Origin of the sequence: Rhodanobacter aciditrophus (assembly GCF_042679525.1) — a bacterium.
Lineage (GTDB): Bacteria > Pseudomonadota > Gammaproteobacteria > Pseudomonadales > Marinomonadaceae > Marinomonas > Marinomonas aciditrophus.
Genome location: NZ_JBHTMN010000004.1, coordinates 56,625 through 287,310, shown reverse-complemented (window position 1 = coordinate 287,310; position 230,686 = coordinate 56,625). Strand labels below are relative to the sequence as shown.

The following is a 230,686-nucleotide window of genomic DNA, read 5'->3' as shown; positions in this document are numbered from 1 at the left end:
TACAGTTTTAATACCTCCTCGATGGGCAGCCAGAAGCTTTTCTTTCAGGCCACCAATGGGTAATACTTCCCCTCTTAGGGTAATTTCACCCGTCATGGCCACAGAAGCCTTCACAGGCACTTTCGCCAACACAGAGACAATGGCCGTACACATGGCGATACCCGCACTAGGGCCATCTTTAGGCGTCGCACCTTCAGGCACGTGAAGGTGCAAATCCACCTTCTCATGGAAGTCCTCATCAATACCCAAACCGGCAGCACGACTGCGTACAACCGTTAGTGCCGCTTGGATAGACTCCTGCATAACATCGCCCAAGGAGCCCGTTTTAACATGACGACCTTTACCCTGAACACCTGCCGCCTCAATGGTCAATAACTCACCACCGACAGACGTCCAAGCAAGACCTGTTACTTGCCCAATTTGGTTGTTGTCTTCTGCTTTGCCGTAGCTAAACTTACGCACACCACAGTAGTCTTCCAGATTTTCGGACGTTACTTTTACTGCTTCTTTACTCTTACTTAACGCCTGCTGCTTCACTACACGACGACAAACTTTGCTCAACTCGCGCTCAAGGCCTCGAACACCAGCCTCTTTGGTGTAATAACGCACCACATCCATTAAGGCTTCATCAGAAACATCGATTTCTTTGTCTTTCAAACCACTTTGTTTTACCTGTTTCGGCAACAAATAACGCTTAGCAATGTTCAATTTCTCGTCTTCCGTGTAACCCGGAATACGGATAATTTCCATACGATCCAACAGAGGCCCAGGGATATTCATACTGTTCGAAGTACAGATGAACATCACATCAGACAGATCGTAGTCCACCTCTAGGTAATGGTCGTTAAACGTATGATTTTGCTCAGGATCAAGCACCTCAAGCAGCGCTGATGCAGGATCGCCCCGTTGATCCATACCCATCTTGTCAATTTCGTCCAATAAGAAAAGAGGGTTTTTCACTTTTACTTTGGCTAATTTTTGGATCAATTTACCCGGCATAGAGCCAATGTAAGTACGACGGTGACCACGAATTTCCGCTTCGTCACGGACGCCACCCAAAGCCATACGAACGTATTTACGGTTCACAGCTCGCGCAATAGATTGCCCTAGAGATGTTTTACCGACCCCTGGCGGCCCAACCAAACACAACACAGGCCCTTTGACCTTTTTAACGCGCTGTTGCACGGCTAAGAATTCTAAGATTCGCTCTTTCACATCGTCTAAACCGAAGTGATCTTCGTTGAGCACTTTTTCTGCGTAAGCTAGGTCATTACGCACCTTTGAACGCTTAGACCAAGGCAAGGAAATCAACCAATCAATGTAGCCGCGCACCACAGTGGCTTCCGCAGACATAGGCGACATCATTTTAAGCTTCTTAAGCTCTGCTTCGGCTTTTTCAGTCGCCTCTTGAGTCATCTTGGCTTCGGTGATTTTTTCTTGCAGTACATCCAGTTCATTACTGCCTTCATCCATATCACCTAGCTCTTTCTGAATCGCTTTCATTTGCTCATTCAGATAGTACTCACGCTGACTCTTTTCCATCTGCTTCTTAACGCGACTACGGATGCTTTTCTCAAGATGAGCAATGTCTAGCTCGCCATCCATTAGTCCCATCAAATGCTCGCCACGCTCGATAAGGGAACCGATTTCAAGGGCACGCTGCTTATCCTCAAGCTTAAGGCTCATATGGCCAGCAATAGAATCAATCAGCTTTGACAAGTCATCGATGGATTTCAACGACGTAACCACTTCACTAGGGATACGCTTACTGCCAGCAACATACTCATCAAGTTGCTTAATTAGAGCGTTGCGGATCGCTGGGTATTCGGACTCGTCATCTTGGGTCTCTGGCAAGGCTTCAACCGTAGCGGAAACGAATTCATCCCCTTCACTCAACTGTTGAAGTTCAGCACGATACTGGCCTTCTACTAAGACTTTTACTGTGCCATCAGGAAGACGCAACAACTGAATAACCTTAGCCACTGTACCGATTGTGTACAGATCATCTTTCTTAGGATCATCTTTTGACGCATCTTGCTGGGCAACTAGAAATACTAGCTTGTCATCGTCCATTGCGGTTTCTAGGGCTGCAATCGATTTCTTACGACCGACAAACAAGGGCAACACCATATGGGGATAAACAACCACATCCCGCAACGGCAACATAGGTAAAAATACTGAATCAGACATAATATTTTCCAACTGAACATCATCGTTGGTCTGATGATGAGTGACTTTGCTTATTAATTTAGAGATAAGGTCAACGGCACCAAAATGCAAGCGTGTGCAGTCAGTTATTCGAAGAAAAGCAGGAGAAGTGAGAAAAATTTGCCCGCGCCAAGGGGACGCGGGCAAATTGTGTGCAGAAGTTAACCGTTTGAGCCGTCTTTTAGCTCTTTTTCTAACACCATGAGCGGTGCAGAGTCACCACGGATTGAAGGACCATCCATCACGACCTTAGCCACATCTGTACGATTAGGCAGCTCGAACATGCATTCTAATAGAGAGGATTCAAGAATACTTCTCAAGCCACGAGCCCCTGTCTTACGCTCTAGGGCAAGATGGGCTGCTTCACGTAGAGAGTCTTCAGTAAATTCTAGCTCTACCCCTTCTAACTCAAATAGATGCTGGTATTGCTTAGTCAAAGCATTCTTTGGCTGACTCAAGATCGTCATCAAAGCTTCTTCATCTAGTTCAGATAAAGTCGCCACAACAGGCAAACGACCCACAAACTCAGGAATCAGGCCAAATTTAACCAAATCTTCTGTCTCAACCTGGTGAATGGACTCAGAGAAGGAACGATTTTCTTCCTTGCTCTTAACCGTTGCTTTAAACCCGATACTGCTCTTCTCTGTTCGATCACTGATCACACGCTCTAAGCCTGCAAACGCACCGCCACAAATAAACAAGATGTTAGAGGTATCAACCTGAACAAACTCTTGCTGAGGATGCTTACGGCCACCTTGAGGCGGAACAGAAGCAACGGTACCTTCGATCAACTTAAGTAACGCCTGCTGAACACCTTCACCGGACACGTCACGGGTAATTGAAGGGTTATCAGACTTACGAGAAATCTTATCGATCTCATCAATGTATACGATGCCACGTTGCGCTTTATCTACGTCGTAGTCACAGTTTTGCAGTAACTTCTGGATGATGTTTTCAACGTCCTCACCAACGTAACCCGCTTCGGTCAAAGTCGTCGCATCAGCAATCGTAAATGGTACGTCCAAAACTCGCGCAAGCGTCTGTGCCAACAGTGTCTTACCACTACCCGTTGGACCAATAAGTAGAATGTTACTCTTACCCAGCTCCACTTCACGGTTCGCCGTACCTTGATGGCGCAAACGCTTGTAGTGGTTATACACCGCCACAGCGAGCACCTTCTTAGCGCGCTCTTGACCAATAACGTAATCATCCAAGGAGGTTGCTAATTTTGCTGGTGTTGGCAACTCATCGCTTGACTCAGTTTCCCCATCACCTTGGAGCAATTCCTGAGTAATAATGTTATTGCACAGGTCAACACACTCGTTACAGATGTAGACAGAAGGCCCAGCAATGAGCTTCTTGACCTCGTCTTGGCTCTTGCCACAGAAAGAGCAGTACAGCAACCGATCAGAGTGGTCACCTCGGCTGTATTTATCATCAGACATTCAAGTCCACCCTTTAATTTATACTTCGCGTTTTTCTAATATGTCGTCAATTAGACCATATTCTTTAGCCGATGTTGGGCTCATAAAGTTATCACGGTCCGTATCTTGAGCAACTTTCTCAATTGGCTGGCCTGAATGATGAGCAATAATCTCGTTCAATCGGTGCTTAATACCCAAGATTTCACGAGTGTGAATCTCAATATCAGAGGCCTGACCTTGGTAGCCCCCTAACGGTTGGTGAATCATCACACGAGAGTTAGGTAGGCAGTAGCGTTTACCTTCAGCACCGGCCGTTAACAGCAACGCGCCCATGCTAGCCGCTTGACCAATACACATAGTGCTCACATCTGGTTTGATAAACTGCATAGTGTCATAAATAGACATACCTGCCGTTACTGAACCACCTGGAGAGTTAATGTAAAGGTGAATATCTTTATCTGGGTTCTCAGACTCCAAAAACAAGAGCTGAGCAACAACAAGGTTCGCCATATGATCTTCCACTTGACCCACTAGGAAGATAACGCGCTCCTTTAAAAGACGAGAGTAAATATCAAACGAACGCTCACCGCGTGCCGTTTGTTCGATAACCATAGGGACTAGGCCATTACTGGTAATTGCAACGGGGCCAGTTGTAGGGGTCGTTAAATTCATATCCTATTCCTTAAAACAAAAAGGCCGGTATAACGTGCGCTATACCGGCCTGTGAGAATTATAAGCTGAGCTTACGCTTCTTCAGTCTCTTCTGCTTCTGCAGCGGGAGCTTCTGGCTTGATAGCATCTTCGTAACCTAGCGTTACTTCAGTGATTTTCGCGCTTTCTAGCAGTTTATCAACAACTTGCTCTTCAAGTACAGCGGATTGAACTTGAGCTAGCTGCTCTTTGTTGTTTAGGTAGAAATCAACAACCTGTTGTGGCTCTTGGTAAGCTTGCGCCATTTCTTCCAAGAAAGCACGTACACGATCATCTTCTACTTTCAATTCGTTCGTTTGGATCACTTCAGAGATCAAAAGACCTAGTTTAGCACGCTTAGTGGCTTCTTCAGTGAATAACTCAGCAGGCAATTGAGACGCATCAAAACCTTGAGCACCACCGAATTGCTGCGCTGCTTGCTTACGAAGACCATCAACTTCTTGATCAACCAAAGCAGAAGGCACTTCAACTGGGTTCAATGCAGCCAACTGATCGAACAAAGAGTTTTTCAACTTAGCTTTGATCGCTTGGTTCAGTTCGCGTTCCATGTTCTTTTGAACTTCTGCACGAAGACCCGCAACTGTCGCGTCTTCCATACCAAACTTGCCTGCGAACTCGTCGTTTAATTCAGGCAATACTTGCTCAGCCACTTCGTGTGCAGTGATTTTGAAAGTCGCTTCTTTACCCGCTAGATGCTCAGCTTGGTATTCTTCAGGGAAGGTAACAGAGATAGTACGCTCTTCACCTGCTTTGATACCCTCAACACCAGACTCAAAACCTGGAATCATAGTGTTAGAACCGATTACAAGCTTGTGACCTTGTGCTGCACCCCCATCAAACGCTTCATCACCTAGGAAGCCTTCGAAGTCGATAGTAACTTGATCGCCATCTTTCGCTTCACGATCAACAGCAGTCCACTCAGCATTTTGCTTACGCAAAGTTTCTAGCATAGTGTCTACGTCTGCTTCTGTTACTTCAGAAACAACACGCTGAACTTCAATTTTAGAAGCATCTGCAAGTTCGATTGTTGGGTAAACTTCTACCTTAGCAGTGAACTCTAGATCAGCGCCCTCAGCGATGTTTTTAGGTTCAATTGAAGGCATGCCCGCTGGCTGGATGGACTCAGCCTGGATCGCTTCTACGTAAGCGTCACGCATAATTTGCTCAACAGCTTCCAAACGGATGCTCTGACCAAAACGTTTTTTAACAACGCTTACAGGCACCTTGCCTTTACGGAAACCATCAATGCGAACTGTTTTCGCAGTTTTAGCTACTTCAGAGCTAACTTTTTCATCAATACGTGCAGCAGGAACGCTAATAGTAAGAACGCGTTCGATTGGAGACGTTGTCTCTACAGAAACTTGCATAAAACTTCCTCTTGGGAACGTGCTTTATTTGTTGACGCCGCCGCGAACATTCACGACTTACTTTAAAGCTCAGTCAACAAGACCAAAAAATTGTTTACTGTAATGTAATTGGCACGCCTGGAGGGATTCGAACCCCCGACCATCCCCTTAGAAGGGGGATGCTCTATCCAACTGAGCTACAGGCGCAATGACTACATCACAAATAGTGACGCGCTATTATAGGGAACGAATAACAATCGTCAACTGATAGGCATAAAAAAGCCCAGCAAAGCTGGGCTAAAAGATATTGTATGACTTATCGTCACCAAGGAACCGAGAATGGGTCTAAGCAATCACTTAGTCATTCACAGTACAAATATCACAAAAGGAACAAGACGAATAATAGCCCACCCCCCGAGCCTACGCAACCAAAATGGAACACTTTTTTTCAACTTGCACTATTTGTGTGCGTTCGCCTTTTTTCTTACACAATAGCCCCCTAGAGTCTTCTTATATAGAATAGAATTCCCCCCTCGATGGAGATGACAATGCAGGTCAAAAACGCCAAAAAAGCAACCTTACAGCTGTACCATCTCATTCGGATTGTTTGGTTAAGAGCACTGCGCCAATCTGTCAGCCTTCGGGCTGCCCATTTAACCCTTGCCTCATTACTGGCTGCCGTGCCCATTATTACTATTGTGTTTGGTATTTTGCGTTTAACCCCAGCCATGGGTGACATGCAAGATGCATTCGTTGGCTTTGTAGAACAGCACCTCGCCCCCGGAAGCAGCGATACCGTCATCCCCTATTTGGTTGAATTTTCTGAACAAGCCAAAAACCTTCCTGCAGCCGGCATAGTGACATTAATATTCACGGCGCTCTTATTACTTAATAGCTTCGAAGGGTCCGTTCAGGCCATCTGGCGCATTAAACGTAAGCGTAAAATTCGTGAGCGTCTTTTAACCTATTGGGCAATTTTAACTTTAGGTCCTATTTTACTGGCAGTTTCCATGAGCCTATACGGCACCATATTGTCCTATGAACTTAAGGGAATTGAGCTCCCAAATCTATTATCTAAAGCCTTCGATTTAGGTAGCTATGTTATTTACTTCTTACTGCTGTTTACCATCAACTTTCTAACCCCTAATGCAGAAGTACAGCTTAAACTAACCTGCGCATCAGCAGTCGTTGGCGCAATCGGCATCTCAATTTTGAATACCCTGTTTGGTAATTTCGCGCAATTCTTTGCCAATTACCAAGTTGTGTACGGTACTTTTGCTGCGTTGCCGATTTTCTTAATCTGGTTGCAGTTCAGTTGGCTGATCATATTATTGTCTGTGAGCCTGAACGCAACGCTCCACAAATTAAATCGCCAACCCAAGACGGATGAGTTAGAATGATCGGTCAAACTTTCCATAATAAATTCCTGAATAAATATGCATAATATCGACGAACTTAACGCCATACTGGAAGACGCAGACTGCTTAATTTCTGAAGCAGAGCTAAATGACGCCCTTGACAAGATGGCAGCACAAATAACCGAGGATCTTTCAGACAAGCTCCCTGTTGTTATTTGCGTTATGAACGGCGGCTTATTGCCAACCGCAGCCCTACTTCAGCGCCTTCAGTTCCCCCTTGAGCTGGACTATGTCCATGCCAGCCGCTATGGCATGGAAACGACTGGCAGCGCTTTAAAATGGACCAAGTTTCCCCAGTCCCAGTTTGAAGATCGTGAAGTTCTCATCGTTGATGACATCTTTGATCAGGGCCACACCCTAGAAGCCATTGTTAAATGGTTCGAAGAAAGTGGTGCCAAAAATGTCTATTCGGCTACCGTAGTCAATAAACTGCACGATAGAAAAGTAGAAATGCGTCCCGACTATAACGGCCTCGACGTTGAGGATCGCTTTATCTTTGGTTATGGCATGGACTACCAAGGTTATTTCAGAAACCTACAAGCCATATATGCAGTAAAAGGCAAATAGCAGTTAACTTCCTTACAGTTAACCAGCCACAAAAAAAGCGCCCTAGAGGCGCTTTTTTAGATCTAAAACCCATTAGAACACTCGGTTAAAACCGTTTAATGCGGCGACACGGTAGGCTTCTGCCATGGTTGGATAGTTGAATGTTGTATTCAAGAAATACTTCAATGTATTCAACTCACCTGGCTGCTTCATAATCGCTTGTCCGATGTGGACAATCTCTGATGCTTGGTCACCAAAACAATGGATCCCTAGAATCTCAAGGGTCTCACGATGGAACAAAATCTTAAGCATACCGACCGCTTCCCCAGTAATTTGGGCACGTGCCGTGTTTTTGAAGAAGGCACGACCTACTTCATAAGGCACTTTTTCAGAGGTCAACTCAGCCTCGGTTTTACCGACAGATGAGATTTCTGGAATGGTATAAATCCCCGTTGGTACTTCTGAAATAAAATGACCACCTTCCAAGCCCAACATATTAGCCGCCACAGAACGACCTTGGTCGTATGCAGCACTTGCCAAGCTTGGCCAACCAATCACATCACCTGCTGCGTAAACGTTTTCAACTGCAGTTTGGTAGGTGTCATTTACAGCCAACTGACCACGAGAGTTGGTTTCTAGCCCGATATTTTCCAGCCCCAACCCATCTGTGTTACCAGAGCGCCCATTACAGAACAACAACGCATCAGCACGAAGCTTTTTACCAGAAGTTGTGTGCATGACAACACCACGGTCATTGGTTTCTACTGAGTCAAAAGTCTCATTATGACGAATCAAGATACCGCCATCACGAAGGTGATAACTTAACGCATCAGTGATCTCATCATCCAGGAAGCTTAGCAATTTCTTACCAGGGTTGATCAATTCAACACGCACACCCAAGCCACAGAAGATAGACGCATACTCACAACCGATAACACCTGCACCATAAATGATCAAAGAGCGAGGCGTATGACTTAAGGATAGAATGCTGTCAGAACAGTAAATACGAGGATGGGTAAAATCAATGTTTGCAGGACGGTAAGGACGAGAGCCCGTTGCAATCACGACCTTATCAGCCACCAACTCTTCTGGACCTTTCTCGTAGGTATTTACCTCAATGGTATTCGCATCCTTAAACTTACCGAGACCAAAATACACATCAATACGGTTGCGAGCGTAATACTCCGTACGACCCAGAACTTGCTTATCGATGACTCGGTTTGCACGATCCAGAACTTTAGGAAAAGAAAACCAACGAGGCTCACCAATATCACGGAACATAGGATTGGTGTTAAAGGCGATGATTTCTTTAACCGCATGACGCAATGCTTTAGAAGGGATTGTCCCTAGGTGGGTACAACTCCCCCCCACTCTTGGACTTGCTTCGATTACCGCAACTTTTTTACCGGCTTTCGCTGCGTTCATCGCAGCACCTTCTCCTGCAGGGCCAGTACCTAGCACCACGACATCATAATGCCTAGTCGTCATATGATCATTAACCTCGTTTATTTAGTTGCGTCGTAAAATTGGTCATCCGTAGAGACCTGAGCTCGAACTTTTTTAGTTTCTTTTTCGCACTTCCCTTTGTCGCCACCACAGATATCACAGGCTACTTCCATGCCCAATGCACTCATGCCACCACATGAGCCAGAAATCGGCTTACGTCCCATTAGGACACCAACAGCCATGGCAGTCACCACGGCGACCATGCATGCAAATACAATTAATACTGTCGTCATAATTACCTCTCTTGCCGTCTATTCTTGGATATACGGCGCAAATGCAGCGGAATACTGCTCAGTAAAACCAAAATCTTCTTTCACCAACATATACGCGGCGATGTCATGCTGCTCGGCGAATTCCAGACCAGCCTCTGGCCCCAACACTGTGATGGCCGTTGCTAGGCCATCAGCCCTAGTAGTGTTCGCATCTACCACCGTGACAGAAACCAATCTGTGAGTAATAGGTTTACCCGTTGTTGGATCGATTGTGTGGGAATAGCGCACACCATTTTTTTCAAAATAGTTGCGGTAATCTCCAGATGTAGCAATAGCTACATTGTCCGCTTCTATTACTCGTTGTGCAATGTTGTGGCCTCCAGCAGGGCTCTCAACCCCAATCTGCCAAGGTTCATCGCCTAATTTTGTGCCGGAAGCACGAATTTCGCCACCCACTTCAACTAGGAAATTGTTCACACCATTTTCTTTCAGTATTCGAGCAACTTCATCGACACCAAAGCCTTTAGCGATAGACGAGAGGTCCACATACACTTCAGCGGATTTCGATAATTCTTGACCTTCCAAACGCAAGTGAGAATAGCCTACACGTGATTGTGCTTGAGCAATTTCCTCGTCGCTTGGCACAGTATCTCTGTGCTTACCTGGCCCAAAGCCCCATAGGTTAACTAGAGGACCGACGGTCACATCGTATTTACCATTCGTAATACGACTGATCTTCAAAGCTTCGTCTACTACATACGCCAAGTCCTTCGAGACTTCTTCTGTTGATTGCGCAGGCAGTTTATTAAAAAGGGAAAGCTCTGAATTTGGATCGTATGTGGACATTAGCTTGTTCACTCGAACTAAGATTTCATCCACATCTGATTTTAATTCTTCACGACTTGCTACATCAGCCGCTGTGACATATTTAACGGTATAGGTTGTCCCCATAGTAGGGCCAGAAAAGCTCGTAAGCTCAGGAGTGAAGGATACCGCTTTATAAAGAATAGTCGCTAGGACAACAGCCACTAGAACCAGTAAAAATTTGTTTCGCATAAATCAACAAACACTCAGAGGAAGAAAAAACAAAGACCCACCGAGGTGGGTCTTTACTTCAGTCAATGCTAACCACCAAAGTCATCAAGAAGAATATTCTCTTTCTCGACACCTAGGTCTTCCAGCATTTTAATTACTGAGGCATTCATCATTGGAGGTCCACACATGTAGAACTCACAATCTTCAGGTGCTGGGTGATCTTTCAAGTAGTTTTCATACAGCACATTATGAATAAAGCCAGTCTTACCTTCCCAGTTATCTTCTGGTTGCGGATCAGACAGAGCCAAATGCCAAACGAAGTTCTCGTTCTCTTCTTGAAGCATATCGTACTCTTCTGTGTAGAAGGCTTCGCGCAAACTACGAGCACCGTACCAGAACGAAATCTTACGCTTAGAATTCAAACGCTTAAGCTGGTCGAAGATATGAGAGCGCATTGGCGCCATACCGGCACCACCACCGATGAAGACCATTTCTGCATCTGTGTCTTTGGCAAAGAACTCACCGAATGGACCATATACTTTAATTGTGTCGCCTGGTTTAAGGCTAAACACATAAGAAGACATCTGACCTGGTGGCACATCATCCTTACCTGGTGGCGGTGAAGCGATACGGATGTTGAATTTAACAACGCCCTTCTCTTCTGGGTAGTTCGCCATTGAGTAGGCACGGATAATGGTTTCATCAACCTTAGAAACAAATTTCCAAAGGTTAAAGTGATCCCAGTCACCACGGTACTCTTCTTGGATATCAAAGTCTTTGTAGTTCACAGTATGTGCTGGCGCTTCAAGCTGAACATAACCACCAGCACGGAAATCAACGTTTTCACCTTCAGGCAGGCGAAGCGTTAACTCTTTGATGAAGGTAGCAACGTTAGGGTTGGACTCAACAGTACAATCCCAAGCTTTTACACCGAACACTTCTTCAGGAACTTCAACGTCCATATCCTGCTTAACAGAAACCTGACAGGATAGACGGTAACCTTCTTTCTCATCACGACGGGTGAAGTGTGATTGCTCAGTAGACAACATAGAGCCGCCACCGCTTAGCACCTTACACTTACACTGGGCACAGGTACCACCGCCACCACAAGCTGACGATAAGAAAATACCACTGTTAGCTAGGGTTTGAAGTAACTTACCACCTGCTGGTGCTGTCACTTCTTTTTCCCCATTAATACGTATTGTCACATCACCGCTGCTCACCAAGCGAGCGCGCGCGAACAAAATGATCGCAACTAGCGCCAGCACGATGGCGGTAAACATCACAACACCTAGAATGATTTCTAAGTTCATGTTAGTTAAACCTTCTTCTTGGTTGTCCCAACTGTGCAGCGATTAAAGCTGCACACCAGAAAATGACATAAAGCCCAAGCTCATCAGACCAACGGTGATGAACGTAATACCCAAACCACGCAGACCTGCTGGCACATCTGAGTATTTAAGCTTTTCACGGATACCAGCTAGCGCAGCGATTGCCAATGCCCAACCGACACCAGCGCCTACGCCGTAAACCACACTTTCACTGAAATTGTAGTCACGCTCTACCATGAACAAAGACGCACCCATGATGGCACAGTTTACTGTGATCAAAGGCAAGAACACACCTAATGCACTGTATAGCGCTGGCATGTATTTATCTAACGTCATTTCCAAAATCTGAACCAATGCAGCGATAACGCCGATGTAGCTCAATAGCCCCAAGAAACTCAGGTCAACATTTGGTAGACCAGCCCAATCCAATGCACCTTCTTTTAGAAGGTTTTGGTACAACAAGTTGTTCACTGGAACCGTTACGGCCAGTACGACAACTACGGCAATACCAAGGCCAATGGCTGTTTCTACTTTCTTAGACAAAGCCAAGAAAGTACACATACCTAGGAAGAAGGCAAGCGCCATGTTTTCAACGAAAACAGCCTTAATAAATAGACTAATAAAGTGTTCCATTTAGAGTGCCTCCTGAGAACGAGAGTTAGCAACGATTTTATACTCTGGCTCTTCAACCTGCTCTTTCTTGTAGGCGCGTAATGCCCAGATCACAAGACCGATTACGAAGAAAGCACTTGGTGGAAGCAACATCAAACCGTTTGGCTGGTACCAGCCACCGTTTTGAACCGTTTCGAAAATTGTGACGCCGAACAACTTACCGGCACCTAACAACTCACGGAAGAACGCCACCACAATCAGCATCGCACTGTAGCCAAGACCGTTACCAATACCGTCTAAGAACGACATTGCAGGACCGTTTTTCATTGCGAAGGCTTCCGCACGACCCATAACGATACAGTTAGTAATGATCAGACCTACGAATACAGAAAGCTGCTTACTGATTTCAAAAGCAAAGGCTTTCAAAATCTGGTCTACCACAATTACCAAGGAGGCAATAATGATCATCTGTACGATGATACGAATGCTGCTTGGGATGTAGTTACGAATAATCGCAATAAAGAAGTTGGAAAATGCGGTTACAGCGATTACCGCCATAGACATTACCAAACTTACTTGCAAACTACTGGTTACCGCTAGCGCAGAACAGATACCTAGGATCTGAAGTGCGATCGGGTTATTAGCTAAAATCGGTCCAAAGAGAACCTTTTTCACATCAGACATGATTACACTCCTTCGCTACGCAGTTCTGCAAGGAAAGGACCGAACCCTTCGCTGCCCAACCAGTATTGAACTAGGTTTGTCACACCACGGCTTGTTAAAGTCGCACCTGAAAGGCCATCAATTTGGTGTTCTGCTTGTGGGTTGTTCCCATCAACAGAGCCTTTTACAAGATGAATTACAGCATTACCGTCTTCATCGTAAACTTCTTTACCTTCCCAAATCGCTTTCCAGTTAGGGTTATCCACTTCACCACCTAGCCCAGGTGTTTCACCTTGCTGGTAGAAGCCAAAACCTACAACTGTCGAGTAGTCTTGCTCAAGTGCCATAAAGCCGTACATGGTCGACCAAAGTCCGTAACCATGAACTGGAACAATAATGCGTGCTTTTGCGTCAGCGTCTTTCACTAAATAAACCGTTGCGAACTTCGCACGGCGCTTGATACTGGCTGGATCTTCATCACCAGATAAAGACGAAGATAACGCCGGATCTTTCGCAGCAGACTGCTGGTCGTAAGACGCGACAGTAACACCTGCTTCAGCCAACTCTTCGTCAGTAGCGAAACGGCCAGCTTCGATGTTTACCAAACGCTTTTCAACCGTTGCGAATACTTCATCAACGTCATCACCAGGATTCAGCATCTGAGCAGCCGCTAGAATGTTACGCTTACGATCAAGGTCACTGTTTGCCTTTTGAATCGGCTTTAGACCCACCGCAGCGGACGCAACGAATACAGAACACACCAAACACAGCGCTAGGGCTACGATGATGGTTTTTTGGATGCTATCGTTATTACTAGACATTGCGAGCAATCCTCCGCTTAATGTTTGCTTGCACTACGAAGTGGTCGATGAACGGCGCAAACAAGTTAGCGAATAGAATTGCTAACATCATACCTTCAGGGTATGCAGGGTTAACCACACGAATCAAGACAACCATCACACCAATCAAAGCACCGTAGAACCACTTACCGCGGTTTGTCATAGAGGCAGACACTGGATCGGTAGCCATGTACATCATACCGAATGCAAAGCCACCCATAACTAGATGCCAGTACCAAGGTGTTGCAAACATAGGATTGGTATCAGAACCAATAGCATTAAACAGCAAAGACGTTGCAACCATACCCAGCATCACACCAGCAACGATGCGCCACGCAGCGATTTTCATCACCAACAAAGCACCACCACCAATCAGGATTGCTAGGGTTGAAGTCTCACCCATAGAACCTTGTACTAGACCAAAGAATGCATCTGACCACGAAGACGAAATCGCTTCAGTACCACCCGCAGCCACTTGGCTAAGCATGGTTGCACCAGAGAAACCGTCAACAGCAGTCCAAACCGCATCACCAGACATAGAAGCTGGGTAAGCAAAGAACAAGAATGCACGGCCAGCAAGGGCTGGGTTAAGGAAGTTTTTACCTGTACCACCAAATACTTCTTTACCCAGAACAACACCAAAGGTGACACCTAGGGCAACCTGCCAAAGAGGAATAGTAGCCGGCAAAGACAGAGCAAACAGAATAGAGGTTACAAAGAAACCTTCGTTCACTTCGTGCTTACGCACTGCGGCGAACAGCACTTCCCAGAAACCACCCACCACGAAAATGGTCAGGTAAACTGGTAAGAAGTACAGGGCACCATAAATCATGTTGTCCCAAATACTGGTGACATCATAACCGGTAAGCGCACCGATAACGCCTTGACGCCAAGTATCAGCCGGAGCGATACCCATTGCATCCATAGCTGTGTTTGCTTGGAAACCGATGTTGTACATACCGAAGAACATTGCCGGGAATGTACACATCCAAACAAGAATCATGACACGCTTCATATCTACCGCGTCACGAACGTGAGAACCGCCTTTCGTTACACTACTTGGACGGTAGAAGATAGTATCTACCGCTTCGTAAAGCGCGTACCACTTCTCATATTTGCCGCCTGAATGAAACTCAGGCTCCATTTTATCTAGAATATTTCTAAGACCCATGGATTAACCCTCTTTCTCAATCGTTGTGAGACAGTCGCGTAGAATCGGGCCGTACTCAAACTTACCTGAACAAGCGTAGGTCATTAACGCTAGATCTTCTTCATCAAGTTCCAAAGCACCCAATTTTTGCGCTTGCTCTGTGTCGCCTACTACTAATGCACGCAGTAATTGAGTCGGAAGAATATCCAACGGCATCAAACGCTCAAAATGACCAAGCGGAAGCATGGTACGATCACTACCGTTTGTCGTTGTCGTCATGTTGAACGAGGATTTGCCCGTCAACTTAGAGATGAACACGTTAAGCACAGAGTGTTTTTCAACACCAGCACGTAAGTAGTGCATCATTTGACGCTCGCGACCCTCAGCAAGCACAACTACTTGAGAATGGTAACGACCAAGGTAAGCGTATGGACCAGTCGCCTTACGACCTGAAAGCACAGAACCAGAGATTATACGGTTATCGCCTTCCGCCAGTTCACCAGCGACCAATTGAGTTAGGTCCGCACCGACAACAGTGCGCAACAAACGAGGCTTAGTCACCTGAGGACCCGCTAGAGAAATCACGCGAGTAACATCTAGGGTACCTTTTACAAACAGTTCGCCGATTGCTACCACATCTTGGTAGTTAATAGACCAAACCGCCTTTTTATCGCTAACAGGGTTTAAGAAATGGATGTGTGTACCAGCCAAACCCGCAGGGTGTTTACCTGCAAACTCTTCTACTGTCACATCAGAAGTTGTTGGGATCTTGCTGTCCGGCGCCTTACAAAGGAAAACTTTCCCTTCGGTCAATCGCGTCAGCACAGTTAAACCGTCTGTGAAGGCTTCCGCTTTATCAGCCAAAACCACAGCTGGATCAGCTGCTAGAGGGTTGGTATCGATAGCCGTCACGAAGATGGCACTCGGAACAGCTTCTAACTCAGGCACCTTAGAAAAAGGGCGTGTACGCAAAGCCGTCCAAAGACCGGACTCAACAAGGTTTTCTACAACCTTATCGCGCTCAAGTGATTTCAACTCAGAGCCAGCGTATTTTGCGAATTCTACTGCTTCGTCGCCTTCTACTTCGATGACGACTGATTGCAGCATACGACGCTCACCACGATTAATCGCAGAGATCGTACCTGAGGCTGGGGCGGTGTACTTTACTCCTTCCGTCTTTTTATCCGTAAAGATAACCTGCCCTTTTTTGACCTTATCACCTTCCACGACCATCATGGTAGGTTTCATACCATGGTAATCAGGGCCGATGACCGCTACCGACTTCGCGGCTGGAGCACTATCAATAACTTGATTAGGTGCACCGCTAATCGGTAGATCTAGGCCTTTCGTAATTTTATACATATGTTCTGCCCAACAATATAATTGAACACCAAAGCGTACTTACGCTTGAGTCAGATCCCCTCCGGGAAAGCACTCCAACTCAAAGTTGCCGTTATCAGGCAACTTTATAGCGCAATCTCACTTCACCAAAAAACCGGAGTATTATAGTGATCATTGGCAACGTTGACTACTAGCGGACGCTTCCTTTACTAGGGAAGAATGTACAAAAGTAACAAAATAACAAGTATAAACGGGGTTTATCGCCTAACCCTCCGCTAAAATACGCGTAATTTTTCTACATTATTTTTATCTCTTTCATCCGTTTCACGCATTTTTCCGTACTAATAGCGCTATAAGTTGCCTCAATCTTGGTTACACGACACAATAATGCTCACCTGAGCCTATCGAAATGATAAGGAATCTAGACATGCCTAATGACGTTGCTCAAATCCAAATCAAAGACCTTCGTCTTCGCACCTACATTGGCTTCAACGACGATGAAAAAGCCAACAAGCAAGATGTCGTTATTAATGCACTGATTGAGTACCCTGCTGAGCAAGCTTGCCTTACCGACGAAGTATTAGATGCCGTTAACTACAAAACCATCTGCAAAGATTTAATAAAGCACGTTGAAAGCAATCGTTTCTTACTTCTTGAACGACTAACATCTGAACTATTAGAGATTTGTTTGGCTCCTGGGCCTGTGACCTTCGCTCAAGTGGAAGTAGATAAACCTCACGCTCTACGCTTCGCCGATTCGGTTTCCTTTAGACTTGCTAAACACAAACACTGATTTAACCTCGACAATGACAACATCTACTGACCGACTTAACTTTTCTGCCGGATTTAAGAACCATCTAGAGAGCCTTAATCTTAGTCACAAGGCCAAGCTCATCATGGACATGGCAGGTCAACATCAGCGCCCTATGTTATACATGGCTGCTAGCGCCACTGAGCTAATCACTCTTGAAGAGAATCTGAGGTTTTTTAACCATCAAGACTTACCTGTTTTGCGTTTCTCAGATTGGGAAACTCTCCCTTATGACAGTTTTTCTCCTCATCAAGACATCATCTCGGACCGCCTCGATACCTTAGCGAAAATCCGTGATCTCAAGTCTGGCATCATTCTTACCACCACAGCTTCAGCCCTAACGCGCATCTGCCCTTTAGAGCACATCGATGCCCAACGTTTCGATTTGACCGTTGATCAAATCCTAGAACAAAAAACCTTAATAGACCGCCTTACGAATGGAGGCTATTTAAACGTCGAAACCGTCAACACACATGGTGAATTCGCCGTACGTGGCGCCATCATGGATATTTTCCCTATGGGTGTTGAGAACCCTATTCGGGTAGAGTGGTTTGATAATGAGGTGGAATCCATTCGTTGGTTTGATGTGGACAGCCAGCGCACCATAGAAAAGGTCAATCAGATCAAAATCCTCCCTGCACGGGAGATCTCAACCACTAAAAATGGCATCACTCATTTCCGTAAGCGATTTAGAGAGCGCTTTGATATTGATCCACTAAGCAGCCCTATCTACCAAGACGTCACAGAAGGCATTATTCCAGGGGGTATCGAGTATTACCTTCCGTTATTTTTTGAACACACCGCCACCCTGTTTGACTATCTAACGGATCAAACCCTGATTCTCCGCAACGAGCAAATTAATGCCTACGTGGGCGCCACGCTGCTTGATTATAAAACCCGTCATGAATCTCTGGCCTATGACATTCAAAAACCCATACTCAAGCCAGAGGAGCTTTGCCTAAGTGAAGACGAATTTTTCGGACATTTAAAACAACACCCAGGCATTCAGTTTAATGACATCCCAGGGGACGCAAGTCATCTAGCCTTACCACCACTGGCTGCGGAACAACAAGGATCAGCCGCTTTCGATAAGCTGAGTGACTTCTTAAATCAAGCCAACATACCCACCCTAATCGTGGCTGAGTCCGCAGGCCGCCGAGAGGCATTACTGGATCTCTTATCAAGCGCGAAGATCAAGCCCAAAGTATTAGAAAGCTGGTCTCAGTTTTTAACCGAACAACCCAGTCTCGCCATCACAGACGGCATGCTTTCCAATGGCTTTGTAGACGACAGTAATCTGGCCTTGATTGCCGAAAGTGATCTATTAGGTGAACGAGTCACCCAGAGCCGTCGCCGCAAGGCCTCCAGCATCGATGAAGACGCCATCATCCGCAACCTGACAGAGCTTAGAGTCGGCGCTCCAGTGGTACATATAGACCACGGGGTAGGACGCTATTTAGGATTGACCAATCTCTCTATCGATGGCCAAGAAACCGAGCTACTGACCTTAGGGTATGCCAACGACGCCAAGCTTTATGTGCCGGTCTCCTCACTACAGCTTATCTCACGCTACGCTGGGTCAGACGAGGAACACGCACCGCTACACAAACTTGGCACTGAAAAGTGGAGCGTTGCGAAACAACGGGCTGCCGAAAAGGCACGGGACACGGCGGCTGAGCTACTAGAGATCTACGCTAAGCGGGAATCCAAATCAGGCCACGCTTTCGACAAACCAGACGAAGCTTACCGACAGTTCTCCGCGGGCTTTCCATTTGAAGAAACACCAGATCAACAACTGGCCATTGATGCAGTTGTTCGTGATATGTCAGCGCCAAAGGCCATGGACAGATTGGTCTGTGGTGATGTGGGGTTTGGTAAAACTGAAGTGGCCATGCGCGCGGCCTTCTTAGCCGTACAAGGGGGAAAACAGGTGGCGGTACTTGTCCCAACTACCCTACTCGCCCAGCAGCATTATGATAACTTCTGTGATCGTTTTGCGGATTGGCCAGTTCAAGTGGAGTTACTTTCTCGCTTCCGCTCAGGAAAACAGACCACCGCTGCCGTACAACGCATCGAGGAAGGCAAAGCAGACATTGTCGTCGGCACCCACAAACTGATCCAAGGGGACATCAATTTCGCCAATCTTGGTTTGGTGATCATTGATGAAGAACACCGTTTTGGTGTGAAACAAAAAGATCAATTTAAAGCACTGCGTGCCGAGGTGGACATACTGACATTGACCGCAACGCCGATTCCACGGACATTAAATATGTCACTGAGCGGCATTCGAGATCTATCGATCATTGCCACACCTCCGGCAAAACGCCTGTCAGTTAAGACCTTTATTAAAAAACGTGACAGCCATCAGATTCGGGAAGCCATTTTGCGAGAGCTGTATCGTGGTGGCCAGGTATACTTTCTTCATAACGAAGTTCAGACCATCGACAAAACCGCTGAATCCCTTAAAGAATTGGTACCGGAAGCCCGCGTAATCGTTGGCCACGGGCAAATGCGTGAGCGCGAGCTAGAGCAAGTCATGTCAGACTTCTATCATAAACGCGCCAATGTCCTAGTGTGTTCAACCATTATAGAAACGGGGATAGACGTCCCTAACGCCAACACCATCATTATTGAACGGGCCGATAAGTTTGGCCTGGCGCAATTACACCAATTGCGGGGTCGTGTGGGACGTTCACACCATCAAGCTTACGCCTACTTGCTAACCCCAGATGATCGTAAGATTACCCCGGACGCAGAAAAACGACTGGATGCTATTTCCATGGCAGACACTCTTGGTGCAGGCTTCACCCTTGCCACCCACGACTTAGAAATTCGCGGTACGGGTGAGCTATTAGGAGAAGGCCAAAGTGGTCACATCGAGCACGTAGGCTTCTCTTTGTTTATGGATATGCTAGATCGGGCTGTTAAATCCCTTAAAAATGGGGAATCCCCTGATGTAGACATCTCCTCACCAGCTCAAACTGAGATCAACCTGCGAGTCCCGGCTTTAATACCTGAGGACTATTTGGGGGATGTTCACACACGTTTGATCCTCTATAAGCGCATAGCAAGTGCTGCCAATGATAGCGAATTAAAAGAACTTCAAGTGGAGATGATTGACCGCTTTGGCCTATTGCCTGACGCTACCAAAAACTTATTCCGTCAAACTGCTTTGAAATTTAAAGCGGAACAACTTGGTATCAATAAGATCGAAGCCAATCAGAATGAAGGCAAAATTTTCTTCAAGTCCAACACGCCAGTGGACCCTATGAAGCTGATCACACTCATTCAAACAAAACCTGATCGTTTTAAATTATCTGGCTCGGATACACTGCGTTTTATTGTTAACATGCCAAATGCAGATGAACGATTCACCCAAACACTCAAAACATTGGAACAATTACATTGAAAGCCTTTTCATATTTAGCAGCAGGACTGCTGCTAGGCAGCCTCTCTTTACCCGCTAATGCTGTCGATTTAGATTCCATCGATCCGGATAAAGCTCGTGCTTACGAAGCCTATGTCATGACATTTCTTTGGCCGGAGAACATGAGCTCTGAGCGCATCGATTACGAAAACGTGCTGAGCCTAGCAGGGATACCTGTATTCGAATCAGGGCAAGAAACCAACACAGCGAGCACAGAAACAAGTTTTGCCGCAGATATTGAGCCACTCAAGGCGCCATTCGATGAGTTTTTAAACACTTTCAAGCGTCGCACACAACTTCTAAGCAACGAGCGTTGGACCTTAATTTTCCCAGAAACAGGCGCTACATTATCAAGAGAGTTTCATAGTGAAACCGTGATTGATGGTTATGCCGAGTTCGTTGCTCATGTGGATTTCACGCTTAACCGCTACCTTGAAAGCGATTTATCCTATGAGCACTACTTGTTTGATACGTTCACCACTGTAAAAACAAAGGAAAATCAACCAGCAATCACCACAGACGGTCCACGGGTCACCCTAGAACAAACTCAAGCTCCAGAAACCATGGTTCAAAAACACATAGAACCTGCCATGGTATTGAAGCTCAACTTCTTAAACAAAACGCCTAGCAAAAAACTTAATTACATTGATCACCCAACCATTGGCACTCTGATTTACTTTGAGCCATTGGAGCTAGAAGACGCTATGGAGCGGGTTTCAATGGAGCAGTTCATGGACACACCAAATTAACCTTAGGTGGCAATAAAAAATCCCCGGCATGCCGGGGATTTTTTATGATTAGTCATCAAGCTTAGAGGCTTAATAACCTTTGGTATTGAGAATCTTCGTCAACCAGCCTATCGCCTTGGTTTCTACAGCAGACAATACACTCATCCCAAAACGTTCTGTTAAGGGCTTAGGCTCACGATAAGACACATGCAACACATCCGTGTCAGCATAGAATTGTTCAAGGTAAGCATCACTTGTCATCACCTCATCCGCAAGATGGTTTTCCAACGCTTCTGAGCCATACCAGGTTTCACCTGTTGCAATAGAATCCATTTCTAAGACCGGACGGTTACCCGATACAAAACGCTTAAACAACTCATGGGTATCTTCCAAATCCTGTTTAAACTTCTCACGACCTTCGTCGGTATTCTCACCTAACATGGTCAGAGTACGCTTGTACTTCCCTGCCGTATGCAGCTCTACGTCAATATTGCTTTTATCCAGCAAACGGTGGATGTTCGGCACCTGTGCCACCACACCAATGGAGCCCAAAATCGCAAACGGAGCCGCGACGATTTTATCCGCCACACAGGCCATCATGTATCCGCCACTGGCTGCGACTTTATCTACTGTAACGGTCAAAGGAATACCCTTATCTCGAATACGCTGCAACTGAGACGCTGCCAAACCATAGCCGTGAACGACACCACCAGGACTTTCAAGTCGCACAACCACTTCGTCTTGCTGGGTGGCAACACTCAAAATAGCACTCACCTCTTCACGCAAAGAACTCACAGCAGACGCTTTGATGTCTCCATCAAAATCCAATACATAAACTCGCTTTGCTGGTGCTTCAGACGTCTCCTTGCTTTTCTCTTTCGCTTTCGCTTTCTGCTCTTTTTTGAGAGCCTTCTGCTCTTTCTTTAGCGCCTTCTTGTCGTGAAGCTGCTTACGTAGCTCCTCTTTCATAGCCTTGTAGCCTTCGTTGAGTTTCACTACTGAAAGATTACCTTTGCGCTGCTTGCCTTTATTTCCTGCTACCACTGCAACGATCAATAACACAATCAGTGCGATACTCAGTAAGCGGATCAGAAAACCCGCATAATCTGCTAAAAATTCCAACATGTACTCCTAAGGTCACATTAAGCTCGAGATGTATTTTGAGGTTATTTATAAGGACATTGCTCGAAATCACAATGCTTTATCATTAATGCGCAAATTATCGGTAGAACAAAAACGACCATTTGCTTACTATTTGCGCATTCTAAAAATAGTCAGCAAAAGGAGCGACATAAATGAAGGCAACATTGTCCCAAGCCTTTGGGAACAATTTTCTCGGCGCATCTCCCCTTTGGTATAAACAAACCATCATTGCGTTTCTTATCCTAAACCCCATTATCCTGATGTCTTTAGGGCCTTTTGTCACTGGCTGGCTATTGATTGTTGAGTTTATTTTCACCTTGGCCATGGCACTTAAATGCTATCCGTTACAACCAGGCGGCCTATTGGCTATTGAAGCAGTACTCCTAGGCCTGACCACAAGCAATGGTGTGTATCACGAGGTGGAAGCTAATATAGAAGTCATACTGCTGCTAATGTTCATGGTAGCCGGCATCTACTTTATGAAAGACATGTTGCTGTTTATCTTCAACCGACTACTCATTCGCATCCGCTCCAAGACTCTGATTTCCTTGGTATTCAGCTTTGCGGCAGCTTTACTGTCAGCCTTTTTGGACGCATTAACCGTAACAGCCGTTCTAATCAGTGTCAGTGTGGGATTCTACTCTGTGTACCACAAGGTCGCTTCCGACCAATCAAACAGCAGCTCCCATGACCACAGCGGTGACGATTCCATTTTGCCCGTTAACCAAAAGGATTTGGCACAGTTTCGCGCATTTCTGCGTAGTTTACTCATGCATGGTGCCGTAGGTACGGCATTAGGTGGCGTATGTACCTTGGTAGGCGAACCTCAAAATCTATTAATCGCCCATGTAGCGGGGTGGGACTTCATTGAATTCTTCTTACGTATGGCGCCAGTTTCCATGCCAGTCTTTGCCATGGGATTGCTTACTGTCATAGTGCTAGAAAAATTCAAGCTGTTTGACTACGGTGAAAAACTGCCTGACAACGTTCGCAATATTCTTAAAAACTATGCAGACGAAGAATCCAAAAAGAGCACTAATAAACACAAGGCTCAATTAATTGTTCAAGGGCTGGTGGCTGTCATCCTAGTGCTATCACTGGCTTTCCACGTAGCCGAAGTCGGCTTAGTTGGATTGATGATTATCGTACTACTCACCTCCATGAATGGTATTACCGAAGAGCATCGTATTGGCCATGCCTTTGAAGAAGCCCTGCCCTTCACTGCCTTATTAGTAGTGTTTTTCAGTATCGTCTCTGTGATCCATGAGCAGCATTTATTTCAGCCATTTATTGATGCTGTGCTGCATTTGCCCACGAGCATTCAGCCCATCATGTTTTTCTTGGCCAATGGTGTATTGTCTGCCATCAGTGACAACGTATTTGTCGCCACCGTGTACATCTCTGAAATTAAAGCCGCTTTAGACAGTGGCGTGATTACGCGCGAACATTTTAATTTGCTTGCTATAGCCGTAAACACAGGGACGAACTTGCCGAGTGTTGCCACACCAAATGGACAGGCGGCATTCCTATTCTTACTCACTTCAGCCATAGCGCCACTACTGCGTTTGTCCTATGGCAAGATGGTTTGGATGGCGTTGCCTTACACTATTGTCTTAACAACCGTAGGGGGCATCGCAGTGGTATTCTTAACTTAATATCACTCAATTACGGCCACAAAAAAGCCTGCATTTGCAGGCTTTTTGACGTTTAAATGGTAGGTGATATTAATTTTCCGAAGCAGCTAGTTCCGGGTTTTCTAGCTTTCGCCACAGGGATAGACCAGACTTTTTATCAATAATATCTAACCGTGCTTCATGCTGTGATAGCTCATCCTCTGACGCCTTAATCACAGGCAGTCTTGGACGATCCGCTGACAAACGACGAATCGCTAAGGTTTCATCTTCCCCATCACCACTGCCATCGCTGCCTAAGCCTCCCATACTGATCTGTCCACCCGTCATCAGTAGGTAAACGTCTGCCAGGATCTCAGAGTCCAATAGGGCTCCGTGAAGCTCTCGGTGAGAGTTGTCTATGCCATATCGCTTACACAAGGCATCCAAGCTGTTCTTTTGCCCTGGGTGCTTTTTACGAGCATACACCAAGCTATCAAAGACCTTGCAAACATCTGCTACCTTAGGGAAGTTGCCTAACATAGAGAATTCGTGATCAATAAAGCCCACGTCAAATGGCGCGTTATGGATGATTAACTCAGCACCTTTAATGAATTCCAAAAACTCTTGTGCTACTTCTTCAAATTTTGGTTTGTCCGCCAAAAACTCATTACTGATACCGTGGACATTGAAAGCTTCTTCTTCCACTTCACGGTCAGGTTTGATGTAGACATGGAAGTGTCGATTAGTGAGCTTACGCCCTACCACCTCAACACACCCTATTTCGATGATGCGGTGACCTTGTCTGGGGTCGATACCTGTTGTTTCTGTATCCAGTACCACTTGTCTCACGAACGAGCCCTCAATTCTTCAATGCCTTGGTTTGCCAATTGATCCGCAATTTCATTACCTTCAATGCCCGCATGCCCCTTAACCCAGTGCCAACGAACATCGTGAAATTGACACATTTCGTCTAGGGCCTGCCATAGATCTTGGTTTTTTACAGGCTGTTTCGACGCGGTTTTCCAACCTTTACGCTTCCAACCCACCAACCACTCAGTGATGCCTTTTTGCACGTAGGATGAGTCCGTGTAGAGCTCTACAGTGCATTTTTCTTTCAGGGCTCTCAAGCCCTCTATAGCACCCAGTAATTCCATTCGATTATTTGTGGTGTCGTGCTCACCACCACACAGTCGCTTTTCATGTTGACCAAAGGTCAACCATGCGCCCCAACCGCCGATGCCGGGATTCCCCTTACAGGCACCATCGGTATAGAGTGTTACTTCTTTCATTTATTCATCTCTTTAATTGTTGGCTTCAAGGGCGGCACTCGAACCTTAGTGGCATTCCAGCGAGGCTTCAATGGTATGTAGCGACGAGTTTGTTTGGTGGCGGTCATCACATAGACGCAACCCACTGGCAATTTAGATGCCTTCAACAACTTGCTCACCCAAGCAAATCGATCACGCCACTTACCCACCTTCATAGGCATGTCATACCCCAACACTTCCGTATGCTCTAGAGTTAAACCAGCCACTTTTAACCAATCTTCTAAACGTCTTTGGGAAATAAACCTCCCAGACCACGGGGCTCGTAGTTTCTTTGAAAAGAATCGGCGTATTCCCCAGAAACTAACAGGGTTATATCCCACAATAATCAACTTACCGCTAGGCAATAACGTTCTAGCGACCTCATGAAGATCACGATGGGGATTCGCTGACAGATCTAGGGTATGGTGCAGAACAATTGCGTCAATGCCATCTGACTCCAATGGCAACTCGCTCATATTTGCGACAACCGTTGATTCAGAAGCGCCTAATTCCAGCACAGGAGACAGCACAAGCGTCTCTCGCATCCTGTGATTATGAAACGCCAATTGTTTTAACGGTGATTGCTGGACCAAGTAGTAACCAACCATGTTATCAAGCTCGCGCTCGATGAAGTCATGCTCTTCATTTAATAGGCGCTCACCTAACTCAGTTGCATACCAATCTTGGAATAATTGTCTTGATTGGTTATCCAACATACAATGCTCTCTTATTAACAGGGCGTCGTGAACTTTTTTGAAGGTTTAAATACTAACTCAACGCCGCCTCAATACATATTTAAACACAACGTTAGGCTTATGACATTTTTTCCATTACCCGCGTTCAATGACAACTACATTTGGGTTCACCACGACGCCACCAAAAAGCAACTTTGGGCGGTTGACCCTGGTGATGCTTCAGTCGTTTTAGATTATTGTCAAAGCAATGACTGCCGCCTAGTAGCAATACTCGTCACACACCACCATAAAGATCATATTGGTGGTGTGAAAGCCTTAGTGGAACAATTTCACTGCCCTGTTTACGGCCCCAAAACCCTCTCACCTGAAGTTGTTAGCCAGAGCGTTCAAGAAGGGGACCTTATCTCAATTCAAAACACTGAGCTATTGGTAATAGAGACGCCTGGACACACTTTAGACCATGTTTGTTACCTAGGTACGTCAGACGAAACGCCTTTCTTATTATGCGGTGACACGCTGTTTCGTGGTGGCTGTGGTCGCCTATTTGAAGGCTCTCCGGCACAAATGCTCAATGCAATGACACGTATCCGTGAGCTACCTGCCCATACCTTGGTGTACGGCACTCACGAATATACCCTAGCGAATTATCGCTTCGCCTTAGCGGTCGAACCTGACAATCAGGCGCTTATTGCTGCCAATAACAATGCAGCAGAACTACGCTCCAATGGACTCCCCACATTACCTTCCACCATTGAGCAAGAACGCCAGTCCAACCCATTTCTAAGATTTGATGTCGGCTCTGTCATACAGGGCGCTGCAACACTTCTAAAGGAAGCTCCCGCCACCGACTTAGTGGGAGCATTTGCCCAAATACGCCGAGCCAAAGATGGCTTTTAGTTGACCTATAGGCCAGCACCCTTAAAATGCTGGCAAAATTAATGAAATGTGAGCAGCATGACTAAACACCTACTCATCGCGTTTTTAGCGAGTAGTATCCTAGCCGGGTGCCAATCTTTTACGCAAAAACCTACAGATATCGCTGAAGTGGATGCCGAAAACGAAGACATTGGCGCCCCAGAAGCAGATACCGAACAACTTGGATTCATCGATACTGTTGACCCAGTTCTTCCAGCAGAAGATATTGAAAACGACACTGAAGAACCCACCGAACCTGTGGTAGCCATTCCACAACCACCAAAAGATCTATGGGATCGTATCCGCGATGGTTATCAACTGAACCTTGATATCGACAAGCCTCGCCTAAAATCTCAGATTCGTTGGTACAGCACCCACCCATCTTACTTGACCCGTGTTTCCAAACGCGGAGAGCGCTACCTTTACTACATTGTTGATGAGCTGGAAAAGGCAGGCATGCCTTTAGAGATTGCTCTATTACCGATAGTTGAAAGTGGTTTTGATCCATTTGGCTACAGCCATGGCCGTGCATCAGGTCCGTGGCAATTCATTCCTTCTACCGGACACATCTATGGTCTAGAGCAAACTTGGTGGCTAGATGGTCGTCGTGACATCAAGCTATCAACTCAAGCTGCCATCGCCTACTTGCAGCGCCTTCATAAGATGTTTGATGGGGATTGGCTACATGCCCTAGCCTCCTACAACTCCGGTGAAGGCACAGTGATGCGCGCCATCCGTCGCAATAAAAAAGCCGGTAAGCCCACAGACTTCTGGTCCCTTGATTTGCCAACAGAAACTCGGGCCTATGTACCCAAGTTACTGGCACTGGCTAAGATCATGAAAAACCCAGAAGCATACGATTACCAAACCCATTTCATCGCCAATCGACCATACTTCGAAGAAGTGAACATTGGCGGTCAGCTAGACCTTGCTCAAGCTGCGGAAATGGCTGAAATCAGTATTGACGAGATCTATCTGCTAAACCCGGCATTCAACCAATGGGCCACCTCACCAGATGGGCCACATAAGTTGCTGATCCCGGTAAACAAGTCAAAAACTTTCCGCACCAAACTGGCGTCTATCTCGGATAATGAACGAGTGACTTGGACTCGCTATACCGTTCGAGCTGGCGACAGCCTCCTGGTGATTGCCCGCGATCACAATACAACGGTAGAAGTTCTAAAGGACGTAAACAAGATCTCATCTTCCCTCATCCGTGTTGGGCAACAGCTGATGATCCCTATCGCAGGCAAGAGCTCTGAAAGCTACACCCTTAGCTCTCATCAGCGCCTACTAGCCAAGCAGTCCCGCGCACCAAGTAGAAACCTAATTAAGGTAAATTACGACGTCAAAAGCGGTGACAGCCTTTGGAGCATTGCTCAACAATATGACACAGACACCAAGACCTTAGCCCGTTGGAACAACATGGGGTTGGGCGATCCTCTCTTCCCAGGTAAAAAGCTGGTGGTTTGGCTCAAGCCAGACTCAGAGAGCAGTGCATCGACGAGCACTCGCTCCGTCGTCAAGCGCGTGGTTTACACCATCCGCTCAGGAGACTCCTTAGCCTTGGTGGCTAACAAGTTTAAAGTAAGCGTGAACGACATCCGTAAATGGAACCCGAAAGTGGGCAGCCAGAAATACGTTCAACCGGGTGATAAGGTAACCTTGCTAGTGAATGTAGTTGGCGGCTAGCCCCAACCACATCTTTACAGGCAATAAAAAAGGAGGCGATTAAGCCTCCTTTTTTTGTCTTAGCCTTCCCTTTACTCGTAACGACAAAGGTAAGCCGTAATTTCAGTAACCTTCACACCGAACTTTTGGTTCGCTTCTACAATGAAAGTTTCACCTTTAGCAAAGGTCTTCCACTCTGCTTCCCCAGGAAGAAGCACTGTCAAGCTACCAGACACAACGGTCATGTACTCTCGCTGAGAAGTACCAAACTCGTACTCGCCAATACTCATAACGCCTACCGTAGAAGTACCTTCGGCATTTTCCAAAGCAATGGATTTTACAGCATCATCAAAATAACTATTTACCGCTAAAGACATAAAAACATACTCACAGTCAAAATCGACCCAAGGGCCACTCTAAATAGACTGACTAGCGCAAAGCGCTAACCATCATTCATCTCTTCAATAATCCACTCTTTAAACGCAGTCATTGCAGGCGTTAATGCACGCTTTTTCTCGTATACCAGGTAGAAAGAACGATTGGTATCAAGCTGTTTATCAAACAACACTTTAAGCTGACCAGACTCCAGCTCAGGCGTAATCAAACTAATATCAGACAAGGCAATACCCAAGCCTTGTCCTGCTGCACCCGCGGTTAAAGAACCACTGGAAAACATTAAGCCACGGCGAAAAACCTTAGGATCCAAGCCATTTTGCACCAACCAGTCGGTCCATTCGTCACTACGCTTACTGACGTGCAATAAGGGGTAGAAACGCATGTCTTCTGGTTCATTAATAGGACGATCAGGCTTAATCATTTTAGGGGAGCAAACCGGTGCCAAGCGAATCGGACGCAGGTAATTCATCTCCACATGATCCCAATCACCCGCACCAAAATACACCGCCATATCAATATCGCCGATGGAAAAATCCACCAAGCCCATTGAGGAGGTAATTTCAATCTCAATCTCTGGGTAACGGGTTTGAAAGCGCTCCATACGAGGCATTAACCAACGCGTGAGGAAGGCTGGAGCCACCGCCAATCGCAAGGAGCCAGCATGTTGGGCCGACTGTAAATCGGCTGTAGCCTGCTCTAATTGCTGAAAGATCTGCTTAATGGGCTCAATGTATTTGGCCCCCGCTTCTGTTAACACAACCTTGCGTCGAGTACGACGAAACAGCTCCAAGCCCAAAAAGCTTTCCAGCCCTTTAATCTGATGACTGATCGCAGACGGGGTGACATTGAGCTCTTGGGCTGCCTTATTAAAACTTCCATGGCGAGCGGCAGACTCAAAGCATTTTAGCGAATTTAATGGCGGTAATCGGTTAATGGCAAACGCTCCAAGAGTTAAACAAGACTCTTACTGTATAACGGGTCAATGACAGACCTGCAAACTAAATACGAGTACAAGACAGATCAATCATCAGATTTACGCTTTGTTGGCAACTTGAAAGGTTCAAAACCTTGTTGCTCGTTGTCATGAAATACCACTTTTTTACGGGCGGATGGCTTTTTAGCCTTAGGTGCCGTTTTATGTTTCTTAACGGGTTTATTAGACTGTTTCTTTTGCGGGGCACGCTTTTGCGCAATCCCTTTAAACGTCGGCTCAAGCCCTGACACTTCTTCGAAACTAAAGCTACGATTCAGGTACTGCTCGATATCCTTAAAGTTGAACCAATCTTTCGGCCCAACAAGGGAGAAAGCCTCACCTTTAAACCCTGCACGCCCAGTACGACCTGTACGGTGAACGAATTCCTCAGCAGGCTTAGGCAAATCAAAATTAAACACATGGGAAACAGACGCCACATCCAAACCACGTGATGCCAAATCCGTACTTACGAGAACTTTAAATTTACCGCGGGAAAAAGACTCCATGACTTTGGAACGTGCAGACTGGCTCATATCGCCATTAAGGCTTTGTGCATCAATCCCCCAAGAAGAGACTAACTCAGCGATACGTACCGTATCTTGCTTAGTCGCGGTAAAGATGATTCCTTGTTTGATTTGAAATTGCTCTAAAAAATGCTGTAACAGAGCTTGCTTGTGATCCAAGTGATCACATAGATAAACATGCTGGGCAATGTCTTGATGTTCGTCAGTACCTTGACCTACCGCCACCCTAACTGGCTCACGTAGAATCTCTTTGGCAATGTCATTCACTTCTGTGTCATCTAAAGTCGCGGAGAAGAATAAGGTCTGACGACGGCGGTGGTTTGCAGCACTATTGATGGCTTTCAAGTCCTGAGCAAAGCCAAGATCCAACATACGATCGGCTTCGTCTAAGATCAACAGCTCAAGACCTTCTAAAAACACATGACGTTGCTTTAGGTGATCCGCCATACGCCCTGGGGTTGCCACCACAAAATGCGGGTCTTTTTGAAAATCTTTATGCTGATCGTTGAAGTTCTCTCCCCCAAGAATCAACACAGAGGAAAAACGACTCCCCGCGATTAAAGTACGCAAGGTAGCAAATACCTGCTTCGCCAGCTCTCGAGTGGGCACTAATATCAACACACGAGGATCACGCTTAGACAACGATTTCTGGGTATACAGACGGTGTATCGCTGGCAATAGGTAGGCCATGGTCTTTCCTGAACCTGTTTTGGAGGATGCCAACAAATCTTTACCTGCCATTGCCTCTGGAATCGCACGCGCCTGAATCTCAGTTGCCTGCTCAAAGCCAAAGTGGCCAAAAGACTTCATTAATCGGCTATCTAAATCAAACTCAGAAAATAACAATCGCTTCACCTTATAACACTTAATTTTTCGAGGGCGCATTATACCTAGCCACCCAGTGTAACAACACAAAAAATACACTAATCTTCGGCAAACACCCCTAGAATATGTGCTTTGCCGTTGCTTTCTATTTCTAACCGGCCAGCTTTTATATCTGCTTCGTTCACCAACTGGTAAAACACATTTCTATGGAAGCTTGCCCACATCCCATGACGTACGGACACATAGGGACGTAGCTCGCCTTCCACTTCAAATAATGCCACCTCGCAATCCTCACCCAACGCCAGAACGTCATTGGTTCGAGTAAACAAGGACAGTACAGGATCTCCTTGATCACTGACTTGCCATTCATAGCGAATGATCTGAAAGGGGGCATCCTCAACTTTGATGCGTACTTTCTCGGCGGGTGTCACCAAAAAATATTCATCCCCTTCACGCCATAAGATGCGACTAAACAGGGTGACCATCTTTTCACGCTTGATCACCCCTCCTTCATGAACCCAATCTCCATTTGCTTTGATGATTAAATCCATGTCGCCACAAAAAGGCGGCGTCCATTTTTCAACTGGAGGATACCCACCATCTAAGGCGATGGGGTCCAGATTTATACTCGGCATAACACTCCATCCGACCGTTCGAATTAACTCGGCTCACTTCTACTTCAAAATTATTCAAATCTAAATAGAAGATCTTGAATTCAGTTCACTGTTAAACTTAGCACAACAAATATGATTAATGATGAAGTGCGTCTTCATCACAATAAAACGAGTCCCCCAAACATGACAACCGAACTAGCAACTAAATTTAAAGACCCAAATCGTGGGGTTTACTTTATTGGCACAACACCGCCAAAAAGCAGTATTGGTGACGAGCAACTGAATGAAATCGGTCAAAAGCTACTGGACCGTCTTGGTCAAATCGAAGTAGACGGATTGATTGTTTATGACATTCAAGACGAGAGTAGCCGCATTTCGAAACCACGCCCATTCCCCTACATGGAAACCCACGACCCTCGCGCTTGGTCAAAGCGTCTTCAGTCATTGGCAATCAAGCCTGTGATTACCTACAAGAGCGTCTCTTCCCGTAGCGCAGAGGAATTCAATCAATGGCTAGACACGGCTTGGGAAGAATTCGGCATTCGCGACATTGTACTTGTGGGAGCGCCGTCCTCTGAAGGAGACATTGTATTACCGCTACCCAAGGCCTATGAAACACTCCAACACAACGCCCACCCGTTTAACTTGGGCGGCGTCACCATCGCTGAACGTCATGCCAAGAAAGGCGATGAACACCTTCGCCTGATTAATAAATCTATTGCTGGGTGTGAGTTCTTCGTTTCCCAAGCGGTGTACAACCCTCAAGCTACGGGCGACATGTTAAGCCAGTACGCCCGCGCTTGCCGTGAAAAAGGCGAAGAGCCAAAACGTGTGATTCTGACCTTTACCCCTTGTGGCAGCAAAAAGACCCTAGAGTTCATGGAATGGTTGGGGATTTCCGTACCCGATGCGACCAAACATCGCATTCTGGATGCCGAGTCGCCATTGGATGAATCCATCAAAATTTGTCGCTCCGCCCTAGAGCAAATTATTGAAGTTGCTCTGCCTTTAGGCATTCCACTTGGCCTAAACATTGAGAGCTTAACGAATCGTAAAGAAGAAATTGATGCTTCCATCAACCTTTACAAGCTGTTGAAAGCCACTCTTGATCTAAAACTGGCGGAGCAAAACCTTAAATAACCGCCTTCATCTGGGCGATCACTTGCTCCAAAGTGATCGCCTGCATAGCACTTGGATCATGGACTCGCGACGCCCAAGGTAACTCTTCTACAGGCTTACCATATTCCTTCTCTGCCAGCTCATCATAGACACTCACCACCTTATCAAGATCCTTATAAGGTCCGGTACGACGAGGGTTAGAATGAGCGTACAACCCCATTACTGGCGTACCCACCAAGGTCGCCATATGCGCAGGACCTGTATCAGGGCTGATCACCAGCTGGGCGCCCGCCAACACGCTAAACATCTCGGGCAGGCTTGTTTGCCCTACTAAACTGATCACACCGTCCTGCACCAAGCTCTGGGCCAAGGCCATCTCACTGGCGCTACCTCCACCGGTTAACACGACAGGCTTACCATTACTGACTAGGTATTCGATGACCCCTTGATAACCTTCAAGTGTCCAGTTTCGTTCAGCTTTGGAAGCGCTCGGATTCAGCACCACATAGGATTCAGGCAAAGTAGCCGGTGCGGCAGGCAAATTAAGAGGCAATGGTAACAAAGGTTCCGTGACACCCAGCTTTTCAGTAATGGACAAAAACGAATCCAGCACATGGGCGCCATTAGGTTTATTGCCATGCTCGTTAACAAACCAATGTTGTTTTTCCCGAGAAACACTAGGGTGGAAACCAATCCGACGTACCGCTTTGACCATGCGTGTCAGCAAACTTGCCCGCAAGGACCACTGCAAATGCAACAACACATCAAAACATTCCCCCGCCAGCTCGCGTCGCAGAGCCAGCATACCCTTAAATCCACTTTTCTTGTTGTAAACGCGCACGTCCACATTGGGTAGCAGTTTTACGATGTTGGCTTCTAGGGGACTGGTAATCCAAACAATGCGGGCATTGGGATACTGACGCTGCATTGCCCCCACCACCGCCATGGCATGACACACATCTCCGATGGCTGACAGGCGTACTACTGCAATACTTCTAATAGTCTGATCCATTTGCTTCTCTGGGGCTGATAAATAACGCTAACTATTATAAAATACCTACTCAGTAAAATGTCCCCCAAAAGTAGACATCTCATTCATTTTTTGTAAATAAGCCCCATGCCAAGCATTCACCCCACTGCGTCAAGTGATATTGTATTTATCAGCCCAAATTGTCAGGGCGTTTCAAGAGAGTGGTTTAACCCGGAACATTGGGAACAAGCAGATAAACTTTTACACACAGCAACAGGCCGTGGCACCGTTTGGTTTGTAGATACACCGATCGCGCAAGCAGTACTTCGTCAGTATCGACGGGGCGGCTTAATGGGAAAGATCAATCGTTTCAGGTTCTTCTCTCAACCCCTAAAGTCCACTCGAGCGTTTTTAGAGCTATCCTTACTGGAACACATGCAACACTTAGGGCTACCAGCACCGAAACCCATGGGCGGCATGGTGCGTCGTGAAGGCTTGTTTTACGAAGCTTGGTTGCTGACTCAAACCATTCCTGATGCATCTGATCTTTATGACATTTTACAGCACACCCAGTTGGATCAAGAACTTTGGCAACAAATCGGCAACACTATCAAACGGTTTCATAAACACGGTATTTACCATAGTGATCTAAATTGTCATAACATCATGGTGGACTTAGATAAGCAGGTTTGGCTAATCGATTTTGATAAATGCCAACAGCGTATTCCTGCGCCAGCATGGCAACAGAAAAACCTGGATCGTTTAAAACGCTCCTTTAACAAGGAAAAGGGTAAACACCCTAATTTCTCCTTTAATGAAGAAGCATGGAGCTGGTTATTAGACGGGTATCAGAATGGCTAAACAAAGCTCTCTAAACGCTTCCATAAAACCATTATTGCACCCAAAACACTGGCTTTCATGGGTTGGCCTCGGAGGCGCTGTGGCCATCAGCCACCTGCCCTGGGGTTGTCAGCGAGTGATCGGAAAATCCTTTGGCTCATTGATGTATAAGGCTGCAGGCAGACGCCGCCATATTGCGCAAGTGAATTTAGAGATCTGCTACCCTAGTTGGACCCAAGACCAACGGGACACACTTGTTAAACAACACTTCCAAAGCATGGGAATTGGCTTTTTTGAAACCCTATGCAGTTGGTTTCGCTCCCCAAAAATGTTTGCCAAGCAAACCACCTTTGTCGATCATGGGGTGGTAGAAAAGCTTTTGTCACAGAACAAAGGCTGCATCCTAATTGGCGGTCACTTTTCGTCACTGGATCTATGTGGCACCTTGCTAGCAGGCCACATTCCTGTTCATCCTGTTTACAAGCTGCAAAGCAACCCCGTCATCAACTGGGCCATGGAACACAAGCGCAATCGGGTGTACGAAAAAACCATAGAACGCACCAATATGCGCGAGGTGATCAAGTCCCTCAAAAACAATCGCATTGTTTGGTACGCAGTGGATCAAGATTACGGTCGCCGACACTCGGTATTTGCGCCATTTTTTAATCGTGAATGCGCCACCATCGCCCATGTTGGGCGCATTATTAAAATGACAGGCGCTCCAGTTATGGCCTTTAACTATGCTCGAACGGAAACGGGCTATTCCCTCACACTAGAAGAAGTCAAAGATTTCCCTGCGGATGATGAGGTGGCCGCAGCCACCTTAATGAACCAATTAATGGAAGGCTTTATCGCGTCGAAGAAGGAACAATATTTCTGGACTCATCGCCGCTTCAAAACTCAGCAAGATCCTAACGCTCCCTCCCCCTATCGTCCCAAGTAAACCAGACACGACTAAAAAAGGAGAGCTTAGCTCTCCTTTTTTACACGACCATTTGTGAGCTCAAGGCTCGATTAACGGTTCTCTAAGCGATTGTAATCTAAGATGCCACTCGCCAGTGGTGCCATTTGTTGATTCACTCGGGCAACCTCGTCGCTGACTTCCCAGAATTTAGAATCCGTACGGCGTACACCATAGGTAGCCAGCAACTCACCATAATCTGCTTCTGAGCTGATACTTGCCACCGCCGCCATAAACTCAGATACGTCCTCTTCGTCCACTTTTAGTAGAACGTTAGGGTAATCCCCCATGACACCATTGGTGATAACAAAAGTATCTTCATCTGGCAGAAGAGCCGAATCCTCATCCAGCAAACTGTTCATATTCGAGTGGGCTCGATTATGGACCATGCTGATTAGTGCCTGAGACTTACCATCTCGCTCAATCAACAACAATGCAATCTCAGGGAAGAAGGAAACCGCTTTCCCCTGAAGCAAGTGACCAGACGCCAGAGCTTCTTTTGCCTCATCACTGATGTTCGCTTGATCAATATCACTGTCATGAACCAGTACTGGCTCTAGGCGCTGAGTCAAAATATCGAATAACTCAGCCTGATAATCAGTACTTTCGTATTCAACGCTACTTTCTACATCTGCTTTAATGAGATCACTAAAGATGTAGTCCTTGATGGTATCATCAGCATCTCGATACCAGTATTGGCGTACCGCTAAGCGCTCTGACTTAGGCAAAAGCATCAAGAAGTTCATTTCCCCTTCCATGCGCAGGAAGTCCATATAGAGGCGGGTAATCAACTGGTGCCCCACATTGCCAAACACGTCAAAGCCTGCCACCAGCAAGTAATGAATTCGCTCAAGCAACGGATAGTCGATCACCCATGCGGTTTTAGGGGCAGGGCCGACCAATCCTTTTTGAACAGTCGCATTGTCAAAGTGGCGCATAACGGTCAAAGCTGCATTTGGGTTTTTGCCATCACCATCCCACACCAGCTTTTCGGAGATCCCTTTACCTTCAGAAACCATTTTTTCCATGAGCTGAGTTTTTGATGCCAAATAGCTTTTTTGCTTTTCAGAGTATTTTACCCAAGAGCTAATAGGTAGAGCATTACTACTTTGGGAGGCTGGTAGCGCTAATGCGGAGGAATTCTCCACTAAAAATTGGCTACCAATATTATGGAAGTCTAAATCAGGGTCTACAAAGTACACCCAAAACTGCTCATTAATCACATTCACTGCCACCTGACCACGACACACAGGCCCTTTAATAAAGGACATTATGGTGTTTTGAGCATGATCCAATAGGAAGCGGTAACGGCTGTTGGCAGGGATTTGCGCAAAGGTTTTAAATGGATTGCTTGCATCTCCCGGAGCATAGCTGGCCATTTGAGTTACCTTATAATCCGTTTCGTAGAACCAGTTATGCCAACGCTGGTAGCGTGCTTCATCCAAACGCAATGGAATAAAGGTCTTTTGCACTCGGCTTTCAGGGTCTAACCACAATCGATAGTAAACGCGATCCACCTGAGGATCACCATAGGGACGACGTGTGGCAATTCGCTCAATGGGCTCACCTGGGGGAGTCGTTGAACGGACTAATTTGAAGGTATAGCGAGCCTGTTCATCAAAGTACAAGCTGTATAAGTAGATGTGTTCATAGATGTAACGGTTCACCAGACGCTCTTTCATGGAATCGCCGTTAAATCTTGTTTCCCATTTATCAACTTGCGACAAGATCTCAGCCGGCACATCTTTGGGCGCCGTCATGACAGCTCCTTTCGCCAACCAAGTAGTGAGAATATTGTATTCTCGGTTGGTCAACTCAGGTAGGCCATAGGGCATCCCCCATGTGGGGTGAGAAGCTTCAAAATCGTTGTATTCTTCAATGGCAGGACACTGGCTATCACGACTTAGACTAAAATCGTACTGATCGGCTGGAAGCACATCTGTGTCAACATCTCCTTGGCTTTTGCGCAGGGCAATGGCGCGGTACATGACACTGCCTTGCAGATTGGCAGCGGGACTTTGTCCACGCTCATTTAAAATGGGATAAAACTCTTTGCCGCGCCATTCTTCCGTGGTTTGCGCGTCTTCAAACAAGCGAGTCGGAGATGCCGCTAAAAGACGAGAACCTTCGTACACTTTGAGCTTGCTTCCCCCCCTCTCAATCCCTTGAGGAGCGGTCAACTTGATCTGGCAAGGTGCGTCATAACAAGCATGACAGCTGATACAACGACTTTCTAAAATGGGTTTTACCTGATCCTGATAAAAATCAGCATTCGCAACCGTCACGGAAGCATCAGCTCGGTTCTCTACCGCCGCATCCCCGAAGGCTTGGTCCAAATCTCTCGTTGCGTACACAGCGCATCCTGACGCTATTACTAGTACAGCAACTAAAACCCATCTCATCATATTTTTGTCCTTTTTCGGGCCTTTAAGCTGTTATAGCTTAGTCAAGTAACCCAACAATATGTACTACTTAGAAGCAAAAAAGGGGAAAGTAAACTTTCCCCTTTTAACAATACGTGGTTAACGCTTAATTGGATGTGTCGTCTTCATCCCCATCATAATCCGCCAATTCATAGGCATCATCACCCATATCTTCATTGGCCAACAAAAGGGCATCTTCGTAAGACCCACCAAACTCGATGCGAGTGATGTCATACAAATCATATTCAAAGGTTTCATCAAACCATCGAGCATCAGAGCCGATTTCTTCTAATTCAAACGACGTGGCGTCAGCGCGAAGTACACGACCAATTTCACAACCATCAGGATCTACTTCCTCACGGTGCAAAGTTATCAGTCCGTATTCTTCACTGATGTCCATTAGCAGCACAGCCAGATCATCCAAATCCACTTCTGGGTCTTCGATCTCTTCATCACGAAGCTCTAGAACACGTTTTTGAAAATCATTAAACGGTGCTGGATGCATGAAGTCACTGATGTCTTCCAAAAATAATATTTGGTAGCCATTCAAATGAACGCCATCATCAATTAACTGCAACAGCACCATTTCTTCATTGGCTGCAATCACAAACCCATCTGTCCAATTATCTGGTCCATCAAGATCTTCGCGGAAGATACGAACAACATTCTTACGCGTGCGGGCTTTTTCCAATTCAATGAGCATAATGGCTCCTAAGGGACATCATTTAAAAATCAGAGGTTAGTTTAAACCTTGGTAACAAAGGGAACAACTTATTGCTGCACTTCATGCCAATTTTCAAGCAAATCAATGAGATCATCCAAGCCACACTCCGCTTGAATGCCGTCATTTGAAGCCTGAAAAAAACCATTTTGGGTATCAAACATGGCCTTAATTTCGTCTTCCACTTGGCTCATATCCACACGGCGACTGATAGCAATGCCATCAGGAGAAATCACCACGTCAAAAATGCCATGTTTAAACTGGGTCACCTCTTCTTCCGTTTCGGCTAACTTGGCAGCTTGCCAAACTCGCTGCAAGGTTTCTTTGTCGGCAAGGTACTCTGCCACCCATTCGGCGATCGCGGAGAAATCAACGTCCGTGTAAACACGGTATTTACCTTCTTCTTGATCAAATGCAATTTCATAGTCCATAGAGCAGAACCTCACTCTTCATCACGGGTCGTATCTGTCTCGTCACGCTTACTGCGATACTCGACGTTTTGCTGTTGCTGTCGCTGGGGAATAGCCGCCTGCAAACGTGCTTGACGGGCAGCTTCTTTGGCAGCTTTTACTTCTTCTACTTTCACCCACTCGCTGGCCACCATATCAGGTGTTTCCATAACGTATGGGCCAATAGCGCCACTGCGAACATCTGATAAAAAGACTTCCGCAGCTTTGTGCATATCTATCTTGCCTCCGGCACGGAGAGCTCCACGCTTAGAGCCGATAATCTCTAGGGTCTCAAAGGCATCAACTGGGGGCTTTTTCAATTTATAGCGGGTGATCAAAGCATCGCTGTACTGTTCAATAAAGAACTTCAGCCCTACCAAAGCCACATCTTCATAATCAATGGCGGTATCTCGCACCGCACCCGTCACTGCCAAACGATAGCTGGCGTCAGGGTTTTCAATCTTGGGCCAAAGAATTCCCGGTGTATCTAAAATTTGAAACCCATCATTGACTCGAAGTTTCTGCTGGGACTTAGTCACCGCTGGCTCATTACCCACTTTAGCGACACGCTTACCCAACAGGGCATTCATCAAAGAGGATTTGCCGACATTAGGAATGCCCGCAATCATGGCGCGAATCGGTTTTTCCGCAGAGCCCCGGTGTGGCACCAGCTTTTGCACCCAGCTGGATAACTTAGCAAGGTCCCCTTTGTCGTTGGTACTAAATGGGTAAGCTGTAATCTGATCCGCTTCACGCCAATGATCCAACCACAAACTGACTCGCTCATGTTCAGCCAAATCTTTTTTGTTTAACAGACGTAAAACGGGCACCTCGCCTCTAAGAGTCGTCAACATTGGATTTTGGCTGGAGTCTGGAATGCGCGCATCCAGTACCTCAATCACCAAATCCACTTGAGTCATGACTTTCTCAATTTCACGTCGAGCCTTGTTCATATGCCCTGGAAACCATTGAACGCTCACGATTCACCCCTTTTAAAGCTGTCAAAATTTGGCGCGCAGTCTACCACAAAGTTTAGATGACGATGGCGAAAACTCCTGACTCCCGTGCGTTTATTTCTTGGAATCCAGAAAATAGAACGAAAAACGACCACCTAGCCTGCAGAATTCAAAGGTCTGACCTAGGTCAAAGCGCTTTTAAGCCAGCCATCTATACTGAAATCATCCAGGCAAGCTTGAGGCGCCAACCTTAGTCGCCTCTCACTCTGGGTGTTCTCTCGATCGGGCTATATGCCCCTTAGGCCGCTGGGATTAACCTAGCGGCCTTTCTTTTGTCTTACATTTTTTGCTGCAACTGCTTGGCCGTAGCCTGCGCCATCTCTAATACGTCGGGATACAGGTCTAAAAAGGGTTGTTCCGCTTGCAAGATAATCTCATCCAGCTCTTGCACAAACGGCTCAAGATGATGGCCTAGTGTCCAGCGCCTTTGGATCGAACCAATTGCTCGTGCTATTCCGCTGGATTTCCCCAAATCCGGTAACCAATTGTGATTTTCCAATGAGCCAATCATTCCCTGTAACCGCTCAGGGCAATCGGGCTTAACTTGGCTCAACCCATTCACAGCACGCTGGGCGAACCGTTCAAAAGGCTCATCAGAGAAAGTTTGCCAGTGACGAATCAACCAATAATCCATCACCACATCTTGGATAATGCCTAGAAAACGCCTCCGCCCTAAACGGGGCAATTCCTTGAACCTTAAGGTGGCATCATGGGCATCGACAAACGTATCCACGGCCTGATGAAGCTGCCACCCCAAGTAAAATTCTGTGTTTCGTGGATCCGCCTGCCATTGGAAGTCTCCCAAAAGATTCCCCGCAAAAGACGTTTGCGTGACGCTGGCGATGTGTAAATGGGCTATATAATTCAAAACACCCTCAATTAATGATTCTTAAGTCCCTATCCTAACGCTTCTAGATAGAGAGAAAGGGGAAAGTTTGCTAGTATCCCTTCATATTTTTTTACGATTGGATTTCCCCTTGAACAACTCTATTCCAGCCTTTGATGGCATCGAACTGCCAGAAAAACTTTCAAGCCTGCTTGCCGATATGGGCATCAAGTCCTTTAGCCCAATCCAACAGCAAGCCCTGCCCGTTGCCTTGGCTGGTAAAGACGTCACCGCACAGGCTCAAACAGGTAGTGGTAAAACCCTTGCCTTTGCCATCAGCCTAGTGATGCAGCTCAATCCACGCTATTTTGGTTGCCAAAGTCTGGTGCTGTGCCCTACTCGAGAATTGGCCGACCAAGTGGCAAAAGAAATCCGTAAAGTGGCCCGTTACCTAGAAAACATCAAGGTGCTGACCCTATGTGGCGGCATGCCGTTTGGCCCACAAATCGCCTCGTTAGAGCATGGTGCGCACATAGTCGTGGGCACACCGGGACGTATCATGGAGCACCTGCGCAAGGGTAATCTTGATCTAAGCGGTTTGAACTCCTTGGTACTGGACGAAGCCGATCGCATGCTAGACATGGGCTTTATTGACGCTATCCGCGACATCGTGGCAACCACCCCAGCTCGTCGTCAAACCTTACTGTTCTCCGCAACCTACAGTGACAACATTGCGGAGATCAGCCAAGAATTCCAACGCTCGCCTACCTTTATCGAAATCGAGGTGGAGCCTGACTCCCGCCCAAACATTGATCAATATTTTGTTAACGCTAACAACGACGAAAAGCCACAAGCACTATTGGATACATTGGGGCATTTTGAACCACGTCAAGTGATCGTCTTCTGTAACACCAAGGTGGAATGTGACGAAGTTGCTCAATGGCTAGTAGATAACCGTGTCAGCGCCTTAGCCATTCACGGGGATTTCGAACAAAAGCAACGTGATCAAGTGTTGGTGCGATTTGCCAATAAGAGCTGTTGTGTTTTGGTGGCAACGGATGTAGCAGCACGGGGCATAGACGTAAAAGAAATCGACCTGGTGATTAACTATGACACCACCCGAGACATCGATGTGCACACCCATCGTATTGGCCGTACCGGTCGAGCTGGTGCTGCAGGTATCGCAGTGAGCTTTCTTACCAAGCGTGATGAATACAAGCTGACAGAGATCGTTAAACGTTTCGACATTACCCCAGAGTTCCCAGACATGAATCACTGCCCCGGTAGCTACGAGTTGCAACCGGATGTGGTCACGATTGCCTTTGATGCAGGCAAAAAGAACAAACTGCGAGCTGGCGACATCTTGGGAGCCCTCACTGCAGGTCTTGGCCTTGAGAAAAGTGATGTAGGCAAGATCGATATTTTCGATTTCCAAGCCTATGTGGCAATCAGCACGCGTCTTGCACGACAAGTGGTCAAACAGCTTTCTAGTAAGAAGATCAAAGGCCGCTCAATCAAAACACGTATCTTAAAATAGCCGATGAGAATCCCTAGTATGCTGACCCAGCCACGCACTCAGTGGTTGGGCTTCTTGCTCGGGTGGTTGGCCATTAGTCTTGCCACCCTAACACCTCTTGAGCAACTGCCCACCGTACCCGGCACGGATAAACTGCACCATATTATTGGCTTTGGAGGCTGGGCGGGCTTATGTCTGTTTGGGGCGACTCGACGCTTCGTGCTCATGTGTGTGGCCATTGTTATTTGGGGCGGTGTTATCGAGCTGATCCAGCCCCAAGTTAATCGCTACGGGGAATGGCTAGACTTTTACGCCAACAGCTTTGGGGTGTTATTAGCCTTTGTTACCCACTTTATTCTGAAACGCTCCCTTATTCGTGGTACAGATACTGCATAGTCCTTGGTATGACATGACGTCTGTAGCGCTCACTTGATAGGATCTTAACTTGGGCGCTCACCAATTTAATAAAAAGGGAGAGACACGATGACCAGCTCCATGACGGCCAATGCTCAACTACTCCATTCATTATTTGAAGCCGCATTAGATGTTGCACAACCCCAAAGGTGTGTGCCGAAATTTATGCCAGCCCCCACCTCAGGTAAGACCATAGTCATCGGAGCAGGCAAAGCGTCTGCCGCGATGGCTCAAGCCCTAGAACAAAATTTCAAAGGGGATCTCAGTGGTCTAGTGGTAACACGCTATGGTTATGCAGTGCCATGTGAGCGCATCAAAATCGTTGAAGCCGCACATCCCGTTCCTGATGAAAATGGTCTGCAGGCCGCAAAAGACACCTTGGCGCTCATTTCTAATCTTTCCGAAGATGACCAAGTTATTGTCTTGATTTCCGGTGGCGGATCCGCCCTGATGCCACTCCCCTTCGATGAAATTTCTTTAGCTGAAAAACAAGCCATTAATGGTGCATTGCTTCGAAGCGGTGCCAACATCATCGAAATGAACATCGTCCGAAGACACCTTTCACAAATAAAAGGTGGACGACTCGGAGCCGCTTGCTACCCAGCGAAAGTCACCTCTTTGATTATTTCTGATGTGCCGGGAGATGACTTACCCTCTATTGCCTCAGGCCCCACCGTAGGTGATCCAACCACTTGTGAAGATGCACTGAGAGTGATTGATAAATACCAAATCGAGATTTCCGATGCGGTACGCCAAAAGCTGGAAGCCGGAGAGTACGAGAGCATTAAACCTGGTGACCCAAAATTGGAACGCTGTGACACCAAGCTCATTGCAACCCCTCAAATGGCCCTTGAAGCCGCAGCCAAACGCGCCAAAGAGCTAGGCATCAATAGCTTAATTCTCGGAGACAGTATTGAAGGGGAAGCAAAAGAAGTAGGTAAGGTTATGGCGGGGATTGCTCGCCAAGTAAACACCTTTCAACAACCTATTAAACCCCCTTGCCTGTTGCTATCTGGCGGCGAAACTACCGTCACCATAAAGGGAGATGGCGTGGGTGGGCGAAATGTAGAGTTTCTCTTGTCATTAGCCATTGAATTACAGGGTAAGGCTGGCATTTCAGCCATTGCCTGTGACACGGATGGCGTTGATGGCGGGGCCGAAATTGCAGGAGCCATCATCACCGAACATACGGTACAGGATGCCTTCAATAAAGGTATGAAGGCGGTGGATTATTTGGCAAACAACGATGCCCACACCTATTTCCAAAAAATAGGACAATCCGTTATCACAGGTCCAACATTGACCAATGTGAATGATTTCCGCGCCATCTTTATAGATACTCCATAGGGATTATGGCGCTAAATAGGAGTCAATAAGTCAATTTTTTAGGTTGGCTTATTGACGAAATGTAACCGATCGGTCAAAGTTTATAAGATCACGACATCGTGCTCCGCCTTAAAACTGCTCCATTGCAGCACATTCAATTAAACCTATGGAACCTCCAATGAATCAGGAACACGCATGGCGTTCAGCCATCATGCACTGTATCGCCAACCCAACAGAGGTTGGCACTGACAACGCTTACGAATATTACCCAGACGGACTACTAGTTGTTGAAAATGGTCTGATCAAAGCCATTGGCCATGCCGAAGAGTTACTGCCAACACTGGCACCGGAAACCCAGATTACCCATCATCCGGACGGATTGATCCTACCGGGCTTCATTGATACCCATATCCACTACCCTCAAACGGACATCATCGGAGCCTACGGGGAGCAATTGTTAGAATGGCTCAATAAATACACCTTCCCAGAAGAAGGCAAATTTGCCGACAAACACTACGCAACAGAAGTGGCTAAACGTTTTTTAGATGAACTATTAAAGAACGGCACCACCACAGCGCTAGTCTTTGGCACCGTCCATAAAACCTCAGTAGACGCCTTTTTTGAAGAAGCCAGCGCACGGGACCTGCGCATGATCTGCGGCAAAGTGCTGATGGATCGAAATGCTCCTGACTTCTTAACGGATACCCCAGAAAGTGGGTATCAAGAATCCAAAGAGCTGATCGAAAAATGGCACAATACGGGACGCCTACACTACGCCATTACACCGCGTTTTGCGCCAACGTCTACCCCAGAGCAGCTTGCTCTTGCGGGTAAGCTACTCAATGAATACGACGATGTTTACATGCACACTCACCTTTCCGAAAACGTACAGGAATGTGAGTGGGTGCAGTCTTTATTTCCAGAATCCAAACACTATTTGGACGTCTACGATCACCATAATCTGCTCTCTGAGCGCTCGGTTTTTGCCCATGGCATTCATTTGTGTGATGAGGAGATGCAGCGCCTTGCGGATACTCAGTCTTCGATCTCCTTCTGCCCAACCTCTAACCTCTTTATTGGGAGCGGGTTGTTTGATTTAGCCAAAGCAGACCTCTTCAAAGTAAACGTGGGGATGGGCACTGACGTGGGTGGCGGCACCAGCTTTTCCATGTTCACCACCCTCAATGAAGCCTACAAGGTGACCCAATTGCGGGGACAGAACCTTGATCCTATCAAGTCCCTTTATATGGCAACCTTGGGCGGCGCTAAAGCACTGCAGTTGCAAGACAAGATCGGTAATCTAGCGGTGGGCACTGAAGCCGACTTTGTGGTGGTTAACACCCAAGCCACGCCCCTGCTCAAGACCCGTACAGAACGTGCTACCAGTATCCAAGATACCCTCTTTGCCTTGATGATCTTAGGGGACGATAGAGCTATCCAAGCCACCTACTCCCACGGTCAATGCGTGTTCCAAAACACGTAACGTGCAAGCTAAACACTCCCCTTGAAACGTCATCAAATGTGACTTGAGGCTTCAAGGGGAGCTTTATTAGCGAAGTGGAATAAAGCTTGCTTGATTTTCAGTGTCCAATCATTGAAAAAGTTGCTTTATATGACTCGATCCCCCAATGCGGAAGACTTTTTACTCGCGGCCAAACGCTCAGAAATAAACTCTCTTAATCACCTAATGCTGAGTTCAGAAATGGTCATTACCATTTCCGATCTGATACATGAACTACAAAAAGAACGGGGACTTTCCAATTCTATTTTAGTGTCCGAAGGCAAACGCTTAGTCACAGAACATTCCGAAGCCATTACGGTAACAGACACCGCCCTACTTAATTTTCAAAACACACTGAATTCATTAGATTTAGAAGACTGTGGATCATCCACCACACGCTTGTATAACTCCCTCGCCTATGCGCTTCATGCACTGGAAGGACTGCCAACCATTCGCGCTTCCATTGCCTCAGGTCGCCTAACAGCACCAGACAACACCAAGTTTTTTAATCATCTGATTGCCGGCTTACTGGCAGTGATATTTGAAGCTGCGGATGTCTCAAACGATCCCGACATTACTCGACTATTAGTGGCTCTTTTTAACTTTTTGCAAGGCAAGGAATACGCCGGACAAGAGCGCGCATGGGGCGTCATAGGTTTCACTACAGGTGCATTCTCTAACAACACTCGTGAACAAATTAAGGCACTTCAGGACGCTCAGCAGCACTGTTTTGAGATTTTTAGCGAGTTTTCAACCATTTTACCCGCTGCAAAATTGCGTCAACTCGAAGCAGAAGAAGCGGCATTTGAGCTTCAGCGCATGCGTCAATTGATTGCACGCTTTCGCAGTGGTGACTCCCTACCCACCACCATTGGTGAAGTCTGGTATCAGGCCGCCACTGCACGTATCGACAGCATGTTAGAGATCGCTTATCAAATCACCAATGAATTAGCGCAATTGTGCCAAAGCAAAGTGGCTCGAGCCGAAGACGAGTTACAGCAACATCAAGAACATCTCATTACTTTAGCCAGCTACGAAGAGCCTCCCATGTCTGCGCTAACCGCTATGAATAAGCAAGGCAAAGATTACACAGTTAACCTATCGAGAGGCGTTCACATTAAGCTCGCCGGTTCCATTTATGAGCTGGTACAACGTCAGTCTGAACACCTTCGCCAAGTGAGTGAAGAGCTAGAAAACGCGAAACAGACACTCAACGAACGTAAGTTAATCGAGAAAGCCAAAGGGATTTTAATGAGCACACAAAATGTGTCTGAGGAAGACGCCTATAAACAACTACGCCAAGCCGCCATGGATCGAAATAAGCGTATTATCGACATTGCTGAGAACATCATCAGTGTCGCCAGCATGTTAAAGACCTCTTAATTGAAGCATCGAATCGGTGCGCCTGCACATTTATTGCACCATATAGCTTCAAAATTTGAGGCTGTCATTGACCATGTATTGCTAACACCTTTAAAAATAAAGGAATTTAAAAATGGCACACTAGTTGCTATTTACTACATGTACATATTAATTGAAGCCAACGATGGCTTCATTAAGAAATCGGACAATGGCGTCCACAACCCTTCCGTCAGGCTGGGTTGTGGACGCTTTTTTTTGCCTGCTACTTAAGGTGACATAAAAACAACAAGCACTAATAAGACCAGCAACCTACTTAGTAATGATGAAAGGAGATTCCCCATGTCTTACTTAATGCCTTCTGAATTCGCGACAAAAATGGTCGATGCGGGTGAGGAAAAAATCTATATGTCCACCAAGGACACTCTTATTCGTGCTTTCATGGCTGGTGCTATTCTTGCGCTGGCAGCAGTTTTCGCTATCACGGTGGCGATGAAAAGTGGCTCACCTATTTTAGGGGCTTGTTTGTTCCCAGTTGGTTTCATCATGCTGTACTTGATGAAGTTTGACTTATTAACTGGCGTTTTCACTTTAGTGCCACTGGCTGTGATCGACAAACGTCCAGGCTGTAACATGAGCCAACTGATGCGCAACTGGGGTTTGGTTTTCATTGGTAACCTAGGTGGGGCTCTGACTGTTGCCTTCATGATCTCCTTCATCCTAACCTATGGCTACAATACAGATGGCGGCGCCCTAGCAGAAAAAGTCGCAACCATTGGTGAATCTCGTACGGTTGGCTACGCTGCTCACGGTGTTGATGGTTGGTTAACTATTTTCATTCGCGGCATGTTGTGTAACTGGATGGTTTCCATGGGCGTTGTTGGCGCTATGATCTCCACCTCTGCTACAGGCAAAATGGCGGCCATGTGGATGCCGATCATGCTGTTCTTCTTCATGGGCTTTGAGCACTCCATCGTAAACATGTTCTTATTCCCATTCTCTATGATCATGGGTGGTGAGTTCACGGTCATGGACTACGTGATCTGGAATGAACTTCCAACCGCATTGGGTAACTTAGCTGGTGGCTTCCTATTCGTTGGCTTACCGCTTTACTACACCCATGTGAAACAAGGTTCTAAGCGCCGCATCGCCGACGCTAACGAACAAGCTCAAGTTGAGGCGGAAGCCAAAACAACCTTCTAATCCAAGGTACATTTAACTTGCTTTAGATTTTGCACTCCCTTCATTCGGTGTCCTTTATGGACACCGTTTTTTAACGGAGACACCAACATGAGCCACACTCTAAACGTCAAAATAGGTCAGTTCTCCTCTGCAGGACGCAAACCTATTAATCAGGACTGTCACGGGACAAAAATACCTGAGACGTTATTGCTGAACCGCAAAGGACTTGCGCTGGCCATTTCGGATGGTATCAGCTCGAGTGATGTTAGCCATCTTGCCAGTGCGGCTGCCGTTCAAGGGTTCCTATCTGATTATTTTTGTACCTCACAAGCATGGTCAGTGAAAACCTCTGCCCAACGGGTGTTACATGCCCTCAATACTTGGCTATACGCCCAATCCCGTCATAACCGTCTCACTGGCAACATGGATCGTGGGTATGTTTGCACCTTCAGTGCTTTGATTTTGAAGTCGGCCACGGGCTATATTTTTCACTCTGGCGACACACGCATTTATCGACTGCAGAAGGACAATTGGGAGCTATTAACCACTGATCACAGATATCAAACATCCAGCTCACAAAGCTACCTAACACGAGCTTTGGGGATGGAGCCCCATGTGGAGTTCGATCACCGTAGTTTGCCCCTTAGAGTAGGTGACCTTTTTGTTTTAGCCACTGATGGGGTGTACGAGTACATCAGTGAGCAGGATGTAAAACTCACCTTAGAAGCAGAAGAAGACTATGACCTAGCAGCACAAAAGCTGGCTGAACTTGCCCTTGAAAGAGGCAGCGTCGACAATCTCACCATACAACTACTAGAAATCACTTCCTTACCATCCATGAATGAAGAAGAGGTTTTAAAACAGGTTGAGGAACTGCCTTTCCCTCCTGAATTAATGCCACGCACGCTTTTTGATGGTTACGAAGTGCTGCGTCAGTTATATGTGAGTCCTCGAAGTCATGTCTACCTAGTAAAAGATGTGGCTACCCAACAGGTGGCAGTACTCAAAACACCTTCCGTTGATAAGAAAGACGACAAGCATTACCTCGAACGATTTTTGCTGGAAGAATGGATCGCCAGACGCATTACCAGCGCCCACGTCATCAAGCCATTAGAACAACAGCGTCGTCCCACGTATCTGTATGTGGTTTCTGAATATATTGAAGGCATCACACTGGCCCAATGGATGCGGGATAACCCTAAGCCCAGTTTGGATGAAGTGCGTAACATCGCCCAACAAATTGCCCGCGGTTTACGAGCTTTCCATCGTTTAGAAATGCTTCATCAGGACTTAAAACCGGAAAACATCATGATCGATCAGCATGGGACGGTAAAGATCATCGACTTCGGATCGGTCTATGTGGCAGGACTTGCTAATACCGATCTTAACCAAGAGCGTTTAGCCATACTCGGCACCGCTCAATACACAGCGCCAGAGTACTTCTTGGGACAAGCAGTGAACGCCTCAGCGGATGTATTCTCTTTAGGGGTGATCGTGTATCAAATGCTCACAGGGAGACTGCCCTACGGTGTCGAAGTCATCAAAACTCGCACACCTAAAGACCAGTCACGACTACGCATGCAACCCATCAACCAATTGACCGAGGGACCGACCGTGCCAAATTGGGTAGACGAAGCCATTAAAAAAGCTCTCAGTATCACACCACAAAAACGCTATCAGGATGCTGATGAGTTTATCTACGATCTGAAAAAACCAAACCGACAACTCATCGAGCACTCCTTTCAGCCTCTGCTTCACAGAAACCCTGTGAGATTTTGGCAATCTACTACGGCCATCTTAGGGATGATCTGCCTGATGCTCATCTACTGGATGGTAAGCCATTAGGAGAATCAGGGGTAAAGACGAACGATACCGGATTTGCCCTCCATATCCCCCAACACCCAAATCTTTTCAAAGGGGTGCCCTTGAGGCACCTCAATTTGGCTGAACAATACCTTCACATCCGCCGCACTCCATTGGGGGTGTGCATTGCGAATGACAAGCCAAACACGCTCTGATTGGTAGGTTTTCTTAGATTTCCCTAACAAGATACGGTTGAGCGCTTGCAGCAGGCGATCATCAAGGGCCTCTTGATCCAATGCATGCAAAGCCTCACGGGTTGCATCACTTAAGGACCGCCCCAGGATGGACATAGCCTCTTCTTCAGAGCCATATAAATGAGCGATTTCTAAATCCAAACGTTCGTCTTCAAACAGGCAAGACACGTCTGGCCGTGCCGGTTCATTGTGCCAAATATGGCGAATGGGTTTACCTGTGTTTTGCTCATACCAGCGCATAAACAACTTAGCAGCGTCATGCTCCAACTCGATTTTCTCTTTTTGGCTGGGATGTAGGTTGTCTGTATTCATGAGAGTGGTTCTCCATTACGACTGGCTACCTAAGCCCTTCACTGGGCCTCATTAATAGGCTCCTCCCCTCAGTTTAGCCGCTGATGTTTCTCTTTTCGTCCACATTCTCACATGGGAAGCTTTCACAAACACGGCATATAATCTGCGATCAAACATCGAGCAGTGCTACGACCATTTGGGGCGACTGCTCTTTCATACCATTAGGAAATGAACATGACAACTCAATCACAATCTCGCCAGTCAGGCATGGGAGCAAAGGAATTTACCGTTTTGGTAGCGCTCCTGATGTCCATTGTTGCCATCTCTATTGATGCACTGTTACCGGCTCTCGGGATTATTGGCGGTGCCTTAAATGCCACCGACGCCAACCAACCACAACTTTTGATCGGTTTGATCTTCCTTGGTATGGCCATAGGACAATTGATCGCAGGCCCAATGTCAGATGCCTTAGGCCGCAAACCGATTCTCTACGCGGGTTTTGCCCTGTACTTTGTTGGTACCTTGCTGTGTTACCAAGCAGATACTCTGGATAGCTTAATGGTGGGTCGTTTTATCCAAGGTCTGGGAGTTGCTGGCCCTTATATAGCGGCGATTTCACTCGTTCGGGATATGTTTGCAGGGGCTCAAATGGCCCGTACCATGTCTTTGGTGATGATGATTTTCGTGTTAGTACCTGCGATCGCTCCGTCTTTAGGTCAAGGGGTAATGTTGTTTGCGGATTGGCGCGCCATTTTCATCATGTACTTCATCTATGCAGCCCTATTAGTGCTTTGGATTACTACACGCCTAAAAGAGACCTTACCCAAGTCTGAACGTATCCCAATGACGGTGGCAGGCTTCAAAGAAGGCTTCAAAGAAGTTCTAACCAACCGACAAACCGCGAGCTACACCATTTGCATGGGACTTTTCTTTGGTTCTTTTATGGGCTACTTGAACTCATCCCAGCAGATTTTCCAAGTGCAGTTTGATACCGGGGTGATGTTCAGCGTTTATTTTGGTGCTTTAGCCCTAGTGTTAGGATTCTCCTCTCTGGTGAATTCTCGCATCGTGGAGAAACATGGCATGCGCCCAATCGCCCTGCGCGCGATCAGTACTGTCGTCATTGCATCCTTCCTGTTCCTTGTACTCCACGCGGTCGCAGAGATTCAGTTGTGGATGTTTATGGTCTACGCCACAGTGTTGTTTTTCTGCTTCGGACTTTTATTTGGCAACATCAATGCCTTAGCCATGGAGCCAATGGGTCACGTGGCAGGTATTGCCTCAGCGGTGATTGGTTCCGTTTCGGCCATCATGTCTATGGGGATTGGTACACTCATCGGACAAATGTATAACAACACCTTGATTCCTATCGCGACAGGCTTCACAGTTCTAGGCGGTACAGCACTATTAATCATGATTTGGTTGGAATACAAACGTAATGACGATCTAGATTTAGATCCCGCAACCGCTTGAAAATCAAATCAGCACTCTTCCTAAAAGAGCGCTAAGGCGCTCTTTTTTTTCAGTAAAAACTGATGCGTTTTCAGACACTAGACACAAGAACAACACAGTAAAAATAACAGGACGACCTTTTTATGTTTTCCATCGATATTGACCCCAGCCTTTCCAAAGAAGACTTTTACAACCAGTTAAACCAACAACTCATGGCGTTACTAGCAGATGAGCGTGATCTGATTTGTAATGGGGCGCAATTTTCCGCCTTTATCATGCAAACCCTACCGGATCTAAACTGGGCTGGACTTTACTTGGTTCGTGGTCAAGAGTTAGTGCTAGGTCCCTATGTGGGCAAAGTTGCTTGTACACGTATTCCTTTTACTCGTGGTGTTTGTGGTGCTGCTGCGCGCACCGGCAGTACGCAGCGAGTGGATGATGTTCATGCGGTGGCCGATCACATTGCCTGTGACGCAGCATCCAATGCAGAGTTAGTGGTGCCCATAATCGTTGGCGGTGTTGTCAAAGCCGTATTCGATATAGACAGTCCCATCACACATCGCTTCTCTGAAGCAGATCAAGAAGGCATTGAACAACTGGTAAACAGCTTTATTCATGCAACAGACTGGACCTGGCAATTTTAAATGCGCAAGTCAGACAAGAAAATTGAAAAGCAGCTTCGGGATGCTCTCAACCAAGTGTGTGATCAACTGTTAGAGGAAAACATAGGTTTCCAATGGGTCACCCACCTAGTGGACTATGATCGCTTCCCCGCCAGCTTAAAAATCATCTGCATCTTTGAAACAGAAGCGGCCATGAGCCAATATCAAGCCAGCCAAGGGTTTGCAGCCTTACCAAATCTGGTCAATCGCGCCTTAGAAAATCATCAAATTGTGCTTAAAAATCTCAAAAAGCATCTCTTTTTCGATAACGAAGAAGCCTGCGCACGGACCCATGAGGGTAACTGGGCAGCACGCTTAAAGCGCTTTTAAAGCAGGCAGTAAGTGACTTTTGGACCGTCAATTTCTTTACAGTTGTGCGTACAAGTCCTAAAAAGAGACACGTTTTTTGCGCCAAATCCTTTTCGATCCTACGTAAGCTGATTCCTGTGAAAGACAAAAAGATAAGTATTTCAATCAGTCATCAGAAAGGAGACTAATTATGTTGGGTTGGACTTTGATATTTTTAATTGTTGCTTTAATTGCTGGCGCACTAGGTTTTACCACGGTTGCTGGTGCCAGCTTTGGTATCGCGAAAGTGCTTTTCTTCGTATTCTTGGTATTGATGGTTATCTCAGTGGTCATGCATATCGTCAAAGGTAAATCACCGCTCTAATCACTCAAGACGTCATTGAAAGAGCCCGCTAATGCGGGCTTTTTAGTTTTATGCCCAATAATCCATGACAAATCCTCGCAGTTTGCCTGTCTTTAATGGAAGATAGGGGCTTTCCACTTCCAGAGCTATTGAATGACTTCTTCCAATCAAGTTCCACGTGTCATGTTGTTAGTGGACGTTCAAAACGCCTATTACACCACCCGTTCTATCCATCGCTGCCACTTTGATTACAACCAGTTTTGGGCCCAAGCCACTCAGGATCGAGAGGTCCGTCATGCGTTTGCCTATGCCATAGACAGGGGCGACAAAAAGCAGCAGGAATTTCAAAACATTCTTCGTGGCATTGGTTTTACGGTGCGATTAAAGCCCTTTATTCAACGTTCCGATGGCTCCGCCAAAGGCGATTGGGATGTGGGCATCACTATAGATGCTTTGCAATATGCATCGGACGTAGATGTGATCGTACTGGTATCAGGGGATGGGGATTTTGATATGTTGGCCACCACCCTACGCGAACGCTACCAAAAACGGGTGGAAGTATACGGTGTTGAAGAACTCACGGCCGCCTCCTTGATTCAAGCGGCCGATGATTTCATTCCAATTAAAGGATCACTTCTGCTGAAGTAACCTTTTACTCGGCAGGCTTAGCCGTTGGGCGTCGACGAGGGGCACGAGGTTTACGTGGCGTATCCCCTTGGGGTGCATTGCCTCTGCTTTGGCTTTGCCCTTGACCGCTACGGTTTTCATTATTACCTCGGCCTCTCCCTTGTGCAGGACGCTTTGGAGCACCGCTGTTGGATTGCTTCCCAGGAGCTGTGTTCCCTGTGGTACTGGCTGTCTCCCCTTCTCCTTTCGGTTTCTTTGGCTTCTTCGGCTTTTTAGGTTTGATGGGGCGAGTGTCCAATTTCGAAGCAGGCAAGGCTTCAGTGGGTTCAAAGCCTCTTTCCACCTTACGCTCAAGTAGCTCACCAATCACACGCTCAATGGCAAACAACTCTTTAATATCCTCATGGCACACGAAAGAGACCGCATGACCTGTCGCACCGGCACGGCCCGTACGTCCGATACGGTGTACATAATCTTCCGGTACTTTCGGTAAATCAAAGTTCACCACATTAGGCAGCTGATCAATGTCGATGCCGCGGGCCGCAATGTCTGTGGCGATCAGAGCTTGGATAGCCCCCGATTTGAAGTCAGCCAAGGCTTTCGTGCGAGCACCTTGCCCCTTATTACCATGGATGGCCGCCGCTTTAATGCCTTTTGATTCCAGTGTTTTGGTGATTCGGTTCGCACCATGCTTGGTTTTAGAAAATACCAGTACCTGATCCCAACCTTGATCCTTTATCAAATGCGTTAACAGACGAGTTTTATCCGCCTTGTTCACTTCATAAATGGCTTGGGTAATGGTCTTCGCCGTGGTATTCGCTGGGGCCACAGACACTTCCACTGGATTTTGGACGATACGCGTCGCCAAGTCTTTAATCGGGTCAGAGAAGGTCGCAGAGAACAATAGGTTTTGTCGCTTAGGAGGCAAAAGAGCCATGATACGTTTAAGGTCATGGATAAAGCCCATGTCCAGCATGCGATCCGCTTCATCTAAGACTAGGACTTCCAGTTGATTGAGCTTCAGGGCATTTTGATTATGAAGATCCAGCAGACGTCCCGGTGTCGCTACTAAGACATCGACACCACCTCGCAGACGCATCATTTGTGGGTTGATCTTAACCCCACCGTACACCACAGCACTTTTCAGAGGTAAGTGGGCGCTGTATTCCGCTACATTGTCAGCCACTTGTTGTGCCAATTCACGGGTCGGTGTCAGGATCAGGACGCGAACTTGGTTGTTTTGTGCTTTATTGCCTTTCAAAAGGTTCTGCAAAATAGGCAATGTAAAGCCAGCAGTTTTCCCCGTACCGGTTTGTGCCGCGGCCATCAGGTCTTTACCAGCCAATACCACAGGGATAGCTTGTTGCTGGATTGGGCTTGGCTCCGTATACCCTTTCTGTGACAGTGCTTTTAGGATGCGCGGATCTAAACCAAGGGACTCAAAACTCATTAGGGGTACTCAATTGAAAGGAAAGGCGCGAAGCTTACCCTGTCTGTTACAGATATGCGAAGGATTTCATAGAATTGCATGGTCTATACTAAAAAAGCCAACCCTAAAGGATTGGCTTTTCAAGTTCTTGAATCTGATAGCTCAGCTCTTCTACTTTTTCGTTTAGCAGTGAGTGGGCGTCAGATAGCCCTTGATTGTAAAAGGCTGGCCCCACTTCCCTCGCGAAAAACTCGATAAGAAATTGGGCTTCAAAAGCGCCTATGTCCTGTCCTAACTCTTCATCAAAATATCGCTTTATCTTAACCACAAGACGATCTAATTCTTCTTGTGTCAGCTTCACATCACTCATAAAGACCTCAACCATTTTGGTATTGATAGTCTAACAAATGCCTGATGAAAAGTTAGGTTGACCTTGTCAATTAATGATATTGCTTACTGGCAACGCTTCCCCATAACTCTTCTATACGATTATCTCGACCACAACTCGCCCGATAGAAACGGTATCGCCAAGAGTTGTTTTCGTAATAATTTTGGTGATAGTCCTCTGCTAGGTAAAACGTTTTCGCCGGCATCACTTCCGTCACTATGTCCGCTTCAAAGGGCTTATCTGCTTTAACCGCTGCTAACGAGGCTTCAAACACGGCTTTTTGTTCCTCGTTTTGATAAAACAATCCGGTACGGTAAGGCTCACCTTTATCACAGAATTGCCCATCTGGGTCCGTTGGATCTATGGTGCGCCAGAAGTAATCGGTCAATTCACGCAAGCTGACCACATCATCATCAAAGGTAATCAACACCGCCTCGTAATGACCCGTGTCTTTAGAAGACACCTGCTGATAGGTTGGATTGGCTACATGGCCACCCGTGTAGCCAGAAACCACATCCTTCACCCCTTCAATGGCTTCAAAATCCGATTCTACACACCAAAAACAACCGCCTGCTGCGATCATAGTTTGCTCTTCTGCCTTGGCAGGTAAGGAAAACACCGTCCCAAACGCCAAAACCGAGCCAAGTAACATTGTCCACTTCATGGTATTACCCCATTCGTTTTCATTATTGTACGTTGAAAGGCCGCAAAGTGGATTCGTTTCTAAAACGTCTTTCCTTATAACGAAAGAGCCAGTTTAGTCCCTTGTGCAATCGCACGCTTGGCATCCAACTCTTTCGCAACATCCGCGCCACCTATCACATGATAAGAATGCTTAAGACCGTCCACTAACGCCTTTTGCGGCTCTTGTCCTGCGCAAACAATCACATTGTCCACGTGAAGACATTGATCCTCTCCGTCTAAGGTTAAGTGTAGACCTTGATCATCTACTCTCTTATACGTACAACCGGACAACATTCTTACACCACCATTTTTAAGTTGAGTGCGATGAATCCAACCCGTGGTTTTACCTAGCCCCGCACCCACTTTTGAGGTTTTTCGTTGCAGTAAATACATTTCCCGATGCCCAGCAACCGGTTCTGCTGGGACATTCTCTATGCCACCTCGAGCTTGCAAGGACTGGTCAATCCCCCATTCTTTGGTAAAGCCCGCTACGCTTGGTGTTTGCTCTGGGTGTTCATGCATCAAGTATTCCGCCACATCAAAACCAATACCGCCAGCACCAATAAGAGCAACACGTTTGCCAACGGGTTTATGCTCCCGCAGTACATCTAGGTAGCTCAGTACACTTGGGTGGTCTATACCTTCAATGTCCAGGGTGCGAGGTTGAATCCCTGTAGCAATGACCACCTCATCCACATCCATACTGTTGAGCATGGCAGCATCTACTCTCGCCCCCAAACTTAGTGTCACGTTAAGATCTGCTAAACGGTGACGGAAGTAGCGCAAGGTTTCATCGAACTCTGACTTACCTGGGATGGTTTTCGCGATATTAAATTGACCGCCAATTTCATGGGCACCATCAATTAATGTGACCTGATGACCTCGCTCTGCGGCAGTAGTCGCGGCCGCTAATCCTGCGGGTCCTGCACCAACAACCACGACTTTTTTAACTTGATCCGTTGGCGTTTTCACCCATTCCGTTTCATGGCAGGCGAACGGGTTCACTAAGCAACTGGCGGTTTTACCCACAAAGACATGGTCCAAGCACGCTTGGTTACAACCGATACAGGTATTGATGCGATCCCCTTGACCCGCCTCGGCTTTGGCCACAAACGCTGGGTCTGCCAAAAATGGCCGCGCCATGGACACCATATCGGATTCACCACGGGCAAGAATGCCTTCGGCCACCTCAGGCGTATTGATACGATTAGTAGCCACCACAGGTATAGAAAAATGCTCTTTGAAGGAAGCCGTTACCCAAGCAAATCCGCCTCTGGGAACACAGGTAGCAATGGTTGGAATACGCGCTTCATGCCAGCCTATTCCCGTGTTAATGATGGTCGCACCGGCCCTTTCAACCGCTTGGCCTAATTGAATAATCTCCTCCGCCGAAGACCCCCCTTCGATCAAATCCAACATGGATAAACGAAAGATGATAATAAAATCTGTCCCTACGGCAGCTCGAATCCGCTGCACCACCGCCACCGCCATACGAATACGGTTGTCATAGTCTCCGCCCCATTCATCCTGACGCTGATTGGTTCGGGTAGCGATAAACTGGTTGAGTAAATACCCCTCAGACGCCATCACCTCTACCCCATCGTAGCCCGCCTGTTGGGCAAACAAAGCCAGCTCGACAAAGTCGGCTATCTGCTTTTCTATTTGGTCTTCGGTGAGTTCAGCAGGAGTGAATTTATTAATGGGAGCTTGAATGGCTGACGGAGCCACTAGCTTAGGATGAAAGGCGTAACGGCCCGTATGGAGGATTTGCAGACAGATTTTACCTCCGGCTTGATGCACAGCTGTCGTCACTTTTTGATGGGCAGGCAACTGGGGCTTTTCATAGGGCATGGGGTAAGGTGAGCCTTCTGCATTGGGACTGTAGCCCCCTGTGACGATCAGCCCGACGCCCCCTTTTGCCCGTTCAGCATAGAAGGCTGCTAAGCGGGAGCCGTCCTTGTCTTTTTCCTCTAATCCCGTATGCATGGAGCCCATCAACACACGATTTTTAAGGGTGGTAAAGCCTAAGTCCAGCGGCTCAAATAAATTAGGGTAATGATTATTTTTATGCCCCATGAAACACGATCCTCATATGCCAAAGTCGGTAAAGAATCTATTTATCATGACAAATGCGCTCAATCTGACAAATCACAAAACTGGGCATATCTTGTTACAAATTACGCCATAAGCGAATTACCCAGTACCCAATAAGCCTTAAAACTTACCCGATTCAGCCCTAACTTTCTTTGACCATACGGTTTATAATCGGCGCCTATTTTCAGGCACTGTCATTGATTCTATGCCTATTTCAACGATAATGGACGTCTTCTCATGAGCACTACCCAGCCAAATACCGAGCACACCCGTTGGCTCGAAGTCATTATTCTTTGGATTGCAGGCGTTAGCGCTGCCATGCAATTTGCGAAATTCTCTCTCTCTTTCAACGAGCTGCAAGACTACTATCAAACCAGCCCTACTATGACAGGCGCAGCCATCTCTGTAGTGGGTGTTATAGGCTTAATATTTGGTGTCACAGCGGGCATGCTAGCGGGCCGAATTGGCTACCGAAAAGTTTTAATCGGCGCCTTATCTCTGGGGGCGGTGATGTCCTTTATACAAGCCAGCTTGCCAGACTTCCAATGGGTGCTGGTGACACGGGTACTCGAAGGTTTCTCTCAACTGGGTGTCGTCGTCGCAGCGCCAACCATGATCGCTAAATTGAGCGCACCACAACACCGCTCAGTTACCATGGGGCTTTGGGGTACTTTCTTTGGTGTTGCCTTTGCCATCAGCGGTTTTGCTGGCAAAATGATTTTGGAGCAATACAGCATAAGCGGATTGTATCTCGCCCATGGCGTATTAATTGGTTCTATGGCGATTTTACTAACATTACTACTCAATCGCGATGAGTCACGCTATGGCTCAGCTCAGCCGAGTGATGGGGTGGGCTACTTCAAAAAATTAGGGCAAATTTACTCTAACCCACGTTCCCTGTTACCTGGGTTAGTCTTTTTGTTTTATACCTGCACACTGGTGTCCCTGCTGACCTATATCCCTCATTCCATTGAGTCACCGACCCTAAGAACCACTATGCAAGTACTGCTTCCCCTGATGAGTACTGCAGGAACCTTCATAGCTGGCACCCTGTCGCAGTATGTCATGCGCCCTCAACGGGTGGCGCAGTTAGCCTATGTGGGCCTTGCCATAGGTGCCCTATTGCTGAGCCAATTCTTAGATACTCCGAGTGTGTTTGCCATCATTATTGCCCAAATGATTTTGTTCGCTGGACTGATCCCTGGTGCTGCCTTGTCCATGATTCCAAAACTTGCGCGAGACAGTCACGAACAAGCCAACGGCTATGGTTTGATTGCTCAGTTAGGCAACCTTGGTGCCACTATCGGGCCACCAAGTTTTGCCACAGCTATTACCTTATTTGGTATTTATGGCTTAATCGGTTTAGTGCTGATCATTTGTGCCCTAGGTAGCATCTTTGCGTTTTTCGCTAACCGTTTAAAAGTCTAACCGTCACAAATACTTCATGGTTGCTGGTTATGCTGGCAACCATGACAACTTCTTCTATTCGACAGTTTTTTCAATTCAGTCTTGTGGGGCTTGTTAGCTTCGCCATTGACGTGGTCGTCATGTGGCTGCTGGCAGACAAACTCCCTCTGGTGCTAGCCCGTGTCCTTGCCTTTGCAGCGGCAGTGCTGAGCAACTGGATCTTTCATCGCATCTACACCTTTAAAGACCACGCTACTCTGGATGCCAAACTCAGAGAAGCGACCCATTTCACCATTGCGTCATTATTGGGCATGTTACCGAATGTGGGGATCTACTGGTGGACGGTGAGCACTGGCTTTTATCAAACTCATCAGGCGTTCCCATTTGCACCTGTACTGGCCATGATCCCAGGTATCATGGTGGGTCATTGTGTGAACTTTGCTCTAGCGAAATACTGGGTATTCAATCCCAGTAAGCACAGGGCTTCTGTTTAAGGTGCGATGCATTGCTCTATTTGCAATGTCAAATCAGGATGGGAATAGCAAGGTTCCGCCAGCTTTGAAATAAGACATGCCTCTCGGCTTAAGGCCATCAGCTGCGGAAACAAAACCTCTGGTATCTGATGTTGATTCATCCAATGGGATAAATGTTGGATTAGGACTTCTTCTAACCCCTTAAATAGTAGTTGCTCATCTTCCGTGAGTTTGTGAGCCTCCCCCCAATGAATGCGATAGGCAGCAATCCGATCAGGGTTGTCTGCCCAAGCATGCCAAAGGCGAATCCAGCCTTCCGTAAAGCTAGATCCAGAGGCCGCTAAGCTCTCCCTTAGAGTATGCAGTTCGGTATCGCTGGCGCTGATCAAAAGGCGCAACACCTCTTGCCACAGGAGCAGTTTGGACGGAAAGTTGCTATACACAGTGGGCTTGGAGACTTCTGCCGTGGCGACTACTTGGTCAATGCTGGTGCCTTGATAACCAGACACACGAAACAGACTCGACGCAGCAGTAGCGATCAGTCCTTTTTTTGAGGGGCGTCCTCTGGCCATGGTGTCTCACTTAAATGATTTAGTCGTGGCACATTATGCCATTGTTGGCCATGAATTGTGAGATAATGGGGCAATACTCACCTCTAGGATCCATTCTATGATTACCTGTGGCATCGAAATCAAAGGCAGCGAAGTGATTCTCTGCTTACTTTCTAAACAAGACGGCCTATTTCAAATTGCGGATTGCCGAAAAGTACGTCACACCTTGCAAGGGCCAAACGACGCTGAAAGCCTGCGCAAGTTTCAATTCATGCTAAAAAAACTATTCGAAGACTATAAGGTCTCCCGTGTGGTGATTCGCGAACGCCCAACCAAAGGTAAATTTGCCGGTGGTGCGGTAGGCTTTAAGATTGAAGCCGCGATTCAACTCATTCCTGAGCTGACTGTGGAGCTTATGAACAACGCTTCCATGAAAGAAATCATCAAGCAAAATCCGCTCCCAATTACCTTTGCTGCAACCGGTCTAAAAGGCTTTCAAGAAAGCGCTTTTATGGTGGCTTACGCAGCCTTGTCAGAAGCCTAATACGCTAACCTACGCGCTCAACTTCGGGCGCGTATCCTCTCCAAAGCACTTTATTTGCAAACTCTAGTAGAAATAATGTTTTATTAAGATTCTCACCAAGAAAGACTCCCCAAGCTATAGCTCAGAGTTATAATTTGCGCCGCTCACGTGTTTAAAACTAAGCACCCGCCGCCGCAGATATGCCTCATCGTGATGGTGCTTAGTTGTAAGCATGTTACTCACAGGAAACACAAATGAACGCTTGGTACTTTCTCTGCCTACTCTCGGTTGTGGCAATATTCATTGCTTTTACCAACCAATATGTACTGAAACTGCAAACCACTATCGCCATCACCACTGGCTCCGTCGTTATCTCCTTTTTACTCATGTTGTTAACGCAATTTGCCAACAACGAACTTACCATCGCGATTACTCAAGCCATCGCCAACATTGACTTCAACCTCTTACTGCTTAACGGCATGTTAGGATTTTTGTTGTTCGCAGGGGCGCTAGAGATCGATCTGCATCTGCTGCGGCACCAACGTTGGGAAATTGCCATCATGGCATTGGGTTCCACTTTGATCTCGACCTTTATTGTCGGTGCCCTCGCCTATGGCCTATTGGCTTTATTTGGCTGGTCTGTTCCTTTTATTTACTGCCTTTTGTTTGGTGCGTTAATCAGTCCAACAGACCCTATTGCGGTATTGGCGATTATTAAAAAGATGAACGCTCCCGATACCATCTCCGTACAGGTGGAAGGCGAGTCATTATTTAATGATGGTGTGGGATTAGTCGTGTTTACCACTATCTTTGCGCTGGCATTTTCTGGGGAAGAACCAACCTTTACGGGGATAGCAGAGCTGTTCCTGACGGATGCCGTAGGCGGCGTCATTTTTGGTCTCGTAATGGCGCTAATCGCCCATTGGCTGATTAAACGGAGTAATGACACCAGCATTGAGCTGCTGGTCACACTTTGTATCCCCACCGCAGGTTATGCTTTTGCCAATGTAATGGACATCTCAGGTCCACTGGCCATGGTGGTCAGTGGCATTTTCATTGGAAACGTAACCCGTGGCAGTGGCTTTTCAAAGCACAGCCAAGAAACGCTGGCGCACTTTTGGCACACAGTGGATGCTTTCCTTAACTCACTCTTGTTTGTCTTGATTGGATTGTTATTGGTGGTCTTGCCTGTTACTTGGGCACAGGCGGCTTTAGGAGTGTTAATGATCCCTGTGGTATTGCTGGCACGCTTTATCAGCATCTCTCTGCCCTATCAGGCATTCCGTCGTTTTCGACAATACGATGCTCATTCGGTAAAAATACTCACTTGGGGTGGGCTACGTGGAGGATTGGCACTTGCTATGGCTGCGTCCGTGCCCACAGGGCAGTTCATCGTAAACGGCACAGACATCCATACCCTTATGGTGATGATCACCTACGTGGTGGTGATTTTCTCAATCATCGTTCAAGGCTCTACGATTTCTCCCATCATTCAAAAGAGTATCGAAGCGGGAAAACAGCAAGCTTAAAGCCTTTAACCATTGCGATAGATACGGCGGGATAAAAATGCATAGCCATTTTTGCCTGCCGCTTTGGCCTTATACATGGCTTGGTCAGCTTGTAAGATCAAGTCATTGGCTCTTGCGTTGCCATCCACACAGGTCATCACGCCAATACTCACGGATGATTGATGCTGGATTTCATGTAATTGATAGGGTTCCGATAAATAAGACACTAGACCTTCAAGCTCATGGGTTAGCCATTCAAAAGACAGATGCTCGTGATCAAAAGGACGCTCCATCACGACAATGAATTCATCTCCACCAAAGCGGGCCGCAATATCATTATGGTCAATACTGTTGTTTAAACGGGTCGCAAACTGTTGCAGCAACAAATCTCCAGCGCTATGGCCATGCTGGTCGTTAAGGGGCTTAAAGTTATCCAAATCAACAAACAACACCGCTAAGCACGACTCTTTTTGAGCAACTCGCTGTATGGCCTCAGGTAAAGCTTCATCCAGATAGGCTCGGTTTGCCAATCCAGTAAGATTATCAAAGTAGGCCAGCCGTTGGATTTCCGCCTTAGCGACTTTTGCTGAAGTAATATCCCGTGCAATCTTGGAAGCACCAATAACTTTTCCATCTGGATCATACATAGGTGAAATCGTCACGGACACATCCACTAGACGACCATCTTTTCTCACTCGCTGTGTTTCAAAATGATCAACCTTTTCACCTCTGGCGATCTTAGAGAGGATCTCAGGCTCTTCATACAAACGCTCTTTTGGGATTATGGTTGTCATGGGCTTGCCAATAATTTCCTCAGCGGTGTAGCCAAACACCGTTTCCGCAGCTCGGTTCCAGCTGGCAATAATCCCGTTTAAATCTTTACTGATAATGGCATCATCAGACGAACCGACGATGGCACGGAAATGCTCTAAATTAAGATCCGCAAGCTGTTGTTGAGTGCGCGACAACCAACCGATCACACTATTATCCGTATCATCATACTGCTTTATCGGCGTAACAAACTTCCCCCTACCCAACTCCTTAATAGTGCGCTGTAATTCAGGGATGGAACAGCCAATCGTGTTGGACACCTGTTTCCCAAGCTTAAACATTAAGAATACCAAGGCGACTCCTAAGGCAACCAACCCTCCGGTCGCCCAATTCAAACGCTGATTTGCTTGATCGACTTCTTGTTGAGTACGATCAAAAATCATTTGTTTGGTGTCAGCGATGGTTCCCATGATGTCGGCTTTGACACGGACAAAATAGTCATCTGCTAAGAGCAAAAATGCTTCTCTGCGGGTCGCCATATCATTTGAGACATTGGCATCCACCATTTCCATAGCTTTCCGCTCCACGGCTACCAACAGATCCGAGTTCTGTTTTGCTTGATACAGATTATGGAGCTCTTGAGCTGTCAGCCCTACTTCTCCAAGTAGCTCCAATAGAGGGCGAGGCTCAAGATATTCTTGAGTCGAGTGGCTTTCAGGCTCGGCAACCCTTTGGTCGGAATAGGCATTATTGTAGTTTTTGGGGCGAGGGCTTTCCCCATCTCGAATATCAATGATAGAAAAGAATTGCTCTTTGTAGACGGGATTTTCGCTGATGATATAGGTGCGCACCAGCTTAGCTAAATCTGCTGAAGACTGTTGTAATTCTTCTACCAGTCGAAGGGATTTATCACGCTTCTCAACCGTGGCTTGATATCGTCCCTGCTCGACAATTAAAAGCACAAGACCAAGCCATAGCAAGCCGACAATCACTATCATGCTGTAGAAATACATTCGAAACGTTGAAGGCTGTTCCTTCATAGACACTACCTAGTGTGTGGGGCGTTAAACTTGCTATAAAATAACCACATAAACATATTCTAATGTAGTGGATAATTGTAAAATATTCCTTACCATTTGCCTTCCAGAAACGATGTAGTGTGAAAATGAGAGAGAGTTAAAAGAATGCGCTACACTAGTCTTTTACAATACGACACCCTATGAAGGGTACGTGAAAACAGATCAATCATTGAGTATCCATGGCATGTCCAACGTGATTCACCACTTTACTGAACATTCAAAACTGTTCGTAATCCTATTCCTAGTAGGGATTTTTTTGGCATGCTTCCAGGAGACGATTATTGGTGCTCTCACCCAATATGTGGAAAATTACTTTGACGCGCTACAGTCCATCGTTGATCAAGGCTATTTTGCCTGCTGAGTCATGATCAATATAACTGCACTATCCCTACAAATTAAGTTGATTTGAGCAGTTTTTCATAGCTTTTCACAACACTCAAAGCTACTATTCGCGTTTTCAATTTGACCTGTTATTAGGGGCTGGCTTATGTCCGAAAACGCCTTATACACGGACTTGTCCGCCTACTATGATTTGATGTGTGCCGACATCAATTATCAATCCCAAAGCGAAGGCGTTCGACGCATTCACCAGGTGTTTGGCAACCAAGGTATGAGCCATTTAGATCTGGCTTGCGGCACGGGTCCACACCTTCGCCATTTCCTAGAATATGGCTACCAATGCCAAGGCTTGGATCTGAACCAACCTATGCTAGATCAGGCACAGATTCGCTGCCCTGAAGCCCAATTCACTTTGCAAAACATGTGCGAGTTCGAGATCAACGAAACTGTCGATTTAGTGACCTGTTTTCTCTATTCCGTTCATTACAGCGGCGACCTTGCCCCGTTAGACAGCTGCTTTGCTGCCGTCGCAAAGGCCCTCAAAAGTGGTGGTGTGTTTTGTTTTAATGCCGTGGATAAGGATCATATCGATAACACCTTATCAGTGTCTCACTCCGCTGTGTCCCAAGGTAGTCAATTTGATTTCTCGTCAAGCTGGTATTATCAAGGCCATGGTAACCAGCAAGCTCTGCGCTTAAGCATTCGCAAAACCACAGGGGATAAAGTGGAATACTGGCACGACAGCCATCCCATGGTGGCGGTCAGCTTTGCCCAACTGCAAGCGCTCCTTGCGCCATATTTCCAGGTCACTGTGCTGGAGCACGATTACGACACCTTGCAACCTTGGAACGAAACCTCAGGCAATGCCTTGTTCGTCTGTGTAAAACCCTAACAGCCGCCCTCTCACAATTTTGTCATCTCGTTGAGGTACAACCTAAATTATCAATTCCTAGGTTGGCCTCATTATGCAACGCTCACATTTATTGGATCTGCTTCGTATCTTCGCCATCGTATTGGTGTTTGTCGCGCACTTTGGGCAGCTACTGGACTCAAATGTAGGGCAGTTTTTTGGCGTTAAAAACTTCTATTATGTGAGCCTAGGTGGCGTTGGGGTTTCGCTTTTTTTAGTGTTATCTGGGTTGTTAGCGGGGCTGACTGGTCTGGCACGCCCCACCCCCTATACACACTATATCTGGAAAAAGCTAAAACGCATTTACCCCATCTATTGGCTCACCATCCCCTTCTGCTTTTCAGGTTACCTATTGAAGGAACTGCTCTTAGGGAGCGGCGTTCCTGAGCCATTTCCAAATGGCTTTATGTTGGACATCGTTGGCTCTGTTACCGGCTTGTATGCTTGGATAGGGCTCTGGGGTGGGCCTTATAACCCGCCCAGTTGGTTTATCGGCTTGATTCTAACTATGTACTTAATCTTCCCACTCTTGGCAGCTTGCTTAAGACGTGCCCCTCATCTTACCCTTGGGCTATTTTTTTTCATCAGCGCTTCTAGTCGCTGGTACGTGGGGCAATACGGTTTACCATTCACAGACAAAAATATGCTGGATCAAGTGGAAGGTTGGCTTTACCGTCAATATGGCTTTATGCCTGGGCGGCCGGGAGATTGGTTTCCTTTGTGTCGCCTGTTTGAATTTGCCCTAGGGATCTGGCTGGCCCAAACCGTTAGCAGCAAATTTTGGTGTAAATGGAATCTAGGAAAAGGGAAATGGTTAGCGTTTTTAAGTGATCTGTCCTTTCCTCTGTTTTTACTGCACTACCCATTTTTATTCATAGTACCTTGGCTATCAGATTTAGGCATGGCCATTCCCCTCGCTATTTCCTTGTTTATGATCATGCTCTGCAGCATGGCGTATGCCGTAGTGGAAGTAGAAAAACGTCTGTTCAGCTTGAAAGAAAGGGCTACACCGTAGCCCTTATACTGGAATCGATTTAGCCAATCCAAACCTGCTGTACGTTGACAAACTCCCGTATGCCTTGGGGGCCAAGCTCTCGACCATAGCCGGATTTGCCAATGCCTCCAGAAGGCAATCTCGGATCGCTTTTGACAATGCCATTGACCGCGATTTGCCCCGAGGCCAAGTTGTTCACGGCTTGATCTATGGCCGTTTGACTTGTGGTCCAGATACTCGCCCCAAGCCCATACTCAGTGGCATTGGCTAAGGTCAGTGCCTCATCTAAAGAAGACACTGGCGTCACACTAAGCACTGGACCAAAGGTTTCTTCTTCGAACACCGCCATACCGGGTTCCACGTCCACCAAGAGGGTTGCTGGATAATGGAACCCATCGGTTTTAGGCAGGTCACCGCCAATCAAACACTTGGCTCCCGACTTGATGGTATCGGACACTTGGCGATGGAGTTGATCCCTCAAGTCGGCACGTGCCAAGGGGCCTAGCTGTTTGGTCTCATCCATGGGGTCACCAAAGCTTACCTGCTCAAACCTTTGTCGCAGTGCTTCACAAACTGTGTCATAAATGGACGCCTCGACAAACAAACGCTTCACCGCGATGCATGATTGACCCGCATTGATCATACGCGACAGAGTAATCACATCCAGCGCTTTGTCTAACTCTGCATCCGCCATGACAATGCAAGGGTCAGAGCCCCCCAGCTCTAAGACGGCGGGTTTTAAACCACCTGCCGCTTGAGCCGCAATAACTTGACCTGCTTGGCTGGAGCCAGTGAAGGACACCGCTTTGACCTTAGGATGATCGATTAACTGCTTAGCCACTTGGTTTTCCACCGCAAGATTAACCAAAGCATCTTTTGGAACCCCTGCTTCATGAAAACACGCCACCAGTTTTTCAGCTGTAGCGGGCACATTGGGGTCCGCTTTCAAGGCACAAGTATTGCCTGCCATCAAAGCGGGGGCTAAGAATCGCAAAGCCAGCCAAACTGGCGCGTTCCAAGGCAAGATGCCCAATACAGTACCCAATGGAGGGTACTGCACATAACTATGGCTAGCATCAGAAGCAAGAGTTTCCGGAGCCAGAAACTCGGCTCCGTGCTCGGCGTAATATTCCGCACACCAAGCGCTCTTTTCCACTTCTGCAAGGCCTTCTTTCATAGGCTTACCCATTTCAAGGGCCATCCACTCTGCCAAAGGCTGCTTATTTTCTCGCAACTTGGTCGCGACGGATTTAAGTATCTCGCTACGCTGTTCAATAGACTGTCCCCGCCAAGCCGCAAAGCCCCCTGCCACTTGATCAATCAGCCCATTGGCCTGTTCTAGGCTTAACGCCTCAAACGCTTCTAACGATTGGCCATTATTAGGATTGGTTGCTTGTAACATACCTCTCTCCTTACTAGCCGGTGGCTTTTGCAGACCGTTTAGATTTTTTAGATGTATCAGTGACAACTTCTGTGGAGGCCTTTTGGCCATTAGGTGCCAATATTTCAACTGGCTTAATGGACTCCGCCACCGTAGGCTTCACAACAAAATCTCGATCTAAAGTAAAGAAGGAACGACACCCGTCTTCGGTGATTTCAATGGTGTCTGAAATACCACAGGTTTTGTCTCCTTCAATGCCCCACATCCAAGGAATCATATGGAAGGTCATGCCCGGTTTGAGGATCGACGAATCCCCCTGCTTAAGGCTGATGATGTAACCTTCGTCCCAGCTTGGCGGGAAAGCGATGCCAATGGAGTAACCCGAGCGGGTGATCAGGCGCGCTCCCACTTGATTGTCCATAATGATATTGCGCACTAAATTGTCCACGTCTGACACTGTCATGCCAGGCTGAACCATGCGATGAATCTCATTTAACGCTCGCTTCATAACCTCTTGGGACTGATACATGGCATCCGACAATTCCCCTAGGATCACAGTACGCATCATGGCGGTATGGTAACGGCGATAACAGCCTCCCACTTCCAAGAAAACATGTTCTCCCGCTTGAACTTTGCGCCCCTCAAAGGTGGCATGACCGATCATGGTTCGAGGACCTGACGTCACGTAGGGCATCACAGACGGCGTCTCGCCGCCAGCACGGAACATAGCAGCAGAGATTTCCGCAGCGATTTCATTTTCCGTGACACCCGGCTGACAGATTTCAATGCCAGCTTTCATCCCCGCTTCAGTTGCCAGAGCAGCACGGCGCATAACGGCAATTTCCTCTTGGGATTTGCAAATGCGCCCTTCCTCGACAATTCCGAAGCAATCCATCAACTTGGCGTTCTTCAAAGTGGTATGAATGGTGTCCTGTTGATACGCAGGGAAGAAGTAGCTGTTACGCTCGTAGCCAATGCGTTTATCACTCAGACCAAACTCACGTAATGCATCCACCAACATCTGAATCGCATCCCCCGTATCTGGATAAGGCCGCGTCACCTCCACCCAAGTTCGAGCGTGAACATTAGACTCTTCCAATGCACGAGTGATCATAAATGGCTCTTTCTCTAGGGGCACTACCAGTGCCTGAAAGAAGGAATATCCTGTGGTCTGATAATCCGTTAAATAGGTGATGTTTTCTGGGTCCGTAATCACCACCGCATCCAAACAACGCTCCGCAATACGGCTACGCAATTCCCCTAAACGGCGTTGAAACTCATTGTACGAAAAGGTCATGTCATCACGTTCAATCATGCGGCTTCCTCCATTACGAAACGCACTGCGTCTTTCAAAATCTCAAGTCCTTCGGTTAAATCCGCTTCTGGGATAGTAAGTGGCGGAATAATCTTCAATACCCGACCACCACTGCCACAGGCACCAAGCATCAAGCCTTGCTTAAAGCAGCGTTGTACGACTTTAGCGGCGACTTCGCCGCTGCCCATATCGAGCCCTAAAATCAAACCGCGACCGCGAATCTCCTGTACACTCTTTTCATCCACTAATGGCCCTAGAACATCTCGTACTAACTGCGCTTTCACATCCACAGCACTCATCAGGGTATCGTCTTCGAAGTAAGAAAGAGCTTCCGCACCCGCAATGAAGGACAAGTTTTGCCCACGGAAAGTCCCCGTGTGCTCACCAGGCGACCAGTGTTTATCTAAATCAGGATGAACCAAGTTCATGGCCATTGGTGTTCCGACACCGCCAATACCTTTGGCCAAGGTGATGATGTCAGGATTAATCCCCATGTCATCAAAACTAAAATACGAACCGGTACGACCACAGCCCACCTGAATATCGTCCACAATTAGAATGGATCCGAATTCCTTGGCTAACTTTTCTAGTGCTTGCATCCACCCAGTGCTGGCAACGTTCACCCCACCTTCTGCTTGGATGGTCTCTACCAAGAACGCCGCTGGTGGCTCTACCCCACTGGACGGATCTCGGTATTGTTCTGCCAATTGTTCCAAACCTTGAAGGGCAGCTTCTGGGTCATGGGCCTGATCAAACAGCTCATGACTCACATGCAGCAGTGGAACCCCTGCCGCTTGACGGAAGTATTGATTCGCCGTAGCGGCCAAAGCACCCAAGGTCATGCCATGAAAACCAGCACTAAACGCCACCACTTGATGTCGACCTGTCGCTCTGCGGGCTAGCTTCATCGCCGCTTCCACCGCATTGGTCCCAGTTGGCCCCATAAACTGCATTTTGTGAGGCATGTTCCGTGGCGTCAGGATCACATCGGTGAATTTCTGCATGAAGCGTGCTTTGGCATCCGTTTGCATATCCAAACTGTGAAGCACGCCATCATTTTGCATGTAATCCACCATGGCCTTCACCATGCGCTCGTTGTTATGGCCAAAGTTCAATACCCCTGCACCAGCGAAGAAGTCAATGTACTCCTTGCCTTTATCGTCTACCTGACGGGCGTTCTTTGCCGTAACAAAAACCGTAGGATACGTGCGAGCATAGGCTCGAATACTGGATTCTCGTTGTTCAAAAATACTCATACCGCCTCCTATAGCAGCTTGGTAGTTTATGGTTGGGAAAGACCCGCCAACTGGCTGAACCAGCGGCAAACATCTGGAATTAAACGATCATTAAAATCGTAATGAGGACTGTGGCAAGGCACATCATGGCCTTGACCATCATCACTGCCGATTAAGGCAAAGCAGCCTGGAATGGCCTGCAAGTAATAACTAAAATCTTCTGACGCCATAATGGGCAACGCCTGTCCATGCTTGAGTGCCTCATCGCCGTAAAGGGATGTCCAAATTTGACGTGCACGTGTGGCTGGCGCTGCGTGATTGATGGTGGCTTGGTAGCGCATATCATGAACCACCTCACAAGTGACACCATAGGCGGCAGCGGTTTGAGTGGCCACATCGGTGATGTGCTGATTAAGCTTTTCTCGTGTGGTTTCATCTGGGACTCGGATGCTCCCAGACAAATTCGCCGTTTCAGGAATGACCGTCGGTGCTGTGCCCCCATGGATTTGAGTCACGCTGATGACAGCTGTGGCCTGCGGGGCAATGCGACGGCTCACAATCTGTTGCAAAGCCACGTTCACCGCGCTGGCAGCTAACAAAGGATCAGCGCACAATTCCGGTTGACTGGCATGACCTCCGCGCCCATGAAACGTCATCTCGAAGGTGCCGTTACCACACATAACAATATCGTCTGGGCAGGCAATGGCTCCGTAAGGCAGCGCGGGCCAATTGTGCCAACCATAGATTTCACCGACACCATCCAGTGCCCCATCTTTGATCATCTCTCTGGCACCGTGGAATCCCTCCTCTGCAGGTTGAAAAATCAACACCACAGGTTGTGGCAGATCCTGCTCATGTTGCTTCAACCAACGAGCCGTGGCGAGCAAGGTTGCAGTGTGCCCATCATGGCCACAGGCATGCATACAGCCCGGATGCTCAGACTGCCAAGCCTTGCCAGTTTGTTCTTGGATTGGCAGTGCGTCCATATCCCCTCGGAGCGCTATGGCTGGGCCTTCAGCGTCTTTTCGAAGGTAGGCTACCGTGCCGGTTTTGGCACACGCTCGCCATGGGATATTCAGCTCATCCAGCTTAGCGCGCACCAGAGCGGCAGTATTGGTTTCTTGCCAACTTAGCTCCGGGTGAGTGTGCAATGTTTTGCGCACCGTTTCTGCAAAATCGATTGTCTCTTGCCATGGGCTGGACATTCATCCCTCCTGAAAACCATAAAGAAATAGCATCGTTACTAAAGTAGTAATTAACGAAATCGTCTTTTGCAAGAGGGTAAAATGCGAATAAAATAGTTTGAATTGAATTTAATCGCCTAAAAAACCAAAAAATAACGCTCAAATCAAACAGATAGAACAATAATAAAAACATCAAAAAAAAGTTTAAATTCACAATTTATACAGCCTAAAAATGCTGCTCCAAAATCGAGCCATATCGCCCTAAAATCAAGCATTTATAGACATTTCAGCCCATTAAAAACATTCCATATCTAACCATTAGAGATATAACTTTTTAAGTCAAAACAAATCAATCCTAATAATTAGATCTGTAACTATGTTTTATTTTTATAATATTAACCCCATTTTTTGAGCCAATATGACAGCCAAAGAAAACATCATTAATTAAAGGGAATAAAACTGACTAAAAAATTCACGAATACTTTTATCGCAACTGGGGAATCCCATTTGAGAAGCTGGCTCTAAAGCCTGTCAGGTCATCACGGCAACCATGACAAACGAAAAGAAAGACTGAACGGTTAACCTGAACCCAAGGAATAAAATATACTTAATCCATCAGCCCTATCAGGAGGAAATACAGGACACATAGAGACGTATAAAAACCCGTTACCTACATCATCATGCAAAAAGGATATTTTCATGAAGAACCCTATGGAAAACTGCTCGATCGGAGCCAAGCTCGGGTTGGGCTTTGGATTCGTTCTACTTATTACCCTCATTGTCGCTATCACTAGCCTTTTGGGGATCAACTCACTCCTCGACCGGGCTGAAAAAGTCCACCTATCTGAACGACTGGATAATTCCGTCATTGCCCTGAGTGAACAGCGCCAACTGTATCTGAAGGTCGGCACCGAAGAAGCCTATGAAAAAACCCTAGTGTTAGAAGCCATTCTCAGAGAGGCTCTGCTAGATGCCAACCAGCGCTATGATTCGCCGACCAGCCAGCGGTTGGTTAGGGAGGCGACAAACAGCCTAGAGGAGTACAAAACCATCTTCGCCCGCTTTTATCGCACCCAGCAAGAGTGGAATCAAACGGTCCAAAAGATCAATACTAAACGCAAACATATCTATCAAGAAGTGGATCACTTGCTAGAGCGATTACGTAACGCTGGAGAAATAGAGGCGATGGTAACGACCCTTTACATGTCTAAAAACGTTCACCAGTCCGCCGATATTATCTCTGAATATGTGAGGAAGAATCGTGCAGTGCCTATCACAGTGATTCAAGAGCACATCCCCAATATAGCGTCAGACTTAAAACGCCTGTCCCTCAGGGGCCCAGCGCAGTTAAGTCAGCACGCGGTATTACAACTGTTTGATGAATACTCCCAGTTGCTGATGAGAACCCCTGAACTTAAGCGTGAAACGGAAGAAAACAGCGATATGATGCTCCGTTTGTCTGAAACCATGAGTGCCAAAATGATCGAGCTGGGACGCTACCAGCAGCAAGTCAGTCAGCACCTATGGGACAAGGTACGGACCACCTTAGTGATTGTTACCCTTTTGGCAATCTTGATTGGCGGCTTTTTTGCTTGGTCTATCCAACGCATGATTGTCATCCCCTTAAAAGAGCTAATGGGTGCTGTAGACACTATCTCCCAAGGGGATCTAAGCCAAACTTTCCAAACCCACCGCTCTGATGAACTGGGTAAACTGTATAACAAGATGGGCAATATGAGTGTTTCCTTAAACAACCTCATATCTCAAGTCACCAACAGCGTGAGCCAGTTGGGCACAACAAGCCAACAGCTAACCTCCATTGCCAACGACAACCAAGCCATGATGAAAGCCCAACGAGACGAGACAGATCAAGTCGCCACGGCGATTAATCAGATGTCCTCCACTGTGGCAGAAGTCGCCCGAAATGCAGACACAGCCGCTATCGCCACGAATAGAACCGATGATCTCGTTAACCAAGGCTATTTATTGGTGAAATCCACCGTCGCACAAATTACCAACCTAGCAACGGAACTGAACACCACCCAAGACACCATGGCATCCCTCAAACACTGCTCAGATAATGTGGGCAGTATTTTGGAGGTCATTACAGCGGTGGCAGAACAAACCAACCTACTCGCCCTAAACGCCGCAATTGAGGCCACCAAAGCTGGAGAATCCGGTCGAGGGTTTGCCGTAGTAGCGGAAGAAGTTCGTGACCTAGCCTTTCGCACTCGAGCCTCAACCCTAGAGATAGAGCAACTGGTTGACGAACTGCAAAGTGGCGCCCAGGCCTCTCTAGAGCAAATCCAAACCAGCCGAAATCAATCCATTAAAAACGCAGACCAAGCTAAAACGGTACTCATGCTCTTCGAAAATATCACAGAGCAAATGAGCCAGGTGCAAGATATGAATCAACAAATCGCCACCGCCGCAGAGCAACAGGCTTTAGTCGCTAACGAGATCAACTGCAAAGTTGAAACGGTGCGCCACTTGGCAGATCAAACCACAACCGCAAACCGAGAATCCGTGATCGAAGCAGATAATTTAAAAGGCCTCAGCCAAACTTTAACGGCCCTTACGGAGAGTTTTATAACCCGCCAGCCAAATTAACCCGCACCATGGCCTAATTCTAGCTCGCCCCCCCAAGGAGAGGATTTCCTGGGGGCGCTCTTTTCTGTTCAAGATTCAATCAAGTGCGCCGATACCCTCCAGATGACTTAACGACAAGGATTTGTGGTATGGCTCACATAACAATAACGACTGGCACCCAATCACTGACAAGCTCCTCACACTCTGTCAAAACAAGTGCTCAATCCCTGTCCCAGTCCGTGGCAGAATACAGTGCATCTCGCCTCAAGGATTCGGACACTAACCTAAGTAGCTCGTCCAGCTTTACTCTCATCCGATCTGCCGGGGACCCTTACGAGCTTTATCACACAAATCCAGATGTAATGGCCCAAGCCAAAGCCCTAGCAGAGCGCCTTGATGGCCCTATTCATGACTCCAATCAAGACCACTTCTTCTATCAAGGTCGCATGTCAGATCTAATGCGAGCCGGTGTCCTGACTGACCCAGAATTTTTAGACATGGCCAGTGGGCTTAGCGACCAAGGCTTAGAAGATCTTGCTGACACCCTGCAAGCCATGGTGCTGCCTGCGTCCAGCAGCATCACTCACCATGCTGAAGCCAATCGCACTCTGACTGAAAAAGTCACACAATTTATGGATGTTTTGAAACACAGCTCTGTCGCACAACAGGAGCAAATCCTTTCACAAGGGGCGAGCTATGCCGCCCAAGTTGACCAAGAGCATTTGAGTACTTTTAGCGCCGTGGTATACGGCCAAGACATTGGTCGATTTAACGCCCTACAGCGATTTTCCGATGATAGCTCCGCTAATAATCTGCAGAACTTCGTCTCAGCAGTCATTGCCAGCGACACCCCAGCGGCACTCACGGAACAGCTTGGCGAACTCAGTGCAGACGCTCAACAAGGTCTATTAAACGTTTATGGCTTGGACACAGAGCTTGGGGAGCGATTATCTAACTTGATGGCATCCGAACAAGGCGCTATTCCAGAAAGCCTTATCAAGGCTTTAGGAGACATGGTAGCAGCCATCAAGATTTCTCCATTTGCAGAAGAAAGCTTTGGTTTTGCGTACACAGGAGAAGACGCACTAGCCCAAGAAAATGAGCAAAGTAGCGGCCGTGACTTTGCTCTGGATAGTGTTACCAGCATGATCACCTTGTTAGAAAGTCATGATCTGCCCGAAGAACAATTAACCACCCTAGGCAGCGAACTAAATCGTCTATCTAACCCAGAAAAGCGTGCCTACATCGACATTACAACGTCGGGAATAGATACCCTGCTAGCACAAGGAAAAAACCTTGAAGAGGCCTTAGAGACGGTAAGTGCGTTACGAACTCAACCTGACGTTTTAGAACTGGTGAACCGCACCCGTTACCATGATGTCACCCTAGTGGAGCGCCCTGACATTGAAGAAGGCTTAACAGTCGTGGCTTTAGAAGGAGCCGCCGTATTTCAAAACGCTAACAGCGCCTTTGGCCAATCTCGCCTGCTCCTAGGCGCTACTCCTGATAAAGTCCAAATGGAAAAGGGTCACTCTGTTAAAGGACATGAATCGGAAAACCTATACAGCGCCAAAGACTTGGAAACCTACAAAAGCGATGTTAGTCATCTGGTCAATACCTTGGTCTCTTTCGAGAGTATGAGCCAAGACAGCACCGCCTCCGAGAAAACAAGCCTCACTCAATTTGTCCGTGAGCTAAATCAAATGCACTCAGGTATCCGTGATGACTTGATGGAAAATGTCAGTAATGAAATCCGTTCTGAGAGTTTCCGCAACAAAGTAACGACCAATACACAGTTTGCATTCTTATCGAATGCTTTGCAGGAGATGAAATTTGACTTATTACAACGGAACTCAGAGTTTAATTAGCGAGTTTTGTTGTCTTTACATTTATAATCGTCCTTCCCTTCACCGCTTTTGTTCATTGAGGACATTATGAATAAATCAACCCTGTACACCTTGGTTACTGCAGGTCTTTTGAGTGTGGTTTCGACTCCGGTATTATCCGACGACGACATATCAGAAGCTAGAAAGGCATCCAACGCGGCCATTGAAAAAGCCTTCAACCAAGAGAAATCAGAAGAAGTCTTTGAGCCCTTTGATCCAGACAGCCCAGACTTCAACCCGAACAACGAAGAGATCAACGCCTATTTCTACGCGGGATTGACCCATGAAGATTCAGATGACTTAAACATCTGGATCGTTGAGTCCGGTGTACGAGTGTTATTTGACGACAATTGGTCTGGCCGAGCCAACGTTTTGATGTACTGGGATGACCGAAAAGACCTCTTCGAAGGCATGAATTTTGGTGGTTCAGGTGCACTGCTCTACAGCATCGGCAAGTATAACCCGAGTTTTTCCCTTAGACCTGTCATTGGTGCTGGCTTTTACATTGCTGACAACCAATGTGATGACACCACCGTCTGTGACGAAGATGTTACCGGTGGCGTGTTCCCAGAGGTGGGCTTTTCTATGCTTACGGGGGGAATCGAGGTGTATGGCTACACGCGCTATGTGTACCATCCGGAACTGGATAATGGAACTCAGCTGGGCCTTTCCATCGGCTACAAGCTCTAGGGGCTCCTCTTATAAGTCAATATCAAGCGCCAGACACACGGCTGGCGCTTGATAACATGAAGTCGAATCACCTATGGACGCTTCAGGGCCTTCAACTCAGCCGTAAAGCTGTAGTAATCGCCTCCCATTTTGCCAACACTGTCTAACTGGTGCTGATCAATCTGGCTATCCTCAAACAAGCTGTCTTCCACATATACATGCTTTACATCCAGCAATACCATGGTGCCGCTACCCGCCGTTTCCCCCATTCGAATGACCTCCCGAAGAGTGCATTCGTATCGCACGGAAGACTCACTAACGGACTTGGGTGTCACAGTTTCGCTGGGTTGACTCCTTATCCCTGCAAACTCAAATTCACTTTGCTCAGAGGGTAATAATGCGCAGGTCTGATTCATCTGTTCCATGCTGGCAGAGTTAACGATATGCACCACGCACTCCCCATTGGCCAGCAGGTTTTTCAGGGTATCTTTGTCTTCACCCGTTTGTGGCAGCACTTGGGTATAGCTCAACACAGGAGGGTTTACACTGGCCACATTGAAAAACGAATATGGCGCAAGGTTATCAACCCCATCTGGGGAAACAGTGCTGATCCAAGCAATAGGCCGTGGGGTAATGCCCCCCACTAACAGTCGATAAATGTCAGGAGTCGGCAGCGATTGAGCTTCAAAATTCATGAACACCTCAAGTTAAATTAATCTAATGTCGTGTCTTCTATTGCCAATGGGCAACGAGATTCAGATCAAGTTCTGCTCAATGAATTAAATGACCGCCTCAAAACACTCTAATTGAGGATGACCTAAGTACATGTCTCGACGGCTACCAGCATTCGCATGGGCTTTTCGAAATGCTTCAGAATGGGTCCACGCTTCAAATGCAGCTTTGGATTCCCATACGGCGTGAGAAGAAAACAGGGTGTACTCTTCTGTAGTAGCCCCTTGTAGAAGGTTAAATGATTGGAATCCTGGCACCTCTTTTAGGTAAGAATCACGGCCTTTCCAAACGTCAATAAACTCCTGTTCACACCCTAGTTTTATCTTGAAACGGTTCATGGCGATAAACATAACAACTCCTGTTGGATCTTCTTTGCAACACTCCATTGGGCCCATATACACAGGCTCTGAATCAGAGTGTTAATCGGTCACTGATATAGTCTAAAAACGCTTGAATGCGGCTCGACAAAGCCGTGTTTCGATAATAGACCGCATGCACTAATTCTCTTTCATTGGGGCTCACTACCACGTCTTCAAGGACGCTGACCAATCGCCCTGCGGTAACGTCTTGCTTAATCATAAACTCTGACATCAGCGCCAAACCTTGGCCATGCAAACATAACTGGCGCATGGTTTCACCGCTACTGCAATACAGGGTGGGCTTTAGCTCGCCACCCTGTGCAAGCGGCCAACGACTCAAATGGGGCGCATCGGTGAAGCCTAACAGCTGATGGTGCCTGAGATCGTCCACAGTGCTGGGGACAGTGTTACGCTTCAGATAATCTGGAGATGCCACCACCCGTAGCAGACTGCGCCCGAGGAACCTGGCATGTAAGTTGGAGTCTTTCAGAGCTCCGATACGAAATGCCAGATCCGTACGCCGCTCGATTAGGTCGATATTGTTTTCACTGGCCACCAACTCTAGCTCAATTTTAGGGTAAAGGGCTCGAAAGCCATCAATATGTGGCACCAATTGATGCAGGATAAAGGGTGTTGCCGCATCCACTCTCAGGCGGCCAGCGGGGGCTTCTTTGAGGGCTTTTAAAGACTCTTCTGCCACCATGAGTTGTTTCAATCCCAGTCGTACTTGGTCCGTAAAAGTACGCCCTTCTTCCGTCAACTCTAGCTTGCGAGTGGTGCGGTTCAGTAAGGTGCTATCTAGCTCCTTTTCTAAACGTGAGACCGCTCTCGACACCTTCGCCACCTGCAAATCCAAAATACGAGCCGCCTGAGAAAAACTGCCGCAGTCCACCACGGTTAGCAATATCTCTAAATCTTCACTTCGGGAAATTATTGTCATATTTGCAAAAGTAATTTGTTGTTAATGCTGTTTTTGCAAAAAATAGCATTGGGCATACTTCTCCGCAACCTAAACATCTCGCCTAATTGGAGGCCCAAATGCCCATTGCATTGTTAGCACTGACACTCAGTGCCTTCGCGATTGGAACCACAGAGTTCGTCATTGTCGGACTGGTGCCCACTATCGCTCAAGATCTTAACGTATCTCTACCATCCGCAGGTTTATTGGTGAGCTTATACGCCCTCGGCGTTGCCATCGGTGCTCCTGTGCTGACCGCCCTAATGGGACGCTGGAAACGCAAACAGGTGTTGCTCAGCGTTATGAGCCTATTCGTTATTGGCAACCTTCTGGCTTGGCTCGCCCCAAGTTATGAGGCTCTGATTACCGCTAGGGTGCTTACTGGTTTAGCCCATGGGGTGTTTTTCTCCATCGGTTCCACCATTGCTACCAGTCTGGTCAGTAAAAACAAAGAGGCCAGCGCCATCGCCATCATGTTTACCGGCTTGACCGTTGCCCTAGTGACAGGTGTGCCTCTGGGAACTTGGATCGGTCAGCATTTCGGCTGGCGCGCCACCTTTATGATTGTCTCAGCCCTAGGATTAATTGCTCTGATAGGGAGTGCTTTATTGATCCCGAGAAATCTAACGCAAAAAGCCCCTGCGCCTATTAAGCAGCAGTTAAATGTGTTGGCTCAGCCTCGATTGCTGTTGGTGTTTGCCATGACAGCCGTGGGCTATGGCGGCACTTTTACAACGTTCACCTTCTTGGCTCCCATTTTGGAACAAGTCTCCGGCTTTCAAGCCAGCACTGTCGGATTAATCATGCTGGTATACGGCGTCTCTGTGGCCGTGGGCAATATCTGGGGTGGCAAGCTGGCGGATCGCCTTGGCCCCATCAAAGCATTAACCATTATTTTTGTAGCCTTAGCCCTCATCTTAGGGATCTTTACCATGACTGCAGGCCATCCAGTGCTGGCAGTGCTGACCATTCTAGTTTGGGGCGCCTTCGCCTTTGGTAACGTGCCTGGGCTTCAAGTGTATGTTGTACAACTGGCTGAAAAATACACGCCCCATGCGGTGGATGTGGCGTCAGGTTTGAACATCGCAGCGTTCAATGTGGGTATCGCCCTTGGGTCTATTCTCGGCGGGCAAATCATTAACCATATGACCCTGATGGATACCGCTTGGATCGGCGCTCTGATCGTCCTTATTGCCCTAGTGCTCACCCGCCTGTCGGGCGCCTTAGAGCAACCAAACGTCGCAATCAGGAGATCAATTTAAACGCTTTGAACCTAACCCTGACCGAAGCTGACATGAGTCGTATCGCTACCCTTGATCAAGGGGAACGCATCGCCAACCCAGACTTTGCTCCCCAATGGGATTAATAGCTCCTGAGTGCTAGATAGCAAAAAGCCAACCTTTGATGGGTTGGCTTTTTGTTGCATTCAGTGGCTAGTCTTGTCTGGTTTTTGGCCTTCATCAGGCCTTCTTCACATATTTGGCAGTGATGAACATATCCCCAGCACCATCCACTTTACAGTCTAACTGATGATCTTTTTTGTCATGAATTCGCTTTACAAGGGCTTTGGTGCCAATTTTCAGACCTTGGGAACTGCCCTTCACTTTTAGATCTTTGATCAAAGTGACTTTGTCACCCTCTTCTAACAAGGCGCCATTAGCATCTTTGACATTCACTGCCTCATCTTCCGCTACTTCTACTGGGTTCCATTCATAGCCGCATTCAGGACAGATCAACAATTCTTGATCTTGATAGACGTATTCAGATTGGCAGCTAGGACAAGAAGGTAAAGACATAGGATTCACTTGTGGTCGGTAAAAGAGCGTATGGTAACGACTCTTTTACCGATATCCAACCGAGGCTAGTTCATTTGTTGACACTGAAACATGCGTCCGCCGGATTCAAATAGAGCTTCGTTGCCCTTTTGCCAAAAGCTTAGCTCCCCTTCCCCGTACTTAGCACCGGACCCGGTTTCCATACCTGCAAGTACTGTTCGTTGCTCCCCAACCGTAAGTTGAATCGCATCTTCTCGAAGCAATCGAATGGCAACTTCTCCAGCGGAGCCACAGTCAAAATACGTCACAGATTTTGACGCTTTATCATGAATCACTGGAGTTGACGACATCTCGATCATTTTTAAACGAGGCTTACCGGCTGCATCCTCTGCCACCAGCCAAGTATCCGCTAATCGATGTATGGTTACCGTTTCTTGCAAGGCATTTAAAAAGCGCTGTTCCTGACGCATCAGGGCCGGAGCACAGGCCATGCGTGTGGAGATAGCTTGGCTCAAGGCCACCGTTTCCCCTTCGTCGGTCATGGTGGCAGAATACTGATTACATCCTGTCACGCCTGATACCTGTCCTTCTCCGGTAAACATCAGTGTGACCATGGAGCTATCAATTACGCCCCCTTGGTCAATGCTTTCTACCTGCCATTGACCCGTTAGATCACTTACCGAAACACTTTCATAAGAGGTGGTCTCGGCTTTTTGCGATGCACATCCTGTTATCGCAGAAGCCAAAAAAACACACGAGCCAAATCGTAAATAAGACATTACTTTCCCCTAGTTTCATCCAATGAACTCAAAAGCGTAAATTTAGGCAAAACCTTGCCTCTTGAATACATAGATCCCTATTTATCCATATAGCGTACAGAAAGCTTACAGCTTGCAGTGCCTCCCATTCGTCAATACAAGAAGTCCGTTAAGTAATACGTAAAAACACCAGTCATTACCAAAAACTCACAGAAAATCAGAGCCCTCTTCCCTACACTGCAAAAAAAATTAGATCGTGATGTGCTCTATGTCTCAAAGAAAAGCCCTATGGCTCAAAACAACCTTGGCAGGCGTCCTTGTGACACTGGCTTTTCCCATTACCTTGATGATGGGCAGCTATGTGAACGCGGGGCATGGATTGTCCGTCAAACACGATCAGGGATTAGAATTTGAATGGCAGGACACTCAAGCTAAAAACCATGCTTTCAGTGATCTGGAGTCCGATGCTGTGTACTTAATGATGGGCTTCTTCTCCTGCTCAGAAGCCTGCCCATTGCGAGTCCATCAGCTTCAGCAGCTTAGCCAACAACTGGATGCCAAGCACCCTAACAGCTCAGTTCGCTTCTTCATGATCACCATCGACCCTATCAATGAACCGGCGGATCTACGTGAGCGGTATTTTGCTAGTTTATCTGATCGCTTCATCAGTGCTTCATTAGACGAAAAAACCCTTAAACGATTGCAATACCAGCTGGGGGAGCGCGTTCGAAAAATGGGAGACACCCTATCTCATGCGGGACATCTCTACCTATTAAACAAGGACAAAGAACTGGTACGGATATACAGCCAATTGGCACAACCAAAAGGCGCCTTATACAGCGACCTTACAACAACTGACCTTTTAAGGAGCGCCTTATGATGGATGCACTCTTACTGAAGCGTGACACCTTCATTTATCGTATTTTATTAGCTCAAGCGCCAATCCTGTTGGTATCGGGGTTCTTTGGAGCCAAGCTGATGACTTTTTCTGTGCTGTCGGCCGTTATCATCGCCGTTGTATCCAGCATTGCTTTTTTCCTGTTAAAAGGCACTAAGGCCTTTGGCATCCTCGCTGCTGTTATCATGATGTCCGTGTCAGGGCTCTTGATCCAATCCCAGCTGGGTATGATCGAAATGCACTTTCATATCTTTGCCACCATTGCCGTATTCCTAATCTATGAGCGCTATCTGCCATTTATCGCCGGATTGCTGACCGTAGCCGTTCACCATTTGCTACTTACCTATTTGCAAATGAACGGCAGCATGATTATGGGCCTACCGGCCATGGCTTTTGCTGGCGACTGTAACTGGGGCATTACCTTCTTACACGCGGCATTTGCTGCCGCAGAGACCGGTATCCTAATTTTCATGGCGCACCTAATGGCCCGTGAATCCACAGCGAATCGCCGTATCGCAGATGTGGTCAACCAAGTCTCCTTAAACAATGACCTCACACCCCGTATTGATAATGCCAAAGGTGAATCAGAGCTGGCTCTGAATGCCATGCTGGACTCCTTGAGTGGCATCTTTAAAGACTATCTGTGTATTGCCAACCGCCTGTCTGAAACCTCTGAAAGTATTCAGAACATCAGCCAGATGACCATCCAGACCAGTGACACGCAGCGTCGTACTACAGAGCACCTAGAGGAAGAAACCGCGAAAATGATGGAGCAGGTGGAGCAAACGGCTAACAACTGTTCCAATGCAGCAGAGCTAGCGTCAGAAGTGGAGTCTTCCAGCGCAACGGATCAGCAAGATGCCAACGTTGTCGCTAAAGACATGCAGACACTGGAGCAAGAAACCTCATCTGCAGTGCAGTCTATTAATGAGCTGACTCAGGAAGTAGCCTCCATCACCAGTGCATTAGAAGCCATCCGAGGCATCTCAGAACAAACTAATTTGCTCGCCCTAAACGCTGCCATTGAGGCCGCCCGAGCAGGAGAAACAGGCCGTGGGTTTGCGGTGGTTGCCGACGAAGTACGCGCCCTGGCACAACGCAGTGGCGAGTCCACTGACGAAATCGAAAAAGTCGTTGAACGCCTCAATCAGAGCATGATCAATGCGGTCAGCTCAATGGACTCAGGAAGAAGCCGTACAATTGAAAATGTCAGCAAGGTACAAGGCATTGCCGATCGCATCTCCAGCAGAGCATCTCAAGTGAGCCAAGTATCTCATATGAACCGAGCTACGGCAGACGACACGAAAAACCAAGCCTCCATGCTGACTGAAGTGGATCGCCAACTGGCAGAAAACTGCGCCACTCTTAAAGAACTGGCCAGCGAAATTCACAAAGTCTCAGGCTTAGCAGATGAGCTGAGCACTATTGCCACCGATTACAACGAGAAGTCTAAAATCTTCAAATTGGCATAACCCTCTACTCCCTAAAAGGCACGTTTTCCTTCCGGATTCGTGCCTTTTCTTTTTCTGCATGGTTAATGTTTAGAAAGTATCCCTTTGAACACAATATGCTAAGGTAGCGTTTTCAAACATTATGTCCGAGAGGCCCTATGTTCCATCGACTCGTGTTCACTGTTGCGCTCACTGTTTTTACCACTGTCAGCTATTCCGCAGAGCACGTGGTAAAAATGCTTAACCAAGGAGAATGGGGCTACATGGCGTTTGAACCCAGCTTTTTGAAAGTCGAGGTGGGCGATACCGTGACCTTTGAGCCCACGGATTATGGTCATAACGCCGTCACAATAAACTACATGATTCCACGCGGAGCAAACCGTTACCGTGGTGATATCAATAAGCCGATTACCATGACCATCAATAAAGCAGGCTTTTATGGCATCGAATGCGCGCCCCACCTTACCATGGGGATGGTGATGATCATCCAAGCGGGTGAAGGAGACATCAGCGAATTCGACATCCCTAAAACCCTGCCTAAACAGCCCAAGCTACGTTTCAACGCCATCAAGGCTTCAGTGCTTGCAGAGTAAGTTTTTTAGACATAAAAAAAGGCCGCCTAATGGCAGCCTCTTTCGGTAAGCAATGAATCAGTGATGATTAGATCGCTACAATGTTCTCAGCTTGAGGTCCTTTTGGACCTTGAGTCACGATGAACTCAACTGCTTGGCCTTCAGCCAATGTTTTGAAACCAGATGTTTGAATAGCGCTGAAATGAGCGAACACGTCTGGACCAGATTTTTGCTCGATGAAGCCAAAACCTTTCGTTTCGTTAAACCATTTTACGGTGCCAGTAGTTGTCGTAGACATAATAAGTATCCTGTAGATATAAAAAATAATGTGCCTTTTTAGGCGGAATAGCATGGAAATGAAGACAAAGTTTTAAATACTGCAGGACGGAGAACTACGAATAACGCTACGCAAAGAGGAAGTAAAAAGACGCTGTGTTTCTAGCTGCGGTTAATCTATAGACAATTGTTAACTCGGTCAAGATTTATTTCATATATATTCAGAAGTTCACCAATTAACGCGCTCTTACCAACTCTACCGCCTAACAAGATGACTAAAACTGCTTTGTCATCTTGCCTACATTAAGCTCATAGGTGGTAAAGGTATCCCCTAGCATTTGAGTTTCAAAGGTGCGTTCTGCCAGTCGGTGCAAAAAGTTATAAGCGGGTCGAGTATGCAATAAATGAATGTAAACCGTCTCATGCTGGAACGCCTCACACCAGAAAATCAATTGTTTAAAAATAGCCTTACCGATCCCCCAACTACCGTCATCCAACACGATGGCAATTTCATACCCTAACTCTGATTGCTGTATCCCACACCAGCCCACGGGAGTTTCATCCAACAAAGTAGCGCGCACTAAGCAGCCATCACAGGCGTCTTCTTCGACCTTATCGACGACCCAGTCCCTCACCCGCTGTAGGTCAAATACGTCGTGTTCGATCAAATGCTTACGAGTACTGGATTTATTCAAAATGGGAAGCAGATCGGCCGCAGCAATCTGGTCCAAGGGTAGATACTGAATACTGTCCATCGTGTTTAGGGTCTCCATGGCGGTTAATTATCTAGTTAGACGCAGGTTCGGATGATTTTGTTACAGGGGAATGGATATTGCAGCATTTTATTTATGACTCTTTGACAAGGATACTTTCATGAATGATATCAGTTCCTTAAATCAACTCCTGCCCGATTGGATGCTCTCACTAGTGGGCGTATTGGTCATTATCAGTGCGTTATTATTAATCAAACACTTCGTGTTAAAGCGCTTGATTCGTTTAGCCAACAAGAGTCAATTCTTTCTAGATTCACTCATTCTCACCGCGATTAAAACACCTCTCTCTTTGGTCATTGTCTGTATCGGCATCTTTATTTTAGAGCGCCTACCCGCTAAAGAGACCGAGTTTTCAAAAGCCATTGAAGGTTCAACGGTCTATGTGGTGCCTATCTTATTAGTCTTAGCCACAGTGCTGTTCTTTGATCGCATTGTCGCAGGCACCATCAACCATTACAGCACCAAGTCCACCCTACTTCACAGTAGCCGCCCGATTGTTAAAGGCATCAGCCGCTCTTTTGTATTTGGTATTGGGGTTTTAATCTTGTTGGGTACCTTGGGAATATCCATTACCCCATTGATTGCTTCCTTAGGAATCGGCTCATTGGCGGTAGCTTTGGCTCTGCAACCGACCTTAGAAAACTTCTTTTCTGGCGTACAGCTGCTGGTAGACCGACCGATACGGGTAGGAGATTTCATCGAGCTGGACTCTGGCGAGCAGGGCTTCGTGGAGAAAATCGGCTGGCGCTCGACTTGGATCAAGATGCTCCCCAACAACACCGTTATCATGCCCAACAGTGTGTTGTCTGAGTCAAAAATCATTAACTATTTTTACCCATCTCGTGAAATGTCCGTGCCTGTAGAAGTGGGGGTTCATTACGATTCAGACTTAGAGCAGGTAGAAGAAGTGGTCATTGACGTCGCCAAAAACCTGATGAAGGAACACGAATTCGGAGTCCCGACCCATGATCCTGTTGTGTTGTTTCACACCTTCGACAACTCCAGCATCAACTTTACCGTGATCCTAAGAGGTCAGGAGTTTTTCCATCAGTTTTTCTTGAGAGCCGCGTTTATCAAAGCCCTACATAAACGCTTTAAAGAAGAGCAAATCGTCATCCCTTATCCAATCAGTGCTATCAACACCGATCAAGAGAATGCCAAGTTTATGACCATAAAGGATCAGAACTGATGTCACCCAGCTGATGCTAAAAGAGTCATTAATTAAAATGTCGAAAGCACAATATAGGTGGTTTAAGCCTATTTGGAGACAATGCTTATCTTGGCGTGGTGGGTCGAAAGCTGAATGTCCATCTCTTCGTCTGACGAGTTTTGCCACTGATGAAGCGCTTTCAGCTGCTCAATTAACAAGGCTTTATTGTTGGAAGAAAGCTCGTTAAAAAGCTTTAGCACGGTTTGAGAGCCAGCTGTTAAATGTTGCTCGTCATGGTGACCATGCCAAGCCATTACATTACTACGCTCCAAGAAGCTAGGAATACTCGACTCAGGTTGCTCACAGGCTGCATAAAGCATAGACGGCGTTGTGCCTAACGCTTGAGAGATCTTCTGCAAAACCTTCTGGGAAGGCTGTCTCAGGCCTTTCTCAATACGCGAAATGTTACTGGTTGCAATATCTGCTTCCAGCGCGATTTGCTCTTGAGTCAATTTACGCTGCTTGCGCAAGATTTTAATAACATAGCCAATATTCATAGCGGAATTATCCGTATTTTCTTGCCTAAACGGCAAAACCAATAGGGCAAATTAATCGATATTTTTTTGCCATCAGGGCAATACACCAAAGGCAAAACCCTTGACATTTATTGCCTATGGGGCAATATTGACTTAACAAAGCCGTTGTTGTTTTTCGAAAACAAAGATCGCGAGTTCTTGTACAAACTTCAGCAAACAGTAAAACTTTGGCGAATATTTGATGTATAGCGATAAGACTGATTTTGAGACTGATGCACATTTTTTACAAGATACGAAAGGATGCTTTATTGTATTAGATCGTAATGATTGTCTAGTGTTTTGTAACGAGGCACTGAATGCAATCTACTCTGAATCCAAACAACTATACGCCCTACCCTCAGATAGTTTTTGGCTGAAGGATGAGCAAAGAATTTTTGATCTCAATGAATTTAACGGTTTAATCGGAAATGAAATTGAACTTTTATTCAAAAGTAAACTTAGCGGGTTTACTGAAGTCAAATTAACCATCAATGAAATAGAAACCCCTAGCCAAAAATACCTTGCCGTCAGTTATGTTGAAGAGCCGATTGCAACACTATCCCCCCCCTTCAAAGACTCAAGAAACGCTTATAGATCAATTGGTAAGAGATCTTCACTATGGCAAATTCTCAGTCCACTACCAGCCTCAAATCAATACAATTAATAGAGAATTATTTGGCATTGAAGCGCTCTGCCGATGGGATCGAGGACAAGAAACACCTATTAACCCAGATGTATTTGTTGCCCTAGCGGAAGATTTTAACTTTATTTCTGAGTTGGATATCTGGGTACTTGATCAGGTTTGTCACCAGTTAACAAAATGGCAAGATAAAGGCATAGAAATCCCAATGACCTCGGTGAACTTTTCACCTGTTAGCCTTAATAACCTAAACACCCATAGCAGAATATTAGCGACATTAAATAAACACCAAATCCCTACTGATAAAATCACCATAGAAATTACAGAAGGCAAAAAAATACATTATTCCGATGCTGTTATTTCCTCATTGAATCATTTAAATGCCTTGGGAATAAAGTTTTCTTTGGATGACTTTGGAATTGGTTATTCAAACTTTAAAAGACTCACAAGAATCCCTGTCTCACAATTAAAGTTAGACCGATCATTCGTATTAAACCTTCCTGAAAACCTCTATAAAGAAATCAGTGCATCTACTTTATCCATAGGCAAGAAACTAGGACTGTCCGTCATTGCCGAAGGGGTGGAAAATACCGAACAACTGGAAATACTGGAAGATCTAGGCTGTCAAATTTATCAGGGATACATGTTTTCAAAGCCACTTTCCGAGGCAGACTTTGAGAACTGGTTTTTCAACATCAGCAATCGCTGGGGTCGTTAGACTGCATCAGCACAAGTTAATGTAAACGCTTAACCTCCATTGAGCTTGTGTTGAATGCAGATAGCAGAATGGGCATCATTTGCCCCATACAAGATTTGGCTCTCGCTCAGTGGATAGGCTCCCCAATTGGATTTTTGTGCCCCTTTCATCAGCCGAGCCTGAAGCACCATGGCGACACCGGCCCTTGCACCTATAGTGTTCTTTTCACCGGCTAAGCGCTTTAAGATCAAAGACAAATCCTCCGTATTTACGATACTCATCCCAAGCTTGCCTCGTAATTCACGGTTGTCGTCTTTAAGCCCAAAACCCACTTTTTGAATCTTGGCATTGCCTAAGATTTCTGCCGCCGCGGCCAATGCAGCGGGGAAGCGTGTGGGAAATAAAAAACCCTGTGTTAAGGTCGCCAGCTGAATCAAGGTTGGCCCAGGGCTGACTTCGCCTTTGCGAAAGATCGGCTTACTTTCTGTGTCATAACCAACGCTTTCTTGCTGGCGTAACACGGCCAATGCCTGCTCAGCCTGATCCTCATTTTCAACCACTAAAATATCTGCCAAGGCTAAGCCCACATAAGGAGGCAATTGATTGATCTGTTCTTTCGTCGGCCTTTGCATCGTTTCGCTCTTATCTAAGTCTTTTTTAAGTAGGCACTCTATTTACGCGATTCACCTTAGCTTGTCGAGGACGATGCCCTCCTTCCATACAATAAAACCCTAGTCCAGCATGGCTGAACTAGGGTTGAATCGATCTTAGACTAACTCAGAAAGGACGAATAAAAGCCCCCCCTGATGAGCAAGCCTGATTAGACGTTAGACAGCTCAGAGTTCACATAATACTTAGGGCTAAACTGAGTGATCACGTAATACAAGACTGCACCACTGATGGCTCCCGTAAACCAGCCGTAGTTGTAGAACCACATTAAGGTATCAAAGGTGATAGCGACCATGGTGAGCGACACAGGAATCAAGAAGGCAAACATACCCGCCCAATTCACCGCAGGATAAGCGTCTTCTTGATACAGAGCCAACACATCTAGAGTCTGCTTTTTGGTTACGAAATAATCCACAATCATGATGCCAGCAATCGGCCCAAGCAGACTTGAATAGGCCAACAGCCAGTTGGATATAAAGCCCTCAACACTCACATCGGACGCGACCCAACCAAGCTTTTTCATCAACTCCCAACCCATCAGAGCGATCCCAACCACACCGGTCAACAACACACCTTTTGTATGATTGATGTACTTTGGCGCAATGTTCTGGAAATCATTGGTAGGAGAAACCACATTAGCCGCAGTGTTAGTAGATAAGGTGGCGATAATGATCATGATCATGGCCACAGCCACCACAAAAGGATTATCGATCTGGCCCACTAGAGTAATCGGGTCAGAGATGGTGTAACCAAACATTTGTACTGACGCGGCGGTCATCACCACACCTAAGGACGAAAACATAAACATGGTCAGCGGCAAGCCAATGATTTGACCAATCACCTGATCCTTTTGCGACTTGGCGTAACGGCTAAAATCTGGAATGTTCAGGGACAAAGTGGCCCAAAAGCCCACCATGGCAGTCAATCCAGAAAAGAAGTATTTAGCAAGGCCATCGGTTTCAGGACGGTTAGCAGGCGTTGCTAGCAGCTCCACATAGGAGACCTTGCCGCTGGCCCAGAATAACAAACCCAGCGATACCACCAATAATAAAGGTGCAGACAAGGTTTCTAACCACTTAATGGAATTAGCCCCTTTCAGTACCACCAAGACATTCAACAACCAAAAAATGAAGAAACCAATGACTTCCCCGACGCCCCCTAAACTCGCCCAAGCAGAAGAGATCGATGAGAGAAATAGATGAATAGCCAGACCGCCAAACATGGTCTGAATACCAAACCAACCACAGGCCACCAAACCACGAACCATACAAGGAATGTTCGACCCTTTTATACCAAATGAAGAACGGAGCATGACAGGGAATGGAATGCCGTATTTCGTCCCTGCAAAAGCGTTTAAGGTTAATGGAATCAGCACGACTATATTGGCGATCAAAATCGTCACCAAGGCTTCCACCACAGACAAACCAAAATAGTTGGTTAAAATCCCCCCCAACGTATAAGTCGGCACACAGATAGCAATCCCTACCCACAAGGCAGCGATATTAAATTTCCCCCAGGTTCGTTCAGATACTTTCGTCGGCGCCAAATCCTCATTGAAATTGTTACTCGACTTTAGATCTTCCCCGACTTCTAACTCGTAAAACTCATCAATCTTTTTCATGCTTGAATTCATTTCTAGGTCCTCATTGACTAAGAAAACAGTTTTAGTTAATCACTCGTTTCATCCACGTATTGCACAAACATGACTTTGTTTTTATTAAGATTTCAGAGGTTTGTTTGGTTATCGTTGAGCCATACAAAAATCACTTTGTTAGCTCAGACTTTGGTATTTGCGATTGAAATACACCAAATTAGTCGCGGCTTCGGCTAAGCCCACCGCCACCACTTCGCAAAAAAACACTTCGTGAGTGCCGACCGTATTGCGCGACGCAATGCGACAATCAAACACGGTAGCACTGGCGGTCAATGACGGAGCGCCAGTGACCATAGGCTGCCACTGGGTCTGGGCAAAGCGCTCGGCTTGACTGAGCTTACTGGCAAAGGTGCCAGAAACTTCGTCTTGCCCAGCCCCAAGCACATTGACACAAAGGTGTTCCGCCTGATCAAAGGCTGAATACACCGAAGAAGAACGGTTCAAACACACCAAAAGTGTCGGTGGCGTATCGGTCACACTGGTCACCGCCGTCGCGGTAAAGCCAACAGGTCCCCCGTCTGTCATGGTAGTGATCACGTTGACGGACGCCCCTAATCGAGACATCCCTTCACGAAACAGCTTGGAGACATCTTCTCCCTTTAGTGACGGATCAAATGCAAAAGCGTTTACAGCCGATTCCCTTTGGGCTGTGGTGGATTCTTTAAAATGTGGTTTTGAATAGGTTGCAGAATCAGACATATGGTCAGATCTCCTCTGAATCTAGATTTGCTTTATATAAGGACGGTGCAAGTGGCGCTTTGCTCATCTCAGTGGTCGTGAACAATTCTTCGCCCCTAACGCAAAGCATCGTAAAACGTTTCGAGTAGTTGATTAAAAGCCTCAGGCTCAGTCACATTGCAGCCGTGACCACCGTGCTCTAACAGATACAGACTTGAATGGGTCAAAGTCTTGTCCAGCTCCAAGGAGCAAGAATACGGCACCAGCAAATCGTCTTTGGTGGCCACTAGCCCAACCGGGCACGTCACAGATGGTAAAGACTGAGACACATCAAAGGCTTCAATGGCCGCGATCCGCGTCAGCAAGTTGTCTTCGCTAAAATCAGAAGACAGTAAATGGTCTAATTCGCGATCCAGCAGGGCCCGATTGGTTTTCATCCACTCTGATGGGTACAAAAACAACGGCTGGGCTTTGAGGTACATGGCCAAACCGGATTGCTTAAGAATGGACTGACGAATCTCAAAACAGCGTTTAGTGTGATCATCGGTTTTCGCCCAAGCATTGATCAGCAACAGACTCGCCACCTTCTCAGGGCTTTGAATCGCCAGTTGTAAGCCCATCAAGCCCCCCAAGGCATGACCTAGGATGTGGGCGCGTTCGGTTTCCGTCTGCGCCATGACGGTTTCAATCTCTGCCGCCATCTGAGCCATGTTGTAGCCTTCAGGCAAAGTGCCCATACTTTTCCCAGTGCCATAGTGATCATAAATAATGACCTTGAAGCGCTTCGCCAGCTCAGGCACTTGCGCCTGCCAATAATGGTGAGAACCACCCAGCCCCGAGGAGAGTAAAATCGCCTCGGAGTGAGCAGGATCACCATGGATTTCGTAATACATGGTCTTCCCTGCCTTGCTCTGGATTAGTCTTTGCCAACGTGAGCAATGGAAGCGATCTCAACCAGGGCCGCTTCTTTTACTAAGCCACATTGAATGCAGTAACGGGCAGGTTTTTCACCGGGAAAAAACTCCGCATAGACTTGGTTAATGGCAGCGTAATCGCCCCAGTCTTTGATCATAATCATGTTGAAGGTCACATCTGCCATGGTGCCTCCCGCTTCTTCCACCACGCCTTTGATGGTTTCCAAAACGTGTCGAGTTTGCGCACTGGCATCCCCCGGAAAAACCACGTTGTTATCACTATCAAACGGCAAGGTGCCCGACACATAAACAATGCCGTCCGCCATTGTCCCAGGGACAAAAGGTGCAATAGGTGTTCCGGTTCCTTTTGGCATTACAGTTTGCTTTGGCATACATGATTCCTTATTCAGAGAGAGCGTTACGGTAGTCTTCTAGGCTGGCAACCCAACCAAAAAACGTGCTGATGTTTTTAAGGGCGGCGTCATGGGCAGACTGAGGCCCAGCGGGATAGGTCGCATCGGACAGGGCGATACCAAAATATTCCAAGTGAAAACCATCACGCAGAGTCGACTCCACACAGACATTGGTAGCGATCCCCGTGAACACGAGATTACGAATCCCCCGCGCACGGAGCATGCTGTCTAGGTTAGTGTTAAAAAAGCCGCTGTAGCGGGTTTTCGGGATAATCCAATCCCCTTCCTGAGGTGTGAGTTCATCCACCAAGGCATAATCCCACCCGCCCTTTGCTAAGAATCGGCCTTCAAGTTCGGGCTTCTTACGCATGGTTTTTAAGGCATTAGACTTATGCCAGTTAGGAGAGCCTTCGCCCCCCGCTTCCACATATTTTGGGTCCCAGCCATTTTGCAAAAACACCACTTGGATGCCTGCTTTGCGGGACAACTCAATGGCCGTATTAATGTTTTTCACCACTGGTGCGGTGGCCGACACATCAAACCCCGCCAGATCCAAATAGCCCTCGATGGTGGTGTAGGCATTCTGCATATCCACCACGATCAAGGCCGTTTCGCTGGGCTTGATGGCAATGGCTTCCGGCTCAGCGTTAATCTGCTTGCTCGTATCCGCACCGGTATTTAAGGCGTACCCTGACATCATGCGGCGTACTCCCCTTCCACAGTCACGTGCTGGCGGGTTTTCATTAATGGCTGAATGCGCTCGCCAAAGGCCGTCACACCTTCAACAAAGTGATCAAAGGTCAACAACACACCGCCAGTCCCTTGCACTTCTGCCACTTCGTCCAGTAGCTTTGCTACGGTTTCGTAGGAGCCCACCAAGGTGCCCATATTGATATTGACCGCCGAAGTCGGATCAGACATTTGACGCACATTGGTATCAGAACCTGAGGTTTTGTCTTTGGCAGCCTGAACCCCCAACCACTCCAGTGCCTCGTCGTCTTTGCCTTCTTTATAGCTTTCCCACTTTGCGCGAGCCGCCTCATCGGTTTCATCAGCGATCACCATAAAGAGCACAAAAGCACTCACATCACGACCAGTCTTTTCGGTGGCACCTTTAAGACGATTTATCGCAGGCTCAAAGGCTTGTGGTGTGTTGACCCCTTTGCCAAAGATAAAGTTGTAGTCAGCAAATTTGGCCGAAAACGCCATGCCCGCATCACTGGAGCCGGCACAAATGATCTTCATTCTCTCCTGTGGCTGAGGACTGACTCGGCAGTCTTCCATGGTGAAATGATCCCCTTTGAAATCCGACTTGCCTTCGTCCCACAGGTCACGCAACACCTGAGCATACTCAGAGAGATAGTCATAACGGGAACCAAAAAACTCATCCCCTGGCCATAACCCCATTTGTGAGTACTCAGGTTTTTGCCAGCCAGTCACAAGGTTCACACCAAAGCGACCATGGGAAATGGAATCAATAGTGGACGCCATACGCGCCACAATCGCAGGGGGCAATGTTAGGGTCGCCGCGGTAGCGAAAAGTTTGATTTTAGAGGTGGCAGCAGCCAAACCCGCCATTAGGGTGAAAGACTCTAAGTTGTGATCCCAAAACTCTGTTTTACCACCAAATCCACGCAACTTAATCATGGATAAAGCGAAGTCCAGACCGTAGTGCTCAGCGCGCAAAACAATCTCTTTATTGAGATCAAATGTCGGCATGTACTGAGGTGCATTTTCAGAGATCAGCCAGCCATTATTTCCAATCGGGATAAAAACACCAATTTGCATAAAAACTCCTTTTATCTTTCAAAATATCTATCTGCTCACTTTTTGATCTATATCAAGAAAGATGCCAAAAAAGTTTTACTTATATTTAACAATCACTTAGCTAAAAACAGCCTAAAGTTTTCAGACCAATTGGTCTGTTTTGAACCATCTAGAATGGTGCAACCTTTTTTCATCATGCACTTAAATCGAACAAAAAGTGCACACAAAGACACACTTGACCATGACCAAACGTCATAAAATGGATTCAAAATCACACCTTTCTAAACAAGGAAATTTGAACGAAAACACGATGGAAGAGTGATCTAACTGAGAGACATGACTGACAAGGCAACCAAGTTAGTCACACATGCCCTAGCAAGTGGTACAATCTCAGCAACTGCTCTTGATGAATTAAAGAGTTCCCTGAAAGGACGTAGCGTTTTCAATGACAAAAACTGACATCTCTCTGAAAGACACCAAGGTTCAACCCCTAAAAAAGCCTCGTACCGAGACCGAACCAGGTGCCCGTAGACGTAAAAAGTTTGATGACAAAAGACAGTTTATTTTAGAAACGGCGTTATCCGTCTTCTCTACCTACGGCTTTCACGGAACGACCATTGAGCAAATCGCCAATACTGCGGACATCTCTAAAACCAACCTATTTTACTACTTCAGCAACAAAGAAGCCCTGTATCTCACCATCTTAGAGAACATCCTTAACGACTGGCTGAAGCCTATTGCCGTGTTTGAAGAAATGGACGACCCAGAAGAAGTCCTAAAAAACTACATTCGCCTGAAGCTAGAGCTGTCACGGGATCAACCGGAGGCGTCACGTCTGTTCTGCCTTGAGATCATCCAAGGGGCACCGATTCTCAAAGGCTATCTTGAAAACGAGCTAAAGAGCCTGTTGCAAGACAAAACCAAGGTCATCGAAAGCTGGATTAAAAAAGGCAAGATCAAACCCATTAGCCCGATCCAACTGATCTTCTTCATCTGGTCCACCACCCAGCACTTTGCCGACTTCAACGTGCAGGTCAAAGCCATCACAGGCAAAGACCTATCGAATAAGAAATTCTTCGAAGAAACCTGTACCTCGATCCAACAATTAATCATTGATGGATTAAAGCGTCCAAGGCTTTAGGTTGGCGACCTGACCACCTATTTCACTTTACCTATAAAATGAAACCTCACTATCCTAAGGATTATGGTTTCCATTTTTCTCTGTCATTAAAGGAATGTCATGAAAACCCCAAAAAGGCTGCAACCACTGATTGAAGACGGACTCATCGACGAAGTGATTAGCCAACTTATGAGCGGTAAAGAAGCCACCGTTTACATGGTCCGCTGTGGGTCTGACATCCGCTGTGCCAAGGTGTATAAAGAGGTTAACAAACGCAGCTTTAAACAAGCAGTGCAATACCGTGAAGGCCGTAAAGTGCGGAATAGCCGCCAAGCTCGCGCCATGGCAAAAGGCTCCAAATACGGTCGCGAAGAGCAAGAATCCCTCTGGCACAACGCCGAAGTCGATGCTCTATACAAGCTGGCCCAGGCGCACGTGCGGGTGCCTCAGCCCTATGGCTGCTTTGATGGGGTCTTGCTAATGGAGCTGATTACCGACGCAGACGGCGATGTAGCACCGCGCTTAAACGATGTGACGCTCACCCAAGAACAAGCCCTCGAACACCACACCCAGATCATCCGAGATGTGGTACGCATGCTGTGCGCTGGCTTGGTACACGGCGACCTATCGGAATTCAACGTACTTGTGGATCAAGATGGTCCCGTGATCATAGACCTGCCCCAAGCAGTGGATGCTGTCGCCAACAACCATGCTGAATGGATGCTAGAGCGTGACGTCAACAATATGCGGGATTACTACGGTCAATTCGCCCCAGAGCTGCTCACCACCCAATACGCCAAAGAGATATGGGACATCTACGAATCCGGCAAACTTAAACCAGATACCGAACTCACAGGTCATTTTGATGAGCCAACGGAAGCGGCGGATGTGGATGCCGTCTTGGTAGAGATTCAAGAAGCCTTTGAAGAAGAGCAAGCAAGGTTGAGACGCATAAAGGGAGACGAGGAAGATTGAGAGAGGTTGCGAGGGATTAAGAGAGATTGAGAGTTTCAGCTTGAGTTATCGTCTCAAGCTGAAAGTTATACTCGTCTGCTCCCGCTTGTTTTCTATTGAGCCGACTGAATCGCGGGAATGATATCTTCGCTCAACATACGATGCAGTGAGTCACGATACCCTGTGCGACCAGAAGGCAAATTTTCCTGAGACGTAATGGCCACGGTGAGCTCTAAGTCCGGCAATACATAAATCATCTGACCGCCATAGCCCCAACCATAATAGCCCTGCACGCCAGCAAAAGGCTGCATAAACCAGCCGTAACCATAGAGCCCACGATGAAAACGAGACTGAGTTCTTGGCGTCCAACTTTGCTCTATCCATTCTTCTGACAGTATCCGTTTACCGGCTTTTGTGACACCACCTCGACGGTACAACTCACCAAAGGCCAATAATGATGCGGGCGTCATGCCCACTTGATTACCGCCCATTGGAATCCCTTGGGGGTCAGTCTCCCAACTTTGTATTTGCACACCAGAATCTTGAAACCAGTCATTGGCGAGCTGATAAGTATGTCGCCCACTTTGTCCCATAATGATGGCCGATAGCACATGGGTATTCCCGGTGGAATATTGCATATTCCTGCCGACCTCCTCTACAAAAGGTCGGTTCAACACATTCTTCACCCAATTATCACTGGTGACCCAAGCACCATAATTACGACCAGACGTACGCTCCAATCCAGCTTGCATAGACAGCAAATGACCAATGGTAATCTCTTTTAAACGGGGATCAGGATCACTCGGAACCTGATCCGGCAGTAACGCCGCCACAGATTGATCCACACCATCCAGCACACCACGATCAATGGCAATGCCAACGATTGCTGACATCAAGGATTTTGAAGCCGACTTAATGTTTGTCACCGCCTCGATGTCCGCATTGTTATACGCCTTAGACCAAACACGCTCCCCCTGATAAGCCACTTGAATGGTTTCGATATTAGAAAAACTCTGGGCAGTTTTATCCATGGCACTGAAATCAATAGCGCTTGCCTGCGCCACACCCGCGGCCATAACAACAACCGATGCAAAGGAGCTAAGTACTAGTTTTCGAAGAATCGGGGATCTTGATAAAAGCATAAAAGATAAATCATCCGTTGAATGGAGTGAGTACTATTCTATTAAGAGACAAGTCATAGAATAAAAAGTGCCCTAGGGCTTTAGAATGATTGGGTTGAATGGGCGGTTAGCAAATAGAGATTTTTCTTGGCCTTGGTATCTTTTAGTACGCTGGTATTAATTGAGAGGCTCGCCCGACTATATAACCCCCAGCGGTTTGGCTTGTTAACTTTTTTGCTTGTAGAGATACCAATATTTATGGCTCCCGATTACAGGGACTAAGAAAAATAGTCCAGTCGCACTATCAACATAGTGCATCACCAACCCGTCAGCAGTTTTAGCAAATTCATAGGACCTCCAGTTTTTTGCAATGACGCCATCTCGGTTTACAAATTCACTGTTTTCTATGATGAGTGAACCTTTTTCGCAAAAAAAGTCTTTATCACTCTTAAATAAAGTAGAGTAGACTACTGCACCATTTTCAGAGTGAGCGGTAATACGCAAGCTTTCCTGTAACGGATCGAGAGTGAACTCAATAGAGTTGAGCTCTAGCACCTCTTTAGAAGATGGAATAATTAACCATGCCAAATTTAAACCGCTTTCGCCTTTGATGGTCGTTGCAATATTTTCATACGCCCCAGAAACGTCAGGACAAATATTGCTATTAGATTTAGGGAGCTTTGCCCATGCATCTGGAAACTCTTGATTTGAGTTTGACGCACACCCTGTTATCAGCAGTATTAATAAAATGAGTAAATACTTCATGCTTCCCTAAAAATCTAACATCTATGAACCGTCTGCTTTTTGCGAGCTGAATCGACCGATAAAAAGCGCGGCCCCAAGGCACGATCTAACCTTTTGGGCATCGCTTTCTTTTGCAGTGAAAAGCCAATTCCCCTTCGCTCTATTGTGTGATAATAAATGAAGAATCGGCTTTTTCAGCCGCTTACCCTTCTTGTTCAAAATGGGCGAAGACCTCTGCGCCTGTCATATTATGTGTTTCATTTTTAAATTCATAATATTCTGGCTTTTCATCAATAAATATTTGGTGAGTCAATACAAACGCTTCATCAGTTTGTAAAAGCCCAACAGGTATATGGTATTGATTGGCTGGTAGTAGATAATAAAACAGATGTGTACCACATTTATTGCAAAAGCCTCGCTCTGCCCACTCAGAAGATGAATACCTAGTAACGCTAGTTTCATCTGATATTTTAACAGAATCGGCACAATCGATAGCTAGCATAGGCCCGCCCATCCAGTTTCTACACATACTGCAATGACATACAGCGACTTCGCTGCTGGTGAACTCTACTTCTAAATCAACGGAACCACATAAGCACTTACCATGACCTTTCATAGATCCTCCGATATATTTTTATTGTGAGTGACACCTCACATCATCTAACACTCAATGCAGAGGCACGGATCGTTTTTTGACCCAAACTCTGGAATATAAGAATAGATTATCCACTTGAACTACTGGGGTCTGATGAAAAATAAATTTACCAGTATCAAGTGTACTTGTAGTTCAGGCGATTTGGCATCTAGGTAGCTGGTCTCGTCGCCGATGCAATCGCCTCCTACAAGTGCTTGAACCTTCTATTTTGCTTTTGAAGTTTCAAGGTTTGTCGAGCTGAAGCTCGACCTATAGCTAGGTAAGGTGAGCTTGAGTGACTAAAATAGGGTTAGTTTGGCGTAATGGGTTCAATCGTAAGTCGGCAGTTAAAAACGTTAAGTAGTTTAGTAATGGTTTCGAGTTTAGGGTTGGCGTTGTTGTTTAGCGATTTATACAAGCTTGCTCGGGTCACCCCAGCTTGCTTAGCAACATCTGTCATGCCTTTTGCTCTGGCCGCGATGGATAAGCAGTGTAACAAATGCTCACTTCCACCGTCATGGATCGCTTCTAATAAAAATGCTTGAATGTCTTGATCTGTTTCCAAGTAATCAGCGATATCTAGATTTGTGGTTTCTAGTTTCATTGTCTCAACCCTCTTCTAAAGCATTAAGTAATTGCTGAGCCTTTTTAATGTCACGGCTCTGGGTTGATTTATCACCTCCAGCCAGCAACACGATTAACTCATTATTTCGTTCTACGTAATATATTCTGTATCCGGGAGACTTAAAAAATCTCATCTCTTGAAGTGCTCCACCAACACTTGCAACGTCACCAAAGTGTCCTTCGCTTTCGACCTTAACCAGCCGGTTTAGAATTAAAGCTTTGCCACGTAGATCTTTTAAATTTCTCAGCCACTTATCAAAAGTTGCAGTCTTTCTAATCTTATACATCACTAACGAATCCATTCGTTTTATGCCTCCAATTGTATCCCAAAAGATACACTTTTCAACCTTAGTTTGCCCTTCTAAGCAAGAGTGAAAATTTCATTGTAATGACTGCAAGGTTTGTCGAGCTGAAGCTCGACCTACAGGTGTTGAGGTCGTTGGTATGGGCGGTTGATTGAGGGGCTAGATAATAAAAAGCCAAGCTAAATGCAGCTTGGCTTCTGTGAATTCTATCTTTTACAAGCGATTCGAGATTACGCGCGACCGTAGTCTACTGCTGCTTGAATACCGAAACGAGAGATGCCTAGGTCAGCAAGTTCGCGGTCGGTGTATGAGTTTAGTTCTTGGATCGCTTTCTCACGGTCAGACACTTTTTTGCTGGATGAGAAAGTTAGTAGGTTTACTAGGTTTGAAATCAGTTTAATCATTGTGAGCCTCACATATATCATTCAAGTAGAAATAACTTGATTCCAATTGTGCGTAGCTACGATCAGTAGAAGGGACACTGCAAGATTCGAGGTAATCTGTCTAAGGTTAGACTGTTATTTTTTTTAGAGGCTTATTCGATCTTGACCATTGGATGTGGTGATTTTACCACTCAATCAAGTAAGACAAATTTTAAAACAGTCTTTGCTAGGTGTCATCCTCGGTTTGATCAAATTCTCAGTTTTTTCATCTTGCATGGCGCAGGTCATTATCTAGGTCATAAACAGCTGTTATCAATTTGGAACCTAGTCTGCAGAGACTGCCACCAATGCAATCGACTCCTACAAGCTGGTGACTTCTGTTCGTTGTTGCAAGGTTTGTCGCGCTGTAGCTCGACCTACAGGTGAAGAGCGACGTCGCTAAAAATCTCTCCAAATCAATAACTAAACGATTGAGTAAAGAAAATTACATTTCACCCCTTGACGCTTGGCGTTTTCCCTATTAACTTTACCACATCGTTTAGTTATTAATTGTCACTACACTGCGTTAGTTCAGGAGTCATCCATGCAAAGCAATAATGGTTATTATGGTGAGTTCGGTGGGAGCTACATCCCCGAGATTCTTTATGCCAGCCAGCAGCAAATTCTTCATGCTTTTGAGGAAGCGAAGAATGATCCTGCGTTCATTGCGGAGCTTAAGGAGACTTGGCAGAACTATTCTGGTCGCCCAACGCCGTTAACGTTTTGTAAGAACTTAACAGAGCACTTTGGTGGCGCTCAGATCTACCTAAAGCGTGAAGACTTAAACCAGTCTGGCGCACACAAGATGAATAACGTGATTGGCCAAGCCCTGTTGGTTAAGCGCATGGGTAAGACCCGTGTGATCGCGGAAACCGGCGCGGGTCAGCACGGTGTCGCAACCGCTTTGATTGCCGCGCGACTAGGTCTGGAATGTACCATTTACATGGGTGCGAAAGACGTGAAACGTCAGTACCCGAACGTATTTTGGATGAAGCAATTGGGTGCGACGGTCGTGCCAGTTGCCGAAGGATCCGAAACCTTACGTGATGCGTTAGATGAGGCTCTACGAGACTGGTCTTCGAGCCATGAAGACAGCCATTACCTGATCGGCACCACCTGTGGGTGTGCCCCTTTCCCTGAGATGGTGGCTTACTTCCAATCTGTGATCGGTGAAGAGGTTAAAGAGCAAAGTGTCGCTCAGTTTGGCCAGTACCCAGAGCGTTTATACGCTTGTGTGGGAGGCGGTTCTAACGCCTGTGGTTTGTTCCTGCCTTTCTTGGACGAAGCCAAAGTAGAGATGGTCGGTGTTGAAGCCGGTGGTAAAGGTCTTGAGTTGGGTGAGCACTCGATTCGCTTGTCCAATGGTTTAGGTTCTAAAGGCATCGCCCAAGGGTTTGCGACCATGTTTTTGCAGGACGATAACGGTCAATTGCAAGACACCCATTCTATTGCTGCGGGCTTGGATTATGTGGGCGTGTCGCCGATCATTGCCCATTTGGCACAAGAAGGTCGTATTCAAATGACCTACGCCATGGACGATGAAGTGGTGGAAGCCTGTTCTCTACTATTGAAAAAAGAAGGCATTATTCCTGCGCTGGAATCTTCCCACGCATTAGCGGGTGCGTTTAAAGACGCGCCGAATTTGCCAAAAGAATCACGCATTGTGATCAACCTGTCAGGCCGTGGCGATAAAGACATCTTTAACGTTGCCAAAGCCTTGAATGATGAAGCCTTCCCTAACTTCTTGGAAGACTACTTGGTGGATTACAAAGAGCATCTAGCACAACAGGGAGACGCATAAGCATGAGTCAGTTAGCCCAATACATCGCTGCAAAACGCCAGCAAAAGCCTATTTTGTCCATGACTCACGTGGTTTACGGCTACCCTACGGTGAAAGACAGTTTGGAGTGGATGGCAACCTTGCTGGAAGCCGGTGCAGACTTTATCGAAGTGCAGTTTCCATTCTCTGATCCAGTGGCCGATGGCCCAACTATCGTGGCGGCTTGTCACGGTGCCTTACACGGACAAAACCTAACGGTTGAGCAGTGCTTGAAAGACATTGGTCAGCTTGGTCGGGACTTTCCAGAAAGCCGCATTGCTTTGATGAGCTATTTAAACCCTATGTACCGCTACGGTTTGGAAAAGCTGGTAAAACGCTGTGCTGAAGAGAACATTCTAGGGTTGATCTTGCCAGATCTTCCATACGAGCAAGCAAATGAGCTACGTGGTTACTGCGATGCCAACGGTATTGACCCTGTCTGGTTGGTAACACCCGTGACGCCAAAAGATCGCTTAGCCTTTTTAGCAAGCGAAGCCCGTGGCTTTTTGTACTGTGTGGCTCGCTCTGGTGTGACTGGCAATTCCAAGCACAACGGTGAGAAACAACAGTCCTTAGACGAATACCTAGCGGAAATCGGCGCTCACAGCAACGCACCGATTGGTGTGGGCTTTGGTATCCGTGAACGCGCCCATGTGGATGCCCTAAAAGGCAAAGCTGACGTGGCTATCATAGGTTCTGCCCTGCTGGACGCCTACAACAAAGGCGGTAAAGTAGAAGGTTTGAAGCTATTTAACGCTCTGTTTGCTGAATAATCTCTACCCATCACGTTAGGCAACGCTCCTATCTAGTTGCCTAACGTTCCTGCTCTAAACAGGTTTCTATCAGCCAACTCTCTAGCGCTAACACTCGCGGGTCGGGTGTCATTCTGTCGAGGCTCAATACCTGATAACAGTGGCCTGTAGGCACCATTCCCCAAGGGGCTATTAGAAACCCTTCTTCCAAATCTTTTTGAACAACCGGTAACGAGCCGATGGCCATACCTAAGCCACTTTGTGCAGCCTGCAAAGCATAGAAAAAATGATCAAAATGTCGATCCTGTTGGCGGTCTAAGATAGAAGCCTCCTGCTCACCATCAAATACCATCTCTTGGCTCTGTTGTGCTAACCAGTCTTTCCAGGCGGCGGGGCGAGTTCTGCTATGAAGCCTCGCTCCCAGCTGCCAATGCCCTCCTAAGGCATCGAAGTAGGCTTGGGTACACACAGGACCTGCCCGCTCCTCAGCAAATGGGGTCACCCGATAGTCATTTGGGATACCAAAGTCAGAGCGACGAATGGCCACATCGCACCCAGCGGCGAGCAGATCAATGGGGCCCCCAGCCATCCGCACGTCTACGTTAAGCTCAGGATGCAAACGGTAAAAGTCCCCCAACTTTGGCATTAACCAGCGCATAGCCAAAGTCGGTTCACAGGAAATGGTAAAAAAGGGCGAATCCACCGAATGCCGATGGATTTTTTCCACGGCCTCATCCAACCCGGCCAAGCTGTCTCGGGTCGCCTTGTAAAGCAACTCCCCTGCAGGGGTGAGTACCACCCGTCGATTACGACGATGAAACAAGGGCACCCCCAGATGTGCCTCCAAGGAAGCTACCGCACGGCTTACCGCCCCATGGGTCACATGAAGGCTCTGGGCTGCCTTAGAAAAGCTTTCGTAAAAGGCCGCCGCTTCAAACAATGGCAAGGCATTGAGAGAAGGCAACAAGTGCTTACTGTGACTTTTATTCACACAAATTCCTATTAAATCTCGATATTCATGAGACCAAATCTACCCCATGATGGATTTACTCACAAATCAATCCGCCGTTGTCGGCACTGTATAGGAATTAAATATGTACCAGCTTCCCTTCGAATGGCTCAGCGTCATCCTCATTACCTGCTTAGCCGTGATCAGCCCAGGGCCAGATTTTGCGATGGTGTCTAAGATTGCAATCAGTAAAGGACGCCGGTCAGGCATACTCTGTGCCTTGGGAATTGGCGCAGGGGTTACCCTACACCTGACTTACACGTTACTTGGGTTTGGAATATTGCTGAGCAGCCAAGGCTGGTTGGTTCAAAGCATAAAATTGATCGGGGCTGGGTATCTGATTTGGCTGGGGCTACAGAGTTTTTGGCCTGATATTCAGGCGCGCATTCGGCCCTCTAAAACAGACACAAATGAACCAACACAGGTCGAGAATGGCCGAGCACTGGGATCAGAGCATCCCCCATTTATGACCGGCTTTATCTGTAATGCCCTCAATCCTAAAACCATGCTGTTTATCGTGGCGTTATACAGCCAGGTGGTCTCACCAGATACTGGCATGGCAACAGAACTTGGTTATGGTGCCTTTATCGCAGCAGCCCATGTGATTTGGTTTGCTTTAATCGCTAGCTTGTTTACTGGAGAGCATTTTAAACAACATCTAGCGCGATTTAAGCGGGTAATTGAGCGTTGCTGTGGCGGTGTCATGATTTTATTTGGCATCAAGATGCTCGCTTAGCCCCATCCAGAAATACTTGAACCAAGCCAATAAGTGCTAAAACTAAAACCTATTATTGGCTTGGTTGATGAATCAGGTTATCCCCAGACTTTTTGACCATCTATCCAAGTGGCCTCAACAAAGAAGTCATCCGTCAGGGCCACTAGGCTCCCCCGATAACCCACTTTGATACGCCCAAACTCTTTATCAATGCCGAGAAATTCCGCCGGACGTAATGAGGCCATCTGCAGTGCTTCTGCTTCGGTTCGACCGATCAAGGAGACGGTATTTCTCACCGCGGTGGCCATATCCAAATCCGACCCAGCCAAGGTGCCATCTTCTGTGGTGACTCTGCCGTTACTGCGGAGAACTTTCTTACCCAGAAAAGCCATTTCTTTTTCATCTGAACCGACACTTTGAATGGCATCAGTCACTAGTAACATGTGCTCACAGCCTTTCGCTGCGATCGCCACACGCATGGTAGCAGGATGCACATGATGCCCATCGGCAATCAATCCACACCAAGTTGGCTTGTCCGTTTGTAACGCTGCTCCCACCACCCCAGGTTCGCGGCTCACCAGCGGAGTCATGGCGTTAAACAAGTGGGTGAAGCCTTTTGCTCCGCTTTCCACCGCCTGCCGAGCTTGATCATAGGTCGCTGCAGAGTGACCAATACAGACAATCGCCCCCTCGGCTGTTAACCATTCGATAAAGTCTTCCGGCACTTGCTCCGGCGCCAAGGTCACCATTAATTTACTCAGTCGACACACATCTAATAAATCGGCGAGTTTCCCTTCGGTGGGTTTGCGCAACTTGGATTCGTTATGCACCCCTTTGCGCACCGGATTCAAGTAAGGACCTTCATAATGAAGACCAAGAATTCCCCCCATGTTTTCGGTCAGTGCTTGGCATACGGTTTGGTGTGCCTGAGACATGATTTCATAGTCATCGGAGATCAAGGTCGGCATCATAGCCACTGTGCCATATTGAGCATGCACTTCTACCATGCGCTGAAGTGCGGCAAGGGTTGGCGTATGGTTAAACAAAGCGCCACCACCGCCATTAACATGTACATCAATAAATCCAGGTGCCAGCACATCTACTGATTGTGCATCCGCTGACGGCACTTCCACTGTCATGATGGACTCAATCACATTGCCAGATAAGGTCACTTGCTGATTTGTCAGCCAGCTTTCCCCATCAAATAAGCGTTTGGCGAATACTTTACTCATATTGAGCTCCTCCCAATTTGAGACTGAGCCATACGAATTGCACCTGTCATGGCGTCACCTTTGGGCTGACAGAGATAGTTTAAAAAGCGCTCCGGCAAATACCCAACGATGGCCTCGGATACCCCACCCACTAAGGCAACTTGTTTTGCCCCTTTTGCGATTAAGGTGTCCAGATACTGGCTCACCCACGCCACTTGTTGGTCGATGATTTTTAAAGCGACTGGATCTTGTTGCTTTCCATACTCAAACACCTTGATGGCGAAGGCACCATAGTCTTTTGGCAGAGGCGATTGGTTTTGAAATTGCACATATTGCACAGGTGAGAATTCAAAATCTTCGTTAATGGCATTAGTAAAATCCGATGTGGGTGACAGGCCATCTAACGCCGCAAGGGAATGTTCCAAGGCCAACAGACCAATGCGAGCACCGCTACCCTGATCAGACAAAGGAAAGCCCCAGCCACCCACAATCGTAAACGTCTTATTTTGATGAACGACGCCACAACTTCCTGTCCCAAGAATCAGTAAGCCGCCGTCTTCTCCATCAAAGGCTCCCAAACAGGCCGCATGGGCATCGGTGAGCAAATAGGTCGCACCAAACGGTGAGTCTTGGGATAGGATCAATTCTTGCTCGACAGGTTGATTAGCTCCCGCCAGACCTAAACCGAGGCGGATATTGGCGAACTCACTGGTATCAATATTTGCGAGGCGACAGGCTTCCAAGCAGGCTGATTGAATATTTTGCCATGCGGCATCAATACCAATTCGAGGATTGCCAGACCCTGATATGGCTTCCCCAAGGGTCTGACCTTCTGAATTGACTAGGCGAGCACGGCAATAGGTTCCGCCACCATCCACACCAATATATAGGCTCGTCATCGCTTTTTATCCTTCATTCTTTGTATCTGTATGGGGGTGACCAGAAACCAATAGCAGTCGCTGTTTTTCACACCATAAATAGTAATCTTTTAAGGCTAATTCACTGGCCGCGTCTTCATCTAACACTATGGTGGCGCGTTCATGCTGCTGTAGCACAGACGCTGGACACATGGAGGACAGCGGACCTTCGACCATAGCTTTTACTGCATCCGCCTTGCCCTTGCCTGTGGCCATCAACAGGACAGCTTTGGCTTGTAAAATAGTACCAATTCCCATGGTCAGTGCCAGATGAGGCTGAAACTCATCATCGGAAAAGAAGCGTTTATTCGCCTCTACCGTGGATTTAGACAGGGTTTTAATACGTGTACGAGAGGCAAAGCTGGACGTTGGCTCATTAAAACCAATATGACCATTTACACCTATTCCTAAAATTTGTAGGTCAATCCCCCCTGCTTGCTGAATGGCCAATTCATATGCCTTCGCACTGTGCTCAAGCGCCTTTACATCAGTAGCCTCAGCTAAAGGAACATGGGTATTAGTACGCTCGATATCGATCTGCTCGAATAAATGATGGTCCATAAAAGCCCGATAGCTTTGGTTGTGGGTATCAGGAATACCAATGTATTCATCAAGATTGAAAGACACACACCCTTTAAATGACAGGGCATTAGCCTGATAACGAGCCACTAATTCTTGATAAAGGGCAATCGGCGTTGATCCCGTAGCTAAGCCCAATACGGGATTGCCATGGGTGTTTACCACATCCGCGACACGGTCAGCAGCGTAATGCGCCACATCATCAGCGGTTGGGAGAATAATTATTTGCATGGAAAACCTCTCCTTAATTAACACCAATATAGAACCAATTAAGACCAAAGGTCAAAATATTTTCCACAAATTAACCATATTTGTTTGCCTGAAAGAAAAATTGGTGCTAGCTTCTAAAAATCAATAATACCTAAAAAATACCAATATGCGTATTTTTACTAATAAAAAACAAAGCCAAGAGAACCACAAACAATCGGAGAGTAACCATGTTCAACGTTCGTTCCGTTTTACCCGTGTCCAAGCTCACCTGTGTCACAGCCCTAGTGCTAAGCAGCATTGGTGCTACCCAAGCAGCCGACACACTGTCAATCGAAAGTTGGCGTAGCGACGACGCTAATATCTGGAATGATGTCATCATCCCTGCGTTCAATAAGAGCCACCCTGATATCAAGGTGACTTTTGCACCAACCCCGCCAACGGAATACAACTCGGCATTGCAAGCTAAGTTAAAAGCGGGATCTGCTGGTGACCTGATTACCTGTCGCCCATTCGATACGTCACTGGAGCTATACAAGCAAGGCTATCTCACCAACCTTGATGGCTTAGAAGGTCTAAAAGATTTTTCTGATGTGGCAAAAAGTGCGTGGGTAACAGACGATGGTAAAGACCAATTCTGTTTACCTGTGGCATCAGTTATTCACGGTTACGTGTACAACAAAGAAATTTTCGAAGAGTTGGATCTGACGCCACCAAAAACCCGTGCAGAGTTCTTCAAAGTGCTCGACACCATTAAGAGTGAGAGCCGCTACACACCATTGGCAATGGGTACTGCAGACCAATGGGAAGCGGCCACCATGGGCTTTCAGAACATTGGACCAAATTACTGGAAAGGTGAAGCAGGTCGTAAAGCCTTGTTGACCGGCGAAGCCAAGCTAACAGATGCGCCTTATGTAGACACCTGGAAAGAGTTAGCTCAATGGAAGCCGTACTTGGGACGTGGTTTTGAAGCACAAAAATACTCCGACTCCCAAAACCTATTTACCCTAGGTCGTGCAGCGATTTACCCTGCTGGCTCATGGGATATCCAAACCTTTAACACTCAAGCGGATTTTGAGTTTGGCGCTTTCCCACCACCAGTTCCAAAAGCGGGTGACACCTGTTACATCAGTGACCACACTGACATGGGTATCGGCATTAATGCTGGCTCAGACAACCAAGCAGCTGCCAAGGTGTTCTTAAACTGGATGGCAAGCAAAGAGTTTGCAACGCTATATGCCAATGCTGTTCCGGGATTTTTTCCGCTTTCAAACACATCAGTTGAGCTAAAAGACCCCGTTGCACAAGAGTTTTTGAGCTGGCGTAACCAGTGTGAATCCACTATTCGTAACTCTTACCAAATCTTGTCTCGTGGTACGCCAAACCTTGAAAACCAGCTTTGGAATGTGAGTGCTCAGGTAATTAACGGCACTATGACACCAGAACAAGCTGCCAAAGAAACACAGGATGGCTTAGAACAGTGGTACGAGCCTCAGCAATAAACTAACCCACCCTGTCACCCTCCCTCTAAGGATAACTACTCCTCTCCCCTGTTAAGGGGGAGGTTGGGAGGGGGTCAATATGCATTACAATTCGAGATACGTTATGACTTCATCCAACCAACATGACGAGAAGAAGCCGTTTCCTTGGCACTTGGTGTTTTTCCTTGGACCCGGCTTGCTCATCTACGTCGTTTTTAGTGTATACCCACTGCTCGATACCCTATTTTTAAGCTTATATGATGAGCAAAACGGACAGAGCAGCTTTGTTGGTCTACAAAACTTTATTACGCTGATCACGGATGAAACTTGGTCACAGGCGTTTTGGAATGCCTTGGTCAACAACTTCAAGTTTTTTGCGATTCACATGTTGCTGCAAAACCCCATCGGCCTGATATTGGCGGTTTTATTAAGTTCACCTAAGCTGCGTTTATCCAGCACCTACCGCACGCTCATTTTTATGCCAACCATGTTGTCTGTGGTCATCGTAGGCTTTGTCTGGCAGCTACTGCTAAGCCCTCTTTGGGGCATTTCAGAAAATTTCCTTTACGATATTGGCCTTGGGCACTACTTCGATGCATGGCTAGGTAAAGAAGGCAGCGCCTTGATTACCCTAGGCTTTATCTCTGTATGGCAGTTCGTAGGCATTCCTATGATGCTGATCTATGCCACCTTACTGAATATTCCAGACGATATTATCGATGCGAGTGTGGTGGATGGCGCAAACTCTTTCCAGACCTTCTGGCACATTAAGCTGCCGCTGATTTTACCCACCATTGCTATGGTTTCGATCCTAACGTTTGTGGCGAACTTTAACGCGTTCGAGCTGATCTATGCGGTAAAAGGCGCCCTTGCTGGACCAAACTTCTCCACCGATCTGATGGGCACCTTCTTTTACCGAACCTTCTTCGGTTTCCAGTTGCAACAGGGTAGCGCCTCCATGGGTGCCGCGGTGGCCACACTGATGTTCTTAATCATTCTGGTCGGAGTCATGTTGTTCCTGTTCTTTATCCAACGTCGCATTCAGCGATTCCAGTTCTGAGGACGTTTTTATGAATTTGATTAATCGCTTTATGCCCTCGAACGGATACCGCCAACTACCCAAGAGTGTCACCGTACATGCTGTGCTATTGGCGTACACGGTCATCGCTCTGTTCCCTATTCTGGTGGTGGTGATTAACTCCTTTAAGGAGCGCCGGGCAATCTTCCGTGACCCATTGGGTTTGCCGACCCAAGATTCATTTACCTTGATCGGTTTTGAGCAGGTGTTACAGCGTTCCGATTTTGGTTTGTATTCTTGGAATAGCTTGGTGGTGACCCTTATTGCGGTGGGCTTGGTGCTATTACTGGGTGCTATGGCTGCTTGGGCGCTGACAGAATATAAATTCAAAGGTAATTTGTTCATCACCTTCTTATTCGCCATGGGCATCATGATCCCGATTCGCTTAGGTACTGTCAGTATTTTGGGCTTAATGGTGAATCTAAACTTGGTCAACACCTTAACGGCTCTGGTGCTGGTGTATATCGCGCAAGGCTTGCCCTTGGCGGTGTACATCTTATCAGAGTTTGTGCGCACCATTCCTAAGGAACTCACGGAAGCAGCCCGCTGTGATTCGGTCAGTGAGTACAAAATATTCTTCTGCATTATTTTGCCTTTGCTGAAACCAGCTATGGCAACAGTGGCCGTCTTCACCATGATCCCGATTTGGAATGACCTATGGTTCCCACTGATTTTAGCGCCAGGGGAATCTACTCGTACCATCACCTTGGGCGTACAGCAGTTTGTTGGTCAATACGTGACTGACTGGAACTCTGTTTTGTCGGCGTTGACCATGGCGATCGTCCCTGTACTGATCCTATACACCATTTTTTCAAGACAATTGATCCGCGGTTTAACCAGCGGTGCGGTCAAGTAACCCCTCGAAACTGACCGCCGGAGAACTATTTTATGGCTAGTGTAAAACTGAATAATATTAAAAAGCGCTTTGGTAACGTTGACGTGCTCCATGGCATTGATTTGGATATCAAAGATGGCGAGTTTGTTGTACTGATCGGTGAGTCCGGCTGTGGTAAGTCCACCCTATTGCGCCTGCTGTCCGGTCTTGAAGACATTTCAGAAGGTGATTTATACATTGATGACGAGCGTGTTAATGGTCGATCACCTGCGAAACGTGGCATTGCAATGGTGTTTCAATCTTACGCCTTGTACCCCCACATGAACGTGTTCAAAAACATGGCATTTGGACTCAAAATTGCCGGCAAAGACAAACACCAAGTGAGTGAAAAAGTCATTGAAGCCGCCAAGAAACTTAAAATCGATCATCTATTAGACCGCTTACCTCGGGAGCTGTCTGGTGGTCAGCGCCAACGGGTTGCCATTGGTCGCGCCATTGTGCGTGATCCTAAGGTGTTTCTGTTTGATGAGCCTCTGTCGAACTTAGATGCGTCACTGCGTGTACAGACCCGCGTAGAGCTAGGCAAGCTGCATCAAGAGCTAAAAGCGACGGTTATTTACGTGACCCACGACCAAGTGGAAGCCATGACCTTAGGAGACAAAATCGTGGTAATGAATCAAGGTCGTGTGGAGCAAGTGGGCGCCCCCTTGGATCTTTACCATCACCCTAAGACACAATTTGTTGCTGGCTTTATTGGGTCACCAAAAATGAACTTTCTGACTGCAAAAGTCCATCATGCAGACCCAGAAGATACCCAGCTTGTGTTAGAATCTGGCCGTATTATTCACGCCTCCATCGACAGTTCAGCACTGCAAAAAGGCGACTCTGTTCAAATTGGTCTACGCCCTGAACACATGTCTTTGGACTGTAGTGACAACCGTTTTGAAGGCACGGTTACCTTACTCGAACATCTTGGTGAATTGTCTTATTTGTATGTGGATATTGGCCAAGAAGGAGAGTTAGTGCTGAAGGTAGATGGTGATAACCATCATCAAGCGGGCGACCGCATTCAGTTTGGTATCAAGCCAACCCATTTGTACCTCTTCGATAAAGATGGCAAAGCGTTAAACAGAGTCAATGCACATCTGTCTCCTGCGACCCCCTTGTAGAGAGACCCATGGGCATCCCAGTTTTACTACGGATATTGTGTCCGTTTAGGAATTAACATGAGCCGAAATCGGGTAAACGAGCTATTTGGTGAAGCAGACGCCTTGAGAGAAAAAGGAATTCCTCTCTATATGCAGGTTAAAAAAGCGATTCAAGCTTCTATTTCTGCTGGTCGCTTATTAAGCGGAGACACCCTCCCACCGGAAAGGGACTTGGCTAAATATTTAGACGTTTCACGGGTAACCGTTCGTCGTGCCATTGATGAGCTAGTGAAGGAAGATGTGCTTACCCAGCGCCAAGGGGCTGGCACCTTCGTTAGCGAACGGGTTGAGCAACCACTCAACCATCTCCGCAGCTTCACCGAAGTCATGATGGCCCGTGGTAAAGAAATCACCTCCAAGTGGTTAGATCGATCCCTAGGAATGCCCCATGAAGATGAGTGTAAAGCGTTACAGTTGTCGCCGGAGCAAGAGGTAGTGCGCTTTTATCGCCTGCGCTATGCGGATGGTAAACCCATGGCATTGGAGCTGGCCACCATTCCAAGCAGCTATATTGTAAACCCCTTCGCAATGGAAGGCTCATTATATGACCTACTGGAAAAGCAAGGCTGTCGCCCTGTACGAGCCTTTCAGCGCTTACGAGCAGTCAGTATCGATGCCCAAAGAGCCAATTTATTGGATATCCCTGAACTGAGCGCCGTACTCTACATTGAGCGTACCGCAGTCACACAAGATGGTACGCCCATTGAGTTTACTCGCTCATGGTTCCCTGGGGATTCCTATGACTTCGTGGCAGAAATCCACAATACTGTTTGAATCAACAAAAAGCCCCATCGGGATGACCCAATGGGGCTTTTTCATATCTGACTCTTTCCAATAGATTACACGAAGTAGTAAGCCAATAACGCGCCACAAACCGCCATGAAAATGGTTTCACCAATCAGCAAAACCAATGGCGCCATGCCCACTTCTTTTAGTTTGTTGAGCTGGGTACGCATACCAATGGCAGCAATCGCAAACACCAAACACCAGCGGGATAGATCCGCCAAGATGTCCACTACAAGGGGTGGAATCCAGCCCATAGTATTCATGATCACTAACGCAATAAACACCAGTAGAAAGGGAGGAATGGGGAATTTTTGGCCATTGCCCTGCCCTTGGCTTTTGCGGGCAAACATCAGTGCCAACACAAACACGATAGGCGCTAACATGGCTACCCGAAACAGCTTTACCACAGTGGCATTGTCACCGGCATAATCGGAAACACCGTAGCCAGCCCCCACCACTTGCGCCACATCATGAATGGTAGAACCTAGAAAGAAGCCCGTTTGACGCTCGTCTAGCCCCAGCCAGTTGGCAAACATAGGGTAAACGATCATGGCGGTGGTGCTCATGGCGGTGATGCCAACAATGGTAAACACCACAGAACGGTTGGTATTTTGATTTTTTGGCAGTACGGCGGCCACGGCAGCCGTGGCAGATGCGCCACAAATGGCCACGGCGCAGCCCGCTAACAAGCCCATGTTTTCTGGCAGTTTCAACAGACGGCCAGCCACCACGCCGATAATAATCACGGTTAAAATCAAGGCTGCCGTCAGCAGTAAAATCGGCCAGCCAAAGTCCGTTAAGGAACTTATGGTGATACGTGCTCCGAGCAAGGCCACCCCAATGCGTAATAGTGTTGTCGCGCTGAACTCTAGTCCTTGGCCGGTTTTTTCCGAGTCGGACATAAAGTTAAAGCTCATACCCAGTAGTAATGCCATCAGCATCACAGGCGCACCATAGTGCTCACTTAGGAAGGCCGCAGACAGCCCCATAACCATGGCAAGCATGATTCCGGGAACATTAGGCGCAAAGGTTTTCATTGGGTTGAACATGACGTACCCATATCTGTTAAATCAGTTGTAAGAGAGAAAAGAGGCGGAGAATTCCGCCCCTTTGATCGGAGTCGCCCTAAGGCTTATTTCAAATCCGCGTCGTATTCCGCTTGGATTTTTTGTTCCGCTTCTTTGGCAGCATCGTTAAGTAGGTTGTACCACTTTTCACCGTCTTGGATGTTTTCTTGGAACCAAGTGTAAACAGGCTTAGCTGCGTCTGCGAACTGCTCTTTTTCTTCTGGAGAAGGCACATACAGTTCACCACCGGCTTTACCAAAGGCTTCATACGCAGCAATCGACTTACGCTTAGGCGACGCGAAGGTGGCCTGTTGCAACGCAGAGAAACCATCGACCACCACACGGCGTAACTCTTCTGGCATGTCCATAAACACATCGTTGTTCATGTACCAAAGGGCTGACATGTACGCGTGGCCATCAAGGGTAACGTATTTCAAGCCCGCATCAGTGAACTTCATGCCCATGATGTCGGTGATGCCGTTTTTAGAGCCTTCAACCACACCTGTTTGGAACGACGTGAACAAGTCACCCCATGGAATCGGTGTTGGGCTAGCACCTAATGAACGCACTAGCTCCTGGGGTAGATCAGATACAACAGTACGAATTTTCAACCCATCGAGGTCTTCTGGGGTTTTTACCGTATGTTGGGTATTGGCAAAGTTACGCCAGCCACCTGTGTTGCCAATCGTCATCAGGCGAACCGTATCCCCTGAATCTTCTAGGATTTGCGCACGCAGTTCACGGGTAAAGTCGCCTGTGAACACCTCTTCTGCAACTCGGTCGTCACGCAAGACATAAGGCAGATCCAACACTTGTACATAAGGGTACATAGCGGAGGCACCGCCAGAAGTTGAAATGTAGATGTCTACAGATCCGTATTCCACTGCTTCCAGACACTCTACGCCATTGCCACAAAGCTGAGTCCCCATGTAGATGTCCACGGCAATTTTGCCGTTTGAATGGGATTCTACAAAGTCTTTAAAGACCACTAGGCCATCATAGTCTTCATCGTTCTCGTTGGAGTTTGCTACGGCGCGCAGATTAAAATCCGCTGCTTGAGCTAGGCCACTTAACATGACTCCAGCACCGATTAACGTCGCGGCAACAACACTGTTTATTTTTGTTTTCGTGAACATGTAACAGTCCTCTTTAATGGTTTTGCTTTGCGTTTGTGCCTATCCAGCCACCAACCCGAGCATTCGCGGTAAGGTCATGGATAGAGATGGGAAAAAGGTCACTAGGAAGATCACCAAGACTTCCACTGCCAAGAACGGCAGGATCGCTTTGGAAATGGTTTCGATACGCTCACCAGACACACTGGATGCTACGAACAAGACCAAGCCCATGGGCGGTGTGGCCAACCCGACGGTGAGGTTGACACTCATAATGATGGCGAAATGTACTGGGTCGATGCCCAAATTAATAAAGATTGGCCCTAAGATAGGTCCCAAGATAATGATCGCTGGACCTGCATCTAAGAACATCCCTACTATGAACAATAATAGGTTAATCAAGAACAACAGCATCAGCGGGTTTTCACTGATGGTCAGCACCCAATCCGCGAGGATCTCAGCACTGTGAGACAAACTCACTACTGTTTTAAAGGCAATGGCAGAACCAACTAATAACAGCACCACAGCAGAAGCTTGCGCACCTTTGATAAAGATATCAGGCAGGTCGCGCAATTTTACGGTTTTCATCACCCACACACTGATGATTAAGGCGTAAGCCGTGGCAATGGCTGATGCTTCCGTCGGCGTGAAGATACCACCGATAATGCCACCTAAAATGATCACTGGAGCAAACAGCGGGAAGATAGCGTTACGGGTAGCGGTGCCACGCTGTTTCCAAGTGGACTTAGGCCCAGCCACAGGGAAGTCGTATTTTTTTGCCATTAAGGCGATCATCACCATCAAGCCAGCACCAATCATAACGCCAGGGACAATGCCCGCAGCAAACAGAGCCGCCACGGATACTTCCATGGTGTAAGCGTAAATGATCATGATGCCTGACGGCGGAATGATCGGGCCGATGACAGAAGACGCTGCCGTGATCGCCGTAGCGAATTTACGGCTGTAGCCATTTTTTTCCATGGCGGGAATCATCATAGAACCAATCGCGGAGGTATCCGCCACAGCAGAGCCTGACAAGCCAGCAAACAACATACTAGACAGTACGTTCACATGGGCCAAACCGCCTCGCACATGACCAATAAAGGCTTGTGAAAACTGCACCAAATTCATGGTGATACCGCCTCGGTTCATCAGCTCACCGGCCAGCATAAAAAATGGGATCGCCATCAGCGGAAAAGAGTCAATGCCGTTATAGATGTTGCGAAACAACAGGGAGATATCACGCTCCATGCCTGTCACATAAAGCATGGCACCCGGTGCCGCCAACATGGCGAAAAACACGGGCATCCCGATTAACAGCAAGACTAAAAATAAAGGTAAAAACAGAGCTAACATACTGTACGTCTCTTGTTATTGTTGTTCTAAATACACGCCGTCAAATGACCAACCGTCTATTCGGCAGGAGCATCAGCACGGACTTCGGTCCCCAAAGCAAATTGCTTCTGACCAAGCAAACAGCCGATCTCCCGCAGACATAACTCGATATTTGCCAATAACATGGTGAAAAAGCACACAGGCATTGCCAAGTAAATCCACGCACGAGAAATGTGTATCGACGCCGCTCTGGAGCGGAATCCACGATCAAAGAAGTCGACCCCTAAGACGGTTAGCTTCACCAGTACGGCACCTGCCACCAACAGCAAAATCAGTTTAAGTAAGCTGGAAGCACGTCCCGGTAAGGCGCTTAAGAACATATCAATCGCGACGAATGAGCCCCGTCGATAGGCTTCCCCGGCTACCATTGCCATCATCCAGATCATCAAAGCGCGGGCGGCTTCTTCTGGCCACGGCAAGGCATTGCCGAGCACGTAGCGACAGAAGACTTGCAACAAGATCACACTGATCATCATTGCGACCAGCACCCAAGCAATGTTTCGCCCGATGCGATTGAGCAGTAAATTGATGGTGGTAAAGCAGGACACCAGCATTCTGAGAATTGCCATGTGTTACTCCCTCAAAAACGTATTGTTATTGTTATCGTGTCTTACAGTTTAAGGGACTTCATGTCCGGCTGCTGCGGTCCAAAGCTCGAACCAAGTTTCCCGGTCAATCTGGATATCCAAGATATTGGAAAGGGTTTTGATGCGCTCTGGGTTATTAGTCCCCACCACAGGCAAGATGTTCGCAGGATGCGCCAACAACCAAGCCAAGGCCACATGGTCAGAGGATGCCCCCTGCTCGCTTGCCAAGCGTTCAAACAAAGGTGCAAGGCGACGTGTTTCAGGGGTATCGCCAAATAAGGCGCCACCACCTAGAGGAGACCAAGCCATTGGCGTCAATTGATCCAATTGCATGGCACTTAAATTGCCATTGGTGAAGGCATCACGCTGTAACAGGCTCATTTCCACCTGATTCACCACTAATGGATGACGCATGCTGGCTTGTAAAAGACGCCAATCCCATACATCAAAGTTCGACACGCCCACAGCACGCACCTTACCACTGTCGATCAAGGCGTCTAATGCAGCCCCCGTTTCAGCAGCGTTCATCAAGGGGTCAGGACGGTGAATCAGCAACAAATCTAGGTAATCCGTATGAAGATTTTTAAGACTTTGCTCAACACTCGCTGTCACATAAGCAGCACTGGTGTCATAGAACTTCACACGGCGATCTGGGAATTTATCTGACATCAGGGCGATGTCACATTTTGAGATAAGCTGCATCTTAGAACGCAAGCTTGGGTCTTGGGCTAAGGCTTTACCGAATAGCGCTTCGCATTCGTAATCACCATAGATGTCTGCGTGATCAAAGGTAGTGATACCTTGATCTAAGCAAAGGTCAATCTTTTCTCTGACGTGGGCTAGAGACACATCACTCGCGTCTGCTAAACGCCAAACACCGTACACAAGACGGCTGAATTGCAGGTCAGATTTGCCAATTTGAACCATTCGCATTGTTTTCTCTCTCCGAATTTTGAGCGTTCCTGGCTTCCATAGGACGCTCAGAATTTTTGTTTTTGTTTTGTGCTCCTCGCTTTTGGTCGATGCAAACCGATACCGTCACGAGAGGTTGTATATTTACCCTAACAGTGTATTCTTGTGATGTAAATCAATAGTGAATGAATTTTCCTAAAAAGTTCTTTCCACCGCTCAAACCATGGTCGGTTTGATGGGCGAATACACTGCGAAGTCAGTCACTTAGGGCATTTTAGCTACTTACAATTGCCCGTTTGACTTGTAAGATAGGGATACATATTGCGCAGGATTAGGTGAAAAAGTGGAAAAGAAAAACAAGACAAAACAGCTACCGCTCTACATCCAAATTAGCGAATTACTGAATCGCGAGATTGCAGCGGGACATTGGTTACCGGGAGATCGATTACCCATAGAAGCCGAACTAGCAGCCAAGTTAGGCGTTGCCATTGGTACCCTTCGTAAGGCCTTAAAAAAGCTTGAAGAAGATGGTTTTTTGGAGCGCCGCCAAGGCTCAGGCAACTATGTTAAACGCGCCCCCGGCGGTCGTGCCATCTACCAGTTTTTCCATTTGGAAACCTTGGAAGGTGGTGGCGTCCCCACCGCTGATATTTTGTCAATCACGGTTGATGACGACGAGTTTGTGAAGCGCCAGTTAAACGTCGAAGCCGATGGTAAGCTTTGGTGTATCAAACGGGCACGCTATCTCAATCGCGAACTGGTCGCTATGGAACAGATTTGGTTTAAGCACGCCCATGCACCAACTCTCAAACCTAAGGATTTGCACGAGTCACTTTACCTCCACTATCGGGATCACTTTTCCTTTTGGATCAGCCGAGTGGAAGACGAAGTGGACTGTGCCCCCGCACCTCAGTGGGTGACGGACAATCTGGAGCTCGCTCCAGACACAACAATGCCAAAGGTGCATCGTAGAAGTTGGTCAAACGAAGGCATAATCGAAGAGTTTTCGTTTACATGGTATGACCCAGCCAAGTGTCGTTACGTTGCCCGATGGCACTAACATTTAATAAAAACAAGAGGTTAGAAAAATGGGTAATTCCGTTCGATATGGCATCCTAGGCTGCGGAATGATGGGGCAAGAACACCTCAGAAACTTGGCTTTGATCGATGGCGCACAGGTCGTCGCGATCACCGAACCCAATCAAGACATGCAAAAACGCTGCGCAGAGCTCGTCCCTAACGCACAGTTTTTCGACACATTAGAGGACATGCTGGACGCCGATCTCGGCCTTGAAGCCCTCGTCATCGCTACCCCCAATTACCAACATGCGGATCAACTGCTAGCGTTATTTGAGCGCACCACTTTGCCGATCTTGGTGGAAAAACCAGTGGTCAGCGATATCGCGCAAGTAGCGCAAATCCGAGAGGCCGCGGCCAAGCACCCAGCGCCAGTTTGGGTCGCTATGGAATACCGTTACATGCCTCCAGTGGCTCAGTTCCGCAAGCAACTGTTGGATGGAGACATTGGCCCGTTAAAAATGCTAAACATCCGTGAGCACCGTTTCCCATTCCTAGAGAAGGTGAATGATTGGAACCGTTTCAATCATCAAACCGGTGGTACCTTAGTGGAAAAATGTTGCCACTTCTTCGACCTAATGCGCCTGTTGATGCAAGGCGAAGTCAAACGTGTGTACGCTTCCACTGGGCAAGACTGCAATCATCTAGAAGAGCGCTACGACGGTGAAACCCCAGACATCATAGACAACGCCTTTGTGGTGGTGGATTTTGAAAACGGTCAGCGTGCCTGCTTGGATCTCAACATGTTTGCAGAAGGGTCCCGTTACCAAGAAGAAATCTGCGCCATCGGTCCGCAAGCCAAGCTTGAGTGTTTTGTCCCAGGTCCAGGACGCTTCTGGCCAACAGAAACCCTAGGGGCTGCGCCGATTCCAAAAGTAGTCCTTAGCCCTCGCGATCCTAAAGGCCCGATTGAATCTGACATTCCAGTCGACCCTGCCCTATTGGATGCGGGCGACCACAATGGTTCAACCTTTTACCAACACCTCGGCTTCTTCAAAGCCATTACTGAAAATGCTCCAGTGGACGTCACAGTGGAAGATGGCTTGAAAGCGGTGGTCATCGGTTTAGCCGCACAACATTCTGCACAAACGGGCCAAGCGGTCACAATCACGGATTCTGGTTACGCTTTCGCGTAAATTAATTTCAGAAAATAAAACTAAGTAAATCAATAGCTAATGAATGAACAGGGCGTTTCTTACAAAAAATTCATTCACTATTGATTTACTTTTTAGAGGAACGTGATTAGAGTTATTTTAATTCATTCACTATTGATTCATATCATTGAATGAATCCCTAACAACACGATGACCAAATCGGGAGTAAATATGAGTGTGGTAATTTCCAAACTAGAAGAACAAAAACAAGTAAATGGGTTGGATTTTCCATTGCTAGTGACGCCTCACAACTCGGACGTTCAAAGCAATAAAATGGAGTTTTTCAACTGGGTTGAGGGCAACAAAGCTGAGCTTCATGATCTGTTGATCAAACACGGCGCTGTGCTTTTCCGTGGTTTTCCAGTTGAAAACTCGGACGAATTCGAGAAGATGCTTGATCAAACAAATTACCAAAACATGCCCTACGTAGGTGGCGCGGCTCCCCGCGCACAAGTAACCGCCTCTCGCATTGTCACAGCTAACGAGTCACCTGCATCAGAAAAGATTCCGTTCCACCACGAGATGGCACAAGTCCCCACTCCTCCAGGCTATATCTTCTTTTATTGCGAAACCTCAGCAGCCAAAGGGGGCGCAACCTCCATTCTTCACTCGGGTGAGATTTGCAAAAAGTTCTTTGAGATTGCTCCAGACTTTGCCAAAAAAGTTGAAGAACAAGGGGTTCGCTATGTACGCGTGATGCCAGAAGTGACGGACAATACTTCTGCCATTGGTCGCTCTTGGAAAGACACCTTTCATGTGACTACTCGTGAAGACGCTGAAGAGAAAATGCGCGAAGCGGGCATGAATTGGGAATGGTTAGAAAATGGCGATGTTCGCACCGAAACACGTGTGCTACCGGGTATTCGGTTTGATGACGAAACCCAGCAAAAAACCTTCTTTAACTCCATTGTCGCTGTGTTCACAGGTTGGAATGATGCCCGTAACCAAGGGGAAAAAGCCGTCACCACGGCAGATGGTGAGCCCATGGACGCCACAGCGTTAGAGCAACTGGTAACCGCTATGGATGAGCTATGTGTGAACTTTAAATGGCAGGCAGGTGACGTACTATGGATCAACAACCATACGGTGTTGCATGCACGTCAACCGTTTGAAGGTGAACGCCGAATCTTAGCGTCTATCTCTTTCAAATAACCCCTAGTTTCAGGCCAGGTTAGCTAAAACTCCAGAAAAGGAACGCCGTGCTCGGTGTTCCTTCTATTTTATCTGGGGAAGAGACTATCGGGCAGTTCACCACAATATCTGTTCGTTCAATTGTCACCAAACCAAGCTCTTCCGCATCCAGAATTGCCTCCTCAGAGGTCAACACTTTTGCCTGACTAGGGTCCACCCACTTCACCCAATACATGTGCCAGACTGGGGAATATTGCTCGTCAGTGCTGTTGTAACCCACTGGTGACGGAGCCGAGCCAAACACGTTGTTAGGTTGCTCACCCCCGGGAAATCCGTACACACGCTCAAGCACGGTTTTTTGTCTCGGTGGCTTAGGGTACTCCGGAATGGCATCTCGCAATCTTGGCGCATAGTTCGCCCCCATTTCACGGGCCATGTCCGCATCGGATACGTCAGTGGTCACATAGTTGACCATTTGACCGTTATACCAAGCCGACAACATGGGTAATGAATACTCAGGATGCTTGTCTAAACTTGAACAGGCGCTCAGACCAAACACACTTATAACCAGCAGCACATAATGAAATGCCTTCATCTCTTTCCCTACTTGCGTGATTGTTAACACTTGTTAATCATAGGCTATTCGTGAGCTGAGGTTGAGTGAAATTTTAATCCGCCCGTTGACGCACATATTTATAGACGGTGTTACGACTCACCCCTGCTGCTTTTGCGGTGCGAGAAACATTCCCTTGGTATTCCTCAAGCAAGCGCACAATCACCTCCTCTAACTCGTCTTTTGGCAGAGAAGTGGCCTTCCCTCCTAACTCACTCTCTACTTCAGTTTGTAACTTAAGATCGTCAAAGAAATCATCGGGCAAATGCCAATCTTCCAGCTCTTCTTCATCCGCCATAGCCATCCCGACTTTCAGTACATGCATCAATTGACGCATGTTACCCGGCCAAGGATGAGAGACTAACAGGTCCAGCATAGAGTCTGATAAGGGTGGACCAGGCTCTTCCTTGCGCAACCGTTCGTGTACATAGGCAATGAGTTTACGCTTGTCCTGTCGATCTCGTAGAGACGGCAGCTCAACGTTAAGCCCTGAAATACGATAGTAGAGATCTTGTCTAAAAGTGCCTTCGTTAACCTCGTCTTTTAGATGACGATTGGTGGCTGAAATCAACTTCACATCCACCGGATACACTTCTGTGGAGCCAAGAGGCGTGACGACACGCTCCTGCAACACACGCAATAATCGGGATTGCACTGCTAGGGGCATTTCACCGATTTCATCCAGAAATAACGTCCCCTTGTGGGCTCGACGAATGAGGCCAATAGAGCCCTTTGTTTGCGCCCCCGTAAACGCCCCTTTTTCATAACCAAATAGCTCAGACTCTACTAACTCTGCTGGGATGGCAGCACAGTTTACCGCCACCAGCATCTCTTTATGTCGCGAGCTGTGGTAATGCAAACTGCGCACAAAGATTTCTTTACCGGCACCAGTTTCCCCATGGATCAAGATAGGGATGTCCTTTTCCATGATTTTATGGGCCTGCTTCACCATACGCCGCACACGCTCATCCCCATGCTCTAACTCTTCTAAAGGAATGACGTTACTTGGGATCTCAGTAGGCATGGGCTTTTCAGCCCCAATGACTTTAGGCGGTGCTTGGTAAGCACTGTCACGGCGGTAATCCGGAACCTTCATTACATGGGTCACTGGTGGCAGCACTTTCATGTAAAACTGATATCGCCCCAGCGCCCGAGTCTTCATAGGCATATGCAAAGGTTGGTTTTTAATCTCGCGCATATCGCAATCAAAGATTTGTGACACATTTAACAGGGACAAATCTCGGGCCAAAACCACTTCCGCTCGTCGGTTGGCGGAGATAATGGTGCCACGGTCGTCCAACACCAATAAGCCAGACCAATGACTGTCGAGACTGGTAAGGTTGGTGTTAAAACTCAGTATGAAATGGTCCTGTTGGAAGGCGGCGAAAATCAGGCGATTCTCCACACTTAAAGACATGAGTTTCACCATGCCTAAAGTATGATCTTGAGGAAGATATGCGTCGGAGGAAATATCCAATACCCCCAGCAACTCATTGCCGGTGTCATAAATAGGAGAAGCAGAACCCACCATGTAACGATTGGCGCGCAGGTAGTGCTCGTCTCGTCCCACTTGGATCGCACGGCCACTGATCAGGGCCGTCCCTATGGCATTTGTGCCCACGCCCTGCTCTGTCCATTGGTTGCCTTCTACCAGACCATGGTATTGGCCACGGCCAAAACGCTTCTGTCCCCAAGTATTCAGCACGTGGCCTTGGCGATCAGCCAAAACAATCATGCACGCGGAATTACTGAGGATGTTCTCATAGTAGGGAATGATCTCGTTTTCTGTTGTTTCCAACAGATCCCGATGCTGGTCACGAAGATCTTTCAACTCACCCGTGGGTAAGGTAGCAAAGTTAGGCTCGGTAGAATGCTCCAATCCAAATTGCTCACAGCGATACCATGACGCTTCGATTTGTTGTTTGTGTTCGTCGTCCGTTAAGTTGACGTTGGGCCTAAGCATTGCCTCGTCGTCACCCTTTTCTTCTTGTTTTTTTTCTGTCATTTGAGCTCCGGAACGGTTTCAGGAGCGACAAGCCGATTGTTATTTTGCGGTGCACTAACCGTCAGGTCAATGTAAATAACCGATCATATTTAAAAACAACATGCATCAGGTTGCCGACTGTTCAAAACACTGATCAGGCGAACACTTTACACGAAAATGAACACTCTTGTTCACAAATGAACAATTCCAAAAAACCTGACACAAACATAATAAAATTCATAAATTTCAAACACCTATAGCATTTAATTAAGTTTAAATAATTTTGGCACGCCCTTTGAATAGTCCTTAGCAACACTCTTGATGTGTGTTCATTTGCGAAAAGCGACAAGCCAATCACTGCCGCAATGGACACGAAACATCGCTTTAAGAAACCGCTTCATTGTGGCGGCCATAACAACAACAAAGGGTTAATTACAATGTCACTGACGCTCAACAACGTGTCCCGCGTTGTCGACGGAGAAACGTGGATTGATAATGTCAATCTGACGTTAGAGCCAGGCTCATTTAATGTGCTGCTGGGTCGAACGCTCTCCGGTAAGACAACACTGATGCGCCTTATGGCGGGGCTGGATCGCCCGACAAGTGGATCCATCATGATGAATAACGTCGATGTCACTGGTGTACCAGTGCGTGAACGTAATATTTCTATGGTGTATCAACAGTTCATCAATTACCCCAACATGACGGTGTACGACAACATCGCATCCCCTTTGCGACTGGCTAAGATGTCCAAACAAGACATTGATAAGCGGGTTCGCGAAACCGCAGAAATGCTGCGTATCGACAGCTACCTAGACCGCTTACCACTGCAGCTTTCGGGTGGTCAGCAACAACGTACCGCCATGGCACGTGCTTTGGTAAAAGACTCCCAAATCATTCTTTTTGATGAGCCTCTAGTTAACCTCGACTACAAATTACGGGAAGAGTTACGCCAAGAGTTACGCGCCCTATTTAAAGCTCGTAACTGCATCGCTGTGTACGCCACCACTGAGCCTAATGAAGCCTTGGCCCTTGCGGGTAATACGGCGGTACTTCATGAGGGCAAGCTACTGCAATTCGGCGAAACCGCTGAGGTGTACCATCGTCCAAAGGACATCATTACTGCTGAGATGTTCTCTGAGCCACCGATCAACGTGGTACCTGGGCGCGTGAGCGATACTGAAGTCACCTTTGATGATACGGTACATTTCCAGCTCAACAGTGACCTTCGTCCCCTTGAGCCAGGTAACTACCGCTTTGGTGTACGAGCTTCTCATATTGGCTTAGTCCCCCATTCCGATGACGACCTTGAACTGCCTGTTCAAGTGGACATTGCTGAGATCAGTGGCTCCGAAACCTTCTTACACGTACACAACCCCCACTTTGATTTGGTGCTGCATTTATCTGGTGTACATGAGTACCACGTGGATCAGCAGATCAAGGTGTATTTCCCTACCCACAAGTTGTACGCCTTCAATGAAGCGGGTCACCTTGTCCATGCACCGGCTGGCTTAGGAGGTCGATAAGATGGCTGAGATTACCTTAAACGCTTTGGCGCACACTTACAGCGACAACCCAAGCAAGCCGGAAGACTATGCCATCCGCCAGATGCAGCACATCTGGCACCAAGGAGGCGCCTACGCACTGCTCGGTCCGTCCGGTTGTGGTAAATCCACCCTGCTGAACATCATTTCTGGATTGCTTGAGCCTTCTGACGGGGAAGTATTGTTTGATGGCAAACGGGTGAATGAGCTAAAACCTGAAGAGCGTAACATCGCTCAGGTGTTTCAGTTCCCAGTGGTGTACGACACCATGACGGTGTACGACAATCTCGCTTTCCCTCTACGCAACATTGGTGTGCCAGAGCATAAGATTCGCTCCAAAGTCTACGAAGTGGCCGAGATCCTTGAGCTAACGGATCAGCTAAAACGCAAAGCCAAAGGCTTATCCGCAGACCAAAAACAAAAGGTTTCCATGGGGCGCGGTCTAGTCCGTGACGATGTGTCAGCCATCTTGTTTGACGAACCCCTCACCGTGATTGACCCACAGTTGAAATGGAAGCTGCGCCGTAAGCTGAAGCAGATCCATGAGCAGTTCAATATCACCATGGTGTATGTGACCCACGACCAGCTCGAAGCATCAACCTTTGCCGACAAGATCGCCGTCATGTATGAGGGCCAGATTGTTCAATTTGGTACGCCACGTGAGCTGTTTGAACACCCAGCACACACTTTTGTGGGGTACTTCATTGGTTCTCCAGGTATGAACTTTATCGAAGCCAAAGTCAGCGACGCTTTGTTGGAATTCGGTGACCACTCGCTTCCCCTTCACCCTGAGCTGCAAAAGCGCTTAAACGATATGGAAGCCACCCATGTAAAAGTCGGCATTCGTCCTGAGTTTGTTCACGTTTGGGACGGTGCAAACGATGACGCCTTTCTCGTGGATGTGGAGTTTGTAGAAGATCTTGGCACCTACAAGATCCTCACATTCAACTTTGCTGGCGTAAAGATGAAAGCTCGCTTAAGCGAAGATCAAAAAGTCCCCCAGGGCAAAGCCTATGTAAGCTTCCCTGAGCAGTGGACCAAGATCTACGTGGATGAATTTTTGGTGGAGGTCGATTATGAATAAGGTGGAAAACAACAAAGCTTGGTGGCTGGTGATGCCCGTCTTCTTGATCGTTGCCTTCTCCGCGATCATCCCGTTAATGACGGTTGTGAATTACTCGGTACAGGACATCTTTGATCCTTACACCCGCTATTTCGTGGGGACTGAATGGTTCAAACAAGTCATGACGGACACCCGCCTGCACGACGCCTTAGTACGCCAGTTCATCTTCTCTTTCACCATCTTGGCGATTGAGATTCCGCTGGGTATTGGTATCGCGCTGATGATGCCAACCAAAGGCCGCGGCGCGTCCTTGTCCCTGATCCTAGTGGCGATTCCATTGCTGATCCCATGGAACGTAGTCGGCACCATTTGGCAGATCTTTGGCCGTGCGGACATTGGTTTATTTGGTGCCATGATGGCCAAGCTCGGGATCAACTACAACTACGCCTCTGAGCCTATGCATGCTTGGCTAACCGTAGTGCTAATGGATGTATGGCACTGGACGCCACTGGTGGCTCTGCTGTGTTACTCCGGTCTGCGCGCCATCCCTGAGGTGTACTACCAAGCAGCTCGCATTGATAAGGCATCCCGTTGGGCGGTATTCCGCTACATCCAGCTACCTAAGCTGACCAACGTACTCATCATCGCTGTGCTGTTGCGCTTTATGGACTCCTTCATGATTTACACCGAGCCCTTTGTGCTCACGGGTGGCGGCCCTGGTACTTCGACGACCTTCTTGAGTCAGTCCTTGGTACAGCAAGCCATCGGTCAGTTTGACTTAGGCCCTGCGGCGGCGTTCTCGCTGGTGTACTTCTTAATCATTCTTCTCGTGTGTTGGGTGTTCTACACAACCATCATGCACATGCAAAAAGACAAGTAGGAGGCGATCATGTCAGATAACGCTGCATTGACCCGTCATAAAGCTCAAGCAAACGAACCTATTGCTGAAGCCAGCTACACCCATAGTGCCCCCCAAGCTCCAGTGTTTAGCCACGCGGAGCGCAAGGCGAAACATGCCCTATGGCGTGGACGCATTGGCATTACCTTGTACTTGGTGCTGCTACTGATGCCGATTTATTGGCTGATCAATATGTCGTTCAAAACCAATACCGAAATCCTTGGGGGCTTGTCCTTCTTTCCACAGGATTTCACGTTGGAGAACTACGCCAAGATTTTTGGCGACCCCACTTGGTACATGGGCTACGTGAACTCAATTATTTACGTATCCATGAACATGGTGATCAGCTTGTTGGTGGCACTGCCAGCTGCCTATGCCTTTAGCCGCTACAAGTTTGTCGGCGACAAGCATATGTTCTTCTGGTTGCTCTCTAATCGTATGGCTCCCCCAGCGGTGTTCTTGCTGCCGTTTTTTCAGCTGTATTCGTCCGTTGGCTTGTTTGATACGCACATCGCGGTCGCCCTTGCCCACTGTCTCTTTAACGTCCCCCTAGCCGTTTGGATTTTGGAAGGCTTTATGAGTGGCGTGCCAAGAGAAATCGATGAGACGGCTTATATTGACGGCTACTCGTTCCCGAAATTCTTTGTGCGCATCTTTCTACCTTTGATTCGCTCAGGGATAGGTGTGACGGCTTTCTTCTGCTTCATGTTCTCTTGGGTGGAGTTGCTTCTCGCACGCACACTGACTTCGGTAGATGCCAAGCCTATCGGCGCCATCATGACCCGTACCGTGTCCGCCTCAGGGATGGACTGGGGGCTGCTCGCCGCAGCCGGTGTACTGACCATAGTACCGGGCATTTTGGTGATCTACTTTGTTCGTAACCATGTGGCTAAGGGCTTCGCCCTAGGCCGAGTGTAAGGAGAAGAATCATGGCTTGGATGTCTTGGACTCTGCCTACCGCCGCATTTTTTGCGGGTATTGCGCTGATTTTAGTCGCAATGACCGTATGGCAAACCGTGTCTCCCAGTGTTGAACGCAAGGGCTTTTTGCCCATCGACACCACCCGTGGAGATCGACTCTTCATTGGTTTGTTAACCAGTGCCTTTATCCATTTAGGTTTTGTGGCGTTGAGCGAAATCTCGCTCTACGTTGCAACCGTGCTCTGCGTGTTCTGGATGATGATCCTGATGCGCTGGGGCTAATGAGCGTGAAAGACAAGGACGACTTTGCATGGAAGCAAAACAACAATCATTAACTGTTGAGGTAAAACATGTACAACAATAAAAAGAAACTCGTTTTAGCTGCCATCCCATTTGCCGTTGCGTTGAATTCGGCAAATCTATGGGCTGACCAATATTCAGATGCCGCTCAGAAGTGGGTTGACAGCGAATTCACAGTTTCAACGCTCTCAGAAGCAGAGCGAATCAAGGAGCTTGCGTGGTTTACAAAAGCCGCTGAACGTTTTCGTGGGATGGAGATCAACGTCGCTTCTGAGACGCTGACCACCCACAAATACGAATCTCAGGTGCTCGCGAAAGCCTTTTATGAAATCACTGGCATCAAGGTTAACCATGACCTGATCCAAGAAGGTGATGTGGTCGAAAAACTGCAAACGCAGATGCAGTCTGGCCGTAACATCTACGATGCCTACGTGAATGACTCTGACTTGATTGGTACTCACTTCCGTTACGGTAAAGTCGTACCCATTACAGACATGATGAACGAAGAGCCATCTCTTAAGTCTCCGACTTTAGACCTAGGGGACTTCATCGGTTTGAACTTCACCTCTGGACCAGATGGCAAACTCTACCAGTTGCCAACCCAGCAGTTTGCCAACCTTTACTGGTTCCGCTATGACTGGTTCCAGCGTCCAGAGCTGAAACAGCAATTTAAAGACATCTACGGATACGAGCTAGGTGTGCCAGTCAACTGGTCTGCCTACGAAGACATCGCAGAGTTCTTTACTAAGCACGTGGGCGAAATCGATGGAGAGAAAGTCTACGGTCACATGGATTACGGTAAAAAAGACCCATCCCTTGGCTGGCGCTTCACCGATGCTTGGTTCTCTATGGCAGGCGCGGGGGATAAAGGTCTTCCAAACGGTCTACCAGTGGACGAATGGGGTATCCGTGTAGAAGGCTGTAACCCTGTGGGTTCCAGTGTCGCACGTGGTGGTGCCACCAATGGCCCAGCAGCGGTTTACGCGACCACTAAATACGTGGATTGGCTACGCCAGTACGCGCCACCAGAAGCCCAAGGCATGACCTTCTCAGAATCTGGCCCTGTCCCTGCTCAAGGCAGTGTGGCTCAGCAGATCTTCTGGTACACCGCCTTCACGGCAGACATGACGCAAAAAGGTTTGCCTGTGGTCAACGAAGACGGCACGCCGAAATGGCGTATGGCGCCTTCTCCACGTGGACCATACTGGGAAGAAGGCATGAAACTGGGTTACCAAGACGTGGGTGCATGGACCTTCATGAACTCTACGCCAGAGGATCGCCGTAACGCTGCTTGGTTGTACGCTCAGTTCACCACAGCAAAAACGGTGTCATTGAAGAAAACTCTGGTGGGGCTAACGCCTATCCGTGAGTCCGATATCAACTCTCCGGAGATGCAAGAAGCCGCGCCATTCCTAGGCGGCTTAGTTGAATTCTACAAGGGGCCAGCTCGTGAGCAATGGTCTCCAACGGGTATCAACGTTCCGGATTACCCAAAACTTGCTCAGCTTTGGTGGCAGTACATTTCTCAGGCAGCCAGTGGTGAAGCCACACCACAAGAAGCCTTGAATGGCCTTGCGGAAGCACAAGACAAAGTTCTAAACCGTCTTGAGCGTGCCCGCGTCCACGATAACTGTGGGCCTAAGCTAAACGAGCCTCGCGACGAGTCTTACTGGTTGAGCCAGCCAGGCGCGCCAAAAGCGAAGCTTGCTAACGAAAAAGTTCAGGGTAAAACCGTTGATTACGATGAACTGATTCGTTCTTGGGAATAATCGTCCCGTTTATGATCACCCTCTAGGTTCTTGACCGGCTTTTTAGCCGGTCTTTTTTTGCCCGGTTTTTATCCCGCAACAAGTAAGCACTACTTACGTTGGATGGAGACGCACATCACACTGACAATAATCAGCAAAGCCCCCAACCATTGCACTAAGGACAAACTCTCCCCCAGCCACAGCATGGCGAACAAAGCCCCAAACAAAGGCTCGCTGCCCATGAGCAAAGCCACCCGAGTAGGAGAGGTTCGGCTTAATGCCATGTTTTGCGCAAATAAGGCAAACAGAGTACACATCACCACCAGATACAAGGTAATCAGCCAAAACTCCGTCGTCAGCAAGGCGCTATCTGACACCTGCTCACCTAATTGAAACGCCACAGTGATCGCCACCAAGGTCACCACTAACGACTGAATCGCCGTGAGGCTAAACAGTGTGATGGCACGCCCTTGGGTCAAGGTCTTGGTCAGAGTCACCATCACCGCACGTCCTAGGGCTGCCCCTAAAATCAACCAATCCCCTAGGTTTAGGGTCAAATCAAAGCCCTGTTTAGTGCTCAACAAGACCACTCCCAATACACTGAGAATCCCCATGCTCCAGAGAAACAATGGCACAGCAGCACGATTTAATAGGCTTTCCAATAAAGCCGTTAAGATCATCGACAGACTAATCAAGATCGCAGCATGGGTGGCACTGGTGTTGGCAATCCCATTCACCTCGCAGGCAAAAATAATTGCCAACACCGCACCTGTAGGCAGCGCCCGATACCACTCGCGGTTTTTACCGGCGCGAAAATCTGCCAAAACTTGAGGCAATAGAAACAAAGACGTCAATCCAAAACGCAAGGCTATAAACGAAAACACTCCCACGTACACTAAGACGTCTTTGGTTAAGCCATAACTGGTGCCCCATACAATAGCCACCAGCAAAAGCATTACCTCTGTCCAACCTCTACCCGCCTGATGAGTCGCTGCTCCCGTGATCATATCTGTTTCTCCAACAATAACTTTGACCTGGAGGAGTCTAATTTGTAACCTTCAGAACATTAATACAGATAATTGGCACATCACTTATATCAAATGAACATAAATAGACTATTAAGAGTGCTTCCTGAATTGGGCATATTGGTGACTGTTATTGAGACAGGCAGCTTTTCCGCGGCTGCAAGACGCATTGGTTTGCCTCCATCATCCATTAGTCGCTCCATTTCAAAGCTGGAAGAAGAGTTAGGCGCAAAATTACTTGAGCGCACCACTCGAACCTTAGCGCTCACATCTGCTGGGCGTGTGGTACATGAACAAGCCGTGTCCATGATGGATGCCGCCAAAGCGGCCGTGTCTTCCACTCAAAGCGAACAGGATGAGTTAAAAGGCGTGCTGCGAGTGGCGGCTCCAAAGGCTTTTTGTAAGCACATCATGACGCCCTTGGTGTTTCGATTTATGGCGCTGCACCCCAAGCTTCGCATCCAACTAACTGCCTCGGATAACCTAATCGATCCCACCAGTGGCGACGTCGATATTGTCTTTCATGTGACCGACTCCCCGATTGAGAACTTGGTGGCTCATAAGGTAGGTCATGTGAATCAGGTGGTGTGTACGACTCCCAATTATTTGGCTGATCGCATTCAGCCCTGCCACCCTCAAGATTTACTGGATCATCCTTGCATAGCCTTAGGAGAACGCAGTGATGACCACTGCTGGTACTTTGCCAAAGAAGGAGAACTAGAACAGGTGCGCACTCAAGGGTTCTTCGCCAGCAATCATTCCGAGATCCGCTTGGCTGCGGTGACAGAAGGCCTAGGGATTTCCGTGTTTCCAGAATTTGTCGTAGCAGAGGCCATTGCTGCTGGGCAATTGGTGCCGATGCTGACCGATTGGGTTTATCAAGGGAGTTATCATGGGGACGTGTACGCCCAGCATAGCCAGTCGAGGTTTGTACCTGCTGCCATACGGCGCTTTATTAAATTTGTGCAGGCTGAGCTAAGCACTCAGCCTGCACAAGCGGGCTAATGGGGTATTTAAGAAGTGTGATCACCAATCTCGTCAAAGATTTTAACCGACACCAACTCCCCTAGGGTGCTCATGCGGATGACTTCTGGCGGATTGTCTGTTGACCAAAAGTCGCGCCATTCTTCTTTAGAATTCCAGCGGGCAATGGCCAGAAAGTGGCTGGCTTTTGCTTCGTCTTCCAGCAAACAGCTGCCGTGGGCACCGGGATAAGTCTCACGCACAATGTGGGTTGTCTCACGCCATGCCTCACAAAACTCTTGTAAATTTTCTGGGCTTACCTGCCATTCATACACCACTCGAATCATCTTCTTTTCCTTATCTTTCCCGTCAATTTAAATCGGTTTGTCAGCCTAATATGGCGAGTATATCCCAAGCCATCTCGAGAGTTTGTGACCAGTATTGGGGGATTGTGTAGCAAACTGTAGCCCACCCCCAAGGTCATACTCACTACCATAACGAAAAAAGGAGGCCAAAGCCCCCTTACTTTCGTCGAATACCATATTCGATGATTACAGCGTTGTGCGCACTCGACGGACCGCATCCAACCAACCGTCGTACAACTTAGTACGATTGTCCCCATCCATATCAGGGGTAAACTGATGTTCAGACTGCCAAAGCTCACTGATTTGCTCTAAGGATTCATAAATACCGACTTTTAAGCCTGCCAAGAAGGCCACCCCTAGGGCAGTGGTTTCTGTGACCTTCGGACGCTCCACCGTGATACCAAGCAAATCACTTAAGAATTGCACCACCAGATCGTTCACCACCATGCCACCGTCCACACGTAAGGTGGCAAAGTCGGCTCCGTCTTGGGCCATGGCATCCACAAGATCTTTAGTTTGGTAACACACGGAGCGCAACCCCGCACTGACGATGTCAGAGGCACTGGTATCTCGGGTCAAACCTATCATGGCTCCCCGAGCATCAGGGTCCCAATAAGGCGCCCCCAACCCCGTGAACGCGGGCACCAAGTAAACCGTATCCGCATTTAATGCGCGCTGGGCAAGGCTTTGGGTTTCTGAGGCATCCGCAAACAGCTTCAAGCCATCTCGTAACCATTGAATCGCGGCACCAGCAACGAAAATACTGCCTTCTAAGGCATAGGTCACTTTACCGTTGATACGGTAGCCAACAGTTGTCAGCATTTTATGTTCTGATTTCAGGGCTTGATCGCCGGTATTAAGGATCAAGAAACAGCCAGTACCATAGGTGCTTTTCACCATGCCAGGTGTAAAACAGGCCTGTCCTACTAACGCCGCTTGTTGATCTCCAGCAATGCCATTAACCGGAATCGCCGCGCCCAACCACTGTTCATCGATCACCCCAAAATCATCACTGGAATCCATGACTTGAGGAAAGATCACATCCCCAATGCCCAGCAACTCAATGAGTTCGTCGTCCCAATTTTGCGTATGAATATTAAACGCCATGGTGCGTGCTGCGTTAGTCGCATCCGTGCGATGGTAACGCCCGCTGGTGAGTTGCCAAAGTAAATAGCTGTCCACTGTACCGAAAGCAATATGGCCTTGTTGGGCTCGTTCGCGCACACCTTCCACGTTTTCCAAAATCCAGCGAATCTTGGTAGCAGAAAAATAAGGGTCAATTAAAAGGCCTGTTTTGGCTTGCACTGATTCACTGTGCCCTGCTTCCACTAAAGATTGGCAGTATTCACTGGTACGGCGATCTTGCCATACAATGGCGTTATAAACGGGCTGACCGGTTTCGGTATCCCAAAGAATGGTGGTTTCGCGCTGATTTGTAATGCCGATTGAGGCTACCGCGCTGGCATCGATGCCTGTATCCTTCAACACGTTTTGACAAACGGTTAACGTTGTTGACCAGAGATCATCAGGGTTATGCTCTACCCAGCCGTCATTAGGAAAGATCTGCGGAAATTCTTGCTGGGCTTGCCCCACTCGAGTGCCTTGGGTATCAAACAGGATAGCACGGCTACTGGTGGTGCCTTGGTCAATTGCAAGTAGATACTGACTCATGGAAGGATTCTCTTATCAGTGTCACCCATCCAATGAACCAAAATCGATGGGTGTTTGTTATTTTTGTTATTCGAACATAAATGTTCAAAATCGAATATAGTTATTAAAGCGATAATCGCAGCGTTTAGCAAGTCACTATCGAGGAGATTAATACACCTATGGGGCAACAAACACGTCAAGATCGAATCATTCAACTGGTGAGTGAGTCAGGTTATGCCTCCATTGAGGAGTTAGCCGCTCTCTTTAAAGTCACACCGCAAACGATTCGCCGTGACATCAACGCTTTGGCAGATGAAAACAAGTTACGCCGCCACCATGGGGGCGCAAGTATTGACTCCTCGACCACCAATGTGGATTACAATACTCGCCAAGCATTACAACTGGATGCCAAAAAGCAGATCGCTAAACGTATCGCCCAAGAGATTCCTAATGGTGCTTCTCTATTTATCAATATCGGTACCACAACCGAAGAAGTTGCCCGTGCCCTGCTGCAACATGAAGGATTAAAAATCATCACCAATAACATCAATGTTGCGTCGATCTTGCGGGTAAAAGAAGACTTTAACGTGATTGTGGCAGGGGGGTCCGTACGCTCTAGAGACGGCGGTATTATTGGTGAAGCCACCGTAGACTTTATTAATCAATTTCGTGTCGACTACGGCATCATCGGTATCAGCGCCATCGATCAAACAGATGGATCACTGCTGGATTACGATTACCAAGAAGTACGCGTGGCTCAAGGCATCATCGCCAATTCACGACACGTTTTTTTAGCCGCCGACCATGCAAAATTTGGCCGTAACGCTATGGTCAGACTGGGTAACATCACCCAGGTTGATCGTCTGTTTACGGACGACGTCCCCCCTAAGACCATCCAAGCCTTGCTGAAAGAGCATTCCGTCAAGCTGGAACTTTGCCACCACTGATTTCCAAATCCAGTTTCTTCTCTCTATACATATGACCGTCCAATGACGGTTATATGACATCTCGTTTATTTCATCATTTGAACTTGCGAAACGACTATTTCACGTCTAATATCGAACATATATTTTCGTTTTTGAACATCCATATTCGTTTTCAAAAGAGGTAAACCATGAAACAAACGCATTTTGATCTCTTCGTCATTGGGGGAGGCATCAATGGCACAGGGATCGCAGCCGATGCGGCTGGACGCGGTTTATCTGTTGCCCTCTGTGAAATGAACGATTTGGCCAGCGCCACATCCTCTGCCAGCAGTAAGTTGATCCATGGGGGTTTACGCTACTTGGAGCATTACGAGTTCCGCCTAGTACGAGAAGCCTTGAGCGAACGTGAAGTGCTGTTGAAAATTGCACCTCACTTAGTGACGCCTATGCGTTTTCAAATGCCCCATCGCCCTCACCTACGCCCTGCTTGGCTGATTCGATTAGGACTGTTCCTCTACGACCATTTGGGTAAGCGCGAGCTGTTACCGGGCTCTAAAGGGGTAAAATACGATGCCAGTAGTGCCCTAAAAAGCGAAATTACCCAAGGCTTTGAATACTCAGATTGCTGGGTCGATGACGCACGCCTTGTGGTGGCAAATGCTCAAAGCGCCCAAGAAAGCGGCGCCCTCATCATGCCACGCATGCGTTGTGAATCTGCCCACCGTGAAAATGGCCAATGGGTGATCGAGACTGAAGACACTGTCACCGGCGAGCGCCATCAATTCACTGCCAAGGGCATTGTCAATGCGGCTGGCCCTTGGGTGTCGAGCTTCATTGAGAAAAAAGTACAGCGCAAAGCGCCATACGGCATTCGCATGATCAAGGGCAGTCACATTGTTGTGCCAAAGCTATATTCCCAGTCTAACTCTTTCATTATGCAAAACGCTGACAAGCGCATTGTGTTTGCCATTCCTTACCGTGACAAATACACCCTAATCGGCACCACCGATCAAGAATACAAGGGCGACCCTAAGGATGTGGCCATCAGCGAAGAAGAAACCAATTACATTCTGGACGTGGCGAACCAGCACTTCAAAGCTCAGCTTAAACCCAGCGACGTAGTTTGGACCTATTCAGGTGTGCGTCCATTGCTAAATGACGAATCGTCCAATGCCTCAGCGGTTACCCGCGACTACACCTTGCACGTGGAAGATGAAAACGGCAAAGCCCCATTGCTCAGTATCTTTGGAGGCAAGATCACCACTTACCGCCAACTGGCCTTGTCTGCCATGAATGACCTGAAGGAATACTTCCCAGCCATGGGCAAAGAGTGGACTCATGCAAAGCCGCTACCTGGTGGCGACATGAGCAACGACTACAGCGTCCTGATCGGCAAGCTGATGGCAGAGTTTCCGTTCTTAAGTGAATCCTTAGCCCGCCGTTTTACTGGCAGTTACGGCACCCTGTCCTACGTGTTATTAGGTGACGCCACCAGCGAAGAGGACTTAGGCACCTGCTTTGGCTCGGACCTGTACCAAAAAGAAGTGGACTACCTCATCGAACACGAATGGGCTCATACGGCTCAAGACATTCTCTGGCGTCGCACTAAACTGGGCTTAGAGTTTGATGACAACCAAGTACAAACCCTAGAACGCTATTTAGCATCACAGGCTGCCATTAGCCCCGAAGATGCTGCCTTGGTAGACATTGCCTAGAAAACCGCACTCACAACAAGAGGCCACTACAAAGTGGCCTTTTTAATGCCTGCTATGCAGCGCCAAGTGATAATGAGCATTTCCTAGGATGGATGAAACCCATAGAGAATCTCATTACACTGTGATGAACTGAAATAACTGATTAACAAGGGATGAAAACACTATGGCAAGTTATGGCTTTCTAGGCTTAGGCATCATGGGTAAAGCAATGGCACTTAACCTCCTTAAGGCAGGGTTTGATGTCACCGTCTGGAATCGCTCTCCAGAAGCCTGCGCTGAGCTCATTGAACAAGGAGCCAAACAAGGCAAGAGCCCAAAAGACGTGGCAGCTCAGTGTGACATCACCTTTGCTATGGTGTCTGACCCAGAAGCGGCCAAGGCCATTGCGTTGGGGGAAAACGGTGTCACGAAAGGTATTGGCGAAGGTCGTGGCTATGTGGACATGTCCACGGTCGATGACGACACCTCAAAAGCCATTGAAGCGGCCATCCAAACCGCTGGAGGACGCTTTCTCGAAGCCCCAGTGTCTGGCACCAAGCAACCGGCCATTGATGGCACCCTGATCATTCTCGCGGCTGGGGACGAGTCTCTTTATCAAGACGCCCTGCCTTGCTTTGAAGTGATGGGTAAGATGGCCCCTTATCTTGGTCCTATTGGCCAAGGCGCTAACATGAAATTAGTGGTGAATATGGTCATGGGCAGCATGTTAACCGCCTTCTCAGAGGGCATGTCTTTGGCACAAAAAAGCGGCCTCGACGCCAATCAATTACTGGAAGTGCTCGCTAACGGCGCTATGGCCAACCCTATGTTCAAAGTCAAAGGCCAGATGCTATTAGACGACAACTACGCTACCAGCTTTCCCCTAAAGCACATGCAGAAAGACATGCGCCTTGCCATTGCCTTGGGAGATAAACTGGACCAACCTCTGCCTACCGCAGCCGCCGCTAACGAGCTTTTTAAGCAAGCCCGCAAAGAAGGCTGTGCGGATCAAGACATCGCAGCAGTGTACAAAGTGGTGAAGTAATCCAATAGAGCCATAGGCCGTCCATGACGGCCATTGGCCTACTCTAAATAACCTTAAAGGTCCTCACCCCGCTCTTTCGCAAGCTTAATAAAGCGCCTATGGATACGCCGAGTAGCCCACCAGACACCACCTATCACCAAGGGCACTGACACACCTACCGCCAGGCTCTTATCGATTGGCGCACCGTGCTCATAGGCGGCTTCGATTAGGTATTTGATCAATCCAATACTGTAGTAAGAAATGGCCGCCACTGACAGGCCTTCTACCGTATGCTGCATGGCCAGCTGAATCTTAGAGCGACGATCCATAGAAGCTAACAGGTGTTGGTTTTGAGATTGAATGGTCATTTCCACTCGGGTGCGCATCATGTCCGATACTCGGTCAATACGCCGCGAAAGGTTTTCTAAATGGTCACTGGTAGCCTTGCAGGTACGCATGGCCGGAGTCAGACGACGAGTCATAAACTCAGTAATGGTTAAGTGTCCAGACACCTCGTCTTCTTTCAATTCGTTCAAGCGAATGAGCACCAGATCATGGTAGGCAGATGTAGCACTAAAGCGGAAGGTGGTTTTAGCTCGGGCTGCTTCTACCCATGCCGCCATATCAATAATCTGTGTAAGGACCGCCTGCTCGTCCACTTCCGCTTCCGTCTCCGCTAATTGTGCGGTCAACTCGGATAATCGTTGGTCCATGGTGGCAAGTCGTTGGTTATACAAACGCGCCGTGGGCAAACCTAACAAAGCAAACAGTCGGTAGGATTCGATCTCAATTAAACGCTGCACCATCCGGCCCAACTGACTGTCACTCATATTGCGGTTGTACACCAGAATACGACCACAGCCATCGCTATGCACTTGGAAAGTGGTCCATACTTGTGCGTCGCCGTTTTGTGGCCGACTGCCCACCAAGCGCATCCCTTCAAAGTAAGATTTCACATGGGCAAGTTCCGGCTCAGGCTGTTCTTTGGCATCTTCAATAGCCACATGAAACGCTGACACAACCGTACCTTCAATGCCTTCTATCCAATCCCTTGGCAAACAGCTTAAACCGTTATTGGCAAAAGGATCCGCTAGAAATGGCGCACCTTGGTTAATGATGGTGTAGGAAATAAACTCTAAGTGGGACTCACGACGAATACGAACATCACCAAACACCACTTCCAAACACACTGAATCTTTGGCTGGAGGTACTACCCCGTAACGCTCATACAGGGCAGAAAAATGCTGAAAATCACGGCGCTTCTGCTCAACATTCATCAGTACCGCAAGGTAGCTGACCCGAGCAGGACTGGCGATTACTTGGAAAGGACGTGAATGCAACTCAGCGTATAAATCATCACGCTGAGAATGCATGGTTAACCCATAAGGATTGACGACGGGATTCACTGGCAACTCGCTTTTTTATTTTGCTAAAGGGGTAGCTAAATCATTGGCTTTATTGGATTTCAATGCAACCTCAGTCGCTTTTAAATCACACGAATTATTTCGATCTTTACATGAGAAATCTCTATATAGGTTTTGCTAACAGATTCACTCACGTCACCTTGATGTCACATTCCCTTGGCAAACTGGTCGTCCATGCTAGAAAAGGTAATTTCGATGTTTTACCCATTCCGACGTCGACCAGCACTGCGCCCATCCAGTCTTAATACCATTCAATTGGAACAAGAAGCCCCGATTCACCGGGTAGATGATCGCTACTTATCTTTCTCCATCGACATCTCTTTAATCATTGGCGGACAGTGGTGGGAAGGCAGTAACGACTCTAAGCGTGGCCTTGGCACAAATCGAGTCCCCCCCCTCAATTTACAACATCCTAAGCTCAATCAATTTGTGTCCCACTTACAACCCGCTTACCTAAGAGTGGGGGGAAGCGAAGCGGATACCATTCACTATTTTTGTTCTCAGGATGCCCCCAACGACAAGGAGCCAGAACTGTCGGAAGCCATTTGGAATCGATTATTAGACTTCATTAAACAGCACCAACTGAAGTTTATGTTCACCTTCAAATACGGGGCATTTGATCGTTCGCGACATGGTAATTGGAATGGTGCAGACAGTGCAGCCCTTCATCAACACGCCCTTAAACGTGGCGTGGAAATCGACGTCTGTGAATTAGGGAATGAGCTAAATGCCTATTGGGCTTTTCATGGTATGCGCGCCCAGCCTAAAGCTAAACAACTGGCATTGGATTATCAGCGCTTTATTAATCAAGTACGTTTAATGAGCCCAAACAGCCGTATCGCGGGGCCTGGGAGCGCATTTTGGCCCCTATTAGGGGAAACCATTAAACCCTTCTCTAATATCACCCCTACGTTTCTAGAGCAGCTAGCCGGTCAACTGGACATAGTGGACTGGCACTATTACCCATTCCAAAGTCAACGGTCTCCAATACGAACCCGCACCGCCCGCTTAGAAAAACTCTTAGACCCTAACTCTTTAAGGGACTTTGAAACCTATTCCAACCGATTAAATCAATATCGTCTGGCTTATCAGCCTCAAGCGGAATTATGGACCGGCGAGTCCGGCTCTGCCCAATGCGGGGGACAGCCCAAACTATCAGATCGATTTGCCTCCTGTTTTTGGTGGGCAGATCAATTAGGTCGTGGAGCACGCCTTGGACAAAAAGTCATGATTCGTCAGTCGTTAATCGGCGGGGATTATGGCTTGATACAGCGGGAAAGTTTAAAACCCAACCCAGATTTCTGGGTCAGTTGGCTATGGAAAAGACTTATGGGGCCTGACGTGTATTCGGTGTCGAGCCAGAACCCAAACCTAATCGTCTATTGTCATGGGGGGCATAAACGCTATCGCCGCACCTTACTGATCATCAATATGACCAACCAACCCCAGCGAGTACGCTTTCAAAACGTTGGTAAGGCCAAGCGCCGTTTTGAAGTCACAGGGGCAAAGCTCACCAGCAAAAAACTTCTAATTAATGGAGTAGAGCCAAAATTCCGCAAGGGCAAGGTATCTCTTAAGGACTTTCCGAAACTCTCCAAATTAGACCTAGTGAGCCCTTACAGCATTAGTTTTTGGGTCTTTTCTGACGCTCAGGAGTATGCGAATTCCGCTTCCAGCCTGGACGCCCCTTCACCACCAATGTGATCTAAAAATGCCTGCATCACTGGTGTAGGCTGCTTGCTACTGGGGTACACGGCACACCAACTTCGTTTAAGCGGAAATCCCTTGATACTAGGAGATACCAAAGTCCCTAAACGAAGCTCCGCGAGCACGTTGGCATAGGGCAACACCGCCACCCCCAATCCCGCTAAAACCGCATGCTTAGTGGCTTCGTTTGATCCAAGCTCCATTACTGGCTTAAGTTGCACCCGCTGGCTCTTACACCAGTCTTCAATGGCTGCCCGAGAGCCAGACCCCAACTCACGCATCAATATTCCCGCGTCAAAAAATGCCTGCTGGTCGATATTCTCCCGCTGCAAAATAGGATGCCCAGCTTTCACCACGGGTATCAAAGGGTTGTCAAAGAAGGGCTGACGGCTCAGTAAGCGGGTGTCTGGCACGATTCCCATAATCACCATGTCATCTCGGTTTTGCAGCAGGCGCTCTGTGGCGTTGGCTCGGTTGAGCACCGTCAGACGCGCGTTCACTTGGGGGTAACGCTCCAAAAAGCCTTTTAACAGATAAGGCACTATGATCTCCGCGGAACTCACCACACAGATTCTTAGCTCTCCACGAAGCTGCCCCTCTAATTGGTAAAGATTCATTTGCAGGGATTCCAGATCACTGAATATGCCACGAATCACCTGCTCAAGCTGCTCTCCAGCAGGAGTCACGTAAAGCTGCTTACCCACATAATCAAACATGGGCTGACCTAGAGCGCTTTCTAACTGCCGCATCTGAGCACTCACCGCAGGTTGTGTCAGCCCTAACTGCTCTGCCGCTTTGGAGTAACTCAGTTTGCGGAACACCACTTGAAACACCTGTAGCTGCCTAAAAGTGAGCCTATTTAGCAACTGATTTAATGTATAAGCCATCACTAACCTACTGAATTATTTGAACTTTAAAACAACTATAAGCCATTGCTTATAGTTTACCAAAAAAATATCAATTTTTTATTTAACTCTAGATCCAATACTGTAATTCCCATGCTTCGAATGAGCACATGGAGACCGTCATGCTAAAAAAAATACTAATTGCTAACCGTGGAGAAATTGCCGTACGTATCGTACGGGCCTGCGCCGAAATGGGAATACGTTCGGTTGCCATCCACACCGAAGCAGATCGAAATGCCCTACACGTTAAACGTGCAGATGAAGCCTACAGCATGGGAGACGACCCACTAGCGGGTTACCTAGATGCTCGCCGTATCGTTAACCTAGCGGTTGAAACCGGTTGTGATGCCATCCACCCAGGCTATGGCTTTTTGTCTGAGAACGCGGAATTCGCAAAAATTTGCCAAGAGCGAGGCATCACCTTTATCGGCCCTAAAGCGGATGTGATCTCAAAAATGGGTGACAAAACCCAAGCTCGAAAAAGCATGATCGCCGCTGGGGTCCCTGTTACTCCCGGCTCAGAAAACAATCTTACTGACATCGATGAAGCCATTAAGCTGGCCAATACCATTGGCTACCCTGTGATGTTGAAGGCGACATCCGGCGGTGGCGGCCGAGGTATCCGCCGTTGTGACAGCGAAAAAGAACTTCGTGATCAGTACCCTCGTGTTATCTCTGAGGCCACTAAAGCATTTGGCTCTGCCGAAGTCTTTTTAGAAAAGTGCATCCTTGACCCTAAACACATCGAAGTGCAGATTTTGGCCGACAGCCAAGGGGAAGCCATTCATCTCTATGAGCGGGATTGTTCAATTCAACGCCGAAACCAGAAACTGATCGAGATTGCCCCCAGCCCACAATTAACCCCGGAACAACGCTCCTACGTGGGTGAACTGGCCGTTAAGGCAGCAAAAGCTGTGGGTTATGAAAATGCCGGTACCGTAGAATTCCTTGTCACGGGCAATGACATCTACTTTATGGAGATGAACACCCGAGTTCAGGTTGAGCACACCATTACCGAACAAATCACCGGTGTAGACATCGTCCGTGAGCAAATCCGTGTGGCGTCAGGCTTGCCGTTGAGCTATCGCCAAGAAGACATTTCCTTCCGTGGTTTTGCGCTGCAATTCCGTATTAACGCGGAAGACCCTAAGAATAATTTCTTACCAAGCTTTGGCCGCATTACCCGTTACTACGCTCCGGGTGGCCCTGGTGTACGCACCGACACAGCCATCTACACGGGGTACACCATCCCGCCCTATTTTGACTCCATGTGTTTAAAACTAGTGGTCTGGGCACTTACGTGGGAAGACGCTTTAGACCGTGGCGCTCGCGCCCTAGCGGACATGCGTGTGCAGGGCGTGAAAACCACCGCCAACTATTACCAAGAGATTCTAAAGAACGAAGAATTCCGCAGTGGCAGCTTTAATACGAGCTTCGTTCCTAATCACCCAGAGCTACTGAATTACTCCGACAAACGTGCACCAAGTGAAATTGCATTAGCCATTGCCGCCGCAATCGTCGCTCACGCGGGTGTTTAGGAAAAAGAATTAGGAGAAAAACAAACATGAGTAAAGTTCTAGTTACCGACGTTATCCTACGAGACGCTCACCAATCTCTGATTGCTACCCGCATGCGCACCGAAGACATGCTGCCTATCTGTGACAAGCTGGATCAAGTGGGTTTTTGGTCTCTTGAAGTCTGGGGTGGCGCCACCTTTGACGCCTGCGTTCGCTTCTTAAAAGAAGACCCTTGGGAACGCTTGCGGGAGCTTCGTAAAGCACTGCCAAACACCCGTCTACAAATGCTACTGCGAGGACAAAACCTGCTTGGCTACCGCCATTACGCAGACGATGTAGTGGAATCCTTTGTGGCAAAAGCCGCAGAAAACGGCATTGATGTGTTTCGAGTATTCGACGCATTGAATGACCTACGCAACTTAGAAACGGCCATCAAAGCGGTGAAAAAAGCGGGCAAACATGCCCAAGGCACGATTTGCTACACCACCAGCCCGGTTCACACTCCGGCACTGTTTGTGGAACAGGCTAAGGCCTTGAAAGACATGGGGGCAGATTCCATTGCCATCAAAGATATGGCAGGTCTGCTAACCCCATACGATACCTATGACCTAGTGAAAGCCATCAAAGCTGAGATCGACCTCCCCCTGTTTATCCATAGCCACTCTACAGCAGGCTTAGCACCACTTTGCCAACTAAAAGCTATTGAAGCTGGGGCAGAGCACATCGATACAGCCATTTCCGCCTTTGCCTCTGGCACTAGCCATCCAGCCACGGAATCACAAGTGGCCGCACTGAAAGGCACCCGATGGGACACAGGACTGGATCTGGAGCTGCTGTCTGAGATTGCAGACTATTTCCGTGAAGTACGTAAAAAATACCACCAGTTTGAAAGCGAGTTCACCAAAGAAGACATTTCGGTACAGATCAACCAAGTACCGGGCGGCATGATGTCGAACCTTGCCAACCAGCTTAAAGAACAACAAGCACTGGATCGCATCCGCGACGTGTTTGCTGAGATCCCTCGAGTACGTAAAGACCTAGGTTACCCGCCATTGGTGACGCCCACTTCGCAAATCGTAGGCACGCAAGCGGTAATGAATATCTTGGCTGGAGAACGCTACAAAACCATCACCAATGAGGTGAAGCGTTATCTACAAGGTGGCTACGGTCACCCGCCAGCGCCAGTGGACCCAGAGGTGCGCACCAAAGCTATTGGTAAAGAAGACGTGATCGAAGGTCGCCCTGCGGACGCATTGGGGGCAGAAATGGCCCGTCTTCGCACAGAAATTGGCGACCTAGCTCAGTCTGAAGAAGACGTTTTGACCTATGCCATGTTCCAAGACATTGGTAAGCAGTTCCTTGAACAGCGTGCCGCGGGCACCCTAGTACCAGAACCCCTGTCACCACCGGTCGCCCCTAATGCCAAAGGCTCAGCAGGCATCTCCACGGAGTTCAAGATCGATGTGCACGGTGAGACTTACCAAGTTGAGATCACAGGCGTTGGTGGTGACTCCAGTGGCAAACGCCATGTCTACCTCACACTGGACGGCATGCCAGAAGAAGTGCTGTTTGAATCCCTTAACGAGTACGAAGGTAATGCCAGCTCAGCCAGCAAACGCACAAAAGCTTCAGGCCCAGGTGACATCACAACGGGCATGCCGGGCAATATTGTGGATGTTTTAGTGCAAGTTGGCGACGACGTCACTGCTGGGCAAGCGGTACTGATTACCGAAGCCATGAAAATGGAAACTGAAATTCAAGCCCCTATCGCGGGCAAGGTTGCCGCCGTCAATGTGACGAAAGGCGACCGGGTAACCCCTGGGGAAACCCTCATCGAAATTATTCCACACTAACTTTAGTGTGTTGTTCGTTCAGGGAAGCTTTGCTTCCCTTTTTTTTGTCCGTTTGGCTAGGATCTTGCTTATAAAAACATGAAAAAGCGACTACAGTTTCACTAGACATTTGAAACTGATCAACAGGAACAAGTCGCACATAAATACCACAAGGAGTACTGCATGTTTTGGCGACGCAATAAAGCCAGCTCATTCATCGCCTATGCCATTGTTCTTTTCTTTATCTTTGATGGGCTTGCACTGGGATTAAACGTTTGGATTACAGAAAAAATCCAAAACCATGCTGTCGAGCTTAACTTAGCAGGCCGTCAGCGTATGCTGACGCAAAAAATTGTAAAAGAGTTTTTATCCACGCCACCTGGTGCTGCGTCATCCGAACGGCTTGCCTTACTAGCACAAACCACCACCCTATTTGATCGCACTCTGAATGCTTTTCGTCAGGGCGGCACCACAGTTAACACTGACAATTCCTTGGTTACCATTAAGAGCTTTAGCCCTCGCCCCTACTCCAACATTATAGAAACCAGTTGGACTATATGGTCACCCCTTAGGGAGTCTATTTACCAATACACCAAAACACCCACTCCGGAATTGTTTATTAGGCTAAATCAGCAACTGCAGGAGCATAATCTAACTCTGTTAAATAATATGAATGATCTTGCGTTTGCCATTGAGAGCCAGGCCCGTTCTGAAACTTACCAAATTAGAGTTTATCAAGCCGTGGCATTAGCACTGGCCATATTAAATTTTATCGCCGCCTCGGTATTCTATCGTCGCCGAGTGAAAGAGTTAGAAAGTGAACACTCTCTCATTGACGCCTTACTTAATGACATGCCCTCTGCCATGGTCTTCACAGACAGTGAAGGATATTTATTGAACGAAAACCCACGATTTATAGAGCTACTGGGGATTTCGCACACAGAACTTAAACAACACCGCATACAAGATCTCATTACTCCCGATGAGAACAACTCGGGCTTTTGGACATTGTCAGACATAGCCTTTAATCGAGCCCGTCTAAAGGTTGAGCAATCTTGCGCCACCGATGGGGAACAAGCTATTACCGTATGGCGCATTGAAGACGTAAGTAAAGACTGTGAGAAGCAGGAACAACTTGCCACCTTGGCATTCACAGACCCATTAACCAAACTACTCAACAGAGCGGCTTTTGAACAACATCTCAAAGAGGTCACCCCTGCTTTATCTTCAGCCCATAATCACTGCCTTATGTTTATTGATTTAGATGGTTTTAAACAGGTAAACGATTTATTTGGCCACAATAAAGGCGACCAGGTTCTAAAAGAAGTAGGAACTCGTTTACAGGGGTTTTGTGAGCAAGATGCCTGTGTGGCTCGCCGTGGGGGTGATGAGTTCACCCTCCTTGCCACCAATCTAGAAACTCATACCCAAGCGGAGAAATTAGCTTCGTCCATTATAGAGGCCCTAAGCGCCCCTTATAAAAACTTAGAAAACCAGGTAAACATTAGTGCCAGCATTGGACTTGTGATCTTTAACAATAACCAGTCAAATCTAATAGAGCTGATAAACACCGCCGATCACGCCATGTACATGGCGAAACAAAGCAGCGAACCAATACGCATCCATACCACTGACCTCACCCTTGACCATAATGCAACTTGATAGGAGAGCTCATCTTCTAGCAATATCTGCGATGAAAACAGTGACCCTATAAATGTGAAATAGTTGCGTAAGTCAACCAAATACCTCGCTGAACGATTGTGTTAGTCAGCAGATCAATATAAATTAATAATCATTCTCAAATAAAAAAGAGCTAAGAACCACTATGGCTAAACCAGAACCTAAATTATTTACCGTTGTGCGTAGCGAATATGTCACACCTAATATGCTTCGTGTCACCGTTGGTGGCGAGGCTATGAAGAACTTCCCTAAGGATCAAGAAAGCGGCTACATAAAGCTTATTTTTCCATCCGAACATGGTCGACTGATGCGAACCTACACCATTCGCAAACAGCGAGAAGATGAAATGGACATCGACTTTGCTATTCATGGTGAAGGCGAACATCAAGGCATCGCCTGTAAATGGGCATTGAACGCTCAACCAGGGGATGAAATTTTGATTGGCGGCCCTGGCCCTAAAAAACTCGCCTCCGAGAATACTGATTGGATGTTGTTTGTGGGCGACATGACCTCTCTACCCGCCATCAGCGTGAATTTAGAGCAGTTACCAACTGACGCAAAAGGCTATGCGCTTTTAGAAGTTCAAACTGAATCGGATATTCAACCACTGAATAAGCCAGAAGGCATCCAAATTAAATGGCTGATCAACGATCGTCCAGGACAGGACAGCAACGCCCTATTGGACAACATTAAGTCTCTAGACTGGTTAGACGGCAGTTTATCTTTGTGGGCCGCTTGTGAATTCAGCTCAATGCGCAATATTCGAGCTTATTTTAAAGATCGTGGAGACGTCTCTAAAGCCGATTTCTATGTTTCCAGCTATTGGAAAATGGGATTGAACGAAGACCAACACAAAGTTGAAAAGCGCAATGACTTGGATGCTATCGAAGCCTGATAGCATCCATGAAGAGGAACATCTTAGGAAGGCTGCTTATCAAAAGTTTTAACGCCTTCCGGGATCTGATACCACTCTTGCTTTTCACTGACCCAGATGTGAGCGACTGGCTGAATTATGCTTGTATCTGTCAAATTCGAAGGCTTTAGCTTGATGGCTGTCGGATTTGCTGGGTCAAAGTGGTAAATTCTATTACCACATGTGGAGCAAAACTTCGCCGCAGACCTATTACCGCTGTCTGCCATGCGGCTCCACTCACTAAGATCTCCCGAGATCTTTAAATCTGCTAGATCCACCATTGCCGTAATACTAAAAGCACTGGTAGACAACTTCTGACACTCTTTACAGTGGCAAGCCACCACAAGCTTAGGTGGCGCAAGTAACTCATACGTTACCTTGCCGCACTGACATGCTCCAGATATCGGGTAATTGGCCATTCTTTGACTTCCATTAAGGCTGGGATAAGAAACCAAAGCTACCATAAAACACATAATCTTGAGAAATAGGAGCATTACAATTCGGCGAATTTTTTATTTTATAGTGACTTTTCGTTTGTAAAGAAGTTGTTTGATTGTGGATCTGAAAATGGGCTGAACACCCATACCTATTTAACTAAAAGGACTACACATTATTTTTAGACTTAACAATATGCAAGTTAGAGAAGGCCTATTGCGTAGCTACAAACCTCTGAATATTCTGACACCTTCTGACAGATTAAAGTGCGGGAGCGCTACCGTGAAAATACTCATACGCAAAAAACGATTTGGTTCCTTGTCGTCCCTATTATTTCTGACGCTGTTACAGCCTGCTGCTAACGCTAAAGACCTATCAGGTTCAGACAAGACAGATTTGAATGACTTTGAAGTAAAAGTCTATGAGTCGGAACACCGTACCGTAAAAACAGATAATGCTTACCCTACCAGTGTTATTTACCCTGAAAAACAGCAGCTCGCACTGTCCATTAGCAATGTTCACAACTACGCTTACAAACAAAGCATCACCCAAGCCTTTACCGCCTATTATGAAGCCTTGGATGAGCTAGAAGAGAACTACCAAGAAAGTGTCGATCAAGTGTTAGATCAGTATGAAAATGACCTAAAGCAAGTCAAACTGTCTGGTGGCACTGAGCTTGATACCACCACAGCACGTAGCATTGCAGAGAAAATGTTAGCTACTTTGAAACAAGAACGAGATGAAAAACGCAATGAATTACGCATGCTTTACCACATCACTTAATGCACATGCCAAAGACGAATATAAAAAGGGGGCGATGAACGCCCCCTTTTTTGTTTACACCCGTTAGAACTTGATATGGTTCGGTCTAAAGCTTCTCGTAAACCGTCGCAATCCCCTGCCCCATACCGATACACATGGTTGCCAAACCAAATTGCACATCTTTCGCTGCCATTTGATGTAACAAGGTCGTGGAAATACGAGCGCCAGAACAACCCAGTGGATGCCCTAGGGCGATTGCACCACCGTTTAGGTTTACCTTGTCTTCCATCTGATCCAGCAATTTCAGATCTTTAAGAACAGGTAGCGATTGTGCCGCGAAAGCTTCGTTAAGCTCAACTAAACCAATATCGTCAATCGTCAACCCAGCGCGCTTAAGCGCCTTCTTAGTTGCGGGTACTGGGCCATAACCCATAATCGCTGGATCACACCCAGCTAGCCCCATGCTGTGCACCCGAGCCATTGGCTTTAAGCCTAATTCTTGCGCTTTTTGCGCAGACATCATTAACAAGGCAGACGCACCGTCTGATAAGGCAGAGGAAGAGCCCGCTGTGACTGTTCCCCCTTTAGGCATGAAGACTGTTGGCAGTGCCGCCAAACCTTCAAGAGAGGTTTCTGGGCGAATCACCTCATCGATCTCAGCCAAGACTTTATTGCCCACGCTGTCGTGGCCTTCAACCGGCACGATCTCAGCGGCAAAGCGACCTTCTAGGGTTGCTTCATGGGCTTTTTGATGCGAACGCAAGGCAAACTGATCCTGAGCCTCACGGGAGATACCGTGCATTTTACTTAGCATTTCAGCCGTGACTCCCATCATCATGGAGGCCTTGGCCATGTGCTTTGACAGCTCAGGGTTCACATCGACGCCATGCATCATGGACACGTGGCCCATGTGTTCGACACCACCCACCACAAAGATATCGCCTTGGCCTGTCATAATCGCTTGAGAAGCCGTATGAATGGCGGACATGGAGGAACCACATAAGCGGTTAACCGTTTGCGCTGCGGTCGTCACAGGCATTCCAGCCAGCAGGGCCACCGCACGGGCCATGTTAAAACCCTGTTCTAGGGTTTGGTTCACACATCCCCAGATCAAGTCTTCGATGTCTTTAGGGTTTACCTCAGGGTTGCGCGACAATAAAGCTTTTACAACTTCCGCTGACAAACTTTCTGAGCGAACATTGCGATATATACCGTTTTTAGATTTCCCCATCGGAGAACGTATCGCGTCGACAATAACGACATCGTTTGGATTCATTTTCATGATATAGCTCCTAATTCTTCCCGTGATGGATTAATGGTTATGGTAACGACTTTGTGATGCCGCCATATCACGCATGGTTTGCGTTGGCTCATACAACTTACCTAAATGCTGGAAGCGATCTGCAAGTTCACAGAATGCCGCCAACCCCATTTCATCCATGTAGTGCAACGCGCCACCGAGATAGGGAGGGAAACCAATACCATAGATCAAGCCCATGTCCGCTTCGGCAGCGGAAGCAACGATGTTTTCTTCCAAACAACGGGCTGTCTCAATACACAAAGGAATCATCATACGAGCAATAATATCTTCGTCAGAAAACTCTGCAGAATCTACGTGGATTTCCTTGATCATTTTTTGAGCTTCTTCTGAAGGGAGCTTTTTAGGTTTACCCTTGCGATCTACTTCATATTGGTAAAAGCCCTGACTCGTTTTCTGACCGTATCGGCCCGCTTCATAGAAACAATCGATAGCATTTGTTCCCTCATGCCCCATTCGATCAGGGAAGCCTTCAGCCATCACCTGGTCCGCATGGAAAGCCGTATCAATACCTACCACATCGAGTAAGTACGCAGGGCCCATTGGCCAGCCGAATTTTTCCATAACCTTGTCAACATTTTGGTAATCCGCTCCGTCACGCAATAGAGCCGAGAAGCCAGCAAAGTATGGGAACAAGACTCGGTTCACCAAGAATCCTGGGCAATCGTTCACAACAATTGGGGTTTTACCCAATGCTTGAGCATAGGCTACGGTCTTGGCAATCGTGGCATCAGAAGTCTTCTCTCCACGGATCACCTCTACTAGGGGCATGCGATGCACAGGATTAAAGAAATGCATGCCACAGAAGTTCTCAGGGCGCTTCAGAGCACTCGCCAACAAGTTGATAGAGATCGTTGAAGTATTGGAAGCCAGAACGGCATCGTCACTGATTTGAGACTCCGTCTCAGCCAATACAGATTGCTTCACTTTTGGGTTCTCAACCACAGCTTCCACAACCATGTCCACGTTACTGAATTCACCATACGTTAAAACTGGGGTGATTTTACCTAGCGCGGTCATCGCTTTGTCTGTGGTCAGTTTGCCCCGCTCAACTTGCTTACCAAACAACTTGCTTGCTTCATTCATACCCAGATCTAGAGCTTCTGGTCGAATGTCTTTCATAATGATTGGCGTGCCTTTTGACGCAGATTGGTAGGCAATGCCGCCCCCCATGATGCCGGCCCCAAGCACCGCCGAGTGAGCAATTTTGCTACTTTCTTTGCTGTAAGATCCCGCGGCTTTTTTCACTACCTGATCATTCAAGAAAAGACCCACTAATGAGCGAGCAACCGGAGATTTCGCCAGTTTTACGAAGCCTTTGATTTCCGTTTCGATCGCTTTGTCGATCGGTTGGAAAATGCCTTTTTCAATGGCTTTGATGGCTTCCATTGGCGCTGGGTAATGTTTACCCGCTTTGGCACCCACTACACCGCGCACGGATTCAAACACCATCATTTTTTCAATCGGAGAGAATGTCATTGGGGCACGCAAAGCATCTCGGCGAGCTTGCCAATCAAACTTACCTGCAACCGCTTGTGAAATAAGGTGGTAGGCCGATTCTAATACTTGGGCCGTATCCACCACAGCGTCCACAGCACCGTCTTTCATTGCATCTGCGCTACGCTTCTGTGCACCGCTGCAAATCCATTCACAGGCATTGTCTGCGCCGATCAGTCGAGGTAAACGCACCGTTCCGCCCCAGCCAGGGTAAATACCTAACTGAGTTTCCGGTAGGCCAATTTTTGCAGTTTGCCCCATGACACGATAATCACAGGCCAGAGACAATTCAAAACCACCACCTAATGCTAGGCCATTAATGGCCGCAACCGTTGGGAAAGGTAGATTGGATAACTCTGAGAAAATATCATGGGTATCACGTAATCTTTGGGAAAGGTCTTCATCGTTAAGCTGAAACCACCCCATGAACTCGGTGATATCTGCCCCTACGACAAATGCATCTTTAGCACTACAAATCACTAAACCACGCACATCGTCTGCCGTCTTTAGTTGCTCAATCGCTTGCGAAAGCTCGCCTAATGCCAAAGCCCCAAATTTATTGACAGAACTGTCTTTCAGATCTAGCGTCAATGTCGCTATCCCATCGTCACCTGATGCCAATCGAAGTGATTTACCTTCGAAGATCATAGTCGCCTCCACCTTTTATTATATGGCCTTACGGCTCACCGCGCTGATGCGCACATTAATTTTTATTCCGTTAGTAAAGATTAGTTTGATGGGTATTTTCCTCAATAACAAAAAAGCCCCTGTTTTATGACATTTTGTCGCAACAAAATTTTTAAAGATCAAAAAAAGCCCCAATCAAGCGGGTCGATTGGGGCAGAGTCTGAGGTTGGCGAACTAGGAGCATAGCCTATTAGGGATAAACCATACTGTTTAAATTATAGACAGGTTTGGGGGTTATGCGAGTTTTCGCCATGTAAATTCCATGGTTAAATTATGCACATTATTGTCCGCCTTTCCCTTGAATAAAGCTTGCGAACTGGGCGATGGCCTCTGGAGATTTCAGTCTATCTTTGAAAATCCGCCCTTCCCGCATCAACGCCATTTGCACGTCATCAATGGTTCGGCATTTCAATAATTCTTTAGATAGCAGCACAGCCTCCGTTGGCAGAGCACAAATTCGATTCGCGTAATGGGTCGCCATCTCCAATGCCTCTCCCGGCTCACACTGATGGTTGACCAGGCCAAGCTCTGACGCATATTCCGCCGTCAGTGGCTCCCCAAGCATGAGAATTTCAAAGGCCCTTTGATGACCGATGAGCTTTGGCAAGAGGTAACTGGAGGCTGCTTCCGGCACCAGTCCGAGTTGCACAAAGGGCAACACCATTTGCGTATTTCGGGCCGCAATCACCATGTCGCAATGGAGTAATAAAGTACTGGCGACGCCTACCGCCCACCCCTCAACTGCTGCAATCAAAGGCTTTTTATAGGCGGTTAAAGCCTGCAAAAAGGCCATCACAGAAGCCATTTTCTCCGGAGATTTGGCAATTTCTACGAATTCTCGAATATCATTGCCAGCCGAAAAATCAGGGCCCGTTCCTGTAATCAAGGTCACCTTAACTTGATCGTTTTTCTCCGCTCGATGTAACGCTTCACTGAGCATTTGATACATGTCGACTGTGATCGCGTTTTTCTTATCGGGACGGTTCAAACAGATGGTATGAACACCCTGCTCGATGGACTCGTTGATGTGATCATTCATGGGACTTTTAACCCCTATTTGCTCAGGAAACCAGTGCTAAAGACAAACACTGGCTCTGTGGCCAAAGTAGACACAGAGCCATATCCGTTAACGTAATGCTCGTCGCAGAACCTTACCAACGTTGGTTTTAGGAAGCTCAGAACGAACTTCAAACTGATGGGGTACCTTGTAAGCTGCAAGGCTTTCGCGACAAAACTTAACCATGGCATCTTCGTCAAGGCTAACGCCCGCCTTTAACACCACAAACGCTTTTACCGCTTCACCGGTTTTTTCATTTTCAACCCCAATGGCGGCCGCTTCGAGCACGTCTGGATGTTGAGTTAATACGTCTTCTACTTCCGTAGGATACACATTAAAGCCAGACACAATGATCATGTCTTTTGCTCGATCTACAATGCGAATAAAGCCATCTTCTTGAATCGAAGCAATATCACCTGTGATGAAGTAACCATCAGAAGTCGTCACATCTTGGGTGGCCTTCTCACGATGCCAATAACCACGCATCACTTGAGGTCCACGGACGCATAACATGCCTGGCTCTCCTGCTGGTAGCGTATTGCCATTGTCATCAATGACTTTCACGTCTGTTTCATCGACCGCCTTACCAATGGTGCCGAGCTGTTCTTTACCAACAGGATTAAAGGACACCACAGGTGAGGTTTCGGTTAAGCCATACCCTTCTGTAATTTGGCAGCCGGTGACATCTTTCCAGCGTTCTGCCGCCGCATGGGTGAGCGCCATACCACCAGAAGCGGTTAATTTTAATCCTGAAAAATCCAACGCTCTGAAGTCTTCTCGATTACACAAGCCAGCAAACAAGGTATTAAGACCAATAAAGCCAGTAATACGCCATTTACTAAGTTCTTTAACAAAGGCAGGTAAATCCCTTGGGTTTGGAATAAGAATGGTATGAGCACCAAACTCAAGCAGGGTCAAAGCGTGAATCAGAAAAGCATAAATGTGATACAAAGGCAGCGGAGCAACAAAGATTTCCTTACCTTCATCTAATACCGTTTCCAGTCGCCCCTTGAGCTGCTGCATATTGGCCAGCAAGTTGGCGTGGGTCAGCATTGCCCCTTTAGCAACACCGGTAGTACCACCAGTGTACTGTAGAACCGCTAAATCCGGATGGCTGAGACTAACGGCTTTAGGTTTATGGCCTGCTCCTAGTTTTAGAACTTCATTAAAAGTCATAGCAGTAGGGAGATGGTACGCTGGCACCATTTTTTTGACGTACTTCACTACCGAGTTAACTAATAAACGTTTCACCGGTGAATGCAGATCTGCAATTTCGGTCACAATGACGTGGCGAACTTGAGTTTTGGCAAGAATTTTCTCAACGTTTGCTGCCATGTTAGCAAACACAACCACTGCCTTGGCACCGGAATCATTAAACTGATGTTCTAACTCTTTAGGGGTGTACAAGGGGTTGGTATTGACTACGACTAAGCCGGCCTGCATCGCGCCAAACACAGCAATAGGAAACTGAATAACATTAGGAAGTTGAACCGCTATGCGATCACCAGGTTGCAGGTCCGTGTAATTCTGCAGGTAGGCTGTGAAGGCATCAGCCTTTTGTTTCAGCTCTTGATAGGTCAAGGTTCGACCAAGGCTCGTGAACGCAGGGAGCGCTCCGAATTTCGTACAGCCAAACTCCAAAACATCCACAACCGACTTAAAGCCGTGTGGGTTTAGGTTATCGGGTACGTAGCTGCCCGGCTCAAAATTAAGCTTGGCGGCAGTATTGTCGTTTAACATATAGCTTCTCCGTTATTGTCGTTATATGGAGATATAAAGTCGTTTCTGGTGATCGACGCGGGAAGCTCTCACTCCACGCGTCGTCCCTAATGAGTTAGGTATTAGGAAAAATTTCTGTCAGCTTGGTAGCCAGCATAATATCACCGTCCGCACGAATTTTACCTTCCATAAAGGCTTCCATTCCATCTAGCTCTCCCGCCATGACAGCCTCTAAAGTCTCAGAATCCATACTGAGTGTCACGGTTGGATCGTCGTGCTCCCCTTGAGCCAACTCACAGGAACCATTTGATACTATCACATAGTGATCATCGGCATCTTCCAATTCAAATTGGAAAATAGCGTCCATATCATCTGCCGCATTGGCATCAAAACGTTTTACCATTGCATCAAATATCATCTTAGCGTCACTCATAGATAAACTCCAAAAAATCTGTTATTTACTTCAATTAGCGTAAAAAGAACTGGTCTTCGTCCATTTCCATCAAGGAGCTCGCCCCGGACAACATCATCTGAGCATGGGCCTTGGTACGCGGCAGAATACGCTCAAAATAGAAGGTAGCTGTCTGCATCTTTGCTTTATAGAAAGCTTCTTCTGAGGTGCCTTCATTTAATTTTTGCTTCGCTACCAGCGCCATGCGCGCCCATAGGTACGCTAGGGTCACATAACCTGAATACATACAGTAATCCACTGAGGCAGCACCTACTTCATCTCGGTTCTTCATCGCTTTCATGCCCACTTTCAGGGTGATGTCCCCCCATTCTTTGTTTAATTCTGCTAGGGGCTTAATCAAATGTGCGATGCTCTTTTCTGAGCTGTTCGCTTTACAGAATTTATGGATCACCTTGGTGAAAGTCTTCAAGGTCGCACCTTGAGTCATTAACACTTTACGTCCCAAAAGATCTAACGCTTGAATGCCTGTGGTGCCTTCATAAAGCATGGAGATACGGCTATCCCGTACGTTTTGCTCCATCCCCCAATCTGCGATGTAACCATGACCACCAAAAATCTGTAGGCCTTGGTTTGCGGCCTCAAAGCCTGTCTCTGTCAAAAAGGCTTTAGCTATTGGAGTCAGCAAAGACAATAAAGTTTCCGCTTCCTCTTTTTCTGCGTCTGATCCAGTCTTAACAGTATCCACTAGAATGGAGCAGTAATGGATCAGGGCACGACCACCTTCAGCAAAGGCTTTTTGAGTCAGCAGCATTTTGCGTACGTCTGGGTGCACGATAATTGGGTCAGCCGCTTTGTCAGGAGCTTTAGCGCCAGTCAAAGAGCGCATTTGTAGACGATCTTTCGCGTAAGCCAAAGAGTTTTGGTAAGCCCATTCCGCATGGGCTAGGCCCTGTAAAGCCGTACCAAGACGGGCCGTATTCATAAAGGTAAACATGCAGTTTAGACCTTTATTAGGTGGACCAATTAGGAAGCCTTCGGCGCCATCGAAGTTCATGACACAGGTAGCATTGCCGTGAATCCCCATCTTGTGTTCGATTGACCCACAGGCAACTTGGTTGCGCTCGCCCACTTCTCCAGCCTCAGTGACTTTAAATTTTGGAACGATAAATAGGGAGATACCTTTGGTGCCTTCCGGCGCGTCAGGCAAGCGGGCCAATACGATGTGCACAATATTGTCTGCCATATCATGCTCACCGGCAGAAATGAAAATCTTGGTACCTGTGATGGCGTAACTGCCATTTTCGTTTGGCACTGCTTTGGTTTTTAGCATACCCAAGTCAGTCCCACAGTGAGGCTCTGTCAAGCACATGGTGCCAGTCCATTCTCCAGATACCAGCTTAGTTAGGTAGGCTTGTTTCTGCTCTTCTGTGCCGTGTTGCTCTAGGGTATTCATGGCCCCATGGCTCAATCCTGGGTACATGCTCCAAGCCCAGTTAGAGGTGGCAACCAGCTCAGTCACCATCATGCCAAGTGATTCAGGAAGGCCTTGCCCACCCATTTCAGGAGAATGAGACAGTGATGGCCAGCCACCTTCTACGTACTGCTGGTAGGCTTCTTTAAAACCTTCAGGGGTAGTGACTTGACCGTCTTTAAACTGACAACCCTGTTGATCACCCACTTGATTGAGAGGCGAAAGCACTCGCTCTGCAAACTTTGCCCCTTCTTCCAAGATGGCATCAATCATATCTGGGGTTGCGTCTTCTGCACCTGACAATTTGGCATAGTGATCGTGGATTCCGAGCACTTCCTCTGTAACGAATTTTAAATCTCGTAACGGTGCTTTGTATTCCGGCATGGTGTATTACCTCTGTATTGTTATTCTGCATCAGTAGGTTTGTATTGATGTATTAAGCTTTGTCTAAAGCCGCATTCCTCTCAATAACATTTAAAACCAACTTAAATAACAAAACGCGCCACGCAGACGCGTTTTACAACAGAGACCGATCTAAAAAACACTGATCCTACTCATAAATCCGGAAGGTGTTTTCTATGGTTTTCAACACCTCTGAAACACCGTCAAAATCTGAAAAAATGCATTCAAATCTTGAAGTTAGAGATGAATCACTGGGGCTGACATGAATCTCTTTGGAGGTAATATTGATGTTCATCACACGACCATCAATCTCCACAACACCTTTGAAACGCCAAAAGCTGTCACAATCGGTTAAAACTGAAACTAACTGATTAAATCGATCATCGGTAGCACTCAAAGCCCCCTCAGATAGCCACCCAACACTGAGTAGATTTTGATCAACTTTCTGATATCGCATGACCCCACCTCTTAACGCTGTTTGAACTTTGTTAATGCCATGGTCGTGATCGTGATCGTGATCGTGATCGTGGTCGTGGTCGTGGTCGTGGTCGTGGTCGTGGTCGTGGTCGTGGTCGTGGTCGTGAGAATGGGTGCGATGCTTGGTGTGTAAATCCAGCCAACTTAGGTCAAATGAACCCTGAGCACTCAAAGCCACCACAGACTTTGCATCTGCAAACTGTTTGGCGAACGTCACAAAACCTTCTTCATCCTTCTCGTCATAAGTATCTGCTTTACTCGCCAAAAGCACGTCCGCTTGCTCGATCTGATCAAAAAAAGCAGGGTGCCCTAGATACCTTGGATCGGACAAGTTACGTACATCCATAAGGCAAATAGAAGCCCTGATATCTAATACGCCCTGATAATGGTCGGCCAGCAACTGCTGCATGATTTGCTGGGGGTGTCCAATCCCAGTCGGTTCAATCAAAATTCGGCTAGGAGCAGCCTGTTTAATCAGTTCGTTTAAACCGACACTGAAGGCTGCAGAGGAAACACAACATAAGCATCCGCCGGGGACTTGTTTTATGGCAACTTGCTCAGTTTCTAAAAGCGCCCCATCTATCCCTACTTCACCAAACTCATTCACGAGTACTGCCCAGGACTCCCCGTCTGGCACCTGTTTTAGCAATTGTTTAATAAGAGTCGTTTTACCCGCCCCTAAAAACCCCGTAATGATGTTTACCTTGATCCCTTTATACGACATGAATCCTCTATCTACTGCTCTAATAAATCTCTTAATTCGGCTTCCGAATCAGGGCGCACGACGCGCCCAACTTCCTTACCGTTGCGCACTAAAATCAAAGTGGGCCACAATTTCACGCTAAAGTGTCGTCCTAGTCGCTTTCCTTTGCCGTCGAACACTTTTAGATGGGAAACATCCGAGTACTCATCCATAACGGATTCAATCACTGGCAACGCTTGTTTACAGTGACCACACCAAGGTGTACCGAACTCGATCAGCAGCTCGTCTTCTGCCTGCAAAACCTCTTCAACAACAAGATCTGAGTCATCGTAAGTTGGGTTGTACCCGGTCATGATATTCATACAGCTCTCCTTTACCTATATAACACCACGATTGAAATGCCCAATAAATTGGGAGCCTGACATTTAGGGCAATGTGCTGAGTTTAGACATTTTTTGCGAGACGAAAAGCAAAAATGCCACGACATGCGTGGCATTTTTTTCATGTTGATGGGAAATGGTTAGGCTTTGAACGATCCATGGGGATCTATAACGAATTTCTTCGCAGCACCGCCATCAAAGTCAGCGTAGCCTTGAGGTGCCTGTTCTAGTGAGATCATTTGCACATTAACAGCGTCAGCGATTTTTACCTTGTCAAACAAGATCGCTTGCATCAGACCACGGTGATATTTCATCACTGGACATTGTCCTGTGTGGAAAGAATGAGATTTTGCCCAACCTAGACCAAAACGCATGCTCAAGGCTCCTTCGCGAGCAGCTTCGTCTTCCGCGCCTGGATCATCTGTGACGTACAAACCAGGGATACCGATCTGACCACCCGCACGAGTAATCTGCATGGCAGAGTTCAATACCGTCGCTGGGGCCTCTTTGTGAGAATTACAGCCACAGCCATGAGCCTCAAAGCCAACACAATCCACGAAGCAATCCACTTCGCGATCATTAATAATGGCTTCGATCTTATCTTCCATGGAACCTTCTTCACGCAGGTCAATGGTTTCACAACCAAAGCTACGAGCTTGGGCTAGACGGTCTTCGATCATATCCCCAACGATGACACAGGCTGCCCCCAAAAGTTGTGCAGACACTGCGGCAGCAAGACCCACCGGCCCCGCTCCAGCGATGTAAACCGTAGAACCTGGGCCGACTCCAGCTGTAACACAGCCGTGGAAGCCAGTTGGGAAGATATCAGACAATAGGGTCAAGTCTTGGATCTTTTCCATAGCTTGGTCGGAATCAGGGAATTTCAGCAAGTTGAAGTCTGCGTAAGGCACCATCACGTATTCCGCTTGGCCACCAACCCAGCCCCCCATGTCTACATAACCGTAGGCTGCACCAGGACGGGCAGGGTTCACGTTTAGACAGATACCTGTAAGACCTGCCTTACAGTTACGGCAGCGGCCACAGGCAATGTTGAATGGCACAGATACTATGTCACCCACATCAACAAACTCAACATCACGGCCTTTTTCCAAAATGATGCCTGTGATTTCATGTCCCAACACTAAGCCTTCTGGTGCCGTTGTGCGCCCTCGAACCATGTGCTGATCACTGCCACAAATATTGGTGGTCAGTACTTTTAGAATAACGCCGTGTTCACACTTACGATCACCTAGCGCCAGCTCTGGGTATGCAATAGGCTCTACTGCTACCTTACCAGGACCTTTGTATACAACTCCGCGGTTAGTCGATTGAGACATATGTAACTCCTGTTGAGTATTGTTTTTATTCGCGGGTTAACGATAGACCTCACGACTTAACTCAATATGCTCAAAAACGACACACACCCTGCACTAAAGCGAAGCATTAAAAAAGCCCGAATAGACTTTCGTTCTACTCGGGCTTTAAATGTTATAAGGTAACAAGATTTTATTTGTCGCCACTAATACGACTGCCAACCGCAGAGCTCTGGCCTCGGTATTTCGCATTCTCACGCTTGTTGTAAGGGCGATCCGCAGGCCCAGACATGGTTTCAAAGTTGATCGCACCAATGGTCATCCCCGGACGCAATGCGATTGGCAACTTACCGCCATTCAAAAACTCAAGCACTATGCCGCCGCTCCAACCTGGATCAATACGATGGGCGGTCACGTGCACCATTAAGCCCAAACGAGCCAAAGATGAACGGCCATCCAGCCATCCCACCAAATCGTCTGGCAAAGTAATCGATTCCATGGTCACACCGAGCACCAACTCACCTGGATGAATGAAGAATGGTTTATCGCCTTCCACGATAATCTCTTCGCTCATGACGGATTCGATGGCACGGTTCAAGTCTTCTTTCGGGCCACTCAAATCCAAATAGGGAGCAGGGTGTCCTTGGAACACTCGAAACGAATTCCCCAATCTTAGATCACACGAAACGCCACTGATCACGCTGTTATCTGGACGGGGTTCGATTTTAATGACGCCATCATCCAAAGCTTGGATAATGTCTCGATCACACAGTCGCATGTTTTACCTCAATCATCACTCATGCCGATGGTCGGCATCGAGAACTGTTCAGAATTGGACGCAAGGGTAGCATCAAGCTTGCGAGCAATCGACAGATATATCTCAGTGATGTCCGAATCAGGCTCACTCAATACCGTCGGTGCGCCTGCATCGGCCTGTTTGCGAATCGCAAGGCTCAATGGCAATTTACCTAATTCTTCTACGTTGTATTCTTCAGACAGGGCCTTGCCACCCTCTTCTCCAAAGATGGCTTCCGCATGGCCACAGTTTGAGCAAATATGGGTAGACATGTTTTCCACGACACCCAATACTGGGATATTCACCTTTTTGAACATCTCCACTCCACGGCGGGCATCCAACAAAGCAATATCCTGTGGTGTGGTCACAATCACAGCCCCTGAAACAGGCACTTTTTGCGAGATGGTTAACTGGATATCACCTGTCCCTGGGGGCATATCGATAAACAGGTAATCCAACCCCTGCCAGTCTGTTTGAGTCAGGATCTGCATCAGGGCACCCGTCGCCATGGGGCCACGCCAAGCCAAGGGGGTTTCTTTAGTGGTTAAAAACGCCATAGACATTACTTTAATGCCATGTGCTTCGGGCGGCAGGAAGTACTTTTCATCACGCACTTGAGGACGAGTATTGGCATCAAACCCCAATAACAAACCTTGGCTTGGGCCATAAATATCCGCATCCAGTATCCCGACCTTATGGCCTTCTTTCGCCATGGCAAGGGCTAAGTTGACCGTGGTAGTGGATTTCCCCACGCCCCCTTTGCCTGAAGCCACCGCGATGATGTGTTTGATGCTTTCTACGCCCACTGGGGCGGATTGATCTGCCGACATGCTTTCTCCTAAGGACCGATTGACATAACGCCAAGGGGTCGTTAATTCACTTTAATGTCTGCCATTCTGGGGGCAAATTGCGGAAAAGCAAGCCCGAAGCTTGCACGATATAAACCGCCACTTATAATGTCGCGGATAATTCTTTACTCATAGTAGCCAAGTGACCGTTTAACGCACACTTTAAGGCTACCAAGCAAACACATATTCTATCCAGCAGGCTTATTTCGAATGGCACATACGCAACGCAAAATACTCGTCACCAGCGCCCTACCTTACGCCAACGGTTCTATCCATTTAGGACACATGCTGGAGCACATTCAAACGGATATTTGGGTTCGCTTTCAAAAGCTACGTGGCAACCTATGTACTGCAGTATGTGCTGATGATGCCCACGGCACAGCCATCATGATTAAAGCCGAGCAAAACGGCATCACTCCTGAGCAATTGATCGATGGGGTTCGCCAAGAACACATGGCAGACTTCAACGACTTCATGATTGGCTACGATAACTACCACTCCACTCACTCGCCAGAAAACCGCGAGTTATCTGAGTCTATTTACAAAGCACTGCGTGATAACGGCAAAATTTCTGTACGTTCTATCACCCAAGCCTACGATCCAGAAAAGCAGATGTTCCTAGCGGATCGTTTCGTTAAAGGGACTTGTCCAAAATGTAAGGCAGAAGACCAATACGGCGACAACTGTGAAGTGTGTTCAGCGACTTACACGCCAATGGAAATGATTGACCCACGTTCAGTGTACTCTGGTGCGACACCGGTTGAAAAAGCCTCTGATCACTACTTTTTCAAACTGCCTGAATTCCAAGAATTCCTCCAGCAATGGACTCGCAGCGGCACCTTACAAGATCAAGTGGCTAATAAACTGTCTGAGTGGCTCGACTCTGGCCTACAAGAATGGGACATCAGCCGTGATGCCCCTTACTTTGGTTTTGAAATCCCAGATGCACCGGGTAAGTACTTTTACGTTTGGCTAGATGCCCCAATCGGCTACATGGCAAGCTTTAAAAACCTATGTGACCGTACCGATAACCTAGAGTTTGGTGATTATTGGAACAAGGACTCAGAAGCAGAGCTCTACCACTTCATCGGTAAAGACATCATCAACTTCCACGCCTTGTTCTGGCCAGCCATGCTGGACTGTGCTGGCTACCGCACACCCACGGCAGTAAATGCCCACGGCTACGTGACCGTAGACGGCGAAAAGATGTCCAAGTCTCGCGGCACCTTTATCAAAGCACGTACCTACTTGAACCACCTTGATCCTCAGTACTTGCGTTACTACTTTGCCGCTAAGCTGAATTCCCGTGTGGACGATATCGACTTAAACCTTGGTGACTTTGTGCAGCGAGTAAACTCTGACGTAGTCGGTAAGGTCGTTAACATCGCCAGCCGCACAGCAAGCTTCATCAACAAGAAATTTGATGGTCAATTGCAAGCCACGCCTGCCAAACAAGAGATGATCCAAGAGTTCATCGATGCGGGCGACCTGATTGCGAATCTATATGAAACGCGTGAATACGGTAAAGCCATGCGTGAAATCATGCGCCTTGCGGACATTGCAAACACCTACATTGCTGACGAAGAACCATGGGTAAAAGCCAAAAACGAAGAGACTCTACCTCAGGTACAAGAGATCTGTTCCGTTTCTCTTAACTTGTTTGCCATCTTGGCGACTTACCTAAAACCTGTATTGCCTAACATGGTGGCGGACGCTGAAGCCTTTTTGAACAAGGAACTCACTTGGGATAACCGTAGCGAGCTACTGTTTGGCAAGTCAGTTAATAAGTTTAAAGCCTTGATGGCACGTATTGAGTCCACTCAAATCGAAGCCATGATCGAAGAAGGCAAAGAAGAAGCCGAGGCCGAAGCTCAAAGCAAGACCGCTGCGGCACCAGAAACAGAGCTCAGCAAAGAGCCCATCGCGGCAGAAATCAACTTCGACGAATTTGCTAAGGTAGATCTACGAATCGCTAAAATCGCAAAAGCCGAGCATGTTGAAAAAGCCAATAAGCTGTTGAAACTGACATTGGATCTTGGTGGCGAGACGCGTACTGTTTTCTCTGGCATTAAATCCGCTTACAAACCTGAAGACTTAGAAGGTAAGCTGACTGTCATGGTAGCCAACTTGGCACCGCGCAAAATGAAATTCGGTTTATCAGAAGGCATGGTTCTAGCAGCAGGTCCAGGGGGCGAAGAAATTTACCTACTTGAGCCTCATGCAGGGGCAAAACCAGGCCAGCGTGTTATGTAAGCATATTAGCTTGTACACCAAGGCCGCCTAGTCTTCTAGGCGGCCTTCGTTTTAAGGAACAAACGTGGCTTATACTTGCCCTGTGCTATTTATATTCTAAAATAAACTAGAATATACGCCGCTTTAGTCTTGTTAGTTATAAGCAGCTTGGTATAGTTACGCTCATCCAAAACCCTCGGGTATTGGTCTTTTCTTCTGTATACAAAAACGCATTTATTGGACGTGAGATGACTGAATATCTCTTAATACTCGTCAGTACCATCTTGGTAAACAACTTTGTCTTGGTGCAGTTCCTTGGGCTGTGTCCGTTTATGGGTGTCTCCAGTAAGCTGGAAACCTCCATTGGCATGGCTATGGCCACCACTTTCGTGCTGACCCTTTCCAGTCTATGCAGTTACCTGACTTTTAACTTCATACTTCAGCCCTTTGGCTTGGAGTATTTGAAGACGATTTCATTCATCTTAGTCATCGCCGTTGTAGTGCAGTTCACCGAAATGGTGGTTCATAAAACCAGCCCACTACTGTACCGAGTGCTGGGGATTTTCTTACCACTGATCACAACTAACTGTGCTGTATTAGGTGTTGCTCTTCAAAACACCTCCAAACAAAACGGCTTTGTGGAGTCCATCTTGTACGGCTTTGGTGCTGCTGTGGGCTTCTCTTTCGTCCTTGTCTTGTTCTCTGCCATGCGCGAGCGAATCAACGTGGCTGATGTGCCCGTGATCTTTAAAGGCTCAGCCATCGGCATGATCACAGCAGGTCTTATGGCCCTAGCATTTATGGGCTTCACTGGCCTAGTGCAGATATAGGAGCCGTTATGCTGACTGTTTTACTTGCTATCGGAATTCTAGTGGTATTGGCGTTAGTCTTTGGCGCCATCTTAGGTTACGCCAATGTCCGCTTCCATGTGGAAGGTGACCCTATTGTCGACCAAATCGACGCCATCCTACCGCAGACTCAATGTGGTCAATGTGGCCATCCAGGATGTCGCCCTTACGCGGAAGCCATCTCAAACGGTGAAGCCATTAACCGCTGCCCTCCGGGTGGTCAAGCAACGGTTCAAGCCTTAGCTGACTTGCTTGACGTAGAAGCCATTCCCCTTGATGGTGGCGAAGAAGAACCTGTACAAAAAGTAGCGGTCATTCGTGAAGACGAATGTATCGGCTGTACTAAATGCATCCAAGCATGCCCAATCGACGCCATCCTCGGCGCTGCGAAACAAATGCACACGGTTATCTCCGACGAATGTACCGGTTGTGACCTTTGCGTAGAACCCTGCCCTGTTGACTGTATCGACATGGTAGAAGTGGGCGTCACCTCACGCACCTGGTCTTGGGATAAACCTCAAGGGGTGGGTGCTCAAGCAGCCAATATTATTGCCACAGATCGTCAAGTGGAGGCGGCACACTGATGCAAACGCCAACGATTTACTCTTTTCATGGTGGCATTCATCCACCAGAAAACAAAGCTCAGTCTCTACAACTACCACTGGGCACACCTAAATTACCAAAAGAGCTGCTGTTACCATTAGGGCAGCACATTGGTCAGGCCTCTCGTCCACTTGTCGTGGAAGGCGAAAAAGTCCTAAAAGGCCAAGCCATCGCCATTAACAATGGTTTTTTATCAAGCTTTTTGCATGCGCCTACGTCCGGCACTATCACTGGGATTGAGCCACGCACCATCGCGCACCCATCTGGTTTGAGCGACATCTGTATTATTTTGACGCCAGATGGTGAGGAAAAGTGGACGGATATAGAGCCACTGGAAAACTGGCAAAGCATCAGTAAAACTGACGTTTTGGCGTACCTTGCGGAAAAAGGCATTGTCGGCATGGGTGGTGCTGGTTTCCCGACTCAAGTGAAACTACAAGGGGCGCATAAGCACCCTCTCAGCCACTTCATTATCAATGCTGCGGAGTGCGAACCCTACATCACGGCAGATGACATGCTGATCCGTGAAAAGACTCTTGAACTGATCCTAGGCATCGAAATACTGCAACACCTGGTGGACGCAGAAAATGTCGTCATTGGCATTGAAGACAACAAACCCACTGCTATCGCTGCGTTACAACAATTGATCCGCGAACGTCAAAGTGACATTCAGGTTGCCGTCGTCCCAACTAAATACCCGTCTGGTGGCGAAAAACAGCTGATCAAGCTACTGACTGATAAAGAAGTTCCTAGTGGTCAACATCCAGCGGACATCGGAATACTATGTCAAAACGTAGGTACCTGTGTGGCGGTTTACGAAGCCATTCAACATGGTCGCCCATTGATCTCCCGTTACACTACTTTGACCGGTGATGCCTTTGGCGCACCACAAAACGTCGAGGTTTTACTGGGTACGCCGATCTCTCATTTGCTCGATTATGCTGATCTAAATGAGAAAAAGCTTCATCGTCTCGTAATGGGTGGCCCTATGATGGGATTCACCTTAGACACCCCAGAAGCCCCTGTGGTGAAAACCACTAACTGTATCTTGGCAGCGTCAACGAAAGAGCTTCCACCACCTGCACCGGAACAAGCCTGTATCCGTTGTGGTATGTGTGAACAAGCCTGTCCAGCAAGCCTCTTGCCACAGCAATTACTTTGGTTTGCCAAAAGCCAAGAACACGAAAAAGCAGAACACTATAACCTATTCGACTGCATCGAATGTGGCGCCTGCTCCTACGTTTGCCCAAGTAGCATTCCCTTGGTGCAATACTACCGCCACTCGAAAGCCGAAATCCGCGATGCCCGAGAATCTGCCGTCAAATCTGACATTGCTAAACAACGCTTTGAAGCACGTAAGGCCCGTCAAGAAGCAGAAGCCGCGGAGAAAGAAGCCAAACGCCTGGCACGTCAAAATGCCGCAGCAGCTAAACCCGCTGCGAAAAAAGCAGCAAAACCAGCCCCTGCAACAAGCGACAAACCAGCGGCACCGGCTGTCAGTGACGAAGCGAAAAAAGCCAAGGTGGATCTGGCCATTGCCAACGCTAAGCTGAAAAAGCTTGAGAAGGCACTATTGGCCGCCCAGGAAAACGAGCACACGGAAGAAATCAACGCCCTACAACTGCAAGTAGATGCGGCTAAGAAAGACATCGCTGAGCTAGAAGCCAAAGTGGCGGCAGCCCCTGCTCCCGCCCCTAAAACCGCACCGGCGAAGCCTGCATTAAGCGACGAAGCCAAAAAAGCCAAAGTGGATGTGGCATTAGCCAGCACCAAGCTGAAAAAAGTCCAAAAACAATTGGCGGAAGATCCTGATAATCAGGAACTAAAAGACAAAGCCGCAGGGTTTGAAAAGGACCTGAAAGAAGCGGAAGCTCGTCTGGCACAATTCGACTCAGCACCTGCACCTAAAGCGGCGCCAGCGAAGCCTGCTTTAAGCGACGAAGCCAAAAAAGCCAAAGTGGATGTGGCCCTAGCCAGTACAAAACTGAAGAAAACTCAGAAACAACTGGCAGAAGATCCTGATAATCAGGAGCTAAAAGACAAGGCCGCTGGGTTTGAGAAAGACCTAAAAGAAGCGGAAGAACGATTAGCCAAACTCAACAGCGCCCCAGCTCCTGCCCCTAAAGCCGCAAAACCGGCCATGTCTGATGACTATAAAAAGGCAAAAGTGGATGTGGCATTAGCCAGCACCAAGCTGAAAAAGGTCAACAAACAGCTTGCGGAAGACCCTGACAATCAGGAACTTAAAGACAAAGCTGCAGGGTTTGAAAAGGACCTTAAAACCGCCGAAGCCGCATTAGCCGCTCTGGAAGCTCAACCAGCAGCAGATGACGCTAAGCCTAATAAGGCCGACAAGCCAAGCTCTGACAACTCTGCGCCGAGCGCGGACGAAGATACCCTGCGCAAGCTAAAAATAGACGCAGCCATTGCTAAAGCGGCTATGAAAAAGGCGGATAAAGCCTTGGCTAAAGCAAAAGAAATGGGGTCTGACGATGTGGCCAGCTTAGAAGCTCAGGCCGCAAAAGCCAAAGCCCATGCAGAAGCTATGGAACAAGCCCTTGAAAACGGCGCCCCCTTGCCAGCATCCACACCCAAAGCGGATCCAGCGGAGAAAGCCAACGATGCTGTTGCTGGCATCGCAGATCAGCTGAAAAAGCAAAAAGTGGCGGCCGCCCTCGCAAAAGCTCAGGTTAATAAGCTTAAGCGCTTATTGGCCGCAGATCCCGAGGCAGAAGCCTTACAAAAAGATCTGGCAGATGCAGAGCAAAAGCAACGGGACGAAGAAGCCAAACTAGAACAGTTAACCAACACGCAAGAGAATCGTTAAATGTCATTGCTGCGTATCACCTCTCCACATACTCACCGAGCTGGCCAACGCACTGCTTGGGTCATGCAGATGGTTATTTTAGCGACCATTCCAGGTTTATTGGTTCAAACTTGGTTGTTTGGCTTTGGCACCCTGATTAATTTAGTGATTGCCTGTATCACCGCACTGGTTGGCGAAGCGTTAATATTAAAAGCACGCAAACGCCCGGTTGGCTTTTTCTTAAAAGATTTTAGCGCCCTGTTAACAGCCGTACTACTGGCATTAGCCTTGCCGCCTACCGTGCCTTGGTGGCTAACCGTCACAGCGGTTGGTTTCTCCATTATTTTTGCCAAACAAGTTTACGGCGGCCTAGGGAACAACCCATTCAACCCAGCTATGGTTGGCTACGCCATCTGTCTTGTTTCCTTTCCAGTACCTATGACCCAATGGATTGGCGCGTCAGAGTTAGTGCAAGCGGGAGCAACACCGAGCTTCTCAGACAGCCTTGCTGCCATCTTTGGCACCCTACCCACGGTAGACTCTTACACCATGGCAACGCCTTTGGACGCCTTCAAACACAAAGAAGGCATGATGAACGATGAGGCCTTTGCGTCGATTCTAGGCCTACAGGGAGCCAACCTATCTAATTGGTTATGGGTAAACCTTGCGTACCTTGCGGGGGGGCTCATGCTCATCTGGTTGCGCATTATTACTTGGCATACACCCGTTTCTCTTTTAGCGGCTCTAGCCGTGATGGCAGGGGTCTTCTATGTAACCGATCCAAGCAATGCTGCAACACCTTTATTTCACCTGACCACTGGTGCTGCCATGTTTGGGGCCTTCTTTATCGCCACAGATCCAGTCAGCTCTTGCACCAGCAATAAGGGTAAACTGTTTTACGGTGCCGGCATCGGCATCTTAGTTTTTATCATTCGTACTTGGGGTGGCTACCCAGACGGTATCGCCTTTGGTGTTCTGTTAATGAACTTTGCTGCACCTCTGATTGATTACTACACACAGCCTCGCGCTTACGGCCATAAAAAAGCCAAGAAAGGACTGAACATAGGAGGCGATAAGTAATGAACATTTTAGCGTCTATTCGCCGCAACAGCTTAGGTCTCGCGTTATTTGCTGTGTTAACTGCTGGGTTGATTGCCGTCACTCACCAACTGACCGAGCACACCATTGCAGACAATATCGTCACTGCTCAGTTAAACGCCTTCAATGAGATTTTGCCTGCGGATCGTTATACCAATGATTTGCCCAACGACACCGTAATGCTGAATCCAGACCCATTATTAGGGTCAGCGGAACCCGTAAAAGCCTTTATTGCTCGCAAAGAGGGTCAGGTTACAGCGATTATCTTTCAAACCATTGCACCGGGTGGCTATAACGGTAACCTTGATCTATTAGTTGCAGTAGATCGTGATGGCGTCGTCACCGGCTCACGGGTTATCAGCCATAAAGAAACCCCAGGACTAGGAGATAAGGTTGATCTACAGAAGTCCGATTGGATCTTGTCATTTGCAGGAAAATCTCTCGACAACCCAGAAGAACGTCGCTGGAAAGTCAAAAAGGACGGCGGTACATTTGACCAATTTACAGGGGCGACCATCACCCCAAGAGCCGTGGTCCGTGCTGTTAAAAACACGCTGATTTATTTTAAACAAAACGAAGACGCGCTGTTGTCGCGTTAGGATGAGTTATGAGCGCTGAACAAACTCTTACCAATGAAGATGTCGCTGATACCCCAGCATTAGAAGGTCCAAATTATAGGGAAATCCTTTACAACGGCATCTGGAAAAACAACCCAGCCCTTGTGCAATTACTGGGGCTTTGTCCATTACTTGCGGTGACCAGTACCATTGTGAATGCGATCGGTCTAGGACTTGCAACCACTATAGTGTTAATGGGCTCAAACATAGCCGTATCTTTGATCCGAAACTATGTCTCTGACGCGGTGCGCCTACCGGCATTTGTCATGATCATCGCCTCTTTTACTACCTGTATTGAGCTGATCATGCAGGCGTATACTTACGAGCTGTATCAGATTCTTGGTATCTTCATTCCATTGATTGTGACCAACTGTGCCATTCTCGGCCGTGCAGATGCCTTTGCCAGCCGCAATCCGGTCTTACCATCTACCCTTGACGGCTTAATGATGGGATTAGGCTTCACCATGGTGTTGGTGCTATTAGGTGGGATGCGTGAGCTGATCGGTCAAGGCACGTTATTCACCGATATGCACTTGCTGTTTGGCGATATGGCCACCCACTGGAAGCTAACGGTATTTTCTGACTACCCAAATGTGCTGTTTGCTATCTTACCTCCAGGCGCTTTTATTGGTCTTGGTCTCTTGATTGCCATTAAAAACTACTCAGATGAAAAAGAGAAAGAGCGCATCGCCAAAGCACAAGCGGGTCAAGAAAAAGTTTCTCGCCGAGTCCGAGTAACAGACTAGCCGTTGACGATCAAACGAGGATTACAGTGAACAAAGCCAAACGCCAAGAGATTTTCACTCGCCTGCGAGCAGAGAACCCAAATCCTGTGACCGAGTTGGAGTACAGCTCACCGTTTGAACTATTGATCGCTGTCCTGTTGTCTGCCCAAGCCACGGATGTGAGTGTTAATAAGGCCACCCGCAAGCTCTTTCCTGTGGCCAATACACCAGAAGCCATGTATGCACTCGGGGTAGATGGCTTAAAGGAATACATTAAAACCATTGGTCTGTTTAATGCGAAAGCTGAAAACGCCATAAAAACCTGCCAGATGCTGATCGAAAAGCATAACAGCCAAGTACCTGAAACCCGGGAGGCCTTAGAAGCGCTCCCCGGTGTGGGACGCAAAACCGCGAACGTGGTCCTTAACACAGCGTTTCGCCAAGTCGCTATGGCCGTCGACACCCATATTTTTCGTGTCTCAAATCGCACTAAGATCGCCCCCGGCAAAAACGTTCTTGAGGTTGAAGACAAGCTACTGCGCTTTGTGCCAAAAGAATTTCTACTGGATGCCCACCACTGGCTGATTCTCCATGGCCGCTATATTTGCACCGCACGCAAGCCTAAATGTGATGCCTGCACCATAGAAGACCTTTGCGAGTTCAAAGAAAAAACCTCCACCTAATAGTTAAATAAAACTTAAATAAGTTTAAATAAGTTAACGTTTAACGAAACTGAATACGTGGCATTCTGAGCTTATCAAAAGTACAGAACGAGAGAACGCCACATGTCAAAACTCACCCAAAAACAGCTCGATTCCCATTGGATGCCCTATACTGGCAACCGAGAATTTAAACGTGATCCCCGTATTATTGCCTCAGCAGATGGTTGCTTTTACAAAGACGACCAAGGCCGAGACATCTTTGATGGCCTATCTGGATTATGGACCTGTGGCTTAGGACACAATGTCGCGCGCATCAATGAAGCCGTTGCCCAGCAGGTTAAAACCCTAGACTACTCCCCTGCTTTTCAATTCGGTCACGAAAAGTCGTTCCAATTGGCTGAGAAAATCACTGAATTCATGCCACCTGAGCTAAATCGTATTTTCTTCACTGGTTCGGGTTCTGAGTCTGTTGATACGGCATTGAAAGTGGCACGTGCCTACTGGCGTAAAAAAGGCAAAGGGACTAAGACCAAATTTATTGGTCGAGCAAAAGGCTACCACGGGGCTGGGGTGTCTGGTTTTAGTGTTGGCGGCATCCCTGCCAACCGCACTCTTTATGGCCAAGGCTTGGATTCTTACCATCTACCCCATACACAAGCCCCAGGCACTGAGTTCACTCAAGGCATGTCCGATGTGGGCGCAGAGCGAGCGGATGCGCTGTTGGACTTGATCACCATGCACGACGCTTCAAACATCGCGGCGGTTATTGTTGAGCCTATGTCAGGCTCCGCTGGGGTCATTATTCCACCACAAGGGTATCTACAGCGTTTGCGTGACATCTGTGATCAACACGACATTTTATTGGTGTTTGATGAAGTCATCACAGCGTTTGGCCGTATGGGCGCAAACACGGGCTCAGAGGCGTTTGGCGTAACACCTGACATCATAACTATGGCCAAACAAGTGACCAACGGTGTCATCCCTATGGGGGCTGTTGCCTTCAAAGAAGAAATCTACGACACCTTTATGGAGCAAGGTGGCCCAGATTACATGCTAGAGCTGCCCCATGGTTACACTTACTCCGCTCATCCAGTTGCCTGTGCCGCTGGTCTAGCCTCTTTGGCAGAGATACAAGAACAGGGTCTGGTTGAACAAGTACGTAACAACAGCCGCTATTGGGAAGAAGTGGTCCATAGCCTACGTTCTAGCTCTGAACTGATCACTGACATCCGCAACTATGGTTACGCCGCGGGCATCACCATCGCTGCACCTGATGGCCAACCTGCTCGCCGCCCTTATGAAGTGGCTATGGAAATGTGGGCGAAGGGCTTCTACGTACGCTATGGAGGTGACACTATTCAGCTGGCTCCACCATTTATTGCGGAACGAGAAGAGTTAGACCGCATGATCAATGCCCTAGGGGAATCCTTCGGCAAGCTTTAAGCACCAAAGGCCTCAGGCAAGAAGTCGCCTGAGGCCTTGTTTTGCTGTTCACAGGACAAGATTTCACTATAATCGTAGTCAATAAGATTGGTACGGAATGTTAGTGTGGCAAAATCTCAATTCCCTTATGTGCGTTGCTTTTGGGCTGGCACCCTTTTTCTAACCAATGGCAAAAGCATGGCTGTCCACTGCACTCACATTTCTAGAGAACGCGTTGAGGTCGAAGCACCAGGTGGTCTGCAAGGCTCCACCAAGGTCAAACTTGAACTCCAAGCCAGCAACAACGGCAAACAAAAGTTAATCAAAGCCATTTGTCTGCCATCCCTAGATGTATTAAACGAACATGATAAGCATTACATCAAGATGATATTTCACAACATAGCAGAAGAAGACAAAGTCTTCATCGACCAGTTTGTGAAAGCCCATAGCTAGCCCTATTTCACGCTTAACAGCATAAAAAAGGGCGCCCCATAGGCGCCCTTTTTGTTTAACAGCAAATCTTATGCTGTCATCACATCTTCAAACAGCTGCAACATCTTGTCCCCATCAACTTCCATACAAACCTGTGTCATTGGCACATCGTTCCAATAAGGTTCTGGGTATTCCATGCCTTCTGGAGCAAAGATTGTTTGACCAACGCCGATCCCTTCACAAGCCACTCGCACAGCCCCTAGTTCCACAGCAAAGATGCTAGGATCTAATAGGTAAGCAATGGTGGAGGCATCATGGAAGTAACAACCCTCCACACCAAAGCGGTCACTGTAAAATTTGATGTAAAACTGGGCGCAGTCGTACAAGAAGGTTCCCTGCTCTGGGTTCTTCGCCTTAATACGCTCCAACACAGTATTGCCAAGCAATACCTGATGGGTCACATCCAACCCAACCATGGTCACTTGCCAAGGCGCTGTGAACACCGCATCCGCCGCGTGGGGTTCATTGATAATATTGGCCTCGGCCACAGGTGAAACGTTGCCATATTCGATGGCTGTACCACCCATAAGAACAACTTCGTCCACTAGGTTTGCCACTTCAGGATCAAGCTCAAGCACCTTACCTAGGTTCCCCAAGGGACCTAAAGCAACAATGGTGACTTCCCCAGGGTATTTGCGTACTTGCTCAATGATGAACTCAGCAGCGCTTTGCTCTAGGGCTTGTTTGCTTGGGGCAGGATAATCAATGTTACCAAAGCCATCTTTACCATGGACAAAGTCAGGGAAAGGACGCGGTGCTTGTTTGGACGGCACGGCAACACCCCCTGCCACAGGCACATCAACCCCTGCGATTTCTGTCAGAGTCAGAGCATTTTGCGTAGCAATTTCAACCGGTACGTTGCCATAGGTAGTCGTTAACCCTAGAACCTCTAATTCTTTGGCTTGAAAGGCAAAGAAGATGGCCATTGCATCATCAATACCCGGATCCGTATCAATAATAATTTTTCGTGTCATGTGATTCTCGTTATCTCATTAATTCTGCTTTGCTAGGAAATCTGTGACTTCCTCTAGCGTTGGGATGGACGGTGCAGCCCCCATTCGGGTCACTGCAATAGCAGACGCAGCACAGGCTGTCCGCATGGCCGTTTCATAATTTGAACCACGCTGTAACTCCGCCAAACAAAAGCCAATGAAGGTGTCCCCTGCGGCCGTGGTATCTTTGGCCTCAACGTTGAACGCAGGCACTTGCAAGTCTTCTGCCTTGGAAAAGTACCGCACTCCGTCTTTACCTAGGGTCATCATGACGGCTAAGTCAGGGTATTGCTCTGGCAAAATGCGCGCTGCATCTTCTATGGTGTCCGCCTTGGCAAGATCCATTGCTTCCACTTCATTAACAATCAGCAAGTCAATAAAGGGCAACACTTTGCGGGTTAAGTCAGCGTCCATAGGGGCAGGGTTAAAAGCCACCTTGGCACCTGATGCCTTTGCCCACTCTAAGGTTTCTGCCACTAGGTTGGTTTCATTTTGCAATAACACCCAATCGTCATCTGTGGCACCTTCTAGCACCTTGCGCACACCTGACTCAGTCAGTGTGTGGTTCGCACCCGCGTACAATATAATGCAGTTTTCCGCAGCAGGAGTCAGCTGAATGATGGCATGGCCCGAGGCTTCTTGCACCTGAGCAATCTCGTCTGTATTCACACCAAAGTCTTTCAGTTGCTGCAATATGTGTTGGTCACCCTGATGGATGGCCCCCACATGTTTTACGTTCGCTTGAGCTTTTGCCAAGGCGACGGACTGATTTGCCCCTTTACCTCCCAACACTTGCTGATAGCTGGTTGAGCTCATGGTCTCACCTGGGCGAACAAAGTGGTCCACCTCATATAGGTGATCAATGTTAATGGAACCGATGTTAAAAACGGTCATAAGCTACCTTGTTTTCATTTTATTAACCAAACAGTCAATAAGAACATTTTTCCGCTTTGATTAAAATAGCTGGCTCAAGGGAAAGATCAAGGGGCATAAAAAAACGCCCACTCTGTACAGAGTGGGCGTTTTTAAAATTCTAGCTCAAAGAGCGCGTTGATTAGTCGCGATCTAGGAAAGTACGGCCTTTCTGAGCAGCGATACGCATACGTAGAGCGTTAAGCTTGATGAAGCCTGCCGCGTCTTTCTGGTCGTAAGCACCCGCATCGTCTTCGAAGGTAGCGATTGTGCTATCGAATAGGCTGTATGGAGACTCACGGCCTTCAACGATTACGTTACCTTTGTACAGTTTCAAACGAACCGTACCCGTTACGAATTCTTGAGAAGCGTCGATCAATGCTTGCAGCATACGGCGCTCTTCTGACCACCAGAAGCCGTTGTAGATCACTTTCGCGTACTTAGGCATGATCTCATCTTTCAGGTGAGCTGCTTCACGGTCAAGTGTGATGGATTCCATTGCACGGTGAGCTTTCAGAAGGATGGTGCCCCCTGGAGTCTCGTAACAACCACGTGACTTCATCCCTACGAAACGGTTTTCAACTAGGTCATCACGACCGATACCGTTTGCGCCACCGATTTTGTTCAGTGTTTCAAGGATAGTCGCTGGAGACATTGCTTCGCCGTTGATGGACACAGCATCACCTTTTTCGAAGCCAAGCTCGATGATTGTTGGCTCATCTGGAGCTTGCTCAGGCGATACAGACCAACGCCACATATCTTCTTCAGCGCTCGTCCATGGATCTTCTAGAAGATCGCCTTCGTAAGAGATGTGAAGAAGGTTCGCATCCATTGAGTAAGGAGATTTCTTCTTAGCATTGGAGAAGTCTACTGGGATTTCGTGTTTTTCACAGTAAGCCATTAGGGTTTCACGGGACGTTAGGTCCCATTCACGCCAAGGAGCGATTACTTGAACACCTGGTTTAAGAGCGTATGCACCTAGCTCGAAACGAACTTGGTCATTACCTTTACCGGTTGCACCGTGAGAAATCGCATCAGCACCGGTCTCGTTAGCGATTTCGATCAAACGCTTAGCGATAAGAGGACGAGCGATAGAGGTACCTAGTAGATACTCACCTTCGTATACTGTGTTCGCACGGAACATAGGGAATACGAAGTCACGTACGAATTCTTCGCGTAGGTCTTCGATGTAGATTTCTTTAACGCCCAACGCTTGAGCTTTCGCGCGAGCTGGCTCTACTTCTTCGCCCTGACCCAAGTCAGCGGTAAAAGTTACCACTTCACACTGATACTCTTCTTGAAGCCACTTCACGATTACTGAAGTGTCTAGGCCGCCAGAGTAGGCTAGCACTACCTTCTTCACGTCAGACATTCTCTTTCTTCTCCTCAACGAGACGCTGCACAGCCCAATCAAAATGGACTGCACGCAGTTAAACTAAAAATAGGCCGTTAGTGTAAGTTTTCGCCCCTTAGTTAGCAAGGGGCGCGGGGGGATATCCGCCCCTAGGAGCGATATTTCAAGGGCGTTATTGGCTTGGTTCAGATAAAGATTGCGGATTCAATCCCATACGCTCCAAACGGATGGTCACGCGTCGGTTACGCTCTCGTCCATCAGAAGCCCGATTATCCGCAACTGGATAACGTTCACCATGATAACGGGATACGATTTTTTCTGGAGGTACTCCCTTCTGCAACAGATATGCTGTGACCTTCTCTGCACGGGTTTTAGAGAGTTCTCGGTTATCCCGACGAGTCCCTATGATGTCTGTGTGACCATCAATGTAAATATATTCAATGGTAGGATCGGCTTCCACGTAAATAGCAATCAGGTCTAAGCGACGTTTAATACGATCTGTGAGCTCTGAGCCGTTGGTAGGAAACAAAGCAGCAGTACGAGAAATCTGATCGAAGTTAACCGGTAGCAAACTCGCCATACAACGGCGAAATTCATTATAAGCAGGGTTAAAATTAATGTTGCTCAGTGCCACTTCTACGTTTTCGCGGCCATTCTCCCATGCGGTACCCGCCACCACCGGATGTAAGCCTCTATCAAGACTGGTGAGCATTTGCTCTGCCACCTTGCCCCCTACTTCAACCGTTAACCCGTAACCTGGGTACGGCATCACATCAAGAGTCTTAGGGGACAGCCCCGGCATCCAACTGGGCGCTTGGGAAATAATAAACACTTGCCCTGGCCCAAGCTTCTCGTTTTCTGGGTGCAGGATAAACTTCATGGGCTCCCCTGCTTCCTTGATAAACTCCCCTTCACCAAAATGCGGTACAGGGTGAACCAACTTGCAAGCAAAGATGTCTCCAGAAAGGGACCATTGGGAGTTTTCGATCTGAGACTCAAAACGCGTCACAGCCATGCTTTGGGATGCGAACATAAGGCTCGACGTAACGAACAAGGTCGTAATGAGATGTGAGGCTTTCAAAGTTAACAGTTCTCGTTCTAGGCTTAGCATGTATGTTATCATCCGATGGTATCTACCCATAATTTTCTGAGCAAGTGGCAGAATTAAGGATTCTCTTTTGTCAAATCACGAAATCAAAGACCGATTCCGCGGATTCCTACCTGTAGTTATCGACGTCGAGACCGCAGGCTTTAATGCAAAAACAGATGCTTTACTCGAATTTGCCGCGAGCATCCTAAGAATGGACGAAAACGGCGAGTTGTACATCCACGAGACCATTGAATTTAAGGTAAAGCCTTTTGAAGGGGCAAACCTTGAAAAAGAAGCACTGGACTTTACAGGTATTGATCCGTTCGCTCCAGACCGAGATGACATGGTGGAAAAAGAAGCCATCAACCAAATGTTTACCAAGGTCCGCAAAGAACTAAAATCTACCGGCTGTAAACGTGCCATTTTAGTGGGTCACAACGCAGCGTTTGACCACGGTTTCTTGAACGCAGCCATTGAACGCTGTGAAATCAAGCGCAACCCTTTCCATCCATTTTCAAGCTTTGACACGGCGTCTTTATCTGGCTTGGCTTTTGGGCAAACCGTTTTGGCCAAAGCATGTCAGGTGGCAGGCATTGAGTTCAGTAACTCTAAAGCACACTCGGCCCAGTACGATACGGAGAAAACCGCTGAGCTTTTCTGCGAAATCGTTAATCGCTGGAAACGTTTGGGGGGCTGGAGTTTGGTGACCGATGACCAAGCGGACAGCATGGAATCCGCCTTCGCTGCCATGGACTCCCATAACTGAGTTCTTTATTGAATCCATATTAGTTACAGATTCATTGGTTGCGGTATTTTGATGTATCAATAAGTATCACTGTGGGACCGACAGTGATGAGGCATCACTTGTAGAGAGCAAACGCATGGTAGGCAAACGAGTTGCATTACTTACATTGGGATGGATATCTCTGATCACGGGGATTATTGGGATTTTCCTACCCCTGTTACCTACCACGCCTTTGGTTTTATTATCTGCGTGGTGTTTCTCTAAATCTTCTGAACGTTTCCATCATTGGCTACTCAATCATAAATACTTTGGTCCCATTGTTAACGATTGGCAATCTGATCAGGGCATTCCTAAAAAGGCCAGAAACCGAGCGCTGATTTTCATGTGGGCTGGAATGCTACTTTCCATGTTCATTGTTGGGCGCTTTTGGGCAACCATTGGTCTGTGTGTGATTGGCGCCGCTGTTAGCATCCATTTACTGCGAATGCCCCTTCGCAAAGAATAGATTGACGACACAAGGGATACCATGACGACTCATACTGAACATGCCATGAAACCATGGCAAAAACGTACCTTAATCACGCTTTTTATCCTTCTGACATTCGTTACCTTAATTTGGAACCTGATCCCTACCGCCACCAAGTGGTTCGTTAATCGGTATACTCAACAGCACGATGTGTCCTTTTCTGCGGACACCATCAACCCCAATATTTTCCCAATTGGGTTAGAGCTTGGTGATGTAAAGCTTCTCAAAGACAGCATCCCTCTCTTCACTCTTAATCATGCCAGCATTGGCCTTGATTTTATGCCTCTGTTAAAAGGTGAATTCCATGTAAACCATGTTGAAGTGAACGGGCTAGACACACAGGTAGAAAACCAAAATGGTGTCATGACAATCGCTGGCCTGTCTCTTCCACAAAACACAGACAAAAAGGCAGAAGCCCCAGCAGAGACGGCAGAGCCAGAAAACGAGCAGTCTATTCCGACTTTTTTCATTTATGATGCTCAAATGCAAGACATCAGTGTGCGCTATCGAACTGAGCGTGGTGAAGATACCTTCTACCTAAACTCCCTCAACGTGATCGAAGTCTCCCATAATATGGACGACTGGATGGGGCAATTGGCCATCGAAGCAGGTCTCAACCAAGCTCAATTAATTGCTGCAGGCGAAGTAAAAGCCAACGGCTCAGAGATAGATACCTATTTAGACTTAAAATCCCTGTCTTTATCCACCAGTGATATTCAAAACTTCGTGCCCAAAGGCATGGAAGTGGGTACAGCTTCAGACGTACAGGTCGCAGGCTCAACCAATGTCATTTATCGTTATCAAGATACGCCACAATTTTCACTTATGGCGCCCTTACTGCAAGTATCTAGTGGCAACACGGCCCTGACCCAAGTCAACCAAGAGCTGGGGTGGACAAACCTAAACACCCGAGTGGAAAACATCCAAGTCGAAGGAACGGGCAGCCGAAACTTATCCGTCAAAGGAAAGGCAGCCTTAGATATCAAAGGACTTTCCATACGCTCAGGGGAGCAATCTCTAAGCACCAAGTCTCTTGCATTCAATGGTCAAACCGAACTTAAAAAAGTCGGTGCTGATATCGAACTTGCCAATACCGCTAGCCAACTGGAAACCCAAGAATTACAAGGAACAGTGAATGGCAACAAACTAAGCCTTGGCACCCTAAAAGCAGAGCTGGCCAACCTTGGTTTTAAATTCAATACGGACAGCCAACAAGGAGAAGGCCAAAGCACCTTGTCTTTAACCAGCGACAACCTTACGGCGGAGACAGCCAAAGGAGAATCCGCAAGCTTAGGCCGGCTGAGTTTTTCATCGCCTGTCGCCTTAAAAGCAAATGAAACGGAACAACAGATCGCCACCGACTCTTTTGAATTAGCATTAACAGAGCTTAATCTTGGGGCAAACTCAGGGACAGCACAATTAAGTGCGCTGACTTTAAATCTTCTAAACACACAAGTGACTCAGTCTGACGAAGGTCAAAATTTCAATACCGAGCTTGCCCTCGATACGCAGGGGTTCAAAGGCTCCCTGATGACAGCGGACAGTCAAAGCAAGCAACCTGATCAAGCAGCTAACCTAGACTCACTGGCCTTAAATACAGCCTTCTCAGGTAGCTTATCTGGTACTCAAGAGTTAACGCTGCAAGGGGATAAGACCCAGCTTCAGCTAGGGGGTGTCGCTTACCAATCCGATGCCCAAGACATCTCCTTAGACCGTTTAGATTGGTCCCTAAATAACATGGCGGCTCAACTTGGTGGTGACAGTACTGCCTTATCAGGGAAATCGGGACTTCAATTATCCAACCTCAAGGCGTCCCTAACACAACTGCCAAACAATCAACCTGATACAGACGTGAGTTTAGAAAGTCTGACCCTCAATAATTCATTGGACTTCCTCCAACAGGGGGAACAAACAGCGATAAATAACACCGCAAACAGCATTGATATGAGCGCTTTATCTGTGTCCCAATCCGATACCTTAGAAGGCATCATGGATGAGTTGGTGTTTTCCTCAAATGAGTTAAAAATAGAACTCGGAACATCTGACCAAGCAACTCACATCAACACCTCAGATAACACCCTCAACATAAGCACAGTGAATGTAGAGTTAGCCGATGGCAGCACTTTGACAAGCTGGGATGAACTGGCTTTGGATAACCCCGCTTTATCTGTGAATGGTACGGACATTTCTGCCGACGTAAATTCCTTCAAGTTACAGCAATTTGTGGCATCTCAACCCAATACTGAAAGTGAATTACCGGCCCTTGCGACCTTTGATCAGCTGGATATAAATCGTATTGCTCTACGCCCCGAAGGTATTGAAATTGCTAGCCTCGTAGTGGATAAACTTGCCAGCAACCTAGTACTGGCAGAGAACCAGCGCATTGAGAATCTCATTCTGCCAAGCTCAGTTAAATCATCTGATGTAGCCTCCACCGAAGAAGTCTCAGGCACGGGTACCGAAAGCGAAACAAACAACTCAGAAGTCAGCCCTTCCAAGGAAACCACACCAGACTTCTATGTGGTCATAGGTAAGATCATTCTATCCCCAGAATCCACCATGACCCTCGTGGATCGGAGCATAGTCCCCACTCTCAAACGGGATCTGACCATTGACGAGCTAACTGTCGATAACCTTAATACCCGTGACGACGGTGCACAAACCTATGTGGTACTCAAAGCCCGTAACGGACGCTACGCCAGCCTTGATGGTAATCTAACGATCGAGCCCACAGCCGCTAAACTCACCATGGACGCTAAGGCCAAAGTCCGTGAAGTAGAGCTGCCTCCCATTTCTCCGTATGTTGCAAATGTACTGGGCTACAATATCGCCTCAGGGCAGTTGAACATGGATCTTAACGTCACTGCCAACCAAGGCCAGCTCAACGGTAATAGCCACATCGTCTTGCGTCAGTTTGATTTGGGGGGCAAAAAAGACAGCAACACTGTGTTAAAAGCTGGTGCGATTCCACTCAACCTAGCTGTGGGCGCCCTCAAAGATGGCGACGATAATATCGTGCTGGACTTGCCATTGAAGGGGGACATTAGCAGCCCTCAATTCCAATGGCAGAACTTCTTCCTGTTACCTGTACGTCAAGGGCTATACAAGGCTTCTAGCATTTATGTGATGCAGACCTTTGTCCCATACGCCAACGTTATTTCATTGGCTCAATTAGCCGGAGAGCAGGTACTACGCTTAAGGGTGCAACCTCTCAACTTCGAATACGGTGAGACAGAAGTGAATGACGAACAGTCAGACTTCCTAACCCAGCTAATCGCCCTTATGAATGACCGTCCAGAAGCAGAGCTAAGAGCCTGTGGCGTTGCGGTGGCAAAAGATCTTGATGAAGAGCTAACCTACGATAACTTACAGGAAGGTGACGAAGATAAGCTCTATGGCATCGCTAACGAGCGCGCAGAGAGCCTAAAAGCCTACTTAGTGGACAATGAGATCGCATCAAGTCGAATCTTTATCTGCTCACCAACAATCGATGAAGACCAGGATGCTCAACCGCGAGTGACCTTAACTTTCTAACCAAAGCCATCATACGATTAATAAGCCAGTCTCTTCATTTAGAGACTGGCTTATGTATTTCCATCCTGCTTTCTCTTTAACCCCTCACTCCATTAGCCCTCTAGATGCCATAAACTATCCTCAAAAAATGGTCAAAAATGCGCCCTCTTTGACAATAATCTGCATCAAACAAAGATATGACCAAAATCAATTTACCTTAGCCACAGAAGGCGTAATCTAGAATCAAAGAGCAAAAGATGAAGGAGAACGATCATGTTGCAAGACAACCACAGCTTGGTAAATGAGTTACCCGAATACAAAGATCAAATTCATACTCTGAAAATGAACGATGCCCACTTTAAGCGTCTGTTTGAGGAATACCACCACCTAGATAATGAAATCCACAACATGGAACAAGAGATCATCTTGGCGAGCACTATGGAAGAAGAGGAATTCAAAAAACGCCGTCTAAAACTAAAAGACACTATGTTGCAAATGCTGCGCAATATTAAACACCAAGAATTAGCGGCAGAGGCTTAATCCTAAGACCCTCATAGCCAATAAAAATGCCGAGCACTGCTCGGCATTTTTGTTTTATCCTACCATCACGAAAATGACCATCTAAAACTCAATCGTTTGAGTGGCATAACCATCTAAATCTGAATCCACATGACTGACATATAATAATAAGTTGGGAGCGAATTCAGGAGATCTCAAGGCGTCACATACCCGCTTAATACTGGCCCTATCCAAGCCATCAAAAGGCTCATCCAGCAAAAGCACATCCGCCTTACGCAGTAAGATACGCGCCAAAGCAATACGACGCGCTTGACCACCCGACACATCACGACCTTGGGCCCCCAACAATGTATCCAAGCCATTAGGCAAAGCAGCTACCCATTCGCTTAAACCCATCACACTCAATACTCGAAGCAACTCACCATCACTGGCATTTGGTGCCCCCAGACGAAGATTGGCAGCCAAGCTTTGCTGGAAGATGATGGATTCCTGGGGTAGATACCCGACCTTTTTACGCCATGATTCATTCTGATAGAGACTTAAGGATTCACCGTTAACCTTTGCCTTCCCTTTGCTTTCAAGATCCCCTGCTAACGCCGCTAATAAAGTCGATTTTCCCGAACCACTCTTGCCGGACAAGCGCACCCGCTCATTGGCATATACCCCCATAGAAATGGGTGGCATCACGCGACCTGGGTAACAACCGGAAAAATCATATAGCTGCAAACTCGCAGGAGATGTCACAGGAGTACATTGGGTGCTATCTGCTTTTCGACTAGACTCTGGCTGTAATTGGTTTAAACGCTTCAAACCTACCTTAGATTGCCCCTGAGCCAAAAATGCCATAGCCATGGGCTGAACCAATTCATTTACCCCCAAGGCTGCTAACACTAAAGCGACCAACATAGGGCCAGCAATGGTTTCCTGCAACATTAAATCACCGTTAACGATCTGCAGAGACATGCCTAGAAGGCTCACAATCAACACCAAACTGGTCAGCTGAATCGCCAATTTAATACGACTCACTACCCTTTGGATTACTGCTTGAGCTGTGCATTGACGATCATCTAAGGTATTCAACCGCTTGCTGTAATCTTGCCAATGGCCACGGATAGTCAAGGTGATGAGAGAAGAAAACACGGACATAAAACGGCTACGACGGTGAATCGATAGCGCTTGCATTTGATAGACAGACTGCAGGGCTAAACGATTTGCCAGCCAGGGCCAAACCAACAATTGAAACAGGGCAAAGACTACCACGGGGATGGCCAGTACCGGCGCAACCCACCAAGCCAATCCTAATAAAGCAAGACAGCCAAGGAAGCTGTAAACCCAAGGCATGACCACCGCCAACGGCCACTTAATAATCTGATCCAAATCCCCCACTAAACGCTGCAACAGATCCCCGCGGGTTTGCTTATGCAAACGCCCTGGGGCAGTGCTCACCCGTTGATCCCAGACCCATAAACGCAAACTGCGTAATAAGCCCAATAAATGATCATGGGAAAAGACCTGCTCACCGTAACGGCCAGCCGTTCGTAAGATAGCCATCAATCGCACTGATGCTCCAGGGGTGAAAAAATCAAACACCAAAGCGGTGCCCAGAACACTGGCCAAACCTGCCGCGGATAAAAACCATCCCGAAATACCAAGCAACGCCACTGCAGCCAAGCTAGCCACCGCACCGATCAATACAGACACCAGCAGTCCGAATGGGTTTTCAATTAATAAAGACTTAAACGTAAGAGATTGGGGTCTGCGCTTCGACATGCACGCCCTCCTGAGTCATTAACCAACGTTGATTTGCCCATACGACAGGGTGGGTATCATGGCTGACGATGATCAGCGTTTTACCAAAGCTGACCTCATCTAGGGTGTTCAATACTTGCTCTGCCGTGTCTGGATCTAGGCCGGAGCAAGGCTCATCTAACAACCAAACATCCGCATCACTTAACAAGGCACGAGCAATAGACAGTCGCTGCATTTGACCACCGGACAAACCTGTCCCTGCTTCACTGATTGGGGTATCCCAACCATAAGGCAAGGTTTCCACAAACTCCCAGCACTGGGCTTTTTTTAAAGAATCCAATAAAGCTTGATCTGTACAGCGCCCTATTCCTAATTCTAGGTTTTGGCGAACAGTGCCCTGAACCCACTCAGGATTTTGTGGCAACCAAGCCAAACGGCGACGCCAATTGGCCATGTTCATACTATGGAAGGCATCCCCTTCCACATAAAGCCCACCGTCAAAGTGTTTCTCAAAGCCTAAAAGAATCGTCATCAAGCTGGATTTGCCTGCACCTGATTCACCCCGTAACCACACCCTATCCCCTTGTTGCAAAATAGCACTCATAGGATGCAACCGCTGACGACCATTGTGACACCAAGCCAACTTATTGAACTCAATAAACGCCCCTATGGCACTAGGATAACTCTGGGGGTTCAGTTTATGGGTGGACTCATCTTGATCGGCAGTCATTAAGAGCTCTTGGATATCCACGGCAGCAGCTTCTGCCTTTTGTTTGGCATGGTAATCATTCCCTAGCTGGCGCAAAGGTAGATAAAACTCTGGTGCCATTAATAATAAGAAAAACGCTGCAAACAAACTTACGGGGGCCACCCCCACCTGCCAAGGTAATTGCTCTAATAGGCCGAGCCCTAAGTAGAGCGCAACCATGGCGATAGAGACCGAAGCAAACAGCTCCAAAGTGCCCGTTGAAAGAAAGGCTAAACGCAACACTCCCATGGTAGTTTTTTGGTAAGACTCTGCTGTAATTGCCAAGCGTTCACGGGCTTTTGGGGTTTGACCTAAGCGCTTGAGCTCTCCCATCCCTTGGTTCAAATCGAGGAATTGATTGGACAACATTTGCAGCACATTAAATTGGCGACGGTTGGCTTGAGCGGCCTTATGCCCCACCAAAATCATGAAAAAAATCACCAAGGGTGCTGTAACCATAAAAATGCTAAAGGCGACCCAAGACACAGGAGCCACCGCAACAAGAATGGTCAAAGGTACGAAAGTCACTAAAAAGACTTGAGGTACATACCGAGTAAAATAATCGTCCAGCGCATCCACCTGCTCATATACCCGTGTCGACAAGCCACCATCTTCATCAATGGTGAGACGACGTGGACCGAGCTGGGTTAAGTGGTTAATCATGCGCTGACGCAAAGAAAATCGAATGGCCCGACTGGCGGCGGCACTCAGCTGCTCGCGCCAGTACTGAGCAAATGATTTAGTAAGAAACGCAGCAGCCGATAGCAGCGCTGCAGTCAGAGGAAAACGTCCTTCTAATACCAAATCGGAAAAGACTTTTGCCAATCCAACGGCTTGAGCAACCAACGCAAAAGCAATTAAGACCCCTAACCATTTAACTACTTGATAGCGCTTTCTTTCCTCGTTTTGCAACGCCGCTAGAAATTGCTGCTCTGGGGTCTTAATTCTTTTCTTCATCGCTCAAATACCCGCCTAATGATTGGCTAACACAACCTTAATAGGAATCTTCTGGCTCTTCACCTTCGTAGCCTGAAAACTCAAGCCACACTGCATTAATGATGCCGAATGAACACGCCAACAAGATGCCTAGAACCCATGCAAAATACCACATAGTAACTCCTCAAATTGGGGCAGCGACCTGCCCCATTTCTATTAATAAAGTGAGTGAGAGTTTTTCTCGATGTGCTCTTTGGTCATACGACCGAACATCACCAAGTAGCTCCAAAGGGTGTATAAAAGAACAATCGGTACAAAAATACACGCCACGACAAACATGATCATCAGCGTCGTTTCACTGGATGTCGCATCCCACATAGTCAAACTCATGCTTGGGAAGGTAGAAGACGGCATCAAGAATGGGAACATAGACCCACCCGCTGTAAAGATCACCCCAGCAATACCCAGAGAAGAGCTTAGGAATGCCATGCCACCACGACCTGCAGCAGCAAACAGAGCAGCCAAAGCCATACCACCAAGACCCACAACAGGCGCTAATATCAATGCCGGTACAGCACTGTAATTTGCTAACCATGCCCCCTGCTGAACTTCCGCTGTTTTCATCAATGGTGTTAAGACGCCATTGCCATCGATTTCGCTGGTGATTACGTAACCATCAATACCAACGGCTAACCAAATACCCGCCAGAGCAAACAAGACTGCGGTGAGCAAACCACTGATAAAGGTTGCTTTCTTAACTCGGTGAAACAGATCACCGTCCGTTTTCATCAGCAACCAAGCGCCACCTTGGGTGACCAGCATCAGCAAGCTGACCAGGCCACATACGATGGCAAACGGGTTCAACAAAGCGAAGAATGACCCGGTGTAAGTAACACGCAAGTACTCGTCAAACTGGAATGGCACACCCTGTAGCAAGTTACCGAACGCCACACCAAAAATGATGGGAGGTACAGCTGAGCCAAAGCCAATGCCTAGATCCCAGCTTTTACGCCATTTAGAACCTTCCAACTTAGAGCGGTAATCAAACCCGATCGGACGGAAGAATAGAGCCGCCAAGGTCAAAATCATGGCCACATAAAACCCAGAGAAAGAGGTGGCATAAACCATTGGCCACGCAGCAAACAAGGCACCACCCGCTGTGATAAACCAAACTTGGTTACCATCCCAGTGAGGGGCAATCGAGTTAATCATCACGCGACGCTCAGCATCGTCCTTAGAGACAACGTTAAGCAAGCTGCCCACACCCATATCAAACCCGTCGGTGATGGCAAAACCAATCAGCAGAACGCCGACCAGTAGCCACCAGATGACTTTTAATACTTCGTAATCCATCTTAAACCTCCTGACCTTTCAACTGATCTGTTTCTTTTTCTAAGGCATAACGGCCGGTATGCAGGCTAGAAGGACCTTGTTTTGCAAAACGAATCATCAGATACATTTCTGCAATTAAGAACACAGTGTACAAAGCAGTCATCAAGCCCATAGACAGCCAGATTTGACCTGTAGTGAGGTTAGAAACCGCCACATGTACTGGAAGCACTTCACCAATCGCCCAAGGCTGACGGCCATATTCGGCCACAAACCAACCTGTTTCACAGGCAATCCATGGTAATGGCAAGGTGAGCATAATGGCTTTTAGGAACAAGCGGTTTTGACCGATACGTCGACGAGCGTTTTGGTAGAAAGCCGCTGCAAACACAACCAACATCAAGAAGCCTGCTGCCACCATGATGCGGAATGACCAGAACAAAGGCGCCACCTTAGGAATGGAGTACTCTACCGCCATATCCAATTGCTCTGGAGTGACATTATCTAGATCTTCGGTAAAGGCTGTTACCAGCAGTCCATAGCCCAAATCGTCTTTTACTTTTTCAAAGTTTTCGATCAATTGAGGATCATCATTTCCGGCTCGCAAATCCGCTAGTAGCTGATTCGCATAGATACCATTGATGATGCGTTGTCGGTGGTATTCTTTAAGGTCTTTTAGACCGACCACTTCTTCGTCCAAAGAACGTGTTGCAATCAAGCCCATCAAACCAGGGATTTGCAATGCAAACTCGGTTTCTTCCAGTTCCTGATTAGGGAAACCAATGATGGTAAAGGGGGCTGGTGCCTCGTGAGTTTCCCACTCTGCCTCAACTGCCGCGAGTTTCACGCGCTGCACTTCCCCTAGCTCGTAGCCTGATTCATCCCCTAGGATGATAACGCTCAACACAGACGCTAAACCGAACGCAGAAGCGATGGCGAAAGAACGACGAGCAAACGCAAGGTCACGATTTTTAAGCAAGTAGTAGCTGGATACCACCAGCACAAAGACCGCACCGGTTACATAGCCTGCAGAGACAGTGTGAACAAATTTCACCTGAGCAACTGGGTTTAGCAGTAGCGCACCAAAGTCTACCAACTCCATACGCATGGTTTGGTAATTAAACTCAGAGCCTACTGGGTTTTGCATCCAGCCGTTGGCAATCAAAATCCACAGGGCAGAAAGGTTAGAACCCAAGGCCACCAACCAGGTCACCATTAGGTGTTTCACTTTGCTCAAGCGGTCCCAGCCAAAGAAGAACAAACCCACTAGGGTTGATTCTAAGAAGAACGCCATCAGACCTTCGATCGCCAAAGGCGCACCGAAAATATCGCCTACGTAGTGAGAGTAGTAAGACCAGTTAGTCCCGAATTGGAACTCCATAGTCAGACCTGTGGTAACACCTAGTGCGAAGTTGATACCAAACAACTTGCCCCAAAAGCGCACCATATCCTTATAAACCTGTTTACCTGTGATGACGTAAACAGACTCCATAATAGCGAGCAAGAAAGAAAGGCCTAAGGTCAGTGGTACGAACAAAAAGTGGTACATGGCCGTTAGCGCAAACTGTAATCGCGAGAGCTCTACAACTGCTTCATTGATCATGATTGAAACCCATGTCTAACGTGAGATGACGGCGGCATTTTGAGGCACTGGTTCGTGCTCTTATTTGTTAGGTCGCCACGATTTGCTAAGCATTCACAAAGTCTATGTCTAGCATTGGTGCCCATTATTAATGAGCTGAGTCAGGAGGGTATTGCGATAGATCAATAAATATCGCTAATAGTGCAAACAAACTAATATTTGTGGTGGGTTACCACTTAGCTTGCCTTTGGCTTTTGATTTGTCCGCGCTGTTTTTTTTGATCCAGTCTACGACGTTGGGAGTTTTTGGTGGGTTTGGTAGCACGGCGCACTTTTTGCGGCGTCATGGCCGTCAGGATTATATCTTTCAGGCGCTGCAATGCGTCTTCTCGATTCGCCTCTTGGGTACGAAACTGCTGTGCCTTGATAATCAGCTGACCGTCTTTTGTTAAACGGCTATCACTCAGGCTCAGAAGCTTCTCTTTATAGGCCTCAGGCAAAGACGACTGAGAAATATCAAACCTGAGATGAATGGCACTGGATACCTTATTGACGTTTTGACCACCCGCTCCTTGAGCTCTAATAGCAGTCAGCTCTATTTCGTCATCGGGTATACTCACTTGATTAGATAGAACTACACTCATTAATTGTCCATTCGGTTTTGGGAATAGCGAACATTATACCAGCTTGATCATTCTCAAGGGTCAACCCTTCGCTTCTTTTCTCAACTCCGCTACAATCCGCTTCCTTATGACAAACAAATGGAGCCATCAGTGACCCTATTTCGCCCATGCATCGACCTACACCAAGGCAAAGTTAAACAGATTGTCGGAGGTAGTTTGAATGACAACGGAGCCCAAGAGAACTTTATCAGTGACTACGATGCGGCCTACTACGCCAGCTTATACCGTGATCATGAATTAAAGGGCGGCCATGTTATTGCACTTGGGAAAGATAAGGAAAACAAGCTGGAGGCACTCAGTGCACTGCGCGCTTACCCCAATGGGTTACAGTACGGCGGCGGCGTTACCAAAAAGAACGCAGCAGAATTCCTCGAAGCAGGAGCCTCCCATGTTATCGTGACCTCTTATCTGTTTGAAGACGGTGAATTCTCTTGGGATCGCCTCGATAAGATTAAACGAGAAACAGGTACTGAACGTTTGGTGTTGGATTTAAGTTGCCGCCGTGTTGGTGAAAGCTGGTTTATCGCCACAGATCGCTGGCAAACCATTACATCAACGGAAGTCAACTTAGACAATTTAGTGGAGCTGGCGGATCATTGCGATGAGTTTTTGATCCATGCGGCGGACGTTGAAGGCCTACAAGCAGGCATTGATGAACGTCTCGTAACCCTGTTGGGTCAAGGCTGTCCAGTAGACGTCACCTATGCTGGCGGAGCCCGCTCATTGGCTGATTTAAAGCGTGTCCATGAACTATCAAATGGCAAGGTTGATCTCACCATTGGCTCAGCCTTAGACATTTTTGGTGGTCAAGGTGTGACTCTTGATGATTGCATTCTTTGGAACCAAGGCAAAATTTAGCCAAAAAACATTGGTGGGAGTCTAGCTCAACTCCCACCATATATGATTTTGCGCCCTCGACATCCCTACCCTGTTGCCGCATACTTGGCAGATACTTTATTTTACATTAGGAAACAATTCGACTATGAGACTTTCTCGCGCCGGATTTTTAATGCTGCCGCTACTTTTGGCAGCCTGCTCCTTGCCAGTTAAACAGACGACGACACCTTCTACACCGGTTGAGCAAGCAGTAAAAAACGACACAACAAACATCACTGATCAAGACAACAAAGCGCAAGTGACTGCGCCTGCTCAAGAGCAAAAAGCCGATGAAGACACGTCGCAAGAGGCTCTTGTTCCGTCTCATCAGGAATTAATAAAAGAATTTGACAGCATTCGCACCGTGGCAAATCAAAACATTGCCGAGCTCAAAACTCGCTCTGGAGCCGTGCCAGAAAAACCAAGCATCATGATTTCAGATCGTTATGATCGTGAAGCTCTGATGGGGAAAATTGAGGAAGTAAAAGCCTACAATCAAACCCTTGTAGCAGAATTAAAAGCTCTGGATTCTCGTGTTGAGCAACGCCGTCAGCGCCCTCAATTTGGCGATGTGATTCAAGTGTATTTATCGGATCTTAAGGTTGAGAGCGAAAAAGATTTCAGCGCCCAACCTTTAATTGGCAATTGGGTACGAGGTGAATCTCGGGTCGTTCGTTTAAACGAGAATATGCTGATGGAAAACAGCACAACAGAACCCATGCGGTTAACCTTTACTGAGGCCTACCAGATTGTTATCAACGGAACCTTAGTGGGAACTTTTGGCCCCAATAACGCAAAACACGAGATGTCCTTTGAGGCGTCTACAGCGGATTTAAAAGGATCCATCGAGGGCTCTTTGGCTACTCGCATTCAAGGTAGCTAACCCCAAGTACTAGTCGATAGTTTAAGGAGTTGGTTCTCCTTTCTCCTTAAACTTATCACGCTGGGCTTCCAATTTTGCGGGCACTAGCACCGTAAGGGATTTAGGCACTACCTCCACCGTCAAAACGTCTGCAGTACGCTCCTCCCCGTCTAACACATAATCAATGTCCTCTTCAGACTCGATTTTTACTCGGTAGGCCGTCATATGGTTCACGCCTTCATAGTCATGGGGATCTAAACGGTTACGCAAACCATGCCCGATTAACTCCATTAAATTTAAGATTTGCGGCCGGTCTGGTACTAACCAAGTTAAGTCTAGCAAGCCATCGGTAAGATCAGGTGCCCCACGCCCTTGGGCTAATAAGGTTGTCACTGGCGCCGCGTTAGCAATGGTCAAACTAGGTGTCGCTAATTCAAATGTCTCTTCATCATCTATGGTGACCTGGTAAGTCTTAGTCACATTGTCACTGACGGCTTCAGACAACCCCTGTAGATAAGCCAACTGACCACTGTCGTTTTTCTTACTCCTATCGGCCTTCTCGATCATCTGCTGTTCAAAGCCAACCCCACTGAGCAACAACATCACTTCATCGTTACAACGGGCGGTATCGATCCGACTTTCCACCCCTTCAATTAGGGCCATGCAGGCCGTATCAATAGGATCTAACTTTACGCCGATACCACACAGGGCGTAGCTCAAAGCGTTGGCTGTCCCGAGGGGAATAATACCCAGCTTCATTTGTGTGTTCACCAACTCTTGAGCCACCTCTGCGATGGTACCATCTCCGCCGCAGCCAATGATTAAGTCTGGTTTCTTCGTCAAAGCACGTTTAGCCCAGTAGCTGCCATTGTAGTCTTTGGTTGTAGTGCGTATGGTCAAATCATAATAAGGGGACAATAACTCAAGAATCCGTGCCTTGCTTTGCTCCCATTGGCGGGTTCCGGCGACGGGATTGGCAATCAGCCAAGCACTATTACGCACAATTAATTGCTTGGCGTGATGCATCTCGCTCAAGCGATGAAACTGCTTTTTGTTAAGGTGAGCACTCTTACGAACCTGCTTAATATGCTTAATCACCCACGCAGGTGTTTTCTCAGGATGTTGGCTCAGTAAATAGGCTGCCATCATAAACACTGATCGCCCCCGCCCTAAAGCACAGTGCACAATGACACTACGACCATCTTTACGATGGGTATGAATCCAATTTAAAGCGCGCTGAACCTGCACATCAGAAGGGGTTGAGTGATCTAAAACAGGCAAGTTTAGATAATCAATATCCTCCCCGAGCAAGGTCCAATTTAGGGAGTTAAATTCTGCTGTGACATCTAAGACTGCCCCGATATTATGATGTTTTATGGTATGTAGATCGGAAGGAAACAAGCGACGCGCCAAAAATAACCCAGGCTCTATTTCTTGTATAGCGGGTGCCTCATCATTGCTACGGGCAATGGCATTAAATAATTGAGTGGCCCAAAGAAATGGCCAGAAAGCCCAACGAATAAAATAGGGAATCGTACCGTCTTCTCTTTTACGGAAAATGGCCGGTTTATTTAACAAGTAGGCTAAGCTTACACAGAAAAATGAAAATGAAGTCCATAACCAAGCCCAGCGAAAATAATTATCCGCGGTAACAATGGTAAAAAACATAAACACCATTGCGATCAGCAAGTACAAATTTGGCTGTAACAACATGCGACACTACTCCCTACTTTTCGCCATTGGCGATGCTGTTTTCCTGATTATAAGATAACCATACCGATGCTTAGTGTTATAAGAAAGCCTACTTTCCTTAGGATTCAAAGCTTCTCCTAAAAATATATTGTTTTTGACATATTCTATAAACTTTAAAGGTCGCGAAATTTTGCTTTTAAACTGGGCTACATAACCTAAACAAAAGTCTTTAAAAATCCGTTTGTGGTCATTGCGCTCTGTGCTAATCTCGAAATTGTCTGCTTAAAAAAGAGCAAACATTTCGGGATAACTGCTACTGCATTCTAGCGGTTCTCAGTTTTTTGTTCGTCGGTGGTTTTCACCTGGAGTTGTTTTAATGGATGCATCTATCTCTTTGTTTGATTTAGGTTGGCAAACCTATTTCCAACAACAGTTGTCATTGGATGACCTAGACGCCAACCTTATTGCGCGTGTATGTCATGTTAGCTCTTCCGGTTATGATCTTATCTCTGAACAAGGTATCACTGCTCTTAAGAGTGCGCCTAATCAACCTAATATGACCATTGGTGATTGGGTTGTGATCGACCAAGATTTCGAATTTGTTCGTAAGCTAGATCGTAGCGCGTTATTTAATGAAGACGATCAATTGATCGCTGCAAACGTGGACACGGTTCTTATTGTCTGTGCTTTAGACGATAGCTTTAATCTGGATTTAATCAAACGCTACTTAGAATTAGTCCACGATGCGGAAGCCGATGCCATTGTGGTACTAACAAAAGCAGACCTATGTGAAGACACAGAAGAAAAGCAAGCTCAGGTACAGCAGCTAGATCCTCTGTTAATCATTGAAACGGTCAACGCCAAGTCTGAAACACCTCTTCAATCCCTGACAACCTTTTTTAAGAAAGGCAAAACCATTGCCATTTTGGGGGCACCTGGATCAGGTAAGTCACGTCTAGTGCGCAACCTCATCGACTTAAATCAAGCCTCGACTCACTTTAGTGTGCAGCAGGATGCCTTGTTTGCATTACCAAATGGAGCAGTACTGCTAGACTCTCCAGCGTTGCGTGAGTTGCAAGCCAGTGCCGCCCATCAGAACTTAACCAGTGAGTTCGCAGACGTACTAGAATTTGCAAGCCATTGCCGCTTTAACGACTGCACCCATACCAATGAGCCTGGTTGTGCCATCAAACAAGCCGTACAGGATGGTAAGCTCGAAGAGCAACGGGTAGATGCTTTCCGCCGCACCTATGGTCATTATCAAGACTTAGATGTGTCAAAGAAGTCAAAGCCCCAAGACAAGTTCCATCGCAGCGCCCATTCTGATGTGAGAGCTCGAAAACACAGCATGTCAGAATAAGCAGTCCCATAAATAAAAAAACTGCCTATTGGCAGTTTTTTTATGTCTATTGATCGTTACAGTGTCTCCCGAGCATCCATCAACTGTGTCCATGTGGCAATGGATTTATCAAATGCCCCCCGTTCCGCTTTCGGGATGGACTGCATGGTCGGTATCTTCGCCGTCATAGGATTTACAGGGCGACCGTTCACATGTAGCTCATAATGCAAGTGTGGGCCAGTCACACGGCCTGTGGCACCGGATAACGCAATCACTTGACCCCGCTTCACCCGTTGCCCAGGCTTCACTAAGATTTTGTCTAAATGTAAAAAGCGGGTGCTGTATTTACCAATGTTATCGATATCAATATAACGTCCCGCATAACGATGGTTAGCTGTTCGAGTTACGATACCATCCCCCGTGGCCAATACTTTGGTTCCTGAAGGTGTCGCTAAGTCTGTGCCATTATGGGGTGACAAACGCCCCGTCACCGGGTGTAATCGGTTCGGATTAAAGCCAGAGCTGATACGGTAAGTGACCGAAGTCGGCCAACGTCGAAGCGCTGGGGTCAAGCTATTGCCCTTCTCATCATAGAAACGGCCATCGGCATTTAAGAAAGCTTGATAAAACTGACCTCGCACTTTAATACGCACTGCTTCCACTTGCTCGGAGCCTACGGGCTCTCCTTCCACGTCACCTTGCTTTAATACCACATCGAACTCATCCCCAGCACGCAGATCTCGGCGGAAATCAAAGCGGTTTTTCAGTAAGTCACTGATGATCATGACATTGGCATCGGATAAACCAGCACGCTTAGCTGATAAATAAAAGCTACCTTCTACTGACCCATGTTTGGCATATTGACTCCAAGTAATGGGTTTCAGATCTTCTTTATAAACAAAGCCGCCGTTTTCATGTTGCTCATACGCAATGGTCTTACTCGGGTCAATACTGCGGGATAAACGCACCAATTCCCCCTCAGGATTTGTTTCAAAACGAAGCTTGTCACCGACTTGCAAGGGTTCCAATACCAGGTATTCTTGATCCGCTTCTAAAATGCTATAAAGCGTCGATATGGGAAACCCATAACGCTGGAATATCCCCTCAAGGGTGTTACCGGACTCAATCGTGTGTTCCACAATTTTGGGCTTTGGAACCGATTGAGTGACCCCATCTACTGGCGTCGTTTCAATAGAATCAGAGGAAGCGACATTGCCCCCCTCTCCAATACCCTCCGGGATCAATGGAGCGAGCTGGTCTAGGGACGGAGGCCTAGGTACATCCGCTATTTGTGTCGTGATGGGAGCAAGGGTGATGCGTTGATTAGGTAAAGCGCTAAAATTTTCCGCGCGCTGATCGTCCTCTACCGAGTCATCAAATACCAGCAAGAAAAACACAAACACACAGACAATCAGAAGGAGCCAAAGGCGTGGTCCGCTTGGGAGCCAACGCGGTTTCCTTTTAGGGTGAGCCATAGAGAGTAAACTTCTTTCCTGGGCAGCTCTCCGCTGCCACGTTGTAAAATATACGATTGCATTGTCGATCTGGCACAGACGGAGGGGCCACCATAAGCATTCGACAAGCTGATTAAGCCGTCTCATCTTGCCTGAGTCTCAAAAAAAATAACAGTCTGTTGATCATCAATCAGCACAAACTAGCGCAAATTCACGGTTTTACAGTAACTTTAATCATAAAGTTTCCCCTATTCAGAAGCCCTACAGGAAGAGCAACCCTCGGCAACACATGCGCTTTGTTACTTCTTTCCCTATTTCTATGCCAACTTCACCTGCGTAACCTCGTATACTCATGTGCACAAAGTCAATTTGATGTCTTTTTTACACATGCGCGGTTGTTGCAAATGGGCTACATTCCCTGCAAGACAAAAATAACAATCGCTAGACATCAACGCTTGCAAAGTAAACGGGCTACAACACTATGAGCAGTACGGGCACACACAGCTATCATTTCACCAGTCAGCAGATTGAAGACACTGCGGCATTGGTCGAGGAATACCCGATTGCCATCAGTATCAATGACCTTAACTATGCTGTCATTCTCATCACACCAATAGATGTTGAAGCTTTTGTAATGGGATTTTGTTTCGCCGAAGGACTGATCACTTCTTCGAAAGAAGTGCTTGATATGAACATTTCTCAGGCTGACTTAACGACAGGGCCCATTCCTAGTCATATCCAAGTAAACATTCAATTAACTGGCCGTGCGCAACAACGAGCCAGCCAAGTGATGCGTCAACGTAAAGGTACATCGGGTTGCGGACTATGCGGTATTGAAGCCATAGAACAAAGCTTTCCGCGACTCCCCCAGCTACCCACATCACCACAGCTATCGGATGACCTTTGGTTAAAAGCAAAAACACAATTTGACCACTACCAACATATTGGCCAAATCAGTGGTGCTATTCACGGCGCATTACTCATGGAGTCCGATGGTACTCCAAGATTATTTGCAGAAGACATCGGGCGCCATAACGCTCTAGACAAACTCATCGGCAAAGCGCTAATCGACAAACATCCACTTAAAGGCTGTCATATCTTGATGTCTAGTCGGTGCAGTACAGAACTTATTCAAAAAGGAGTTAGGGCTGAGATCGCCAGTCTCGGTCACCTTGCTTCGCCAAGTACGCTGGCGGTGTCACAAGCTCGAGCCTATGGGCTACACCTTGTGCACTTACCACGACATGCCGCCCCGCGTCATTACAATTAAAGGAACTGAATCATGAGTAAAAAAGACTCGTACTTTACCCCTTACTCTGGCCCAGCAGGTGGTTGGGGGGCCTTGAAAAGCACCACAGAACACCTGCTAAAAAGCGACAACGCCGTACGCAATGTCCATACCCTACTAAAAACGAACCAACCCAATGGTTTTGATTGTCCAGGGTGTGCCTGGGGCGAAAAGCATGACCCCTCTAAAATCCGCTTTTGTGAAAACGGTGCTAAAGCGGTGAACTGGGAAGCCACGGGGCGTAAAGTGGATGCGGACTTCTTTGCTCAATACGATGTGTCATGGTTAAACACTCAAAGTGATTACTTCCTTGAGTACCAAGGTCGTTTAACAGAACCCATGCGCTACAACTCGGAGACAGACCACTACGAAACCATCTCCTGGGACGATGCCTTTGCCTTAATCGCCAAACATCTAAAAGCCCTTCCGTCACCGGATGACGCGGCATTTTATACTTCTGGCCGCGCTAGCAACGAAGTGGCCTATTTGTATCAGTTGTTTGTACGGGCCTATGGCACCAATAATTTCCCAGACTGTTCAAACATGTGCCATGAGGCCAGCGGCTATGCTCTGATCAGTAGTATTGGTATTGGTAAAGGCACGGTGACCATTGAGGATTTTGAAGAAGCGGATGCAGTGTTTGTGTTTGGTCAAAATCCCGGCACCAATCACCCACGAATGCTGGATACCTTGCGTGAAGTAGTGGACCGTGGCGCTCAAGTTTTGACCTTCAACACCTTAAAAGAACGGGGCTTAGAACGATTCCAAAATCCCCAAAAGCCTGTTGAGATGATGACCAACAGCTCCAAGCCAGTGAATACGGGCTATTTCACCCCAAAAATTGGTGGAGATATGGCGGCGATTCGAGGCATGGCCAAGCATTTGGTTGAACGCCAAGATGCGGGAGAAGCCCTCATCGACTGGCCATTTGTTGAGCAACATACACAAGGTTTTGATGATTATCTTGAGAAGGTACGTGCCACCTCTTGGGAGCAAATCATCGACCAGTCTGGGTTAAAACGTGATGAAATTGAACACGCCGCTAATGTGTACATCAATGCCAACAGTGTCATTTGCACCTGGGCCATGGGCATCACTCAGCATCATCATTCTGTTGCCACCATCCATGAAATCGTGAACTTCTTGTCACTGCGGGGCAACATTGGCAAACCCGGTGCTGGCGCCTGCCCAGTGCGAGGTCACAGTAATGTGCAAGGTGATCGCACCATGGGCATTAATGAGCATCCATCGGAAGCCTTTTTAAATGCTTTAGAAACACGTTTTAAGATGCCTATGCCGCGCCAATCAGGCCTAGCCGTCGTGGACACCATCCGTGCTATGGGTGAGGGCAAGATTAAAGTATTTATTGGATTAGGAGGCAACTTTGCCGCGGCCACACCGGATACAGCCGCCACGCAAAAAGCCCTAGAGCAATGTGACCTGACGGTACAAATCAGCACCAAGCTGAATCGCTCCCACTTGATCACCGGCAAAGACGCCTTAATCCTGCCTTGCCTTGGGCGTACCGACATTGACCGACAGGTAAACGGTGAACAACAAGTCACCGTAGAAGACTCCTTCAGCATGGTGCATGCTTCAGGCGGAGTGATGGAGCCCTTGTCTGAACAACAAAAATCAGAACCCTGGATCGTCGCCGGGATGGCTGAAGCCACTCTTGGCAAGCACCCAGTGGATTGGATGTCATTGGTAGAAGATTATGGCCGTATTCGCGAGCTGATTGCCGATACCATTCCAAATTTCGATAACTTCAACAACAAGATCAAAACACCGGGAGGCTTTTACTTAGGTAACAGCGCTCGTGATCGTGCGTGGAGTACACCAAGTAAGAAGGCATTAATTCATGCCCATGATTTACCTGAAAACATCCTACCGGCTCAGGCCCGTAACAAACTTACGGAGACCTCTCTGATCCTGCAGACATTACGCTCCCATGATCAGTACAACACCACAATTTACGGTCTAAATGATCGCTATCGTGGCATTAAAAACGAGCGAGATGTGGTGTTTATGAATCCGGCGGACATTAAGCGTTTAGGCTTTAGTGAAGGTCAATCTGTAGACATGGCCACATTATGGGACGATGACCAAGAACGCGTCGTCCGTAACTTCAAGCTGGTGCCTTACGATATCCCAGCGGGCAACATCGCCGCCTACTATCCAGAAACAAACCCATTAGTTCCTCTAGACAGCCATGGTGAATTCAGTAATACACCCACGTCAAAAAGTATTGCGGTAGAGCTGACCGCCAGCAAATCGGATACCGATCGAATTCGCTAAACGGAATATCTAGAAAAACAGATGGACTCGATAAACAGAAAGACCCGCCAAAAGCGGGTCTTTTTTTATCTAATACCCAAGGAGGTCAAACTAGACTATTACGACTCAACCACCATTACCCGATTACGCCCTGCATCTTTTGCCCGATAAAGAGCAGAATCAGCTCGCTTTAGGGTAATATCAATACCAGCCTGATACACTGGCTGTGGGTTATGACTGACACCAATGGAAACCGTAATACGCTTCACCTTAGGCATGTCTGCATAGGCTATTTGCTCACACAATGATTCCGCTACCAAGGTGGCCCGATCAAGAGAAGTGTGAGGTAAAAACATTAAGAATTCCTCCCCACCTACGCGGCAGGTGACATCATGTTCACCCGCAGCTTTCATCATCACCTCACCCAAGGTTTGAATGACTTGATCACCTACATCATGGCCAAAACGGTCATTTACGCTTTTGAAATGATCTATATCCAGCGCTAACACCGAAAAAGGCGTATCACTGGCTTCAAATTGATCTAATACACGCTGCATGCCACGACGGTTAAGCAATAGGGTCAAAGGATCTTTGTGACTCGCATCATCCAGCTTATGAATACGCTCATTAAAGGACCCTAATCCGTGCAGCATAGACATTTTCAATTGGGATGCTTCGAAGTACCAAGCCTTGGTATTCACAATGGCATCGTAAGCGTCTTGGTGGTCCAACTGCCCAACGTTTTTAGCCAATTTCCGTAGAGGCAAGGTAATCCAATGGGCTACTAACCAAACCAATAATAAGGTCACGAAAACGATGGGTAACGAGCGCCAAAATACTGGTGCAAGATTGTCATTTAAATCGGCTAAAACAAGGTTAGTCGGTCGCTGTACCACTAACCCCCAATCAGAACTAGAGATAGGGGCAAACCCCGCCAGCATGTCTATGCCCAAAGAGTTGATGCCTCGGGCACTGCCGGATACTCCAGTTAAGGATTGCTGTACTAAATACATCTGCCCAACATTTTGGCCAATACGATTTGGGTCTACGTGGAACAGTAACTCACCATTTCGATCTACTACGTATAAGTAGGATTCATCACTGAATAATTGATTGCGCAACAGGTGAGACAGAGCACCAATTTTATTTAGATAGATGGTGCCAGAAACGTATCCTAGATATTCTCCCTGAGCCCCAAGGATAGGGTGAGACACACTTACCAAGGTATTACCGGTTACGGAATGAAATGGGTCGGAAATCATCGCACGCTGTGCATTGAAAGCTTGTCGAGCCGACTCTGGCAATACATAACCACTTAGGTGTAAGGATTCCGGCGCCACAGCAATAATCTGCGCCTCTTTATTTACAATGACAGCGGAATTGAATATGTCACTTTGGCCGATTAAACGCTGAACTTCTGATTCAAGAGCCCCGGGGTCATCAATCTTTTTAGCCAGGTCTGTCGCACTGTAAGCCACCAACTGCTCAGCAGACTGCAACATTCGATTCGCGGACTCTGCTACTTTTTCCGCGTATCTTTGATTTGATGCTAAGGTATTTTCGATGAGCAAATCTCTTTGCACATGATAAATAGCAAAGTAACTGTTTCCGAGCGTAATTAACACACTACTAAAAGTGAGAATCAAAACAAGTCGACGCAAATCGGCTCGCAATACCCTACGATAAATCCCCATTTACCTTTACTTCCATACAGCTTCGGATTTACAGCCCATATATTCTATTAGAGCTCAAAAAAATATTTATCTTGCACCTTATTATATAGGATTCAAAAGCCTATTAGGCAAAATTGAGAGATTAATTTAGAGACATCTAAACTAACTTAGATATAAAAAAAGCCGCATTAAGCGGCTTTTTTGTCTGTCTAACCTCCCTTAAGAAGGGAATGCGAAACTCTTACCTTCGCGCACACCAGCAGAGGGCCAGCGCTGAGTGATGGTTTTACGCTTAGTGTAAAAGCGCACCGCATCCGGACCATAGGCATGAAGATCTCCAAACAAGGAGCGTTTCCACCCGCCAAAGCTATGGTACGCAACAGGCACAGGAAGTGGCACGTTGATGCCTACCATGCCCACTTCAATATGATCAGAAAAATAACGCGCTGCTTCCCCATCGCGAGTAAAGATACAAGTACCGTTACCATATTCATGATCATTAATGAGCTGCATCGCCTCTTCCATGGTCTCAGCACGAATAACCTGTAGCACCGGTCCAAAGATCTCCTGCTGGTAACTGTCCATATCCTTGGTCACATTATCGATTAAGGTAGCGCCAACAAAGAAGCCATTTTCATAACCTGCGACCTGTGGATTACGACCATCCACCACAACCGTTGCACCTTGTGCTTCGGCACTGTTGATAAAGCCAACCACTTTTTCTTTATGTTCTTTTGTGATCACAGGACCAAAGTCATTGGACGCATCCGAACACTCACCCACTTTTAGAGTGTCCATGGCCTCACGCATTTGCGCGATCAACTTGTCGCCAGCTTCTTTACCGACAGTGACTGCCACAGACAGTGCCATACAACGCTCACCAGAGGACCCAAAGGCAGCCCCCAACAATTGATTAACCGTGTTTTCCATGTCTGCATCCGGCATTACGATAGCATGGTTTTTCGCCCCACCTAGAGCCTGACAGCGCTTACCATTGGCACTCGCAGTGGTGTAAATGTACTCCGCGATGGGAGTGGAACCAACAAAGCTCACCGCTTTAACACGTTTGTCCGTCAGTAAAGTATCAACGGCTTCTTTGTCACCATTGACTACGTTCATGACGCCATTCGGTAATCCGGCTTCTTGTAGCAATTCAGCGATGAACAATGCGGTACTTGGATCGCGCTCTGAGGGTTTTAATACAAAGGTGTTACCACAGGCAATGGCCATTGGGAACATCCACAAAGGCACCATAGCGGGAAAGTTAAAAGGTGTAATGCCAGCCACAACGCCTAAAGGTTGGAACTCACTCCATGAATCGATGGCTGGTCCCGCATTTTTACTGAACTCCCCTTTTAAAAGCTCCGGTGCGCCACAAGCGTATTCAACGTTTTCTATACCTCGCTGCAGTTCACCTGCCGCGTCATGGCATATCTTGCCATGCTCCGCACCTATCATGGCGGTAATCTTGTCCGCATGACGTTCGAGTAATTCTTTGTATTTAAATAGGATACGTGCGCGTTTAATGGCAGGAGTATTACGCCATTCAGGGTAAGCGGCTTGGGCGCAAGCGATCGCCTCCTCCACGGTTGCCTTTGAAGCAATGGCTACCTGTTTACTGACAGTCCCAGTCGCTGGGTTATATACGTCTTGAAGGCGAGAAGCGCTAGCATCTATTTTGCCGTTAATTAGGTGACCAACGATGTCCATGATTACTCCTAGTTTGCGATAGTGATATCACACCACTATCGCAATCTAGAATACTTTAAAAAATCCGGAATGTTTTACACTTAGTTAAACAAACGCTTAACTTATAATGGTGTCCACTTGTTCCAAGTAATGGGTCGTTTGCATCTCGGTGATTCGACTTTGGGTACGACGAAACTCAAACGTTAAAGATCCGTTCGTGTAGAGATGCTCTAAAGGCACTGCAGCGTGAAATACCATGGCGACGCCTTGGTCGTAACATTCGTCAACCAATGCGATAAAACGTCGGACTGCGTCATCGTTGACACCCAGCTCGACGATGCGGTCACCGGTTGCACCGGAACCGATTGCCCCATCTTCCGTTCCCCTTGCCTTGATGCGCTCATAAGGTTGATTACTTAACTCCGGTATATCACTGACGATAATCACCTTATAGTCTTGAGCCAAGGTTATAAAATCTTGGGTGGACTTGGGGCTTTCGCATAGATCAGAGAAGTGACACCAAAGCACCTGATCAGCTTCAACTTTTACAGGCAATGGGCGTCCATTTAGGGTCACTTTTGAAGGCCGCTCTACTAGTCGAAAGGCTTGTTCAACATACTTAGTAAGATCGGAATAAGCGGTAAAATATCTTGGTTGGTCAAGGGGTAAACGGTACCGATAATCCACCTCTCCATTCAGATTATAGGCTTGAAGATGCCGATCTAATAAAGCAATGGCGGGAGCAAAACGGTCTTTTTGCAACTGGCTTTGAAACAGGTCCTGAATCGCAATATTTGACGTAGCAACCAAATACACCCCTTCTTCGAACAGGGCTTGGGTCATGTTCTGGAGCAACATAGCATCCGCTATGTCCGACACAAAAAACTCATCAAAACACAGGACACGGGTTTGGGCGGCCATGCGTTGAGCAATCTTTTTTACTGGATCTGCCACACCAAAAGTCGTATTGAGCTCCCTGTGTAAGGCTGCCATAAAATGGTGAAAATGCTGACGTATGGCAATGCCCTCTGGCAAGGCTTCATAGAACAAATCCATCAATAGGGTTTTACCCCTTCCCACATTACCCCATAGGTAAATCCCTCGGGCCAAATCATTACGGCGTTTGCGCTTGGGAGTTTGCAGGGTTTGCCAGAGTGTATCTAGTGCTTGTAATGCAGGCTGTTGTGTCGTATCAAACACAATAGTTTGCTGGGCGACCAAAGACTGGTATTGGTCGCTTGGTGAATGGTGTTGCATGAATTGACTGATCCATCAAGAGAACAGCCCCCGTTCATAGAAAAACGCAGGGCGAGTGATTAAACTTACCGTTGAGGCAGTAATGAAGCAATCAGTGCTTCACCGACTTTATTGAGTGGGGCAACCTTAGTCACGGCCCCTAGGCTGATGGCTTCTTTCGGCATACCGAACACCACACAAGTTTCCTCATCTTGGGCCACCGTGATTGCCCCTTTGTCATGGATATTTTTCAGCCCCGTAGCTCCGTCTTTACCCATACCTGTGAGGAGTGTCGCCAGAGCATGTTTACCCACTTCCTCGGCAACAGAGTCAAATAAAACATCTACCGATGGGCGGTGGCCGGAGACTTTTTCGTCTTTAAATACCTGCGTCACCAGCTGGTTCCCTTTACGGATAACCTTAAGATGGTAATCACCAGGGGCCAAATAAGCTGTTCCCGGCTTTACCACCTCACCACCTTTGGCCTCAATGACATGGAACCCTGTGGTGCGGTTTAAGCGCTCTGCATAGGTGGTAGTAAATCCCGCTGGCATGTGCTGTACAATCACAACGGCAAAGTTTTCCGGTGGGATTTGCTGCATGACGCTACGAATCGCTTCCGTTCCCCCCGTAGAGGCACCAATGGCAAGGACTCGATTCGCTTTAATGGGAGCTGATCGAATGGGTTTTGCGGCATCAGGAACCGCAGGGATCACTCGGCAAGCAGCAGCCTGCTTAACCTTACGAATAATGGTCTGGGCGTATTGCTTGAAGAGACGACTTTCATTAATTGAGGGCTTGGCAACATAATCTACCGCTCCCAATTCCAAGGCGCGCAAAGTGGTATCTGCATTCACCTGGGTTAAAGTGGAGATCATAATGACCGGGGTGGGACGCGCTTTCATCAAGACTTCAAGAAAGCGCAGGCCATCAACCTTTGGCATTTCCACATCCAGTGTAATAACGTCCGGTTTAAGCTCGTTCACCATCGCGCGGGCTTCAAATGCATCACAAGCGGCTCCCACCACTTGCAGGCTTGGATCAGAGCTAATCACCTCAGTCAAAATAGTACGAATGAGTTCAGAGTCATCTACGATCAGGACTTTTATTTTAGAATTCGACATACAATCCACCTACTAGAACAGGTCAACATCACCTGATTCAGTCTTGTGTTGGGTGACCACTTTACGCAGCTTGATCTCTTTATCGATCAGCTCATGGTCATAATGGCTAGTCAGTTTTTTCATCATCACTCGCCCACTGAAGGGAAAAAAGTTCACTTTACGAGGATAAATATCTAGCACATCTTCTGCATCAATCGGGATTCCTTCATTTTTAAGGAACCCCATTATAAAGGTCACGTTTTGGTCCCCCACTTTACTGTGGGTCATGGACTTTATGACGTTTCCACCACCAAATACCTTTGCACGAAGGTGTTTTCGAGCGCCACCCAGCTTAACAATATGGTTAATCAAAAGCTCCATGGCATACACACCATAGCGACCTGAGGTAGACAACAGATCTCCTCCGTCCCCTCCTTCAGGTAACAAGAAATGATTCATACCGCCTACTTTATGTTTGGGATCGTATAAGCACACTGCAATACAGGAGCCCAATAAAGTGGTGATCATTAGGTCATCCTTGGTTGCGTAATACTCTCCCGGCAATACTTTTACTGCGGCGGATTTGAATCGGCTATCAAAAAACTTGTGGGTAGCAAAATGCTCTTGCGCCTCTGCGCTAATTGCCATGCTTATACCTTACAACTTAATATAGGCCGTCCGACCAATCGGTTTAATGAGGTGCGGGAATTGAGAAAAGTTTTCCGAATGCCCCGCAATATAAAGGCCACCTGGGCGTAACTTGCTAAGCAACTTTAGTAAGATCTTCTCTTGATTACTCTTATCAAAATAAATCATCACGTTGCGACAGAAGATAACGTCCAACCCCGCTTTAACTGGGTACTCTTCATCAAATAAATTAATACGCTGAAACTCAAGTAGCTTTCTGAGTTCTGGCCGCACTCTAGCTTTACCTATATTGCTCCCCTTACCACGCATAAAAAAGATTTTTTTCTGCTCTAAGGTATCGATTTTATCGAGGGGGTAAATCCCATCACTGGCATGGCGCAATACATTGCTGTCAATATCTGATGCAATGACGTGGGCTGCGTCTTCAAAGCTGCCCGCAGCAGACACCAAGGTCATAGCAATCGAGTAAGGTTCTTCACCCGTACTGGAGGCGGCGCACCAGACACGTTCCACCCGCTCCCCACTGGCAATAAAATCAGACAAGATTTCAAAGTGGTGAGGCTCCCTGAAGAAGGACGTTAAATTTGTCGTGAGACAATTTATAAAGTGCTCTTCTTCGTCGGGATGTTTACCTAAGTAATCAATGTATTGCCCTATGGAATTCAGCTTCAATTTGCGCAAACGTGGCACCAAACGACTGTAGACTAGAGAGTCCTTGCTGTCGGCCAGTTTGATGCCAGTAAGCTGTAATAAAAAGGCTCGAACCTTATTAAAATCAGCTTGAGTATAGGGAAACTCTCTATCCATTCAGTTTAGAACTCCTCCCACTCGCCATCATCCCCTTGGGATGAGGCGCCCTTCGGTTCTGAAGGCTTAGCCGGTTTTGCGACGGAAGCTTTCGGCTTCACTTGCGTATGAACGGGCTTAGGCGACGCTTTGGCAATATGCTCTAAGGTCGGAATACTCGTGGAATGGTTCGCATCCAAAATGAATTTTGACACTTGGTTTTCTAGGGCAGACGCTTGGGTACGCATGCTTTCTGCAGAGGCTGCGGCCTCTTCCACCAAGGCCGCATTCTGTTGAGTCATCTCATCCATCTGCGTCACTGCATGATTAATCTCATCAATGCCAGAGGCCTGTTGTGAGGAAGCTGCAGCAATTTCAGACATGATCATGTTAACGCGTTTAATCGCCTCAACAATCTGTCCCATGGTTTCCCCTGACTGATTCACCAAGGCATTCCCATCTTCAATCTTACTCACAGAGTCAGAAATCAGATCCTTGATGTCTTTCGCCGCATTGGCTGAGCGTTGTGCCAAGGTTCGTACTTCTGACGCAACCACCGCGAAGCCACGACCTTGCTCACCAGCTCGAGCCGCTTCTACCGCAGCATTCAGAGCAAGGATGTTGGTCTGGAAGGCAATGCCATCAATCACACCAATGATGTCAGAAATCTTTCTGGATGAATCATTAATAGACGCCATGGTCGTAACAACTTGGGAAATTAACTCCCCCCCTTCTGTTGCGACACCTGACGCTTGAGACGCCAGTTTGTTCGCCTCGTCTGCATTGTCAGCATTCAAACGCACTGTGCTGGTCATTTGCTCCATGCTTGAGGCAGTTTCTTGCAGGCTAGACGCTTGAGTTTCTGTTCGGCTAGATAGATCAGCGTTACCTTGGGCAATCTCTGCCGCAGCAATGTTGATGGTTTCTGCTGCACTGCGAATCTGGCCGATCATGGTGGCAAGATTTTCACTGGTATCGTTACAGTAACGTTTTAGGCTATCAAACTGACCTTGGTATTCGTTGGTAATCCGCTCGCTTAGGTTACCATCCGCTAGGGCCATCAAGACTCGCGACACATCCGCAAGACCTTCATCTGCCGTGGTCATCAGCTGATTTAAAGACTGAGCCATAAACAGCATGAAGTCTTTTTTGTCGTCTTCTTTGACACGAAGGGTAAAATTACCGGCTGCCGCTTCGTTCACCAAATGTCCGATTTCTTTTTCAGCTTGGACTTCGGCGGTACGGTCCAACCACTCTACGACGGAGCCGATACGCTCACCATTGCCATCAAAAATTGGATTAGCGGTTAAGCGGAAGTGCAAGTTGCCCACCACAATATTGCTTTGATAAGGGCGCTTTAAAGCCTCTAACAAATGCTTCTGGTGAGAGGGGTTCTTGTGGAAAATATCCATGTTACTGCCGATGACTTTATCAACAGCAAAGTGCGGCAGAGCTTGACGAAGCTCATTCTCTACTCTGCGCAGCATGGTAACCACAGATTTGTTCATAAACAAAATATTGCGGTCTGCATCAGCAATCATCACGTTTGTAGAAGTTGCTTTTAGAGCTTCTTGGATTCGTGTGGACTCCAGTAAGGTGCTGGCAATATCAGCCTGCTGAGCATCAGCCTGTTCTTTCGCGGTATGTAGGCGCTTGGCCATGTCCGCAAGCCCTTTGTTAACAAGACCGAATTCATCTCGACGGTGAGTATCTAAACTCAATTCCAGTTTACCCTCGGAGATACTCTTGATGGCAGCTAATTGAGATCTCAAAGCACCGTTAATCACCTTAATGACTAAAATGCTTAGCAAAATAGCTAACAAAACCACCGCAACCACAATACCGATATGGGTTTTCAACTGCTGTTCAGCCACAGAAACTCGGGTCTCAAGTAGCTCTTGTAGCAAAACACCATTGCCTTGCATCAGTGCGAGCAATTCTTGTGACACTTGGTTTAATTGAGCATTAATCGATGCTACATCACCTTGGCTGATGGAGCCTGTCACAATTGGCGTAATCAAATTTTTAAGGGTGGCTTGCAGACTTTCGAGTGTATTCAGTTGTGTTTGAACACGCTCATCCCCACTGGCTTCAAACGCTGCTTCTAAATTGTGATGCACATCACGTAGAGGGCCAGTCAGTTCTATTAGAGAGCTATCAGCATAACCATTGACGATGCCTTTTAAGTTCTGCACGCCCTCTATGACAAACGGCACCCCTTCATAGTTGGCAATGATCAAATGGTAAGTTTCAGCAGCAGGATCATAACTTAACCCTGACCCTTCCATAATGTGCGGCATCACTTCTGACATAAGCTCATCAATGATGGCGGTATGGAGCTGATAGGATCTTGAAGGTGTTAAGCCAAATCCTTGCACACGAGCCAAAAGCTTACCAAAAGCGTTTTTACTGTTTTCAAAGTGCTCATGCATTCCGGAATCCGGATACATGGACATTAAAGCTGGCTGTAATGCTTGGAAAGATTGTTGTACCGAGGCGGTCGCGACGGCTAAGTCTGCACCAGAGCCTGATGCATCAAGGTAAGAAGACGACAAGGATCGATGAGCTTGCAAAGACTGCACAAGTAAAGTCACATCATTTAAAGGCTTCACCCCCATCAACTCTTGATAGGATACATCAACTAGGCCTTTCTCTACGTCGTACAGTAGTTTGCTCGGCAAACCGACGGAAATAATGACCAACACCCCTAAGATCAAAAACTTAACAGGTAGATTTAAATTTTTAAGCATTGTCGCAAACTCTCCCTTTGGGCTGCGCTACTAAACCGCTGCCGTATCAAAAAGCCCAAGCTCGTCACTTGAAATAAGCTCTTCAATATCAACAATAATCACCATCAAATCCTCTATGGCTGCTAAACCATGTAAGTATCGGCTATCAAACGCTACGCCAAATTCTGGAGCGGGCTTGATGTCATCTTCTTCAAGATTCATTACATCTGAGACGCCGTCAACGACAATGCCAACGATGCGATCTTTTACATTTAACATGATGACAATGGTCCACTCATTGTAAGTGGCTTCACCGATACCGAATTTAATACGTAAATCGATGATAGGAACAATGTCCCCCCTCAAGTTAATGACACCTTTTATGTAACTTGGGGCATTTGCGATCTTGGTGGCGATCTCATAACCGCGAATTTCTTTCACCGTCATGATGTCTAGGGCATAGGTCTCATCCCCTAACACAAACGTAAGAAATTCTTTGGCGGGCATGGTGCTCACGTTAGCCTGCTGAGTTACTGACATGAGAAAGCTCTCCCTTAACATCTGAATGAATAAATTGAGTGAGTGAATCCACATCCAATATGAGTGCCACACTGCCATCACCCATAATAGTTGCACCCGCGACACCTTCCACTCGTCTATAGTGTCGTTCTAGGCTCTTAATCACCACCTGCTGCTGTCCGACAAGATTATCAACCATCAAACCGAAGCGGGTTTTAGCTGTTTCAACAAGGACAACGATGCCCTGTTCAATATTATAAGACGAATCACTACCACATAAGGTTTTGCCGACATCCACTAGAGGCCAGTACTCATCTCGAACCCACAATAATGGACGGTTTTTGATGATTTTAATTTGGTCTTTTGAGGGCTGGATACTCTCAACAATATTGACTAACGGTACCACGAAAATTTGGTCACTGCTTTCCACACACATGCCATCCAATATGGCTAGAGTGAGTGGCAAGTTGATCTTAAACTCCGCACCTTTACCTTGGGTGGAACTGATTGTGACTCGACCGCCCAGAGACTCAATATTTCGCCTTACCACATCCATGCCAACACCGCGTCCAGAGACATCCGTGACCTCTGCTGCGGTCGAAAAGCCTGGGGAGAATATCAATAGCCAGATCGCTTCATCGGTAAGAGGATCGGGCAAAGAAATGCCTTTTTCTAAGGCTTTGTTAAGAATTCGCTCACGGTTAAGACCCGCACCGTCATCAGTGATGGAAATAACAATTTCACCACCTTTTTGAGCGGCACTTAATTTCACGATACCGGTTTCATCTTTGCCATTGGCACGACGTACGTCGGGCATTTCGATACCGTGATCAATACTGTTTCGAATTAAGTGTGTTAACGGATCGGAAATTTTCTCCACAAGGTTTTTGTCGATCTCAGTTGAACCACCTTCGATCACCAGCTCAATCTTTTTCTCCAATTTCACTGATAGGTCACGCACTAGACGAGGAAAGCGATTAAAAACAAACGAGATGGGCAACATCCGCACAGACATTACCGCTTCTTGAATCTCCCGAGTGTTACGCTCGAGCTCAACCAAAGCGGACTGCATTTTTTCAACAATACTGTCTTGTACTTCGTTACCGATCAGATTGAGCATCGACTGGGTAATGACTAACTCACCCACCAAGTTAACCAATTTGTCTATTTTATTGGTTTCTACCCGGATACTAGTGGCTTCTGTTTTAGATTCACCCGTTGTTTTAGCGGGCGCTTTTTTAGTAGGCGCTGAGGGGACAGGCTTTTGAGGGGACTCAGGAGCTGAAGGCGTTACGGGTTCAGTAGGCTTTGAGGCATTCTCACTTGGAGTTGTCTCAGTATTTGCAGGCTGGTCAACCGCTTCAAAAAAACCAAAACCTTGATCTTCTTCGGCCGCTTCTTTTTCCAATTTTTCATTTAAAGCGTCATCAAAAAAGCCAAAGTCTTCTGCGGGTTTTTCTGTTTCAAACAGCCCAAAGCCTTCGTCTTCTGATGACGTCTCCTGAGCATCAAAGAAACCAAATCCATCATCGTCATTTGAGTCTTCAGGCTCTTCAGTGAAGAAGCCAAAGCCATCATCTTCATCTGTCTGACTTTCTTGAACGGGCTCTGAATTTGCTTCACGGACACCACTCTGATCAGCAGTGGCTTGTAAATGAGCGGCTTCAATGGTGGCTTCGGCGGACTTTACTGCCTCCCAGTCAATCTCTTCTTCTCCACGATAACGGTCGAGAATATCTTTCAATACGTCTGTGGTTTCCAGCAGCACCGTAATCAATTCACTGGTCAGTGCCAGTTCACTGTTACGTGCTGAGTCCAGCATATTTTCCATTACGTGGGTTAAACCAGTCATAGCAGTAAACCCAAAGATGCCACTACCACCTTTAATGGAATGCGCCGCGCGAAACACACTATTCAACTCTTCGATATCCGGTGCATCGATATCGAAAGCCAGCAGCAGCGTTTCCATTGTTTCTAAGTGCTCTTGAGCTTCCTCAAAAAACACTTCATTAAATTGACTTAGCTCATCCATACACTATCCCAACCCACGTAAACGTTCAGTTTCTATCCCAGTACTTTTGCTACAACGTCGAGTAGTTTCTTAGGATCAAACGGTTTGACCATCCAACCTGTTGCTCCAGCAGCCTTGCCTTGTTGTTTCATGGCATCACTGGCTTCTGTTGTCAGTACAATTAATGGGACACGAGCATAGGCCGTCATCGCTCTGAGAGATTTAATTAGGGTAATACCGTCCATATTTGGCATGTTTTGGTCTGTAAGAACAAAATCAAAACGCTCGACACGACAAAAACCCAAAGCTTCTTGGCCATCTTTAGCCGCTTTCACTGTGTATCCTGCACTTTTTAGCGTCATTTCTACCATCTGGCGTACAGATGGTGAGTCGTCGACGATTAGTAACTTCTTGCTCATTTGTATCCCCTAGTAAATTAAAGCAATGTGGGTTGAATTTGTGTTTGGATCATAATTAAACGTTTCCGAAAAGGATTTAACCAAGGCCAGACCACGCCCATACGCCTTAGTCATATCTTGATCATCCTCCAACTCATGAGGACGATAACCGACTCCCGAGTCCGCAACGTTAATATGTAATTTTTGCCCTTCCGATTCCCATCGAATGCCAACGATAACGAATTGATCATCTGACAGTTGTTCCATGGCTTTGGAACGGGCATCAATATATTCGATGAAATTCTGTGATTTTAGGGCTGAGTCAATATTGAACACCCCATGATCGACAGCATTGGTATACAGCTCTGTCGTGACTGTGAATACTCGCTGACAAAACTCTTTTTTAAAGCCGTACCCTTCGAGCATTTCAGAGACACTAAATGGTAAGCGTTCGTTTGTCAGTGAATGCCCTTGTAACTTGAAATTAAACTCGAATTGACCAGGTATGGAAGCCCTATAATTAGACTCTTCTCTCAGGGCCTGAACGGTATTCTGAATGTCGATATGGCAAATGGTCATATCGTCCATATCACTTTCTGAAATAGTGCTTAGATCTTCCAAGGCTAGCATGGTTTCTACCGCACCAGCTGGGTCATCAAACTGTTCAGCAATAATGTCATAACACTGATCAAAGGTTAATCCTGCGCCATCTCGGATTTTGTTCTCGATCAATCCATCACTAAAAAAGCATAAATGCTTCACTGAATCTAAGTGGTAGGTTTCTAGCTGAGTGCTCACCATGTCTGTCGGTAAAATCCCGATGGCCATATTTTTAGAAGCGATTTGTTCAATCTGCTGACGATTCTCATCAAACGCTAATATTTTAGGCATGCCTCCATTCCAAAATTTAATGGTGTTCGTTGCAGGACTAATTTCGATAAAAATAGACGCTACAAAACGGTTATTTGGAATGGACTGAGAGTGTTTTTCACTTAGCTCTAGTAAAATGGCTCCTAGGGATAAACCTTTCGATACCATGGCACTGAAGGTGGTGACAATAGGATAGATGGTCAAGGCTGCCGCCATGCCATGTCCTGTGGCGTCCGCCAACATGATGATTAAGTTGCCGTTGGGAGCCTTAGCACTCAATAAAATGTCGCCACAAAATTTACCACTGGAACGGTTTGCGACATTGACCCCGGTAATATTGTGAGCATGGGTTTTTAGGATGTAGTCATAGACATGAAAAGCCAACTCTTCTTCTTGGGCTTTCTCGTCGGAAATTTTCTGATAGGTTTCCTTCGCTGCGAGTAATGCTCGCTTGTCATCTGCATTGCGAAGAAAACTAAACACCTTTGCGACCAATAAAGAGGGGTTAATCGGTTTAGTAATAAAATCTTTTACGCCCGCTTTAAAGAAGTTCGCCACTTGAGAATAATCTTGATCCGCAGTCATCATTAACACAGGGATCAAAGGCCTCTGGGATACGATCCGCGGCACATAGGCGGAAGACATACCGTCTGGCAAATTGATATCCATAAGGTACAAATCGATGGAATCATCATCGATGTAGGCTTCAACTTCCTTCAGGCTCGTCGCTGTAATCACTTCCACGCCATGGGCTTTCATGGCACTGGCAATTAGCACCCTAGTAGTGGAATTGTCTTCGAGTAATAAAACCCGCGGTACATTATTCATAACGATAAAGAGTCGAGAAGTTCGCCATATCAAGAATATCTTTTGCCGTACCTCCTAGATTGCGAATAGTGCCTTTGCAATTTTGGGCTGTCATTTTGCGGTGCAAAAGCACCATCATGCCTAACGCAGAAGAATCAACGTAGTTCACGCGGGAAAAATCTAAAACGATCTCTTTAACGTTAGCAGACAAAGCTTTGTCATAGGTTTCGGTAAACCATTTGTGGGTACCAAAATCAAATCGCTCTGGGATGGTAATAACACTAGATTGGGACATGCTGGATCCTCTTATACTGCTCAGAAAAGGTCGATATCTCCACTTTCAATATCTTGTTGCGATACAGGGTTATGCTTTTGCAAACTGCGTTGTTTTATCGATTCGAGCTTTTCTTTTAACACGGCTTCAATATCGTCAACACTATGGTCTTTAAGACTTTGTACCTGTTCGGCAATGAATTCCAAAGTATCTATGGTGTATTGCAAGTTCTGCCCATTGATATCATCGAATTGCAACCCACGAGTTGCATCATGGATAGACGTTTCTAACTTGCCAGACAATACATCCAACTCAGCCGTTACTTGGCTATCCGCCACGGCTTTTTCTACTATGTGTTCCAAAGCTGAATTCATGGATTTTTTCGATTCCATGATGTAAGTCACATCATGAGCTGCTAGTTTTTCCATGGAGCGAGTCAAATCACCTACTTGGTTCTGCATTTTCTGCAATCGCGCCTGGATGGCATCACTAAACCCAGAGGATCGATTTGAAAGAGAGCGTACTTCATCCGCCACAACCGCAAAGCCACGACCCGCTTCCCCAGCACGGGCTGCTTCGATTGCAGCGTTTAATGCCAATAAGTTAGTTTGATCCGCAATGTCATCAATGTCTTTTAAAGCTTTGGTAATTTCAGGCATCTCATCGTGAATTAGATTAACCTGATTAAGCAGCTCCATGGACGCAGCAGACATTTCCACAGTACTTCCAATGAACTTGTCTAAAGTCGTTGCGGTTTGTCCAGCAAAACGTCGCATCACATCACTGTAATGCTCTCCACTGCCATCACTGGTGTCCTCAATCAAAGCACGGATACAGGTGGACTGCTGCTGGATAAGCTGATGGGTTTCTTCAAAAGCTCGGCTCAAGAGGTCCACCGCACTTTTTTGAGTGGACAACACGTTACCTAAGTCGTCACTGCAGACATCTAACAGTGGTACTAATTCTTCATTAAATAAATGATTAACCTGACCTAGTGTGGACTCTTTGGGTGAGTCAGAGGCATGATCATTGCTATCAGATAACGGATTATCGTTGGTTTGGGTTTCTTGATGAGATTTGGGGCGAGCAAGAAAAATCAGCAAGATTCCAGACAAGGTTAGAATGGCAAAGGCTTCCCACATAAAGCCTGACCAAGCCAATGTGCCCGCTACAGCCACTGCAAAAAGATGGATAAGAGAAGATTTGAACATTTGCTTTCCTTATGAAAGATCACTGTTGCAAATAGTATTTATCTGAGACAAAAACACACTCGAGCAAGTTGTCCACTTATGATCAAACTTATCCAGAGCATGCAGCCACAAAATTTGCACACTGTAAACAAACCATAAAACAGTTAGTATGTTCATGCTAGCTATATTCTATAGTAGATTGATTTCAAACAGGAATAACGCAGAAGCAATTACTACATAACCCCAGATAATTTTTACACTTCCTCACAGTAACATTGCCATTTCTTACTGGGCTGGTCTCTATTTATACAACCAGCCTATGGAGTAAATTGGTCTGTATAAATAGAGAGCAGCCCATGAAGTCAAACATCATCGCACTTTTCCATAAATACATTAGTTCAAAATCTGGCATTCGTCATGCCCATCCTTTAAATCCTAATAAAAAACAATCAGGTACCCTTGTCTTTCATAGGGGCCTAAGGATCATTAAGCATTGCAGGTTTTGCCTTAGTCACACCCAATTAACAAACTGTTGCACTTATCTCAATTCATTAACAGGCGAGTACTGGTACACTCAATCTCATAACTAACACATGAAGCGTTGGATGAGACCAAATTATGAGTAACGAAAAATTCAGATTAGTGACCCGCAGTGACTTTGATGGCTTAGTTTGTGCCGTTTTATTAAAGGACTTGGATCTGATTGATGACATCTTGTTTGTTCACCCTAAGGACATGCAAGACGGTAAAGTTGAGATCAATGCCAATGACATCACCACTAACCTTCCTTATGTGCCGGGCTGCCATCTTGCCTTCGACCATCATTTAAGTGAGACCGTCCGCAACGACAGCAATATCGAAAACCATATTATTGATGCTAAAGCGCCTTCCGCTGCTCGAGTCGTCTATGACTACTATGGCGGTCAGGAAAAATTTCCCGGAATTTCCACCGACATGATGGATGCCGTTGATAAAGGTGATTCCGCGCAATTTAACGAAGACGAAGTCCTTAACCCAACTGGCTGGGTACTACTTAACTTTATTATGGATGCTCGCACTGGACTTGGACGCTTCCGTGAATTTCGTATCTCCAACTACCAGTTGATGATGCAGTTAATTGATTACTGTAAAAATCACACTATTGATCAAATCCTAGCGCTTGAGGATGTGAAAGAGCGAGTGGACCTGTACCTGGAACATGACGCCAAGGCCAAAGAGCAAATCCAGCGCTGTGCAACGGTATATGACAACCTAGTGGTACTGGATCTACTTAACGAAGAGACCATCTACACCACAAACCGCTTTGTTATTTACGCCCTGTACCCAGACTGCAATATTTCCATCCATAAGATGTGGGGATTGAAGCAGCAGAACACCGTATTTGCAGTGGGTAAATCCATCCTAAACCGTTCATCGAATACCAATGTGGGCGAGCTGTGCTTAGAGTATGGCGGTGGCGGCCACATGAACGCTGGCACCTGCCAAGTAGACAATGATCAAGCAGAGCAAGCACTGCAAGATATCATTAAAAAGATCAATCAAGACGGCTAAAACAAAACGCCCCGATGTCTTAACTCATTTTAAGAGAAGTACATCGGGGCGTTTTAACACCAGTTTAAGCTTGTTTTACGTCCTTGAATCCAATCTACCTTTTTCAATCATAATCCAAGCCCCTCGGCCACTATTAAGTTGTACTGGACTAGCCCCGTGGAACTCTATAAAACCACCTTTAGGCACACTAACAAAGGACGGAGTCATATCGCCTGTCACGGCAAAAGTCGCTGTCTCTAAGGCATAGAAACCGCATAGCAAAGCGGCTTCTGACAGGATTGGGCATATCTCTGGAGCTGTCATGGACAGCACATTTGCTAGGGTGTCATTGGCTCTTACCATGATATTTAAGTCATCGATAGGACCTCCGTGGAGTCGAGCGTCCGTTAATGTGCCCCCATCAAAACTTGCCTGATCAAGGGGCTGCAACAGCTCATGCTGGGTCACACTTGATCCTTCCTGAAGCGTTAAAGTCATGCCTTGACCGCGAAGCAATAGCAGGGTTCGCTGCAAACCACTAAAGTCAGAGAAGCGCCCATCATCGGTCACTGCGGCTTGGCTGATTCGATAACGCAGCCCTTGATCATCCTCATGTTTATGAATCTCGAGGGTTTCCCCAAGGCCATTTTTCCATGGCATACAAAGATACTCATCGGGCTCAAGAATGGTAAACCACGGTTTAATACTAGGCATCGTAGACGACCTTTTTAATCACCTGTGCAAATTCTCGACTACTCTGCTCATCACTCGCGTGACGGAAGTCTTTAATCACTTGTTGCCCTGCCACAAACACATCTTTAATGAGGTTTTCATTGGTGGCAAATAACCAGCGATTCAACACATCTTGTGGTTGCTCAAGCTGAAGAAACGGATGCTCCCCTAGCACCATAAAATCGGCTCTATTTCCAGCAGCAAGTCCGAGTGCCACATCGCAGGCTTGATTGCCCCCAAGCAATGCCTGTTGGAATAAATTATCCCCCACAGACGTTTGATCCCCTCGATAGAGTCGATTACGTTGCTGATCACGAAGACGCTGACCGTATTCAAACGTTCTTAATTCTTCGACCAGAGAGACGCTCACATGACTATCGGAGCCAACGCCCCAAATACCACCAAGGTTCTCAAAGTCCACTCCAGGAAAAATGCCATCCCCAAGGTTAGCCTCCGTAGTGGGACAAAGACCTGCTACGGCTTTGCTACTGGCAATGGCATTAAGTTCCCCATCGTTTAAATGGGTCGCGTGAACAAGACACCAGCGGGAATCTAAGCCTATATGATTGTGAAGCCATTCCACAGGACGTTGACCACTCCAAGCCAAGCAGTCTTGCACTTCTTTTTGCTGCTCAGCAATGTGGATATGAACGACTTTTTGAGAATCCAAGGCCCCTAACACTTGTTCTATTTGATCTTGAGTTGTAGCGCGTAATGAATGGAAACAGATGCCCAATTTATGCCGATCAGAGCCATTAAGCATGGTTTCACTCGCTTGATGTAGCGCTAGGTAACTGTCTGTGGAATGAATAAAACGTGCTTGCCCCTCATTGGGGGCTTGGCCACCAAAACCAGAATGGGAATACAGTACTGGCAACAGGGTAACACCGATGCCTGCCTCACCCCCTGCGGCGATCAGCTGCTGGGCCATTTCAGTCACCTGACCATAGGCGTGACCACCCACATCATGGTGCAAATAATGAAACTCCCCCACTTGGCTATAGCCCGCTTTCAGCATATCAATGTAGAGCTTTTTAGCGATCACACGGGCATCGTCAGGGGTAAGTTTTTGCACCACCTTGTACATCAGATCGCGCCAGCTCCAAAAGCTGTCATTTGGATTCAGGTTCACCTCAGCCATACCTGCCATAACCCGCTGAAATGCATGGGAATGCAAATTAGCAATCGTCGGCAACACCGGCCCCGTTAAACGAACAGCCCCTTCTTGGTAAAGACTGTCTGGTGTAACCGAGTGAATCACTCCGCCACATACCTTTAAAGTGACATTGCGGGCCCAACCGGACGAGAGCCACGCTAATTCAGCAAAATAGGTTTGAGCCACTGGACTTGAGGTCATGAAAACGCGCTCCATACATTGGTCTTGATTTCAGTGTAATCAAAATCAATTGTATAGACAACTAATTCAAAACTTAATGGTCACAAGCGACCGTCATAAATGCTAGTCCTTTGGCTCGTCTTATAGGTATAAAAAGAATCTGATTTTAAGTTACAAAAAACTTGTACATACATATGATTTACACGCTCAATCATTTTCTAGCAAAAAACTCAGACGCTGTGACAAAAACAAAAAAGCCGAACACTAGTTTCCTAGAGTTCGGCTTTCGTAACTTACTGATATGTAAGTATAAATTTTGGTAGGACTAAGCAGATTCGAACTGCTGACCTCTACCATGTCAAGGTAGCGCTCTAACCAACTGAGCTATAGTCCTAAAAGTGCTGGCTATTATACCCAGCGCGGTGTTGAGTTCAAGCACTAAACTCAACTTTTTATTGCCCTTGTTTTCAATGACTTGGAGTCAGTCGACTGGTACTAAGAGTTCGTGTCCTATGACTTCATCAATGAGGCCGTAGGGTACTTTGTATTGCTTATCTCGAAACTTGACCACCACATGATTCAAGCACATTTTTAAGATGACGCAGTTCACTATGATGCCATTGTCGATCACGCGAATGATGTTTCTGTTGTGAAGTGTGAGCGCCATATCCCTATCTCCTTTAGATGGCTTCGCCTACATCTTTAAGCTTTTTCTGTAGTCCACGAATCTGATCACGGTATCCCGCTGCCAGTTCAAACTGGAGGTTCTCAGAAGCCACCATCATGTCTTTCTGTAGTTGTACTATGGCCTTTCTGACTTCCGCCACATCGTCCATATTATCAATTTGGTAATCCTGAACTTTCTCTGCCACTTTGCGCGTTTGTTTGGACTTGTTTCGGCCACCCGCCCCTGGGTTGTAAGCCCCCTCCATGATGTCTTCCACAGACTTGGTGATGCCACGGGGAACAATGCCATGCTCTTCGTTAAAGGCTTGCTGCTTTTCACGGCGGCGAATGGTTTCATCCATAGCACGTTGCATGGAGCCTGTAATACGATCTGCATAGAGGATGGCCTTACCGTTTACATTTCGAGCCGCACGACCAATGGTCTGAATCAAGGAGCGATCGGAGCGCAGGAAGCCTTCTTTGTCCGCATCCAAAATGGCGACCAAGCTGACCTCAGGGATATCCAAACCCTCACGCAGCAAGTTGATCCCCACCAATACGTCGAATTCCCCTAATCGTAGGTCCCGGATAATTTCAACACGCTCCACCGTATCAATATCAGAATGCAGATAGCGTACGCGAATGCCGTGCTCATGGAGGTAATCCGTCAAATCCTCGGCCATACGTTTGGTTAACGTGGTGACCAAGACCCGCTCACCTTTCGGTAAGCGAATATTAATCTCCGACAATAAATCGTCCACCTGGGTGGCCACGGGTCGTACTTCTAACTCGGGATCGATCAATCCAGTTGGACGGACAATCTGCTCCACCACCCAGTCTTGATGTTCTTCTTCATACTTACCGGGGGTGGCAGAGACAAAGATGGTTTGGGGCTTGATTTGCTCCCACTCTTCAAAACGCATAGGACGATTATCCAACGCAGAAGGCAGACGGAAGCCATATTCCACCAAGTTTTCTTTACGAGAACGGTCCCCTTTGTACATGGCGCCAATTTGCGGCACGGTTACGTGAGATTCATCAATCACCAACAAAGCATTCGCTGGCAAATAATCAAACAAAGTAGGCGGTGGCGAACCTTCCGGCCTTCCAGATAGATAACGGGAATAGTTTTCGATCCCTGAGCAGTAGCCAAGCTCTTGCATCATTTCTAAATCGTAGTTGGTGCGTTGCTCTAAACGTTGCAATTCGACCAATTTATCCATGGACTTCAGTTGTTGTAAACGTACATCAAGCTCTTTCTTGATCCGCTCAATGGCATCCAGGATGGTTTCTCTTGGGGTAACATAGTGGGTTTTAGGGTAAATGGTGATACGTGGCACTTTACGGATAGTGCGGTTTGTCAGAGGATCGATCACTGATAAGCCATCGATCTCATCATCAAACAGCTCGATACGAATGGCTTCGTCTTCAGAATCCGCCGGAAAGACGTCGATAATATCGCCCCGAACGCGGTAATTACCCCGCTCAAATACCATATCATTGCGCGTGTATTGCAGCTCCGCCAAACGGCGTAATACGGCCCGCTGGTCAATGCGCTCACCGCGATCAAGGTGAAGCATCATTTTTAGGTAAGATTGAGGATCACCCAAACCATAAATAGCAGAAACGGTAGCAACGATAATAACGTCATCTCGCTCCAATAATGCCTTGGTCGCAGACAAACGCATTTGCTCAATGTGCTCATTCACCGAAGCGTCTTTTTCTATAAAGGTATCGGATGCAGCCACATAGGCTTCTGGCTGGTAATAGTCATAGTAGGAAACAAAGTACTCAACAGCATTGTTAGGGAAGAACTCTTTAAACTCACCGTAAAGCTGAGCCGCCAAGGTTTTGTTGTGCGCCATAATAATAGTCGGACGCTTTACCCCAGCAATAACATTAGCAACCGTAAACGTCTTACCAGACCCGGTTACCCCCAATAACGTTTGATGGGCCAGACCCGCATCCACCCCTTGGATAAGCTTTTCAATGGCCTTCGGCTGATCGCCTGCGGGTGCATACTGAGAAACTACTTCAAACTCTTGTGCCACGTTATTTGACCTACACTGTTTGGATCGATAATCCCATAGGCTAACAAATTTCCCGGCCTTCGTCTTTTCACCTGTCTCGCTATTTAGAAGAAATAAAACTAAGGAAAACCTGACTTAGCACAAATGACTCTACATTAGAGGTTGCTAATAACAACTCCTTTATATAACATTAAAGAATAATCTTATAACCATTTTTAAGGATTAAGACGATGACCAACAAGCAACCACATATCAAAGCGTTTTTTGATGAAGTAACCTTTACAGTGTCTTATGTTGTCACCGACGAGACAACAAGCCAATGCGCCATCATAGATTCCGTATTAGATTATGATCATGCCTCCGGTCGCACCAATACAGAATCTGCTGATGCCATCATTGAGTACATCAAAGCAGAAAAGCTTACTCTAACTTGGATCCTTGAGACCCATGTTCATGCAGATCACCTCTCTGCTGCCCCTTATTTAAAAGAAGCATTGGGCGGTGAGATTGTCATTGGCGATCACATCACTAGAGTGCAAACGACATTCGGTAAACTGCTCAATGCTGAGCCGATGTTTGCTCGTGATGGCTCACAGTTTGATAAGCTGGTTCATGAAGGTGACGAGTTAGCATTAGGTAATACCACGGTTAACGTGTTGCACACCCCAGGGCACACCCCAGCCTGTGTGACTTATGTGATCGGAGATGCGGCCTTTGTCGGAGACACGTTATTCATGCCCGACTACGGCACCGCCCGCTGTGATTTCCCAGGCGGGGACGCTGCGACACTGTATCGCTCTATTCAAAAGATTTTCGCGTTACCGGATGCCACACGCCTGTTTATGTGCCATGACTACAAAGCCCCTAATCGCCAAGAGTACCAATGGGAAACCAGTGTCGCTGAACAGAAAGCCCACAACGTACACATCCACCAAGGCATTTCAGAACAAGAATTCTGCCAGATGCGTACAACTAAAGATGCGACCTTGAACATGCCAAAACTGATTTGGCCATCGGTTCAGGTAAATATGCGCGCCGGACACCTACCTCCAGAAGAGGAAAATGGCACCCGCTATATCAAAACCCCGATTAACTTGGTGTAGAGGCAAACATGAGCCGATTAGAGCGGTTGATCCCTGCCCTGAGCTGGTTAAAAGTCTATACTCGCTCCGACATGCAAACAGACATGATGGCGAGCCTTATTGTCACCATCATGCTTATCCCCCAGAGCCTCGCATATGCCATGCTCGCAGGGCTGCCGCCAGCAGTAGGCTTGTATGCCAGCATTCTTCCACTGATCGCCTATGCGCTATTCGGCTCAAGTCGCACTTTAGCTGTGGGGCCGGTGGCCGTCGTGTCCATGATGACAGGTACAGTAGCTCTTGGTTTTGCTGCGCCTGGCTCCGCTGAATATCTGGCTGTGGTGATCCTGTTGGCAACGATTTCGGGGCTGTTCTTAATCGCACTAGGTTTATTTAAGCTTGGCTTTTTAGCCAACTTACTAAGCCACCCAGTTATCTCAGGCTTCATCAGCGCATCCGCTATCTTAATTGCATTAGGACAGATCAAGCATATTTTAGGAATCAGTGCATCGGGCCATAATCTGTTAGAAATGGTGGAAAGCCTATACGCCCAACTTCCCAACCTGAACTGGGCAACCGTTATCTTGGGATTAATCTCTATCGCTGCTATTCACCTGTTACGCAAGTATTTGAATCCCTTGCTGCAAGCGTTGGGACTCAGTAAACATCAGGCACAACTGGCCTCTAAAGCAGGCCCGGTTTTAGTGGTTATCTGTACAACACTTGTGGTCATGCTGTTTAGTTTGGATCAAATTGGCGTCAAGATTGTCGGTGCCGTACCCAGTGGTCTACCACCCATTGCGTTACCACCCATCGACCTTCAACTGGCCAGAGAGCTTCTACCTGCCGCCATGCTGATTAGCATTGTAGGCTTTGTTGAGTCCGTATCGGTTGCTCAATCCTTTGCCGCAAAGCGCCGTCAGAGCATTGACCCCAACCAAGAGTTAGTGGGCCTAGGAGCAGCTAATTTAAGCTCAGCGATCAGTGGCGGCTTCCCTGTGACAGGGGGATTTTCACGCTCTGTCGTCAGTTTTGATGCAGGGGCTCGAACCCCCATGACGGGGGTTTTCACTGCCCTATTAATTCTCGTGACACTGTCATTCCTGACTGGCGCATTTTACTTTTTGCCCAAGGCCGTCCTCGCCGCCACCATCATAGTCGCAGTGGTTCAGCTCATCGATTTCAAGGGCTTTTTGAATGTATGGCGCTATTCCAAGCAGGACGCTTACGCCCTAATCGCAACCTTTTTCATGGTGCTCTTGGTGGGCGTGGAAGCAGGCATCATCACAGGTGTTGGGTTATCTTTATTACTGTTTCTATGGCATGCCAGCCACCCACATATTGCGGTGGTAGGTCGTGTCCCTGGCACAGAACACTTCCGTAATGTGCAGCGGTTTCAGGTAGAAACCAAGCCTTCAGTTATCACTGTACGCATTGATGAGAGTTTATTCTTTGCTAATGCTCGTGTACTTGAGGATCGCATAACACATCTTGTTGCCAGCCATACAGGCATTGAGCATGTGGTTCTCATGTGTACGGCGGTAAATATGATCGATGCTAGCGCCCTAGAAAGCTTAGAAATGATTAATGATCGATTAAAGTCTGCGGGCATTAAACTGCATTTGACTGAAGTAAAAGGACCAGTCATGGACAAGCTAAAAGGGACAGAGCTGTTCTCTCATTTGACCGGTAAAATATACCTAACGCAAAATCAGGCGTACGAAGCACTCTGCCCAGAAAGGACTGCAGAGGCCTAACCTCTGCAGTCGACGGAATCAAAGTCAGCTAACTAGTTTGCTGGCTTAACCGTAATCACTTCACGGTTACTGTCTAAAATACTTGAGCCAATCCCTTTTACATTCACCAGCTCTTCAATACTTTTAAAGTCACCGTTCTCAGTCCGGTACGCAATAATCGCTTCCGCTTTTGCCGAACCAACCCCCGACATGACAACCTCCAGCTCCTTTGCAGTGGCCGTATTAATGTCTAACGGCTCCGCCCCATAGGCTGACAACGAGAATAGGAACACCAAACCAACAAGAAAACGCTTAACGAATGGAAACTTAATCATAATCACACTCCTTGTGTCGATTAAAGGCTGCTGGCACCTTGCCAACAAAAAAGCGAGCCCAATGGACTCGCTTTTAAGATATCACAACCTCAAGCATCCTCAACTATCAGAGGCTAACCCCTAGATCTTGATTCACAGAAGTTAATACTTGAATCGGATCTTCCGCTTGAGTAATAGGACGACCAATAACCAAATAATGGCTCCCTGCCGCCATGGCCTGTGCCGGTGTCATAATGCGCTTCTGATCACCTTGAGCAGAACCTGCTGGGCGAATACCTGGCGTCACTAACACAAAGTCTGAACCAAGATTTTGCGACAACATGGAAGACTCTTGTGCAGAACACACCACCCCATCCATGCCTGAAGACTTGGCCAGTTTTGCCAAGCGCATAACATGCTCTTGAGGAGACAAATCAATCCCCACTTCCACCAAGTCAGTCTGGTCCATGCTGGTCAAAACCGTCACCGCAATCAACAAGGTATTATGGTCTTGAATCTGGGCCAAGGCATTCGCAGAAGCCTCCATCATACGACGACCGCCACTGGCATGAACGTTCACCATCCAAACACCTGACTTGGCTGCAACGGATACCGCATTTGCCACAGTATTAGGAATATCGTGAAATTTAAGATCGAGGAAAACATCAAAGCCTAGAGCATGAAGCTCATCTAAAACAGCTGGGCCAGCTTTCGTAAAAAGCTCTTTACCGACTTTCACACGACATAAAGACGGGTCTAAGCGTTTTGCCATCGCAGTAGCTTGGTCTATCGTTGGGTAATCTAGGGCCACTACAATTGGAGATTGGCAGGTCATTTATAATCCTCAGTAAATCTATTATTCGCCTTCAAGGCCATGAATCGGTTTCACACTTCCCCAGCTCTTACAGCTAGGACACTGCCAGTGCAGCTGATGCCCGGAGAAACCACATTGACGGCAGCGATATTTGGGTTTTGATGTTATTAATTGTTCAATCAGCTCATAGAGAACACTTAAGTTCTCTTCATCGTGTCCTTTCGAGTCCGCCCGCTGCATATCAATCAGCTCTTGGAATCCTTGAATCGTTGGATGAGCCTTTAGTTGGTCTATTATAAACTGTTCTGCGAACTCTTTGTCATCTTCTGCATAATGCTCTGCCAGAGCCTTAATTAAGGTTGCAGAAGGATGCTTGGCCAGTTGATCCTGCAAGAACTTAATGTAACCGCCGCTGCCCCATACTTTGCGATAACATTCTTTGATTTTGGTTATGACCACGGGTAAAAACTCATGATCTTGATCTGCTACCGCTTTCAGTTCTTTGATGGCATCACGGAAGCGGCCTTGGTGAATGTAGACATCCGCCAAGCCGATGGTTGCTCGCACACAATCTAAGTCTGCGCTGATGGCAGCCTTGTACTCTTGAAAGGCGACCGTCCAACGATCCCCTTTAACGGCGTCTTGGGCCAGCTCACAATGAAAATGCGCCAGACGCTGGGCTTGTTTCTTAGTTGGGAATTCCAGTTGAAGCTGTTCTGCGATCTTAATCGCCTTGTCCCAGCTCTGCTCAAATTCATATAGATCCACCAATAACGCCAAAATTTCTTTTTGAAATTCAGTCTTGCGGGTGGCAACGTTTAGCAGCAATCGCTCGGCACGATCTAACAGGCCCGCAGACATAAAATCACTGGCAAGCTCTAACTGCACCAAACGCGTATCGCGCGCACTTAGGTCTGGCCTAGCAAGAAGACTTTGATGGATATTAATGGCTTTTTGAATTTCACCTTTTTTGCGAAACAAATTCCCCAAGGTCAGGTGAATATCAAAGGTTTCGGAATTGACCTCAAGAGAGTCTACAAAAGCATCAATCGCCTCTGACTGCTGCCCTTTCAAAAGGTGATTAAGACCACGAAAATAATCGCTAGGAACTTGTTTAAGCTCCTCTTTCAGAGCTTTGGGTGAGCGCCGACGACCCAATACCCAGCCAATAAACAAGGCAAGGAATAGGACTAAGAATAATCCCCACTCAGTCAAGGGACTACTCCCGCTCCGTCAGTTCAGTAGAAAGGGAGGCTTTACGCAGAGCATCTAGCTCAGTTTGTTGCTTTGCTATACGTTTATTTGATCTTCTAAGTCGCTGTTCCAAACGAAAAAGGAGAGCACTAGAAGCAAGCAAAGCCAGTATTACACCCACAGCGAATGCCAATATCATGTATAAGGCCACACTCAATACTGGGCCCTGCCACAACACTAAATCTAGCGTGACCAACTGGTCATTTCGGATGGCGAAGAAAATAGCGATAAATAAGAAAAGAGCTAAAACAATGATCAGTAAAGCTCGCTTTAGCCATTTAAGCATAAGATACCTGCTAGCGTAGTCTGAACGTCCATTATGCCCACGACCCACTAAAATTTCGACAAAAAATTAGTTCAGCTCGCTTTCTGCTACATCAGAGTTTACTAACTCTCGTAGCTCCTTACCTGGTTTGAAATGCGGCACATATTTAGATCCCAATTCAACAGATTCGCCTGTTTTAGGGTTTCGACCAACGCGAGGCGCACGATAGTGAAGAGAGAAACTGCCAAAACCGCGTATCTCAATACGCTCGCCATTGGCCAGCGCTTCTGACATATGCTCCAGCATTGCCTTAACCGCAAGCTCAACATCTTTCACTGGCAGATGTGACTGCTGGTCTATCAGCGTTTCAATCAGCTCAGATTTAGTCATCTCTGTCCTCTCGACTATATTTTGATCACATGTTAAGACTAGCTAAATTTAGAAAGAAAGCAATAACTTAACGAACAATTGAGTTAAAAATCATTGTTTTTTTAGCATTCTATAACGAATATTTCTCGTTAAACTTTACGATGACTAGCATCCAGTTTAGTGAGCTTCTATAATTGGCCGCATTACTTAACACAAGTGGACATAAACAATGAGCTTCAAACAAATCCCAGCGGGTCGTGACGTCCCGAACGACATCAATGTCATCATCGAAATTCCAGCACAAGCTAACCCAGTTAAGTACGAAGTGGACAAAGACCTTGATGCTTTGATTGTTGACCGTTTCATGACGGCACCTATGTTCTACCCAGCGAACTACGGTTACGTTAACAACACCCTAGCTGATGACGGCGATCCAGTTGACGTACTAGTTATTACGCCTTACCCAGTGGTTGCAGGCTCAGTTATCCGTTGCCGTCCAGTGGGCGTTCTAAACATGTCTGACGAAGCAGGCATGGACGCAAAGTTGGTTGCTGTACCTCATGAAAAACTAAGCAAAGAATACGGCCACATCCAAGACGTAGCTGACATTCCTCAGCTTCTTCGTGATCAGATCGAACACTTCTTCGAAAACTACAAGAAGCTAGAGAAAGGTAAGTGGGTAAAAGTTGAAGGCTGGGCAAGTGCAGACGAAGCACGCAAAGCCCTAGTTGAAGGCGTAGAAGCTTACAACGCACAGTAATCTTACGGATTACCGTAAACAAAAAAGCCGATTCAAACGAATCGGCTTTTTTATTGGGCATACCTAAATGATCTTATTCAAGGCCATCTAGGTAGCGCTCTGCATCCAAGGCAGCCATACAACCAGTGCCCGCAGAAGTAATCGCTTGACGGTAAATGTGATCACTCACGTCCCCAGCAGCAAACACACCTTTCACACTCGTTTGAGTTGCGTTGCCTTGCGTACCAGATTCAACGGTCAAGTAGCCGTCTTTCATATCAAGCTGGCCGGCAAAGATGTCTGTGTTTGGCTTGTGACCAATCGCTACGAACAAACCAGCAATCGCAAGCTCTTTCTTGTCGCCAGATTCACGGTTTTTGATACGGATGCCTGTCACGCCAGAGCCGTCACCTAGAACTTCGTCTAGCTCGCTGTTCCACTCGATGTTAACGTTGCCGTTCGCAGCTTTTTCCATCAATTTATCCGCAAGAATCTTTTCAGAACGGAATTTATCACGACGGT

Annotated in this window: 215 protein-coding genes and 2 tRNA genes (2 of these 217 only partly in view); 93 read left to right on the top strand and 124 right to left on the bottom strand. The window is 47.2% G+C overall.

The window, feature by feature from the left end; translation table 11 throughout:
- The 5 genes from lon to ACFQ45_RS04080 form a co-directional block, all read right to left on the bottom strand.
- Positions 1–2,202, bottom strand: partial view of an endopeptidase La gene (lon, locus tag ACFQ45_RS04100; protein WP_452600442.1) — the 5' portion only. The gene continues 198 nt to the left of window position 1, outside the view; only the first 2,202 of its 2,400 coding nucleotides appear in the window; it begins with the start codon at positions 2,200–2,202; the stop codon falls past the left edge of the window.
- Between the two features lie 167 nt (positions 2,203–2,369).
- Positions 2,370–3,653 (bottom strand): ATP-dependent Clp protease ATP-binding subunit ClpX, encoded by a 1,284-nt coding sequence (gene clpX, locus ACFQ45_RS04095; RefSeq protein ID WP_377365599.1) that lies wholly within the window; start codon positions 3,651–3,653, stop codon positions 2,370–2,372.
- An 18-nt stretch (positions 3,654–3,671) separates the two neighbouring features.
- Positions 3,672–4,304, bottom strand: a complete 633-nt coding sequence (gene clpP / locus ACFQ45_RS04090) for an ATP-dependent Clp endopeptidase proteolytic subunit ClpP (RefSeq protein ID WP_377365597.1) — start codon at positions 4,302–4,304, stop codon at positions 3,672–3,674.
- A 71-nt stretch (positions 4,305–4,375) separates the two neighbouring features.
- Positions 4,376–5,710: a trigger factor gene (gene tig / locus ACFQ45_RS04085; RefSeq protein WP_377365595.1), complete on the bottom strand. Its 1,335-nt coding sequence runs from the start codon at positions 5,708–5,710 to the stop codon at positions 4,376–4,378.
- A 109-nt stretch (positions 5,711–5,819) separates the two neighbouring features.
- Positions 5,820–5,896, bottom strand: a tRNA-Arg gene (locus ACFQ45_RS04080).
- Between the two features lie 341 nt (positions 5,897–6,237).
- Between ACFQ45_RS04080 and ACFQ45_RS04075 the strand changes: the two genes are divergently transcribed.
- Both ACFQ45_RS04075 and ACFQ45_RS04070 read left to right on the top strand, forming a co-directional pair.
- Entirely contained in the window at positions 6,238–7,089 is an 852-nt protein-coding gene (locus ACFQ45_RS04075) for a YihY family inner membrane protein (RefSeq protein ID WP_377365593.1), read from the top strand.
- A gap of 36 nt (positions 7,090–7,125) precedes the next feature.
- Positions 7,126–7,674 (top strand): hypoxanthine-guanine phosphoribosyltransferase, encoded by a 549-nt coding sequence (locus ACFQ45_RS04070; RefSeq protein ID WP_377365591.1) that lies wholly within the window; start codon positions 7,126–7,128, stop codon positions 7,672–7,674.
- A 72-nt stretch (positions 7,675–7,746) separates the two neighbouring features.
- Here ACFQ45_RS04070 and sthA read toward each other — a convergent pair whose 3' ends face one another.
- The 9 genes from sthA to ACFQ45_RS04025 form a co-directional block, all read right to left on the bottom strand.
- Complete coding sequence (sthA, locus tag ACFQ45_RS04065; RefSeq protein WP_377365589.1) at positions 7,747–9,141, bottom strand: Si-specific NAD(P)(+) transhydrogenase; 1,395 nt, start codon at positions 9,139–9,141, stop codon at positions 7,747–7,749.
- 17 nt (positions 9,142–9,158) lie between these two features.
- Complete coding sequence (gene nqrM, locus ACFQ45_RS04060) at positions 9,159–9,392, bottom strand: (Na+)-NQR maturation NqrM (protein WP_377365587.1); 234 nt, start codon at positions 9,390–9,392, stop codon at positions 9,159–9,161.
- An 18-nt stretch (positions 9,393–9,410) separates the two neighbouring features.
- Positions 9,411–10,427: an FAD:protein FMN transferase gene (locus ACFQ45_RS04055; RefSeq protein WP_377365585.1), complete on the bottom strand. Its 1,017-nt coding sequence runs from the start codon at positions 10,425–10,427 to the stop codon at positions 9,411–9,413.
- 68 nt (positions 10,428–10,495) lie between these two features.
- Positions 10,496–11,719: an NADH:ubiquinone reductase (Na(+)-transporting) subunit F gene (nqrF, locus tag ACFQ45_RS04050; protein WP_377365583.1), complete on the bottom strand. Its 1,224-nt coding sequence runs from the start codon at positions 11,717–11,719 to the stop codon at positions 10,496–10,498.
- 42 nt (positions 11,720–11,761) lie between these two features.
- Positions 11,762–12,370: an NADH:ubiquinone reductase (Na(+)-transporting) subunit E gene (nqrE, locus tag ACFQ45_RS04045; protein ID WP_377365581.1), complete on the bottom strand. Its 609-nt coding sequence runs from the start codon at positions 12,368–12,370 to the stop codon at positions 11,762–11,764.
- Positions 12,371–13,033: an NADH:ubiquinone reductase (Na(+)-transporting) subunit D gene (locus ACFQ45_RS04040; RefSeq protein ID WP_377365579.1), complete on the bottom strand. Its 663-nt coding sequence runs from the start codon at positions 13,031–13,033 to the stop codon at positions 12,371–12,373.
- Between the two features lie 2 nt (positions 13,034–13,035).
- On the bottom strand, positions 13,036–13,833 hold the full coding sequence (locus ACFQ45_RS04035) for a Na(+)-translocating NADH-quinone reductase subunit C (RefSeq protein ID WP_377365578.1): 798 nt from the start codon (positions 13,831–13,833) through the stop codon (positions 13,036–13,038).
- Positions 13,826–15,022, bottom strand: coding sequence for an NADH:ubiquinone reductase (Na(+)-transporting) subunit B (locus tag ACFQ45_RS04030; RefSeq protein ID WP_377365576.1), 1,197 nt, complete (start codon positions 15,020–15,022; stop codon positions 13,826–13,828). The genes ACFQ45_RS04035 and ACFQ45_RS04030 overlap by 8 nt, the downstream gene beginning before the upstream one ends.
- A 3-nt stretch (positions 15,023–15,025) precedes the next feature.
- On the bottom strand, positions 15,026–16,363 hold the full coding sequence (locus tag ACFQ45_RS04025) for a Na(+)-translocating NADH-quinone reductase subunit A (RefSeq protein WP_377365574.1): 1,338 nt from the start codon (positions 16,361–16,363) through the stop codon (positions 15,026–15,028).
- 406 nt (positions 16,364–16,769) lie between these two features.
- Here ACFQ45_RS04025 and folX point away from each other — a divergent pair, with 406 nt between their 5' ends.
- From folX to ACFQ45_RS04010, 3 genes are read left to right on the top strand one after another with little or no spacing between them, the layout of a single operon-like run.
- On the top strand, positions 16,770–17,135 hold the full coding sequence (gene folX, locus ACFQ45_RS04020) for a dihydroneopterin triphosphate 2'-epimerase (protein ID WP_377365572.1): 366 nt from the start codon (positions 16,770–16,772) through the stop codon (positions 17,133–17,135).
- A gap of 13 nt (positions 17,136–17,148) precedes the next feature.
- Positions 17,149–20,562, top strand: coding sequence for a transcription-repair coupling factor (gene mfd / locus ACFQ45_RS04015; RefSeq protein ID WP_377365570.1), 3,414 nt, complete (start codon positions 17,149–17,151; stop codon positions 20,560–20,562).
- Entirely contained in the window at positions 20,559–21,329 is a 771-nt protein-coding gene (locus tag ACFQ45_RS04010; protein WP_377365568.1) for a hypothetical protein, read from the top strand. The genes mfd and ACFQ45_RS04010 overlap by 4 nt, the downstream gene beginning before the upstream one ends.
- Before the next feature lie 69 nt (positions 21,330–21,398).
- On the opposite strand, the gene sohB is transcribed toward ACFQ45_RS04010, so the two are convergent.
- Entirely contained in the window at positions 21,399–22,433 is a 1,035-nt protein-coding gene (sohB, locus tag ACFQ45_RS04005; RefSeq protein WP_377365567.1) for a protease SohB, read from the bottom strand.
- A gap of 170 nt (positions 22,434–22,603) precedes the next feature.
- Between sohB and nhaB the strand changes: the two genes are divergently transcribed.
- Positions 22,604–24,106: a sodium/proton antiporter NhaB gene (gene nhaB, locus ACFQ45_RS04000; protein ID WP_377365565.1), complete on the top strand. Its 1,503-nt coding sequence runs from the start codon at positions 22,604–22,606 to the stop codon at positions 24,104–24,106.
- 69 nt (positions 24,107–24,175) lie between these two features.
- Here the strand turns inward: nhaB and dnaQ are convergent, their stop codons facing one another.
- The 3 genes from dnaQ to ACFQ45_RS03985 are packed head-to-tail and all read right to left on the bottom strand — an operon-like array spanning position 24,176 to position 26,087.
- Entirely contained in the window at positions 24,176–24,913 is a 738-nt protein-coding gene (gene dnaQ / locus ACFQ45_RS03995; RefSeq protein ID WP_377365563.1) for a DNA polymerase III subunit epsilon, read from the bottom strand.
- Positions 24,910–25,353 carry a ribonuclease HI gene (gene rnhA, locus ACFQ45_RS03990; protein ID WP_377365561.1) on the bottom strand — a complete coding sequence of 148 codons (444 nt, stop codon included), beginning with the start codon at positions 25,351–25,353 and terminating at the stop codon, positions 24,910–24,912. The genes dnaQ and rnhA overlap by 4 nt, the downstream gene beginning before the upstream one ends.
- Positions 25,350–26,087: a class I SAM-dependent methyltransferase gene (locus tag ACFQ45_RS03985; RefSeq protein WP_377365559.1), complete on the bottom strand. Its 738-nt coding sequence runs from the start codon at positions 26,085–26,087 to the stop codon at positions 25,350–25,352. Before ACFQ45_RS03985 ends, rnhA begins: the two co-directional genes overlap by 4 nt.
- A gap of 99 nt (positions 26,088–26,186) precedes the next feature.
- Between ACFQ45_RS03985 and gloB the strand changes: the two genes are divergently transcribed.
- Positions 26,187–26,963 (top strand): hydroxyacylglutathione hydrolase, encoded by a 777-nt coding sequence (gene gloB / locus ACFQ45_RS03980; RefSeq protein WP_377365557.1) that lies wholly within the window; start codon positions 26,187–26,189, stop codon positions 26,961–26,963.
- A 57-nt stretch (positions 26,964–27,020) separates the two neighbouring features.
- Positions 27,021–28,673, top strand: coding sequence for a lytic transglycosylase (locus tag ACFQ45_RS03975; protein WP_377365555.1), 1,653 nt, complete (start codon positions 27,021–27,023; stop codon positions 28,671–28,673).
- A 71-nt stretch (positions 28,674–28,744) separates the two neighbouring features.
- Here ACFQ45_RS03975 and ppnP read toward each other — a convergent pair whose 3' ends face one another.
- From ppnP to ACFQ45_RS03955, 4 genes are all read right to left on the bottom strand, one after another.
- Complete coding sequence (gene ppnP, locus ACFQ45_RS03970) at positions 28,745–29,029, bottom strand: pyrimidine/purine nucleoside phosphorylase (protein ID WP_377365554.1); 285 nt, start codon at positions 29,027–29,029, stop codon at positions 28,745–28,747.
- 65 nt (positions 29,030–29,094) lie between these two features.
- Complete coding sequence (gene gcvA / locus ACFQ45_RS03965) at positions 29,095–29,982, bottom strand: transcriptional regulator GcvA (protein WP_377365703.1); 888 nt, start codon at positions 29,980–29,982, stop codon at positions 29,095–29,097.
- 86 nt (positions 29,983–30,068) lie between these two features.
- The gene (locus ACFQ45_RS03960) at positions 30,069–31,400 is read right to left on the bottom strand and encodes a DEAD/DEAH box helicase (RefSeq protein WP_377365552.1); all 1,332 of its coding nucleotides are present in this window, start codon (positions 31,398–31,400) and stop codon (positions 30,069–30,071) included.
- 68 nt (positions 31,401–31,468) lie between these two features.
- Entirely contained in the window at positions 31,469–32,005 is a 537-nt protein-coding gene (locus ACFQ45_RS03955; protein WP_377365550.1) for a DUF1285 domain-containing protein, read from the bottom strand.
- 162 nt (positions 32,006–32,167) lie between these two features.
- Between ACFQ45_RS03955 and ACFQ45_RS03950 the strand changes: the two genes are divergently transcribed.
- The gene (locus ACFQ45_RS03950) at positions 32,168–33,124 is read left to right on the top strand and encodes a methylenetetrahydrofolate reductase (RefSeq protein WP_377365549.1); all 957 of its coding nucleotides are present in this window, start codon (positions 32,168–32,170) and stop codon (positions 33,122–33,124) included.
- Here the strand turns inward: ACFQ45_RS03950 and ACFQ45_RS03945 are convergent.
- Positions 33,117–34,115, bottom strand: coding sequence for a glycosyltransferase family 9 protein (locus ACFQ45_RS03945; protein ID WP_377365547.1), 999 nt, complete (start codon positions 34,113–34,115; stop codon positions 33,117–33,119). The two genes, ACFQ45_RS03950 and ACFQ45_RS03945, sit on opposite strands and share 8 nt — an antisense overlap.
- Before the next feature lie 105 nt (positions 34,116–34,220).
- Here ACFQ45_RS03945 and ACFQ45_RS03940 point away from each other — a divergent pair, with 105 nt between their 5' ends.
- Together ACFQ45_RS03940 and ACFQ45_RS03935 are read left to right on the top strand one after the other, a co-directional pair.
- Positions 34,221–34,934 (top strand): 3-deoxy-D-manno-octulosonic acid kinase, encoded by a 714-nt coding sequence (locus ACFQ45_RS03940; protein WP_377365546.1) that lies wholly within the window; start codon positions 34,221–34,223, stop codon positions 34,932–34,934.
- Positions 34,927–35,856 (top strand): LpxL/LpxP family acyltransferase, encoded by a 930-nt coding sequence (locus ACFQ45_RS03935; protein WP_377365544.1) that lies wholly within the window; start codon positions 34,927–34,929, stop codon positions 35,854–35,856. The genes ACFQ45_RS03940 and ACFQ45_RS03935 overlap by 8 nt, the downstream gene beginning before the upstream one ends.
- Positions 35,857–35,927: 71 nt before the next feature.
- Here the strand turns inward: ACFQ45_RS03935 and ACFQ45_RS03930 are convergent, their stop codons facing one another.
- The 5 genes from ACFQ45_RS03930 to ACFQ45_RS03910 all read right to left on the bottom strand — a co-directional run bounded on the left by ACFQ45_RS03930 (position 35,928) and on the right by ACFQ45_RS03910 (position 41,351).
- Entirely contained in the window at positions 35,928–38,228 is a 2,301-nt protein-coding gene (locus ACFQ45_RS03930) for a fatty acid cis/trans isomerase (protein ID WP_377365542.1), read from the bottom strand.
- A 175-nt stretch (positions 38,229–38,403) separates the two neighbouring features.
- On the bottom strand, positions 38,404–39,000 hold the full coding sequence (locus ACFQ45_RS03925) for a hypothetical protein (RefSeq protein WP_377365540.1): 597 nt from the start codon (positions 38,998–39,000) through the stop codon (positions 38,404–38,406).
- A gap of 68 nt (positions 39,001–39,068) precedes the next feature.
- Positions 39,069–39,449 (bottom strand): YacL family protein, encoded by a 381-nt coding sequence (locus ACFQ45_RS03920; RefSeq protein WP_377365538.1) that lies wholly within the window; start codon positions 39,447–39,449, stop codon positions 39,069–39,071.
- An 11-nt stretch (positions 39,450–39,460) separates the two neighbouring features.
- Positions 39,461–40,447, bottom strand: a complete 987-nt coding sequence (gene ylqF, locus ACFQ45_RS03915) for a ribosome biogenesis GTPase YlqF (RefSeq protein WP_377365536.1) — start codon at positions 40,445–40,447, stop codon at positions 39,461–39,463.
- A gap of 313 nt (positions 40,448–40,760) precedes the next feature.
- Positions 40,761–41,351: an acyl carrier protein phosphodiesterase gene (locus tag ACFQ45_RS03910; protein ID WP_377365534.1), complete on the bottom strand. Its 591-nt coding sequence runs from the start codon at positions 41,349–41,351 to the stop codon at positions 40,761–40,763.
- 109 nt (positions 41,352–41,460) lie between these two features.
- On the opposite strand from ACFQ45_RS03910, the gene dbpA reads away from it, so the two are divergent.
- The 8 genes from dbpA (at position 41,461) to ACFQ45_RS03870 (ending at position 50,452) form a co-directional block, all read left to right on the top strand.
- Entirely contained in the window at positions 41,461–42,846 is a 1,386-nt protein-coding gene (gene dbpA / locus ACFQ45_RS03905; RefSeq protein WP_377365532.1) for an ATP-dependent RNA helicase DbpA, read from the top strand.
- 18 nt (positions 42,847–42,864) lie between these two features.
- Positions 42,865–43,221 (top strand): VanZ family protein, encoded by a 357-nt coding sequence (locus ACFQ45_RS03900; RefSeq protein ID WP_377365530.1) that lies wholly within the window; start codon positions 42,865–42,867, stop codon positions 43,219–43,221.
- A gap of 87 nt (positions 43,222–43,308) precedes the next feature.
- Positions 43,309–44,586: a glycerate kinase type-2 family protein gene (locus ACFQ45_RS03895; RefSeq protein WP_377365528.1), complete on the top strand. Its 1,278-nt coding sequence runs from the start codon at positions 43,309–43,311 to the stop codon at positions 44,584–44,586.
- Positions 44,587–44,743: 157 nt separating this feature from the next.
- On the top strand, positions 44,744–46,048 hold the full coding sequence (gene guaD / locus ACFQ45_RS03890; RefSeq protein ID WP_377365526.1) for a guanine deaminase: 1,305 nt from the start codon (positions 44,744–44,746) through the stop codon (positions 46,046–46,048).
- A gap of 129 nt (positions 46,049–46,177) precedes the next feature.
- A complete protein-coding gene (locus tag ACFQ45_RS03885) occupies positions 46,178–47,449 on the top strand; it encodes a nitrate- and nitrite sensing domain-containing protein (protein WP_377365524.1) in 1,272 nt (423 codons plus the stop codon).
- The gene (locus ACFQ45_RS03880; protein ID WP_377365522.1) at positions 47,450–47,698 is read left to right on the top strand and encodes a hypothetical protein; all 249 of its coding nucleotides are present in this window, start codon (positions 47,450–47,452) and stop codon (positions 47,696–47,698) included.
- Positions 47,699–47,767: 69 nt separating this feature from the next.
- Entirely contained in the window at positions 47,768–48,628 is an 861-nt protein-coding gene (locus tag ACFQ45_RS03875; RefSeq protein WP_377365520.1) for a formate/nitrite transporter family protein, read from the top strand.
- An 87-nt stretch (positions 48,629–48,715) separates the two neighbouring features.
- On the top strand, positions 48,716–50,452 hold the full coding sequence (locus tag ACFQ45_RS03870; RefSeq protein WP_377365518.1) for a protein kinase domain-containing protein: 1,737 nt from the start codon (positions 48,716–48,718) through the stop codon (positions 50,450–50,452).
- Between the two features lie 5 nt (positions 50,453–50,457).
- Here ACFQ45_RS03870 and ACFQ45_RS03865 read toward each other — a convergent pair whose 3' ends face one another.
- Positions 50,458–50,976, bottom strand: coding sequence for a hypothetical protein (locus ACFQ45_RS03865; RefSeq protein WP_377365516.1), 519 nt, complete (start codon positions 50,974–50,976; stop codon positions 50,458–50,460).
- A 213-nt stretch (positions 50,977–51,189) separates the two neighbouring features.
- On the opposite strand from ACFQ45_RS03865, the gene ACFQ45_RS03860 reads away from it, so the two are divergent.
- The 5 genes from ACFQ45_RS03860 (at position 51,190) to ACFQ45_RS03840 (ending at position 54,369) form a co-directional block, all read left to right on the top strand.
- On the top strand, positions 51,190–52,428 hold the full coding sequence (locus tag ACFQ45_RS03860) for a multidrug effflux MFS transporter (RefSeq protein WP_377365514.1): 1,239 nt from the start codon (positions 51,190–51,192) through the stop codon (positions 52,426–52,428).
- A gap of 122 nt (positions 52,429–52,550) precedes the next feature.
- Positions 52,551–53,051, top strand: a complete 501-nt coding sequence (locus ACFQ45_RS03855; RefSeq protein WP_377365513.1) for a GAF domain-containing protein — start codon at positions 52,551–52,553, stop codon at positions 53,049–53,051.
- Positions 53,052–53,399, top strand: coding sequence for a hypothetical protein (locus tag ACFQ45_RS03850; protein WP_377365511.1), 348 nt, complete (start codon positions 53,052–53,054; stop codon positions 53,397–53,399).
- Positions 53,400–53,568: 169 nt separating this feature from the next.
- Entirely contained in the window at positions 53,569–53,742 is a 174-nt protein-coding gene (locus ACFQ45_RS03845) for a DUF1328 domain-containing protein (protein WP_377365508.1), read from the top strand.
- Positions 53,743–53,874: 132 nt separating this feature from the next.
- Positions 53,875–54,369: a LabA-like NYN domain-containing protein gene (locus tag ACFQ45_RS03840; RefSeq protein ID WP_377365506.1), complete on the top strand. Its 495-nt coding sequence runs from the start codon at positions 53,875–53,877 to the stop codon at positions 54,367–54,369.
- Between the two features lie 4 nt (positions 54,370–54,373).
- Here the strand turns inward: ACFQ45_RS03840 and ACFQ45_RS03835 are convergent, their stop codons facing one another.
- The 4 genes from ACFQ45_RS03835 to ACFQ45_RS03820 form a co-directional block, all read right to left on the bottom strand.
- Positions 54,374–55,798: a DEAD/DEAH box helicase gene (locus ACFQ45_RS03835; protein WP_377365504.1), complete on the bottom strand. Its 1,425-nt coding sequence runs from the start codon at positions 55,796–55,798 to the stop codon at positions 54,374–54,376.
- Positions 55,799–55,901: 103 nt separating this feature from the next.
- Entirely contained in the window at positions 55,902–56,147 is a 246-nt protein-coding gene (locus ACFQ45_RS03830) for a DUF2164 domain-containing protein (RefSeq protein ID WP_377365503.1), read from the bottom strand.
- Positions 56,148–56,217: 70 nt separating this feature from the next.
- The gene (gene msrA / locus ACFQ45_RS03825) at positions 56,218–56,829 is read right to left on the bottom strand and encodes a peptide-methionine (S)-S-oxide reductase MsrA (protein ID WP_377365501.1); all 612 of its coding nucleotides are present in this window, start codon (positions 56,827–56,829) and stop codon (positions 56,218–56,220) included.
- 74 nt (positions 56,830–56,903) lie between these two features.
- Entirely contained in the window at positions 56,904–58,925 is a 2,022-nt protein-coding gene (locus ACFQ45_RS03820) for an oxidoreductase (protein ID WP_377365499.1), read from the bottom strand.
- A gap of 255 nt (positions 58,926–59,180) precedes the next feature.
- On the opposite strand from ACFQ45_RS03820, the gene ACFQ45_RS03815 reads away from it, so the two are divergent.
- Both ACFQ45_RS03815 and ACFQ45_RS03810 read left to right on the top strand, forming a co-directional pair.
- Entirely contained in the window at positions 59,181–60,371 is a 1,191-nt protein-coding gene (locus tag ACFQ45_RS03815) for an MFS transporter (protein ID WP_377365498.1), read from the top strand.
- A gap of 41 nt (positions 60,372–60,412) precedes the next feature.
- The gene (locus tag ACFQ45_RS03810; protein WP_377365496.1) at positions 60,413–60,844 is read left to right on the top strand and encodes a GtrA family protein; all 432 of its coding nucleotides are present in this window, start codon (positions 60,413–60,415) and stop codon (positions 60,842–60,844) included.
- Here the strand turns inward: ACFQ45_RS03810 and ACFQ45_RS03805 are convergent.
- Positions 60,841–61,395 (bottom strand): TetR/AcrR family transcriptional regulator, encoded by a 555-nt coding sequence (locus ACFQ45_RS03805; protein WP_377365494.1) that lies wholly within the window; start codon positions 61,393–61,395, stop codon positions 60,841–60,843. The genes ACFQ45_RS03810 and ACFQ45_RS03805 overlap by 4 nt on opposite strands.
- A gap of 97 nt (positions 61,396–61,492) precedes the next feature.
- On the opposite strand from ACFQ45_RS03805, the gene ACFQ45_RS03800 reads away from it, so the two are divergent.
- Together ACFQ45_RS03800 and ACFQ45_RS03795 are read left to right on the top strand one after the other, a co-directional pair.
- Positions 61,493–61,918, top strand: coding sequence for a DUF3010 family protein (locus ACFQ45_RS03800; protein ID WP_377365492.1), 426 nt, complete (start codon positions 61,493–61,495; stop codon positions 61,916–61,918).
- Positions 61,919–62,151: 233 nt separating this feature from the next.
- Entirely contained in the window at positions 62,152–63,426 is a 1,275-nt protein-coding gene (locus ACFQ45_RS03795) for a cation:proton antiporter (RefSeq protein ID WP_377365490.1), read from the top strand.
- A 5-nt stretch (positions 63,427–63,431) separates the two neighbouring features.
- Here the strand turns inward: ACFQ45_RS03795 and ACFQ45_RS03790 are convergent, their stop codons facing one another.
- Positions 63,432–65,216: a diguanylate cyclase domain-containing protein gene (locus ACFQ45_RS03790; protein ID WP_377365488.1), complete on the bottom strand. Its 1,785-nt coding sequence runs from the start codon at positions 65,214–65,216 to the stop codon at positions 63,432–63,434.
- 190 nt (positions 65,217–65,406) lie between these two features.
- Here ACFQ45_RS03790 and ACFQ45_RS03785 point away from each other — a divergent pair, with 190 nt between their 5' ends.
- The 3 genes from ACFQ45_RS03785 (at position 65,407) to ACFQ45_RS03775 (ending at position 67,519) form a co-directional block, all read left to right on the top strand.
- On the top strand, positions 65,407–65,616 hold the full coding sequence (locus tag ACFQ45_RS03785; RefSeq protein WP_377365486.1) for a hypothetical protein: 210 nt from the start codon (positions 65,407–65,409) through the stop codon (positions 65,614–65,616).
- A gap of 126 nt (positions 65,617–65,742) precedes the next feature.
- Positions 65,743–66,486, top strand: coding sequence for a class I SAM-dependent DNA methyltransferase (locus ACFQ45_RS03780; protein WP_377365484.1), 744 nt, complete (start codon positions 65,743–65,745; stop codon positions 66,484–66,486).
- Positions 66,487–66,559: 73 nt separating this feature from the next.
- Positions 66,560–67,519 carry an acyltransferase family protein gene (locus ACFQ45_RS03775; protein WP_377365482.1) on the top strand — a complete coding sequence of 320 codons (960 nt, stop codon included), beginning with the start codon at positions 66,560–66,562 and terminating at the stop codon, positions 67,517–67,519.
- 19 nt (positions 67,520–67,538) lie between these two features.
- On the opposite strand, the gene ACFQ45_RS03770 is transcribed toward ACFQ45_RS03775, so the two are convergent.
- The 4 genes from ACFQ45_RS03770 to doeB2 are packed head-to-tail and all read right to left on the bottom strand — an operon-like array spanning position 67,539 to position 72,634.
- Positions 67,539–68,900 carry an NAD-dependent succinate-semialdehyde dehydrogenase gene (locus ACFQ45_RS03770; RefSeq protein WP_377365480.1) on the bottom strand — a complete coding sequence of 454 codons (1,362 nt, stop codon included), beginning with the start codon at positions 68,898–68,900 and terminating at the stop codon, positions 67,539–67,541.
- A gap of 13 nt (positions 68,901–68,913) precedes the next feature.
- Positions 68,914–70,194: an ectoine hydrolase gene (gene doeA, locus ACFQ45_RS03765; RefSeq protein ID WP_377365478.1), complete on the bottom strand. Its 1,281-nt coding sequence runs from the start codon at positions 70,192–70,194 to the stop codon at positions 68,914–68,916.
- Positions 70,191–71,450 carry an aspartate aminotransferase family protein gene (locus ACFQ45_RS03760; RefSeq protein ID WP_377365476.1) on the bottom strand — a complete coding sequence of 420 codons (1,260 nt, stop codon included), beginning with the start codon at positions 71,448–71,450 and terminating at the stop codon, positions 70,191–70,193. Before ACFQ45_RS03760 ends, doeA begins: the two co-directional genes overlap by 4 nt.
- Before the next feature lie 26 nt (positions 71,451–71,476).
- Positions 71,477–72,634, bottom strand: a complete 1,158-nt coding sequence (gene doeB2 / locus ACFQ45_RS03755) for a N(2)-acetyl-L-2,4-diaminobutanoate deacetylase DoeB2 (RefSeq protein WP_377365474.1) — start codon at positions 72,632–72,634, stop codon at positions 71,477–71,479.
- A 678-nt stretch (positions 72,635–73,312) separates the two neighbouring features.
- Between doeB2 and ACFQ45_RS03750 the strand changes: the two genes are divergently transcribed.
- The 3 genes from ACFQ45_RS03750 to ACFQ45_RS03740 all read left to right on the top strand — a co-directional run bounded on the left by ACFQ45_RS03750 (position 73,313) and on the right by ACFQ45_RS03740 (position 77,778).
- Entirely contained in the window at positions 73,313–75,223 is a 1,911-nt protein-coding gene (locus ACFQ45_RS03750) for a methyl-accepting chemotaxis protein (RefSeq protein WP_377365472.1), read from the top strand.
- Between the two features lie 128 nt (positions 75,224–75,351).
- Entirely contained in the window at positions 75,352–77,070 is a 1,719-nt protein-coding gene (locus ACFQ45_RS03745) for a hypothetical protein (protein WP_377365470.1), read from the top strand.
- Positions 77,071–77,136: 66 nt separating this feature from the next.
- A complete protein-coding gene (locus ACFQ45_RS03740; protein ID WP_377365468.1) occupies positions 77,137–77,778 on the top strand; it encodes a hypothetical protein in 642 nt (213 codons plus the stop codon).
- Positions 77,779–77,849: 71 nt separating this feature from the next.
- Here ACFQ45_RS03740 and ACFQ45_RS03735 read toward each other — a convergent pair whose 3' ends face one another.
- The 3 genes from ACFQ45_RS03735 to ACFQ45_RS03725 form a co-directional block, all read right to left on the bottom strand.
- The gene (locus tag ACFQ45_RS03735; RefSeq protein ID WP_377365466.1) at positions 77,850–78,452 is read right to left on the bottom strand and encodes a flavin reductase family protein; all 603 of its coding nucleotides are present in this window, start codon (positions 78,450–78,452) and stop codon (positions 77,850–77,852) included.
- 84 nt (positions 78,453–78,536) lie between these two features.
- Positions 78,537–78,839 (bottom strand): antibiotic biosynthesis monooxygenase family protein, encoded by a 303-nt coding sequence (locus ACFQ45_RS03730; RefSeq protein WP_377365463.1) that lies wholly within the window; start codon positions 78,837–78,839, stop codon positions 78,537–78,539.
- Between the two features lie 61 nt (positions 78,840–78,900).
- Positions 78,901–79,788 (bottom strand): LysR family transcriptional regulator, encoded by an 888-nt coding sequence (locus ACFQ45_RS03725; protein WP_377365461.1) that lies wholly within the window; start codon positions 79,786–79,788, stop codon positions 78,901–78,903.
- Between the two features lie 98 nt (positions 79,789–79,886).
- Between ACFQ45_RS03725 and ACFQ45_RS03720 the strand changes: the two genes are divergently transcribed.
- Positions 79,887–81,068: an MFS transporter gene (locus tag ACFQ45_RS03720; protein WP_377365459.1), complete on the top strand. Its 1,182-nt coding sequence runs from the start codon at positions 79,887–79,889 to the stop codon at positions 81,066–81,068.
- A gap of 198 nt (positions 81,069–81,266) precedes the next feature.
- Here the strand turns inward: ACFQ45_RS03720 and ACFQ45_RS03715 are convergent, their stop codons facing one another.
- Both ACFQ45_RS03715 and ACFQ45_RS03710 read right to left on the bottom strand, forming a co-directional pair.
- Positions 81,267–81,602, bottom strand: coding sequence for a zinc ribbon domain-containing protein YjdM (locus ACFQ45_RS03715; protein WP_377365457.1), 336 nt, complete (start codon positions 81,600–81,602; stop codon positions 81,267–81,269).
- A 65-nt stretch (positions 81,603–81,667) separates the two neighbouring features.
- On the bottom strand, positions 81,668–82,360 hold the full coding sequence (locus ACFQ45_RS03710) for an META domain-containing protein (RefSeq protein WP_377365456.1): 693 nt from the start codon (positions 82,358–82,360) through the stop codon (positions 81,668–81,670).
- 247 nt (positions 82,361–82,607) lie between these two features.
- Here ACFQ45_RS03710 and ACFQ45_RS03705 point away from each other — a divergent pair, with 247 nt between their 5' ends.
- The 3 genes from ACFQ45_RS03705 (at position 82,608) to ACFQ45_RS03695 (ending at position 85,281) form a co-directional block, all read left to right on the top strand.
- Positions 82,608–83,219 carry an SCO family protein gene (locus tag ACFQ45_RS03705; protein WP_377365454.1) on the top strand — a complete coding sequence of 204 codons (612 nt, stop codon included), beginning with the start codon at positions 82,608–82,610 and terminating at the stop codon, positions 83,217–83,219.
- Positions 83,216–84,709, top strand: a complete 1,494-nt coding sequence (locus tag ACFQ45_RS03700) for a methyl-accepting chemotaxis protein (RefSeq protein WP_377365452.1) — start codon at positions 83,216–83,218, stop codon at positions 84,707–84,709. Before ACFQ45_RS03705 ends, ACFQ45_RS03700 begins: the two co-directional genes overlap by 4 nt.
- 137 nt (positions 84,710–84,846) lie before the next feature.
- Entirely contained in the window at positions 84,847–85,281 is a 435-nt protein-coding gene (locus ACFQ45_RS03695; RefSeq protein ID WP_377365451.1) for a pseudoazurin, read from the top strand.
- A 67-nt stretch (positions 85,282–85,348) separates the two neighbouring features.
- On the opposite strand, the gene ACFQ45_RS03690 is transcribed toward ACFQ45_RS03695, so the two are convergent.
- Together ACFQ45_RS03690 and ACFQ45_RS03685 are read right to left on the bottom strand one after the other, a co-directional pair.
- Positions 85,349–85,558, bottom strand: a complete 210-nt coding sequence (locus tag ACFQ45_RS03690; protein WP_377365449.1) for a cold-shock protein — start codon at positions 85,556–85,558, stop codon at positions 85,349–85,351.
- 253 nt (positions 85,559–85,811) lie between these two features.
- A complete protein-coding gene (locus ACFQ45_RS03685; RefSeq protein ID WP_377365447.1) occupies positions 85,812–86,291 on the bottom strand; it encodes a hypothetical protein in 480 nt (159 codons plus the stop codon).
- 118 nt (positions 86,292–86,409) lie between these two features.
- On the opposite strand from ACFQ45_RS03685, the gene ACFQ45_RS03680 reads away from it, so the two are divergent.
- On the top strand, positions 86,410–87,498 hold the full coding sequence (locus tag ACFQ45_RS03680) for a mechanosensitive ion channel family protein (protein WP_377365445.1): 1,089 nt from the start codon (positions 86,410–86,412) through the stop codon (positions 87,496–87,498).
- Between the two features lie 68 nt (positions 87,499–87,566).
- On the opposite strand, the gene ACFQ45_RS03675 is transcribed toward ACFQ45_RS03680, so the two are convergent.
- Entirely contained in the window at positions 87,567–88,016 is a 450-nt protein-coding gene (locus tag ACFQ45_RS03675) for a helix-turn-helix domain-containing protein (RefSeq protein WP_377365444.1), read from the bottom strand.
- Positions 88,017–88,236: 220 nt separating this feature from the next.
- On the opposite strand from ACFQ45_RS03675, the gene ACFQ45_RS03670 reads away from it, so the two are divergent.
- Entirely contained in the window at positions 88,237–88,698 is a 462-nt protein-coding gene (locus ACFQ45_RS03670) for a hypothetical protein (RefSeq protein WP_377365442.1), read from the top strand.
- On the top strand, positions 88,583–89,392 hold the full coding sequence (locus ACFQ45_RS03665; protein WP_377365441.1) for an EAL domain-containing protein: 810 nt from the start codon (positions 88,583–88,585) through the stop codon (positions 89,390–89,392). Before ACFQ45_RS03670 ends, ACFQ45_RS03665 begins: the two co-directional genes overlap by 116 nt.
- A 29-nt stretch (positions 89,393–89,421) precedes the next feature.
- Here ACFQ45_RS03665 and ACFQ45_RS03660 read toward each other — a convergent pair whose 3' ends face one another.
- From ACFQ45_RS03660 to rutA, 7 genes are all read right to left on the bottom strand, one after another.
- Entirely contained in the window at positions 89,422–90,003 is a 582-nt protein-coding gene (locus ACFQ45_RS03660; RefSeq protein ID WP_377365440.1) for a 3'-5' exonuclease, read from the bottom strand.
- Positions 90,004–90,191: 188 nt separating this feature from the next.
- Entirely contained in the window at positions 90,192–91,673 is a 1,482-nt protein-coding gene (locus ACFQ45_RS03655) for an NCS1 family nucleobase:cation symporter-1 (protein WP_377365439.1), read from the bottom strand.
- Between the two features lie 138 nt (positions 91,674–91,811).
- Positions 91,812–92,393 (bottom strand): flavin reductase, encoded by a 582-nt coding sequence (locus tag ACFQ45_RS03650; RefSeq protein ID WP_377365437.1) that lies wholly within the window; start codon positions 92,391–92,393, stop codon positions 91,812–91,814.
- A 95-nt stretch (positions 92,394–92,488) separates the two neighbouring features.
- Positions 92,489–93,265 (bottom strand): pyrimidine utilization protein D, encoded by a 777-nt coding sequence (gene rutD, locus ACFQ45_RS03645; RefSeq protein ID WP_377365436.1) that lies wholly within the window; start codon positions 93,263–93,265, stop codon positions 92,489–92,491.
- Positions 93,266–93,288: 23 nt separating this feature from the next.
- Complete coding sequence (gene rutC, locus ACFQ45_RS03640; RefSeq protein ID WP_377365435.1) at positions 93,289–93,678, bottom strand: pyrimidine utilization protein C; 390 nt, start codon at positions 93,676–93,678, stop codon at positions 93,289–93,291.
- Positions 93,679–93,688: 10 nt separating this feature from the next.
- Positions 93,689–94,399 (bottom strand): pyrimidine utilization protein B, encoded by a 711-nt coding sequence (gene rutB / locus ACFQ45_RS03635; RefSeq protein ID WP_377365434.1) that lies wholly within the window; start codon positions 94,397–94,399, stop codon positions 93,689–93,691.
- Positions 94,396–95,487: a pyrimidine utilization protein A gene (rutA, locus tag ACFQ45_RS03630; RefSeq protein ID WP_377365433.1), complete on the bottom strand. Its 1,092-nt coding sequence runs from the start codon at positions 95,485–95,487 to the stop codon at positions 94,396–94,398. Before rutA ends, rutB begins: the two co-directional genes overlap by 4 nt.
- 424 nt (positions 95,488–95,911) lie before the next feature.
- Between rutA and rutR the strand changes: the two genes are divergently transcribed.
- The gene (gene rutR, locus ACFQ45_RS03625) at positions 95,912–96,607 is read left to right on the top strand and encodes an HTH-type transcriptional regulator RutR (protein ID WP_377365431.1); all 696 of its coding nucleotides are present in this window, start codon (positions 95,912–95,914) and stop codon (positions 96,605–96,607) included.
- 99 nt (positions 96,608–96,706) lie between these two features.
- On the top strand, positions 96,707–97,561 hold the full coding sequence (locus ACFQ45_RS03620) for a PA4780 family RIO1-like protein kinase (RefSeq protein WP_377365430.1): 855 nt from the start codon (positions 96,707–96,709) through the stop codon (positions 97,559–97,561).
- A gap of 92 nt (positions 97,562–97,653) precedes the next feature.
- Here ACFQ45_RS03620 and ACFQ45_RS03615 read toward each other — a convergent pair whose 3' ends face one another.
- The 6 genes from ACFQ45_RS03615 to ACFQ45_RS03590 form a co-directional block, all read right to left on the bottom strand.
- On the bottom strand, positions 97,654–98,682 hold the full coding sequence (locus tag ACFQ45_RS03615) for a serine hydrolase domain-containing protein (RefSeq protein WP_377365428.1): 1,029 nt from the start codon (positions 98,680–98,682) through the stop codon (positions 97,654–97,656).
- A 204-nt stretch (positions 98,683–98,886) separates the two neighbouring features.
- Positions 98,887–99,426, bottom strand: coding sequence for a hypothetical protein (locus ACFQ45_RS03610; RefSeq protein ID WP_377365426.1), 540 nt, complete (start codon positions 99,424–99,426; stop codon positions 98,887–98,889).
- Positions 99,427–99,607: 181 nt separating this feature from the next.
- Complete coding sequence (locus tag ACFQ45_RS03605) at positions 99,608–100,021, bottom strand: GFA family protein (RefSeq protein WP_377365424.1); 414 nt, start codon at positions 100,019–100,021, stop codon at positions 99,608–99,610.
- Positions 100,022–100,349: 328 nt separating this feature from the next.
- Complete coding sequence (locus ACFQ45_RS03600) at positions 100,350–100,643, bottom strand: addiction module antidote protein (RefSeq protein WP_377365422.1); 294 nt, start codon at positions 100,641–100,643, stop codon at positions 100,350–100,352.
- Between the two features lie 4 nt (positions 100,644–100,647).
- Positions 100,648–100,965, bottom strand: coding sequence for a type II toxin-antitoxin system RelE/ParE family toxin (locus ACFQ45_RS03595; RefSeq protein ID WP_377365420.1), 318 nt, complete (start codon positions 100,963–100,965; stop codon positions 100,648–100,650).
- Between the two features lie 233 nt (positions 100,966–101,198).
- Positions 101,199–101,372 (bottom strand): DUF1127 domain-containing protein, encoded by a 174-nt coding sequence (locus ACFQ45_RS03590; RefSeq protein ID WP_377365418.1) that lies wholly within the window; start codon positions 101,370–101,372, stop codon positions 101,199–101,201.
- A gap of 562 nt (positions 101,373–101,934) precedes the next feature.
- Between ACFQ45_RS03590 and trpB the strand changes: the two genes are divergently transcribed.
- A complete protein-coding gene (gene trpB, locus ACFQ45_RS03585) occupies positions 101,935–103,191 on the top strand; it encodes a tryptophan synthase subunit beta (protein WP_377365416.1) in 1,257 nt (418 codons plus the stop codon).
- Positions 103,192–103,193: 2 nt separating this feature from the next.
- Positions 103,194–103,982, top strand: a complete 789-nt coding sequence (gene trpA, locus ACFQ45_RS03580; protein ID WP_377365414.1) for a tryptophan synthase subunit alpha — start codon at positions 103,194–103,196, stop codon at positions 103,980–103,982.
- 40 nt (positions 103,983–104,022) lie between these two features.
- Here trpA and ACFQ45_RS03575 read toward each other — a convergent pair whose 3' ends face one another.
- A complete protein-coding gene (locus ACFQ45_RS03575) occupies positions 104,023–104,952 on the bottom strand; it encodes a LysR family transcriptional regulator (protein ID WP_377365412.1) in 930 nt (309 codons plus the stop codon).
- Between the two features lie 103 nt (positions 104,953–105,055).
- On the opposite strand from ACFQ45_RS03575, the gene ACFQ45_RS03570 reads away from it, so the two are divergent.
- Positions 105,056–105,706 carry a LysE family translocator gene (locus ACFQ45_RS03570; RefSeq protein WP_377365410.1) on the top strand — a complete coding sequence of 217 codons (651 nt, stop codon included), beginning with the start codon at positions 105,056–105,058 and terminating at the stop codon, positions 105,704–105,706.
- Between the two features lie 77 nt (positions 105,707–105,783).
- Here ACFQ45_RS03570 and nagA read toward each other — a convergent pair whose 3' ends face one another.
- From nagA to nagB, 3 genes are read right to left on the bottom strand one after another with little or no spacing between them, the layout of a single operon-like run.
- A complete protein-coding gene (nagA, locus tag ACFQ45_RS03565; RefSeq protein ID WP_377365408.1) occupies positions 105,784–106,917 on the bottom strand; it encodes an N-acetylglucosamine-6-phosphate deacetylase in 1,134 nt (377 codons plus the stop codon).
- The gene (locus ACFQ45_RS03560) at positions 106,914–107,795 is read right to left on the bottom strand and encodes a BadF/BadG/BcrA/BcrD ATPase family protein (RefSeq protein WP_377365406.1); all 882 of its coding nucleotides are present in this window, start codon (positions 107,793–107,795) and stop codon (positions 106,914–106,916) included. The genes nagA and ACFQ45_RS03560 overlap by 4 nt, the downstream gene beginning before the upstream one ends.
- A gap of 6 nt (positions 107,796–107,801) precedes the next feature.
- Positions 107,802–108,623 carry a glucosamine-6-phosphate deaminase gene (nagB, locus tag ACFQ45_RS03555; protein WP_377365404.1) on the bottom strand — a complete coding sequence of 274 codons (822 nt, stop codon included), beginning with the start codon at positions 108,621–108,623 and terminating at the stop codon, positions 107,802–107,804.
- A 206-nt stretch (positions 108,624–108,829) separates the two neighbouring features.
- Between nagB and ACFQ45_RS03550 the strand changes: the two genes are divergently transcribed.
- The 5 genes from ACFQ45_RS03550 to ACFQ45_RS03530 all read left to right on the top strand — a co-directional run bounded on the left by ACFQ45_RS03550 (position 108,830) and on the right by ACFQ45_RS03530 (position 113,975).
- Positions 108,830–110,101 carry an ABC transporter substrate-binding protein gene (locus ACFQ45_RS03550; protein ID WP_377365402.1) on the top strand — a complete coding sequence of 424 codons (1,272 nt, stop codon included), beginning with the start codon at positions 108,830–108,832 and terminating at the stop codon, positions 110,099–110,101.
- 103 nt (positions 110,102–110,204) lie between these two features.
- Positions 110,205–111,140, top strand: a complete 936-nt coding sequence (locus tag ACFQ45_RS03545) for a carbohydrate ABC transporter permease (protein ID WP_377365400.1) — start codon at positions 110,205–110,207, stop codon at positions 111,138–111,140.
- A 10-nt stretch (positions 111,141–111,150) separates the two neighbouring features.
- Entirely contained in the window at positions 111,151–112,014 is an 864-nt protein-coding gene (locus ACFQ45_RS03540) for a carbohydrate ABC transporter permease (protein WP_377365398.1), read from the top strand.
- Between the two features lie 32 nt (positions 112,015–112,046).
- Positions 112,047–113,162, top strand: a complete 1,116-nt coding sequence (locus ACFQ45_RS03535; RefSeq protein ID WP_377365396.1) for an ABC transporter ATP-binding protein — start codon at positions 112,047–112,049, stop codon at positions 113,160–113,162.
- A 57-nt stretch (positions 113,163–113,219) separates the two neighbouring features.
- Positions 113,220–113,975, top strand: coding sequence for a GntR family transcriptional regulator (locus ACFQ45_RS03530; RefSeq protein ID WP_377365394.1), 756 nt, complete (start codon positions 113,220–113,222; stop codon positions 113,973–113,975).
- A 65-nt stretch (positions 113,976–114,040) separates the two neighbouring features.
- On the opposite strand, the gene ACFQ45_RS03525 is transcribed toward ACFQ45_RS03530, so the two are convergent.
- From ACFQ45_RS03525 to ACFQ45_RS03505, 5 genes are all read right to left on the bottom strand, one after another.
- A complete protein-coding gene (locus ACFQ45_RS03525) occupies positions 114,041–115,036 on the bottom strand; it encodes a YeiH family protein (protein WP_377365392.1) in 996 nt (331 codons plus the stop codon).
- Positions 115,037–115,119: 83 nt separating this feature from the next.
- Positions 115,120–116,190: a TRAP transporter substrate-binding protein gene (locus tag ACFQ45_RS03520; protein WP_377365390.1), complete on the bottom strand. Its 1,071-nt coding sequence runs from the start codon at positions 116,188–116,190 to the stop codon at positions 115,120–115,122.
- Positions 116,191–116,229: 39 nt separating this feature from the next.
- Positions 116,230–117,522: a TRAP transporter large permease gene (locus tag ACFQ45_RS03515; protein WP_377365388.1), complete on the bottom strand. Its 1,293-nt coding sequence runs from the start codon at positions 117,520–117,522 to the stop codon at positions 116,230–116,232.
- A gap of 56 nt (positions 117,523–117,578) precedes the next feature.
- Entirely contained in the window at positions 117,579–118,130 is a 552-nt protein-coding gene (locus ACFQ45_RS03510) for a TRAP transporter small permease (RefSeq protein WP_377365386.1), read from the bottom strand.
- A 48-nt stretch (positions 118,131–118,178) separates the two neighbouring features.
- On the bottom strand, positions 118,179–119,081 hold the full coding sequence (locus ACFQ45_RS03505) for an aldo/keto reductase (RefSeq protein ID WP_377365384.1): 903 nt from the start codon (positions 119,079–119,081) through the stop codon (positions 118,179–118,181).
- Between the two features lie 322 nt (positions 119,082–119,403).
- On the opposite strand from ACFQ45_RS03505, the gene ACFQ45_RS03500 reads away from it, so the two are divergent.
- The 3 genes from ACFQ45_RS03500 (at position 119,404) to ACFQ45_RS03490 (ending at position 122,443) form a co-directional block, all read left to right on the top strand.
- The gene (locus ACFQ45_RS03500; RefSeq protein WP_377365382.1) at positions 119,404–120,120 is read left to right on the top strand and encodes a GntR family transcriptional regulator; all 717 of its coding nucleotides are present in this window, start codon (positions 119,404–119,406) and stop codon (positions 120,118–120,120) included.
- 28 nt (positions 120,121–120,148) lie between these two features.
- Positions 120,149–121,273 (top strand): Gfo/Idh/MocA family protein, encoded by a 1,125-nt coding sequence (locus ACFQ45_RS03495; RefSeq protein ID WP_377365380.1) that lies wholly within the window; start codon positions 120,149–120,151, stop codon positions 121,271–121,273.
- 189 nt (positions 121,274–121,462) lie between these two features.
- Positions 121,463–122,443: a TauD/TfdA family dioxygenase gene (locus ACFQ45_RS03490; protein ID WP_377365378.1), complete on the top strand. Its 981-nt coding sequence runs from the start codon at positions 121,463–121,465 to the stop codon at positions 122,441–122,443.
- A 19-nt stretch (positions 122,444–122,462) separates the two neighbouring features.
- Here ACFQ45_RS03490 and ACFQ45_RS03485 read toward each other — a convergent pair whose 3' ends face one another.
- Entirely contained in the window at positions 122,463–123,017 is a 555-nt protein-coding gene (locus ACFQ45_RS03485; protein ID WP_377365376.1) for a DUF7482 domain-containing protein, read from the bottom strand.
- A 73-nt stretch (positions 123,018–123,090) separates the two neighbouring features.
- The gene (locus ACFQ45_RS03480; RefSeq protein ID WP_377365374.1) at positions 123,091–125,040 is read right to left on the bottom strand and encodes a sigma-54-dependent Fis family transcriptional regulator; all 1,950 of its coding nucleotides are present in this window, start codon (positions 125,038–125,040) and stop codon (positions 123,091–123,093) included.
- A 416-nt stretch (positions 125,041–125,456) separates the two neighbouring features.
- Here ACFQ45_RS03480 and ACFQ45_RS03475 point away from each other — a divergent pair, with 416 nt between their 5' ends.
- From ACFQ45_RS03475 to ACFQ45_RS03450, 6 genes are all read left to right on the top strand, one after another.
- Entirely contained in the window at positions 125,457–126,545 is a 1,089-nt protein-coding gene (locus tag ACFQ45_RS03475) for an ABC transporter ATP-binding protein (protein ID WP_377365372.1), read from the top strand.
- A gap of 1 nt (position 126,546) precedes the next feature.
- The gene (locus tag ACFQ45_RS03470) at positions 126,547–127,647 is read left to right on the top strand and encodes an ABC transporter ATP-binding protein (RefSeq protein WP_377365370.1); all 1,101 of its coding nucleotides are present in this window, start codon (positions 126,547–126,549) and stop codon (positions 127,645–127,647) included.
- Positions 127,640–128,506 (top strand): carbohydrate ABC transporter permease, encoded by an 867-nt coding sequence (locus ACFQ45_RS03465; protein WP_377365368.1) that lies wholly within the window; start codon positions 127,640–127,642, stop codon positions 128,504–128,506. Before ACFQ45_RS03470 ends, ACFQ45_RS03465 begins: the two co-directional genes overlap by 8 nt.
- 9 nt (positions 128,507–128,515) lie before the next feature.
- Entirely contained in the window at positions 128,516–129,442 is a 927-nt protein-coding gene (locus ACFQ45_RS03460) for a carbohydrate ABC transporter permease (RefSeq protein WP_452600441.1), read from the top strand.
- A gap of 11 nt (positions 129,443–129,453) precedes the next feature.
- Entirely contained in the window at positions 129,454–129,726 is a 273-nt protein-coding gene (locus ACFQ45_RS03455; protein WP_377365366.1) for a DUF2160 domain-containing protein, read from the top strand.
- A 68-nt stretch (positions 129,727–129,794) separates the two neighbouring features.
- Positions 129,795–131,513: an ABC transporter substrate-binding protein gene (locus ACFQ45_RS03450; RefSeq protein ID WP_377365364.1), complete on the top strand. Its 1,719-nt coding sequence runs from the start codon at positions 129,795–129,797 to the stop codon at positions 131,511–131,513.
- A gap of 89 nt (positions 131,514–131,602) precedes the next feature.
- Here ACFQ45_RS03450 and ACFQ45_RS03445 read toward each other — a convergent pair whose 3' ends face one another.
- Positions 131,603–132,499: a DMT family transporter gene (locus ACFQ45_RS03445; protein ID WP_377365363.1), complete on the bottom strand. Its 897-nt coding sequence runs from the start codon at positions 132,497–132,499 to the stop codon at positions 131,603–131,605.
- Between the two features lie 117 nt (positions 132,500–132,616).
- On the opposite strand from ACFQ45_RS03445, the gene ACFQ45_RS03440 reads away from it, so the two are divergent.
- Positions 132,617–133,522, top strand: a complete 906-nt coding sequence (locus ACFQ45_RS03440) for a LysR family transcriptional regulator (protein WP_377365361.1) — start codon at positions 132,617–132,619, stop codon at positions 133,520–133,522.
- An 8-nt stretch (positions 133,523–133,530) separates the two neighbouring features.
- On the opposite strand, the gene ACFQ45_RS03435 is transcribed toward ACFQ45_RS03440, so the two are convergent.
- Both ACFQ45_RS03435 and glpK read right to left on the bottom strand, forming a co-directional pair.
- Positions 133,531–133,827: an antibiotic biosynthesis monooxygenase family protein gene (locus ACFQ45_RS03435; protein WP_377365359.1), complete on the bottom strand. Its 297-nt coding sequence runs from the start codon at positions 133,825–133,827 to the stop codon at positions 133,531–133,533.
- A 204-nt stretch (positions 133,828–134,031) separates the two neighbouring features.
- On the bottom strand, positions 134,032–135,516 hold the full coding sequence (gene glpK / locus ACFQ45_RS03430; protein WP_377365357.1) for a glycerol kinase GlpK: 1,485 nt from the start codon (positions 135,514–135,516) through the stop codon (positions 134,032–134,034).
- 158 nt (positions 135,517–135,674) lie between these two features.
- On the opposite strand from glpK, the gene ACFQ45_RS03425 reads away from it, so the two are divergent.
- From ACFQ45_RS03425 to ACFQ45_RS03415, 3 genes are all read left to right on the top strand, one after another.
- Entirely contained in the window at positions 135,675–136,442 is a 768-nt protein-coding gene (locus ACFQ45_RS03425; protein ID WP_377365355.1) for a DeoR/GlpR family transcriptional regulator, read from the top strand.
- Between the two features lie 167 nt (positions 136,443–136,609).
- Positions 136,610–138,136 (top strand): glycerol-3-phosphate dehydrogenase, encoded by a 1,527-nt coding sequence (gene glpD / locus ACFQ45_RS03420; RefSeq protein ID WP_377365353.1) that lies wholly within the window; start codon positions 136,610–136,612, stop codon positions 138,134–138,136.
- Between the two features lie 163 nt (positions 138,137–138,299).
- Positions 138,300–139,160, top strand: coding sequence for an NAD(P)-dependent oxidoreductase (locus ACFQ45_RS03415; protein WP_377365351.1), 861 nt, complete (start codon positions 138,300–138,302; stop codon positions 139,158–139,160).
- Positions 139,161–139,213: 53 nt separating this feature from the next.
- Here the strand turns inward: ACFQ45_RS03415 and ACFQ45_RS03410 are convergent, their stop codons facing one another.
- Positions 139,214–140,512 (bottom strand): DUF3422 family protein, encoded by a 1,299-nt coding sequence (locus tag ACFQ45_RS03410; RefSeq protein WP_377365349.1) that lies wholly within the window; start codon positions 140,510–140,512, stop codon positions 139,214–139,216.
- A gap of 246 nt (positions 140,513–140,758) precedes the next feature.
- On the opposite strand from ACFQ45_RS03410, the gene ACFQ45_RS03405 reads away from it, so the two are divergent.
- Positions 140,759–142,267 (top strand): glycosyl hydrolase family 79 N-terminal domain-containing protein, encoded by a 1,509-nt coding sequence (locus tag ACFQ45_RS03405; protein WP_377365347.1) that lies wholly within the window; start codon positions 140,759–140,761, stop codon positions 142,265–142,267.
- On the opposite strand, the gene ACFQ45_RS03400 is transcribed toward ACFQ45_RS03405, so the two are convergent.
- On the bottom strand, positions 142,213–143,157 hold the full coding sequence (locus ACFQ45_RS03400) for a LysR family transcriptional regulator (protein ID WP_377365345.1): 945 nt from the start codon (positions 143,155–143,157) through the stop codon (positions 142,213–142,215). The genes ACFQ45_RS03405 and ACFQ45_RS03400 overlap by 55 nt on opposite strands.
- Before the next feature lie 140 nt (positions 143,158–143,297).
- On the opposite strand from ACFQ45_RS03400, the gene ACFQ45_RS03395 reads away from it, so the two are divergent.
- The 4 genes from ACFQ45_RS03395 (at position 143,298) to ACFQ45_RS03380 (ending at position 149,099) form a co-directional block, all read left to right on the top strand.
- A complete protein-coding gene (locus ACFQ45_RS03395; protein WP_377365343.1) occupies positions 143,298–144,713 on the top strand; it encodes an acetyl-CoA carboxylase biotin carboxylase subunit in 1,416 nt (471 codons plus the stop codon).
- 26 nt (positions 144,714–144,739) lie between these two features.
- A complete protein-coding gene (gene oadA / locus ACFQ45_RS03390; RefSeq protein ID WP_377365341.1) occupies positions 144,740–146,545 on the top strand; it encodes a sodium-extruding oxaloacetate decarboxylase subunit alpha in 1,806 nt (601 codons plus the stop codon).
- Positions 146,546–146,707: 162 nt separating this feature from the next.
- On the top strand, positions 146,708–148,186 hold the full coding sequence (locus ACFQ45_RS03385) for a diguanylate cyclase domain-containing protein (protein WP_377365339.1): 1,479 nt from the start codon (positions 146,708–146,710) through the stop codon (positions 148,184–148,186).
- Between the two features lie 163 nt (positions 148,187–148,349).
- Complete coding sequence (locus tag ACFQ45_RS03380) at positions 148,350–149,099, top strand: siderophore-interacting protein (RefSeq protein ID WP_377365338.1); 750 nt, start codon at positions 148,350–148,352, stop codon at positions 149,097–149,099.
- 23 nt (positions 149,100–149,122) lie between these two features.
- Here ACFQ45_RS03380 and ACFQ45_RS03375 read toward each other — a convergent pair whose 3' ends face one another.
- Positions 149,123–149,536, bottom strand: coding sequence for a GFA family protein (locus ACFQ45_RS03375; protein ID WP_377365336.1), 414 nt, complete (start codon positions 149,534–149,536; stop codon positions 149,123–149,125).
- Between the two features lie 298 nt (positions 149,537–149,834).
- Here ACFQ45_RS03375 and ACFQ45_RS03370 point away from each other — a divergent pair, with 298 nt between their 5' ends.
- The gene (locus ACFQ45_RS03370) at positions 149,835–150,335 is read left to right on the top strand and encodes a hypothetical protein (protein WP_377365334.1); all 501 of its coding nucleotides are present in this window, start codon (positions 149,835–149,837) and stop codon (positions 150,333–150,335) included.
- An 85-nt stretch (positions 150,336–150,420) separates the two neighbouring features.
- Here ACFQ45_RS03370 and fadA read toward each other — a convergent pair whose 3' ends face one another.
- From fadA to apbC, 11 genes are all read right to left on the bottom strand, one after another.
- A complete protein-coding gene (gene fadA / locus ACFQ45_RS03365) occupies positions 150,421–151,596 on the bottom strand; it encodes an acetyl-CoA C-acyltransferase FadA (RefSeq protein ID WP_377365332.1) in 1,176 nt (391 codons plus the stop codon).
- Between the two features lie 30 nt (positions 151,597–151,626).
- On the bottom strand, positions 151,627–153,777 hold the full coding sequence (fadB, locus tag ACFQ45_RS03360; protein ID WP_377365331.1) for a fatty acid oxidation complex subunit alpha FadB: 2,151 nt from the start codon (positions 153,775–153,777) through the stop codon (positions 151,627–151,629).
- 319 nt (positions 153,778–154,096) lie between these two features.
- Positions 154,097–154,855, bottom strand: a complete 759-nt coding sequence (locus ACFQ45_RS03355) for an enoyl-CoA hydratase-related protein (protein ID WP_377365329.1) — start codon at positions 154,853–154,855, stop codon at positions 154,097–154,099.
- An 87-nt stretch (positions 154,856–154,942) separates the two neighbouring features.
- On the bottom strand, positions 154,943–156,613 hold the full coding sequence (locus tag ACFQ45_RS03350; RefSeq protein WP_377365327.1) for an AMP-binding protein: 1,671 nt from the start codon (positions 156,611–156,613) through the stop codon (positions 154,943–154,945).
- Positions 156,614–156,707: 94 nt separating this feature from the next.
- Complete coding sequence (locus ACFQ45_RS03345; protein ID WP_377365325.1) at positions 156,708–157,025, bottom strand: SCP2 sterol-binding domain-containing protein; 318 nt, start codon at positions 157,023–157,025, stop codon at positions 156,708–156,710.
- A 34-nt stretch (positions 157,026–157,059) separates the two neighbouring features.
- A complete protein-coding gene (locus ACFQ45_RS03340) occupies positions 157,060–158,859 on the bottom strand; it encodes an acyl-CoA dehydrogenase C-terminal domain-containing protein (RefSeq protein ID WP_377365323.1) in 1,800 nt (599 codons plus the stop codon).
- A 166-nt stretch (positions 158,860–159,025) separates the two neighbouring features.
- Positions 159,026–160,078 (bottom strand): CobW family GTP-binding protein, encoded by a 1,053-nt coding sequence (locus ACFQ45_RS03335; RefSeq protein WP_377365321.1) that lies wholly within the window; start codon positions 160,076–160,078, stop codon positions 159,026–159,028.
- A gap of 11 nt (positions 160,079–160,089) precedes the next feature.
- Positions 160,090–160,419, bottom strand: a complete 330-nt coding sequence (locus tag ACFQ45_RS03330; RefSeq protein WP_377365320.1) for a thioredoxin family protein — start codon at positions 160,417–160,419, stop codon at positions 160,090–160,092.
- Between the two features lie 158 nt (positions 160,420–160,577).
- Positions 160,578–161,774 (bottom strand): formaldehyde dehydrogenase, glutathione-independent, encoded by a 1,197-nt coding sequence (gene fdhA / locus ACFQ45_RS03325; protein ID WP_377365318.1) that lies wholly within the window; start codon positions 161,772–161,774, stop codon positions 160,578–160,580.
- Between the two features lie 169 nt (positions 161,775–161,943).
- Positions 161,944–162,528, bottom strand: a complete 585-nt coding sequence (gene dcd, locus ACFQ45_RS03320) for a dCTP deaminase (protein ID WP_377365316.1) — start codon at positions 162,526–162,528, stop codon at positions 161,944–161,946.
- A gap of 8 nt (positions 162,529–162,536) precedes the next feature.
- Complete coding sequence (gene apbC / locus ACFQ45_RS03315) at positions 162,537–163,376, bottom strand: iron-sulfur cluster carrier protein ApbC (RefSeq protein WP_377365314.1); 840 nt, start codon at positions 163,374–163,376, stop codon at positions 162,537–162,539.
- Between the two features lie 228 nt (positions 163,377–163,604).
- On the opposite strand from apbC, the gene metG reads away from it, so the two are divergent.
- From metG to ACFQ45_RS03265, 10 genes are all read left to right on the top strand, one after another.
- Positions 163,605–165,647 carry a methionine--tRNA ligase gene (gene metG / locus ACFQ45_RS03310; protein ID WP_377365312.1) on the top strand — a complete coding sequence of 681 codons (2,043 nt, stop codon included), beginning with the start codon at positions 163,605–163,607 and terminating at the stop codon, positions 165,645–165,647.
- A gap of 227 nt (positions 165,648–165,874) precedes the next feature.
- Entirely contained in the window at positions 165,875–166,456 is a 582-nt protein-coding gene (gene rsxA, locus ACFQ45_RS03305) for an electron transport complex subunit RsxA (protein WP_377365311.1), read from the top strand.
- 8 nt (positions 166,457–166,464) lie between these two features.
- Positions 166,465–167,058 carry an electron transport complex subunit RsxB gene (rsxB, locus tag ACFQ45_RS03300; RefSeq protein WP_377365310.1) on the top strand — a complete coding sequence of 198 codons (594 nt, stop codon included), beginning with the start codon at positions 166,465–166,467 and terminating at the stop codon, positions 167,056–167,058.
- The gene (rsxC, locus tag ACFQ45_RS03295; protein WP_377365308.1) at positions 167,058–169,904 is read left to right on the top strand and encodes an electron transport complex subunit RsxC; all 2,847 of its coding nucleotides are present in this window, start codon (positions 167,058–167,060) and stop codon (positions 169,902–169,904) included. The genes rsxB and rsxC overlap by 1 nt, the downstream gene beginning before the upstream one ends.
- Positions 169,905–170,963: an electron transport complex subunit RsxD gene (gene rsxD / locus ACFQ45_RS03290; protein WP_377365306.1), complete on the top strand. Its 1,059-nt coding sequence runs from the start codon at positions 169,905–169,907 to the stop codon at positions 170,961–170,963. It begins immediately after the preceding gene.
- Positions 170,963–171,580 carry an electron transport complex subunit RsxG gene (gene rsxG, locus ACFQ45_RS03285; protein ID WP_377365304.1) on the top strand — a complete coding sequence of 206 codons (618 nt, stop codon included), beginning with the start codon at positions 170,963–170,965 and terminating at the stop codon, positions 171,578–171,580. Before rsxD ends, rsxG begins: the two co-directional genes overlap by 1 nt.
- 8 nt (positions 171,581–171,588) lie before the next feature.
- Positions 171,589–172,344 (top strand): electron transport complex subunit E, encoded by a 756-nt coding sequence (locus ACFQ45_RS03280; RefSeq protein WP_377365302.1) that lies wholly within the window; start codon positions 171,589–171,591, stop codon positions 172,342–172,344.
- Positions 172,345–172,370: 26 nt separating this feature from the next.
- Positions 172,371–173,006: an endonuclease III gene (nth, locus tag ACFQ45_RS03275; protein ID WP_377365300.1), complete on the top strand. Its 636-nt coding sequence runs from the start codon at positions 172,371–172,373 to the stop codon at positions 173,004–173,006.
- Positions 173,007–173,108: 102 nt separating this feature from the next.
- Positions 173,109–174,428, top strand: coding sequence for an aspartate aminotransferase family protein (locus tag ACFQ45_RS03270; RefSeq protein WP_377365298.1), 1,320 nt, complete (start codon positions 173,109–173,111; stop codon positions 174,426–174,428).
- Between the two features lie 105 nt (positions 174,429–174,533).
- Entirely contained in the window at positions 174,534–174,860 is a 327-nt protein-coding gene (locus ACFQ45_RS03265) for a hypothetical protein (protein WP_377365296.1), read from the top strand.
- Between the two features lie 68 nt (positions 174,861–174,928).
- Here the strand turns inward: ACFQ45_RS03265 and ACFQ45_RS03260 are convergent, their stop codons facing one another.
- The 4 genes from ACFQ45_RS03260 to ACFQ45_RS03245 form a co-directional block, all read right to left on the bottom strand.
- Positions 174,929–175,873: a nucleoside hydrolase gene (locus ACFQ45_RS03260; protein ID WP_377365294.1), complete on the bottom strand. Its 945-nt coding sequence runs from the start codon at positions 175,871–175,873 to the stop codon at positions 174,929–174,931.
- 18 nt (positions 175,874–175,891) lie between these two features.
- Positions 175,892–176,785: a ribokinase gene (locus ACFQ45_RS03255; RefSeq protein ID WP_377365293.1), complete on the bottom strand. Its 894-nt coding sequence runs from the start codon at positions 176,783–176,785 to the stop codon at positions 175,892–175,894.
- 160 nt (positions 176,786–176,945) lie between these two features.
- Positions 176,946–178,175: an argininosuccinate synthase gene (locus tag ACFQ45_RS03250; protein ID WP_377365291.1), complete on the bottom strand. Its 1,230-nt coding sequence runs from the start codon at positions 178,173–178,175 to the stop codon at positions 176,946–176,948.
- Between the two features lie 154 nt (positions 178,176–178,329).
- Complete coding sequence (locus ACFQ45_RS03245) at positions 178,330–179,190, bottom strand: flagellar protein MotY (RefSeq protein WP_377365290.1); 861 nt, start codon at positions 179,188–179,190, stop codon at positions 178,330–178,332.
- A gap of 145 nt (positions 179,191–179,335) precedes the next feature.
- On the opposite strand from ACFQ45_RS03245, the gene rnt reads away from it, so the two are divergent.
- From rnt to ACFQ45_RS03225, 4 genes are all read left to right on the top strand, one after another.
- Complete coding sequence (gene rnt, locus ACFQ45_RS03240; protein ID WP_377365288.1) at positions 179,336–180,013, top strand: ribonuclease T; 678 nt, start codon at positions 179,336–179,338, stop codon at positions 180,011–180,013.
- A gap of 115 nt (positions 180,014–180,128) precedes the next feature.
- The gene (locus ACFQ45_RS03235; RefSeq protein ID WP_377365286.1) at positions 180,129–180,497 is read left to right on the top strand and encodes a YbaN family protein; all 369 of its coding nucleotides are present in this window, start codon (positions 180,129–180,131) and stop codon (positions 180,495–180,497) included.
- A gap of 21 nt (positions 180,498–180,518) precedes the next feature.
- Positions 180,519–184,052: a DUF748 domain-containing protein gene (locus tag ACFQ45_RS03230; protein WP_377365284.1), complete on the top strand. Its 3,534-nt coding sequence runs from the start codon at positions 180,519–180,521 to the stop codon at positions 184,050–184,052.
- A 252-nt stretch (positions 184,053–184,304) separates the two neighbouring features.
- Positions 184,305–184,571 carry a YdcH family protein gene (locus tag ACFQ45_RS03225; RefSeq protein WP_377365282.1) on the top strand — a complete coding sequence of 89 codons (267 nt, stop codon included), beginning with the start codon at positions 184,305–184,307 and terminating at the stop codon, positions 184,569–184,571.
- 81 nt (positions 184,572–184,652) lie between these two features.
- On the opposite strand, the gene ACFQ45_RS03220 is transcribed toward ACFQ45_RS03225, so the two are convergent.
- The 6 genes from ACFQ45_RS03220 to arfB form a co-directional block, all read right to left on the bottom strand.
- Positions 184,653–186,320, bottom strand: coding sequence for an amino acid ABC transporter ATP-binding/permease protein (locus tag ACFQ45_RS03220; protein ID WP_377365280.1), 1,668 nt, complete (start codon positions 186,318–186,320; stop codon positions 184,653–184,655).
- On the bottom strand, positions 186,286–188,004 hold the full coding sequence (gene cydD / locus ACFQ45_RS03215; RefSeq protein WP_377365278.1) for a thiol reductant ABC exporter subunit CydD: 1,719 nt from the start codon (positions 188,002–188,004) through the stop codon (positions 186,286–186,288). The genes ACFQ45_RS03220 and cydD overlap by 35 nt, the downstream gene beginning before the upstream one ends.
- 37 nt (positions 188,005–188,041) lie before the next feature.
- Positions 188,042–188,158, bottom strand: coding sequence for a cytochrome bd-I oxidase subunit CydX (gene cydX / locus ACFQ45_RS03210; protein ID WP_377365276.1), 117 nt, complete (start codon positions 188,156–188,158; stop codon positions 188,042–188,044).
- Positions 188,159–188,199: 41 nt separating this feature from the next.
- Entirely contained in the window at positions 188,200–189,336 is a 1,137-nt protein-coding gene (gene cydB, locus ACFQ45_RS03205) for a cytochrome d ubiquinol oxidase subunit II (RefSeq protein ID WP_377365274.1), read from the bottom strand.
- A gap of 1 nt (position 189,337) precedes the next feature.
- Positions 189,338–190,915 carry a cytochrome ubiquinol oxidase subunit I gene (locus tag ACFQ45_RS03200; protein WP_377365272.1) on the bottom strand — a complete coding sequence of 526 codons (1,578 nt, stop codon included), beginning with the start codon at positions 190,913–190,915 and terminating at the stop codon, positions 189,338–189,340.
- A gap of 208 nt (positions 190,916–191,123) precedes the next feature.
- Positions 191,124–191,537, bottom strand: a complete 414-nt coding sequence (arfB, locus tag ACFQ45_RS03195; protein WP_377365270.1) for an alternative ribosome rescue aminoacyl-tRNA hydrolase ArfB — start codon at positions 191,535–191,537, stop codon at positions 191,124–191,126.
- Between the two features lie 129 nt (positions 191,538–191,666).
- Here arfB and hisA point away from each other — a divergent pair, with 129 nt between their 5' ends.
- Positions 191,667–192,434 carry a phosphoribosylformimino-5-aminoimidazole carboxamide ribotide isomerase gene (gene hisA, locus ACFQ45_RS03190; RefSeq protein ID WP_377365268.1) on the top strand — a complete coding sequence of 256 codons (768 nt, stop codon included), beginning with the start codon at positions 191,667–191,669 and terminating at the stop codon, positions 192,432–192,434.
- Positions 192,435–192,558: 124 nt separating this feature from the next.
- Complete coding sequence (locus tag ACFQ45_RS03185; RefSeq protein ID WP_377365266.1) at positions 192,559–193,335, top strand: hypothetical protein; 777 nt, start codon at positions 192,559–192,561, stop codon at positions 193,333–193,335.
- Positions 193,336–193,356: 21 nt separating this feature from the next.
- On the opposite strand, the gene ACFQ45_RS03180 is transcribed toward ACFQ45_RS03185, so the two are convergent.
- The gene (locus tag ACFQ45_RS03180; protein ID WP_377365263.1) at positions 193,357–195,027 is read right to left on the bottom strand and encodes a diacylglycerol kinase family protein; all 1,671 of its coding nucleotides are present in this window, start codon (positions 195,025–195,027) and stop codon (positions 193,357–193,359) included.
- Positions 195,028–195,382: 355 nt separating this feature from the next.
- Between ACFQ45_RS03180 and rsgA the strand changes: the two genes are divergently transcribed.
- The gene (rsgA, locus tag ACFQ45_RS03175; protein WP_377365261.1) at positions 195,383–196,366 is read left to right on the top strand and encodes a ribosome small subunit-dependent GTPase A; all 984 of its coding nucleotides are present in this window, start codon (positions 195,383–195,385) and stop codon (positions 196,364–196,366) included.
- A gap of 56 nt (positions 196,367–196,422) precedes the next feature.
- On the opposite strand, the gene ACFQ45_RS03170 is transcribed toward rsgA, so the two are convergent.
- A complete protein-coding gene (locus ACFQ45_RS03170; protein ID WP_377365259.1) occupies positions 196,423–197,820 on the bottom strand; it encodes a peptidoglycan DD-metalloendopeptidase family protein in 1,398 nt (465 codons plus the stop codon).
- A 460-nt stretch (positions 197,821–198,280) separates the two neighbouring features.
- Between ACFQ45_RS03170 and ACFQ45_RS03165 the strand changes: the two genes are divergently transcribed.
- Positions 198,281–199,069: a formate dehydrogenase accessory sulfurtransferase FdhD gene (locus tag ACFQ45_RS03165; protein WP_377365257.1), complete on the top strand. Its 789-nt coding sequence runs from the start codon at positions 198,281–198,283 to the stop codon at positions 199,067–199,069.
- 12 nt (positions 199,070–199,081) lie between these two features.
- Positions 199,082–201,385, top strand: coding sequence for an FdhF/YdeP family oxidoreductase (locus tag ACFQ45_RS03160; RefSeq protein WP_377365255.1), 2,304 nt, complete (start codon positions 199,082–199,084; stop codon positions 201,383–201,385).
- Between the two features lie 98 nt (positions 201,386–201,483).
- Here the strand turns inward: ACFQ45_RS03160 and ACFQ45_RS03155 are convergent, their stop codons facing one another.
- The 13 genes from ACFQ45_RS03155 to ACFQ45_RS03095 all read right to left on the bottom strand — a co-directional run bounded on the left by ACFQ45_RS03155 (position 201,484) and on the right by ACFQ45_RS03095 (position 217,318).
- Complete coding sequence (locus tag ACFQ45_RS03155) at positions 201,484–203,058, bottom strand: sensor domain-containing diguanylate cyclase (protein ID WP_377365253.1); 1,575 nt, start codon at positions 203,056–203,058, stop codon at positions 201,484–201,486.
- 198 nt (positions 203,059–203,256) lie between these two features.
- Entirely contained in the window at positions 203,257–204,747 is a 1,491-nt protein-coding gene (locus ACFQ45_RS03150) for a CoA-acylating methylmalonate-semialdehyde dehydrogenase (RefSeq protein ID WP_377365251.1), read from the bottom strand.
- A gap of 96 nt (positions 204,748–204,843) precedes the next feature.
- The gene (zapE, locus tag ACFQ45_RS03145; RefSeq protein ID WP_377365249.1) at positions 204,844–205,983 is read right to left on the bottom strand and encodes a cell division protein ZapE; all 1,140 of its coding nucleotides are present in this window, start codon (positions 205,981–205,983) and stop codon (positions 204,844–204,846) included.
- Positions 205,984–206,048: 65 nt separating this feature from the next.
- Positions 206,049–207,086 carry a protein-glutamate methylesterase/protein-glutamine glutaminase gene (locus ACFQ45_RS03140; RefSeq protein ID WP_377365247.1) on the bottom strand — a complete coding sequence of 346 codons (1,038 nt, stop codon included), beginning with the start codon at positions 207,084–207,086 and terminating at the stop codon, positions 206,049–206,051.
- Between the two features lie 12 nt (positions 207,087–207,098).
- Complete coding sequence (cheD, locus tag ACFQ45_RS03135) at positions 207,099–207,713, bottom strand: chemoreceptor glutamine deamidase CheD (protein WP_377365245.1); 615 nt, start codon at positions 207,711–207,713, stop codon at positions 207,099–207,101.
- A gap of 9 nt (positions 207,714–207,722) precedes the next feature.
- Positions 207,723–208,520, bottom strand: coding sequence for a CheR family methyltransferase (locus ACFQ45_RS03130; protein ID WP_377365243.1), 798 nt, complete (start codon positions 208,518–208,520; stop codon positions 207,723–207,725).
- A 5-nt stretch (positions 208,521–208,525) separates the two neighbouring features.
- Entirely contained in the window at positions 208,526–211,249 is a 2,724-nt protein-coding gene (locus ACFQ45_RS03125; RefSeq protein WP_377365241.1) for a methyl-accepting chemotaxis protein, read from the bottom strand.
- Between the two features lie 30 nt (positions 211,250–211,279).
- The gene (locus ACFQ45_RS03120; RefSeq protein ID WP_377365239.1) at positions 211,280–211,768 is read right to left on the bottom strand and encodes a chemotaxis protein CheW; all 489 of its coding nucleotides are present in this window, start codon (positions 211,766–211,768) and stop codon (positions 211,280–211,282) included.
- Positions 211,746–213,779, bottom strand: a complete 2,034-nt coding sequence (locus ACFQ45_RS03115) for a chemotaxis protein CheA (RefSeq protein WP_377365237.1) — start codon at positions 213,777–213,779, stop codon at positions 211,746–211,748. The genes ACFQ45_RS03120 and ACFQ45_RS03115 overlap by 23 nt, the downstream gene beginning before the upstream one ends.
- Before the next feature lie 32 nt (positions 213,780–213,811).
- Positions 213,812–214,177: a response regulator gene (locus tag ACFQ45_RS03110; protein ID WP_377365235.1), complete on the bottom strand. Its 366-nt coding sequence runs from the start codon at positions 214,175–214,177 to the stop codon at positions 213,812–213,814.
- A 9-nt stretch (positions 214,178–214,186) separates the two neighbouring features.
- Positions 214,187–215,854, bottom strand: coding sequence for a SpoIIE family protein phosphatase (locus ACFQ45_RS03105; protein ID WP_377365233.1), 1,668 nt, complete (start codon positions 215,852–215,854; stop codon positions 214,187–214,189).
- Positions 215,847–216,128, bottom strand: coding sequence for an STAS domain-containing protein (locus tag ACFQ45_RS03100; protein WP_377365231.1), 282 nt, complete (start codon positions 216,126–216,128; stop codon positions 215,847–215,849). The genes ACFQ45_RS03105 and ACFQ45_RS03100 overlap by 8 nt, the downstream gene beginning before the upstream one ends.
- 20 nt (positions 216,129–216,148) lie before the next feature.
- Positions 216,149–217,318: a methyl-accepting chemotaxis protein gene (locus ACFQ45_RS03095; RefSeq protein ID WP_377365229.1), complete on the bottom strand. Its 1,170-nt coding sequence runs from the start codon at positions 217,316–217,318 to the stop codon at positions 216,149–216,151.
- A gap of 597 nt (positions 217,319–217,915) precedes the next feature.
- On the opposite strand from ACFQ45_RS03095, the gene ACFQ45_RS03090 reads away from it, so the two are divergent.
- Positions 217,916–218,848 (top strand): exopolyphosphatase, encoded by a 933-nt coding sequence (locus tag ACFQ45_RS03090; RefSeq protein WP_377365227.1) that lies wholly within the window; start codon positions 217,916–217,918, stop codon positions 218,846–218,848.
- A 75-nt stretch (positions 218,849–218,923) separates the two neighbouring features.
- Here the strand turns inward: ACFQ45_RS03090 and ACFQ45_RS03085 are convergent, their stop codons facing one another.
- The 5 genes from ACFQ45_RS03085 to uvrB form a co-directional block, all read right to left on the bottom strand.
- Positions 218,924–219,541 carry a HutD/Ves family protein gene (locus ACFQ45_RS03085; RefSeq protein WP_377365225.1) on the bottom strand — a complete coding sequence of 206 codons (618 nt, stop codon included), beginning with the start codon at positions 219,539–219,541 and terminating at the stop codon, positions 218,924–218,926.
- A complete protein-coding gene (locus tag ACFQ45_RS03080) occupies positions 219,534–220,916 on the bottom strand; it encodes a formimidoylglutamate deiminase (RefSeq protein ID WP_377365223.1) in 1,383 nt (460 codons plus the stop codon). Before ACFQ45_RS03080 ends, ACFQ45_RS03085 begins: the two co-directional genes overlap by 8 nt.
- A 296-nt stretch (positions 220,917–221,212) precedes the next feature.
- Positions 221,213–221,289: transfer RNA gene (locus tag ACFQ45_RS03075), tRNA-Val, on the bottom strand.
- A gap of 87 nt (positions 221,290–221,376) precedes the next feature.
- Positions 221,377–221,562, bottom strand: coding sequence for a hypothetical protein (locus ACFQ45_RS03070; RefSeq protein ID WP_377365221.1), 186 nt, complete (start codon positions 221,560–221,562; stop codon positions 221,377–221,379).
- A 13-nt stretch (positions 221,563–221,575) separates the two neighbouring features.
- On the bottom strand, positions 221,576–223,612 hold the full coding sequence (gene uvrB / locus ACFQ45_RS03065) for an excinuclease ABC subunit UvrB (protein ID WP_377365219.1): 2,037 nt from the start codon (positions 223,610–223,612) through the stop codon (positions 221,576–221,578).
- Positions 223,613–223,821: 209 nt separating this feature from the next.
- Between uvrB and ACFQ45_RS03060 the strand changes: the two genes are divergently transcribed.
- Both ACFQ45_RS03060 and ACFQ45_RS03055 read left to right on the top strand, forming a co-directional pair.
- Positions 223,822–224,694: an MBL fold metallo-hydrolase gene (locus tag ACFQ45_RS03060; protein ID WP_377365217.1), complete on the top strand. Its 873-nt coding sequence runs from the start codon at positions 223,822–223,824 to the stop codon at positions 224,692–224,694.
- A gap of 8 nt (positions 224,695–224,702) precedes the next feature.
- Positions 224,703–226,430 carry a SulP family inorganic anion transporter gene (locus ACFQ45_RS03055; RefSeq protein ID WP_377365215.1) on the top strand — a complete coding sequence of 576 codons (1,728 nt, stop codon included), beginning with the start codon at positions 224,703–224,705 and terminating at the stop codon, positions 226,428–226,430.
- Between the two features lie 32 nt (positions 226,431–226,462).
- Here ACFQ45_RS03055 and ACFQ45_RS03050 read toward each other — a convergent pair whose 3' ends face one another.
- From ACFQ45_RS03050 to ihfB, 5 genes are all read right to left on the bottom strand, one after another.
- Complete coding sequence (locus ACFQ45_RS03050) at positions 226,463–226,744, bottom strand: ComEA family DNA-binding protein (protein ID WP_377365212.1); 282 nt, start codon at positions 226,742–226,744, stop codon at positions 226,463–226,465.
- A gap of 106 nt (positions 226,745–226,850) precedes the next feature.
- Positions 226,851–227,558, bottom strand: a complete 708-nt coding sequence (gene pyrF / locus ACFQ45_RS03045) for an orotidine-5'-phosphate decarboxylase (protein WP_377365210.1) — start codon at positions 227,556–227,558, stop codon at positions 226,851–226,853.
- Between the two features lie 21 nt (positions 227,559–227,579).
- Positions 227,580–228,752, bottom strand: a complete 1,173-nt coding sequence (gene lapB, locus ACFQ45_RS03040; RefSeq protein WP_377365208.1) for a lipopolysaccharide assembly protein LapB — start codon at positions 228,750–228,752, stop codon at positions 227,580–227,582.
- Between the two features lie 4 nt (positions 228,753–228,756).
- On the bottom strand, positions 228,757–229,077 hold the full coding sequence (locus tag ACFQ45_RS03035; protein ID WP_377365205.1) for a lipopolysaccharide assembly protein LapA domain-containing protein: 321 nt from the start codon (positions 229,075–229,077) through the stop codon (positions 228,757–228,759).
- A gap of 66 nt (positions 229,078–229,143) precedes the next feature.
- A complete protein-coding gene (gene ihfB / locus ACFQ45_RS03030; protein WP_377365699.1) occupies positions 229,144–229,464 on the bottom strand; it encodes an integration host factor subunit beta in 321 nt (106 codons plus the stop codon).
- Between the two features lie 190 nt (positions 229,465–229,654).
- Between ihfB and ppa the strand changes: the two genes are divergently transcribed.
- On the top strand, positions 229,655–230,185 hold the full coding sequence (ppa, locus tag ACFQ45_RS03025; protein WP_377365203.1) for an inorganic diphosphatase: 531 nt from the start codon (positions 229,655–229,657) through the stop codon (positions 230,183–230,185).
- A gap of 73 nt (positions 230,186–230,258) precedes the next feature.
- Here the strand turns inward: ppa and trxB are convergent, their stop codons facing one another.
- Positions 230,259–230,686: the end of a thioredoxin-disulfide reductase gene (gene trxB / locus ACFQ45_RS03020; RefSeq protein WP_377365201.1), read on the bottom strand. Its footprint extends 526 nt past the window's final position; only the last 428 of its 954 coding nucleotides appear in the window; its start codon lies beyond the right edge, outside the window — the gene reads right to left on this strand; it ends in the stop codon at positions 230,259–230,261.

Bases quoted from the DNA above. Each gene is read 5' to 3' on its own strand.
- ACFQ45_RS03815 (WP_377365498.1), top strand. From the start codon at position 59,181: ATGAGCACTACCCAGCCAAATACCGAGCACACCCGTTGGCTCGAAGTC.
- ACFQ45_RS03835 (WP_377365504.1), bottom strand. From the start codon at position 55,798: ATGAGTTTTGAGTCCCTTGGTTTAGATCCGCGCATCCTAAAAGCACTG.
- ACFQ45_RS03675 (WP_377365444.1), bottom strand. From the start codon at position 88,016: ATGAATATTGGCTATGTTATTAAAATCTTGCGCAAGCAGCGTAAATTG.
- cheD (WP_377365245.1), bottom strand. From the start codon at position 207,713: ATGGCAATTAGCGCAGAGGCGCAAGAGCATTTTGCTACCCACAAGTTT.
- ACFQ45_RS03900 (WP_377365530.1), top strand. From the start codon at position 42,865: ATGCTGACCCAGCCACGCACTCAGTGGTTGGGCTTCTTGCTCGGGTGG.
- oadA (WP_377365341.1), top strand. From the start codon at position 144,740: ATGAGTAAAGTTCTAGTTACCGACGTTATCCTACGAGACGCTCACCAA.
- ACFQ45_RS03230 (WP_377365284.1), top strand. From the start codon at position 180,519: ATGACGACTCATACTGAACATGCCATGAAACCATGGCAAAAACGTACC.
- ACFQ45_RS03270 (WP_377365298.1), top strand. From the start codon at position 173,109: ATGTCAAAACTCACCCAAAAACAGCTCGATTCCCATTGGATGCCCTAT.
- ACFQ45_RS03105 (WP_377365233.1), bottom strand. From the start codon at position 215,854: ATGAATAATGTACCGCGGGTTTTATTACTCGAAGACAATTCCACTACT.
- ACFQ45_RS03670 (WP_377365442.1), top strand. From the start codon at position 88,237: ATGTATAGCGATAAGACTGATTTTGAGACTGATGCACATTTTTTACAA.
- trpB (WP_377365416.1), top strand. From the start codon at position 101,935: ATGCAAAGCAATAATGGTTATTATGGTGAGTTCGGTGGGAGCTACATC.
- ACFQ45_RS03705 (WP_377365454.1), top strand. From the start codon at position 82,608: ATGTCTCAAAGAAAAGCCCTATGGCTCAAAACAACCTTGGCAGGCGTC.
- cydX (WP_377365276.1), bottom strand. From the start codon at position 188,158: ATGTGGTATTTTGCATGGGTTCTAGGCATCTTGTTGGCGTGTTCATTC.
- rsxD (WP_377365306.1), top strand. From the start codon at position 169,905: ATGTCATTGCTGCGTATCACCTCTCCACATACTCACCGAGCTGGCCAA.
- ACFQ45_RS03335 (WP_377365321.1), bottom strand. From the start codon at position 160,078: ATGTCGTATAAAGGGATCAAGGTAAACATCATTACGGGGTTTTTAGGG.
- fadB (WP_377365331.1), bottom strand. From the start codon at position 153,777: ATGATCTTCGAAGGTAAATCACTTCGATTGGCATCAGGTGACGATGGG.
- fadA (WP_377365332.1), bottom strand. From the start codon at position 151,596: ATGAAAATGAATCCAAACGATGTCGTTATTGTCGACGCGATACGTTCT.
- ACFQ45_RS03740 (WP_377365468.1), top strand. From the start codon at position 77,137: ATGAATAAATCAACCCTGTACACCTTGGTTACTGCAGGTCTTTTGAGT.
- nagB (WP_377365404.1), bottom strand. From the start codon at position 108,623: ATGCAAATAATTATTCTCCCAACCGCTGATGATGTGGCGCATTACGCT.
- ACFQ45_RS03955 (WP_377365550.1), bottom strand. From the start codon at position 32,005: ATGCCGAGTATAAATCTGGACCCCATCGCCTTAGATGGTGGGTATCCT.
- ACFQ45_RS03220 (WP_377365280.1), bottom strand. From the start codon at position 186,320: ATGTCGAAGCGCAGACCCCAATCTCTTACGTTTAAGTCTTTATTAATT.
- ACFQ45_RS03850 (WP_377365511.1), top strand. From the start codon at position 53,052: ATGCGCAAGTCAGACAAGAAAATTGAAAAGCAGCTTCGGGATGCTCTC.
- ACFQ45_RS03715 (WP_377365457.1), bottom strand. From the start codon at position 81,602: ATGTCTTTACCTTCTTGTCCTAGCTGCCAATCTGAATACGTCTATCAA.
- ACFQ45_RS03445 (WP_377365363.1), bottom strand. From the start codon at position 132,499: ATGATCACGGGAGCAGCGACTCATCAGGCGGGTAGAGGTTGGACAGAG.
- ACFQ45_RS03615 (WP_377365428.1), bottom strand. From the start codon at position 98,682: ATGCTTTTATCAAGATCCCCGATTCTTCGAAAACTAGTACTTAGCTCC.
- ACFQ45_RS03450 (WP_377365364.1), top strand. From the start codon at position 129,795: ATGTACAACAATAAAAAGAAACTCGTTTTAGCTGCCATCCCATTTGCC.
- ACFQ45_RS04025 (WP_377365574.1), bottom strand. From the start codon at position 16,363: ATGTATAAAATTACGAAAGGCCTAGATCTACCGATTAGCGGTGCACCT.
- rsxB (WP_377365310.1), top strand. From the start codon at position 166,465: ATGCTGACTGTTTTACTTGCTATCGGAATTCTAGTGGTATTGGCGTTA.
- ACFQ45_RS03600 (WP_377365422.1), bottom strand. From the start codon at position 100,643: ATGAAACTAGAAACCACAAATCTAGATATCGCTGATTACTTGGAAACA.
- ACFQ45_RS03130 (WP_377365243.1), bottom strand. From the start codon at position 208,520: ATGGATAGAGAGTTTCCCTATACTCAAGCTGATTTTAATAAGGTTCGA.
- ACFQ45_RS03950 (WP_377365549.1), top strand. From the start codon at position 32,168: ATGACAACCGAACTAGCAACTAAATTTAAAGACCCAAATCGTGGGGTT.
- ACFQ45_RS04055 (WP_377365585.1), bottom strand. From the start codon at position 10,427: ATGCGAAACAAATTTTTACTGGTTCTAGTGGCTGTTGTCCTAGCGACT.
- ACFQ45_RS03100 (WP_377365231.1), bottom strand. From the start codon at position 216,128: ATGTCCCAATCTAGTGTTATTACCATCCCAGAGCGATTTGATTTTGGT.
- nagA (WP_377365408.1), bottom strand. From the start codon at position 106,917: ATGAGTAAAGTATTCGCCAAACGCTTATTTGATGGGGAAAGCTGGCTG.
- ACFQ45_RS03225 (WP_377365282.1), top strand. From the start codon at position 184,305: ATGTTGCAAGACAACCACAGCTTGGTAAATGAGTTACCCGAATACAAA.
- ACFQ45_RS03845 (WP_377365508.1), top strand. From the start codon at position 53,569: ATGTTGGGTTGGACTTTGATATTTTTAATTGTTGCTTTAATTGCTGGC.
- ACFQ45_RS03465 (WP_377365368.1), top strand. From the start codon at position 127,640: ATGAATAAGGTGGAAAACAACAAAGCTTGGTGGCTGGTGATGCCCGTC.
- ACFQ45_RS04035 (WP_377365578.1), bottom strand. From the start codon at position 13,833: ATGTCTAGTAATAACGATAGCATCCAAAAAACCATCATCGTAGCCCTA.
- trpA (WP_377365414.1), top strand. From the start codon at position 103,194: ATGAGTCAGTTAGCCCAATACATCGCTGCAAAACGCCAGCAAAAGCCT.
- rutB (WP_377365434.1), bottom strand. From the start codon at position 94,399: ATGATGTCAGGGTACGCCTTAAATACCGGTGCGGATACGAGCAAGCAG.
- ACFQ45_RS03975 (WP_377365555.1), top strand. From the start codon at position 27,021: ATGACTAAACACCTACTCATCGCGTTTTTAGCGAGTAGTATCCTAGCC.
- ACFQ45_RS03165 (WP_377365257.1), top strand. From the start codon at position 198,281: ATGAGCAGTACGGGCACACACAGCTATCATTTCACCAGTCAGCAGATT.
- clpP (WP_377365597.1), bottom strand. From the start codon at position 4,304: ATGAATTTAACGACCCCTACAACTGGCCCCGTTGCAATTACCAGTAAT.
- rnhA (WP_377365561.1), bottom strand. From the start codon at position 25,353: ATGAAAGAAGTAACACTCTATACCGATGGTGCCTGTAAGGGGAATCCC.
- ACFQ45_RS03050 (WP_377365212.1), bottom strand. From the start codon at position 226,744: ATGATTAAGTTTCCATTCGTTAAGCGTTTTCTTGTTGGTTTGGTGTTC.
- ACFQ45_RS03090 (WP_377365227.1), top strand. From the start codon at position 217,916: ATGAGTAACGAAAAATTCAGATTAGTGACCCGCAGTGACTTTGATGGC.
- ACFQ45_RS03350 (WP_377365327.1), bottom strand. From the start codon at position 156,613: ATGTTAAACGACAATACTGCCGCCAAGCTTAATTTTGAGCCGGGCAGC.
- ACFQ45_RS03535 (WP_377365396.1), top strand. From the start codon at position 112,047: ATGGCTAGTGTAAAACTGAATAATATTAAAAAGCGCTTTGGTAACGTT.
- nhaB (WP_377365565.1), top strand. From the start codon at position 22,604: ATGAAGGCAACATTGTCCCAAGCCTTTGGGAACAATTTTCTCGGCGCA.
- ACFQ45_RS03820 (WP_377365499.1), bottom strand. From the start codon at position 58,925: ATGGGGCATAAAAATAATCATTACCCTAATTTATTTGAGCCGCTGGAC.
- ACFQ45_RS03840 (WP_377365506.1), top strand. From the start codon at position 53,875: ATGACTTCTTCCAATCAAGTTCCACGTGTCATGTTGTTAGTGGACGTT.
- ACFQ45_RS03080 (WP_377365223.1), bottom strand. From the start codon at position 220,916: ATGACCTCAAGTCCAGTGGCTCAAACCTATTTTGCTGAATTAGCGTGG.
- apbC (WP_377365314.1), bottom strand. From the start codon at position 163,376: ATGTCGGCAGATCAATCCGCCCCAGTGGGCGTAGAAAGCATCAAACAC.
- ACFQ45_RS03345 (WP_377365325.1), bottom strand. From the start codon at position 157,025: ATGAGTGACGCTAAGATGATATTTGATGCAATGGTAAAACGTTTTGAT.
- dcd (WP_377365316.1), bottom strand. From the start codon at position 162,528: ATGCGACTGTGTGATCGAGACATTATCCAAGCTTTGGATGATGGCGTC.
- ACFQ45_RS03405 (WP_377365347.1), top strand. From the start codon at position 140,759: ATGTTTTACCCATTCCGACGTCGACCAGCACTGCGCCCATCCAGTCTT.
- ACFQ45_RS04070 (WP_377365591.1), top strand. From the start codon at position 7,126: ATGCATAATATCGACGAACTTAACGCCATACTGGAAGACGCAGACTGC.
- ACFQ45_RS03415 (WP_377365351.1), top strand. From the start codon at position 138,300: ATGGCAAGTTATGGCTTTCTAGGCTTAGGCATCATGGGTAAAGCAATG.
- cydD (WP_377365278.1), bottom strand. From the start codon at position 188,004: ATGAAGAAAAGAATTAAGACCCCAGAGCAGCAATTTCTAGCGGCGTTG.
- ACFQ45_RS03490 (WP_377365378.1), top strand. From the start codon at position 121,463: ATGAGTGTGGTAATTTCCAAACTAGAAGAACAAAAACAAGTAAATGGG.
- ACFQ45_RS03530 (WP_377365394.1), top strand. From the start codon at position 113,220: ATGAGCCGAAATCGGGTAAACGAGCTATTTGGTGAAGCAGACGCCTTG.
- ACFQ45_RS03805 (WP_377365494.1), bottom strand. From the start codon at position 61,395: ATGGCCAGAGGACGCCCCTCAAAAAAAGGACTGATCGCTACTGCTGCG.
- ACFQ45_RS03330 (WP_377365320.1), bottom strand. From the start codon at position 160,419: ATGAATATCATGACCGGGTACAACCCAACTTACGATGACTCAGATCTT.
- ACFQ45_RS03035 (WP_377365205.1), bottom strand. From the start codon at position 229,077: ATGCTTAAATGGCTAAAGCGAGCTTTACTGATCATTGTTTTAGCTCTT.
- ppa (WP_377365203.1), top strand. From the start codon at position 229,655: ATGAGCTTCAAACAAATCCCAGCGGGTCGTGACGTCCCGAACGACATC.
- ACFQ45_RS03690 (WP_377365449.1), bottom strand. From the start codon at position 85,558: ATGTCTACGACAACTACTGGCACCGTAAAATGGTTTAACGAAACGAAA.
- ACFQ45_RS03945 (WP_377365547.1), bottom strand. From the start codon at position 34,115: ATGGATCAGACTATTAGAAGTATTGCAGTAGTACGCCTGTCAGCCATC.
- ACFQ45_RS03865 (WP_377365516.1), bottom strand. From the start codon at position 50,976: ATGAATACAGACAACCTACATCCCAGCCAAAAAGAGAAAATCGAGTTG.
- msrA (WP_377365501.1), bottom strand. From the start codon at position 56,829: ATGAAGTGGACAATGTTACTTGGCTCGGTTTTGGCGTTTGGGACGGTG.
- doeB2 (WP_377365474.1), bottom strand. From the start codon at position 72,634: ATGTCCAGCCCATGGCAAGAGACAATCGATTTTGCAGAAACGGTGCGC.
- ACFQ45_RS03115 (WP_377365237.1), bottom strand. From the start codon at position 213,779: ATGGATGAGCTAAGTCAATTTAATGAAGTGTTTTTTGAGGAAGCTCAA.
- ACFQ45_RS03140 (WP_377365247.1), bottom strand. From the start codon at position 207,086: ATGTCGAATTCTAAAATAAAAGTCCTGATCGTAGATGACTCTGAACTC.
- rsxG (WP_377365304.1), top strand. From the start codon at position 170,963: ATGAACATTTTAGCGTCTATTCGCCGCAACAGCTTAGGTCTCGCGTTA.
- ACFQ45_RS03660 (WP_377365440.1), bottom strand. From the start codon at position 90,003: ATGCAAAGGCCGACGAAAGAACAGATCAATCAATTGCCTCCTTATGTG.
- ACFQ45_RS03480 (WP_377365374.1), bottom strand. From the start codon at position 125,040: ATGACAGAAAAAAAACAAGAAGAAAAGGGTGACGACGAGGCAATGCTT.
- ACFQ45_RS03340 (WP_377365323.1), bottom strand. From the start codon at position 158,859: ATGCCGGAATACAAAGCACCGTTACGAGATTTAAAATTCGTTACAGAG.
- ACFQ45_RS03895 (WP_377365528.1), top strand. From the start codon at position 43,309: ATGACCAGCTCCATGACGGCCAATGCTCAACTACTCCATTCATTATTT.
- ACFQ45_RS03710 (WP_377365456.1), bottom strand. From the start codon at position 82,360: ATGTCTTATTTACGATTTGGCTCGTGTGTTTTTTTGGCTTCTGCGATA.
- ACFQ45_RS03730 (WP_377365463.1), bottom strand. From the start codon at position 78,839: ATGTTTATCGCCATGAACCGTTTCAAGATAAAACTAGGGTGTGAACAG.
- fdhA (WP_377365318.1), bottom strand. From the start codon at position 161,774: ATGTCTCAATCGACTAACCGCGGAGTTGTATACAAAGGTCCTGGTAAG.
- ACFQ45_RS03185 (WP_377365266.1), top strand. From the start codon at position 192,559: ATGAGACTTTCTCGCGCCGGATTTTTAATGCTGCCGCTACTTTTGGCA.
- ACFQ45_RS03515 (WP_377365388.1), bottom strand. From the start codon at position 117,522: ATGTTAGCTCTGTTTTTACCTTTATTTTTAGTCTTGCTGTTAATCGGG.
- ACFQ45_RS03775 (WP_377365482.1), top strand. From the start codon at position 66,560: ATGCAACGCTCACATTTATTGGATCTGCTTCGTATCTTCGCCATCGTA.
- ACFQ45_RS03620 (WP_377365430.1), top strand. From the start codon at position 96,707: ATGAAAACCCCAAAAAGGCTGCAACCACTGATTGAAGACGGACTCATC.
- ACFQ45_RS03455 (WP_377365366.1), top strand. From the start codon at position 129,454: ATGGCTTGGATGTCTTGGACTCTGCCTACCGCCGCATTTTTTGCGGGT.
- ACFQ45_RS03425 (WP_377365355.1), top strand. From the start codon at position 135,675: ATGGGGCAACAAACACGTCAAGATCGAATCATTCAACTGGTGAGTGAG.
- ACFQ45_RS03875 (WP_377365520.1), top strand. From the start codon at position 47,768: ATGTCTTACTTAATGCCTTCTGAATTCGCGACAAAAATGGTCGATGCG.
- ACFQ45_RS03610 (WP_377365426.1), bottom strand. From the start codon at position 99,426: ATGAAGTATTTACTCATTTTATTAATACTGCTGATAACAGGGTGTGCG.
- ACFQ45_RS03750 (WP_377365472.1), top strand. From the start codon at position 73,313: ATGAAGAACCCTATGGAAAACTGCTCGATCGGAGCCAAGCTCGGGTTG.
- ACFQ45_RS03505 (WP_377365384.1), bottom strand. From the start codon at position 119,081: ATGCGAATGGTTCAAATTGGCAAATCTGACCTGCAATTCAGCCGTCTT.
- guaD (WP_377365526.1), top strand. From the start codon at position 44,744: ATGAATCAGGAACACGCATGGCGTTCAGCCATCATGCACTGTATCGCC.
- gloB (WP_377365557.1), top strand. From the start codon at position 26,187: ATGACATTTTTTCCATTACCCGCGTTCAATGACAACTACATTTGGGTT.
- ACFQ45_RS03680 (WP_377365445.1), top strand. From the start codon at position 86,410: ATGAATGATATCAGTTCCTTAAATCAACTCCTGCCCGATTGGATGCTC.
- ACFQ45_RS03570 (WP_377365410.1), top strand. From the start codon at position 105,056: ATGTACCAGCTTCCCTTCGAATGGCTCAGCGTCATCCTCATTACCTGC.
- ACFQ45_RS03540 (WP_377365398.1), top strand. From the start codon at position 111,151: ATGAATTTGATTAATCGCTTTATGCCCTCGAACGGATACCGCCAACTA.
- ACFQ45_RS03655 (WP_377365439.1), bottom strand. From the start codon at position 91,673: ATGAATTCAAGCATGAAAAAGATTGATGAGTTTTACGAGTTAGAAGTC.
- ACFQ45_RS03245 (WP_377365290.1), bottom strand. From the start codon at position 179,190: ATGTTCGCATCCCAAAGCATGGCTGTGACGCGTTTTGAGTCTCAGATC.
- doeA (WP_377365478.1), bottom strand. From the start codon at position 70,194: ATGATTGAACGTGATGACATGACCTTTTCGTACAATGAGTTTCAACGC.
- ACFQ45_RS03055 (WP_377365215.1), top strand. From the start codon at position 224,703: ATGAGCCGATTAGAGCGGTTGATCCCTGCCCTGAGCTGGTTAAAAGTC.
- rsgA (WP_377365261.1), top strand. From the start codon at position 195,383: ATGGATGCATCTATCTCTTTGTTTGATTTAGGTTGGCAAACCTATTTC.
- sthA (WP_377365589.1), bottom strand. From the start codon at position 9,141: ATGACGACTAGGCATTATGATGTCGTGGTGCTAGGTACTGGCCCTGCA.
- ACFQ45_RS03870 (WP_377365518.1), top strand. From the start codon at position 48,716: ATGAGCCACACTCTAAACGTCAAAATAGGTCAGTTCTCCTCTGCAGGA.
- ACFQ45_RS03885 (WP_377365524.1), top strand. From the start codon at position 46,178: ATGACTCGATCCCCCAATGCGGAAGACTTTTTACTCGCGGCCAAACGC.
- ACFQ45_RS03810 (WP_377365496.1), top strand. From the start codon at position 60,413: ATGACAACTTCTTCTATTCGACAGTTTTTTCAATTCAGTCTTGTGGGG.
- ACFQ45_RS03650 (WP_377365437.1), bottom strand. From the start codon at position 92,393: ATGTCTGATTCTGCAACCTATTCAAAACCACATTTTAAAGAATCCACC.
- ACFQ45_RS03790 (WP_377365488.1), bottom strand. From the start codon at position 65,216: ATGAAGGAACAGCCTTCAACGTTTCGAATGTATTTCTACAGCATGATA.
- ACFQ45_RS03470 (WP_377365370.1), top strand. From the start codon at position 126,547: ATGGCTGAGATTACCTTAAACGCTTTGGCGCACACTTACAGCGACAAC.
- sohB (WP_377365567.1), bottom strand. From the start codon at position 22,433: ATGTTGGAATTTTTAGCAGATTATGCGGGTTTTCTGATCCGCTTACTG.
- ACFQ45_RS03380 (WP_377365338.1), top strand. From the start codon at position 148,350: ATGGCTAAACCAGAACCTAAATTATTTACCGTTGTGCGTAGCGAATAT.
- ACFQ45_RS03925 (WP_377365540.1), bottom strand. From the start codon at position 39,000: ATGCTCATTGAATTGGAAAAAGCCCGCACGCGTAAGAATGTTGTTCGT.
- ACFQ45_RS03860 (WP_377365514.1), top strand. From the start codon at position 51,190: ATGACAACTCAATCACAATCTCGCCAGTCAGGCATGGGAGCAAAGGAA.
- nqrF (WP_377365583.1), bottom strand. From the start codon at position 11,719: ATGAACTTAGAAATCATTCTAGGTGTTGTGATGTTTACCGCCATCGTG.
- ACFQ45_RS03085 (WP_377365225.1), bottom strand. From the start codon at position 219,541: ATGCCTAGTATTAAACCGTGGTTTACCATTCTTGAGCCCGATGAGTAT.
- glpK (WP_377365357.1), bottom strand. From the start codon at position 135,516: ATGAGTCAGTATCTACTTGCAATTGACCAAGGCACCACCAGTAGCCGT.
- ACFQ45_RS03725 (WP_377365461.1), bottom strand. From the start codon at position 79,788: ATGACAATAATTTCCCGAAGTGAAGATTTAGAGATATTGCTAACCGTG.
- ACFQ45_RS03605 (WP_377365424.1), bottom strand. From the start codon at position 100,021: ATGAAAGGTCATGGTAAGTGCTTATGTGGTTCCGTTGATTTAGAAGTA.
- ACFQ45_RS03395 (WP_377365343.1), top strand. From the start codon at position 143,298: ATGCTAAAAAAAATACTAATTGCTAACCGTGGAGAAATTGCCGTACGT.
- ACFQ45_RS03355 (WP_377365329.1), bottom strand. From the start codon at position 154,855: ATGAATGATCACATCAACGAGTCCATCGAGCAGGGTGTTCATACCATC.
- ACFQ45_RS03855 (WP_377365513.1), top strand. From the start codon at position 52,551: ATGTTTTCCATCGATATTGACCCCAGCCTTTCCAAAGAAGACTTTTAC.
- tig (WP_377365595.1), bottom strand. From the start codon at position 5,710: ATGCAAGTTTCTGTAGAGACAACGTCTCCAATCGAACGCGTTCTTACT.
- ACFQ45_RS03235 (WP_377365286.1), top strand. From the start codon at position 180,129: ATGGTAGGCAAACGAGTTGCATTACTTACATTGGGATGGATATCTCTG.
- ACFQ45_RS03120 (WP_377365239.1), bottom strand. From the start codon at position 211,768: ATGTCAGTAACTCAGCAGGCTAACGTGAGCACCATGCCCGCCAAAGAA.
- ACFQ45_RS03560 (WP_377365406.1), bottom strand. From the start codon at position 107,795: ATGACGAGCCTATATATTGGTGTGGATGGTGGCGGAACCTATTGCCGT.
- ACFQ45_RS03550 (WP_377365402.1), top strand. From the start codon at position 108,830: ATGTTCAACGTTCGTTCCGTTTTACCCGTGTCCAAGCTCACCTGTGTC.
- ACFQ45_RS03400 (WP_377365345.1), bottom strand. From the start codon at position 143,157: ATGGCTTATACATTAAATCAGTTGCTAAATAGGCTCACTTTTAGGCAG.
- ACFQ45_RS03475 (WP_377365372.1), top strand. From the start codon at position 125,457: ATGTCACTGACGCTCAACAACGTGTCCCGCGTTGTCGACGGAGAAACG.
- ACFQ45_RS03985 (WP_377365559.1), bottom strand. From the start codon at position 26,087: ATGTTGGATAACCAATCAAGACAATTATTCCAAGATTGGTATGCAACT.
- pyrF (WP_377365210.1), bottom strand. From the start codon at position 227,558: ATGACCTGCCAATCTCCAATTGTAGTGGCCCTAGATTACCCAACGATA.
- ACFQ45_RS03260 (WP_377365294.1), bottom strand. From the start codon at position 175,873: ATGACACGAAAAATTATTATTGATACGGATCCGGGTATTGATGATGCA.
- ACFQ45_RS03170 (WP_377365259.1), bottom strand. From the start codon at position 197,820: ATGGCTCACCCTAAAAGGAAACCGCGTTGGCTCCCAAGCGGACCACGC.
- ACFQ45_RS03510 (WP_377365386.1), bottom strand. From the start codon at position 118,130: ATGGCAATTCTCAGAATGCTGGTGTCCTGCTTTACCACCATCAATTTA.
- ACFQ45_RS03255 (WP_377365293.1), bottom strand. From the start codon at position 176,785: ATGACCGTTTTTAACATCGGTTCCATTAACATTGATCACCTATATGAG.
- ACFQ45_RS04030 (WP_377365576.1), bottom strand. From the start codon at position 15,022: ATGGGTCTTAGAAATATTCTAGATAAAATGGAGCCTGAGTTTCATTCA.
- ACFQ45_RS03150 (WP_377365251.1), bottom strand. From the start codon at position 204,747: ATGGACATCGTTGGTCACCTAATTAACGGCAAAATAGATGCTAGCGCT.
- rutA (WP_377365433.1), bottom strand. From the start codon at position 95,487: ATGCAAATTGGTGTTTTTATCCCGATTGGAAATAATGGCTGGCTGATC.
- ACFQ45_RS03700 (WP_377365452.1), top strand. From the start codon at position 83,216: ATGATGGATGCACTCTTACTGAAGCGTGACACCTTCATTTATCGTATT.
- nqrE (WP_377365581.1), bottom strand. From the start codon at position 12,370: ATGGAACACTTTATTAGTCTATTTATTAAGGCTGTTTTCGTTGAAAAC.
- ACFQ45_RS03060 (WP_377365217.1), top strand. From the start codon at position 223,822: ATGACCAACAAGCAACCACATATCAAAGCGTTTTTTGATGAAGTAACC.
- ACFQ45_RS03410 (WP_377365349.1), bottom strand. From the start codon at position 140,512: ATGCATTCTCAGCGTGATGATTTATACGCTGAGTTGCATTCACGTCCT.
- ACFQ45_RS03485 (WP_377365376.1), bottom strand. From the start codon at position 123,017: ATGAAGGCATTTCATTATGTGCTGCTGGTTATAAGTGTGTTTGGTCTG.
- ppnP (WP_377365554.1), bottom strand. From the start codon at position 29,029: ATGTCTTTAGCGGTAAATAGTTATTTTGATGATGCTGTAAAATCCATT.
- ACFQ45_RS03125 (WP_377365241.1), bottom strand. From the start codon at position 211,249: ATGCTTAAAAATTTAAATCTACCTGTTAAGTTTTTGATCTTAGGGGTG.
- clpX (WP_377365599.1), bottom strand. From the start codon at position 3,653: ATGTCTGATGATAAATACAGCCGAGGTGACCACTCTGATCGGTTGCTG.
- ACFQ45_RS03110 (WP_377365235.1), bottom strand. From the start codon at position 214,177: ATGAGCAAGAAGTTACTAATCGTCGACGACTCACCATCTGTACGCCAG.
- ACFQ45_RS03595 (WP_377365420.1), bottom strand. From the start codon at position 100,965: ATGGATTCGTTAGTGATGTATAAGATTAGAAAGACTGCAACTTTTGAT.
- rutD (WP_377365436.1), bottom strand. From the start codon at position 93,265: ATGTATTACGAAATCCATGGTGATCCTGCTCACTCCGAGGCGATTTTA.
- ACFQ45_RS03545 (WP_377365400.1), top strand. From the start codon at position 110,205: ATGACTTCATCCAACCAACATGACGAGAAGAAGCCGTTTCCTTGGCAC.
- ACFQ45_RS03920 (WP_377365538.1), bottom strand. From the start codon at position 39,449: ATGGACTATGAAATTGCATTTGATCAAGAAGAAGGTAAATACCGTGTT.
- metG (WP_377365312.1), top strand. From the start codon at position 163,605: ATGGCACATACGCAACGCAAAATACTCGTCACCAGCGCCCTACCTTAC.
- ACFQ45_RS03590 (WP_377365418.1), bottom strand. From the start codon at position 101,372: ATGATTAAACTGATTTCAAACCTAGTAAACCTACTAACTTTCTCATCC.
- ACFQ45_RS03375 (WP_377365336.1), bottom strand. From the start codon at position 149,536: ATGGCCAATTACCCGATATCTGGAGCATGTCAGTGCGGCAAGGTAACG.
- ACFQ45_RS03745 (WP_377365470.1), top strand. From the start codon at position 75,352: ATGGCTCACATAACAATAACGACTGGCACCCAATCACTGACAAGCTCC.
- ACFQ45_RS03760 (WP_377365476.1), bottom strand. From the start codon at position 71,450: ATGAGTATTTTTGAACAACGAGAATCCAGTATTCGAGCCTATGCTCGC.
- ACFQ45_RS03280 (WP_377365302.1), top strand. From the start codon at position 171,589: ATGAGCGCTGAACAAACTCTTACCAATGAAGATGTCGCTGATACCCCA.
- ACFQ45_RS03435 (WP_377365359.1), bottom strand. From the start codon at position 133,827: ATGATTCGAGTGGTGTATGAATGGCAGGTAAGCCCAGAAAATTTACAA.
- ACFQ45_RS03720 (WP_377365459.1), top strand. From the start codon at position 79,887: ATGCCCATTGCATTGTTAGCACTGACACTCAGTGCCTTCGCGATTGGA.
- ACFQ45_RS03520 (WP_377365390.1), bottom strand. From the start codon at position 116,190: ATGTTCACGAAAACAAAAATAAACAGTGTTGTTGCCGCGACGTTAATC.
- ACFQ45_RS03385 (WP_377365339.1), top strand. From the start codon at position 146,708: ATGTTTTGGCGACGCAATAAAGCCAGCTCATTCATCGCCTATGCCATT.
- rutC (WP_377365435.1), bottom strand. From the start codon at position 93,678: ATGCCAAAGCAAACTGTAATGCCAAAAGGAACCGGAACACCTATTGCA.
- ACFQ45_RS03160 (WP_377365255.1), top strand. From the start codon at position 199,082: ATGAGTAAAAAAGACTCGTACTTTACCCCTTACTCTGGCCCAGCAGGT.
- glpD (WP_377365353.1), top strand. From the start codon at position 136,610: ATGAAACAAACGCATTTTGATCTCTTCGTCATTGGGGGAGGCATCAAT.
- ACFQ45_RS03095 (WP_377365229.1), bottom strand. From the start codon at position 217,318: ATGTTCAAATCTTCTCTTATCCATCTTTTTGCAGTGGCTGTAGCGGGC.
- ACFQ45_RS03070 (WP_377365221.1), bottom strand. From the start codon at position 221,562: ATGGCGCTCACACTTCACAACAGAAACATCATTCGCGTGATCGACAAT.
- ACFQ45_RS03935 (WP_377365544.1), top strand. From the start codon at position 34,927: ATGGCTAAACAAAGCTCTCTAAACGCTTCCATAAAACCATTATTGCAC.
- ACFQ45_RS03155 (WP_377365253.1), bottom strand. From the start codon at position 203,058: ATGGGGATTTATCGTAGGGTATTGCGAGCCGATTTGCGTCGACTTGTT.
- folX (WP_377365572.1), top strand. From the start codon at position 16,770: ATGCCTAATGACGTTGCTCAAATCCAAATCAAAGACCTTCGTCTTCGC.
- ACFQ45_RS03250 (WP_377365291.1), bottom strand. From the start codon at position 178,175: ATGTCTGACGTGAAGAAGGTAGTGCTAGCCTACTCTGGCGGCCTAGAC.
- cydB (WP_377365274.1), bottom strand. From the start codon at position 189,336: ATGGATTACGAAGTATTAAAAGTCATCTGGTGGCTACTGGTCGGCGTT.
- ACFQ45_RS03830 (WP_377365503.1), bottom strand. From the start codon at position 56,147: ATGAGTGATGTGAAGCTGACACAAGAAGAATTAGATCGTCTTGTGGTT.
- ACFQ45_RS03200 (WP_377365272.1), bottom strand. From the start codon at position 190,915: ATGATCAATGAAGCAGTTGTAGAGCTCTCGCGATTACAGTTTGCGCTA.
- zapE (WP_377365249.1), bottom strand. From the start codon at position 205,983: ATGCAACACCATTCACCAAGCGACCAATACCAGTCTTTGGTCGCCCAG.
- ACFQ45_RS03180 (WP_377365263.1), bottom strand. From the start codon at position 195,027: ATGTTGTTACAGCCAAATTTGTACTTGCTGATCGCAATGGTGTTTATG.
- ACFQ45_RS03495 (WP_377365380.1), top strand. From the start codon at position 120,149: ATGGGTAATTCCGTTCGATATGGCATCCTAGGCTGCGGAATGATGGGG.
- nqrM (WP_377365587.1), bottom strand. From the start codon at position 9,392: ATGACGACAGTATTAATTGTATTTGCATGCATGGTCGCCGTGGTGACT.
- ACFQ45_RS03795 (WP_377365490.1), top strand. From the start codon at position 62,152: ATGAACGCTTGGTACTTTCTCTGCCTACTCTCGGTTGTGGCAATATTC.
- ACFQ45_RS03685 (WP_377365447.1), bottom strand. From the start codon at position 86,291: ATGGACAGTATTCAGTATCTACCCTTGGACCAGATTGCTGCGGCCGAT.
- ACFQ45_RS03695 (WP_377365451.1), top strand. From the start codon at position 84,847: ATGTTCCATCGACTCGTGTTCACTGTTGCGCTCACTGTTTTTACCACT.
- ACFQ45_RS03940 (WP_377365546.1), top strand. From the start codon at position 34,221: ATGCCAAGCATTCACCCCACTGCGTCAAGTGATATTGTATTTATCAGC.
- ACFQ45_RS03800 (WP_377365492.1), top strand. From the start codon at position 61,493: ATGATTACCTGTGGCATCGAAATCAAAGGCAGCGAAGTGATTCTCTGC.
- rsxA (WP_377365311.1), top strand. From the start codon at position 165,875: ATGACTGAATATCTCTTAATACTCGTCAGTACCATCTTGGTAAACAAC.
- ACFQ45_RS03525 (WP_377365392.1), bottom strand. From the start codon at position 115,036: ATGTTCAACCCAATGAAAACCTTTGCGCCTAATGTTCCCGGAATCATG.
- rutR (WP_377365431.1), top strand. From the start codon at position 95,912: ATGACAAAAACTGACATCTCTCTGAAAGACACCAAGGTTCAACCCCTA.
- rsxC (WP_377365308.1), top strand. From the start codon at position 167,058: ATGCAAACGCCAACGATTTACTCTTTTCATGGTGGCATTCATCCACCA.
- arfB (WP_377365270.1), bottom strand. From the start codon at position 191,537: ATGAGTGTAGTTCTATCTAATCAAGTGAGTATACCCGATGACGAAATA.
- ACFQ45_RS03735 (WP_377365466.1), bottom strand. From the start codon at position 78,452: ATGAATTTTGAAGCTCAATCGCTGCCGACTCCTGACATTTATCGACTG.
- ACFQ45_RS03780 (WP_377365484.1), top strand. From the start codon at position 65,743: ATGTCCGAAAACGCCTTATACACGGACTTGTCCGCCTACTATGATTTG.
- ACFQ45_RS04040 (WP_377365579.1), bottom strand. From the start codon at position 13,033: ATGTCTGATGTGAAAAAGGTTCTCTTTGGACCGATTTTAGCTAATAAC.
- ACFQ45_RS04075 (WP_377365593.1), top strand. From the start codon at position 6,238: ATGCAGGTCAAAAACGCCAAAAAAGCAACCTTACAGCTGTACCATCTC.
- mfd (WP_377365570.1), top strand. From the start codon at position 17,149: ATGACAACATCTACTGACCGACTTAACTTTTCTGCCGGATTTAAGAAC.
- ACFQ45_RS03770 (WP_377365480.1), bottom strand. From the start codon at position 68,900: ATGTTACAAGCAACCAATCCTAATAATGGCCAATCGTTAGAAGCGTTT.
- ACFQ45_RS03460 (WP_452600441.1), top strand. From the start codon at position 128,516: ATGTCAGATAACGCTGCATTGACCCGTCATAAAGCTCAAGCAAACGAA.